The sequence below is a fragment of the Pseudomonas sp. MWU13-2862 genome, from assembly GCF_023242495.1.
GTDB classification, from domain to species: Bacteria; Pseudomonadota; Gammaproteobacteria; order Pseudomonadales; family Pseudomonadaceae; genus Aquipseudomonas; species Aquipseudomonas gingeri_D.
The window spans coordinates 394903-625588 of the sequence record NZ_JALMEZ010000001.1 but is presented as its reverse complement, the minus strand read 5'-3'; the positions used below and the strand labels follow the sequence as shown (position 1 = coordinate 625588).

The following is a 230686-nucleotide window of genomic DNA, read 5'->3' as shown; positions in this document are numbered from 1 at the left end:
ATGGTCAGTGACGCAATTCGCGCAATTGAAGCAAAAACCGGCCGTGACGCTAAAGATCACGAGGTTGCAGCCGAACTCCAATTGAGTCTCGACGATTATTACGGGATTTTGAACGATACCTTGGGCAGCCGCCTGTTCAGTTTCGACGACCTGTTGCAGGACGGCGACCATGAAGGGCTGCACGAGGACGGCGCAAGTGCTCATCTCGAGCCGTCGCGCGACCTGGAGGATGAACGCTTCCAGGCAGCGCTGGCGGATGCGATTGCCAATTTGCCGGAGCGTGAGCGACTGGTCTTGGCGCTGTACTACGACGAGGAGCTGAACCTCAAGGAAATTGGTGAGGTGCTGGGGGTCAGCGAGTCGCGAGTCAGCCAGTTACACAGCCAGTGCGCGGCCCGTTTGCGGGGGCGTTTGGGGGAGTGGCGAGCGCGCTGAGGGCAGTGTGGGAACACTGCGAACGAGACCGGCAGGGCGTTTGACGCCTTGCGGGTGACTCGGCCGGATGGCGTTTCCATGCAGTCGTTGAGTGCTGTGCCGAATTGATTGAACAGCGCGTCCAGGTGCTGTACGCGTTTAAGACTGCTTGGAGGTCGAATTGGACAAGAACATGAAAATCCTCATCGTTGATGATTTTTCAACGATGCGGCGGATCATCAAGAACCTGTTGCGTGACCTCGGGTTCACCAACACGGTTGAGGCGGACGACGGTACTACCGCGATTCCCGTCCTCAACAGCGGTAGCATCGACTTTCTGGTCACCGACTGGAACATGCCCGGCATGACCGGTATCGATCTGCTGCGCCACGTGCGCGCCGATGAAAAGCTCAAGCACCTGCCGGTGCTGATGGTGACCGCTGAAGCCAAGCGCGAGCAGATCATCGAAGCTGCCCAGGCCGGTGTAAACGGCTATGTGGTCAAACCATTCACGGCCCAGGCGTTGAAAGAGAAGATCGAGAAGATCTTCGAACGCATCGGTTGATGAAGTCCACCACGGGGGCGCTATGGAGCACAACGAATCTTCACTGGGTGATTTTGAACTAACCCTGAAAAAACATGCCCGCGAGCTGGTCGACAGCCTTGAAAAAGGCCGGTTTGGCGACGCGGTGCAAATGATCCATGAGCTGAATCAGACCCGTGACCGTGGCCTGTACCTGGAAGTCGGCAAGCTCACCCGCGAATTGCACAGCGCCATTGTCAACTTCCAGATCGACCCGCATATGCCGCAGGCCGAGGAAGTGTCGCAGATCACCGACGCCACCGAGCGCCTGTCCTATGTGGTCAGGCTGACCGAAGCGGCGGCCAATCGCACCATGGACCTGGTGGAGAGTGCGACCCCGAGGATCACTGGCCTGAACGTCGAGGCCAAGGCCCTGGGCGCCGACTGGGGCCGTTTCATGCGGCGCGAAGTCGGTGCCCAGGAGTTTCGCGAGCTGGCGCGGCGGGTCGAGACGTTCCTGTCCCGCAGCGAGCAGGAAACCCGCGCTGTTTCGAGCGAACTGAACGATATTCTGCTGGCCCAGGATTACCAGGACCTTACCGGCCAGGTGATCAAGCGCGTGACCCAGATGGTCACCGAAGTGGAAAGCAATCTGCTCAAATTGGTGCTGATGGCCAGTCAGGTCGACCGCTTTGCCGGTATCGAACATGACCGCGATGCGCTTCTTGCCGAAAAAGACCCACAAAAACAGATGGCCCAGGGTGAAGGTCCGCAGATTCATGCCGATAAACGTGAAGACGTTATGTCCGGTCAGGACGATGTCGACGATTTGCTTTCCAGTCTTGGATTCTAGGAGCACCCAAACACATGAGCTTCGGCGCCGATGAAGAGATCCTTCAGGATTTTCTGGTTGAGGCCGGCGAGATTCTGGAGCAACTGTCCGAACAACTGGTCGAGCTGGAAAGCCGGCCAGATGATGCGGATCTGCTCAATGCAATCTTTCGCGGTTTTCACACTGTAAAAGGGGGCGCCGGCTTCCTCCAGCTCAACGAGCTGGTGGAGTGCTGTCACATCGCCGAGAACGTGTTCGACATCCTGCGCAAGGGGGAGCGACGCGTCGACTCGGAGCTGATGGACGTGGTCCTGGAAGCGCTGGATGCGGTGAACGGCATGTTCAGCGAAGTCCGTGAACGTGGCCCGATCACTGCGGCCACCCCGGAGCTGCTGGCGGCCTTGGCGCGCCTGGCGGAACCGGCGGGTGCCGAGGAAGTGGCCGCGCCAGTGGCCGAAGTGGCGGAGCCGGAACCGGTCGCTGAAAGCGAATCCGGCGACATCACCGATAACGAATTCGAAATGCTGCTCGACTCCCTGAACAGCGTCAAGGCCGAAGCCGAGGCGCCCAAAGCGGTGGCTGCGGTACAAGGCGAGGCCGGTGGCGATGAGATCACCGACGCCGAGTTCGAATCCCTGCTCGACCAGTTGCACGGCAAGGGCCAGTTCGCGCCGGATGCCGTGGCGGCGCCCACTCCGCCGGCAGCACCGGCGGCGGCCAGCGGTGGGGCTGAAAAAAGTAGCGATATCACCGACGACGAATTCGAAGCCTTGCTCGACCAGTTGCATGGCAAGGGTTCGTTCAAGGTCGAGGCGCTCGATACCACTCCGGCTGCGGCTCAGGCGGCCGAGAAAACCGGCGCTGCAAGCGGCGACCTGATCACCGACCAGGAATTCGAATCGCTGCTCGACGAGCTGCATGGCAAGGGCAAGTTCACCGAAGTGGCCGCGACCACGGCGGTGGCCACGCCGGCCGCGACCAAACCGGCTGCCGCCGCACCTGCACCGGTTGCCAAGGCGCCAGCGCCGGTCGCAGCGACGCCAGCACCGGCCAAGGCCGCACCGGCACCTGCCGCCGCCGCGCCGGCTCCGGCCCGTGCCCCGGCGCCTGCCGCTGCGGCCGGCGACAAGCCGGCCGCCAGCGAAGCGGAAACCACCGTGCGGGTCGATACCGCGCGCCTGGACGAGATCATGAACATGGTCGGCGAACTGGTGCTGGTGCGTAACCGCCTGGTGCGCCTGGGCTTGAACAGCGGCGATGAAGCCATGTCCAAGGCCGTGTCCAACCTCGACGTGGTGACCGCCGACCTGCAGACCGCGGTGATGAAAACCCGCATGCAGCCGATCAAGAAAGTCTTCGGCCGCTTCCCGCGCCTGGTTCGCGACCTGGCCCGGCAGTTGAAGAAAGAGATCAACCTGGAACTGGTGGGCGAAGAGACCGACCTCGACAAGAACCTGGTGGAGGCCCTGGCCGACCCGCTGGTCCACTTGGTGCGCAACTCGGTCGACCACGGTATCGAAGAACCGGCCGACCGCGAAGCCATGGGCAAGTCCCGCAGCGGTCGGGTCATCCTCTCCGCCGAGCAGGAAGGCGACCACATCCTGCTGTCGATCTCCGATGACGGCAAGGGCATGGACGCCGACGTGCTGCGCAGTATCGCGGTGAAGAAGGGCCTGATGGACAAGGATGCGGCCGATCGCCTGAGCGAGACCGACTGCTTCAACCTGATCTTCGCCCCGGGCTTCTCGACCAAGACCGAGATTTCCGACGTGTCAGGGCGTGGCGTGGGCATGGACGTGGTGAAAACCAAGATCGCCCAGCTCAACGGTACCATCAACATCTACTCGACCAAGGGCAAGGGTTCGAAGATCGTCATCAAGGTCCCGTTGACCCTGGCGATCATGCCGACCCTGATGGTCATGCTCGGCAACCAGGCTTTTGCCTTCCCGCTGGTCAACGTCAACGAGATCTTCCACCTCGACCTGTCGCGCACCAATGTGGTCGACGGCCAGGAAGTGGTGATCGTCCGCGACAAGGCCCTGCCGCTGTTCTACCTCAAGCGCTGGCTGGTCAGTTCGGCCGCTCATGAGGAGCAGCGCGAAGGCCATGTGGTGATCCTTTCGGTGGGCACCCAGCGGATCGGCTTTGTCGTCGATCAGTTGGTCGGCCAGGAAGAAGTGGTCATCAAACCGCTGGGCAAGATGCTGCAAGGGACCCCGGGCATGTCGGGCGCCACCATTACCGGTGACGGTCGCATTGCCCTGATTCTCGACGTGCCGAGCATGCTCAAGCGTTACGCCGCACGGCGTATTTGATTCTGGCCCGGCGGCTGGGCTTAAGCCCGCCGCCGTGCCTAACGGAGTGTTTATGGTAGTCAAGGTCCTGGTGGTGGATGATTCGGGGTTTTTCCGCCGCCGCGTCTCGGAAATTCTTTCGGCGGATCCAAGCATTCAGGTCGTCGGTACGGCGACCAACGGTAAAGAAGCCATCGATCAGGCCCTGGCCCTCAAGCCGGACGTGATTACCATGGACTACGAGATGCCGATGATGGACGGCATCACGGCGGTGCGGCATATCATGCAGCGCTGCCCGACGCCGGTGCTGATGTTCTCGTCCCTCACCCACGAAGGCGCCCGGGTCACCCTCGATGCGCTGGACGCCGGGGCCGTGGACTTCCTGCCGAAGAATTTCGAAGATATCTCGCGCAACCCGGAGAAGGTCAAGCAGCTGCTGTGCGAGAAGGTTCACAGCATCTCGCGCAGTAACCGCCGCTTCAGCAGTGTGCCTGCTGCCGCGCCGTCTCCGGCCCCTACGCCGACACCGGCGTCCAGCAGCTACGGCAGCCCGGCTCCGGCACCCGTGCGCACCACCCCGGTGGCCAGTCGCGCTCCGGCGCCCGCACACGCCGCGGTCTCGACCTCCGGCGCGCCGAAGCGCAAGGCCTACAAGCTGGTTGCCATCGGTACCTCCACCGGTGGTCCGGTAGCCCTGCAGCGGGTCCTGACCCAGTTGCCGGCCAGCTTCCCGGCGCCCATCGTGTTGATCCAGCATATGCCGGCGGCCTTCACCAAGGCTTTTGCCGAACGTCTGGACAAGCTTTGCCAGATCAGCGTCAAGGAAGCCGAGGATGGCGACATCCTGCGTCCCGGGCTGGCCCTGCTCGCTCCGGGCGGCAAGCAGATGATGATCGACGGGCGTGGCGCGGTGAAAATCCTGCCAGGCGATGAGCGTCTGAACTACAAGCCTTGTGTGGATATCACCTTCGGTTCCGCGGCCAAGTCCTACGGTGACAAAGTTCTGGCGGTGGTCCTCACCGGCATGGGTGCCGATGGTCGTGAAGGCGCGCGCCTGCTCAAGCAGGGCGGCAGTGCCATCTGGGCCCAGGACGAAGCCAGTTGCGTGATCTACGGCATGCCCATGGCCATCGTCAAGGCTGAGCTGGCCGATGCGGTGTACAGCCTCGATGAAATCGGCAAGCACCTGGTCGAGGCTTGTCTCTGATGGATGTGTTGAGCCTTATCGGGATGATTCTGGCGTTTGTCGCCATCATCGGCGGCAACTTCCTCGAAGGTGGTCACCTGGGGGCCCTGGCCAACGGTCCGGCCGCCTTGATCGTGCTGGGCGGGACCATCGGCGCGGCCTTGCTGCAATCGCCGATGAGCGCGTTCAAGCGCGCCATGCAGATTCTCATCTGGATCCTCTTTCCACCGCGTATCGATCTGCCTGCCGGCGTCGAGCGCGTGGTCAACTGGAGTCTGACGGCGCGCAAGGAAGGCCTGTTGGGCCTGGAAAGCATCGCCGAGGCCGAGCCCGACACCTACTCGCGCAAGGGCCTGCAACTGCTGGTCGACGGTGCCGAGCCGGAAGCCATCCGCAGCATCCTCGAAGTGGACTTCTACACCCAGGAAAGCCGTGATATCGAGGCCGCCAAGGTCTTCGAAAGCATGGGCGGCTATGCGCCGACCATCGGTATCATCGGTGCGGTGATGGGCTTGATTCACGTGATGGGCAACCTCGGCGACCCCTCGCAACTGGGTAGCGGGATTGCCGTGGCCTTTGTCGCGACCATCTACGGCGTGGCCAGTGCCAACCTGATACTGCTGCCGGTGGCCAGCAAGCTCAAGTCGATTGCCTTTCGCCAGTCGCGTTATCGGGAAATGCTCCTCGAGGGCATCCTGTCGATTGCCGAGGGCGAGAACCCGCGCTCCATTGAATTGAAGCTGCAAGGCTTCATGGAGTGATGGAGTAGACATGGCCAGACGTCGCCAACACGAAGAGCATGTGAATCACGAGCGCTGGTTGGTTTCCTACGCTGACTTCATCACGCTGCTGTTCGCCTTTTTCGTGGTCATGTACTCGATTTCCTCGATCAACGAAGGCAAGTACAAGGTGATCTCCCAGGCGCTGGTCGGGGTCTTCAACGACGCCGACCGCAGCCTCAAGCCGATTCCCATCGGTGACGAGCGCCCGGTCACGGTCAAGCCGGCCGACCCGCTGATCAAGGATGTCGATCAGACCGATGCCGCCATCGGCCAGGGGGCCAAGGACCCGCTCAAGAGCATCGCCGACGATATCAGCGCGGCGTTCGGCGACCTGATCAGTTCCAACCAGATGACCGTGCGCGGCAACGAACTGTGGGTCGAGATCGAACTCAACTCCAGCCTGCTGTTCGGCAGCGGCGATGCAATGCCCAGTGACATGGCGTTCAACATCATCGAGAAGGTGGCGAAGATCCTCAAACCCTTCGACAACCCGATCCACGTCGAAGGCTTTACCGACGACCAGCCGATCCGTACCGCGCAATATCCCACCAACTGGGAGCTGTCCTCGGCCCGTTCGGCGAGTATCGTGCGGATGATGGCCATGGACGGGGTCAACCCCGGCCGGCTGGCATCGGTGGGGTATGGCGAGTTCCAGCCGGTGGCCAACAATGCCACCGCCGAAGGCCGGGCGCGCAACCGGCGGGTGGTGCTGGTGGTGTCGCGTAATCTCGACGTACGCCGCAGCCTGACCGGTACCGGCACGGCCAATGCAACACCGGACGCGGCCTTGAAGCGTGCTGGCACACAAACTGCACCGCCAGCGATAAAGCAAGCGGTACGCGAGAAGGCCGTCAAATCTCCGGCACCTGCTCTATAACTTGGCGCTATTTCTCGGCCGGCTTGACGCCGGGCGGGAGGAATACACTGAATGAGAGTCTGGGCAGTAGCCAATCAAAAGGGTGGCGTCGGTAAGACCACTTCCTCCATCGCTTTAGCCGGATTGCTGGCCGAGGCGGGCAAGCGCGTGGTCGTGGTCGACCTCGACCCCCACGGCTCGATGACCAGCTATTTCGGTTATGACCCCGATACCCTGGAACACAGCACCTTCGACCTGTTCCAGCACCGGGGCACGGTTCCTGTGGGCTTGCCCGGGCAATTGCTGCTGTCCACCAGCGACGAGCGGATTTCCCTATTGCCCTCCAGCACCGCCCTGGCGACCCTTGAGCGCTTGTCGCCGGGCCAGAGCGGCCTGGGCCTGGTGATCGCCAAGAGTCTGGCGCAGCTGTGGCAGGACTTCGATTACGCGGTGATCGACAGCCCGCCGCTGCTGGGTGTATTGATGGTCAACGCCTTGGCGGCGAGCCAGCAACTGGTGGTGCCGGTACAGACCGAACATCTGGCGGTCAAGGGACTGGAACGGATGGTCAACACCCTGGCGATGATCAACCGTTCACGCAAGCAGGCCTTGCCCTACACCATCGTACCGACCTTGTTCGATCGCCGGACCCAGGCGTCCATGGGGACTCTGCGGGTCCTGCGCGACAAGTTCCCGGAGACCATCTGGGAAGGCTACATTCCGGTCGACACGCGCCTGCGCGATGCCAGCCGGGCGGGTGTCACACCGTCGCAGTTCGACGGCAAGAGCCGGGGCGTGCTGGCCTATCGGGCCTTGCTCAAGCACTTGCTGACCCAACAACTCATTCCGCAGGTGGCCTGACGTGTCCCAGTCCTCAAGTCATCTGCCTGTCCAGCCGATACCCTTTACAGGTTACTGTAACGGGACATCTCCATGGGCATGCACATGATCCGTCCTGTCGAAATCACCACACGGCCGCAAGTGGCGCTGCAATCCTATCTGGATGCACTGCTGCAGGAGGCGACCGAAGAGTTGCCGGTGGAAATCGCCGTCGAGGTGCCGGTCGCGGTACCGCTGCTGGTAGAGACGAGCGTGGCCAGCGAGCTGGACGAGTTCCAGGCCGCCGTGCTCGAAGAGCAGGCCCGCGATGCCCTGGCCGCGCAAGCCGTGGTTGCCGCACCCGTGGTGACGGCGCCTGCGCCAGTGCCAGTGGTGTTGGAAGCGCCAGTGGCGATACCGCAGGTTGTGCCGGTCGCGCCCGTGGTGGTGGAGCCGGTGGTCGAGGTGCATCTGCCGCCCGCGGCGAATATCCCGCCGCCACCGATGCAGGGCGACGAGCGTCCCCATTGGGCGGCCGAGCCTTTCGAATGCCTGCTGTTCGACGTCGCCGGGCTGACCCTGGCGGTGCCGCTGGTCTGCCTGGGGTCGATCTATTCGCTGGCGGGGCACGAGCTGACGCCATTGTTCGGACAGCCGGAATGGTTCCTCGGGATCCTGCCGAGCCAGGCCGGCAACCTGAAAGTGCTGGATACCGCGCGCTGGGTGATGCCGGACCGTTATCGCGACGATTTCCGTCAGGGGCTGCAATATGTGATCTCGGTCCAGGGCTACGAATGGGGGCTGGCGGTGCATCAGGTCAGCCGTTCTCTGCGCCTGGACCCCAACGAAATCAAATGGCGTACCCATCGTGGACAGCGGCCGTGGCTGGCCGGCACGGTCATCGAACACATGTGTGCGTTGCTCGACGTCTCCGAACTGGCTGAACTGATCGCCAGCGGTGCGGTGAAACATCTGCAAACGAACAAGCCGGCCGGTAAACCAGCCAGCAAACCAACGAACAAATAACGGCGTCCTAGCGGTCCCCCCGCGAGGCTTGCCAGAGCACACACCGTATCAACGGTCATTGAGGGTCAGGGGTATGAATAAGTCGTCGTCCGCACAGAGTTCCGAAGATCCGATCCTGCAATGGGTAACCTTCAAGCTGGATAACGAGTCCTATGGGATCAACGTGATGCGCGTCCAGGAAGTCCTGCGCTACACCGAGATCGCCCCGGTACCGGGTGCACCGAGCTACGTGCTGGGGATCATCAACCTGCGCGGCAACGTGGTCACCGTGATCGACACCCGCCAGCGTTTTGGCCTGATGCCGACCGAAGTGAACGACAACACCCGTATCGTGATCATCGAGGCCGACAAGCAAGTGGTCGGCATCATGGTCGACAGCGTGGCCGAAGTGGTCTATCTGCGTCAGTCGGAAGTCGAAACCGCGCCGAACGTGGGTAACGACGAATCGGCCAAGTTCATCCAGGGCGTGTGCAACAAGAACAACGAACTGCTGATTCTGGTTGAGCTGGACAAAATGATGAGCGAAGAAGAATGGTCCGAGCTGGAGAGCATCTGATTGATTCTTGAGGTCGCCGTTATTCTCCTGGCCCTGTTGTGGGCCGGGACCGTAGGGATGTTTGTGGTCTATGCCCGCAACCAGCGTCTGATTGCCGGGCAGCAGGCCGAGGGCGATGCGTTGCGGGACCAGCGCATCAAGGAGCTGGCGCGGCGCGTGGATAACTTCCAGAACGGCACCGTGCGCATGGGCGAGGACCTGCACGAGCTGCGGGCCGTCGTCGCGCCGCTACCGGAAAAGCTTGCCCAACTGGAGCAGCGTGATCCGTCGAGCCTGTCCTTCGCCCAGGCGGCACGGCTGGTGGGGATGGGGGCCAGCGTTGATGAATTGACGCAGTCCTGCGGCCTGACCCAGGCCGAGGCGGAACTGATGAGCAAGTTGCATCGGGGTTGAAGCCTTCGTCGTTGGCCTGACCCTGGCGCCCTTGGATGGGCGCCACAAGGTTCAGTGACGGGTCGCGATCCAGATCAGCAAGCCGGCCTGGAACATCGCAAAGGCCACCAGGCAGGTGATGGTGAAGCGCAGGCCGGTGTCTTCACGCTTGAATTTGCTCACGCGTTCTTCCTGCTGGCGCAGCTTCACTTCCTGTTCCAGCAGGTTCTGTTCGGCGGTCTGCAGCATCTGCGCCGCTTCGAGTATTTCGACGAATTGCAGTTTTTCGGTGTTCCACGCCGTGCGCAGGTCGCCGACCCGCACGTCCTTGTAGCTGCCCTTGAGGTGCAGGGGGGCATCCGCGTATTCGACTTCGTAACCCTGGACTTTCAGGAAGTGATCGCGGCGCAGGCGGGTGTCTTCGTTCAGGGCGTCCTTGTTTTGCAGGGTGGCGCCATCGACCACGTAATGTGAGCCCTTCTTCTGGGCCCAGATCGCCGCCTGGGCGGCCAGGAAACGTCCGATACCGCGATTCATCGGCTCGACCTGCAAGCCGCTTTCCGGTCCGAAATGCACGCGCTTGGTGCTGTGGTCGACCCACACGTCCAGGTGGTTCTGTTCCTTGCGCACCCGTTGTCCCGGCAGCTGGATCTCCAGGCGCAGCAGGCTGCGTTCCTTGCTATGGCGCTCGGCGTAGCCGAACTGGACAAACCGCAGGGGGCGGGCGCCGGTGCTGCGCTCGGTGGGCAGGGGCGCCAGGCGCAGCAGCTTGAAATGCTCGGCCTGGACGTCCGCCCACGGCAGCTCCACGGGCGGGGCCTCGGCGGCTTCGGCGGTGTTTTCGGTTGAGGCTTGGGGTTCAGTCATTCGGCAAGATCCTGTCCGTATCCAGCTTGCCGGTCACAATATCGGTACCGGCAATGACTTATCGGCCGTTTTTGGCAGGACTGGAGCAGAAAGTGCCCTTGGGCCTGGCACCGGTCCTGTAGCGGTCTTGAGGGCCTCTTCGCGGGCAAGCCCAGCTCCTACAGTCCAGTGTCGAACACAAATTTTACACACGACACTGAACTGTAGGAGCTGGGCTTGCCCGCGAAGCTTTTGACGCCCTCAAGCCGGGCCTCAGTGATGCGGCAGCCCGTCGATAAAGGCCAGGATCCGGCTGCCCAGTTCGGCGGCCAGAGGCAGTTGCGGGTCCTTGTAGGAGGCCAGCTGGCTCTTGATATCTTCGGGGACGATACGCAGCACATGGTTCATGCCGTCAATCAGCGCCAGCTGCGCGTCCGGCTTGGCGGCCTTGAGCGCCTCGGCATCGCCGACGCCGACCTGGATGTCGTTGCGGCCCTGGACGATCAGTGCGGGCATCTTCAGGCGGGCGAAAGCCGCCGCCGGGTCCTGGCGAAACAGGCTGATCAGGTAGGGCTGGACGCTGGGACGGAAAATCGGCATCAGCGGCGCGGGAATATCGTTGTCCAGGTGCCCGGCCTTGAGGCTGTCGAGCAGAGCGTTGGCCCGCAACATCAATGCCGGCGGCAGGTTATTGGCCAGTTGCTGGCGGACCACGCTGTCGACCGGGCGGCCGCTGCCGGCGACGCTGATCAGCGCCGCGACGTCCAGCTTGGGCGCCGCCAGGGTGGCGATCAATGCGCCCTCGCTGTGGCCGAGCAGGATCAGTGGCCCGAAACGCGGGTCGGCCTTGAGCTTCTCGCCCCAGGCCACTACATCCGCCGTATATCCCTCGATACTCAGGGTTCGCTCGTCGGGTGCGGCCGCCAGGCTGGCGGCCACGCCACGCTTGTCGAAGCGCACACTGGCAATATTGTGACTGGCCAGTACCCCGGCCAGGCGCTTGAGGCTGTCGGTGCGACCGCCATCGGGATTGTTGCCATCGCGATCGGTGGGGCCTGAGCCGGACACGATCAACACCACGGGTACCGGTGCGTCGGAGCGCGGCAGCAGCAACGAGCCGAACAGCTCGCCGCTGCCGGTGTCCAGGGTGATCGGTTGTTGTAGCAGCACGGAGGCTTGGGCAAAACCGCTGAACAGGGTCAGGGCCATCAGAATCAATCGCAGCATTATCACGCCATTATCTACAGAGTGTCGGTTCGACTCGTCATCGAGGATAAGGTTCGAGGATGAACTACGGGGATAGCCCGCGTATACTGCCACGCTTGATCTAGACTCGATTCGCGGAGCGCCCTGCATGTCCGGCAATACTTACGGCAAGCTGTTCACTGTCACCACCGCAGGCGAAAGCCATGGCCCGGCGTTGGTCGCCATTGTCGACGGCTGCCCTCCGGGCCTGGAGTTGTCCCTGGACGACCTGCAGCGCGACCTCGACCGCCGCAAGCCGGGCACCAGCCGCCACACCACCCAGCGCCAGGAAGCCGACGAAGTGGAGATCCTCTCCGGGGTTTTCGAAGGCCGTACCACCGGCTGCGCCATCGGCCTGCTGATCCGCAACACCGACCAGAAGTCCAAGGACTACTCGGCGATCAAGGACCTGTTCCGCCCGGCCCACGCCGACTACACCTATCACCATAAATACGGTGAGCGCGATTATCGCGGCGGCGGCCGCAGTTCCGCCCGGGAAACCGCCATGCGCGTGGCGGCCGGTGCCATCGCGAAGAAGTTCCTGGCCAGCCAGGGCATCGTTATCCGTGGCTACATGAGCCAGTTGGGCCCTATCGAAATCCCGTTCAAGACCTGGGACTCAGTGGAGCAGAATGCCTTTTTCTGTCCCGATCCGGACAAGGTGCCTGAGCTTGAGGCCTATATGGACCAGTTGCGGCGCGACCAGGATTCGGTCGGTGCGAAGATCACCGTGGTTGCCGAAGGCGTGATGCCGGGCCTCGGCGAGCCGATCTTCGACCGCCTGGATGCGGAACTGGCCCATGGGCTGATGAGCATCAACGCGGTCAAGGGGGTCGAGATCGGTGCCGGTTTTGCCTGCGTGGCCCAGCGCGGCACCGAACATCGCGACGAACTGACCCCGGAAGGTTTCCTCAGCAACAACGCCGGCGGCATCCTTGGCGGGATTTCCTCCGGCCAGCCGATTGTCGCGCACCTGGCCCTCAAACCGACCTCGAGCATCACTACGCCGGGACGCTCCATCGATATCCATGGCAACCCGGTGGACGTGATCACCAAGGGCCGTCATGACCCTTGCGTGGGCATCCGTGCCACCCCGATCGCCGAAGCGATGATGGCGATCGTACTGATGGACCACCTGCTGCGTCACCGCGGGCAGAACGCGGACGTGCGGGTCGGCACACCGGTACTGGGCCAGTTGTAATGCCGGGGGCGCCGCTCCCTTACTGGCGGTTGTCCAGTTTCTACCTGTTCTACTTCGCCTTGCTGGGAGCGACGGCGCCGTTCCTGGCGCTGTACTTCCACCATCTGGGGTTTGCCCCGGCGCGGATTGGCGAGCTGGTGGCGATTCCCATGCTGATGCGTTGCGTGGCGCCGAATATCTGGGGCTGGTTGGGTGACTACACGGGCCGGCGCCTGGCGATCGTGCGCTTCGGCGCGGTCTGCACCTTGCTGGCGTTTTCGCTGATCTTCTTCGACAAGAGCTACGCCTGGCTGGCGCTGGTCATGGCCCTGCATGCGTTTTTCTGGCACGCGGTGCTGCCACAGTTCGAAGTCATCACCCTGGCCCATCTGAAGGTCCAGGGCCAGGCGGCACGTTACAGCCAGATCCGCTTGTGGGGTTCCATCGGTTTCATCCTCACGGTGGTGGCACTCGGACGCCTGTTCGAGGCCCTGAGCCTGGATATCTACCCGGTGGCCATTGTGGTGATCATGACCGGTATCGTCCTGAGCAGCGCCTGGGTGCCCAATGCCCAGCCGCCGAGCCAGGGGCCGCGAATACCCGGCGAAGGTTTTCTGCGACAGTTGCGCCGCCCCGGGGTACTGGCGTTCTATGCCTGTGTCGCGCTGATGCAGATGAGCCATGGTCCTTACTACACCTTCCTGACCCTGCACCTGGAAAGCCTCGGCTACACGCGTGGGCTGATCGGCATGCTCTGGGCACTGGGGGTGGTGGCGGAAGTGCTGATGTTCCTGGCCATGAGCCGGATCCTTGCGCGCTTTTCGGTCCGTCGGGTGCTGCTGGCCAGTTTCCTCCTGGCCGCCGTGCGCTGGTTGCTGCTGGGCGCGTTGGCCGATCACCTGGCGGTGCTGTTGTTCGCCCAGGTGCTGCACGCGGCGACCTTTGCCAGCTTTCACGCCTCTGCCATTCATTTCGTGCAACGTAGCTTCGGCGCGCGCCAGCAAGGCCAGGGGCAGGCGTTGTACGCTGCACTGGCCGGTACGGGCGGGGCTTTGGGCGCGCTGTACGCCGGTTATAGCTGGAACAGCCTGGGGCCGACCTGGACCTTCAGCATCGCCAGCCTCGCGGCCCTGGCCGCGGCCATTATCATTGCCACACGCATGGAAGAGGAGCGGCCATGAACCTGACCCGTGAACAATTGAGCCTGGAGATCATCGAGGCCGGGCGCTTTCTGTATGGTCGCGGCTGGTCGCCGGCCACCAGCAGCAACTATTCGACCCGCCTGTCGGCCAGCCAGGCGCTGCTGACGGTGTCTGGCAAGCACAAGGGGCAGTTGGGCCCGGACGATGTGCTCGCCACCGACCTGGCGGGCAACAGCCTGGAGCCGGGCAAGAAGCCCTCGGCCGAAACCCTGTTGCACACCCAGCTCTATACCTGGCGCGGGGAGATCGGCGCGGTGTTGCACACCCATTCGGTGAATGCCACGGTGTTGTCGCGGATGACGCCCGGCGAGTTCATCGAGTTCGAAGACTATGAGCTGCAAAAGGCTTTCTCCGGGGTCACGACCCATGAGTCCCGGGTGCGGGTGCCGATCTTCGATAATGACCAGGATATTGCGCGGCTGGCAGCCAAGGTGCAGCCTTGGCTCGAGGCGCATCCCGATTGCGTCGGTTATCTGATTCGCGGGCACGGTCTCTACACCTGGGGGGCGCGCATGAGCGACGCCCTGCGCCAGATCGAAGCGTTCGAGTTTCTCTTTGAATGTGAGTTGAAAGTCCGTTCGCTGCGGTCTTCCTGAATATCGGTTTTTGCACGAACTGTTGATTATCTGATTATCCGGCGCGTCGGACCGGCCTCCAGAGCAGGTCGACGCAGAGCCCAGTCGAGGAATAGAGTCCCATGAGCAGCCTGTCCGTTTATCACGTTTCAAGCCCGGACCTCCCGAACAAGGTCCTGACCCACGTCGACGACATCGCTTCGACCCTGGCCGAGCAAGGGGTGCGTTTCGACCGTTGGCAAGCTGCCGCGCCGATTCAGCCCGGTGCCAGCCAGGAAGAGGTGATCGCCGCCTACCAGGTGCAGATCGACCGTCTGATGACCGAGCGCGGCTACATCACCGTCGACGTCGTCAGCCTGAACAGTGATCACCCGCAGAAGGCTGAGTTGCGCGCCAAGTTCCTCGACGAGCACCGGCATGCCGAAGACGAAGTGCGTTTCTTCGTTGCCGGTCGCGGTCTGTTCTCCCTGCACATCGGCGAGTATGTCTACGCCGTGCTCTGTGAAAAGAACGACCTGATTTCGGTACCGGCCGGTACGCCGCACTGGTTCGATATGGGCGAACACCCACATTTCGTCGCCATTCGCCTGTTCAACAACCCCGAAGGCTGGGTCGCCCAGTTCACCGGCGAGGACATCGCCAACCGTTTCCCGCGTCTCGAAGACTGAGTCCGCCATTCCACCCAGAAGGATCCGACATGCCGATCAAAGCCATCCTCACGGATATCGAAGGCACCACCAGTGCGGTGAGCTTTGTCTTCGACGTGCTGTTTCCCTACGCGGCCGGGCATTTGCCGGATTTTGTCCGGCAACACGCCGAGCGCCCGGAGGTGGCGGTGCAACTGGGGGCGGTGCGGCTGGACAGCGGTGAGCCGGCGGCGGATGTCGAGCGGGTGATCGAGATTCTCCTCGACTGGCTTGCCGAGGACCGCAAGGCCACGCCGCTCAAGGCCTTGCAAGGCATGGTCTGGCAGCAGGGTTATGAAGCCGGTCAGCTCAAGGGGCATGTGTACCCGGATGCGGTCCGGGCGCTGCAGGACTGGCACGGGCAGGGCTTGGCGCTGTATGTGTATTCCTCGGGCTCGATCCAGGCACAGAAGCTGATCTTCGGCTGTTCCGAGGCCGGTGACCTGTCGCCCTTGTTCAGCGGTTATTTTGATACCACCTCGGGACCCAAGCGCGAAGTCCAGTCTTATCGACATATCAGCGAAGCCATCGGTTGCCCGGCAAGCCAGATCCTGTTCCTCTCGGATATCGTCGAAGAACTCGATGCCGCCCGCCAGGCTGGCATGCTGACCTGCGGCCTGGCGCGCGACGGTGGAGAACTGCCCGGCCACCCGAACGTGAGCAGTTTTGCCGAGATTGATCTGGCGACACTTTAGGTTAAACAGAGCATGGACGGTCGTCTTGATTAAAACTTGAGTCGGCCTTGTGTGTTTTAAGTTGTAGGAAATTGCCTGTTGAAATGTCGGGCATCCCTGTTTGTGTTTGTGGTTGCTTGTTAAATCCCCTTTCTGTGTAACTCTCTGTTTTTTGATGGGTGTTTGTCTGTGGCTAAGAAGCATTGGTCACGGCAGGGAGATCTATTGAAACCAGAGGGAGAAACAATCATGAACGTTCCCGAAATGCTGGGTGCCGATGTCGTGCGCAGAGTTTCTTGCAGGGTGGTCGATATTGCCGATTCGCGAGGGCGGAATAAACAGGATTTTATTCAATCCTCCAAGGCACCGTCCCACGTTGTCGTCCTGCCCGCGCTGGACAAGCCCCGCCGGTGCCGGTTGTCAAAGAGCAAAACCTTGAGCGAAAAGGAACTGGAAGTGTTGCGCTGGGCGCGGGCGGGCAAAACCGTCTGGGAAATCAGCGTTATTCGCGATGTTTCCGAAGCCACGGTCAAGTTTCATCTGCGCAATATCTATCACAAACTGGGTGTGAGCAATCGGGCGCATGCCGTGGGAGAGGCGGTTAATCGTGGCTTGGTGTGAGAGGGTGCAGGCAAGTTGCATGGCACCCGTGGAAGGGCTGCCGGGAGAGTCCGACAGGCTTCAACGGGGTGCTTGTGGTTTTCTGCTTACTGATAGGTCGGCAGTGCGAAGCGGTTCTGGCTTTGCAACAGTGCGATCGACGGTAGTTCACCGGGCTCGCTGGCGAGGTCGCGGCGAATGGCGCTGATCACCCAGGTGAGTTGTTCCGCGGTGTGTAATTGCGCGTAGGAAACCGAGCGCCGGACTTGCTTGCCGTCGCTGGCCTGCAGGGTCAGCAGAATGCCGCCATCCGGACGCGCTTGGGTCGTGACCTTGTAGTTGGAAAATACCGAAGCAAACTTTTCCTGGATCAGGCTCATGTCTATGGACTCCTTTAGCTCATGTAGGGCATGGAGTCATAGGTGCAGTGATTGTGCCAGCATGGAATTTTAAAAAATCACTTATAAAACAATAAGTTATGGTTTTGTTGGTTTTGCGCGGTCGTGCATTTTGCAAGAAAGGCCATCGTGCATCCTGCATTTTGCCGATGTCTGGGCGCTCGGCGCGGGCCTGGTGTCGGGCTGTTCCGTTGCGTTTATTGATTGTCTCTATGGACGCGCTTGAAAAATAGGGCATGACAGCGAGCCGGGGGCTCGGGAAACTGGAGTCCTTTACAGCCCTGTCCAAGCAACGCCAAGGAGCGCTCCATGTCCGACCAGGCCCGACAAATGACCGAAGACCAAGCCGCCGAGTTCGCCGAACAGGTGTTCGATGTGGCGCGCAAAGGCGATGCACCGATGCTTGCGGCCCTGTTGAGCAAAGGCCTGCCGCCGAACCTGCGTAACCACAAGGGCGACACTTTGCTGATGTTGGCCAGTTACCACGGGCATGCCGATGCGGTGCGTGTGTTGCTGGAGCACAAGGCTGATCCGCAGATACAAAACGATAACGGCCAGAGCCCGATTGCCGGCGCGGCGTTCAAGGGCGACCTGGAGATGGTCAGGTTGCTGATCGAAGGCGGGGCCCAGGTCGAGGGGACGTCGAAGGACGGTCGCACGGCGCTGATGATGGCGGCGATGTTCAATCGCACCACGATTGTCGATTACCTGCTCAGCCAGGGCGCCGATCCCCGGGCCCAGGACGCCAACGGCGTCACCGCATTGGCCGCGGCACAGACCATGGGCGCCCAGGACACGGCGGCGCAGTTGCAGAAAATCCTCGGCTGACGCACTGCTGCAAATACCGCGCGGCGGCCATGCTCACTTTTTCGTTGGCTTGCTGCTGCCGGGTATGTGCAGGTAGGACATCACGCTTTCCGTGAGTTCGGTTGCCAGTTTCACGGCTTCCTTGTTGCGCGCCATCACCCCGGCTACCAAGCCTTCGATCAACGCCAGTACCGCGATGTTGGAACTGGTCAACACGGCGTGGTCGGCCGGGGCAAAGAGCACGTGCTGGGCGATGCCGGTCAGCGGCGAGGCCGGCGAGTCGGTGATGGCCAGCACCGTGGCGCCACGCTCGTGGGCAAACCGCGAGAGTTGCAACGTATCCAGGGAATAGCGCGGCAGCGAGATCGCCAGGAGGATGTCCTGGTCGGTAATGGCGGCCAGTCGATAAGCGGCGTTTTCGTTACCGCCCTCCATGCTGATGGCGGTCGCGTCGGCGCAGAAGGGCATCAGGGTCGAAGCCGCGAGGCCGGCCATGTAGACGCTGTTGCCAAACCCGAGGATGTAGATCTTGCGGGCCTGGGTCAGGCAGGTGACAAAGGCTTCGAAGGTCTCGGGGTGGTTGTTGGTGCCGGTGGTGCCGAGGTTACCAATGGCACTCTCGATCTGTTCATGCAGGCCGAAGGCGCCGCCGGGGCGGTGCGCCAGTTCGTTGCGCAGTTTGTCCACCGGCGACACCATCTGCTGCAAGGTCGCTACCAGCTCGGCTTTCATGCCGGTGTAGCCGCCCAGGTTCAGCGCCTTGGCCAGGCGGTTGACCGCGGCGGGCGAGGTGGCGGTGGCCTGCGCCATCTCCTCGATGGTCAGGGTCGCGGCTTTCAACGGATGGCGCAGGATGAAGTCGGCCACCTTGCGCAGCGAGGGCTGCAGGTCGGCAACGATTTCCGCCAGTTTGCGCATGACCGGTGCGGCATAGACCGTAGTGTTTTTCGAGGGGGTCGGCATATCCGGCTCAACAGGTTCTGGGGGTGGAAGGGCGGGTGCCAGTGTATCCGAAGCCGGCCGTCGACGTGCGGGGCCGGCAATGGTCGGGGCGTCAGGCGGCGGCTATTTCAAGCTGCCGCAGAGGAATTGCCGGAGACGTTCGGACTGGGGCCCCCGCAGCACTTCGCGCGGGTTGCCGCGTTCTTCGACCTGGCCTTTGTGGAGGAATACCAACTGGTTGGAGACCTCCCTGGCGAAGCCCATTTCATGGGTCACCACGACCATGGTGCGACCTTCCAGGGCCAGGTCCTGCATGACTTTGAGCACTTCACCGACCAGCTCCGGGTCGAGCGCCGAAGTGGGTTCGTCGAAGAGCATCACTTCCGGTTCCATGGCCAGGGCCCGGGCTATCGCCACACGCTGCTGCTCGCCGCCGGACATGTGCGCCGGATAGGCGTTCAGGCGGTGTCCCACGCCGACCTTGTTCAAGTAGTGTTCGGCCTTTTCCCGGGCCTCTTTCCTGGACACACCGAGGACCTGCACAGGGGCCTCCATGACATTTTCAACGGCGCTCATGTGCGACCACAGGTTGAAGTGCTGAAACACCATGGCCAGTCGCGAACGCATGCGTTGCAGTTGCTTCGGCTCGGCGGCCTTGAGCCCGCCCGAGGCGTTGGCCACCAGCTTGAGCTGTTCACCATTGAGCCGTATCTGACCGGCATTGGGTTGTTCAAGCAAATTGATGCAGCGCAGGAAAGTGCTTTTACCGGAGCCGCTGGAACCGATGAGGCTGATCACATCACCGGCTTTTGCCTCCAGCGACACGCCCTTGAGCACTTCGTGAGCACCGTAGCTTTTGTGCAGGTCCTGAATTTCAAGTTTGTTCATGCTGTTCACTCTGCTGAAGTCAGTCGCTGAGCAAGCGACCTTGGCGAATAGGGGTACGACCGGCGACTTTCGCCAGCCACAAGCCGGGTTGGGCGAAACGCAGACGTTCGCGGGCATAGAGAATGCCGTCGGTGCTGGCGGTCACCACGCTGTGCTGGTCGGTCACGGGGTCGATGACTTCGAACAGCGGGTCGCCGACCTTGACTCGCGCACCCAGCGGCTGCAGGAAACTGACCACGCCGGGGTGTGGCGCGTAGGCATATTGCGCTCCAGCGAACGGAGTGGCTTCACAGCAGAGGGCGGGCGCGGCCGGCCATTGACCGCTGATCAGGCCCTGTTCGGCCAGGTAGCCGAGGATCTGCTCGGCGCTGGCGATGCAGGGCTCGCGATCGGTGTCGGCCATACCTCGCAACTCAACGGTCGTGGCTATGCAGGCGAGGGGGATATTGGCCAGTGGGAAGCGTTTGGCCAGTTGCACCCAAGGGCTGGCACAGGCTTCGTCAAAGGCATTGCCGCCGGCATCCTCGGCCAGCAGGGCGGCTCCGGCGCCGAGGCGCGCGGCCAGGGAACATAGGCGCGACCAGTTTTGCGGCAGGGCGTAGAGCAGCATGATCGACTCGAAGTCGCAGTGCAGGTCGAGCACCACATCGGCATCACAGGCATGGCGCAACAACTGGCGACGCAAACCGTCAAGTTCCGAGGTGGCCGGGGGCAGGTGCTCGATGACCGTGAGCATGGCGCGACGAATCAGTCCGACGTTGGCCACGGCGTCCGCGCCCAGTTGGCCTTCCAACTGCCGGGCCACGGCGTCGGTCAGTTGCGGGAAGTCGCGATTGAAGTTGCTGCCGCTGGAGAACTCGAAGCGACCCTGATGGGTGGCCTGGAACATCTGCCCGATGCCGATGGGGTTCGCCATGGGTACCAGTTCGATCACACCGATCAAGCGCCCCTGGTCTTCCAGTTCACGCAGGCGGCGCTTGAGCTCGACGGCGACGCGCATGCCGGGCAGTTCGTCGGCGTGCAGGGAGGCCTGGATGTAGGCCTTGCGCGAGCCGCTGCCGAAGCGAAACAGTGACAGCTGGCGCTCGGTGCCCGTGGCGCTCCAGGGCAGGACGTAGTTGATCTGCTGCATGGGGGTTCCTTAGTGCTTGCGTGGCGCCAGATACGCCAGCCAATGGCGCTCGGCCAACTTGAACAGACGCACGAGGGCGAAGGTCATGGCCAGGTAGATCAGGCCAGCGGTGATAAAGGCTTCGAAGGGCAAATAGAAGCGCGCGCTGACGGTGCGCGCCGCGCCGGTGATATCGACGAGGGTGACGATCGACGCCAGGCTGGTGGTTTGCAGCATCATCAGCACTTCGTTGCTGTACTGCGGCAGCGCGCGGCGCAAGGCCGAGGGCAGGAGAATGCGTCGGTACAGGGTCATGCGCGACATGCCCATGGCCCGGGCGGCCTCGACTTCGCCGCCGGGTGTCGACTTCAGGCTGCCGGCGAGCAACTCTGCGCTGTAGGCACTGGTGTTGATTGCAAAGGCCAGGCAGGCGCAAAAGGTCGCGCTCGACAGATAGGGCCAGAGCAGGCTCTGGCGGACTGCTTCGAACTGCGCCAGGCCGTAGTAGATGAGGAACAATTGCACCAGCATCGGCGTGCCGCGGATCACGTAGGTGTACAGCCAGGCCGGGAAGTTGAGCAGCGGCGAGCGGGAGACCCGCAGCAGCGCCAGGGGGATGGCCAGCATCAGGCCCAGGGCCAGGGAGATCAGCAGCAGCTTGAGGGTCAGCAAGGCCCCCCCGAGATACAGCGGCAGGTTTTGCCAGATCAGGTTGTAATCGAGAATCATCGGTGGCTCTCCACTTACAGCTCGACGGCTTTGATGCCGACCGAATAGTGTTTTTCCAGATAACGCAGCACCAGCAGCGACAGGCTGGTCAGCATCAGGTAAAGCGCCGCCACGGCGAGGAAGAAGGTGAAGGGTTCGTGGGTGGCATCGGCGGCGTTCTTGGCCTTGAACATCATGTCCTGCAGGCCGATCACCGAGATCAGCGCGGTGGACTTGGTCAGCACCAGCCAGTTGTTGGTGAAACCGGGAATGGCGAAGCGAATCATCTGTGGCAGCAGGATCCGCCGGAACACCTGCAGGCCACTCATGCCATAGGCCATCCCGGCCTCGCCCTGGCCGCCGGGAATGGCCATGAAGGCACCGCGAAAGGTTTCCGAGAGATAGGCGCCGAAAATGAAGCCCATGGTGCAGACACCGGCCATGAAGGGGTTGATGTCGATGTAGTGGGTGTAGCCGAGTGCAAGAGCCAGGCGATTCACCAGATCCTGACCGCCATAGAAAATCAGCAGAATCAGGACCAGGTCGGGGATGCCGCGGATAAGGGTGGTGTAACCCTCACCCAGCATCGCCAGCCATTTGAGCGGGGATAACCGAAAGGCGGCACCGATCAGACCCAGGACAATGGCCATGGCCATCGCACTCAGGGCCAGGTTGAGGGTCAGCCAGGCACCCTCGAGGATGCTCGATCCGTAACCGTGGAGCATGATGAAACTCCTCGCCCGAAGCGCCGTCGGGCGCGCGGGACAAGTGGGAGAAGGGCGCCCGCGGCAAGCCGGCGCCAAGGTCACGGGAAGGTTTACTCGCCGTAGATATCGAACGCGAAGTACTTGGCCTGTATCTGCTGGTACTTGCCATTGGCGCGGATCGCATCGATGGCCGCGTTCAGGCGCGCGGCGTTCGCGGTGTCACCCTTGCGCAGGGCGATACCGGCGCCCCGGCCGAAGTATTTCGGGTCGTTGATATCGGGGCCGACCAGCGCGAAGCCTTTACCCGCCGGGGTTTTGATAAAGCTCTCGTCGGTGTTGACGATGTCGGCGAGGGTGGCGTCCAGGCGACCCGACGCCAGGTCAAGAAAGGCCTCGTTCTGTGAGGAATAGCGCACGATCTCGACGCCGGCTTTCTCCAGTTGTTCGGTGGCGAAGCGGTCGTAGGTGGAGGAGCGCTGCACGCCGACTTTCTTGCCCTTGAGATCCACCAGCGGATCGTTGATCAGGCTGCCGGCCTTCATCGCGAACTTGCCTGGGGTGTGGTAGTACTTTTCGCTGAAGTCGACGGATTTCAGGCGGTCGTCGGTGATCGACATCGACGACAGCACCGCATCGATCTTGCGCACCTTGAGCGAGGGGATCATCCCGTCGAACTCCTGGATCACCCATTGGCACTTGACCTTCATTTCATCGCACAGGGCGTTGCCGATGTCGTAATCGAACCCCCCGAGGTTGCCTTCCGGGGTCTTGTAGGAGAAGGGCGGGTAGGCGGCTTCGATACCGATACGCAGACTGTCCTCGTCGGCATGGGCCAGGATGCTGAAGGCGCAGAGGGCCAGGGCACCTAGAAGTCCTGTCTTGTTCATATTGTTGACTCCCGTTGTTTGTGAAGTGTGGGCGAGGTGCCGTCCGGATTGGCGTGGCGGGTAGCTCCGCCTGATCTTGTAGCGGCTATAAATGACATGTTTTATTTCATAAATCAAATTTATGAAAATAAAAATGCCAAATGGTGCCATGGTGATACCGTTCGCCAGCCCGTCGACAGGGATTCAGGCGCGGATGGACCGGTTTCAGGGGGAATTGGTGTATTCTTCGCGGCCGTCATTTTCTCCTCTGCAGGACCTGTCCATGAAAACCGCCCTCGTCGAACTCATCAGCAAAATCAGCTCCGGCTGCATGAGCGAGGCCGAAATCCTGCAGATCGCCGATGAAGCAGCCCAGGCCTACGCCGACCAGGCTGGTTTCCTGGCGGCCAATCCGGACATCAACTACGACGACAGTTTTCCGATTCCCCTGGGCGAGTGGGTGGTGCTCGGTAGCCTGCCCGAGACCGTGCTGTTCCAGGCCGACACCTACATGGACCTGTTCGCCCGGATCGTCGAGTCCTTCGGCAAGGACGTGCCTTTCAATATCAAGCCCAAGCAGCTGGCCAAGGTCGAGGCCTTGACCGCCTTGAACCGTATCCAGGTCCAATTGAGCAGCATGAACCCGGAAATGGGCGGCTACGTACTGGTGAACTTCAGCCAGTTGCTCGACGACGAACTGCAGGCGGTGCTGGTCTACGGCAATGACCTGCCGCGAGTGCTGGCCCTGTGTGGAGAGGTCGGGATTGCCGCCGCGCCCTCCCTGGAAGCCCTGAGAGTCGCGCTGCACGTCTGAGTCGCCGCGGTTGAACGCGCAGCAATAAAGTGAACCCTGGCGGCGGCCGGCTATCCTATGGGGGCAGATCCTCATCTAGGAGCAAGACCATGGGTTCCACTTTCAACGGCCTGATCGGCCTGATCATCCTGGCGCTGGATATCTGGGCCATCCTCAATGTGCTGAAAAGCCCTGCCGAAACCGGGATGAAGATCCTCTGGATCCTGCTGATCATCCTGCTGCCGGTACTCGGCCTGATCATCTGGGCCATCGCCGGGCCGCGTGGCAATCTGCGCTAGTGGCGGTCAAATGCGCGCTTGAACAAGGTGCCACCCTGGCAGAGGGGGCACATTCTGGTTGCGTCTCGGAAATTGCCTACGATTTTGGTTGTAGGGGGCTGATGGTATTTACACGGATGAGGTCCTAGGGTTCGAGCAGGGTAAAAAGCTTGGAAGCTTTGCCCCCAGGTCTCTTCTCTGGCTTCAAGGGAGGACCTATCCCGAAACCCTACGCTAAAGGATTAGCCCATGCAGGAGATGAGTATGGAACAGGCCCAGCTTGAGAAAACCCATGTCGAGATTGCCAAGCTTATCGCCGAGCAACGCAAGCTCAATGCCGAGGCGGGGAAGATGACCCGTGAAACGTTCTGGTACCCGGTCGCGATTGCCATTGGCTTTGTCGGTACCGTGTCGACAGTCACCGCACTGCTGATCAAATATCTCGTTCCTTGACCGTGGAAGTCGGCGGCCTTTGTCCCGGGACGATTCGACCTGTCATAGTTCGCAACGTAAAATGCGCGCCTTTCCCGGATTATCGAGGCTATGGCCGCTGGTGCCCATTGCTTGTTCGATAGCCCGCCATGGGCGGGGAACCGTCCGTTGCCACTCGCCTTCACCGGAGCACTTCCCATGAGCAATACGCCTGAAACCCACTACCAGGAAACCCTCTACGAAGGCTACGGCCAGCGCTTTCGCATGGACAAGCTGCTGCACGAAGTGCGCACCGGGCACCAGCACCTGGTGATCTTCGAAAACGCCCGCATGGGCCGGGTCATGGCCCTGGACGGTGTCATCCAGACCACCGAGGCCGATGAGTTCATCTACCACGAAATGCTCACCCATGTGCCTATCCTCGCCCATGGCAGTGCCAAGCGCGTGCTGATCATTGGTGGTGGTGATGGTGGCATGCTGCGTGAAGTGGCCAAGCATCGCGGCGTCGAGCACATCACCATGGTCGAGATCGACGCCACCGTGGTCGAGATGTGCAAGCAGTTCCTGCCGGAGCACTCCAAGGGCGCGTTCGACGATGCGCGGCTGAACCTGGTGATCGACGACGGCATGCGTTTCGTCGCCACCACCGAAGAAAAGTTCGACGTCATCATTTCCGACTCCACCGACCCCATCGGTCCCGGTGAAGTGCTGTTTTCCGAAAATTTCTACCAGGCCTGCCGTCGCTGCCTGAACGAAGGCGGCATCCTGGTGACCCAGAACGGTACGCCGTTCATGCAGTTGGCCGAAGTGCAGACCACCGCGGGACGCCTGCGCAGCCTGTTCCCGGACTGGCACTTCTACCAGGCCGCGATACCGACCTACATCGGCGGTGCCATGACCTTCGCCTGGGGCGCGACCCACACCGCGTCGCGCAAGTTGTCTCTGGAAACCCTGCGCCAGCGCTTTGCTGGCAGCGGTATTGTCACGCGCTACTACAATCCCGAGATCCATCTCGGTGCGTTTGCCTTGCCGCAATACGTGTTGCAGGCCGTGAACAAACCGAGCAACGACTGATACCGCACTCGCTGGCTCGCGATGATCGTCAACCGGACCGTCGCGAGCCGACTCAAGCCAGCAGGTTCATATCCTGCCGAGCAGTACCAGGATCAGCAGTACGATCAAGACTGTCCCGATCACCCCCGATGGACCATAACCCCAGCTTCTGGAGTGTGGGAAAACGGGCAGGCCACCGACCAGCAGCAGGATCAGGATGACGATCAGAATAAGACTCATGGTGCTTTCCTTGTTCTGTTTTTCGAGACGCTATCGCGCACGTTCAGCTGTTGAATAACAGGCTGCTTGATAAGTCCGACTTGAGCGCCGAGAAGAAAATTCAGTTTTTTTCCGACCTTTCTCGCCCCCTCGTCTTATTGTTTTATTGATCGACCGTTCCCACCTTGGCGGTGTCGAACAATAAAGCTGCGCCTTCCCCCTCAGTCGTCACTTTGCCTGGAGCATTCAGCAATCTGATGGTGCATGGGCCTTCGAGCGTCCTTCGCTACACTGCCGCTCATCGTCCTCAGAACCCACAAGGCATCTGCTATGCACAATCGCATCATGATCACTGGCGCCGGCTCCGGTCTTGGCCGCGAAATCGCACTGCGCTGGGCCCGCGAAGGCTGGCGTCTGGCGCTGTCGGATGTCAGCGAGCCGGGCCTGCTGGAAACCCTCAGGCTGGTGCGCGAAGCTGGCGGCGATGGTTTCACCCAGCGTTGCGACGTGCGCGACTACAGCCAGTTGACGGCATTCGCCCAGGCGTGTGAGGTCAAATTCGGCGGCATCGATGTGATCGTCAACAATGCCGGTGTTGCCTCGGGCGGGTTCTTCAGCGAGTTGTCTCTCGAAGACTGGGATTGGCAGATCGCGATCAACCTGATGGGGGTGGTCAAGGGCTGCAAGGCGTTCCTGCCGCTGCTGGAACAGAGCAAGGGCAAGATCATCAATATCGCCTCCATGGCGGCGCTGATGCAGGGGCCGGCCATGAGCAACTACAACGTGGCCAAGGCTGGCGTAGTGGCGTTGTCGGAAAGCCTGTTGATCGAACTGGCGCAGCAGGAAGTCGGCGTGCACGTGGTCTGCCCGTCGTTTTTCCAGACCAATCTGCTGGACTCTTTCCGCGGGCCTACGCCGGCGATGAAGGCCCAGGTCGGCAAGCTGCTGGAAAGCTCGCCCATCAGCGCGAGCGACATCGCCGACTACATCTATACCCGGGTCGGCCTGGGCGAATTCATGATTCTGCCCCACGAGCAAGGGCGCATGGCTTGGGCCCTCAAACAGAAGAATCCGCAGTTGCTCTATGACGAAATGACCGTGATGGCCGACAAGATGCGGGCCAAGGCCAAACAAGTTCCGCATTGAGCTTGCCGGTGAATCGATGGCTGGTTAGGGTTGCCAGCAATGGGCAATCCTGACGAGCGTTTATTGTGATCAACTACCTGTGGTTCTTTCTCGCGGCACTGTTTGAAATCGCCGGATGTTATGCCTTCTGGATGTGGCTGCGCTTGGGCAAGAGCGCCTGGTGGGTCGCCCCGGCGCTGTTGAGCCTGACGCTGTTTGCGCTGCTGCTGACCAAGGTCGAGGCAACCTACGCCGGTCGGGCCTACGCGGCCTACGGCGGTATCTACATCATTGCTTCGATTGCCTGGTTGGGCCTGATCGAGCGTATCCGGCCCCTCGGTTCCGACTGGTTGGGCGCCGCGCTCTGTGTCCTCGGTGCAAGCATCATTCTGTTGGGACCGCGCTTTTCACCGTCCTGAATCCAACTCTCCTCGGTAAATTCTCCGACTCTGCCCGGTAAGTAATCTGATTCTGTAGGGCGAGTCGACCCTGTCGGTCAGGGCCGGCTGATTTGCCGTGCCTGCATTGAAGGCGCTCATCGGGCCGGGCAGTCTTGGGCGCTCATAAACCCTTGAGGATTGAGTGCCATGCTTGTACTGAGCCGCGTCGTCGGCGAGATGATTTCCATCGGCGATAACATCACCGTGAGAATTCTCGCCATTAACGGTAACCACGTTCGTTTCGGTGTCGAGGCACCGAAGAACGTCAATGTGCACCGTGCGGAAATCTACCGTCGGATCCTGACCCAACTGGGGGAGCCGGAGCCTGTCCGCGACTCCGTTGTCTGACGATCAGTCGAAAAACTCTTTCGGCACCGCGTGCCTGGGCAGCAACTGACATTGCTCGCTTTCGAGATCGAAGAGAATCACCGCCTGGCCCTTGCTCAATGCATGGCGTACCCGCAGCACGCGGGTTTCCTGGGGCGTGTCGTCACCGTTGTCGGTACCGTCGCGGCTGACGAAGTCTTCGATCAGGCGGGTGAGGGTGTCGGGTTCGAGTTGGTCGTAGGGAATCAGCATGGAATCGTCTCTGGCGGCTAAGGGGCCTGATGCTACTGTGCCAGGGCCTGTCGGGCTATAACGCCAAGGTGTAATGACAGGCCCCTCGCTCATTTCGTCCCGTTCTGACAGACATAGGCAACAAAAGAATGTTCTCTTCCTGACGGACTGCCAAGGGCAGATCGTTATTGATGAGGAACATCAAAATGAACAATGCAGTACACCCCATCAGGCCGGTTTCGTACGCGGCGTTTACCAGTGCCGGCCGCCGAGCGCTCCTGGGGGGGCTGTTGCTGGGCCTTGGCGGCTGTGTCTCGCCATTGCCGGATCTGGCGCCGCCTCCCGGGCAGATCACCCTGGTCCGCGAGGGCTTTACCCTGACTTATGACTGTGAAAACCGCACGGCACTCAGGTACGCGTATCAGTTGACCGCCGACAAGGGCAATGCCAAGCGGCCCAGGGGCTTTGAACTGGACCCTGATCTGCCCGCCGGCTGCCCGACGCAATTTTCCTCTCGAGGATACAGCGCGGTACCCGGCTGGGACCGGGGGCATCTGGTGCCCTCCAATCAAATGGACCACAGCGGCCTGGCGATTCGCCAGGCCCATTACATGAGCAATATCGTGCCCCAGGCCGCGCGCTTCAACCAGGGGATCTGGGTGCAAACGGAGGAGGTTTCGGAATGCTATCGCGACCTGGCGCCGGTACAGGTCTACGGCGGGGTGATCCACGATAACCCGGCGAATGACTTCTTCCTCGAGTCCCATGGTATCCGCACACCTGATGCCTTCTGGAAAACCATCTTGACCACCGATGCGGATGGCAAGACCCAGGCCATCAGTTGGTACATCCCCAACCAGGCGACGCTTGAGCCGCTGGACCGCTACATCCGCAGCATCGCGGAACTGGAGGCCTTGCTGGGGAGTGACACCGTCGGCATCGAAGCGAGCGACGAGGTCAAGGCGCAGAAACCCGCGCGTACCTGGCCCCGGCCACGCGACTGCGACCAGGGCTGAGCCCCGCTGAAATTTCCCCAGTCCAATCGTTATAAAAAATTCCGCGACCGTGCTCGCCGGCTGAGCCCCGGTGACGCGGCGTGTTGCGCGCAGAGGTGTTATCCGGCTATCCAAAGGATTTTTATTTTTGATTTAACTTGCTGATAAATAATAGATTTTTTGAGCTTTTCAAGCTTCGACAGACTGATAGCCTCGATGGAAATGGACGCGGCACTCGAGCATTGTCAGCCCCTGGCGCAATTTGCCGGAGCGCGAGTGGCCCAGGCCTTGGCGGATAACGGCCTGGGGCCTTTGTCTGCCCTGATCAGTCGCGGCGGCGGGCTTTTAAAAAAGGATATTTGAAATGTCAGCTATTCCCAGTTTTGTGCCGTCTGCCCTGGACGAGCAAAGCGAAAACGAAGATGTGATCAATGCCCATGCTCCGCCCTGGTTGTTGGCGGCCCGCCCCGAAGATATCGCGCGCCTGCGCGAGCACCTGCGGCGCAGTCTTTTTTTCAAGGAGGAACTGTCCGAGCGGTTCAAGGACCTGAAACCCGTCCGGGAGTTTTGCGCGCCGGTTCTGGAGCACGCGTTGCTGAGTCGATTCGGGCCGGGCCTGGATATCTACCGGGACCACGTGAAAATTGCCGATCGATGGCCGTCACTGCGCTATCCCATCGAGTCGTCTCAAGTCTTTCCGATGACCTATACCAGCCGCAGTTTGCTGGAGGCCGCGTTGCAGAACTTCGAGGCGGACGAACGCCTCCCTCCAAAATCCCATATAAGCCTGAGTGGCGACCCGAAGCGGGTGCCAAAAGTCAGCCTGGAGAATTTCGTCGAACTGGTGCGCCAGCTTGATCTGGGCCGGGTCTATCAGCATCACCTGTGCCAGGCTTTTCATCTCCAGGGAAGTGAGGGGGAGTCGGCGGATGACGACGAGTTTCGCATTGAGTCCGCCATCGTCCAGCAAAAGAAAGCCGATATGCTGGTGGATGCCTATATCGCCTACATGAAAAAAGACATCGATCAGATTGCCCATCAACAGATCTGCAAGTTGATCGAATGGAATATCGCCGTTGCCCCGGATGGCTCAAGGATGGTGGTCAATGGATTGAAAGTGCTGGGTGTTTCGTTACCGGGTATTTGTCTGTTCACGCTGCAGAATGTGCCAGCGAGCGAAACGGCCGCGATGAAGGATCGGGTACTGGTGCATATTCCCAATGATCCACTCACCCGCTTCAAACTCTATGCCTCGCTCGCGGCGTTCCACGCCGAACTGCGTAGCCGTCTTTGGCAGCCCTCGTATGAAGCGTTCTTCTGTGGTTTTGTCAGCCAGCGCGATCTGCCGAGGTTCCTGTCGCAGTTGAGGGTGCGCCTGACCCTTGAGACCCGGGATGCCTATGGAAACATCACGAAGTCCCTGAATCCGTCTGCCGATTTATCGTTGAAGCTGGAGTTGCTGAGCGGCGAGTTGTTTTTTCACCTCTATCGACAACAGATCCTGCGGCTTCAGGACGATGGGCGGGTCGTGGCGGTCCCGACCGAAGATGTTGACGAGGCTGCCCGCGAGGCCAGGAGGCAGTCGCTGTTGGGTCTGGGCATGACCTTGCTCAACCTGGCCGCCTTCGCCAACCCCTGGCTGGGTTTGCTGATGATGGGGGTGGCGGTCGGGCAACTGTTGGCGGAGACCTATGAGGGCTATGAGGATTGGCGGCGCGGTGAGCGTGACGAAGCGATCTCGCACATGATGTCGGTGGCCGAGGACATTGCGACGATGGTGGCCCTGGGTGTGGTCATGCACTGGGGGAGCAAGGCCCTCAAAGGTTTTTTTCAGCGGCCCTCGGACTTTTTTGACAGCCTGCTGCCGATCAAGTCGAGCGATGGTCGCTACCGGCTGTGGCAGGCCGACCTGCGCGCCTATCGCCATGATGTCCCCGAACTGGAGGAAAGGGGGCTGGACCCTGAAGGTTTTTACCTGGGGGACGACGCTGGCGATGGACACCGTTATCTGGATATCGCCGGCGAGCCTTACCGGGCCTACCGGGATAAGGCTTCCGGGGCCTGGCGTCTGTGCCATCCGAACCGTGGGTCGGCTTACGAACCCTGGCTTGAGCACAATGGCGCCGGGGCCTGGAGGCTGGCTCACGAATGGCCTTTGCAGTGGCACGATCCGGTTCACCTGCTGCGTCGCCTGGGGCCTGACGTGCGGTTTTTGAGTGATAAAAGCCTCGAGGAGATCCTGTCGATTCATCGACTCGACGAATCGCTATTGCGTCGCCTGCATATGAATAATGCCAAACTCCCTGCTTCCCTGATGGACTCGATACAGCGCTTCAGGTTGGACAATGAATTGAGCTGGCTGCTGGTGCCGTCCACCGCGCCGAGATCGGCCGCGGCACGTGTGCTCGACCTGAAGCTGCAGATTCTGCCCAGCCTCGAGAGCTGGCCCCGGAATCGCACGCTCATGTTGCTGGACGATGCAGGCAAGCCGCTCAAGGAGTACGGGGCGGATCTGACAACGCAACCGATGCGGCTCATGCTCCGCTCCAGGGACATCGAGGCGGATGGATTGGCGATGGTCCTGGACAAACTGACACTCCAGGAGCAGCGGATGCTGCTCGGTCCGGGGGCGGATCCCGACCAGACGTCGGCGCTTCTGGAAGGGCTGCTGCGCACCCATGTACGCGAACAGCGCCCCACGGTGTTCCAGCGCCTCTACCGTTTGTGCTGCGTGACCAATGTCGGCTTGCCGATGAGCCTCAGGCAAGGCTTTGCCGATTTACCGGACGGGGTCTTGCGTGAAATCCTGGGACAGACGGACGACGTACTGAAAGGGCGCTTGAGCCTTGGCGGGCGTCTGCCCTTGGAATTGATTGAAAAGGCCGGCGAAAGCAGGCGTGGGATTCGAGTCAATCACGCGCTGGACGGTGGTTTTCTCAAGAAAACGGGCGATCTGGATGGCGCCAGGTTGCAGCTGCCCCTCCTGAAAACGATGGTTGGGTGGCCGGCGGATGTGCGCTGGGAGATTCGTCAGGAGCGCTTCGACGGACGCCTGTTGTTCAAGATGGGCGATGACGACTTGCCCCGGCGCCGGGTTCTGGTCAGGACTGCACAGGGCTATCAAGCCTTTGATAATGAGGGCCTGAGCCTGGGGCCGCAGGTCAATGGGCCCCAGGCCCTGAGCTCGGCGGTGTTGAGCGGCTTGCGGGTGAGCGAGCGCGAGGCGATGGGGGTCAAGCTGGGCGAGGCCGACTTGCTGCACCAGTTGCTGATGTCCAAGATCCTGCTGCGTCCACGGGCTGAGCTCGAAGAGACACTCGGCCTGCCGCCACGCAAGCCAGGAACGCGTTCGCCGACATGGCGCGACAGCTATATGGGCGGTTGCCTGCGTGTCAGGCGTGGCATTGTCCATGGCTCGCGACGCGGGTTACGCCGGTTGACCCGGCTGTATCCAGACCTTTGCGAGGCGGAGGCGCGCAATCTCTATTTTTCTTTTGGCGATGATCCTCTTGAGGTCAGAGCTCGGCTCCAGGCGCTCGAAGAGGAGCTCCGGCAACTGCGCTCGACCCTGGCCGATTGGCGAGGAGGGCAGACGGTGAGGGCGCATGCCTGGTTGGGAGGCATGGCCGAGAGCCGTGAACAGGCGGCCGAGATCATCGAGCGTTGCTGGCGACGGCAGACACCGGCTACCTACAACGAAAATGGCGCGGCCATCGGTCACAGCCTGAGCCTGGCGGGCTTGCGCGTCGACAGCCTGCCAAGTTTGCCCACCGGTATCAGTTTTGATCATGTCACCGAGCTTTCGCTGAAGAACATGAGAATCAGTCGGATCCCAGAAGGTTTTCTCGAGCGTTTTCCCAACCTGCGCCTGCTGGAGTTGAATAACAATCGGCTGGAGTACCTGCCGAATGCGATTGCCGATATGAGCCGGCTCAGGGAGCTGTATCTGCAGGATAACCAGATCACCCTGACGCCGAACGCCGTCGGTGTGCTGTCGGGTTTGCACGATCTTGAAACCCTGAACCTGAACGGCAACTTCGATGTCAGCTTGCTGGATGTTGGCCAGATGCCGCGTTTACGCCGCCTGCATCTGCGCGGGACAGGTATCGACGGTTTGCCAGTGGGCCTGTTGACGCGGGTTCGCCTGTACGAGGCGGATCTGCGTGACAACCGGATTCAGGTTGTGCCGAACGCGATCTACACGGCACCTTCGCCGATCAATCGGCGGATCATTCTGCGTAACAACCCCTTGTCGGAGTATCACCAGAACCTGTTGGCCGCCTATCGGGCGCGCACCGGCATTACCTTCGGCATTCCCGATACCGAGTTGGCGTTGGATGACTACAGTGCGCGTCAGCGTTGGCTGGCCGATATCGAGGAGGGCGAGCGCCGCGACAACCTGCGCGACCTGTGGCATGACTTGCGGCAAGAGGAGGGCTCCGGGGAACTGTTCGCGTTGTTGGGACGCCTGGGCAGCAGCGCGGAATATCAGAAGACTCGCGCCGACTTGACGCGACGCGTCTGGGAGGTGCTGGCGGAAGCCGCCGAGAACACCACGTTGCGGCGTGAGCTGTTCGACCTGGCGGCCGATCCGTTGACCTGTGTGGACAGCGCCGCACGCAATTTCAGTCACCTGGAAGTCCGGATGTTGCTGGCCAGGGCCCGGTTTCTGGCGCTCAGGAGTAGTGAGCCGACGGAGTTGCTGAAGTTGGCGCGGGGCCTGTTTCGCCTGGAACGTATCGATGAGATTGCCCGGGAGCATGTCAAGGCGCTGTACGAGCAGCCCGAGCGGCCTTCAGCCGGTATGGTGGATGAGATCGAAGTGAATCTGGCCTATCGGGTCGGCCTGGGACGTTCGCTGTATTTGCCCGGGCAGCCGAAGGAGATGTTCTTCAGATCCATTGCCGGTGTCAGCGAAGAGCAGATCCTGGAAGCCCGCGGTCGCATACGGCAGGCTGAGGCGACAGCGGCCATGAAGACCTTTATTGCTTCGCGCGATTTCTGGATCGACTACCTGAGGAAGAAGTACCCACGGGATTTCGCCCTCTTCAACAGGCCGTTTCATGAGCAGGAGGAACAACTGCTGAACAACTCCCCGGAGATGCTCAGCGACAGGTATTCCCGAAGTTTGTCGATGTTGATGGAGAGCCGCCTCGCCGAGGAGCAACGTTTTCTCGAAGGGCTGACCCAGTACGAACTGGATGAGCATCCCGCCCCGCTCTGATGTCTGGTCGGGGCGCCGGTTCAGGCGTTCGTCCGAGGCTTGACCGTGCCGCGAATCAGGGCGCGCAAGGCGAAACGATTCGGATGACAGGCCTCGGCAATGCTGCGGGGCAGCGGCAACGGTTCGTTCTCCAGCCACGCCGCCAGCAGCTCACCCGAAAGCGGTGCGCTGATCAGGCCTCGGGAGCCGTGGCCGCTGTTGATATACAGGCCCTCGAGCCAGGGGCAGGGGACCTGTGGCACCTGCCGGGCATCCCGGGCCAGGATGCCGTAGGCCTCGGCGAACGCTTGCGGGTCCGCCAGCGGCCCGACGATCGGCAGGTAATCGGCGCTGGTGCAGCGAAAGGCGGCCCGGCCTTGCAGTTGTTCTGGAGCCAAGCCCGCGGCGTTCAAGCGCAGGGCCAGGTCGGGCGAGATGTCCTGTAGCAATGCCAGGTTGCCGATATGCTCCGCCGTGGTGGGAGTCAGGTCTTCGCTCTTGAAATCGAAGCTGGCTCCCAGGGTATGTTCACCCAGGCGTGCCGGCGCGACATAACCTTCGGCGCAGACCACGGTGTGCAAGGCGGCGCTGCCGGCGGTCTGCGCCAGGCGAGTGATCTGCCCGCGAATGCGCTTGAGTGGCAGCGTGGCGCTGGCGGCGAAGCGTTTCACTTCGGCGGCGCCGGCAAGGATCACCACCGGGGCGCCGCCCAGCAGGGTGTCGGCGGCCCACGCCTGCCATTGGCCGTCGACCTGGCGCAGTTCGACGGCGTCGCTATGGGCACGCACTTCAATGTTCGGGTGGTCGGCCTGCCACTGGCACAAGGCCGGCGGATGAACCCAGCCGCCTTCCGGAAAGAACAGTCCACCGTGTTCGAGGGCCACGCCAGCACGAGCCTGGGCCTGGGCTTGATCGAGGACCTGCAGCAACTCGGGGCTGAAGGCCTTGGCCAATTGGGCCTGGCGCTCGGCCTCTTTCTCATCGAAGGCCAGTTGCAAGACGCCGCAGTCGTCCCAGTCGAGGCCTTTGTGCAACTGCTCGAGCAAGCGCCGGGTATGCCCGAAACCGCTGAGGATCAGTTGCGACAGCGCGGTGCCATGGGCCGACAGCTTGAGGTAGAGGACGCCTTGCGGGTTGCCCGAGGCTTCCCGGGCCAGGGCATCGTGGCGCTCCAGCAGGCAGACCTGCCAGCCACGGGCGGCGAGGCTCGCCGCGCTGGCACAACCGGCCAGGCCGCCGCCGATCACCAGGGCCCGGCGTTCGCCGCCGGGCGGTCGTGGGCGGGAGAACCAGGGCTTGGCCGGCGGCGGTTCGGCGGTGTCTTCGGGCCAGCCGATAAATTCGCCCCGCAGGATTTCCCATTTATGGCCGATGCCCGGCGTGCGGCGCATCTTGAAGCCCGCGGCATTCAACGAGCGACGGACCCAGCCGGTGCTGGTGAAGGTGCTCAGGGTCGCGCCGGGGGCCGCCAGTCGCGCCAGTTCGGCGAACAGCTCGGGTGTCCACATCTCGGGATTTTTCGCCGGGGCAAAGCCATCGAGGAACCAGGCGTCGATCCGGGCATCCAGTTGCGGCAACTGTTCCAGGGCATCGCCGACCAGCAGTGTCAGGGTCACCCGGCCATTGTCCAGCAGCAGGCGCTGGAAGCCCTGGTGAATGGCGACATACTGCCCGAGCAATTGCGCGCTGAACGTCGCCAGTTCGGGCCAGAGGCTGAGGGCGCGTTGCAGGTCGGCGCGGCTCAGTGGGTACTTTTCCACGCTGACGAAATGCAGTCGGGCGCCCGCTACCGCACAGGTTTCGAACAACTGCCAGGCGCAGAGGAAATTCAGTCCGGTGCCGAAGCCGGTTTCGCCGATCACCAGCCGCTCGTTCGGCCCGAGGGCCTCGAAACGCTCTTTCAGACGATTTTGCTCGATAAAGACGTAGCGGGTTTCGTCCAGGCCCGACTGGTCGGAGAAATAGACGTCGTCGAAGACCCTAGAGTGCGGGCGACCTTGATCATCCCAGTCGATCTGGGCGTGGCTGGGAGGAGTGGGCGATACGCGGGTCATGGGGGCACTCGACGGCAACAAGGCGGCTATTCTAGCCCATTGCCGGGCGCTGGATTGATCCATGGCAAGGCCTGGGGATTTCCCGCCACACAGCGTGGTCCGATCCGTTAGTCTTGCTCTATCTTGGAAGGGAGTCGCCCATGTTTGAATCCGCCGAAATCGGTCACGCCATCGACAAAGAAACCTACGACGCCGAAGTCCCGGCCCTGCGTGAAGCCTTGCTGGAGGCGCAGTTCGAACTCCAGCAGCAAAAGCGCTTTCCGGTCATTGTGCTGATCAATGGCATTGAAGGGGCGGGCAAGGGCGAGACGGTCAAGTTGCTCAACGAATGGATGGACCCGCGTCTGATCGAGGTCCGCACCTTCGACCAGCAGACCGATGAAGAACTGGCCCGGCCACCGGCTTGGCGCTATTGGCGGCAGTTGCCGGCCAAGGGGCGCATGGGGGTGTTCTTCGGCAACTGGTACAGCCAGATGTTGCAGGGACGGGTGCACGGCCATTTCAAGGACGCGGTGCTGGACCAGGCGATCAATGGCGCCGAGCGCCTGGAGCGCATGCTCTGCGACGAAGGTGCGCTGATCTTCAAGTTCTGGTTCCACCTGTCCAAGAAACAGATGAAGGCCCGCCTCAAATCTCTCCAGGATGATCCCCTGCACAGCTGGCGCATCAGCCCGCTGGACTGGCAGCAGTCGGAGACTTACGACAAGTTCGTGCATTTCGGTGAGCGGGTGCTGCGCCGCACCAGCAACGACTACGCACCCTGGCATGTGATCGAAGGTGTCGATCCGCATTACCGCAGCCTGACCGTGGGCAAGATCCTGCTCGAAGGCTTGCAGACGGCGCTCAAGACCAAGGACGCCAAGCCGCGCCCGACCAATGCCGCACCGCTGCAGTCGGGGGTGGATGAACTCAGTCTGCTGGACAGCCTTGACCTGAGTCAGCACCTGGACAAGGACGACTATGAAGAACAACTGATTACCGAACAGGCGCGGCTGGCCGGTCTGCTGCGGGACAAGCGCATGCGTCGGCACGCGCTGGTGGCGGTGTTCGAAGGCAATGATGCGGCGGGCAAGGGCGGAGCGATCCGCCGGGTCGCCGCGGCGCTCGATCCACGACAGTACCGTATCGTCCCCATCGCCGCGCCGACCGAAGACGAACGTGCCCAGCCGTACCTCTGGCGGTTCTGGCGGCATATCCCGCCGCGTGGCAAGTTCACCGTGTTCGACCGTTCCTGGTATGGCCGTGTATTGGTAGAACGGATTGAAGGCTTCTGCAGCCAGGCCGACTGGATGCGTGCCTACAGTGAAATCAACGATTTCGAGGAGCAACTGAGCGAGGCCGGAGTGATCGTGGTGAAGTTCTGGCTGGCCATCGATAAACAAACCCAATTGGAGCGTTTCCAGGCTCGCGAAGAAATTCCGTTCAAGCGCTTCAAGATCACCGAAGACGATTGGCGCAACCGCGAGAAATGGGAGCTGTACCGCGATGCCATCGGCGATATGGTCGACCGTACCAGCACCGAAGTGTCGCCCTGGACGCTGGTGGAAGCCAATGACAAGCGCTGGGCCCGGGTCAAGGTGCTGCGCACGATCAACCGGGCCATCGAGGACGCCTTCGAAGCATATGGGAAGAAGGGTAAGTCGAAGTAGGACGATGGCCGCGCATACGCCGGATGAATGATTGTCGCGGTCGGGAATCGGGTGGGCTTATGCTCGCTCGATCCTTCCAACCGACAACAACAATCAACGAGGTGGGTCATGCGTGAAGTGGTGATCGTCGACAGCGTGCGGACTGGCCTGGCCAAGTCCTTTCGCGGCAAATTCAACCAGACCCGGCCGGATGACATGGCGGCCCATTGCGTCAACGCCTTGCTCAGCCGCAACGGCATCGACCCGGCCAGCGTCGAGGATTGCATCGTCGGCGCCGGCTCCAACGAGGGGGCCCAGGGCTACAACATCGGGCGTAATGTCGCGGTGTTGTCGAAGCTGGGCACCGGCACCGCCGGCATGACCCTCAATCGCTTCTGCTCCTCGGGGTTGCAGGCGATTGCCATTGCCGCCAACCAGATCGCATCCGGTTGCAGTGAGATCATCGTTGCCGGTGGCGTCGAGTCCATCAGCCTGACGATGAAAAGCGTCAACACCGACAACCTGATCAACCCGCTGCTCAAGGAGCAGGTGCCGGGGATCTATTTCCCCATGGGCCAGACCGCCGAGATCGTCGCCCGACGCTACGGTGTCAGTCGTGAGCAGCAGGATCTGTATGCGTTGCAAAGCCAGCAGCGCACGGCCGCCGCCCAGGCCGCCGGTTTGTTCGACGATGAAATCGTGCCCATGGCCGTAACCTATGCGGTTGAAGACAAGGCCAGCGGGCAGATCCAGCATCTGCAAGGCGTAGTGGAGCGTGATGACTGCAATCGCCCGGACACCACATTGCAAAGCCTGGCCGGTTTGAAGCCGGTGTTTGCCGAAGACGGTTCGGTGACCGCGGGCAACTCGTCACAACTGTCCGACGGCGCTTCGATGACCCTGGTGATGAGCCTGGAAAAAGCCCTGGAACTGGGGCTGACGCCGAAGGCCTTGTTCCGTGGTTTTGCCGTGGCCGGTTGTGAACCGGACGAAATGGGCATCGGCCCGGTGTTCTCGGTGCCGCGGCTGCTCAAGGCCAGGGGCCTGAGCGTGGCGGATATCGATCTGTGGGAGTTGAACGAAGCGTTCGCCTCGCAGTGCCTGTACAGCCGTGATCGGTTGGGCATCGACAACGACAGGTACAACGTCAACGGCGGTTCGATTTCCATCGGCCATCCCTTCGGCATGACCGGCTCGCGCCAGGTCGGGCACCTGGTGCGTGAGCTGCAGCGACGCAAGTTGCGTTATGGCATCGTCACCATGTGCGTGGGCGGTGGGATGGGGGCGACGGGGTTGTTCGAAGCGTTGCTCTGAACCTGGACCAGACCCTGTTGCTACAGGGTCTGGCTGGCCTGGATGGCATTGGCCCGCTGCATGCGTTTTACATACAGCTGGGTTTCGCGCTCGGCATCGGTGCGAGTAAAGAACGGCCCTTCCAGTGTGTTTTCCCGAGTGCTGAAAAAAAACAATCCGTTGATGGTCGTCACTCGGCCACTGCGAAAATGTATGGCCTCGGTGTTGTCTTGTGCGCGTTTGCCGAACATGGCGAAATCTCGCTGGTGAGCGTAGCTGTCAGAAATCTAGCATAAAACTTATGAGGATAGCTCACCTGATCCTCCGATCAATGGTCATGGCCAGTTTATTGACGGCGTTTCTGGCATGCTCAAGGTCGTATCGGGCTGTCTTCCCCGGCTGTGTTGCCGACCTGGCAAGGCCTAGAATGGCGACTTCCCCCACACGTCCGCAGGACTCTTCATGCATATCTCATCCGGTCGCTGGGGCTATGGCCTGTTCCTGGCGCTGTTGACCGCCGTGCTCTGGGGCATTTTGCCGATCAAGCTCAAGCAGGTATTGCAGGTGATGGACCCGGTGACCGTGACCTGGTGCCGCTTGATCGTGTCGGGGGGCTTTCTGTTCGTGTACCTGGCGGCGACCCGGCGGTTGCCGAGCCGGCATGTCCTCGGGCCACGAGGCGGCTGGCTGGTGCTGATGGCGGTGCTCGGCCTGGTGGGCAACTACGTGCTTTACCTCATGGGCTTGAACCGCCTCAGTCCGGGCACCGCGCAGTTGGTGGTGCAGATGGGGCCGATTTTCCTGCTGATCGCCAGCCTGTTCGTGTTCAAGGAGCGCTTCAGCCTGGGGCAGGGGCTCGGCTTGCTGGTGCTGCTGTTCGGCTTCGGGCTGTTTTTCAATCAGCGCCTGGAAGAGTTGCTGACCTCCCTGGGGACTTACACCGCCGGGGTATTGATGGTGTTGCTGGCGTCCACGGTCTGGACCTTCTATGCCTTGAGCCAGAAGCAATTGCTGACGGTATGGAATTCGTTGCAGGTGATGATGGTGATCTACCTGTTTTGTGCCTTGTTGCTCACGCCCTGGGTGCACCCGAGCGAAGTCCTGCAACTGAGTCCGTTGCAGGGCTGGTTGTTGCTCGGTTGTTGCCTCAATACGCTGGTGGCCTACGGTGCCTTTGCCGAGGCCCTGGCGCACTGGGAAGCCTCGCGGGTCAGTGCGACCCTGGCGATCACGCCGCTGGTGACCTTTGCCGCGGTGGCCCTGGCGGCCTGGCTGTGGCCCGGCTTCGTACAGCCCGAAGATATCAATGGCCTGGGGTATGGCGGCGCGTTGCTGGTGGTGCTGGGCTCGGCGCTGGTGGCGTTGGGGCCGTCGCTGATGGCCGGGCTCAAGGCCCGGCGGGTGCGTTTGATGGCAAATTAACGCTCGACGTCAGCCGTTCTTGCCGGATTCAAGCATGTTTTCCGGCCGGACCCAGGCGTCGAACTCGGCGTCGGTCAGGTAGCCGAGGGCCAGCGCCGCTTCACGCAAGGTGAGGTTTTCGCTGTAGGCCTTCTTGGCGATCTGGGCCGACTTGTCGTAGCCGATATGCGGATTCAGCGCCGTCACCAGCATCAGGCCACGCTCCAGGTGCGCGGCCATCTGCACCGGGTCGGGTTCCAGCCCGGCGATGCAATGCTGCTGGAAGTTGCTGCAACCATCGCCGAGCAGTCGGATCGACTGCAGCAGGTTATGGATGATCACCGGCTTGAACACATTCAACTGCAAGTGACCTTGGCTGGCGGCAAAGCCGATCGTCACGTCATTGCCCATGACCTGGCAGGCCAGCATCGATAGCGCCTCGCACTGGGTCGGGTTGACCTTGCCGGGCATGATCGAACTGCCCGGTTCGTTGGCCGGCAACTTCACCTCGGCAAATCCGGCACGCGGCCCGGAACCCAGCAGGCGCAGGTCGTTGGCGATTTTCATCAGGGCCACGGCGAGGGTTTTCAGGGCGCCGGAGAGGGTGGTCAGGGGCTCATGGCCGGCCAGGGCGGCGAATTTGTTCGGCGCGCTGATAAACGGCAAGCCGGACAACGCCGCGAGTTCGGCGGCAACCGCCTCGGCAAAACCATGGGGCGCATTCAGCCCGGTGCCGACGGCGGTGCCGCCCTGGGCGAGTTCGCAGACCGCCGGCAAGGCCGCGCGAATCGCCCGCTCGGCGTAGTTCAGTTGCGCGATATAGGCCGAGACCTCCTGGCCGAAGGTGATCGGCGTGGCATCCATCATATGGGTGCGCCCGGTCTTCACCAGCTTCATATGGCGTGCCGCCAGTTCCGCCAGCCCGCCGGACAGTTCGGCCATCGCCGGCAGCAACTGCTGGTACACCGCCTGGACGGCGGCGATGTGCATGGCGGTGGGAAAGCAGTCGTTGGAGCTCTGGGAGCGGTTGACGTGATCGTTGGGGTGTACTGGCGATTTGCCGCCACGGCCCTTGCCGGCCAGTTCATTGGCCCGCCCGGCAATCACTTCGTTGGCGTTCATATTGCTCTGGGTGCCGCTGCCGGTCTGCCAGACCGCCAGCGGGAACTGGTCGTCATGTTCGCCGGCGAGCACTTCGTCGGCGGCCTGCTCGATCAGCCGGGCGATATCGGCGGGCAGGTCGCCATTGCGGTTGTTGACCCGGGCCGCGGCCTTCTTGATCAACGCCAGGGCGTGCATGACCGCCAGGGGCATTTTTTCCGTGCCGATGGCGAAGTTGATCAGCGAACGCTGGGTCTGGGCGCCCCAGTAGGCCTCTTCCGGTACGTTTACCTGGCCAAGGCTGTCGGTTTCGATGCGACTCATTCGGTTTCACTCCTGATGGCGGGTTAGCGCAGTTTAGGTCCTGATCGAACGCGTGGGTTCCCTTCCAGGTTTTACTCTCTTCGCGACCATCGGACACCCGAGCATTGGCCACGGGGTTGAGTGACACACTTTGTTAGGCGCAGAATGGATGCCCTTGGGGTTTTACCTCGCCTGTTTAGAAAGGAAACTCGATGACCCGTCTTCGTGCCATCTGTACCGCGGTTGCTCTGGTATGCGCCAGCGGCCAGGTTTTCGCCGATACCGCCAGCCACAACGCCAGTGCCGAGGCTTTCCTGACGTTGGCCCACGCCGACAAGCTGGGCACCCCGGTCTACGCGCAAGTACAGCAAATGTTTGCCCAGCGCTTCGAGCAGACCCAGGCACCGGCCTCGAAAAAGCCGTTGCTCGACACCTACCAGGCCAAGGCCAACGCCGCCCTGGACCAGGCCATCGGCTGGAACAAGCTCAAGCCTGACATGCTCAAACTCTACACCGACAACTTCAGCGAATCCGAACTCAAGGACCTGGTCGCGTTCTACCAGTCGCCACTGGGCAAGAAAGTCCTGGAAAAAATGCCGCAACTGACCCAGCAATCGGCCCAGATGACCCAGGCCAAACTGGAAAGCGCAGTACCGGTGGTGAACAAGCTGCTGGAAGACATGACCAACGAGCTGACGCCCAAGGCGCCGGCACCCGCGGTCAAGAAAAAGCCGTAAGCGGAGCCTGGAATGAGCATGCAGCAACGTATCGAAACCGCACTGGGCGCCCTGCAACCCGAGCACCTGCAAGTCCTGGACGAGAGCCATATGCACAGCCGTGGGTTGCAGACCCACTTCAAGGCGGTGCTGGTCAGCGCACAGTTTGCCGGGTTGAACAGCGTCAAGCGCCACCAGAAGGTCTATGCCACCCTGGGTGACCTGATGAGTGAATTCCATGCGTTGGCCCTGCATACCTACACCCCTGAAGAATGGGTGAAAATCGGCGTGGCCCCGGCATCGCCGGTCTGCGCCGGCGGAGGGCATTGATGCTGGTTTTTTGACCGGTGTTTTTTTGCTAGAATCCGCAACGCGCCGCACTGTCGGCGCGTTTTTTTTGCATCCGGTTCGCCCTTTGCGAGGGCAGCCACCTGGAGAGAATCACCCATGACTCAACCCATAGTCGTGGCGGCACTTTATAAGTTCGTCACCCTGGAAGATTACGTTGCCCTGCGCGAGCCACTGCTGCAGGCGATGGTCGACAACGGTATCAAAGGCACCCTGCTGATCGCCGAAGAAGGCATCAACGGTACGGTTTCCGGTAGCCGCGAAGGCATCGACGGCCTGCTCGCCTGGCTCAAGCTGGATCCGCGGATGGTCGACATCGACCACAAGGAATCCTATTGCGACGACCAGCCGTTCTATCGGACCAAGGTCAAGCTGAAGAAGGAAATCGTCACCCTGGGGGTCGAGGGCGTGGACCCGAACAAGCAGGTCGGCACCTATGTCGATCCACAGAACTGGAATGCGTTGATCGCCGACCCGGAAGTGTTGCTGATCGACACCCGCAACGATTATGAAGTTTCGATCGGTACCTTCGAAGGCGCCATCGACCCGAAAACCACCAGTTTTCGCGAATTCCCCGACTACATCAAAGCCCATTTCGACCCGGCCAAACACAAGAAGGTCGCAATGTTCTGCACCGGCGGCATTCGCTGCGAGAAGGCCTCCAGCTACATGCTCAGCCAGGGGTTCGACGAGGTCTATCACCTCAAGGGCGGGATCCTCAAGTACCTCGAAGAGGTGCCCCAGGAGCAGAGCAAGTGGCAGGGCGACTGTTTTGTCTTCGACAATCGGGTGACCGTGCGCCATGACCTGAGCGAAGGCGACTACGATCAATGTCATGCCTGCCGTACGCCGATCAGCGTCGAGGAACGGGCCTCGGAGCATTACGTGGCCGGGATCAGTTGCCCGCATTGCTGGGACACCTTGAGCGAGAAAACCCGTCGTAGCGCCATTGACCGCCAGAAGCAGATCGAACTGGCCAAGGCGCGCAACCAGCCGCATCCGATCGGTTACAACTACCGTCAATCTTCCGAGGGCTGAACCATGTCCGCGCGCCTGCTCTATGTAATGGACCCGATGTGCTCCTGGTGCTGGGGGTTTGCCCCGGTGGCCGAGGCACTGGTCAAGCAGGCCCAGGCGGCGGGGGTCGAACTGCACCTGGTGATGGGCGGCCTGCGCACCGGTAGCGGCGCCGCGCTGGAGCCGACCACCCGGCGCTATATCATGGAGCACTGGCAGGCGGTTACCGAGACCACCGGCCAGCCGTTCAAGCTCGACGGCGCCTTGCCTGACGGTTTCATCTACGACACCGAGCCTGCCTGCCGCGCCGTGATCACCGCGCGTAGCCTGGCGCCGGACTGTGCGTGGACGCTGGTGGGGCTGATCCAGCGGGCCTTCTATGTCGAGGGCCGGGATGTCACCCAAGCCAGCGTGCTGGTGGAGTTGGCGGAGCAAGCCGGTTTGCCGCGCATCGAGTTTGCCGGCGCCTTCGACACGGCCGAGCAACACGCGGCCACCGCGGCCGATTTCACCTGGGTCCAGGACCTGGGGATTGCCGGTTTCCCGACCCTGCTGGCCGAACGTAATGGCCAGTTGGCGCTGCTGACCAATGGCTACCAGCCGCTGGCTGAACTTGCCCCGCTGCTCGGCCGATGGCTGGAGCGCGCGGCCAGTGCTTGAACAGCCCGATCCCGAACCCGTCAAACCCCCTGTGGACCGCTTGAGCTGGGCCGAAATCCGGCGTCTGGCCCTGCACCATAAGAAAGCGCTGTGGATCGCCAACCTGGTGGCCGTGTTGGCGACCTTGTGCAGTGTGCCGATTCCCCTGCTGTTGCCATTGCTGGTGGACGAGGTCCTGCTGGGGCACGGCGATGCCGCGCTCAAGGTGATGAACCACCTGCTGCCCGATCCCTGGCAGCGCGCCGTCGGTTATATCGGCCTGATGCTGCTGGTGACCCTGACCCTGCGTTGTGCGGCCCTGGTGTTCAACGTGGTCCAGGCGCGGCTGTTCGCCGGGCTGGCCAAGGACATCGTCTACCGCATCCGCACCCGGTTGATCGAACGTTTGAAGCGTATTTCCCTGGGCGAGTACGAAAGCCTCGGCAGCGGCACCGTGACCACGCACCTGGTGACCGACCTGGACACCCTGGACAAGTTCGTCGGCGAGACCCTGAGCCGCTTTCTGGTGGCGATGCTGACGCTGGTGGGCACCTCGGCCATCCTGGTCTGGATGCACTGGAAGCTGGCGCTGCTGATCCTGCTGTTCAACCCGCTGGTGATCTATGCCACGGTGCAGTTGGGCAAGCGGGTCAAGCATCTGAAGAAGCTGGAAAACGACAGCACCTCGCGTTTTACCCAGGCCCTGACCGAGACCCTCGACGCGATCCAGGAAGTGCGTGCCGGCAATCGCCAGGGCTTTTTCCTCGGCCGTCTGGGGACCCGCGCCCGGGAAGTACGGGATTACGCCGTGGCGTCGCAATGGAAAAGCGATGCCTCGAGCCGGGCCACGGGGCTGCTGTTCCAGTTCGGCATCGATATCTTCCGTGCGGCGGCGATGCTCACGGTGCTGTTCTCGGACCTGTCCATCGGCCAGATGCTCGCGGTGTTCAGTTATCTCTGGTTCATGATCGGGCCGGTGGAGCAGTTGCTGAACCTGCAATATGCCTTCTATGCCGCCGGCGGTGCGCTCGAGCGGATCAACGAACTGCTGGCACGTGCCGATGAACCGCAGTACCCCGGTGGCGTCGATCCTTTCATTGGGCGCGATACCGTGGGTATCGAGGTACAGGGCCTGAGTTTTGCCTATGGCGAGGAACCGGTGCTCGATCAGTTGGACCTGTCCATCGCCCCTGGCGAAAAAGTCGCGATTGTCGGCGCCAGCGGCGGCGGTAAAAGCACCCTGGTGCAACTGCTGCTGGGTCTTTACACGCCCCAGTCCGGGACCATTCGCTTTGGCGGCGCGTCCCAGGCCGAGATCGGCCTGGACACCGTGCGCGAGAACGTCGCGGTGGTGTTACAGCACCCGGCGTTGTTCAACGATACCGTGCGCGCCAATCTGACCATGGGCCGCGAGCGCAGCGATGAAGCTTGCTGGCGGGCACTGGAAATTGCCCAGCTCGACGCTACGATCAACCTATTGCCACAAGGCCTGGACAGTATTGTCGGGCGCTCCGGGGTGCGTTTGTCCGGTGGTCAGCGTCAGCGTCTGGCGATTGCCCGGATGGTCCTGGCCGAACCCAAAGTGGTGATTCTCGATGAAGCGACCTCGGCCCTCGACGCAGCCACCGAATACAACCTGCATCAGGCCCTGAGCCGGTTTCTCAGCGGTCGCACGACCCTGATCATTGCCCACCGGCTGTCTGCGGTGAAACAGGCGGATCGGGTGCTGGTATTCGACGGTGGGCGCATCGCCGAGGACGGCGACCATCAGCAGCTTATTGCCGAAGGTGGCCTCTACGCGAAGTTGTACGGGCACCTGCAAAAAATTTGACGCGCTTGAGTTTTATCGGGTTTTCTGTGCTTAGTGGTTGAATTGACTGAAGGAAAGACTTTTTTCTCTGTGTGTGCGAACGATGGATGAGTTCCGGTGACCTGGAAGGGGGGAGGTTGATCCCTTCGGTGTCATGGAAATTAGCCTAGGCTGTGCTATCAGAAGTGGATTTCTCTCGAGTGCTCATCTGGCAGTGCTGATGCAAGGGATCTCATGAAGCAAACGCGGACTCTCGGAACGCCACGGCTGTTGGGCATCGTCTGGCCATTTATTGCTGTTGTCCTGTTTCAGGCCCTGCTGGGCTGCCTGAGCCTGTATGTGCTGTCCGCCGTGCGCGGTTATGTGGCGGGCGAGAGCCTCTGGTCCAAGGGCCAGAAGGACGCCATCTACTACCTCAACCTGTACGCCGATAGTCGCGACGAAACGATCTTCCGTAAATACCAGGAAGCGATCGCCGTGCCCCAGGGCGGACACGACCTGCGGGTCGCCCTGGATTCGCCGACCCCGGACCTGGCAGCCGCCCGGCGTGGGATACTGCAAGGCGGCAATCACCCCGACGATGCCTCCAGCATCATCTGGTTATACCTGAACTTCCGGCACTTCAGTTACCTGGAACGAGCCATTGAAAAATGGGCGGTGGGCGACAGTTACCTGTTGCAACTGGACACTGTCGCCCAGCAGATGCACCGGGCGATCTCGGTCAACCAGGAGAGTAACAACGATATCCGAGGCTGGAAGAGCCAGATCTTTGCCATCAATGATGGCGTGACACCGGCTGCTAAAGCCTTCAGCGATGCCCTGGGCGAAGGTTCGCGGGTCATTCTGCGCTTGTTGCTGATCACCAACCTGGCCACCGCCCTGGGCCTGATCGCCCTGGCCTTGCTGCGCACGCACAAGTTGCTGGCCCAGCGCCATGCCTTTGCCGATGCCTTGCAACTGGAAAAAGAGCGGGCGCAGATTACCCTTGAGTCGATCGGTGACGGGGTCATCACCACCGATGTGGAAGGCGCCATCGCCTATATGAATCCGGCCGCCGAGCACCTGACCCACTGGAAGGCCGGACAGGCCCATGGCCTGCCCCTGGCGGCACTGTTCAACCTGCTCGACGAAAATGCCCAGGAGGAAGGTTTTACCCTGATCGAACATATTCTCAGCGGCCGGCTGAGCGGTGGCAGCGAGCATTCCAAGCTGATCCAGCGCCTGGACGGCAGCACCGTGTCGGTGACCCTGGTGGGCGCGCCGATCCGCAACGCCGGCAAAGTCAGTGGGACGGTGCTGGTGCTGCACGATATGACCCAGGAGCGCCAGTACATTGCCAACCTGTCCTGGCAGGCCACCCATGACGCCTTGACGGGCCTGGCCAACCGGCGTGAATTCGAGTATCGCCTGGAACAGGCGCTGTACAACCTGAGCCGCCAACCGGCACGCCACTCCTTGATGTTCCTCGACCTGGACCAGTTCAAGCTGGTCAATGACACCTGCGGTCATGCCGCCGGCGATGAATTGCTCCGGCACATCTGTGCCTTGCTGCAATCCGGCTTGCGCGAGGGCGATACCCTGGCCCGTCTGGGCGGTGACGAGTTCGGCATCCTGCTGGAGAACTGCCCGTCGGAGGCCGCGGAAAAGATCGCCGAAGGCCTGCGGCAGACCGTGCAGAACCTGCATTTCGTCTGGAAAGGGCGGCCGTTCGTGACCACGGTCAGTATCGGCCTGGTGCACATTGCCCAGGCACCGGCCACCCTGGAGGCTTCGCTGCGGGCGGCGGACATGGCCTGCTACATGGCCAAGGAGAAGGGTCGCAACCGGGTCCAGGTGTATCACGCGGACGATTCGGAGTTGTCCTTGCGTTTCGGCGAGATGGCCTGGGTCCAGCGTTTGCACATGGCCCTGGAGGAAAACCGGTTCTGCCTGTATGCCCAGGAAATTGCCGCCCTGGGACACACCGATCACACCGGTGGGCATGTGGAAATCCTCCTGCGTTTGCACGACGAGGCCGGGCGTATGATCCTGCCCGACAGCTTTATCCCGGCCGCCGAGCGTTATGGCCTGATGACCCAACTGGATCGCTGGGTGGTGCAGAACGTCTTCAAGGTCATTGCCGAATGCATCGCCCAGAAGCGCGGGGGCGCGATGGCGATGTGCGCGATCAATCTGTCGGGTACCACCATTGGCGACGACGGCTTCCTCGGCTTCCTGCATGAGCAGTTCAAGCTGCATGGCATTCCGCCGGATATGATTTGTTTCGAAATAACTGAAACCAGCGCCATTTCCAATCTCGGCAGCGCCATACGATTTATCAATGAACTCAAGAACTTGGGCTGTCGGTTCTCGTTGGACGACTTTTGCGCGGGAATGTCTTCATTCGCCTATCTCAAACATTTGCCTGTAGACTTCCTGAAGATCGATGGAAGTTTCGTAAAGGATATGCTGGACGACCCGATTAACCGCGCCATGGTCGAGGTGATCAATCACATCGGCCATGTCATGGGGAAGCGAACGATTGCAGAATTCGTTGAAACACCGCAGATCGAGCAGGCCCTGCTCGAGATCGGTGTCGACTATGCTCAAGGCTATATTGTCGAGCGGCCGCAGTTGTTCACCTGTGACAGCCTGTTGTGTCGGCCCGCTCGACCCCGGCCTCTCCTGTTCAAGGCGCCTGGTACATTCCGCTGAAACCTTTGCTGATCTGCTTAAATCACCACTCAGAAGGAGCCCGACAGTGATCGACACTTTCAGCAGAACCGGCCCACTTATGGAGGCCTCCAGCTACCCCGCGTGGGCGCAGCAGCTCATTCAGGACTGTAGCGAGAGCAAGCGCCGGGTTGTCGAACACGAACTTTACCAGCGGATGCGCGACAACAGGTTGAGCGCGAAAACCATGCGCCACTATCTGATTGGCGGCTGGCCGGTGGTTGAACAGTTTGCGTTATACATGGCACAGAACCTCACCAAGACCCGTTTTGCCCGCCATCCCGGCGAGGACATGGCGCGGCGTTGGCTGATGCGCAATATCCGCGTGGAACTGAACCACGCCGACTATTGGCTGCATTGGAGCCGCGCCCACGGCGTGACCCTCGAGGACCTGCAGGCACAACAGGTCGCGCCCGAGCTGCACGCGCTGAGTCATTGGTGCTGGCATACCAGTTCGGCCGATGCGCTGATCGTCGGGATTGCCGCGACCAACTACGCCATTGAAGGGGCCACCGGCGAGTGGTCGGCGCTGGTCTGTTCGACGGGGGTCTATGCCGCGGCTTTCCCGGAGGAAGACCGCAAGCGTGCGATGAAATGGTTGAAGATGCATGCCCAGTACGATGATGCCCATCCGTGGGAAGCCCTGGAAATCATCTGTACCCTGGCCGGCAACAATCCCGCCAAGGCACTGCAGGTCGAGCTGCGGCAGGCGATCTGCAAGAGCTATGACTACATGTATCTGTTCCTTGAACGTTGCATGCAGTTGGAACATGGGGAAAAGGCTCCGGTCGCCCGCGAGCGCCAGGCCGCTCTCGCCGAGGGTTGACTGGTGGCACCTCGATCCTGAGTTCGATGCAGTCACTGTGGGAGCCGGCTTGCCGGCGATAGCGGCCGATCAGGCGATGCAAGGCTCACAGGCCTCATCGCCAGCAAGCTGGCTCCTACAGGGGTTGCGTGCAGTCTTGAATTTCCGGTTTGTGTCGCGCGTTCAGCCCGCCATGGCCAGGCGGTTGCGCCCTTCGCGCTTGGCCACATACAGGGCATTGTCCGCGCGGCGCAGCAGGCTTTCGGTGGACTCCCCCGGCAACAGTGTGGCGCAACCCAGGCTCACCGTCAGGTTGATCCGCTGGCCATCGCAATCGTAATCCTGGTCTTGCGCCGCATAACGCAGGCGCTCACCGACCAATGCCGCGGCCTCGCGATGGGTATTGGACAGCAGGATCAGAAACTCCTCGCCGCCATAGCGGAACACCCGGTCGACATTGCGCAGTTGGTCCTTGATCGACGTGGCGACGATTTTCAGCACCTTGTCGCCGGCGCTGTGGCCGTGGTTGTCATTGATCTGTTTGAAGTGGTCGATATCCAGCATCAGCACCGAAATCGGCTGGCTATGGCGGCGCGCCAGTTCGAATTCCCGCTGCAGGGCCTGCTCCATGGCGATGCGGTTGCCGGTTCCGGTCAGCGGGTCGCGCAGTGCGCAGCGGGTAGCGGCGCGGTAGAGCAGGGCGTTGCGCATCGGGTACAGCAGGCTCGCCAGCACCGATTCCAGATTGCCCAGTTCCTCTTCGTTGAAGCGGGTGCCACGGCGAAATATCAACTCGCCCAGTTGCTCGCCTTCATGGCTGAGGCTGTAGCTGATCAAGTGATGGCCGCGTTGGCCGAACTCCAGGCGCAAGTCGCTGGCCGGGTGCAGGTAGCTCAAGGCATCCAGTGGCATCACGCGCTGGATCTCGCGGAAGAAGATGTCCAGGATGCGCTCCGGCTCCAGGCTGACCTGCAGCTGCAGGGTCAGTTGATGGCGCAGTTGGGCCAGGTTGATGGGGCGTTGCTGGGCGGGGGGAAGCAGGCCAAAGCCCAGACGTTGCAATCTGGCGCGATCAAAATCAATTGCGTTGGTCTGGGTCGGCGTTTTCATAGTGGCAAGCCCCTAAGCACAGAATACGGTCTTACAGGGTGGGCGAAAGAGCGGTTTGGAAACGACTCTTACGCTGCGTGTTGAAGAAGTTAGAGCGAAAGTCGTGCCAATCGGTTCAATCGAATAAAAGTCGTTTGAATTCAGGGATTTGATTTTTAGGGGCAAGTGTCGTCGGCCGGCAAGGGCGGCAATTGTTTGACTTGCACTGATGGCTTTTGGGGGGCAGATCGCCGCGCGCCGGTATTCCGGCACACGCGGCGCGGTGGGGCGAGGGTTTACTGCGCGTCGAAGGCCTGGCCGTTGACGCCGCTGCTGTCGGGCCCCATCAGGTACAGGTAGACCGGCATGATCTGTTGCGGTGTCGGGTTGTTTTCCGGGTTTTCACCGGGGTAGGCCTGGGCGCGCATGCTGGTTCGGGTGGCGCCAGGGTTGATGCTGTTGGCGCGCACCGGGGCCACGGTATCGAGCTCGTCGGCCAGGGTCTGCATCAGGCCTTCGGTAGCGAACTTGGACACGCCATAGGCCCCCCAATAGGCGCGGCCTTTGCGGCCGACACTGCTGGAGGTGAAGATCACCGAAGCGTCCCGGGACAGCTTGAGCAGCGGCAGCAAGGTGCTGGTCAGCATGAACATGGCGTTGACGTTGACGTGCATGACACGCATGAAGTTTTCGCCGGAGAGCTGTTCCAGCGGGGTACGCGGGCCGATGATCGAGGCGTTGTGCAGCAGGCCGTCGAGGTGGCCGAATTCGGTTTCGATCATGGCCGCCAGTTCGTCGTACTGGTGCGGCAGGGCGGTTTCCAGGTTGAACGGGATCACGGCCGGTTGCGGGTGGCCGGCGGCTTCGATCTCGTCGTAGACCTGGCTCAGGTTGGCTTCGGTCTTGCCCAGCAACAGCACGGTGGCACCGTGGGCGGCGTAGGTCTTGGCGGCGGCGGCGCCGATGCCGCGGCCGGCACCGGTGACCAGGATGACGCGGTCCTTGAGCAGGTCCGGGCGGGCGGAGTAATCGAACATGGCTAAACCTCTACAAATGTAAAACAGCTGGCAGGCTCAACAGCTGCACAGCGCGTTATCCAATACCTTGCGCAGCTCCAGCGGATGGTCGACCACCACATCGGCGCCCCAGTGATCGGGGTTGTCGTCCGGGTGGATGTAACCGTAGCGCACGGCGGCGGTGCGGGTGCCGGCGTCGCGACCGGACTCGATATCGCGCAGGTCGTCACCGACGAACAAGACGCTGGCCGGGTCGAGATCGAGCATCTTGCACGCGAGGATCAGCGGCTCCGGGTGGGGCTTGCTGTTCGTCACATGGTCCGGGCAGATCAGCAGCGCCGAGCGCTCTGCCAGCCCCAGCTGTTGCATGATCGGCTCGGCGAAGCGCAGCGGCTTGTTGGTGACCACGCCCCAGAGCAGATTGGCCTTCTCGATGTCGACCAACAGCTCGGCCATGCCGTCGAACAGGCGGCTATGGACAGCGCAGGCCTTGAGGTAGCGCTCGAGGAACTCCTGGCGCAAGTCTTCGAAGCCCGGCGACTCGGGGTCCATCATAAAGGTCACGGCGACCATGGCACGGGCACCGCCGGAGATCTCGTCGCGAATCGACCGATCGGCAATTGGCGGCAGGCCGCGCTCGGCGAGCATGGCCTGGCAGATGGCAATGAAGTCCGGCGCAGTGTCGAGCAAGGTACCGTCCATGTCGAAGAGAACCGCTCTCAAACGCATCGGTTACTCCTCGCGCAGGGTCTGGATCATGTAGTTGACGTCGACGTCCGTCGCCAGCTTGTAATGCTTGGTCAGGGGGTTGTAGGTCAGGCCGATGATGTCCTTGACCGCCAGGCCCGCTTCGCGGCTCCAGGCTCCGAGCTCGGAGGGGCGGATGAATTTCTTGAAGTCATGGGTGCCGCGCGGCAGCAGGCCCATGATGTATTCCGCGCCGACGATGGCGAACAGATAGGCCTTGGGATTGCGGTTGATGGTGGAGAAGAACACCTGGCCGCCGGGTTTGACCATACGGAAGCAGGCGCGGATCACCGAGGACGGGTCGGGAACGTGCTCGAGCATTTCCAGGCAGGTCACCACGTCGAACTGCTCGGGCATTTCCTCGGCCAGGGCTTCGGCGGTGATCTGCCGATACTCGACGCTGACACCGGACTCCAACTGGTGCAGCTGGGCCACGGCCAGGGGCGCTTCACCCATGTCGATGCCCATCACGGTGGCACCGCGCTGGGCCATGGCCTCGCTGAGAATGCCGCCGCCGCAACCGACGTCGAGGACCTTCTTGCCGGCCAGCTTGACCCGTTCGTCGATCCAGTTGACCCGCAGCGGGTTGATGTCGTGAAGCGGCTTGAACTCGCTTTCGCGGTCCCACCAGCGATGGGCGAGGGCTTCGAACTTGGCGATTTCAGCGTGGTCGACGTTGCTCATGGACTATCCTCTAAAGCTTGGAAATCAGGTTGATGTCGCCCGCCGGGCGTTGCGTCATCTTCAATTCATGCACTCTATGGCGCGTCAATCAATGCTTCTGGGCGCCGATGCGCTGGCCCCAGGCCCGGGCCGTGGCGCCTAACTGCTGTTCGTCCAGGCGAGTCAGGCGGCGGTCTTCGAGCAGCGGCTTGCCGCCGACCCAGACATGTTGCACGCAGTCGCGGCCGCTGGCGTAAATCAGTTGCGACACCGGGTCGTAGATCGGCTGCCGGGCCAGGCCTGACAGGTCGAAGGCGACCATATCCGCGGCTTTGCCGACTTCCAGCGAACCGATCTCCTGCTCCAGGCCCAGGGCCCGGGCGCCATTGAGGGTCGCCATGCGCAGTGCGCGGTGTGCGTCCAGGGCCGTGGCGGAACCGGCGACGGCCTTTGCCAACAAAGCGGCGGTACGGGTTTCGCCGAGCAGGTCGAGGTCGTTGTTGCTCGCCGCGCCATCGGTGCCCACGGCCACGTTCACGCCGGCTTGCCACAGGCGCTCCACCGGGCAGAAACCGCTGGCCAGTTTCAGGTTCGACTCCGGGCAGTGGATCACGCTGCTGTTGCTTTCTACCAGCAATGCCAGGTCGTCATCGCTGATCTGGGTCATGTGCACGGCCTGGAAGCGTGGGCCAAGCAAGCCGAGGCGGCCCAGGCGCGCCAGCGGACGCTCGCCGCGTTGTTCCACGGACTGCTGCACTTCAAAGGCGGTCTCATGCACGTGCATGTGGATCGCGGCATCGAGCTCTTCGGCGATGACCCGGACTTTTTCCAGGTTTTCGTCGCCAACGGTGTAGGGTGCATGGGGACCGAAGGCGATCTTGATCCGTGGGTGATGCTTCAGGTCGCCGAACAGCTCGATGGCCTGGCGCAGCGACTCATCGACGCTGGCGGCGCCGGGGATCGGGAAATCGAGGATCGGAATGGCGATCTGCGCGCGCATGCCGCTGTTGTGCACGCGTTCGCTGGCGATTTTAGGGAAGAAGTACATGTCCGAGAAACAGGTGATGCCACCCTTGAGTTGCTCGGCGATGGCCAGGTCGGTGCCATCACGGACGAAGGCTTCGTCGACCCATTGGGCTTCGGCGGGCCAGATATGCTGCTCCAGCCAGGTCATCAGCGGCAGGTCGTCGGCCAGACCGCGAAACAGGGTCATGGCGGCATGCCCGTGGGCGTTGACCAGGCCGGGGGCGAGCAGGGTTTCCGGCAGTTCGCGGACCTCCCTGGCACCGAGTTTCAAGGCCTCGGCCCGAGTGCCGATAAAGGCGATGCGTCCGTCACGAATGCCCAGGCCATGCTCCTTGAGTACCACGCCGGCGGGCTCGACCGGAACCAGCCAGGTCGGCAGCAGGAGAAGATCGAGCGGGGCGGAGGTATTCGGCATCGTGGACGGCTTCCGGGCTTTATCTGAAATAATGGCGAAGTATACCCGAGCGCCCCCACGGGGGGATCGCTATAATCGGCGGCTTTTGTTCCGGAGTGTGGGGTGAATCATGCGCGATCGGCTATTGGCTGCGGAAAAAGTGAAGGCCATCGATTGGCGTGATGGTGCCTTGTATCTGCTCGATCAGCGCATTTTGCCGTTCGAGGAAACCTGGCTGGCCTACGACAGTGCGGCGGGGGTCGCCGAGGCGATTCGTTCGATGGTGGTGCGCGGTGCACCGGCCATTGGCATCAGCGCGGCGTACGGTGTCGTGCTGGCGGCACGGGCACGTCTGGCCGCGGGCGGCGACTGGCTGGCGGCGATGGAAGCTGATTTTGCCTTGCTGGCGAACTCGCGACCCACCGCGGTCAATCTGTTCTGGGCCCTGGACCGCATGCGTGAGCGTTTGGAGCGGGTCAAGGATGGCGCCGATCCGCTGGCGGCCCTGGAGGCCGAGGCGATGGCGATCCATGAAAGTGATCGCGAGGCCAACCTGACCATGGCGCAACTGGGGGTCGACCTGATCCGCAAGCACCAGGGCAATGCCCAGGCGATTCTCACCCACTGCAATACCGGCGCCCTGGCCACCGGCGGCTTCGGTACGGCCCTGGGGGTGATTCGCGGGGCTTTCCTGGAAGGGATGGTCGAGCAGGTCTATGCCGATGAAACCCGACCCTGGCTGCAAGGCTCGCGCCTGACCGCCTGGGAGCTGGCCAACGAAGGCATTCCGGTGACCCTGAACGCCGACTCGGCCGCCGCGCACATCATGAAGACCAAGGGTGTGACCTGGGTGATAGTCGGGGCCGACCGCATTACCGCCAATGGCGATGTGGCCAACAAGATCGGCACCTATCAGCTTGCGGTCTGCGCGATGCACCACGGCGTGCGTTTCATGGTGGTGGCGCCGAGCTCGACCGTCGACATGGACCTGGCCAGTGGCGACGATATCCCGATCGAAGAGCGCGACGGCAGCGAGCTGTTGAGTGTTGGCGGTCATCGGGTCGGGGCCGAGGTCGAGGCCTTTAATCCGGTCTTCGACGTGACGCCGGCGGACCTGATCGATGTCATCGTGACCGAAAAAGGCATCGTCGAGCGTCCGGACACCGCGAAGATGGCCCAATTGATGTGTCGAAAACGCCTGCATTGACCGGCTTTTGTCCCAGGCCATGGGGTATTTTATGGGCCCAAAAGGCAGTCATTCTGCCTCTAAGCCCCTCTCGGCGCGCTCCCGGTCGGTTACAGCGGCCGCCCGTCTACTTCCTTGCCTCTACCGGGGTAGGTGCGTGGCGGCGATTGTGATAACATCCGACGGTTTCCAGGGCAGCCCGAACCGGCTGCCTTCACTGCGCAGATCCAAGGCATAACTCGTTGATTTGTCGTAAGTCGTTGCAGGGCATCAGGCCCGCGGCGGCGAGCTTCGTTCGTCCCATATGGATGTGACGAAGTTTCACCAGAAAAAGGAATCAGGCTTCTCATGGGCGAACTGGCCAAAGAAATCCTCCCGGTCAATATCGAAGACGAGCTGAAACAGTCCTACCTCGACTACGCGATGAGCGTGATTGTCGGGCGGGCACTGCCTGATGCGCGCGATGGCTTGAAGCCCGTGCACCGGCGTGTGCTGTTCGCGATGAGCGAACTGGGTAATGACTGGAACAAGCCGTACAAGAAATCTGCCCGTGTGGTCGGTGACGTGATCGGTAAGTATCACCCGCACGGTGATACCGCGGTCTACGACACCATTGTTCGGATGGCGCAGCCATTCTCCCTGCGCTACCTGCTGGTCGACGGCCAGGGCAACTTCGGTTCGGTGGACGGCGACAACGCCGCGGCCATGCGATACACCGAAGTGCGCATGACCAAGCTGGCGCACGAGCTGCTGGCCGACCTGCATAAGGAAACCGTGGACTGGGTGCCGAACTATGACGGCACCGAACAGATCCCGGCGGTCATGCCGACCCGTATCCCCAACCTGCTGGTCAACGGCTCCAGCGGTATCGCCGTGGGCATGGCGACCAACATCCCGCCGCACAACCTCGGTGAAGTCATCGACGGTTGCCTGGCGCTCATCGACAACCCCGAGCTGACCGTCGATGACCTGATGCAGTACATCCCGGGCCCGGACTTCCCGACCGCCGCGATCATCAACGGTCGTGCCGGTATCATCGAGGCCTATCGCACCGGTCGTGGCCGCATCTACATGCGCGCCCGTTCGACCATCGAAGACATCGACAAGGTCGGTGGTCGCCAGCAGATCGTCATCACCGAGCTGCCTTACCAACTGAACAAGGCCCGGTTGATCGAGAAGATCGCCGAGCTGGTTAAAGAGAAGAAGCTCGAAGGCATCACCGAGCTGCGCGACGAGTCCGACAAGGACGGTATGCGCGTGGTCATCGAGTTGCGCCGTGGCGAAGTGCCAGAGGTGATTCTCAACAACCTTTATGCCCAGACCCAGCTGCAAAGCGTATTCGGTATCAACATCGTTGCGCTGATCGACGGTCGCCCGCGGATCCTCAACCTCAAGGACCTGCTGGAAGCCTTCGTCCGTCACCGTCGCGAAGTCGTGACCCGGCGTACCGTGTTCGAGCTGCGCAAGGCTCGCGAGCGTGGTCATATCCTCGAAGGCCAGGCCGTTGCGCTGTCCAACATCGACCCGGTGATCGCGCTGATCAAGGCCTCGCCGACGCCGTCGGAGGCCAAGGAAGCGCTGATCAGCATGCCTTGGGAATCGTCCGCGGTCGTGGCGATGGTCGAGCGTGCCGGTGCCGACTCGTGCCGTCCGGAGACCCTGGACCCGCAGTATGGTCTGCGCGACGGCAAGTACTTCCTGTCGCCGGAACAGGCGCAGGCCATCCTCGAACTGCGTCTGCACCGCCTGACCGGCCTGGAACACGAGAAGCTGCTGGCCGAGTACCAGGAGATCCTCAACCAGATCGGCGAGCTGATCCGCATCCTCAACAGCGCCACGCGCCTGATGGAAGTGATCCGCGAAGAGCTGGAAGTGATTCGTGCCGAGTACGGCGACGTGCGCCGTACCGAGATCCTCGATGCCCGTCTCGACCTGACCCTGGGCGACATGATCCCGGAAGAAGAGCGCGTGGTGACCATCTCCCACGGCGGCTACGCCAAGACGCAGCCGTTGGCGGCCTACCAGGCCCAGCGCCGCGGTGGCAAAGGCAAGTCGGCGACCGGCGTCAAGGACGAGGACTACATTGCCCACCTGCTGGTTGCCAACAGTCACACCACGCTGCTGCTGTTTTCCAGCAAGGGCAAGGTGTACTGGCTCAAGACCTACGAAATTCCCGAAGCGTCCCGTGCCGCCCGTGGCCGTCCGCTGGTGAACCTGTTGCCGCTGGATGAGGGTGAATACATCACCACCATGCTGCCGGTGGAGGAATACACCGAAGGTCATTTCATCTTCATGGCGACCGCCGACGGTACCGTGAAGAAGACCCCGCTGGAAGCCTTCAGCCGTCAGCGTAGCGTTGGCCTGATCGCCCTGGAGCTGGATGAAGGCGACGTGCTGATCAGCGCCGCGATCACCGATGGCGAGCGCGAGGTCATGCTGTTCTCCGACGCCGGCAAGGTCACTCGCTTCAAGGAGTCCGACGTCCGTGCCATGGGTCGTACGGCCCGCGGTGTGCGCGGCATGCGCCTGAACGAAGGGCAGAAGCTGATCTCCATGATTATCCCGGAAGAAGGCAGCCAGATTCTCACGGCTTCCGAGCGCGGCTTCGGCAAGCGCACCGCGATCAGCGAGTTCCCCGAGTACAAGCGCGGCGGCCAGGGTGTGATCGCCATGGTCAGCAACGAGCGTAACGGCCGTCTGGTCGGTGCGGTACAGGTGCTCGACGGTGAGGAGATCATGCTGATTTCCGACCAGGGCACGCTGGTACGTACCCGTGTCGATGAAGTCTCCAGCCTGGGTCGTAATACCCAGGGTGTGACGTTGATCAAGCTGGCCAGCGATGAAACGCTGGTGGGCCTGGAGCGTGTCCAGGAACCTTCGGAAGTCGAAGGTGAAGAACTGGAAGAGGGTGTCGAGTTCGACGGCGAAGCGCTGATCGATGACGCGGCCGACGACCAGGCGCTGGATGCAGCGACCGACGAAGCGCAACCGCAGGACTAAAAGCGCCTGTCTGCTCTACTCTCTACCGTAGGCGTAGCCGGTCTGGAGTAGGGCGCAGGCCGGTGTGTATTGAAAGCATAGCGAGAGTGGATGTGAGCAAACGAGCCTATAACTTCTGCGCGGGTCCTGCTGCGCTGCCTGAAGCTGTCCTTTTGCGTGCCCAGTCCGAGCTGCTCGACTGGCACGGCAAGGGCCTGTCGGTCATGGAAATGAGCCATCGCAGCGATGAGTTCGTGTCCATCGCCACCAAGGCCGAGCAGGATCTGCGTGACCTGCTGGATATTCCCTCGAACTACAAGGTGCTGTTCCTGCAGGGCGGCGCCAGCCAGCAATTTGCCCAGGTCGCGCTGAACCTGCTGCCCGAAAGTGGCAAGGCCGACTACATCGAGACCGGTATCTGGTCGAAGAAAGCCATCGAGGAAGCTTCGCGTTTCGGCAACGTCAATGTCGCCGCCAGCGCCAAGCCCTATGACTATTTCGCCATTCCCGGCCAGAACGAATGGAAGCTGTCGAAAGACGCGGCCTATGTTCACTATGTGTCGAACGAAACCATCGGCGGCCTGGAGTTCGACTGGATTCCGGAAACCGGTGATGTGCCGCTGGTCACCGACATGTCCTCGGACATCCTTTCGCGCCCGGTGGATATTTCCCGCTTCGGCATGATCTATGCCGGTGCGCAGAAGAACATCGGCCCGAGCGGTATCGTCGTCAATATTGTCCGTGAAGACCTGCTGGGTCGCGCCCGTTCGATCTGCCCGACCATGCTCGACTACAAGGTCGCGGCCGACAACGGCTCCATGTACAACACCCCGCCGACCCTGGCCTGGTACCTGTCGGGCCTGGTTTTCGAGTGGCTCAAGGAGCAGGGTGGCGTCGAAGCCATCGGCAAGCTCAATGAAATCAAGCAGCGCACGCTGTATGACTTCATCGACGCCAGCGGCCTGTACAGCAACCCGATCAACAAGACCAACCGCTCCTGGATGAACGTGCCGTTCCGCCTGGCCGACGATCGCCTGGACAAGCCGTTCCTGGCCGGCGCCGAAGAGCAGGGCCTGTTGAATCTCAAGGGCCACCGTTCGGTGGGTGGCATGCGCGCCTCCATTTACAACGCCGTCGACATCAACGCGGTGAACGCGCTGGTGGCGTACATGGCAGCGTTCGAGAAGGAACACGGCTAATGTCCGAGCAAGAACTCAAGGCACTGCGCCTGCGTATCGACAGCCTCGATGAGAAAGTTCTCGAACTGATCAGCGAGCGCGCACGCTGCGCCCAGGAAGTCGCGCGGGTAAAAATGGCTTCGCTGGCCGAGGGCGAAGTGCCGGTGTTCTATCGTCCGGAACGTGAAGCCCAGGTGCTCAAGCGGGTCATGGAGCGCAACCAGGGACCGCTGGGCAACGAAGAAATGGCGCGGCTGTTCCGCGAGATCATGTCTTCCTGCCTGGCCCTGGAACAGCCGCTGAAAGTGGCTTACCTGGGTCCTGAAGGTACCTTCACCCAGGCTGCGGCCATGAAGCATTTCGGCCATGCCGTGATCAGCAAGCCGATGGCGGCGATCGACGAAGTCTTCCGTGAAGTGGCGGCCGGCGCGGTGAATTTTGGTGTGGTGCCGGTGGAAAACTCCACCGAGGGTGCGGTCAACCACACCCTCGACAGTTTCCTCGAGCACGACATGGTGATTTGCGGTGAAGTCGAGCTGCGCATTCACCACCACCTGCTGGTGGGCGAAAACACCAAGACCGACAGCATCAGTCGCATCTACTCCCACGCCCAGTCCCTGGCCCAGTGCCGCAAGTGGCTGGACGCCCATTACCCGAACGTCGAGCGCGTGGCGGTTTCCAGCAACGCCGAAGCGGCGAAGCGGGTCAAGGGCGAGTGGAACTCGGCGGCGATTGCCGGCGACATGGCGGCCGGCCTGTATGGCTTGACCCGCCTGGCGGAGAAAATCGAGGACCGTCCGGACAACTCCACGCGGTTCCTGATGATCGGTAGCCAGGAAGTGCCGCCTACCGGCGACGACAAGACCTCGATCATTGTTTCCATGAGCAACAAGCCTGGCGCGCTCCACGAGCTGCTGGTGCCGTTCCACGACAACGGGATTGACCTGACGCGTATCGAGACCCGACCTTCGCGCAGTGGTAAATGGACGTATGTGTTCTTTATCGACTTCGTTGGCCATCATCGTGATCCGCTGGTCAAGGGTGTGCTGGAGAAGATCAGTCAGGAAGCCGTCGCCCTCAAGGTGCTGGGCTCCTACCCGAAAGCGGTTCTGTAAAGGCGTTGATCATGAGCGGTAACTTCCTCGCCCTGGCTCAGCCGGGCGTGCAACAACTGTCGCCTTACGTTCCGGGCAAGCCCGTGGATGAACTGGCTCGTGAGCTGGATATTGATCCGGCGCGGATCATCAAGCTGGCGAGCAACGAGAATCCCCTTGGGGCGAGTCCCAAGGCCCTGGCGGCGATTCACGATGCCCTGGCGGATTTGACCCGTTATCCGGACGGCAATGGTTTCGAGCTCAAGCAGCGTCTGTCCGAGCTGTGCCGGGTGCAGGCCAGCCAGGTGACCCTGGGCAATGGTTCCAACGATATTCTCGAACTGGTCGCCCGTGCCTACCTGGCGCCGGGGTTGAACGCGGTGTTCAGCGAACATGCCTTTGCGATCTACCCCATCGTGACCCAGGCGGTGAATGCAGAGGCCCGTGTGGCTCCGGCCAAGGACTTCGGGCATGACCTGGCGGCGATGCTCGCGGCCATCGACGAAAACACCCGTGTGGTGTTTGTCGCCAACCCGAACAACCCGACCGGTACCTGGTTCGGCCCGAGGGCGCTGGAGACGTTTCTCGCCGCTGTGCCGCAGGATGTCCTGGTGGTCCTGGACGAGGCCTATATCGAATATGCCGAAGGTGTCGACCTGCCGGATGGCCTGAACTACCTGGCAAGCTATCCGAACCTGCTGGTTTCTCGAACTTTCTCCAAGGCCTACGGCCTGGCGGCCTTGCGTGTCGGTTATGCGCTGTCGTCGCCCGCCGTGGCGGATATCCTCAATCGCGTTCGCCAACCGTTCAATGTCAACAGCCTGGCGCTGGTCGCGGCCCGTGCGGCACTTGACGATGTCGAGTATGTCGCCCGTAGCCGAAGCTTGAACGAAGCCGGCATGCAGCAACTGGAAGAAGGTTTTCGCCAGTTGGGGCTGAGCTGGATTCCCTCGAAGGCCAATTTCATTGCTGTCGATGTCGGTCGTGAGGCTGGCCCGGTGTACCAGGGGCTGCTGCGTGAAGGGGTGATCGTGCGTCCGGTGGCCGGTTACGGCCTGCCGAAGCACCTGCGGGTCAGCATTGGCCTGGCCAGTGAGAACAGTCGTTTGCTGGAGGCGCTGGCCAAGGTCCTGGCCCGTGGTTGATGTCATGTCGATGCAATCTGTGAAGCCTATGATCGGCCGCCTTGTGGTGGTCGGCCTGGGTTTGATCGGCGGCTCCTTTGCCAAGGGGCTGCGGGAAAGCGGCCTGTGCCGGGAAGTGGTGGGTGTCGATCTCGACCCGCAATCCCGTGAGCTCGCGGTCGAGTTGGGCGTGGTCGATCGTTGTGAGGCTGATCTGGCGACGGCTTGCCAGGGCGCCGACGTGATTCAGCTGGCGGTGCCGATCCTGGCCATGGAGAAAATGCTCGGCTTGCTGGCGGGCATGGACCTGGGGCAGGCGATCCTCACGGATGTCGGCAGTGCCAAGGGCAATGTCGTGCGTGCCGCCGGTCGGGCCTTTGGCACCATGCCGCCGCGTTTTGTCCCGGGGCACCCGATTGCCGGGTCCGAACAGAGTGGCGTGCAGGCCTCCAACAGTGCGCTGTTCCGTCGGCACAAGGTGATCCTGACGCCGTTGGCCGACACCGATCCGTCGGCGCTGGCGACGGTCGATGCGCTCTGGCGGGCCCTGGGGGCGGATGTCGAGCACATGCAGGTCGAGCGTCACGACGAAGTGCTGGCGGCGACCAGTCATTTGCCGCACCTGCTGGCCTTCGGCCTGGTGGACTCGTTGGCCAAGCGCAACGAGAACCTGGAGATTTTTCGCTACGCCGCCGGTGGATTCCGCGATTTCACGCGGATTGCTGGCAGCGATCCGGTGATGTGGCACGATATCTTCCTGGCCAACCGGGACGCTGTGCTGCGTGCGCTGGACAGTTTTCGCGGTGACCTGGACGTCTTGCGCGATGCGGTCGATGCCGGGGATGGGCCTCAGTTGCTGGAGGTATTCCAGCGTGCGCAAGCGGCGCGCGAGCATTTCGGCAGAATCCTGGCCCGCCGGGCCCGCAAGGGCACCTTGAACGCCAATGATGATCACAAAGAGGCACGGTCGTGAATATTCAAGCTCCAGTTATCACCATTGACGGGCCGAGCGGTTCGGGCAAGGGCACGGTCGCCGGGATCCTGGCCAAGCGCCTGAACTGGTGCCTGCTGGATTCCGGCGCCCTCTATCGGTTGCTGGCATTCGCCGCGCGCAACCATGGGGTCGACCTGACCAACGAGGAACTGCTCAAGGCCCTGGCCGCTCATCTGGATGTACAGTTCGTCGGTGCGACCAGTGATCGTACGGCGCGGATCATCCTCGAGGGCGACGACGTCACCGAAGATATCCGCAACGAGCAGGTCGGCGCCTGGGCTTCCCAAGTCGCGGCGTTGCCGGCGGTGCGCGAGGCTTTGCTGCAACGCCAGCGGGCGTTCCAGGAGCCGCCAGGCCTGGTGGCCGATGGCCGGGACATGGGCACGGTGGTGTTTCCCGATGCGCCGCTGAAGATTTTCCTGACCGCCAGCTCCGAGGAGCGGGCTCGTCGCCGGTACTTGCAGTTGAAGGCCAAGGGCGATGATGTTAGTCTGTCGAGTCTGCTAGATGAGATACGTGCACGCGATGAGCGTGACACCCAGCGAGCGGTAGCCCCGCTCAAGCCGGCGGCTGACGCCATACAGCTGGATTCCACGGAATTGTCCATCGAGCAGGTGCTGGAACGCATCATGAGCGAGATCGCCATTCGCGATATCGCCGGGTGACCAAGAGGTGTGCAGGGGACCAGTCATAGTCCTGCGCGGCTTCTTTCATATGAACGTAACCCACACCGTCTGGGGTGTGGCAGATGGGCGTATTCTTCGCCCTTATCAACAGGAATTAAAATGAGCGAAAGCTTTGCGGAACTCTTTGAAGAGAGCTTGAAGACCCTTAATCTTCAGGCTGGTTCGATCATCACCGGTGTTATCGTTGATATCGATTACCAAGCTCGTTGGGTCACTGTCCACGCCGGTCTGAAGTCTGAAGCTCTGATCCCGCTGGAACAGTTCTACAACGATGCTGGCGAGCTGAACATCAACGTCGGTGACGAAGTTCACGTGGCGCTGGATTCGGTTGAAGACGGCTTTGGTGAAACCAAGCTGTCCCGTGAAAAAGCCAAGCGCGCTGAATGCTGGATCGTTCTGGAAGCAGCCTTCGCAGCCGAAGAAGTGGTCAAGGGCGTTATCAACGGTAAGGTTAAAGGCGGCTTCACTGTCGACGTTAACGGCATCCGTGCGTTCCTGCCAGGTTCTCTGGTTGACGTCCGTCCAGTGCGCGACACCACGCACCTGGAAGGCAAAGAGCTCGAGTTCAAGGTCATCAAGCTCGACCAGAAACGCAACAACGTTGTCGTTTCCCGTCGCAGCGTCCTGGAAGCCGAGAACTCCGCCGAGCGTGAAGCTCTGCTGGAATCCTTGCAGGAAGGTCAGCAAGTCAAGGGTATCGTCAAGAACCTCACCGATTACGGCGCATTCGTCGATCTGGGTGGCGTCGATGGCCTGCTGCACATCACCGACATGGCTTGGAAGCGCATCAAGCACCCATCGGAAATCGTCAACGTTGGCGACGAGATCGATGTCAAGGTTCTGAAGTACGATCGCGAACGCAATCGTGTTTCCCTGGGCCTCAAGCAACTGGGCGAAGATCCATGGGTTGCTATCAAAGCCCGTTACCCAGAAAGCACTCGCGTCACCGCTCGTGTTACCAACCTGACCGACTACGGCTGCTTCGCTGAGCTGGAAGAAGGTGTTGAAGGCCTGGTACACGTTTCCGAAATGGACTGGACCAACAAGAACATCCACCCTTCGAAAGTCGTACAAGTCGGCGACGAAGTGGAAGTCATGGTTCTGGACATCGACGAAGAGCGTCGTCGTATCTCCCTCGGCATCAAGCAGTGCAAATCTAACCCATGGGAAGATTTCTCTGGCCAGTTCAACAAGGGCGATAAAATCTCCGGCACCATCAAGTCGATCACCGATTTCGGTATCTTCATTGGTCTGGACGGCGGCATCGACGGTCTGGTTCACCTGTCCGACATCTCCTGGAACGAAGTGGGCGAAGAAGCCGTTCGTCGTTTCAAGAAGGGCGACGAGCTGGACACCGTTATCCTGTCGGTTGACCCAGAGCGCGAGCGCATTTCCCTGGGTATCAAGCAACTGGAAAGCGACCCGTTCTCCGAGTACGTCTCGGTTAACGACAAAGGCGCCATCGTTAAAGGCATCGTGAAAGAAGTTGACGCCAAAGGCGCCATCATCGTTCTGGCCGACGATATCGAAGCGACTCTGAAAGCCTCCGAAATCAGCCGTGACCGCGTTGAAGACGCGCGCAACGTTCTGAAAGAAGGCGAAGAAGTAGAAGCCAAGATCATCAGCGTTGACCGCAAGAGCCGCGTGATCCAGCTGTCGATCAAGTCGAAAGACGTTGAAGACGAAAAAGAAGCCATCCAGAGCCTGCGCGACAAGCCAGCTGCTTCGGATGCTCCAGTCGACACCACTCTCGGTGCTCTGCTGCGTGCTCAGATGGAAAAACAGAACTAAGTTCTGTCAGACCATAGAAAAAGGGCGACTTCGGTCGCCCTTTTTTGTGCCCGAAATTTGAGGTTCAAAATCTGAAACAAATCCATGGTAGTGATGGTCTCATACGTAAGTGTTGGAGCAGTTGTCGTCAGGGGTGGTTGATTTGGGCTCTGGGGGGCGGTTCAGGGGGGTCATGGGTAAGGAAATGAATGAGCAAGCTAATGGTTATCCTCGCGCTGTTCATGCTTGTAGGGTGCGTCACCCATGCCAAGACTCACGCCAGGCACGGTGTGAGCGGTATCGAGATTGACTGCTCAGGGCTGGGGTCGGATTGGGACAGGTGCTACAAACGGGCGGCCCGCGAGTGCAAGGCCCAAGGTTATAAGGTGATTACCAAGTCCAGCGATGCCAAGGATGAGGAGGGTTGGTATCTTTTTGGTTGGAACCCAGCCGGCGCTGTCACTCGCACCATGCTGGTGATTTGTAATTAGGTGCCTCGATTCCTTGTTTTGTCCACATGCAGATAAGTCAATAGATGGGCTGTTCAAAAACCTCCGCACATGCTAAAACCTTCGAAGTGCTTTCCTAGCTGCTTGAAAAAGAAGGGAAAAATATGACGAAGTCGGAGTTGATCGAACGAATTGTCACCCATCAGGGGCTGCTCTCATCCAAGGATGTGGAGCTGGCCATCAAGACCATGTTGGAGCAGATGTCCCAGTGCTTGGCGACTGGTGATCGGATCGAGATTCGCGGATTTGGCAGCTTTTCGCTGCATTACCGCGCTCCACGGGTTGGTCGTAATCCGAAAACCGGGCAGTCTGTCAGTCTCGACGGCAAATTCGTCCCGCATTTCAAGCCGGGTAAAGAATTGCGTGATCGTGTAAATGAGGAAGAAGAGGGCTTAGGTGGCGATGAGTTGGTGAGATAAGAGTCTCATCAAGCGATTCATGACCACTGGGCTTGTCCTGTTAGTATGAATTACGGGCCTGCTACTCTTTGTGCTGGAAAGCTAGCAGCTTGTGGTTGTTCCCCTCTTCGGTTTTTCGTCGGCCCAGCTACAGATCTCGCTGTTCGGAGTTGCTTTGTTCCTGATGGGGATTGTTTTTGGTGGAGTGGCGTGGTGGCTCATTTCCTGGGGAGGAGGTGCGGACGATAGGCTGGGCATTGATTTTGCCTGGTATTATTGATTTGCGCGCTCATAGGTGTAATAAAATATTTCGTGACTTTAGAAAAAGACTGTTGTAGCCTCTTAGATCTCTGTCTGGTTTATGTTGAGTTATCTCAAAGGGTTTGATTTTTGTAGTTAACTTAACTGCTTAAGTGAAAAAGGCTAGCAATATATGAGTGCTGATTCAAAAAAAGATAATGGGCTGGAAGATTTTGAGTTTCAAAGATTTGTTCGTGTGTTTTTAAGGCAGAGGCTTATTGTTGTCGGCTCTGCTGTTTTGGGGGCTGTTATAGCAGCGAGCTACGCTTTTCTGGCCTCTCCCGTCTATGAGGCGAAAGTTTTTGTGATGCCTCCGTCTCAGAGTGATATATCCAACCTTAACTACGGTCGAATAAAAGAGTCGGGTTTGGCTCCTTACACAGTTAAAGATGTCTATGATATTTACACTCGATATCTGCAGGCAGAATCCCTCCGTCTAGATTTTTTTAGCAAAATTTATGTGCCGAGTTTGCCCCTGGATGAGCAACAAAAATCCCGGGATGTCCAGCGTTCGGAGTTTTCCGAGGTGTTGCGTGTAGTTCCGCCGCTCGGGGGCAGCTCTGACAGGTATTCGGTTGTCGTGCGGACCACTAATCCTGAGAAGGCCAAAGAGTGGGTTGCTGAGTATGTGGCTCAGGCTGGTGAATTGGCTAAGAAGGAAATAATCAATAACGTTTCAATTGAGTCTCAGGTCTGGGCTCGTAATGTGGAGCAGCAGATTGGTTTCGTCAGAGAGAAAAGCAGCAAGGCTAGAGAAGACTCAATTGCCAAGTTGGATGAGGCGCTTCGGATTGCCGAGTCAATCGGTCTGGAGAAGCCGCCAGCGATCACGGTGAGTCAGTCGGCCATTGCGGGGGGGGAGTCTGGTCAGCTTGTGTATATGCGTGGCTCGAAAGCGCTAAGGGCGGAAATTGAAAGTATACGGGCGCGCAAGTCCGATGACCCTTTTACGGATCACTTGCGTGATCTTCAGGAGCGATACAGCTTCTTCAAGGGGCTGAAAATCGAGCCGTCGGTGGTGTCCGTTTATCGGCAAGACGGGGTTGTGGAGTTGCCAGATAAACCGGTGAAGCCTAACAAGGCTCTGATCCTTGTATTGGGTGTTATTGCTGGCCTGATCACAGGCATTGCTTTCGTATTGCTTCGTGGGCTTTTTGTCGTTAGGCCGGAATAGCAAGGTTTGTAGGAAATCACCATCACCAAGGGAGGAATTTCTGTGCTTAGCTCAGAAACAGACTGTTTGGCTGTTTGGTCGAAACGGATCGGGTTCTGGTTGGGGTATTGATTTCAGTGCCCTTGCGGCTGTCAATTCTGACAGGAATGTTTACGGGCAAAGCGCAGCTATCCGGGGGGATGTGCGGGGTTGAATGTGTGCTCGGCGCCATGCTAGATCGGGTGCGATCAAAGATTGGTAGTAGCGTTGCAGGCGTGGCTCTGAGTGTGTGCAGGCGGAAAGGAGGGTGTTGAGCTCTTCGTTGGCTTTCTGAAAATTCTTATGGCTCCTATAGGCGCTTTCGGTATAATTTCTTGTTTACACAGGCGTAATGTTTGTTCTAAAGCGCGAAATTTGACGCTTTTTTTGCGATTGACTTAAATATTGATGAATGGCAAGGGAAAACAATGCTTAAACTCGAAGATGTGAAGTTGGCCATAGTGGGGCTCGGTTATGTGGGCTTGCCGCTGGCGGTTGAGTTTGGCAAAAAAATGCAAGTCGTCGGATTTGATATCAGCCAGCTTCGAATTGAGGCGCTCAAATCAGGTCATGACGCTACTCTCGAAGTGTCTGATTCTGAGTTGCGTTCTGCGTCGGGTTTAAGTTTTAGCTCTGTGCTGGAAAATTTGTCTGCCTGCAATATATATATTGTTACCGTCCCAACTCCGATTGATGAGCATAAGAGACCGGATCTGACTCCTTTGGTTAAAGCCAGTGAGTCGATTGGGCGTGTTTTGAAAAAGGGCGATATCGTTATTTATGAGTCAACAGTCTATCCTGGCGCTACTGAAGAAGACTGTGTTCCAGTGCTGGAAAAAGTATCCGGACTGAAGTTCAATGTCGATTTCTATGCAGGCTATAGCCCGGAGCGGATAAATCCTGGCGATAAAGAGCATCGTGTTACTACCATCAAGAAAGTAACTGCAGGGTCCACTCCAGAGGTCGCTGATCTGGTTGATGCTTTGTATAATGAAATAATTGTCGCCGGCACTCATAAGGCCAAAAGTATCAAGGTTGCCGAGGCGGCGAAGGTTATTGAAAATACACAACGCGACTTGAATATTGCCCTGATCAACGAGTTGGCACTTATTTTTAATAAAATGGGTATCGACACTCAGGCGGTTCTGGAGGCGGCTGGGACGAAGTGGAACTTCTTGCCTTTCCGTCCGGGACTGGTTGGCGGCCACTGCATCGGTGTAGATCCCTATTACTTGACTCACAAGGCGCAATCCATCGGATATCATCCGGAGATCATTTTGGCGGGTCGTCGCTTGAATGACAGCATGGGAGCCTATGTGGTATCTCAACTTGTCAAGGCGATGCTCAAGCGCAAGATTCATGTTGATGGTGCTCGCGTCTTGATCATGGGGTTGACGTTCAAAGAGAACTGCCCGGACCTGCGTAACACTAAAATCATCGATATCGTGAATGAACTTGCTGAATTCAATATTGTTGTTGATGTTTATGATCCGTGGGTAGATGCGGCGGAAGCAATGCACGAGTACTCAATCACTCCTATCGGGCAACCACAGGTTGACTCTTACGACGGTATCATCTTGGCTGTCGCACACAGTGAGTTCTCTGCGATGGGGGCTGAGCAGATTCGCAGCCTGGGTAAAGCTGAGCATGTTCTCTATGATCTCAAGTACCTGCTGGATGCCTCTCAATCAGATCTGCGTCTCTGAATATCAGGGTCTGTAAAGACCCTGATTCGTTACCGCCGGAAAAACAAGTCGAGAGTCAAATGATCCGTTTCGAAGAAGTTAAAGCTGAAATTCAACAATCCCCAAAGGTTTGGCTGGTTACGGGGGTGGCCGGATTTATTGGCTCCAATTTACTGGAGGCACTGCTGCAATTAGATCAGCGGGTTGTAGGTCTCGATAACTTTGCAACAGGGCACCAGCATAATCTCGATGAAGTGCAATCAGTAGTGAGTCCTGAGCAATGGGCGCGCTTCGTGCTGGTAAAAGGTGATATCAGAAATATTGACGATTGCAGAACCGCGATGACTTTCCCTGCGGTCACCGATATTCCGGTGGATTACGTTTTGCACCAGGCAGCATTAGGCTCTGTTCCACGTTCCATCAATGATCCAATTACAACGAACAGTACCAATATCGACGGTTTTCTGAATATGTTGGTTGCGGCGAAGGATGCGAAAGTAAAAAGTTTTACTTACGCCGCGTCAAGTTCTACCTATGGCGATCATCCCGGACTTCCAAAGGTTGAAGGTGTGATTGGCAAGCCGCTGTCCCCTTATGCGGTCACAAAGTATGTAAATGAACTGTATGCTGAGGTTTTTTCCAGTACATACGGTTTCGATACCATTGGGCTTCGCTATTTTAATGTCTTTGGCAAGCGTCAAGATCCGAATGGCGCCTATGCAGCCGTGATCCCTAAGTGGACGGCGGCCATGATCAATAACGAAGAGGTTTTCGTTAATGGTGATGGTGAAACAAGTCGGGACTTTTGCTTCGTGGAAAACGCAGTGCAAGCCAATATACTGGCAGCCTGTGCCAGTCCTGAAGCAAAGAATAATGTTTACAACGTCGCCGTCGGTGACAGGACAACATTGAATCAGGTTTTTTCCTGTATCAAGGACGCTTTGGCTCGCGTTGATGTCAAGTCTACATCGGATATGGTCTATCGGGATTTTCGGGCTGGCGACGTAAGGCACTCGCAGGCGAATATTGATAAGGCTAAGAATTTGTTGGGCTATAAACCGCTTTTCACTGTTGGTGAGGGTATGTTGAAAGCGGCAAGTTGGTATGTCTCGTTCTTTGCAGGAAGTTAATACTGGTGATTAAAGAGATCTGCGCAATCACTGTTCTTGTAAACAAGCTTTGCATGTTTGTATTGTTATTCAGTTTGGCAAGAGTTTTAGGCGTCGAACTATACGGCGTGTTTTCTTACCATTACGCGATAGTCACAGGCATCGCAACGGTGGTAGGAGAGTGCTTGAGTGTGGCGTTGAGTCGTTATGCGGTCCTGAATGCAGAGGAAGTAAATTACAAGACCTCTTTGGGGCTCATGTCATGGGGCGGCATCATTGTAGCTGTCCTCTGTGTCATCGTGCTTTTGATTTTTCCAGCGCCAGCTTCTTCTTACGGAATGAATCCCGCTTACTTGCTGATCGGAGCATTTTTTCTAGGTTTCGCTTGTGTTTGCAATTTGACTATAACCGGGTTGATGTTCTCCCTTAACACCTCGGGGAAATGGGCTGCTGCACTGGCGGTCCACGGTCTTATTGGATTACTGCTGGTAGTTTCCATTGCGAAGATTACAGGGCAAATAGAGGGGATTATTCTGACTCTCGCGATTTGTACGTTAATCGCGCCTGCATATGGATTCTTTACAATAAAGAAAAACCAGTTTATCCATGATGACAAGGGGGGGCGAGAGTCTTCTTTTTTTCGACAAATTACGGCATTGCTTTCGCGCTCAGGGGCTCCTACTATTGCTGGTAGTATGCTACTCGGGGCACCTGTTCATATTGTTTGTCTGATGATATTTGCCAATTCGAGCTTGAACGTGTCGGAGGTTGGCTATTTTAATCTGTTTTTCCTTTTCTATATTCTGGTCACTGTGTTGCCAAGCTCGCTGACATCCTATGCCATTGTAAAGCTGGCAGGAAGCGGGAAGAGCGCCAGTAAGCTGTACTTGATGCTCGGGATATCAATTTCAGTTTGCTTGCCTGTGTTTCTGGTCTTGTCGCAGAGCTATTGGCTGTGCCTGCTCGGCAGTAGTTTTTGCAGCAAAAATGATCTTCTGGCTTACGCAGTATTGGCGGGTGGCATAGGGCTTACGACTACAATCGTCACTCAAATATTGCACAGTAAAAACATGACTAGGGTTGTTTTCCTTGGTAGCTGTGTTTATGCGTTTGTTTATTTGTCGCTGACAGTAGTGGCAGGGTTAAAAGGCGATATGTTGGCGGTCGATCTTTTCAGCTCCTTTGTTTCCGCGCTGGCCGCTCAAATTGCCGTGCTTGCGGTCCTGGGTGGCCGTAAGTTGGTGCAGTGATGAACATATTGAACATGCGCGTTGGTGACACAAAGTGCATGTCTGAAAGTAATATTGGGGCCAGTATTGAGTCTGGTTTACGGTTCAGTTGCGTTTTTTTGTTGGTTAAGGCTAATGGTTATATTACTGGTTTCGACGTGCTTGCTGGTATTGCTCGTGCAATGCGTTCTGTGTCTGATATCAAAAAAATATCTCGTTGCTTTGTACGCCGTTTGCTATTCGGTGCCGTTTTTGGGGCTCGTCAGTTGCTTGTGGGGCGAGACCATTAAACTTTGGCCTATTGGAAACTATGAATTTTATCGGGATGACTTATTAGTATTCCGACTTTCGCTGGTCTGGTTTCTTGGGGTTGCTGGTGGACTCGTTGCTTATCTATTGTCATCGCTGGTGCCGCCCAGAAATTTGCAAGTAGAGCGAAAAACATTTTTTTCTGCGTCGGACTTCAAGTTAGCAGGAGGCATTTTTATTGCTCTGTCAGTCTTCCTTATCGGCTTCAGGTTCGTGAACGCGGGCGCACTGCTTGAAATGTTCACGGGTATCGAGTCAGTGATAGTTTTTTCCATCATTGCGATCATTGCCTTGGCATTTTCCTACCCATCCAGATCGATGTTTTTTGTGTCTGTGGCTCTGGTGGTTTCTTATTCTATTGTCAACTCAATGGCGGGGAAACGTGATTTTGTTGTCGTGGTTGTCGCTTCGATTCTGGGGCTGTTGTTTCGCTATAATCAGTTTGTCAAGCTTAAAACGCTGTTGTCCGTTGCTGTATTCATGGCTTTTCTGCTCCTCGGCGGTGTTGTTGTTTCAATGACCCGAATGGATGTGCCCTTTACGTCGGATAATATTGCACAGTATTTCTTGTTCAACTCCTGGAATGCGATAATTTTACCGCTCGTTCAGCAGTTAACCAATTTCTGGGATGGGGAGCACCTGCGTTACGGCCAGACCTATCTCGATATGTTTCTTTCGTTGCCACCGTCACCTTTATATTCGGCTTTGGGTATGGAAAAACCCATTATGGCGGATAATCCTGCCTTCTGGTATTATATTACCGGGCTCGGTGGGATCCACGCTGCTGGCGTGGCTTTTGAGAATTTCGGACTGTTTGGTGTTTTCCTCAATGGATTCATCAGTGTCTGCTTCTGGCGGTTGATCGACTCGCGCTGCCGCGAGGATGATTTTTTGCGAATTTTCTTGTACATGCTGTGTGCTTCATCGGTTATGCACTCTGTTTGGTACGGCGAAATATACTTGCTGAACTCATTGGTTTTTTATGTGATGGCATTAGGATTATTCTTCACGATGAAGCTCGTTCGGGTGTTGAAGTGAGTTTTAATATTTTCATTGGATTGAGATAGTCGGTATGTGCGGAATTGCGGGAGTTGTCGGGTGGAAGCAGGATCAGCAAGGCGCCGTTGCCGTTGGCAAGATGGTGGATGCGCTGATACATCGTGGGCCCGACGATGGAGCAGTTTGGTCAGATGCCGATAGTGGAGTGTCGCTGGGACACCGACGGCTTTCGATCCTGGAACTCTCGGTGCACGGCAGTCAGCCGATGATTTCCGATGATGAGCGATATGTTATTGTTTTCAATGGTGAAATCTATAATTTTAATGAGTTGCGCGAGAAGTTGATTGCGTCAGGTTTGACGCGCGTCTGGCGCGGGCACTCTGATACAGAAGTGTTGCTGGCGGCGCTCGGTGCGTGGGGGGTACAAAAAACCCTTGAAAACCTGGTGGGTATGTTTGCCTTTGCGGTTTGGGATAAAGTTTCCAGAACGATTACATTGGTACGAGACAGAATGGGAGAGAAACCACTTTATTACGGTATTGTGGGCAACCGTTTTGTCTTCTCCTCCGAGTTGAAGGCGATCAAGGCTGCATTTGGTAGCGATCTGCGAATTGATCGTCATGCGCTTGCCAAGTTCGTAAGATATGGTTACGTTCCGGCTCCGGAGTCCATCTATGAAGGCATTAAAAAGTTGGAGTCGGCACACTATTTGAGTGTCGGCTCGTTTTCTAGTGTACTGGAACCCATTTCCTACTGGTCGTTACCGCCAGCTGGCGAATTAAAACACGAACTTTCGCAGGCCAGTGATAAGGAAATTGTGGATGTTGTTGGTCAAAGATTGTCTGCTGCAGTAAAATCGCAAATGATCGCCGATGTTCCACTTGGTGCGTTTTTGTCCGGTGGTGTCGATTCAAGCTTGATAGTGTCGTTGATGCAATCACAGAGCTCTACCAGTATCAACACTTACACGATAGGGTTTAATGAGCCTGAGTTTGATGAAGCACCTTACGCCAAAGCTATTGCCATGCACTTGGGGACTAACCATACCGAATTTTATCTGAGTGCCGATGATGCTGTTTCAATAATTCCGCACCTGCCGGAAATATACGACGAGCCGTTTGCTGACTCCTCGCAAATACCTACAATCCTAGTCTCCAGGATGACAAAACAGCATGTGTCCGTTGCCCTGTCCGGTGATGGTGGCGATGAACTTTTTGCCGGATATCCCCGTTATCAGATTACTGCCGGGCTATGGGAGCGTATAAAAAAGCTGCCGTTGCCTGCACGCCAGGTCATGGCTTATTCACTTCGTTCGCTCTCGTCCAAGGGGTGGGACAACGTCTGTTCGATTCTGCCGGGCAGCCTTCGAACCAAAGTCAATGGTCGACGTATCTACAGAATGTCCGAGCTGTTAGGCTCTGAAAATCTGGCGCAGATGTATACCGGTTTGATGTCTCAGTGGCAGTCGGCCGACAATGTGGTGCTGGGTGTCGATGCTCAACGGCACGACGTAATTTCCTGGGCGTCGGCAGTGGATTACGTCGAGGAAATGCGTCGTTGGGACGTCTCTCAGTATTTGCCTGACGATTTGCTGGTTAAAGTGGATCGTGGTGCGATGAGCGCAAGTCTGGAAACTCGCGCTCCATTGCTTGATCATCGGGTTGCGGAACTCGCGTTTTCCTTGTCGTCAGACCAACTGATAAAAAATGGTGTGGGGAAGTGGCCGCTTCGCGAGCTTCTTAAGCGGTATGTTCCTACTTCATTTTTTGACAGGCCGAAGGCGGGGTTCTCTATTCCATTGGCTCAATGGTTGCGAGGGCCGCTGAAGGAGTGGGCAGAGGACCTGTTAACGGCGGAACGGCTGAAGAGAGAGGGCTACTTCGATTCTCAGAAAATTCGCTCGGCATGGCTCCAGCATCAGAACGGAACATACGATCGCAGTCTTCATTTGTGGAATATTCTAATGTTCCAATCCTGGCTCGATAAAAATAGCCACTAATTCAGATTGAGCAAAAGGTTTCCCATGAAGATAGTTTTCAATGCACTCTCTGCCCGTCTTGGTGGAGGTCAGACATATCTGATTAATCTTTTTCAGTTCGTACCTGACAATGCGGATCTTGAGATTCTGGTTTTCGCCCCGGCGTCACTCAAGCTGCCTGATCACCCGAGGATCAAGCGGGTCGAACCGGCCTGGCCCACTGAAAACCCGATTGTGAGAGCTGTGTGGGAGCGGTGGGTGCTGCCCGGTATTTTGAAGGCTGAAAAAGCTGACGTACTGTTCTGTCCCGGTGGCGTAGTGGGTTCCTCTGCGCCAACAGGTTGCAAAGTTGCGACAATGTTTCGGAACATGATTCCATTTGATTTACGAGTGCGCAAAAGTATTCCACTTGGATTGCAGCGTCTGCGAAATTGGTTGTTGAATCGTATTATGCTTAAGAGCATGCGCGAAGCGGATCTGACGATATTCATCTCAAATTACGCGCGAAGTGTCATTGAGTCACTGACCGATATTAAGAATCCAGTTACAATTCCTCACGGAATCGGCTCGGTATTCAGGACGCATGGCGATTTTGCTGTTCTTCGGCCGGATTTTTTACCCGCTGGAGAATATGTTTTATACGTGTCGCGATTTGATGTTTACAAACATCATTATGAAGTAGTTAGCGCTTATGCAGATCTGCCAAAGGAGCTTCGCGAAAAATTTCCATTGGTTCTTGTGGGCGAAACAAACCTGCCGGAGGCTGATCGGGTCAAGTCTCTCATTGCAACGCTAGGCCTTGAAAGCCAAGTGCTTTTATTGGGCGCTATTCCCTATCAAATGCTTCCTCCACTTTATCATCACGCCTATCTGAATCTTTTTGCCTCATCGTGTGAGAACTGCCCTAATATTCTTCTCGAAGCGCTCGCTTCCGGAAGGCCGATGATTTGCTCCAGCGTAATGCCGATGCCGGAATTTGGAGCAGATGCAGCACTGTATTTTTCTCCGTTTGATTCAAAAGATATAAAAAATGTGCTGTCTGAGGCGCTGACAAGTCCTGATACTTTGGAGGCGTTGTCCGTTGCGGCGGTGACGCAGAGCGATAAGTTTGACTGGGAAAAAACTTCAAAAAAAACATGGTTAGAGTTGCTGGCGTTGGCCGTGAGTCCCAAAAAAGGTGTTTGATAAATGAAGGTTCTTGTGGTGTCGCAATATTTTTGGCCAGAGTCTTTTATTATCAATGACTTGGTTAAAACGTTATCTGCCCAGGGCCACGTTGTAAAAATTCTTACCGGAAAACCAAACTACCCGGATGGTGTGGTCTTTAACGGCTACTGTGCCTCCGGCACTCAGGAAGAAAAGTTTGAGTCCTCAATCAGTGTTTTCCGTGCGCCGCTCAGACCTCGTGGCACTTCTGGCGCAAAAAACCTAGTATTGAACTATTTGTCATTTATTTTGAATGGCTTGAAGCACTACCCATGCGCAGTGAAAGGGGATGCCTATGATGCGATTTTTGTATTTGCGCCATCTCCAATTACGTCGGTTATTCCGGCGATTTACTTGAAGTGGAAACTCAAAAGCCATCTGGTTGTATGGGTCCAGGACCTCTGGCCAGAGAGCTTGAGTGCGACTGGGTTCATCAAGAACAAGGCAATATTGCGCGTTGTAGGCTGGCTGGTGAAAGGTATTTACGCCTTCGTCGATACGCTGCTTGTTCAATCGAGGGCGTTTCAAGACCCGGTTGCCCGTTATTCCGATCCTGGCAAAGTTGTGTATTACCCCAACTCCTATCAGGACGTACCGCCGAGTGTCGAGGAAACCCGGATTTCCGAAGTCTTGCTCACGGAACTCGACAATCATTTCTGTCTTGTTTTTGCCGGAAACCTGGGGACAGCACAGTCGGTCGAGACCCTCGTTGAGGTGGCTGACAAGCTTCGCCATTTGTCGCAGGTCAGGATTGTGCTGGTCGGTAGCGGCAGCATGTTGAGCTGGATCGAAAGCCAGAAGAAATCCCGCGGTTTGGACAACCTTATTCTTGCCGGACGCTTTGCGGCCACTGAAATGCCACATTTTTTCAGCCGTGCCGAAGGATTGTTGGTGACGTTGAAGCAGGATGAGGCGTTCTCCTATACCATCCCCAGTAAAGTTCAGGCTTACCTGGCAGCGGGCAGGCCGATCATCGCCGCGCTGGACGGGGAAGGCGCGCGCGTCATTCAAGAGGCGGGTGCCGGCCTGACCACTGCGGCGCAAGACGCCGAGGGAATGGCCCGCTGCATCGAGCAACTTTTCCGCATGACTTCGGATGAACGGGAGTCTTTGGGACGGGCAGGTCGGGCGTACTACCTGGAGCATTTCGAAATGGAACGGCAAAGCCAGCGTCTGGTCGAAATCCTGAGTAGCAGGATCAATGAATTGAAAGGTAGCTCAAAATGAAGGTTCTTGTGTTAGGGGGCACCGGAATGCTGGGTAGCACGGTGTTCAGGCAATTCCATGGAAACCCACGCTTCGAGGTGTGGGGCACTTTGCGCAATCCGGGTGGTGCAAAATACTTTTCTGAGGACATGCACGGTTCGTTGATCAGCAATGTCGACGTGCTTGACCAAGACTCGCTGGTTTCGGTGCTGGCACGGGTCAAGCCGGATGTCGTCATCAACTGCGTCGGGCTCATCAAGCAATTGTCTGACGCCAAGGACCCCCTTTCCGCGCTGCCTATCAATGCCATGTTGCCGCATCGCATCGCCAAATTGTGCGCGTTGTCCGGTTCCCGCTTGGTTCATATCAGCACCGATTGTGTGTTTTCTGGCCGTAAAGGCATGTACACCGAGGAGGATATGTCCGATGCAGAGGATCTCTACGGTAAGTCCAAGTACATTGGTGAGCTTCACTCGGACCTGAATGCCATCACGCTGCGAACCTCCATCATTGGTCACGAACTGGGGAGCCAGTATTCGCTGGTGGACTGGTTCCTGTCTCAGAGCGGGGCGGTCAAGGGCTATGAGAAGGCCATTTTTTCGGGACTTCCTACCGTAGAGCTGGCGCGGGTCATTCGCGACTACGTGATCCCGAATCCGCAGCTCAACGGCCTGTATCATGTTTCGGTGGCACCGATTGACAAACTGTCTCTTCTGAAGCTGGTAGCGGAAGTTTACGAAAAGAAAATCGATATCATCGCGGATAGTCAAGTGTCTATAGATCGCTCACTGAGCTCGTCGAAATTTCAGGCAGCAACCGGTTACGTTCCACCTTCGTGGTTGGAATTGGTTAAATCGATGCGCGCGTTGCGTTGATCATTAAATTTAATAAGATTTTGGAAGGTAAATATGTTCGATAATAAGGTTTTGATGATCACCGGCGGCACGGGCTCATTTGGCCATACGGTGTTGAAGCGTTTTCTGGATACCGATGTAAAAGAAATTCGCGTATTCAGTCGTGACGAAAAAAAGCAGGAAGATATGCGCATTGCTTTGTCGAATGACAAAGTGAAGTTCTATATCGGTGACGTACGTGATCGCGATAGTCTCGATCAGGCTATGGTGGGGGTGGATTACATTTTCCACGCAGCAGCGCTGAAACAAGTGCCTTCCTGCGAGTTTTACCCGATGGAAGCCGTGCGTACCAACGTCATGGGGACCGAAAATGTGTTGAATGCGGCCGTTGCTTCGGGTGTGCAACGTGTCGTGGTACTGAGTACCGACAAGGCTGTTTACCCGATCAATGCCATGGGTATTTCCAAAGCCATGGCCGAGAAGCTGATGGTTGCCAAATCGCGGATGATTCCGGCGACGGGCCCGGTGATTTGCGCAACCCGCTACGGTAACGTCATGGCATCGCGTGGTTCGGTGATCCCGTTGTTCATCAATCAGTTGCAGAGTGGCGAACCGCTGACCGTCACTGACCCGAACATGACACGTTTCCTGATGTCGCTCGAGGATTCTGTCGACCTGGTCCTGCATGCGTTCGAGCATGCCAAGCAAGGCGATATTTTCGTCCAGAAAGCACCTGCCTCGACAGTGGCGGACCTGGCGCAAGCGCTCAAAGAGCTGTTTGCTCGCGACAACGCTGTCAAGGTCATCGGTACTCGCCACGGTGAAAAGCTTTACGAGTCGCTGATCTCCCGTGAAGAAATGGCCAAAGCCGAGGACATGGGGCGCTACTACCGTATTCCTTCGGATAATCGCGACCTTAACTACAAGAAGTTTTTTGTTGAGGGTGAACAAGAGATATCCGATCTCGACGACTATACCTCTCACAATACAGAACGCCTCGATGTAGATGGCGTGAAGAAAGTTCTGTTGAATCTGGATTATATTCAGGAGCAACTTGATGCTTAAGGTCATGACGCTGGTTGGTACGCGACCAGAACTTATCAAGATGAGCCGCGTCATTGCCGAGCTCGATAAGCAGGTCAACCACGTGCTGGTTCACTCGGGTCAAAACTACGACTTCGAATTGAATCAGGTGTTTTTCGATGAGCTTGAAATTCGTAAACCTGATTACTTCTTGGGTGCCGCCGGCGATACCGCCGCCAAGACCATCGCTGAAGTGATTTCGAAGGCGGATGAAGTATTTGAGGCCGAAAAGCCTGATGCGCTTATGCTCTACGGCGATACCAATACCTGTCTGGCCGTCATTGCCGCCAAGCGCCGCAAGATTCCGGTGTTCCACATGGAAGCTGGCAACCGTTGTTTTGATCAGCGCGTCCCTGAAGAACTGAATCGCAAGGTGCTCGATCACCTCAGCGATATCAATATGGTCCTGACCGAGCATGCCCGGCGTTACCTGATTGCTGAAGGGGTTCGTCCTGAAACCATCATCAAGACCGGATCGCACATGGAGGAGGTGCTCGACTATTATATGCCGAAGATCCTCACTTCCGACGTGCTGGCGCGAGAAGGCCTGGAGCAGGACAAGTTTTTCATCATCAGCGCTCATCGTGAGGAAAACGTCGATACACCGGACAGCCTTCGCGACTTGCTCAGCACGCTGCGAGCCCTGGCCGACAAGTATCAGTACCCGATTATCGTGTCCACGCACCCTCGCACCCGCAAGCGTCTGGAGGCGCTAGGTGAATCGCTGGATCACCCTCTGATTCGCTTCTCGAAGCCATTCGGTCTGCTCGACTACATCAAGTTGCAAATGTCGGCATTCTGCGTGCTGTCCGATAGCGGCACCATCACTGAGGAAGCCTCTCTTCTGAACTTGCCTGCTATTACCATTCGTAATGCGCACGAGCGTCCGGAGGGGATGGATGAAGGTACCCTGATCATGAGCGGCCTGAAAGTGGAGGGTGTTCTGGATGCCGTTCGTGTGGTGACCAGCCAGCATGATCGTACCCGGCGCGTTATTCCGGTCGTGAGGGATTACCAGGCAGGTCCTGTGTCGAAGCAGGTAGTTCGGGTCGTGTTGAGTTACACCGATTACATCAATCGTACTGTCTGGTCGAAATCCTGAGCGTCGTCGAGGTTTAAAAAATGCGTGTTTTATTGACAGGTGCTACGGGTTTCGTTGGTCGCGCGGTATTGGGTCGTCTGGCGGCCTCTGGCGATCTGGAGCCGGTGGCGGCCATTCGTGGGCACGCCTTGCCTGACTGTCCATCGCGCGTTACTACCGTTCGAACCGCCGGGCTCAGTGCTGATACCGATTGGTCGCAGTCGCTGGATCAAGTGCAGGTTGTCATTCATGGCGCGGCACGCGTTCACGTCATGAATGACAGCGAAACCGATCCGCTGGAGGCGTTTCGCAAAGTGAATGTCGAAGGCACGCTCAGCCTCGCTCGACAAGCAGCCTCGTCGGGTGTTCGTCGTTTTGTGTTCATCAGTTCGATCAAGGTGAATGGCGAAGGTACGCCGCTCAATCAGCCTTACGTCGCCGATGCGACTCCCGCGCCTGGGGATCCGTATGGCATTTCGAAAATGGAGGCCGAGCAGGGATTGCGCGAAATTGCGAGCGTCTCCGGGATGGAGGTGGTGATCATCCGTCCGGTGCTGGTTTACGGTCCGGGTGTGAGAGCCAACTTTCTGAACATGATGCGTTGGCTGGACAAGGGCATACCCTTGCCATTCGGTGCTATCCATAATCGGCGTAGCCTGGTCGCGCTCGAAAATCTTTCGGACTTGATCGTGACCTGCATCCGTCATCCGGCCGCCGCCAATCAGACTTTCCTCGTCAGTGATGGGGAGGACCTGTCCACGACACAATTGTTGACGCGGATGGCACAGGCATTGGGTAGACCTGCGCGCTTGTTGCCTGTGCCGAGTGTGTTGCTTGAGCGGGGGGCGCAGCTTCTGGGCAAGCAGGCTTTGTCGCAACGGCTGTGCGGCTCGTTGCAGGTCGATATAAGCAAAACTCGAGAGTTGCTGGGCTGGACTCCTCCGGTCAGCGTCGATGAGGCGCTTGTTTCGGCGGCCAACTACTACAAGAAAGGGCAGCACTAAGCTGGCTTATGACCGTGCCGGTTCAATTGCAGAATTGGTTTTGGCTGTTTCAGGAAGTTGATCTTTGAACACAATATGGTTGTTGGCGTTGGTGGTGGGTGTTTCATTCTTGGGCACAGGTGCATTGCGCAAATACGCGTTGGTACGCAGCTTGATAGATATTCCTAATGCGCGTAGTTCACATTCGGTCCCAACCCCTCGGGGTGGTGGTGTGGCTATCGTCCTGAGTTTTCTGATTGCGCTGCCTGTCCTGGCCTGGACAGATGCCGTCGCCTGGCCGATGGCGCTGGCTCTGCTGGGGGCAGGCGGATGGATCGCGATCATTGGTTTTCTCGACGACCATGGGCATATTGCCGCGCGTTGGCGCCTGCTTGCGCATTTCGCGGGTGCTATCTGGGCATTGTTCTGGATTGGGGGGATGGCGCCGATCAATCTGTTCGGTCACGAGTTCAGTCTAGGCTGGTTCGGTTATGTCATCGCAGCGTTCTATCTGGTCTGGATGCTCAACCTCTATAACTTCATGGATGGCATCGATGGCTTGGCCAGCGTCGAGGCGATTTGCGCCTGTGTCGGTGCTTGTCTGGTCTACTGGATCGCAGGCCATACCATTCTTGCCATTGCTCCGCTGGTGCTGGCGATGGCTGTATTGGGTTTCCTTGTCTGGAATTTCCCGCCAGCGAAGATTTTCATGGGCGATGCTGGCAGTGGTTTTCTGGGCATCGTGTTGGCGGTGATGTCGCTGTATGCGGCATGGACGAGTCCGCTGTTTCTCTGGGCCTGGCTCATTTTGTTGGGCGTCTTTATTGTGGATGCCAGCTTTACCCTCATTCGTCGGCTATTGCGAGGGGATAAGGTCTATGAGGCACATCGCAGCCATGGATACCAGTATGCTTCACGAAAATATGGCAGCCATCGGGCAGTCACGCTGGCAATAGCGGCGATCAATTTGTTCTGGTTAGTACCAGTGGCTATATTGGTCGTCATGCAATATTTCGATGGCGTGGCAGGGTTGCTCCTGGCCTATGTGCCTCTGGTTTTTCTGGCTTTCAAGTTTCACGCGGGCGAGTTGGAAATCGCTGGCAAGGCGTAATGGACGCATTGGTTTTTGAGTATTGCTTTGTCGGTAAATGAGTTGCCAAAAGCTGTGGTTGCTTTATCAATGCAAGGAGCTTCTAGAGGTGTTTAGAGGGGTTATGGACAAAATTCGGGCAAAGTTGTTAAGTCTGCCAAGACGACATAAACGCATTCTGCAGGTCCTGACTGATACTTTGTTGGTCTGGTTTGCTCTGTGGATGGCGTTTGTTGTGCGGCTCGGGGTGGACGAGTTGGTCAGTCCGTTCACTCAGCACGTCTGGCTTTTTGTCAGTGCACCTGTCATCGCCATCCCTCTTTTCGTTCGCTTTGGCATGTATCGTGCGGTCATGCGGTACTTCGGAAATGACGCGCTCATCGCCATTATCAAGGCGGTGACACTATCGTCCTTGGTGCTGGGCGTTGTGGTGTACTGGTATAGCAATCATCAAAACGTCGTTCCTCGTTCGATCATTTTCAACTATTGGTGGTTGAGCTTGATCATGATCGGCGGCCTGCGTCTGGCCATGCGTCAGTATTTTATGGGCGACTGGTTCAGCGCTGCCCAGCACGTCCCATTCACCAGCCGCGATGACGGTCTGCCGAAAGTGGCTATCTACGGCGCAGGTTCTGCGGGTAATCAACTCGTTGCCGCCTTGCGGATGGGACGCGTCATGCGGCCTGTTGCTTTTATCGACGACGATAGCGGAATCGCCGACAGGGTGATCTCCGGACTGCAGGTGTACAAACCCAAGCACATCCAGCAGATGATTGACAACACGGGCGCTCAGGAAATTCTCCTCGCCATTCCATCGTCCAACCGTGGACGCCGTCGTGAGATTCTAGGGTTTCTCGAAGGTTTTCCGTTGCATGTACGAAGTGTCCCGGGTTTCATGGATCTGGCCAGCGGCCGAGTCAAGGTCGACGATATCCAGGAAGTAGACATTGCTGACCTGCTCGGGCGTGACGCAGTCCCGGCCCAGGCGGACTTGCTCGAACATTGCATCACGGGGCAGTCCGTGTTGGTCACAGGCGCCGGAGGCTCCATCGGCTCCGAGCTTTGCCGACAGATTCTGGTGCTGCGCCCGACAACGCTTCTGCTGTTTGAACACAGTGAGTTCAATCTCTACTCCATACTGTCCGAACTGGAGCAGCGGATCGCTCGAGAGTCGCTGCCCATCCGTCTTTTGCCGATTCTTGGGTCGGTTCGAAACCCGCACAAGCTACTCGATGTCATGAAAACCTGGCGAGTAGACACGGTGTATCACGCCGCCGCCTACAAGCATGTCCCCATGGTCGAACACAACATTGCCGAAGGTGTACTCAACAATGTGATCGGCACGCTTAACACTGCTCAAGCCGCGCTCCAGGCAGGAGTGGCCAACTTTGTGCTGATTTCGACCGACAAGGCCGTGCGACCAACCAATGTCATGGGCAGCACTAAGCGTCTTGCCGAGTTGACGTTGCAAGCGTTGAGTCGTGAGTTGGCTCCGGTGTTGTTCAGTGATTCGAGCAATGTTTCGCGCGTGAACAAAACGCGCTTCACGATGGTGCGGTTCGGTAACGTCCTGGGGTCTTCGGGTTCGGTCATTCCGTTGTTTCACAAACAGATCAAGTCGGGCGGTCCGCTGACTGTCACGCATCCGAAAATCACTCGATACTTCATGACCATCCCCGAAGCGGCGCAATTGGTGATCCAGGCTGGTTCCATGGGGCAGGGCGGTGATGTTTTTGTCCTGGACATGGGCGAGCCTGTGAAGATCGTCGAGCTGGCCGAGAAGATGATCCATCTGTCCGGCCTGAGTGTTCGCTCGGAAAAAAATCCGCATGGCGACATCGCTATCGAGTTCACCGGGCTGCGTCCGGGAGAGAAGCTTTACGAAGAGCTACTGATCGGTGACAACGTGGCGGCGACACAGCACCCGATGATCATGACAGCCAACGAGGATCACCTGCCTTGGGAGGGGCTCAAGGGCAAGCTGACGGAATTGCTGTCTGCCGTTGAGCAGGATGATTATTCGCGGGTCCGCCAGCTCCTGCGGGACACTGTCAGCGGTTACGCTCCGGACGGAGAGATTGTCGATTTGATCTACCAGCAGCGTCGTCTTGAGCCCTGATTGTTAGTAAGCGTTCCATGAAGAGCACATTCCAAGCGGATATTTGATGGCCGATGCTGCGCTCCCGAAGCCTGTTGCCATGATGCGACCCGATGCAAAAGTCGAAAAAGTTTACCTCTACCCCAAGCCGGTAGACTTCCGAAGGTCCATCGACGTCCTCGCTGCCCTGGTCGAACTGGATATCAAGGTGGCGGTATTCGACCCCGTGCTTTTCGTCTTCCTCAACAAGCCCGCAACCGAGTGAAGACTTGCTATTGGGAGCGCAACACGGCCATTGGGTTGGGCTAGGAGGTAGAGGCTATCGCCGTCGAAAAGCTTGTAGGTGTGGTCTGTAGGTTTGCCAGGCTGCAAGTTGCGTCGGAGAGTGGAGCTGTGGTGCGCGACATAAAGGTACTCCCTTTTATCGAAGTGACCTGTATCCAAACCTCTACCCTTAAAGCGTTTGGAGTCCACCAGTTTCTGACGGAAACCGATGGAGCGCCAAAACGAAGAAACCCGCCAGAAGGCGGGTTTTTCGGGAGGGCAGAGATTTTGAACGCCTTCTCTGGAGCCTTGGGTGGTGCGGCACCAGGAATCGACCCCGGGACCTACTGATTACAAGCGACTTGTCATTCGAGCGCCTGCCATTAAAGACTCATCGCCTCGAAAGACTGTTGCTGCCTGCGCGCGCGTGGTTGGCAGCTTCGCCAACACCCGCCCGCGACTGAAAAAAGCACGATGAGTCAATTCGCTATTCTCTACGAGGAATGCTTCACCAGACCGTATATCTAGATTATGATTGCGCCGCCGCCTGATCGTAATTACCTCATTTGGCAGCAAATGCCGCGTTGGGCCTCCCGTACTGGCACCAATTATTCCAAGCGTATTGCGAATACTAGAAAAGATGATTTTTATAAGAAATAACAAGCTTTTCTCCTGTTTATACTTGCTGGCGGTAATCATAACCATCGGTGCGGTGTACTCACTGGGCTTCGGGGAAGCGGCAAGTCAGATTGCGACCGCGCCCGAGCGCCTGAGAAGCTACACGTTCCCCATCTGGGAGCAACACGCTTTTTCGCAGCACGGTTTCCTCGTCTTTTATTCGATGGAGAACTACGCAAATAAGATCGCGTATTCCAACCACGCCACAGCTTATCTGTTCTACATGTATGCCCTCTATAAAGTAGAAATGTATGTGCATGCATTGCCAATGAGAGTGACAGGGGCTTTCCTGAACATCATTTCGCTGGCTGGTGTTACGTTCTTTTTTCTGTCCCGTCTGGTGGAAAAGCGCCTGGCATTCGGTCAGGGACTGCTGATTCTGTTATCGGTCGTATTCATGGTATCGATGCCTGGATTCTGGATTTCTTCGGCCAGATTCAATGTCGACAACACGTTCCCATTGATATTTGCGTTCCAAGCGATGGCTGCGTTCTTGATCTGGAGAAATCAGGAACGGTCCGGAACGGTCATGACAGTGATCGTGTGTTTTGCCGTGTTTTCTCCGATCTCGGCGGCGTTGCTAGGCGTCGCCTTGCTGGTTTGGGCATGCCGCAGCGACGGTCTCGACAGACGGATGTGTCGTCTGGCATTGGTGGCCCTTGTTGCGGCCGTTGCCTTCTATCTGCCGTCCCCACTGATATCGAAGGCACTGGGTTTCACCTCGTCCAACAGCGGGTGGCTGTTTCGCGCTGGCCTGGATGGTGACACCAGTTACTTCACCAACATCGTGAAGTCGATACTTGATCCGCAGTTCCCGCGGCCAATTCCGACCATTGCCGTGCCGATCCTGTTCCTGGTAGCCCAGTTGGCCTATTTCCGCATGATCAAACGGCGTGAACCTGCAGGCGTTGCGACGCCGGCGGAGACCTCCCCGTTGGCCGGCGTCCGCTTGTTCTACTACCTGCTTTTTTCGCAATACATGATGACCAGTCTGCTGTGGCCGCAGGCCATTGCCATTCATCCGTACCTGTATGACTACCTGCTGATGGCACCGGTTTTCGTCGCGATTGTTCTGAATTTTGCATTCAAACCTTCACCGGCTGCGTTGCGTTTCTGGGCACTGGCGCTCTTGTTCTGCATTTCCTTCCATCTCCAGCAGGTCGCACAGGCAAAATGCCAGGGGTGTTACTACCCGAGCGCCTGGGACGCGAGTGGCAAGCACCCATGAAGACCGTCGCCATTCTCCAGTCGAACTACATACCCTGGAAGGGTTATTTCGACATAATCGCTGCGGTCGATGAGTTCATCCTCTACGACGACATGCAGTTCACCAAGAACGACTGGCGCAATCGCAACCTGATCAAGACACCGCAAGGCGTCCAGTGGCTCAGCGTGCCTGTCGGACAAGGCATCAGTCGCCGCATTCGCGATGTCGAGCTGGCCCCTGCCTGGCAGGCCAAGCACTGGAAAACGTTGCAGAGCAACTATCGGCGAGCGCCTTTCTTCGACGAGATCGCTCAGTGGCTCGAGCCGCTCTATCTGGTGGAGACCCACACGGGGCTGTCGACGATGAACCGGAAGTTCATGGAAGCGATTTGCCGATACATCGGTATTGAAACCCGCATTACGAATTGCTGGGACTATATGCCTGCCGGCGACAAAACCCGGACTGCCCGCCTGGTGGACCTTTGTCAGCAGGCCGGTGCGACGCAATACTTGTCGGGACCGGCGGCAAAGGACTACATCGAGGCGCCGCTGTTCGACGATGCCTGCATTGCGCTGCAATGGGTCGATTACTCCGGCTTCCCCGAGTATCCGCAACTCTGGGGGGAATTCACCCATGGTGTCACCGTCCTGGATCTGCTGTTCAATTGCGGCAAGGACGCGCACCGTTACATGAGGCATGTCAAAACATGAAGTTGTCCGTCGTCGCCACGCTTTACCGCTCGGCCAAGTTCGTCGAGCAGTTCCATCTCCTTGCGAGCCAGGCGGCACAACAACTGGTCGGAGACGATTACGAGATCGTACTGGTCAACGACGGCTCGCCCGATTCAAGCCTGGAGCTGGCCGTCCAGTTGAGCGAAGCTGATCACCACGTGGTGGTCGTCGATCTATCGCGCAACTTCGGCCACCACAAGGCCATGATGACGGGCCTGCGACATGCCTGCGGTGAACGTGTCTTCCTGCTCGATAGTGATCTAGAGGAAGATCCGGCATGGTTGCTCTCGTTCAGCGAGCAAATGGAGCGCGAAAGGGCCGATGTGGTCTATGGTGTCCAGCAGCAGCGAAAAGGCAAGCACTTCGAGCGCTGGACCGGGCAGGTGTTCTACAAACTCTTCCGTTTCCTCAGCGGGCTGGATATGCCCGATAATATCGTCGTCGCCAGGCTGATGTCGCGCCGCTACGTGGACGCGTTGATTCAGCACGACGAACGCGAGTTGTTCATGGCGGGTCTGTGGGTCATCACTGGCTTCGATCAGCGTGCGCAGGCCATCGTCAAGCGCAGTCGTGACGAGACGACCTACACGCTGGGAAAGAAAGTGGCGCAACTGGTCAATTCGATTACTGCCTTCAGCAGTGCGCCGCTGGTAGGAATCTTCGGTGTGGGCTGCGCGATCTTCCTGCTGTCGGCCGCCTACACGAGCTTTCTCATCGTCAACTGGCTGCTCCTGGCGAACCCACCCAGCGGCTATACGTCGCTGATGGCTTCGATCTGGTTGCTCGGCGGCCTGATCATCGCATTCGTCGGGGTGGTCGGGATTTATCTCGCCAAGATTTATTCCGAAGTCAAACAGAGACCCTACACTATTGTCCGGAACGTCTACCATCAGGCTAAGGCGCGGAGCATCGAATGAAAAAACTCATTATTTTTGGTCTCACCGACGCCGCCGAGCTCGCACTCTATTATTTTTCCAGCGACTCCGGCTATCAGGTCGAGGCGTTTGCCGTCGATCCCGACTACATGCCGGCCGACAAGAGCTTCAAGGGATTTCCGGTGGTGGCATTCGATGAAGTCGCCCAGATCTACCCGCCAGACCGGTATGTCTTTTTCGTCGCGCTCGGCTATTCCAAGCTCAACCAGATCCGCAAGGAAAAATATCTGGCAGTCAAGGCGCTGGGCTACGAAATGGTCAGCTACATCAGTTCACGAGCCTCGTTGCTGACAGAGGATATCGGCGAGAACTGCTTCATCCTGGAAGACAATACCGTTCAGCCCTTCGTGCGCATCGGCAACAACGTGACCATGTGGAGCGGCAATCACGTCGGACATCATTCGCGTATCGAGGACCACTGTTTCTTGGCCTCGCACATCGTCGTATCCGGCCGTGTTACGATCGGGGAAAGCTGTTTTCTCGGCGTTAACGCGACCCTTCGCGATCACGTCACCATCGGCGAGAAATGCATCATCGGCGCCGGCGCCCTGATTCTTGGAGATGCCGCTGCCGAAGGCGTGTACGTCGGACAAGCCACCGAACGGTCGCGCGTGCCGAGTACCCGCGTCAGGAACATCTGAAGTACCTCATCATTGACTTGAAGAAATCTCATGTGGAAAAAACTAGGAAAGATATTCTGCGCAGAAGGGCAGAGCGACTGGTTGTATTCTCACGCGATGATTCCCATTGCTGAGCAGGTGGACGGCGACCTGTATCGCATCTATTTCTCATCGCGTGACAAGAATAATAGCGGACACGGCGGCTTCCTCGAGATCGACATGCAGGACCCGACCAAGGTCTTGCGCGTCAATCCGGATCCGGTCCTCGAACCCGGCGACCTCGGATGTTTCGACGACAGTGGCGCCTTGCCCAATTCGATCGTCAACGTCGGTGGCCGCAAGCTGCTGTACTACACCGGGATCAACCTGGGCGTGACGGTGAAGATCCGCAACTCCATCGGCTTGGCCGAATGGAACGAGGCCACCCAGCGTTTCGAGAAGCTGTTCCGCGGCCCCGTCATTGACCGCACCCGCGATCTTCCTCACTTCGTCGCCACCCCTGAGGTGCAGTTCGAGGCCGGACGATTCAGGGCCTGGTTCACCTCCTGTGTGCGATGGGAGCAAGGCCTTTTGGAAGCGAAGCACTTCTATCATCTCGAGTATGCTGAGTCCGCCGACGGGATCGAGTGGGAGCGCAACGGTACGGTTGCCATCGGGTTCCGTGACGAACACGAGTACGCCCTGGGTGTGCCGCGCGTGCTCAAGGATGCGGACATGTACCGGATGTGGTTCTGCTCCCGGGCCACGAAGGACTGCCCCACCTACCGGATCCGATACGCGACCTCGTCCGATGGCGTGCAATGGACGCGACACGATGAGCAGGTGGGAATCGACGTATCGGAATCGGGTTGGGATTCGGAGATGATCTGTTACCCGTTCGTCTTCGATCATGCCGGTCGACGCTACATGCTTTATAACGGCAACGGCTATGGCAAGACGGGTTTCGGGATTGCCGTCTGGGGAGATGAGTGATTCTAATGCAGCGCTGGCGGCCCGTGATCAGGCCGATTCTCCGTTACGCAGTCATCGGCATTGCCTGCAATGCCATCGGTTATTCGGCCTACCTGGCATTGACGTGGCTGGGCATCCCATTCAAGCTGGCCATGAGCTTCCTGTACGTGCTTGGCATATGCATCAGCTTCCTGGGCAACCGCAATTGGGCGTTCGAGCATCGCGGCAACGTCGTGGGGACGGCCTGGCGCTTCGGCCTGGCGCATGCAGCCGGCTATTTGCTTAATCTGGCCTTGCTGACGGTGTTTGTCGACAAGCTGGGGTATCCTCATCAGTGGGTCCAGGGCGCTGCCATTTTCATTGTAGGAGGTTTCTTGTTCGTCCTTTTCAAGCTATTCGTCTTTCGTCATGACCAACCGGATGGGAACCAGGCGTGAAGATCTGTTCTGAATGCGAGACGCCGTACGCCTCGGAGCAATGGGTGTGCGTCCAGTGTGGATATCAGGTGGCTCGAAAGAACGGTTTTGCCGCGTTTGCGCCAGAACTCGAGGACAAGCAGGAGGGCTTCAAGGCCGACTTCTACGAGACCTACGCGCATCTTGAAAGCGGCCATTTCTGGTTCCGGGCGCGTGGCAGGTTGATTACATGGGCACTGACGAAATATGCGCCGCGCATGCGTTCATTTCTGGAAATCGGGTGCGGTACCGGCTTCATTCTGAGTCGGGTCGCTGCGGCGTTTCCGAAGGCCAGGTTGCTTGGCAGTGAGATGTTCTCGACCGGGCTGAAGTTTGCCTCCTCTCGCTTGCCCGATGCGGAGTTCGTGCAGATGGATGCGCGCGATATCCCTTACATCGACGAGTTCGAAGTGATTGGCGCGTTCGATGTCATCGAGCACATCGAGGCGGATAGGGTGGTGCTCCAGCAGATGCACCGTGCCCTGAAGCCCGGGGGAATCATGCTGTTGACCGTGCCCCAGCATCAGTGGCTGTGGAGCCAGGTGGATGAATATTCCTGCCACGTGCGGCGCTACGATGCCGCCGACCTGCATCGCAAGATGGAAGAGGCAGGGTTTTCCGTCTTGCGCAGCACATCGTTCGTCTCGTTACTGCTGCCGGCGATGATGATTTCACGCGTCGCCAAGAAGCAACAGCGGGGCGATACGAGCGAGACCGCCGAATTAGTGGTACCCAAGGCGCTCAATGTGCTGTTTGGTTTCGTGATGTGGCTGGAGTGTTTGCTCATCAAAGTGGGAGTGAGTTTTCCGGTCGGTGCTTCCAGGCTGCTTGTCGTCCGGAAAAAGAGTGGATACCCCCCCCACTTCTCATAACGACGTGATGTCTAGTTCGATCGATTTAAATTTGCGTGCGAAGGCTCAAATGGCGGAAGACAAAACGATCCAGTTCAATCGCCCCTACATGACGGGGAAAGAACTTTATTACATCGCTGAAGCCAAGTTCGGCAATGTCCTCGCCGGCGATGGCCCGTTCACCAAGCGGTGTCACGAGTGGTTGACCGAACGTACCGGGTCGAGCAAGGCCTTGCTGACCCACTCATGCACGGCAGCGCTGGAAATGTCCGCGTTGTTGTTGGACATCCAGTCGGGCGACGAGGTCATCATGCCCTCGTTCACGTTCGTTTCCACGGCCAATGCTTTCGTTTTGCGCGGCGGCGTTCCCGTGTTCGTCGATATCCGTCCGGATACTTTGAACCTGGATGAGACGCTGATCGAGGCGGCCATCACGCCGCGCACCAAGGCAATCGTGCCGGTTCATTATGCGGGCGTGAGTTGTGAGATGGATACGATCATGGAGATCGCCCAGCGTCACAACCTGAAGGTGGTCGAGGATGCAGCGCAGGGGGTCATGGCCGCTTACAAGGGCCGGGCTCTGGGAAGTATCGGCGACTTTGGCGCCTTCAGCTTCCATGAGACCAAGAACGTCATTTCGGGCGAGGGCGGCGCATTGCTCGTCAATGATCCTGCGTATGTGTTGCGCGCAGAAATCATCCGCGAAAAAGGCACTGACCGTAGCCGTTTCTTCCGTGGCGAGGTCGACAAATACACTTGGCAGGAAGTCGGGTCGTCATTCCTTCCAGGGGACGTGACTGCTGCGTTTCTCTGGGCGCAGTTGGAAGAGGCCGAATACATCACGCAGGCGCGGCTTGTCATCTGGCAGCGGTATCACGAATTGCTGGCGCCGCTGGAAGCCAGCGGAGCACTGCGCCGGCCTATCGTGCCGACCGATTGCCGGCACAATGCACACATGTACTACGTGCTGCTGCCCGCAGGCGTGCCGCGACAAGCGGTGCTCGATGGCCTCAAGCGAGAGGGAATCAATTCGGTCTTCCATTACGTGCCCCTGCACTCCTCGCCGGCTGGCCAGCGTTACGGCCGTGTCCATGGCGCCATGGACAACACGGTGAACCTCTCGGAACGCTTGCTGCGACTGCCGCTGTGGGTAGGTATGTCGATCGAGCAGCAGGAACGTGTGGTGGAGGTCTTGCGGGACGAACTGTGTCGCTGATCCGACAAGCACTCTTGCCTGTGTTCGGCGCGATCCCGAGTCCGAGCTTTATCGCAGCAGCTTTCTGCTCGGCGCGTTCTTTGTAACCAAGAAGGCCAAGCACTCGGCCAGTGTGCGTGCTTGTCCCGTGGAAACCGCCTCGGGCATGTTGGTGCATCGTGTGATTGAAGGGCAGGCCAGCGATACGACTGACTGCCTGGTGGATTTGTGACACGAGTGGTCATTTCAAGTAGAGCAAATCACAATCGTATCCACCGAAAGCGAGCGCTTTCCAAGTCTTCCGGATAGAAGTATGGGGGGACTACACAAATCTCTACATAGTTCGATCACCCAAGAGTTCAAACATCGATGGACCAGCCACCTCGACTAGGTAAGCCGGCTGCTGAACGGGCCGTCCCCAATCACTCCCCCGTGATGTCGTGCTTGAAAATCACCCCGTGAACCCAGCTATGGATTCAACTGCTCCCGAGTGGACCGCAATCCAAAGCCAATTGCAGTCACTCCGGCGTCGTTCGGGCTGAGCCATGGATACCTCCTTCCAAAATGCATCCTCCTTTTGAGGGGTTAAGGATGCACCATGACTTTCCGAGACTGAACACCTAGTGTCCTGAATAGCTAATTCGTTAATTTATTTATTGTCGTGCTCAGCTTTGCCCTCTGTACTGCGTATTTCGCTCATCGTGACCGGTCATTTCGCTAACAACGTGACCGATTCCTGCCCCCCATTGCGCGGGGTCTAAATTCTAACCGCATCGGTCACGATGCAGCCTCTTCTTCCGTCTTTTGACGTCGTAGCGACTCGCCTTTCATCACCACTCGGTACGTACTGTGCACCAGTCGATCCAACAAGGCATCGGCTACCGTCGGGTCGTTGATCCAGCCGTGCCAGTGCTCGACCGGCAGCTGGCTGGTCAGTACCGTTGACCGCGAGCCGGCGCGGTCATCGATCACTTCCAGCAGGTCATGCCGAGCGTTTTCCTCCAGCGGCGCCGGGGCCCAGTCGTCCAAAATCAGCACGTCGACCTTCGCCAGTTGCTGCAACGTACGGCCGAAGCTGCCGTCGCCGTGGGCGATCCGCAGTTGCTCCAGAAGGCGCGGCGTGCGCAGGTACAGCGTGCTGTAGCCCTGACGGCAGGCCTGATTGCCCAGCGCGCAGGCGAGCCAGGTTTTGCCGACGCCAGTTGGACCGGTCAGCAACAGGTTGTGCTGTTGACGGATCCAGTCGCCGCTGGCCAAGGTGGCTATCTGGCGCTCGTCCAGGCCTCTACCTCGGCGGCGGTCGAGGTCTTCAAGGCAGGCTCCGGCGTATTTGAGCTTGGCTTGTTTGCGCAGCCGCTCCAGGCGTTTGTTGTCGCGCCAGGCCAGTTCGCGGTCAAGCAGCAGGCCGAGCCGATCATCAAAGCTCAGGCTGTGGCAGGCCGGCAGTGTCCATTGCTCTTCCAGGGCCTTGGCCATGCCGCTCAGGCGCAGTTGGTGCAACTGGTTAAGTGTGTGTTGGGGCATCATTGAACAGCTCCTTTTGGGTGTAATAGTCGGCGCCACGCACGTTCTCGTGGTCGGCGGGTGGTGTGGCGGAACGGGCCTTGGGCAGCGGCTGCTGGTCGAGCCCTTGCTTGAGTAGGTTGCGCACGGTGCGGCTGTTGAGCGCGCGCAGTTGCACGGCGCGATGGGCCGCCGCTTCAAGGCGTTCGTTGCTGTACTGGCGGGCCAGCGAGAGCTGGCCCAGGCAGGAGCGGTAGCCCATTTCCGGATGCGGTTTGTGGGTCAGTTGGTGTTCAACGATCAGCCGCCCTTGCGGGCCGATCCGCTCGCCCCAGTCGAGCAGGCGCTGAGGTGTCCAGTCGCGATGGGCCTTGTGCGACGCCGGCATGTGTTCGCTCTGGGTGCTGTAGGCACCGCGTCGTTGCAGCAACAGGTGGCTGGCGACCCGCTGGTGGCCATGCAGGATTTCAACGGTATGCGCGCCCACTCGGGCGTCGACGCTTTGTCGCTCAAGGGCTGAGGGCACGCTGTAGAAGGCCCCGTTCACTTCGACGTGGTAGTCGATGTTGACCTTGCAGCGTTTGAAGGTCACGACCTCGTAGGGATGTGCCGGTAACGGTTTCAGCGCCGGCTGATCGAGTTGCTCGAACCAGTCCCGTCGGCATCCGTCGAGCTTTTTGAACGGGCGTCGGTTCAAGTCTTCCAGCAGGCCGGCGATGGCCTGATTAAGGGCATGCAGGCTGAAACCGCTGATGCCGCAGCCGCGCCATGATCCAGCGCTCGACCACTTGCACCGCGACCTCGGCCTTGGCTTTGTCCTGCGGCTTGCGTGGGCGCGCCAGGAGCATGATGGCGCCGTAGTGCCGGGCACACTCCAGTGCCGCGCGGTTCAGGCCCGGCTCGTAACGGTCAGGCCGGGCAACCAGGGCACGCGGGTTGTCCGGGACGATCATTTCGTGGACGCCGCCGAAGTAGCTGAGGGCCTGGCTCAACGCGGTCAGCCAGTCCACTTGGGCCTCGCCCGGCGTGGCACAGGCGTAGGTGTAGTTCGAGGCTCCGAGGGCGGCGACGAAGATGTGCGTCTCGCGGATCTCGCCGGTGGCGGCGTCGATCACCGGCAGCGCGGGCACGGCGTAGTCGATGAACAGCTTTTCGCCCGCGCGGTGCTGCTGGCGCATCGAACGTTTGAGGGGACGGGCGTAGCTGCGGTAGTGCTCGACGAATTGGGTGTAGCGGCAGGTCGGCCGGTCGGGGTGAGCGGCGGTGTATTCCTCCCACAGCAGTTGCAGTGTCACGCCCTTGCGGCGCAGTTCGCGGTGCCGGGTGATCACGTCGGGTAGCACCCGGGCGCCAGGTGTGTGGACGATCTTGGCGGCGGGTATCAGGGCGGCGCCGAGCGCCGCCTCATTAAGCAAAGCCAGCGCCGGCCAGCCCTTGCCGGTGTCACGAGCGGCCTTGATGTATTTGCTGACCACGCCTTTGGACAGCTGTAAGGCACGGGCGATCTTCTCGTGGGACAGGTCGGCCTCGAACTTGAGGCGCAGGCATTCTTTAATATTACGCATGGCTACTCGCTGCGCCGCCATCCTTCGACTCCCCGAAATGGGGCGCAGCGTGGCGGTGGGTCAGGTCATGCGCAATGAGGTGCAGGGTATTTCGCTAACAACGTGACCGCTCATTTCGGCTAGGGCGTGACCGGCTGTTTCGGAACAGGCGCAAATCGGTCACGTTGTTAGCGAAATGAGCGGTCACGCCTTAGCGAAAGGGGCGGTTACGATGTACCGAAACGGGCGGTCACGATGGGCCGAAATACGCACTGTACCGAACTGATGATGGCCTCTGCCGTTTTGTTCCATTTAAATGGCTTGGCCGAGTGCTCGTTATGAGCCTCGATAAATTGACGGATTGCCGCTTTCAAATCGGCCACGCTGGTGAACGCTCCCCGGTACAGCACTCGCCTTTCCAGTTGCGCGAACCAGCCCTCTACAGCGTTCAGCCAGAACGCGCTGGTCGGAGTGGAGTGCAACTTGAAACATGGATGCTTTTCCAGCCACTGCTTGATGGCCGCCGTTTTGTGGGTCGAACTGTTGTCCAGAATCACATGCAGATCCAATCCGGCCAGCGTGGTGCGGTCGATCTGTTGCAGAAAAGCCAGAAACTCCCTGGCCCGATGACGTTGGGTAATCCGGCCAATCACCTGACCCGTCATGATGTTGAAAGCCGCGTACAGACTGGCGGTTCCATGACGCTTGTAATCGTGCGTGCGACGTTCGATTTGACCTGGGCGCAGCAGTAAGATCTGCTGAGTGCGATCCAACGCCTGAATCTGGGTTTTCTCATCCACCGACAGCACCAAAGCATTATCCGGCGGGTTCAGATAGCGCCCGACCACATCGACCACCTTATCGGCGAAATGGGGATCGTTGCTGATTTTAAAGGTCTTCAGGCGATGAGGTTCGAGGTCGGCAGCCGGCCAGACCCGTTGAACCTGCCAAGTGCTGACCCGTGCGTACTTGGCCATCAAACGAAGGCTCCAGTGAGTAGCCGTGGTCTGAGCGGCTCATATCCTGTAACGGACACACTTTTGACAGCGCCATCGCATCGCCTAAGTTTGGGAGGCAGCTTCGGAAAAGCTGCTTCAACCAACGATGTCATGGAGTGTCACTTATGCGTACAAGCTTTCTCTCTTCCCTCGTGTTCACCCTGCTGCTGGGTATCACCGGTGTGGTCAATGCGGCGCCGACCGCGACCGCCAAGGCCGATCCGGCAGCGCCCGCTTCAAGCCAGACTGCCGCAACGGCCAAGCCCGGCAAGCTCAACCTCAACACCGCCGATGCCCAAACCATCCAGCACGAACTCTCCGGTATAGGCGAAGCCAAAGCCCAGGCCATTGTCGCCTATCGTGAGGTGAATGGCCCATTCTCGTCGGTGGATGAGTTGCTCGAAGTCAAAGGCATCGGCAAGTCGCTGCTCGACAAAAATCGCGACAAGCTCGATATCAACTGAATACGCTCCGGCGGGAGAAGAGGCCTTTCCAGTGATCGGCCTCTTCTCAGGGCGTAAAGCGGCGTTTTACTCCACCTGATCCTTCAAGTGTGCTCTCGTTACCGCCAATATCTTTTGCGCCAGGGTCTCGTCCTCGGCACTTCGGGATAACACCAGGGCTCCCACCAGCGTCGCCAGCATGACAATGCTCTGATCCTGCGCGTCCGGCCCTGACCCCAGTGCGTCTTCGACCTGCCTGAGCCGCGACTCGATCACTGTATCTGTCGTCGGGCTCGGCTCCCCTCGCTGTCCCAGCTCCAGGCACATGGTCGGCAGCGGGCAGCCGTGATCGGGGGTGGTCAGGTGCCACTCGGACAGATAGCTGTCGATAAAGGCTTGCAACGGCTTGTCCTGGCTGAACAGCGTATCGCAATGCACATCCAGTTCGGCCGCCGCTTCCTGCAACGCCTTCTCCACCAGCTCATCCTTGGATTTGAAGTGCGCGTAGAAGCCACCATGGGTCAGCCCCAGCGCCTTCATCAAAGGTTGCAGGCCGGTCGCGCCAATACCGTCACGTCGGAAGCGTGCGGCGGCCTCCCGGATGATGCGTTCGTGGGTCTGGGCTTTGTGGTCTTGTGAATACCGCATGGCGGGCTCTCCGAATCGTTAAGCCATGATAACCGTGACATGTAGGCGATTTGTCATGTTTTTTCAAGGGCGCATACCGCTAATGGGGAAAAGTCGAAACCAAGGATCTGGCATGAATAGTGATTACCCATTGCTCTACGATTGTTGAACAATCCAAGGCGATGATCATGAGTACACAACTGTCCCTGGCCGACCAGATTACCCTGGAGCTGCGCGCCGACATCATCGGCGGTCGCCTGCTACCGGGCATGCCGCTGGTCGAGAACGATCTGGTCAATACCTACAACGCCTCGCGCAACACGATTCGCGAGGCGCTCCATCGGCTCGGCCAGGAAGGCCTGGCACGTTACGTCCGGAACAAGGGCGTGATGGTGCGCCGCCTCGGCGTCGAGGAGGTACGCGATCTGTTCCAAGTGCGCCGCACCCTGGAGCTGCAGGCCATCGCCCTGAGCAAACCCCTGCGCGAATACCAGTCCGACCGCATGCTCGAGTCCATCGAGGCCGCCGAGTTGGCTCGCGAGCGCGAGGATTGGCGGGCCCTGGGCACCCACAGCCTGGCGTTTCATCAACATATCGTCGGCTTGATGCGCAGTCCGCTGTTCGACGAGTTTTTTACCAATATCGTTGCGCAGTTGCGCCTGGTGTTTTGTTCGGCGCCCGATGAGCAGCGTTTCCAAGCGCCCTGGCTGGCGCGTGATCGTTATATCCACGACCTGCTTGCCGAAGGTGACAAGCACGCCGCCGGAGAGGCGATGAGCCTGTACCTCGACGATTCCGAGCAGATGCTGCTCGACTTTTTAAGCCGTCCTTCCCATCACTGATCGAGGATCTTGACCATGTACAAAGACTATCCCGCCGCCTATCAGGTCAGCAAAGGGTCGGCCTTGCAGGTGGACACCGCGTTCTACGAGCGTATTCGCGAGGAAAAAGACGCTCGTACGCTGATCGAGCAGTTCGAAGTACCGATCCGTACCGGACGGGCCTGGAAGGTGCCGGCCGGCCATGTGTTCCGGGTGACCACGCCGGTTGGCCCGCAGGTCGGTGATTTCAACGTCTGGAATGCCAACGACCCGCGCGAGCGCCTCTGGGCGGCACGGACCCGTCAGTTGCAAGGCGCTCACGTCAGTACCCATGACCGGCTCTGGTCGAACCTGCCGTTCCTGCGTCCGCTGGTCACCATCACCGACGACAGCCTGGCCGGTTACGGGATCGACGAGCATGGCGGGCGTCTGCACGATCTGTTGGGTACGCGCTGTGACCCCTATGTGAATCGGATGCTGACGGGGGAAGACTTCCATCATCACTGTCACTCGAACCTGACCCGCGCAGTGCTGCCCCATGGCTTGACCGAGTTCGATGTCCACGACGTGTTGAACATCTTCCAGTGCACCGGGCTCAATCACGACGACATGTATTTCATGAAGGCCTGCCCGGCGCAGAAGGGCGATTACCTGGAGTTTTTCGCTGAAATCGATCTGCTGTGTGCGCTGTCCACCTGCCCGGGCGGTGATCTTTCGCTGCCGATGTGGGGCCCTGAAGCCCAGGACCCGCTCAGCGTCTGTCGCCCGTTGGGGGTGGAGGTCTATCGGTTGGAGCCGTCACTGCTCGAAGGTTGGAGTTCGCCTGAGCGAGCCGCCTATAAAGGCCTGCATGGCTTGCATATCGCCAAGGCGGACTGGGAGAAATAACCAGAGGGAATGGACGATCAGCGATCCTTGGCGTCCTGGGCGTCCATCTCTGCGTTTCGTTCCTGGACGCGCCGACGCTGTTCGTCAGTCAGTTCCACTTTGTTTGCGGTGTCGCGCAACATCATCAGTCCACCGACGATGGAGCCGATGGCGACGACGATGATCAGCCAGGCATACCAGGGCATAAGGTTCTCCTAGATGGGCCGTTTGCGGATGAGCATTTCATCCGCAAGGTCGGCCCTTACCACTTCGAGTCAAAAGATTTCTCGGTGGTTCCATTGTAAGCCCGATCGGTCCGAATAGCCCTTAAAGCCCGGTCAGCATCGCATCGGCCGGCGCCGCGGCACGCGATTGCCCGGTCAACAGGAAGTAGAGGAAGCCCGCGGCCATGAAACCGAGGAAGATCAGGCCGATCAGGGTGTTGAACCAGGCCATCGCGATCAGGCACACCACCGCCAGCACCAGCGCGATCCCCGGCACGATCGGATAACCCGGTGCGCGGAAGCTGCGTTCCAGATTGGGTTCGGTTTTACGCAGTTTGAACAGACTGAGCATGCTGATGATGTACATCACGATGGCGCCGAATACCGACATGGTGATCATCGCCGCCGTCAGGCTCATGCCCTGCAGGTTGATCAGGCCGTCGCTGTAGATCGCCGCGATGCCGATCAGGCCGCCGGCAATGATGGCTCGGTGCGGGGTCTGGAAGCGTGACAGCTTGGCCAGGTAGGCGGGCAGGTAACCGGCCCGGGCCAGGGCAAAGAACTGCCGCGAGTAGCCGAGGATGATCCCGTGGAAGCTCGCCACCAGGCCGAACAGGCCGATCCACACCAGCATATGCATCCAGCTGGAGTTGCTGCCCACCACCGCTTTCATTGCCTGGGGCAACGGGTCGTTGATGTTCGACAGCTGGCGCCAGTCGCCGACGCCGCCGGCCATCACCATCACGCCGAGGGCGAGGAACACCAGGGTCAGGATACCGCCGACGTAGGCTTTGGGAATGGTGCGCTTGGGGTCCTTGGCTTCTTCGGCGGCCATGGCCGCGCCTTCGATGGCGAGGAAGAACCAGATCGCAAAGGGGATCGCGGCGAAGATGCCGGGGATCGAGTCGATGCTGAAAGTGCTCGAGCCGGACCAGCCGTTGAGCACGAAATTGCTGAAGCTGAAGCCCGGCGCGACCACGCCCATGAACACCAGCAACTCGGCCACCGCGAGCACCGTCACCACCAGTTCGAAGGTGGCGGCAATGCTGACGCCGAGGATATTCAGGCCCATGAACACCACATAGGCGCCGACGGCGGCCAGGCGCGGGTCTAGGTCCGGGTACTGGACATTGAGGTAGGCGCCGATGGCCATGGCAATGGCCGGCGGGGCGAAGACAAATTCGATCAGGGTGGCGATCCCTGCGATCAGCCCACCACGTTCACCGAAGGCCCGGCGGCTGTAGGCAAAAGGCCCGCCGGCATGGGGAATCGCGGTGGTCAGTTCGGTGAAGCTGAAGATGAAGCAGGTGTACATGGTCGCCACCAGCAAGGTGGTGATGAGAAAGCCCAGGGTGCCGGCGGTCCCCCAACCATAGCTCCAGCCAAAATACTCCCCGGAGATCACCAGTCCGACCGCGATGCCCCATAGGTGCAGTGTGCCCAGCGTGGGCTTGAGTTGTGTGTTCATACGTTTTCTCCCTGAACGGTTTGGATACTGCTCGGGGCGGGTAAGTGCAGTGGACGTGCCAGTCGCCAGGATCGCGTCGTTATCTGCGAAAAGCTGTCGTATCGAGGACGTTTCGCCGATGTTCGCCAAGGTTACGACTTGCTTTGGTGCGAGCTCGGGCATTTATGGCGCATCGGGACTAGATTTACCGATCACCGGGTCCCGGTCCGCCCCGGGTTCCGCTACAATGCGCGCCGATTTCGACTTGCCAGAGAGCCCGCCCATGTCCGCCTGCCAGACGCCTATTATCGTCGCCCTGGATTTCCCCTCCCGTGACGCCGCCCTGAAGCTGGCCGATCAACTGGACCCGAAACTGTGCCGGGTCAAGGTCGGCAAGGAGCTGTTCACCAGTTGCGCGGCGGAAATTGTCGGCACCCTGCGTGACAAGGGCTTCGAGGTGTTCCTCGACCTGAAATTCCACGATATCCCCAACACCACGGCCATGGCGGTCAAGGCAGCGGCGGAGATGGGTGTGTGGATGGTCAATGTGCATTGCTCCGGCGGCCTGCGCATGATGGCGGCGTGCCGTGAGGTGCTGGATCAGCGCAGCGGCCCGCAGCCGTTGCTGATCGGCGTGACCGTGCTGACGAGCATGGAGCGCGAGGACCTGGCCGGTATCGGCCTGGATGTCGATCCGCAGGTGCAGGTATTGCGTCTGGCGGCGTTGGCGGAAAAGGCCGGGATGGATGGCCTGGTGTGCTCGGCCCTGGAAGCCACGGCGCTCAAGAGTGCCCATCCGGGCTTGCAACTGGTGACTCCGGGGATTCGTCCTGCGGGCAGCGCCCAGGACGATCAGCGTCGTATCCTGACCCCACGTCAGGCCCTGGATGCCGGTTCCGATTATCTGGTGATCGGTCGCCCGATCAGCCAGGCGGCCGATCCGGCCCAGGCGTTGGCGGCGGTAGTGGCCGAACTGGCCTGATAAGGTCTTATCGCGAGCAACCGGCGCATGCCCGATTGCTCGCGATGCGTTCTACCTGAGACGGCCCGGCTTTAAACCTTCAACACCAGCTTGCCGAAATTCTCCCCGCTGAACAGCTTCATCAGCGTTTCCGGAAAGGTCTCCAGGCCTTCGACGATATCTTCCTTGCTCTTGAGCTGGCCCTTGGCGATCCAGCCGGCCATTTCCTGTCCGGCCGCGGCGAAACGACTGGCGTAGTCCATCACCACGAAGCCTTCCATGCGGGCGCGATTGACCAGCAGCGCCAGATAATTGGCCGGGCCTTTCACCGCTTCCTTGTTGTTGTACTGGCTGATGGCGCCGCAGATCACCACGCGCGCCTTGAAGTTCAGGCGAGTGAGCACTGTGTCGAGAATATCGCCGCCGACGTTGTCGAAATACACGTCCACGCCTTTCGGACATTCACGTTTCAGGCCGGCGCCCACATCCTCGCTCTTGTAGTCGATGGCCCCGTCGAAGCCCAGTTCGTCGATCAGGAACCGGCACTTCTCGGCGCCGCCGGCAATCCCCACCACCCGGCAACCCTTGAGCTTGGCAATCTGCCCGGCAATGCTGCCGACCGCGCCGGCCGCACCGGAGATCACCACGGTTTCGCCGTCTTTCGGCGCGCCGACATCCAGGAGGGCGAAATAGGCGGTCATACCGGTCATGCCCAGGGCGGACAGGTAGCGCGGCAGCGGCGCCAGTGTCGGGTCGACCTTGTAGAAGCCCTTCGGCTCACCGAGGAAATAATCCTGCACCCCCAGGGCGCCGTTGACATGGTCGCCGACGGCAAAGCCCGGATGGTTGGACGCCACGACTTTGCCGACACCCAGGGCGCGCATCACCTCGCCGATACCCACCGGCGGGATGTAGGACTTGCCCTCGTTCATCCAGCCGCGCATGGCCGGGTCCAGGGACAGGTATTCGTTCTTGACCAGGATCTGGCCCGCTCCCGGCTCGCCCACCGGCACTTGCTGGTAGGTGAAGGTCTCGCGGGTCGCAGGGCCGACCGGGCGCTTGGCCAGCAGGAATTGGCGATTGTTCTGGGTGGTCATGGCAGGCACTCGAAGATCAATGAAGTCTTGTTGATAGACCCTCATCGTGCAGACAGCAAGTTTTGCAGGCAAGGCGAATAGGGCGTGATCCACTTCAATGATGAAAGGCCCCATAACCTTATCACCGCAATGCATAAGCCATTAACCGGGCTTCTGATAGTGCTGCCGCGACGGTTGCCGCGCTGGCTAGACTGAGAGCACAGCAGCCCATTCGTATTGCATTGAGGACATAACCATGAGCATGACGTTTTCCGGCCAGGTAGCCCTGGTGACCGGCGCAGCGGCCGGCATTGGCCGTGCGACCGCCCAGGCGTTTGCCGCCGAAGGCCTGAAGGTGGTCGTTGCCGACCTCGACGTTACCGGCGGTGAGGGCACGGTCGAGCTGATCCGCGCCGCGGGCGGCGATGCCGTGTTCGTGCGTTGCAATGTCACCCAGGAAGCCGATGTGCAAAACCTCATGGCCCAAGCGGTGAACGCCTATGGGCGGGTTGACTACGCCTTCAATAATGCCGGTATCGAGATCGAGAAAGGCAAGCTGGCCGACGGCACCCTGGATGAGTTCGACGCGATCATGGGCGTCAATGTCAAAGGCGTCTGGTTGTGCATGAAGTACCAGTTGCCGCTGATGCTGGCCCAGGGTGGTGGCGCGATCGTCAACACCGCCTCGGTGGCGGGCCTGGGCGCGGCACCGAAGATGAGCATCTACGCGGCCTCCAAGCACGCCGTCATCGGCCTGACCAAGTCGGCGGCCATCGAGTACGCGAAGAAGAAAATCCGCGTCAATGCCGTCTGCCCGGCAGTGATCGATACCGATATGTTCCGTCGTGCCTATGAGGCCGATCCGAAGAAAGCCGAGTTCGCCGCGGCCATGCATCCGGTCGGGCGCATCGGCAAGGTCGAGGAGATAGCCAGCGCGGTGCTTTATCTGTGCAGCGACGGTGCCGCCTTTACCACCGGTCACGCCCTGGCCGTGGACGGCGGAGCCACCGCGATTTGAGTTGTCGCACGCTTCGCCCCGGTTCGTAGCCCCTTTGCAAGGAACCCGTCTAATGGCGGGTTTTTTTATGTCCGCCGGTGTTGGAAATCCGGTCGGTACATTCGCCCTCGCGCGTCAGTCGGTGTCTTCAGGGCCCGGCGGGCGGGCCTTCCAGGGCGGGGGGAAGAGGCTTTTTGTGCAAGCAAGACCCCCGGGCTTTTGTGTTTAACTGTTTAACGAGAAATAACAATGGGTTGGAGCGTCAAACAGAATGGATTTGGAAATTGATCGGCAGGCGCTGGTCCCCGTCGTGCAGCAAATCGTCAACGCCGTGATCGAGTGGATCCGCTGCCAGCGCGCGGGCCCCGGGACTCGCCTGCCATCGGTTCGGCAGTTGGCCAAGGACAACTCCCTCAGCCAGGCGAATGTCCTCGAAGCTTGCCAGCGCCTGGTGGCGCAGGGCGTGCTGACACCGCGCAACGGCTCGGCCTTTATTGTCTCGGATGCCCACGGTGATGCCGGCGACAACGGCGAGCGGCAGTGGTACGAAGGCTTGGAGGCGGAGTGGGGGGCCTTCAGCGAGCACCCTCTGGGCGAGTTGAAGCTGGGCTGCGGTTGGGTGCCCGAAAGCTGGCGCGAGAGCGATGATATCGCCTATGCCATTCGCCAGGTCAGTCGTACGCAGATGCACGGGATGTTCAGCTACAGCACGCCCCAGGGGCTGCTGGCGTTGCGTCAACAGATCCAGAAGCGCCTGACGCAAAAGGGCATCGCCTGCGCACCCGAGCAGATACTGACAACCCATGGCGTCACCCAGGCGCTGGACCTGCTGGTGCGTCACCTGCTCAAGCCGGGTGACTGCGTCCTGGTGGAAACACCAGGCTACGCCAATCTGTACAAACTGCTCGCGCTGCAAGGAGTCAAGTTGCTGGAGGTGGAGCGTACGCAGTCCGGTCCGGACATGGAGCAGTTATCCAGGCTGTTGCAGCAGTACCGACCGCGTTGCCTGTTTATCAACAGCCTCTACCATAATCCGACCGGTTCCAGCCTGACCCTGGCGGTGGCCACGCAGTTGTTGCAGTTGGCCCAGGCCCATGACTTCCTGATTGTCGAAGACGCTATCTACAGCGATCTGCAAAGCGGGCCCGGCGTACAACTGGCCGCGTTGGACAGTGCCCAGCGGGTGATCTACGTGGGCGGTTTTTCGAAAACCCTGAGCAGTTCATTGCGGGTCGGATTCGTCCGTGCCCGAAGCGAACTGATCCAGCGCCTGGCGCAAGTGAAGATGATCACCAGCCTCGGCGCCTCGCGTTTTGCCGAGTGTGTGGTTGCCATGCTGCTGGCCAATGGCACCTATCGCAAGCTGGTGCAACGGCTACGCCAGCGCCTGAGCGTGGAGCGGGTCACCACCCTGGACACCTTGGAGAGGGCGGGCTGGGAAGTGTTCACCGAGCCCGCCGGCGGCATGTTCATCTGGGCCCGCAGCCCGGGCTACCCTTTGGCGCAAGTCCTGGCCCGGGCACGCAAGCTGGGGGTGCTGCTGGCTCCGGGCGACGCCTTTATGCCGCAAGGTAAAAACAGTGACTGGCTGAGGATAAATGTGGCCTATGCTTCGGATCTGCGCGCGCAGAAGTTCTTCCGTCTGTTGGGCGGCGCCGAATCGACCTCGACCATCCTGAAAGCGACGCGGATGTAGCTTTTGGCCATTATTCCGGCGCCAAAGGCTTGTGCTTTACCCATCCCGATTGCGAATCTGCATGAATCTTGAATGGGCGTGTGCACCTTCAGCATTCTAATCGGGGATTAAGCGCCATGATTTCTGCCGTGCAAGGACGTTTCGCCAATCTCGGTATGGCCAAGAAATTGGGTATCGGGTTTGCCTTGGTATTGCTGCTGACCGGTCTGGTGGCGGCGATCGGTGTCTGGTCCTTGCAAACCATCAGCTTGCGCTTCGATGGGCTCAAGCAGATGTCTTCGCTCAACAGCCAATTGCTCCGGGTGCGTTTGCTGGAGCAGGAATATGCGCTGCGTTCGGATCCCAAGACCGTCGATGCCCTGCATCAGGGCGTTGACGGCCTGTTGGCGCAGGCGCAGGTCCTCAAGGCGCAATCGGCGGCCAACGTGCCGGTCATGACCGACGTCGAGCAGGCCCTGGGTGCCTACCGCAAGGCGTTCGACGAATTCGTCGAACTGACCCAGACCAAGGACCTGGCGCTGGAAATGGCCAGTTGGTCGGTGTCCAGCGTGGCCAACAACCTGGATGTGCTCCAGGCCGGTTTGTCCGATGACGGTACCTATGCGCTCAAGGATTCCCAGGGCAAGGACGGCAAGGATTTTGTCGAGCAGGCCGGCCAGGTCAGCCATGTCTCGCAGTTGATGTTGCAGGCGATGAACGAGGCCCGGGTGCGCCTCGACCAGAGCCGCAAAGGCAATGAAGAGAACCAGAGCAAGGGCAAGATCGAGCAGGCCGACCAGGCCCTGGCCCAAGTGGAGGAACTCAAGACCTCAGTCAAGGACCCGGGCTATCAGACGGTGCTGACCGAGGTCAGTGGCCATATCGCCAGCTTCAGTGACAAGCTCACCGAATACACCGGCCTGCTGGAGCAGGAAAAAAAGGTTTACCAACAGTTGCATGAGCGCGCGGCCCAGGTGGTGGAGCGGGTCAACCAGGCCTATGCCGCCGAAGACCAGTCGATGCAGGCCGAACTGAAGAAGAACTCGCTGCTGATCATCGGCTCGTCGGCCCTGGCCTTGCTGGTCGGGCTGGTGGCGGCGCTGGTGATTACCCGTCTGATCGTTGCGCCGTTGCGCAGTGTGATCCTGGTAGCTCAGCAGATTGCCGCCGGTGACCTGACCGGTAAGGTGGAAGTCAGGCGTCGCGACGAAATCGGTCAACTGATGCAGGCCATGCAGCAGATGGGCGCGGGCTTGAGCAGCATCGTCAGCGGCCTGCAGGCCGGGATCGAGCAACTGGCGACCTCGGCGCATTCATTGTCGGCGGTTACCGAGCAGACCAATCTGGAAGTCAGTAGCCAGAAGGAAGAAACCGAGCAGGTCGCCACCGCGATGAACCAGATGACGGCCACGGTGCACGATGTCGCACGCAATGCCGAAGAGGCCGCCCAGGCGGCGCAGACCGCCGACGACAAGGTCGACAGCGGCCAGCAGGTGGTGCGCCAGAGCATGCAGCGGATCGAGCAACTGGCGGATTCGGCCAGTTCGGCGAGCCAGAGTATCGAAAGCCTCAGCGCGGAAATCCAGAATATCGGCACGGTGCTCGGGGTGATCAAGAGCGTGGCCGAGCAGACCAACCTGCTGGCCCTCAACGCGGCCATCGAGGCGGCCCGGGCCGGCGAGCAGGGCCGTGGTTTTGCCGTGGTGGCCGATGAAGTCCGGGCCCTGGCCAAGCGTACCCAACAGTCCACCGAAGAGATCGAACGCCTGGTCAGTGCCCTGCGCACGGCCGCGCAGGCCTCGGTGCATCAGATCCAGAGCAGTGGCGAGCTGGTCAAGCTGGCGGTCAGCGATGCCTTGCAGACCGAGAGCGCGCTGGGCAGTATCGCCGCGGCGGTGTCGCTGATCCAGCAGATGAACCAGCAGATTGCAGCGGCGGCCGAGGAGCAGAGCTCGGTGGCCGAAGAAATCAACCGCAGCGTGACCAGCATCCGCGCCAGTGCCGATCAGTCTGCGCTGGCGATGCAGGGCAACGCGGCGTCAAGCATCGAGTTGGCACAGCTGGGGATGGAATTGAAGGGGATGGTCGGGCATTTCCGGATCTGATCCTTCAGGCCCGGTTGAATGCGTTCCCTGTAGGAGCCCGGCTTGCCGGCGATGGCGTCCGCAAGATCGACGCAAGACTTGCTGGCCTCATCGCCGGCAAGCCGGGCTCCTACAGGTTTTGTGGGGCTTCGGGATCTAGGCCTTGCGCCAATTGAGGATCAGCAGTGTCAGCACCCCCGCCACGATCCCCCAGAAGGCCGAGCCCACCGAAAACAGCGTGAACCCCGACGCCGTCACCATAAAGGTGATCAGCGCGGCTTCCCGCTCCTTGGGCTCGTTCATGGCCAGGCTCAACCCATTCATGATCGAACCGAACAGCGCCAGCGCCGCGATCGACAGCACCAGCTCCTTGGGCAGCGCGGCGAACAGTGCCGCGAGTGTCGCCCCGAAGGTCCCGGCAATCCCGTAGAAAATCCCGCACCAGACGGCGGCCGTGTAGCGCTTGTTCTTGTCCTCATGGGCATGGGGCCCGGTGCAGATGGCCGCGCTGATGGCCGCCAGGTTGATCCCGTGGGAGCCGAAAGGCGCCAGCAGCAGCGAGGCGATCCCGGTCACGCTGATCAACGGTGAGGCCGGCACGTTGTAGCCGTCGGCGCGCAGCACGGCGATGCCGGGCATGTTCTGCGAGGTCATGGCCACCACGAACAACGGAATGCCGATGCTGATGGTTGCCGCCAGGGAGAACGAGGGCGTGGTCCACACCGGCGTCGCCACCTCCAGGTTGAAGCCGCTGAAGTCCAGCAAGCCCAACAGGCCCGAGACGGCTGTGCCGACCAGCAACGCGGCAAGCACGGCATAGCGTGGCGACAGGCGCTTGATGATCAGGTAGCTGAAGAACATCCCCAGCACCAGCCCGGTGCGATGCTGCGCGGCGACGAAGATCTCGCTGCCGATCTTGAACAGGATGCCCGCCAGCAGCGCCGCCGCCAGTGACGAAGGCAGGCGCTTGACCAGCTTCTCGAAACTGCCGGTCAGGCCGCAGATCGTCACCAGCAGCGCGCAGGTGATATAGGCACCGATCGCCTCGCCATAGGTCACCCCGGATAGGCTGGTGATCAACAGCGCCGCACCGGGGGTTGACCAGGCGATGGTGATCGGCGTCCGGTAACGCAGGGACAGGCCGATGCTGCAAATCGCCATGCCGATCGACAGCGCCCAGATCCACGAGGAGATCTGTCCGGTGGTCAGTCCCGCGGCTTGCCCGGCCTGGAACATCAGCACCAGGGAACTGGTGTAGCCGGTCATCATCGCGATAAACCCGGCGACCACGGCGGAAGGTGAGGTGTCGGCCAAGGGGCGCAGGCGTGCCTGGGTGAGGTCGGTCATGGGACGGCATTCCTTGTACAGGGAAACAAGCGGTAACAGTCCGGGTAGACTAAACGTAAAGGTGCGGGCTGATTGCAATACAGCCGGCGCGGCAAACAGCCGTACAGTCGTGTTGGCACCCGGCTTTGTGTACAATGTGCCATGCTTTTACGCGCTACTTGTCAGTGACCCGCTGTGCCGTTCGCCAGTCGGGGTCCATTCGCCGCCGTCTCCGATCCGAGTGACCATGAACGAACAGTTGCAACCCCTCAAGAAACAACCGCGTGCCGGCAAGGCCGGTCGCACCGGGACCCAGGACGATATCGTCTACGCGCATATCTTCGAGGCCATTCTCGAACAACGGCTGGCGCCCGGGACCAAGTTGAGCGAAGAAGCGCTGGGGGAAATTTTCGGGGTCAGTCGCACCATCATTCGCCGTGCCTTGTCGCGCCTGGCCCATGAAGGCGTGGTGTTGTTGCGCCCGAACCGTGGCGCGGTGGTGGCGAGTCCCAGTGTCGAGGAAGCCCGCCAGGTGTTCCTGGCCCGGCGCATGGTGGAGAAGGCGATTACCGAGCTTGCGGTCTTGCACGCCACGGCTGAGGAATTGGCGCTGTTGCGGCAGATGGTCAACGATGAACGCGACAGTTTTTCCCGTGGCGATCGTGGGGCGGGGATCCGCCTTTCCGGCGAGTTCCATCTCAAGCTGGCGGAAGCGGCGAAGAATGCCCCGCTGATCAGCTTCCAGCGCAGCCTGGTGTCGCAGACTTCATTGATTATCGCCCAATACGAAAGCGGCAATCGTTCGCACTGTTCCTACGATGAACACACCCAGTTGATCGATGCCATCGAGGCCCGGGATGCGGTGCTGGCAGTGGACTTGATGATGCACCACATGGACCATATCGACAGCAAGCTCAACCTCGATGAAGAGAGTGCGTCGGATGACCTGCATGCGGTGTTCTCGCACTTGTTGCTGGCCAAGAAGCCGGGGCGGTCCGGGGCAAAGCTGTAGGCAATTGCCCGGTTCTGCCTTGCCACAATACTGTGTACCGATACGAACCTTGTAGGAGCAGGGCTTGCCCGCGAAGGCGGCCTTGAGATCGCTAAAAGCTTCGCGGGCAAGCCCTGCTCCTACAGGTTATGTGTTGTCGATGAGACTGGGTGCGCTCAGCGCTGATGCACCAGGTTCCCCGCCGCATAGGTCTGCTTCACCGTCCGGTCATCCCCCAGGGTCATCAGGACGAACAATATCTCGGCAATATTCCTGGCCTGCTTCAGGCGATAACTGAGCAGTGGCGTGGCGTGATAATCCAGCACCAGGAAGTCGGCGTCGCTGCCCGGTTGCAGGCTGCCGATCCTGTCCTCCAGGCGCAGCGCCCGGGCGCCGCCGAGAGTCGCCAGGTACAGCGATTTGAACGGACTCAACCGTGCCCCTTGCAGCTGCATCACCTTGTAGGCCTCGTTCAGCGTGTGCAGGATCGAGAAGCTGGTGCCGCCGCCCACGTCCGTGCCCACGCCAACATTCAACTTGTGTTTCTCCGCCATCGGCAGGTTGAACAAGCCGCTGCCGAGGAAGAAGTTCGAGGTCGGACAGAACGCCACCGCCGAGCCGGTCTGCGCCAGGCGTGCACACTCATCGTCACACAAGTGCACACCATGGGCGAACACCGAGCGCTCGCCGAGCAGTTGGTAGTGGTCGTAGACGTCCAGATAACCCTTGCGCTCCGGGAACAGCTCCTTGACCCACTGCACTTCCTGCAGGTTCTCACTGATGTGGGTCTGCATGTACAGGTCCGGGTATTCCCCCAGCAGTTGGCCGGCCAGGGTCAATTGCTCCGGCGTTGAAGTCGGCGCGAAACGTGGTGTCACCGCGTAGTGCAGGCGACCCTTGCCATGCCAGCGCTCGATCAGCGCCTTGCTCTCCAGGTAGCCGGATTCGGCGGTGTCGGTCAGGTAGTCCGGCGCGTTGCGGTCCATCATCACCTTGCCGGCGATCATCCGCAGGTCGAGTTTCTCCGCGACCTCGAAGAAAGCATCCACCGATTGCGGGTGCACGCTGCCGAAGACCAGGGCGGTGGTGGTGCCGTTGCGCAGCAATTCCTTGATGAAGATATCCGCGACTTCCTCGGCATGGGCGCGGTCGGCGAACTGGCTTTCGCAGGGGAAGGTGTAGGTGTTCAGCCAGTCCAGCAGTTGCTCGCCATAGGCGCCGACCATGCCGGTTTGCGGCAGGTGGATATGGGTGTCGATAAAGCCCGGGGTGATCAGCGCGTCGGTGTGCTGGATGACTTCAACATCGGCGGGCAGGGTCGGCAGCAGCTCGCTGGCGGCGCCGAGGGCGATGATGCGGCCGTTCTCGACCACCAGCAGGCCGTCTTCGAAATATTCATAGGAGGCCTCGATGCCGACCTCGGCCGGATCGGCGAGGCTGTGCAGGAGGGCGGCGCGGTAGGCGGTACGGGTCGAAGGCATGGTCTTTCTCAGTGTGTGGCCTGGCTGCGGCGCGAAGCCGGCAGCAGTTTGGCAATAGGTTCGGCGCTCGCGCTGTGCTGGCCGAAATTCGCGTTATAGGTGGCGATGATCTCGCCGGCGATGGAGATGGCGATTTCCACCGGCAACTTGCCTTTGACTTCGGCCAATCCCAGCGGACAGCGCATGCGTTGCAGCACGCTGGCGTCGAAGCCGCGCTCGCGCAGGCGGTGTTCGAACTTGACCCGTTTGGTCTTCGAGCCGATCAGGCCGAAATAGGCGAAGTCGTTGCGCTTGAGGATCGCGGCGGTGAGTTCCAGATCGAGCGGGTGATTATGGGTCATGACGATGCAGTAGCTGCCCGCGGGCAGGTTGTCGATCTCATCCACCGGTTCCTCGCTGACGATCTTGCGCACACCGCTGGGTAGTTGCGCCGGAAACTCCTGTTCGCGGGAGTCGATCCAACGTACCCGGCAGGGCAGGCTGGCGAGCAAGGGCACCAGGGCGCGGCCGACATGGCCGGCGCCGAACACCGCGATTTCTGCCTGGACCTGGCCCATGGGCTCGAACAGCAGCACCGTGGCGCCGCCGCAGCACTGGCCGAGGCTGGCACCCAGGCTAAAGCGCTCCAAGTGAGTATTCTGCTGGCCGCGGGCGAGCATGTCCCGGGCGATCTGCATGGCCTTGTATTCCAGGTGACCACCGCCGATGGTGTCGAAGGCGCCGGCGGCACTGACGACCATTTTCGAACCGGCATTGCGCGGCGTCGAACCGAGCTCTTCGATGATGGTCACCAGCACGCAGGGCTCGCCCTGGTTCTGCAGGTCGGCGAGGGCGCTGATCCAGTAGTTCATAGACACCTCTCTGTCGTCTGTTCGACAACCGCGACCTGTTCCGCCTTGACCTGACGCATCTGCTCGCAGCCCCATAACACCCGCTCCGGCGTCGCCGGGGCATCGATTTTCGGTTGAACCCGATAATCCGCCAGGCTCGCCACCGCATCCTTGAGCGCACACCACACCGCAATCCCCAGCATAAAGGGCGGTTCGCCCACGGCCTTGGAATGGAACACCGTGTCTTCCGGGTTCTTGCGGTTCTCCACCAGCTTGACCCGCAGGTCCAGCGGCATATCGGCCACCGCCGGGATCTTGTAGCTGGCCGGGCCGTTGGTCATCAACTTGCCCTTGGCGTTCCACACCAGTTCTTCCATGGTCAGCCAGCCCATGCCCTGGACAAAGCCGCCTTCCACCTGGCCGATATCGATGGCCGGGTTCAGCGAGGCGCCGACATCATGCAGGATGTCGGTGCGCAGCATCTTGTACTCGCCGGTCAGGGTATCGACGATGACCTCGGCGCAGGCCGCGCCATAAGCGAAGTAATAGAACGGCCGGCCCCGGGCCTGGCTGCGGTCGTAGTAGATCTTCGGCGTCTTGTAGAAGCCGGTGCTCGACAGCGACACCTGGGCGAAATACGCCTGCTGGATCAACGTCTCGAAGGTCAGGATCTGGTCGCGTACCCGCACGTGGCCGTTGCGGAATTCCACGTCCGCCTCGCTGACCTTGTAGTGCCGCGCGGCAAACTCCACCAATCGCTGCTTGATGATCTCGGCGGCGTTCTGCGCCGCCTTGCCGTTCAGGTCGGCACCGCTGGAGGCGGCGGTGGGCGAGGTATTGGGCACCTTGTCGGTGTTGGTGGCGGTGATCTGCACCCGATCGATTTCCACCTGGAACACCTCGGCCACCACCTGCGCGACCTTGGTGTTCAAGCCCTGGCCCATCTCCGTGCCACCGTGGTTCAGGTGGATGCTACCGTCGGTGTAGACGTGCACCAGCGCCCCGGCCTGGTTGAGGAAACTGGCGGTGAACGAGATACCGAATTTCACCGGCGTCAGCGCCAGGCCTTTTTTCAGCACCGGGCTGTGGGCGTTGTAGCGGCGAATGGTTTCCCGCCGTTCGACGTACTGGCTGCTGGCTTCCAGTTCGGCGGTCATTTCCTCGAGCATATTGTGCTCGACGGTCTGGTAATAATGGGTGACGTTGCGTTCGGTCTTGCCGTAATAGTTGGCCTTGCGCACCGCCAGCGGATCGAGGCCCAGGTGCCGGGCGATGCTGTCCATCACCTCTTCGATGGCGACCATGCCTTGCGGACCGCCGAAGCCGCGATAGGCGGTGTTGGAAGCGATGTTGGTCTTGCAGCGATGGCCGTTGACGGTGACGTCGCCCAGGTAATAGGCATTGTCGGCATGGAACATCGCCCGGTCGACAATCGATGCCGACAGGTCTGGCGAACAACCGCAGTTGCCTGCCAGTTCCAGGTTGATCCCGTGCAGGCGCCCGCTGCTGTCGAAGCCGACGTCGTACTCGATATAGAAGGGGTGGCGCTTGCCGGTCATCAGCATGTCTTCGACCCGGGGCAGGCGCATTTTGGTCGGTTGCCCGGTCAGGCGGGCCACCACCGCACAGAGGCAGGCGGGGCTGGCGGCCTGGGTTTCCTTGCCGCCGAAACCGCCACCCATGCGCCGCATATCGACCACGATCTTGTTCATCGACACGTCCAGCACCTCGGCCACCAGCTTCTGTACTTCGGTGGGGTTCTGGGTCGAGCAATAGACAATCATCCCGCCGTCTTCGGTGGGCATGACCGAGGAGATCTGGGTTTCCAGGTAGAAGTGTTCCTGCCCGCCGATATGCAGGTTGCCCTGGATACGTTGTTCGGCAGTGGCCAGGGCGGCGGCCGAATCACCGCGTTTATGGGTATGGCTGTCGAGCACGAAATGGCGTTTGCGCAGGGCCTCGACCACATCCAGCACCGGCTCCAGGTCTTCGTACTCGATCACCGCGGCCATGGCCGCCTGGCGTGCGGTATCCAGGTCGCGGGCGGCGACGGCGAGCACCGGTTGGCCGACGAATTCGACGATATCGATGGCCAGCAGCGGGTCGCCCGGCAGCAGCGGGCCGATGTCCTTGAGGCCGGGAATGTCTTCATGGGTAATGGCAATGCGCACACCCTCGAAGGCATAGCACGGCGCGGTATCGATGCTGAGGATGCGTGCATGGGCGCGATCGGACATCCGCGCATAGACGTGCAACTGGTTGGGGAATTCCAGGCGGTCGTCGATATACACCGCCTCGCCGGCCACGTGTTTGTCGGCGCTGTCGTGCTTGACGCTGCGACCGACGCCGGTGCTCAGGTCCCGGGCGAACAGTTCGGCCATCTCGGCCTGGGTTTTTTCCACGGCGTGAGGGTTAGACATAAGCGGTCACCCGAGTCTCGATGTGCGGTGTTTGCAGCTCGATAAAGTACTTGCGCAACAGGTTGCGAGCACTGAGCAGGCGATATTCCTTGCTGGCGCGGAAGTCCGACAGTGGAGTGAAATCCTCCCCCAGCGCCGCGCAGGCACGTTCCAGGTTGTCCTGGTTCCAGGGCTGGCCGACCAGGGCGCGTTCGCAGGCACGGGCCCGTTTGGGAATCGCCGCCATGCCGCCGAAAGCGATCCGCGCCTCGGCCACGACGCCGTTTTCGAGGCGCAGATTGAAGGCTGCACAGACGGCTGAAATATCGTCGTCCAGGCGCTTGGAAACCTTGTAGGCACGGAACTGCCATGCGGCATCGGCCCGGGGCACAATGATGCTTTCGATAAACTCGCTGTCCTGGCGCGCGGTGACCCGGTAATCGATGAAATAGTCTTCCAGCGCGAGGGTGCGCGTGCTGTCGCCCTTGCGCAGCCGCAGTTGTGCGTTCAGCGCGATCAACAGCGGTGGTGAATCACCAATCGGCGAGGCATTGCCGATATTACCGCCCAGGGTGCCCTGGTTGCGGATCTGCAGGGAGGCGAAGCGTTGCAGCAGTTCGCCGAAGTCCGGGTACTCGGCCTTGAGGGCGGCGTAGCAATCGGAGAGTGGGGTCGCGGCGCCGATTTCCAGGTGATCTTCAAAGGTCTCGATGCGCTTGAGTTCGGCCACGTTGCCGACATAGATCATCACCGGCAGGGTGCGGTGGAACTGGGTGACTTCCAGCGCCAGGTCGGTACCGCCGGCCAGCAGTCGGGCTTGCGGATAAGAGTCGTAGAGCGCGGCCAGGTCGGCGACCGTCAAGGGCACCAGGCAGCGCTTGTCGCCGCTGTTCAGTTCCGCGGTTTCGGTCGGCGCGATGGCCTTGAGACGGGCGATGGTTTCGGCTTCGCGGGCATCGAACTGGTCGGCCGGCTTGTTGCAGCAGGCGCGCTCGGCGGCGGCCAGGATCGGCCGGTAGCCGGTGCAGCGGCAGAGGTTGCCGGCCAGGGCTTCATGGGCCTTGTGGCTGTCCGGGGCATCGCTGTTCTTTTGCAGGGCGAACAGCGACATCACGAAGCCCGGCGTGCAGAAGCCGCACTGCGAGCCATGGCAGTCGACCATGGCTTGTTGCACGCTGTGCAGTTGGCCCTGATGCTTGAGGTCTTCAACGCTGATCAGTTGCTTGCCGTGTAGCGACGAGACAAAGGTCAGGCAGGAATTGAGGCTGCGATAGCGGATCTGCTCCTGGCCCGAAGCGTCGCAATGCAACTCGCCGACCACCACGGTGCAGGCACCGCAATCGCCGCTGGCGCAGCCTTCCTTGGTGCCGGATTTGCCCAGGTGCTCGCGCAAATACTCGAGCACCGTCAGATTCGGGTCCAGGGCGTGCTCGCGGCGGAGTTCCTGGTTGAGTAAAAACTGGATCACGGAAGGCCTCGCAGACTCATTATTGTTGTTGACCGATGGGCAGAATCTAGTGATATCTGACTTTTCGGTCAACAAATATCTGACCTTTGGGTCAGGAAAATCTCGCGATTGAAAGCATGGAGCGCTTTCTCCCAGTCTAGCTGCTGAAATAATTGCGGGATTCGTGCCAAATTCCGCCTCAGGAGCCCTGCGCCACCCGGTATCAAGTGCGCTACACTGCGCCGCTTGCACTGATCGAAGATTTTGAAGGAAAACCATGACGTTCAAGGCGCCGGACAGCCTCGCCGAGCAAATTGCTCACCACCTCGCCGAACGCATTATTCGCGGCGACCTCAAACCCGGGGAGCGCATCCAGGAACAGAAGGTTACGCTGGCGCTCAATGTCAGCCGTGGCTCCGTACGCGAAGCGCTGCTGATTCTCGAACGCCGCCATCTGATTGCCATCCTGCCCCGGCGCGGTGCCCATGTCACCGAGCTCACCGCCCACAAGGTGCAGAGCCTGTGCACCCTGATGAGTGAGTTGTACATCCTGCTGGGCAATGCCGTCGCCCAACGCTGGAAGGAGCAGGCCGACCTCGCGCCGTTTCTGCAACTGCAGCAGCGCCTGAGCGCCAGCTTCGAGAACGCGGATATCCGCACCTTCGTCGAAGACAGCTTCAATGTGATGCGCGCGGCCTTTCCGTTCGCCGACAACCCGTACCTGCAGGAAACCGTCGAGAACCTGCAGCCGGCCATGAGCCGCGCCTATTACCTGGCGCTGGAGCGGCGCAAGGCGGAAATGAGCGAATACCTGACCCTGTTCGCGCAACTGCTGGCCGCCGTCATGGCCCGCGACCTGCCGCTGATCCGCACGGTCCTGGCCAATTACGCCCAGCGTAGCTGCGACATCGTCCTGTCTGCCCTGGCGGTCGACTAAGCGTGCGGCTCAAGTGCATCAAGTTGGCGGGGTTCAAATCCTTCGTCGACCCGACCACGGTGAACTTCCCCAGTAACATGGCGGCGGTGGTCGGTCCCAACGGTTGCGGCAAGTCGAACATCATCGACGCCGTCCGTTGGGTGATGGGCGAGAGCTCGGCGAAGAACCTGCGCGGCGAGTCGATGACCGACGTCATCTTCAACGGCTCCACCAGCCGCAAGCCGGTAAGCCAGGCGAGCATCGAACTGGTGTTCGACAACTCCGACGGCACCCTGATTGGTGAATACGCCGCCTACGCGGAAATTTCCATTCGCCGCAAGGTCACCCGCGACAGCCAGAACAGCTACTTCCTCAACGGCACCAAATGCCGGCGCCGGGACATCACCGATATCTTCCTCGGCACCGGCCTGGGTCCGCGCAGCTACTCGATCATCGAGCAGGGGATGATCTCCAAGCTGATCGAAGCCAAGCCCGAGGACCTGCGCAATTTCATCGAGGAAGCGGCGGGCATCTCCAAGTACAAGGAGCGCCGTCGCGAGACCGAAAACCGTATTCGTCGCACCCATGAAAACCTGGCGCGCCTGACCGACCTGCGCGAAGAGCTGGAGCGCCAGCTCGAACGCCTGCACCGTCAGGCCCAGGCCGCTGAGAAATATCAGGAATACAAGGGCGAGGAGCGTCAGCTCAAGGCCCAACTGTCGGCCCTGCGCTGGCAGGCACTGAACGAGCAGGTCGGCCAGCGCGAAGCGATTATCGGCAACCAGGAAATCAGCTTCGAAGCCCTGGTGGCCGAGCAGCGCAACGCCGACGCCAGCATCGAGCGTTTGCGGGACGGGCACCATGAGCTGTCCGAACGCTTCAATCTGGTGCAGGGACGCTTCTATTCGGTCGGTGGCGATATCGCCCGGGTCGAGCAGAGCATCCAGCATGGCCAGCAGCGTCTGCGCCAGTTGCAGGACGATCTGCGTGAAGCCGAGCGCGCCCGTCTGGAAACCGAATCGCACCTGGGGCACGACCGCACCTTGCTGGCGACCCTCGGTGAAGAGCTGGCCATGCTCGAACCCGAGCAGGAGGTGACCAGCGCCGCTGCCGAAGAAGCCGCCGCCGCGTTGGAAGAGTCGGAAACCACCATGCACGGCTGGCAGGAACAGTGGGACAACTTCAACCTGAGCTCGGCCGAGCCGCGGCGCCAGGCCGAAGTCCAGCAGTCGCGCATCCAGCAGCTGGAAACCAGCATGGAACGTCTGGCCGAGCGCCAGCGGCGTCTGGCCGAAGAGCGCGCCTTGCTCTCGGCGGACCCGGAAGACGCGGCCATCCTCGAACTCAGCGAGCAGTTGGCCGAGAGCGAGCAGACCCTGGAAGATTTGCAGGCCAGCGAAGAAGGCCAGGTCGAGCGCCTGGAACAACTGCGCCAAGATTTGCAGCAGGCCATGCAGGACCAGCAACAGGCCCAGGGCGACTTGCAGCGCCTCAATGGCCGCCTGGCGTCCCTCGAAGCCTTGCAGCAGGCGGCGCTCGATCCGGGCACTGGCACGGCCGAGTGGCTGCGTGAGCAGCAGTTGGCGCAGCGTCCGCGCCTGGCTGAAGGCTTGAAGGTCGAGGCGGGCTGGGAACTGGCGGTGGAAACCGTGCTCGGCGCCGACTTGCAGGCCGTGCTGGTGGATGATTTCGCCGGTCTCGACCTCGGCGGTTTCCAGCAGGGCGACCTGCGTCTGCTCAGCCCCGCGCCGGACGGCACCCGGGTGTCGGGCAGCCTGCTGGAGAAGGTCGAGGCGGATATCGATCTGTCGCCCTGGCTGGGTCAGGTCAAGCCGGTTGAAAGCCTTGAGCAAGCCTTGTCCCTGCGCGGTCAATTGGCGGCCGGGGAAAGTCTGATCAGTCGCGACGGTTTCTGGGTCGGGCGGCATTTCCTGCGGGTGCGTCGGGCCAGCGAGGCCGAGAGCGGCGTGCTTGCCCGGGGTCAGGAAATCCAGCGCCTGGGCCTGGAGCGTGAAGAGCGTGAAGAAACCCTGGCCAGCCTCGAAACCCGTTTACAAACCCTGCGCGCCACCCAGCGCCAGCAGGAAACTGGACGTGAGCATCTGCGCCGTCTGCTGCAGGACGAAGCCCGCCAGCAGGGTGAGTTGAAGGCCAAGCTGTCGGCCAGCAAGGCCAAGGCCGAGCAACTGCAATTGCGCCGTACCCGTCTCGATGAAGAGCAGGGCGAACTGGGCGAGCAGCGTGCCCAGGAACACGAAGAAGTCGGTGAGGCCCGCCTGCAACTGCAAGAGGCCCTCGACACCATGGCCGTCGACACCGAGCAGCGCGAGTTGCTGCTGGCCCAGCGCGACAGCCTGCGCGAGCGTCTCGATCGGGTTCGCCAGGAAGCCCGCCAGCACAAGGACCATGCCCATCAACTGGCGGTACGCCTCGGCTCCCTCAAGGCTCAGCATGATTCCACCCGCCAGGCCCTGGAACGCCTGGAACTGCAATCCGAGCGCCTGAGCGAAAAACGCGAGCAGCTGAGCCTGAACCTGGAGGAGGGCGAGGCGCCGCTGGAAGAGCTGCGCCTCAAGCTCGAAGAACTGCTCGACAAGCGCCTGAGCGTCGACGTCGAACTCAAGACCGCGCAGATCGCCCTGGAAGACGCCGACCGCGAGTTGCGTGACGCCGAAAAACGCCGCAGCCAGGCCGAACAGCAGTCACAGCTGATTCGCGGCCAGCTCGAACAGCAGCGTATGGAATGGCAGGCCCTCAACGTACGACGCAAGACCTTGCAGGATCAGTTGCTGGAAGACGGCTACGACCTGCACGGCGTGCTCGCCACCCTGACGGCCGAGGCCAGCGAGAAGGAAGCCGAGGAAGAACTCGAACGCATCGCCGCGCGCATCCAGCGGTTGGGCGCGATCAACCTCGCGGCCATCGACGAATACCAGCAACAATCCGAGCGTAAACGTTACCTGGATGCCCAGAACGCCGACCTGGTTGAAGCCCTCGATACCCTGGAAAACGTGATTCGCAAGATCGACAAGGAAACCCGCAATCGCTTCAAGGACACCTTCGATCAGATCAACGCCGGCATACAAGCTTTGTTTCCAAAAGTGTTCGGCGGCGGCAGCGCTTACCTGGAGCTCACCGGTGATGATCTGCTCGACACCGGGGTCACCATCATGGCGCGGCCCCCGGGCAAGAAGAACAGCACCATCCATTTGCTCTCCGGCGGCGAAAAGGCCCTGACAGCCCTGGCCCTGGTGTTTGCCATTTTCAAATTGAATCCGGCACCGTTTTGTATGCTCGACGAAGTTGACGCGCCGTTGGATGACGCTAACGTTGGACGGTATGCCCGACTTGTCAAAGAGATGTCACAAACGGTGCAGTTCATCTATATCACCCACAACAAGATCGCCATGGAAATGGCCGATCAACTGATGGGCGTGACCATGCACGAGCCGGGTTGCTCACGGCTGGTGGCGGTGGATGTGGAGGAGGCCATGGCCCTGGTGGACGCCTGAATCGTCCGCCGTTGAGGCAAAGATATTCGAGGCGTAAGGGGATTTCCTTGGGCATTGTGGGAACTAGCACTGATCCTTGGGGACTTATAAATGCAAGCCTGTACGACAGACGGTGTAAAGTTTCCTTGTGTCGTGTTAATTTAATGTCAAGTTTTCTTGTGCGTGGGAAAAAATGCCTGTCAGAACATAGAGTTGGCGCCACGCTTTAAAGGGGTTTCAGCCCTTTCTTCATAGAACCATTTATTTAGAGGCACGGGATTACATGGAAATCGGTCTGCGCGAGTGGCTGATCGTCATCGGCATCATAGTCATTGCCGGTATTCTTTTTGATGGCTGGCGCCGGATGCGCGGTGGCAAGGGCAAGCTCAAGTTCCGTTTGGACCGGAGCCTGTCGAACCTGCCGGACGAGGACACCAGCGCCGAATTGCTGGGCCCGGCCCGGGTGCTGGACACCCACAAGGAACCTCAGCTGGACGAGCGTGACCTGCCGTCCGTGAGCATGCCGGCGCGTGAAGGCCGCGAGAAGCCGTCCAAGCGCGGCAAGCGTGGTGGCGAGCCGAGCCAGGGCGATTTGAACCTGGACCTGGATGAAGGCCCGAGCTTCAGCAGCCGCGACGATGACTTCCCCGAGGAAGGCAACAAGCCGGCGGCGCGTCAGGAAAAGGAACAGCCAACGGCGGAAGAAGTCTTGGTGATCAGTGTGATCAGCCGCGACACCAACGGTTTCAAAGGCCCGGCGCTGTTGCAGAACATTCTGGAAAGCGGCCTGCGTTTCGGCGAGATGGATATTTTCCATCGTCACGAAAGCATGGCGGGTAACGGCGAGGTGCTGTTCTCCATGGCCAATGCGGTGAAACCGGGTGTCTTCGATCTCGACGATATCGACCACTTCACCACCCCGGCGGTGAGCTTCTTCCTCGGTCTGCCGGGCCCGCGTCATCCGAAGCAGGCGTTCGACGTGATGGTCGCCGCCGCTCGCAAATTGTCACAAGAGCTCAATGGCGAACTGAAGGATGACCAGCGTAGTGTGCTGACCGCCCAGACCATCGAGCACTACCGTCAGCGCATCGTCGAGTTCGAACGTCGCGCCTTGACCCAGAAGCGTTGAATGGCTGAGCGCTTTGCGCTCATCGCCAGCGAACCGGCTCCTACCGCACTAACATATTGAGCAGCCTCGGCTGCTCTTTTTGCTTTTGAGAGAACTCCATGACCGCCGCCCACACCCGGATTCTAGAGCTGCGCGCTGAACTGGATCAGCACAACTACCGTTACCACGTCCTCGACGAGCCGAGCATTCCGGACGCCGAGTACGATCGCCTGTTCCACGAACTCAAGGCCCTGGAGGCCGAGCATCCGGAACTGGTCAGCGCCGACTCACCGACCCAGCGCGTCGGCAGCGCGGCACTGTCGGCCTTCACCCAGGTCCGGCATGAAATCCCCATGCTCAGCTTGGGCAACGCCTTCGAAGAAACCGATATGCGTGAGTTCGATCGTCGGGTCAGCGAAGGCCTCGACCTGCCGACCGGCGACCTGTTCGGTGGCGGCGCCGAAGTTGAATACAGTTGTGAACCCAAGCTCGACGGCCTGGCGGTCAGCCTGCTGTACCAGGACGGCGCCCTGGTCCGTGGCGCCACCCGTGGCGACGGCACCACCGGCGAAGATATCAGCGTCAACGTGCGCACCGTGCGCAACATCCCCCTCAAGCTTCACGGCAGCGGCTGGCCGGCGACCCTGGAGGTACGTGGTGAAGTCTTTATGTCCAAGGCCGGCTTCGAGCGTCTGAACGCCTCGCAGCTGGAAGCCGGCGGCAAGACCTTTGCCAACCCGCGCAATGCCGCAGCCGGCAGCCTGCGCCAGCTGGACTCGAAGATCACCGCCAGCCGTCCGCTGGAGTTCTGCTGCTACGGCCTGGGCCAGGTGTCCGCCGAGATTGCCGACACCCATATCGGCAACCTCCAGCAACTCAAGGCCTGGGGCATGCCGGTCAGTCGTGAACTGAAGCTGGCGAAAGGTATCGGCGAGTGCCTGGATTATTACCGCGATATCGGTGAGCGGCGTAACGCGCTGCCCTACGAAATCGACGGTGTGGTGTTCAAGGTCAACAGCCTGGCGTCCCAGCGTGAACTGGGTTTCCGTGCTCGTGAGCCGCGTTGGGCGATTGCTCACAAGTTTCCGGCCATGGAAGAACTTACCGAATTGCTCGACGTGGAATTCCAGGTCGGTCGTACCGGTGCCGTCACCCCCGTGGCCCGACTGAAGCCGGTCAAGGTCGCGGGCGTGACCGTGTCCAACGCCACCTTGCACAATATGGATGAAGTGGCCCGTCTGGGACTGATGATTGGCGACACCGTGATCATTCGCCGGGCCGGCGACGTGATTCCGCAAGTGGTGCAGGTCGTGACCGAACGGCGCCCGGACAATGCCCGCGCAGTGCAGATCCCGGAAAGCTGCCCGGTGTGTGGCTCCCATGTCGAGCGCACGCAACTGGTCAAGCGCAGCAAGGGTCGCGAGACAGTCAGCGAAGGCGCGGTGTATCGCTGCGTTGGCCGGCTGGCCTGTGGCGCGCAGCTCAAGCAGGCGATCATCCACTTTGTCTCCCGTCGGGCCATGGATATCGAAGGCCTGGGCGACAAGACTATCGAGCAGTTGGTGGATGAAAAACTGATCGCCTCGCCGGCGGATCTCTACACCCTGGCATACGAGCAGATCGTCGACCTGGAAGGCTTTGCCGAACTGTCGACACGCAACCTGCTGGAAGCGATTGCCGACAGCAAGAAACCGAGCCTGGCGCGGTTTATCTATGCCCTGGGTATTCCCGATGTGGGCGAGGAAACGGCCAAGGTCCTGGCACGTACCCTCGGCTCGCTGGAGCGGGTCATGCAGGCGCTGCCGTCGGTCCTGACCTACCTGCCGGATGTGGGCATGGAAGTGGCCTACGAGATTCACAGCTTCTTTGAAGATGAACACAACCGCACGGTTATCGCGCAACTGCTGGAACGCGGACTGGAATTGCAGGACCAGGGTGAACTGGGCGCCGAGTTTGCCGCCAGCACTACCCTGGGCGGGCTGATCGCCAAGCTGGATATCAGCTCGGTGGGGCCGACGGCGGCGGAAAAGCTGGCGACCAAGTTCGGTTCGGTCGAAGGCGTTATCGCGGCGGACTGGCTGGATCTGCGCCAGACCTTGAGTGAAAAGCCGGCCAATGCCGTGCGTGAGTTCTTCGCCCAGCCGGAGAATGCCCGGCGAGCCTTGGCGATTGAAGCGCAACTGCGTGATTTCGGCATGCATTGGCAGAGCGAGAAAAAGGCTGTGGAAGGCTTGCCGCTGGCGGGGCAGACCTGGGTGCTGACTGGCTCGTTGGAGTTGATGAGCCGTGATGTGGCCAAGGACAAGCTGGAAAGCCTGGGGGCCAAGGTGGCGGGCTCGGTCTCGGTCAAGACCCACTGCGTGGTGGCGGGCCCGGGTGCCGGCTCGAAACTGGCGAAGGCTAACGAACTGGGGCTCAAGGTGCTGGATGAAGAGGCGTTCGTGGCGTTCCTGAAGGGCCGTGGTATCGAGGTCTAAGCCCGAAAGTGCCGCAATCTCCTGTAGGAGTCGGCTTGCTGGCGATGGCGTCCTGGAGGCCGCCAAAAGCTTCGCTGGCAAGCCATGCTCCTACAGGCCTAGGTCGTACACACAACTTTCATCCGACACGAAACTGTAGGAGCAGGGCTTGCCCGCGAAGAGGCCCTTGAGGCCACCAAATCTTCCGCGGCGAGCCACGTTCCGACCGCCGATGTTTCTTCCCTGCATCAGGGAACCCACCACCGCGCCCAATGATCTAGTCTAGGCAGGCCCCTGGAGAGATCGCCATGTACCGGTTCTTCGAACAACTCAGTTCCCGCATCGCCGCGCCCTTCATCAGCGAACCCTCGCGCAACAGCAAGGTCTGGCGTTGCCGTTGCGATCAATCGGTATTCTTCCGCAACAGCCAATGCCTGGCCTGTTCCGCGGCCCTGGGCTACGAGCCTCAGGGCAGTGTACTGTCATCCCTCCAACCCGGCCCCTACCCAGAGAGCTGGCAACTGGACACCGACCCCGACGCAGGCCTGTTCCGCCGCTGCGCCAACCTCGACACCGCGGCCGCCTGCAACTGGGTGATTCCCTACGCCCACGGCAGCGCCCTGTGCACCGCGTGCGCCCTCAACCGGACCATCCCCGACCTGTCCATCACGGAAAATCCCGAGCGTTGGCGCAAGGTCGAAACCGCCAAGCGCCGCCTGGTGGCCCAACTGATCACCCTGGGCCTGCGAGTCATCCCGAAAACCTGGGACGAAGAAAACGGCCTGGCCTTCGATTTTGTCGGTGTCGACCTGGAAGGCAAGGCCCCCATGACCGGCCACGCCAACGGCCTGATCACCCTCGACATCAAGGAAGCCGACGACGAGCACCGGGAAAAAGTCCGCGTGCAGATGCGCGAGCCGTACCGCACCTTGCTCGGCCATTTCCGCCATGAAGTAGGTCATTACTACTGGGATCGGCTGATTGCCAACAGTCACTGGCTGGAACCGTTTCGCGGCCTGTTCGGTGACGAGCGCGCCAGCTATGCCGACGCCCTGGAGCGCCATTACCAGCAGGGTGCGCCGCAGGACTGGCCGCAACACTTCGTCAGCGCTTACGCGACCATGCATCCCTGGGAAGACTGGGCTGAGACCTGGGCGCATTACCTGCACATGATGGACGCGGTGGACACGGCACTGGGCTTTGGCATGAGTGCCAAGGAATCGGATTTCGACTACCCGTCGTTTCCCCTGAGCGCGCTCTACGACCCGCAACATCCGGAGGGGCCGGCGTTCCTGTCGTTCGTCAACGCCTGGATCGAACTGGCGGGCATGCTCAACGAACTGTCCCGCAGCATGGGCCAGCCGGATTTCTACCCGTTTGTGCTGCCGCCGGCGACCATCGCCAAGCTGCACTTCATCCACCTCGTGATCCAGGAGGAGGGTGGCCGGGCGGATGAGGTGTTGCAGGTGTCATAGCCGGCTGGCCTTGGCGCTCTCCCTGTGGGAGCCGGCTTGCCGGCGATGGCCGTGAGAGCGCCGCGTTGTTCCAGAGACCCGCGTCAGTACTGACGCCTCACTTGTCCTGCCTGTAAATCCGTTTCGGGTGGAACACCAGGCTCTTGATCTGCGCATCCAGCTCCTTGCTGTGATACAGGTCCAGACATTTCAGCAGATCGAAACGCACGCCCTGAACCTCCGGCTCAACCAGCGGGTTGTGATAGTCGCGGGCCAGGTAGCGATCCACCAGAGACTTGATTGCGTCAGGAGCCTTTTCCAGATCGTATTCGGTCCAGTCGCGTAATGCGCTGACGCTGCTTCCCGCGTCAACGGCGACCTGCTTGTCGCCCTTGTAGGCATCTGCAATACAGGTCGCCAGGACCATGTCCTTGTAATTTTGCCCATAGGTACGTGCACCGGCCTCTGGAGAAGTGGCTGCATCGTCCTTCGCATAAGCCACGGATGTCAGCAGCATCAGGATGGAGGCTGGCAGGATGCCCAATAGAACCTTGTTCACAGCAAGCTCCAGAAGTGCGCCCCGGGCTCGTTGAAATAGCAGTGGAAGGGCACTCTTTTCATCTTTACGTCCTTGTTTTGAATATTCAGCCAAATCGTCGTGATGGCATTGCCCATGGGGGGGGCGGCAGTCTGGCAGGCAGGGGCCGGATAAAGCGTAGGTCATATCGATCATTGTGCTGAGGCGGCAGGGGCCAAACGACTGCCTTATTGACTCGCCTTAAGTCAGAAAAATCCCTTAATGCGGTGGATTTTTCTGCTAGTTGAGGTGAGTGGGCCTATCAACCACCGCTTGATAGATCGACGGTGGTAACCGCTACCTGCATGCCCCTGTTCCAAGCCTGAATTGTCGAAAGATCCCTTTCACTTGCCTGAAATTTCCTAGAAAATCCCAGCCCGTTGCGCCTGTTCGAACCGGCGGCTAGTCTGCATTCCGTCACCGCAAAATCGGTGACACGGACGTGCAAGTCCGGACTGCGAGATAAGGCGCATCAACGCCACCACTACCTTTGGGCATCTTCATGTCTGGAGTTTGGTGTTATGGCGGCTGTACGTGGGAGATCTTCGGGATCTGCCGGGTAGTGCGCCTCTTCTTGCCCCGGTCTTGCACACCTGCGTATAGCTGCCACCCTCTTTGCGTGCAAGCAAACGGTGACGGCCTCTCTCAATCAGCAAGAAAGAGGTGCACCCGTATGTTCAAGATCACCCCCAATCCCCCAAGTGAAGACCTGTCGTCTCTTGCCAGCCAACTGGCGATTGAGCGAGCGTTCGCCCATTACGAACTGCCACCGGACAACGTCTCGCGACGTCGACGCGAACAGCTGACGACCGAAGATGCCCTGGCTCAAATCGACGAAATCCTCCAGTCCGCCTCAGCCACGGCTTACGAGTGCGCGGACAACCTGCAGGGTTCCAATCGCAAGCTGGCCTTGGGCGTGGTGCACCTGGTCGATCTGGCCTTGAGTCGTGTGGATAAGCTGCTGGACAAGCAAGCACTACCAGCCTGACCTATCCCTGTAGGAGCGAGCTTGCTGGCGATGACGGCAGTGAATCCACCGCCGCCATCCCTGGCAGGCCGCTGGGCCTGATCCACGCTGAGGACCGCCACACACCAGACGCCGACAAGTACTTGACCCTCATCGAATTTTTATCGACGCCAAGCGGTTGTAACTTCTCGTTATCTAGGTACAATGGCGCGGCTCGCCGTCAGGCGGGCGTCGTTATGGTGACCCCATCGGTCCCCCCGCAACGATTACCCGTGAACCTGGTCAGATCCGGAAGGAAGCAGCCACAGCGGGAACATTGTGTGCCGGGGTGTGGCTGGTGGGGTTGCCTCCATAACGCCCACCATCAAAGCTTATCCCCCTGAATATCAGTCAAAGTGCCAGATCAAGATCGGCGCTTCGATTTTCCACGTCCGAAATTCAAGATTCGATCCGAAGCCTTGGCACCCTGGCTCGTGCCAAAAATCCGGACGCCACACGGAACCTGGCGGGATGTTCTATAAGGCTGTTACCTTCGTTTGACGACTCTCGTGTGATATCAGAGATGTCCAGGGGGGTAAGGGTGGGGAGAAAAATGGGATATCAGACATCCACTACCTTCGGTTGCATGGCTGGATTCAACGCGACCTCATGGGTCAGCATATTAAAAATTTGCGGTTGCACGACATACTTCCATTTGCCCTCTTTGTAGAACAGAAAGTTGAACGCGTTGGGCGCAGGATATTTCTGGTCGCTACGGCAATAGTCACTGGCGTCAATGCAGGAAAGAATGGATTGTCCCTGGGCCAGGATCAGTTGATTGATAGTTGCGCTGTCTGGATGTTGGTGATGATAAATTCTGAGCATGTTGCTGCCGGCCGGAGAGGTTGTTGTGACCAGCGCGCACCCGTTCATGGCGGCAGTGAATACAAAATTATGCTGTGGATTATGCCGTGGTATATCGACAAAACCAGGCAATACATTGCCTTGAATAAAGGGGCACCAGTAGGCGGTGACCAAGGGATCGGTATGCGTAGGGTTGCCGGTTGGTGCCAGTATGACTTCTTTCGCCTGCCCGTCACCCAGCAGGTCGAAGGCGCCTGATTTGACGGTATTAAGGACTCTGTTTCGCTGTTGGTTCGTGCTGTTCGCCTGATCCTTCATAAACCACGACACATTGTTTATCGCTCGCTGAGCGACATACCATATCGGATTGTTCCTAAAAGTCAGGTTGTGGCCGTTCATAATGATCTCCAGTTGTTGCGAAAATACCCGGCACCAAGGAAAGTGCCAGTGGGTGTGTAGTATTTTGTGAATGGAGAGAATGGTATTTATAGATTGGTGGGCGGACAAGTAATCAAATATGATGAAATATTTCCGAGCTCAAGCTCAGGGCTGTCGAGGCGTTGCCTTAAAAAGCTGCAGCTTTTATAAACGCCTCATCAAGTGATTTCGCATCATAGGTTTCCATGAAAGTGTGGCGGTCGTCAAATCGCTTGAACCGCTTTTGACTTAACATATAAAAGTAGTCGCAGTGGTTAATAATTTCATCGACATTGTGCGAGGAAACCAGAATAGCGGCACCTCTTTTGGCTGCTCCGTGCAGACACTGCCAGATATAGTGACGAAATTCTGGATCGACACCTGCAGTGGGTTCGTCCAGGATGATGAGATCCGCGTCTATTGACAAGAGCGAAAGGGCAAAAAACCAGCGCTTTTCTCCATAACTGCATAAAGCAGACTTTTTTTTCCAGATCTCTTTGTAGCGATTGATGATGCCGGGACTCCATTGTGAAAGCTTGTGGAGTGTTTGCGACTGGGTATTCTGTGTAGAGGAGCAAAGCAGGTTGGTCATTTCGAAGATATCGAACATGCGTAGTGCAGGCGGTGTCATGAGTATCTGAGATAGATAGAGCTCTTTTGAGAAGCTGTTTCGGACATCCCCTCTACAAGGCGTCTTCAGTTTGCAGATGATATCAAAGAGTGTCGTTTTTCCAGATCCATTTGGACCCAGTACCCCGATAATGGTGCCGGGGCGTATCGTCATTGTTGCGTTTTCGAAAATTATTCGATCGTGATACTTGAAATCTATTGAATCTATCGTTAGGTTTTTCATTAGTAGCGGCTCCAGACAGGGTTGATGCGCAAAAATTTGATAGTGATAAGCAGGCTTGAAACGAATAAAAATAAAGTGAGTAGGGTGAATGTCGTTTTTCTTTTGAAACCGTTCTCAATCAGCTCGGTGGCGTGCAATAAGGGGTTGCCCAGATTGACAGCTTCAAGTAAAGGTGTCGTTGAAAGCGAACCGGATAGACCAAGGATCAGAAGGGCGAATGAAAAAATAGAGAATAGGGTATTTGCGTTTTGGAAGTTTAGTGGGAGGAAGCTGAAGTAGATGCCGATTGAGCAGAATAGTAGGTAGCAAATATAAAATCTCGAAATGATACCCAGGAGTTCCAAGGTGGAGTAAGCACCGAAGGGCGGGCGAGTGGCAAGGTAAAACACGACGCAATAAATCATGGCAATGACCGAGTAGGCGAGGGCTTGGGCCAGAATAAAGATTCGTTTCGCTTCGTGATTGTAAATGAATGACCGAATGTAGCCGCTTTCTCGACGGCCTATGATGTAAAAGGAGAATCCAAACAAGGCAACATTGGAAGAAATGTAGGCATAGAACCAGGCTGTGTGCTCGATGTAATCCCCTGAGACTGAATTCATCCAGCCTCTGGACAGGGCCAGGAGATAGAAAGCGGCACACGGCGAAATAATAATCCAGAATAAGGCAATGGGCTCCTTGAGTTGCTCTTTTATGAAAAGCCATGCCAAATGACTTGAACGGAAAATAATTCGACTTTGCATGGGGTTATCCTTTATGGAAATGGAACCATCATCGATTTTCGTTCAGGGATTATGTCGTGCTTGAATTGAGATGAGTATTTATTATTTATGTTTATATTTTTTGAGTTGTCCATGTGCATGAATAAATCAGGGGAAATAAATTTGCTCATTGTGCAAAGGGTGCCGTTCAGAAGGTGTGTTTTTGTATAAAGATAGCCGGATATATCTTGGTCTATAACTGCTTGTCTGACGCCTTTGAAGTTGAAAGGGAGGAGGGTGTGTTTGTTGTTGTCGGGATTTATAATGGGGTTGTTTATGGTTTTAAATGTTCTGTGGTTGTTGCAGCTTAAGAAATATTTTATATAAGGGTCGTGGAGTTTGTGCGGTTTTCCATTGGCGCTGGAAAATAGGTTCATAAATCGAAAGGTTTGCCACAGTTCGCTAATCGCCTTTTCCAAGGCCATTGCTTCATTTTCTGCATAGGACAATCCTGCGCAATATTGTACGTTACGAGTTTTTTTCTTCTGCCCATAAATGATGAGTAGGCACTTGCCTGGGAATTTGTTGTCGGATATGTCAAAGGCTATGAGTTCTCCTGATTTACATAGTGCTTCGTGTAATTTGGTCAGAGTGTGATGTTTTAGGGAGCTTAATATTTCTGTGGCCTCTAAGACGGCGGAGCATTTTCGGGTAAGCCAAAATCTGGATAAAAATTGTCGCTCCAGATTTTCTTTCAATGCTCCGAACATTGATTCCTCGGCGCTCCAGTGAAAACTGCAGCCACAGGTGTCTCTCGATGGATAAATTTCATTATCGCTACCTAATAGCAATGCATTCAGAGAGATACAGGCTGTTGGGATAGCACATGGTGTGAAGTCAGCGAGTCTTGAAACGTTCGTTAATTTGTATTTGTGTGACGTCAAATCGGCGGTTTTAAGGTTTTTGAAATTGGTCTGGCGGAAGGCTTGAGTAAAAGATTTGACTTCTTTGTTGGTGAGGCTGCTAGAAAGGGTGTTTTCTGAGGTTGGAAAAATCTCCATGTAAAAGTGCCGCCTTTCAAAATATTCCCCCATGGCGGCGTTGATGGCGCTTGAGCCTATACCGATGCCAGAGCCAGTATTCAGGTGGAAGTCAAATACCTCAGTAATGGATGGGAAGTCGAGCGTCGCGGAAGGTTGATAACTTATTTGATTGGGGAATGTGATTCCAAAATCGTTGTTTATGATATTCATTTTTTTGCTCCGATTAAATGGACGCACATCGGCGCAAATAGAGCAGGGTTCAACCCTATCGCTTTCGATAACATATGGTCTGTGTAGCCGGACCATAACCTGCAGCTCAGCCCAAGGCTCGCCGCTCGGAGCTCTATTAACATATAGATTGAACCTACCTCCATTAAGGCCAGGCGGTATCCGCGGTATCTGTATTTGAATAAGGTTTTTGGCAAATAGGCGACATAAATGAGCGCTATGCTGGGGCTGCCGATGCTTTGTATGTTGGAGAGTATGGTTTTCTTTAAATGCTGAGTGCTACAGCTATTTTGCATGATCTCAAGGGACTTTGAGGCGGGGAGTAGGTGTAAGATTTTTTGAGGGTGAGGCCAGTCTTCATTTTCATCATTTAACGAGCATATGAAGGTTTCTATTGGATAAAGCGCGCCTCCGCTTGGGTAGTTTCTTTTTTTTGAATTGTTGTTTTTTGTCAGGAGCGTAGCGATCAGTTGTTGGATGGTTGAAAAATCTAACGTTGAAGGTTCAAAAAAATCGCAGGATTCGTTTCTGTAAGATATATTTATTTTTTTTATATTTTCAGGCAGAGGCTGTGTTAAGCCTAGGTCTGGATACAGGCTTAGCTCGTTCGCGCACAGAAGATCGAGTTGTTCCTCATTTAGTTGATGCAGGTAGGTGATGCCTTCGAAGGCTTCATGGAGGGTATAGTTTTCCTTGTTATGAAAGTTCTGTACGTATTCGAACACCTTCGGATCCATGAATTTTAAATAATAATCGTGAGGAATGGTTTTCATTTGGTTGACCTCAAACAATCACACATGAACCAGTGGGATAGATTTTCTTCGGTGATGAGTCCTTTGCTGATATCTACGTATGATGTAAGAAAGAGGCTGTCTTGATGGCAGCTTTCGTTTTTGGATGTGGTGTAAAAATTTATGTGGTTGGCAACAGCTCCAAAAATTAGGCTCTTTTGGAGAAGCGTGTGTTGGCTGGATGGAATGGGTGAGTTTCGATCCTTGAAAAACGTGAATAGCTTTATCCAGCTACTGTCTCTTGGGTTTAATTGATCATTGAACTCTAGTCGATCTACATTGCAGAAGTGACAGGGATTGCCGATCTCGGCAATATAAGGTGGGCTGATGCAGAAAGAGTTTCCTATCATTGTCCCTACCGATAGGGCGCTTTGTGGGGCAGTAGATGCCATTTCGAAGTATAATTTTTTCAGACGGCCATAGTCGTAGTCTTTGCAGAGAATAAAAATAAAATCTCGGCTATTGTTGTCGAGCTTACGGGTTGTTGAATATATGTGATGGAACTCAACAGGGAGGCATATTTCAGGAGTTAGAATATTCTCAACTGCTTCGTCATTCAGGTTGTGAATAAATATTATTTTTTTAAAGTAGTATTCATGGATTGATTTTTTGATCAGCAAGGCTTTTTTCATGAAGGAAAAAGCCGCTTCCGAATCAAGCCCGTTCTCTACTAATATGTCATTTATTTCTTCTTTGGATATGTTGCTTTGGTTTCGATTTTTTATTGTTTTTAGTGCGTTTAGCAAAGAAGGGGAGCTTATTTTCGAAACTCCCATTTCTGACACGATGAGATTTTCTTTAGGGAAGTTCAGTATTTCGTAGTTGTGTATGCTTATATTCACCGGGCGCCTCCTTGATCTTGCTGCCAAGGTTGCTGAGCTTGCCGCGCAGCAACCTTGGTAGGGTTATGAGGTTTAGCCTTCACATGAAGTTTCTAGTCTTGGGCTTTTCTCATGGCTGGTAATTGCATTCCCCCCGGACCCTCCGCTTCCGCCGCTACCTCCATTACAGCCACCGCCACCACCGCACCCGCCACTGCCACCGCATCCACCTTGGCCACCTGATCCGCCATTGTTGGCTTGAGGGCTCTTGTCGAAGCTTGGGCCATTTTTAAAGTTGAAGAGTATTTCTCCGAAAATTTCGGTGCTCATTATTATGTTGCTCCTACGTACTGTTGATGTGAGTAGCTGTTTTCACCAACTACAGTAGTAGCTATAGTTTCTATGCTGTGGCTGCGTCAAACACGGATAGGTTTGTCTGTAGGAAATTTCGCCGGGCTCTTGGGAAGTAAAGGGAGTCGCTATTTCTTTAGCGAGATTACGGATTGTCTAAAACAAGCTTTATGAAGCGGAGCACTAGATTTTTGTAGGCTGTTTCATACGCTAAATGAAGATGGCTTCTGTTCGTGAGGCGACGAACGGTCTTCGAAAAATTTCTATTTTCGAGATTGCTGTTCGGTTCAACGATCGCTATTGATTTAGTGGTGCAAGGTTAGAGTGTTGCGAGAAAGACGGCATGAGGCCATGTCTGCAACTCTATTTTTTGAATAGAAGGCGCTTTATAGAATCTAAATAAACGAAGAGATTTAGCGGGTTTATCTTTGTCTTGGGTTACAACACCGCCCGCAGCTCCCGCGGCGACAACCCATAATGCTTGCGAAACCGCACCGCAAACCGTGAAGCCGAAGCATAACCACTGGCTGCTGCAATTTCCCCGATGGGTCGCGGAGTGACCTGCAACCACTGCAACGCCATCCCCAGCCTGACGTTCTCCAGGATATTGCTGAAGCTATCGTCCTCGTTCGCCAACTGCCGGCGCAATGTCGAAGCACCGAGGTTCAGGCGCTCGGCGACACTGGCAACGGTCCAGTCCCGTGCCGGATCGCTCATGACAATCTGCTGCACGCGCTCACACAGCGGATCTCGACGGTCCAGTAGCACCGGGCCGGCCCAACCGCCCAGGGCCAACGCCAACAACACCGCTTCCGCATAATGGGTGCGCAAGGCATCCGGCGAGTCGGCGTTGATGCAGTCCAGCAGGTTTTCCCAGGCCTGGGTCGTATGCCGATCCAGCGGTACGCACAACTCCTGTGTCGCCGCGCGTCCGGGGAAAGTATTGATCTGCTGGCTGTAACGAACGCTGAAGGCCCGCAACAACTCCGTGGGAAAGGTCACTGCATCGGCGATGTAGTAACCCTGTGCCCCGGGATAGTTGCTGATCCCCACTTCGCACCCCGCCGGCATCAGGATCAGATGCCGTGGACCCACGCGCATTTGCCGATCATCCCAGCCCATCAGCTTTTCGCCCTGGCGGACACGGCACAGGGTGGTGACGAAAATCGGCACCCGTTGCAGTGCATGGGGCTGGCGCGCCTGTATGACACTGGCGCCGATACGGCTTTGGCGATGCTGGATGCCGGCGGGGGCGTTCATGGTTCCTAGCGTCCGTAGGGGGCGGTGAGGGTGGCTTTGCCCAAGGCGTTGGCGTTGAGCATGTAACCTACCATGGCGCCGCTGGATTGTTCATTGACCGGCAGTTTATCGACCTTCAAGGCCCAGACGGTGAATTGATAGCGATGCGGTTTATCGCCGGCCGGCGGGCAAGCGCCGCCGAAGCCTGATTGACCATAGTCGGTGCGGCCCTGGACGGCACCTACGGGCAGTTGGCTGGCAGTAGGGTTGCCTGCGCCAGAGGGCAATTCGTGGGTGGAAATCGGGAGGTTGACGACTGTCCAGTGCCACCAGCCGCTGCCGGTCGGAGCATCAGGATCGTAGGCGGTGATGGCAAAGCTTTTTGTGCCGGCCGGAGCATTTTGCCAGGACAGTTCAGGCGAGGTGTTGCCGCCTTCGCAGCCAAAGCCCTGGAACACTTCGCGGCTGCTCAACGGCTTGCCGTTGGCGATGTCGCGGCTGGTGAGGGTGAAGTCGGCGGCCTGGGCGCTGAGGCTCAGGCCGAGGGTAAGGGCGGTGAGGAGAAATCGGGTTTTCATGCTGATCTCGTCTTGGTAGGGAGAGGAGATACAAGTGTATTGAGGGACTGAACGGGTCGTTGTGCCGCTGCGCTCGGCCATTGTGCCGAAACGCTCAGTCTGTTTCTGGGAGGGTTACCGCAAGGATGGGAGGTACGTTCTGAAATATTGTTTTGGTGAGTAAATCCGCTCGTTTTTGAGCGGTTGTGAGCCTATCCAAGGCTGAGCGGCAATGGCCGCAGTGGCGGTATCGAGTGTCAGATTATTGTTGAGGAGGTGTTGTTGATTTTTAACTCTTTGAAGTTATAAGGAATTGTTTAATCGTGGTGCGGGGTTTAATTCCTATTGATCAGATTTTTATAATGAAGGCTGTAACTTGGCGTCAATATTTTGTTTGTGTGGGGTTGATGATTTTTTTTGCACGGTTTAATAGTTGTGCTAGCGTTCTGTACGGTGTTTTACCATTGATTGTTCTTGAGAGGTGTGTGAAAAATATGACTGACAATGCCTATGTTGAATACAGACCGAAATCAAGTGATAAAGCACATGGTGTTACTCACCATGTTGTCATTGTTAATGGCGCGGAGGTCGGAACAACACATAAAACACAACGTGCGGCCGAAGAGTGGGCGTGCGGGAAGGGTTATACAGTTCATGTTGCGAGGGAGCGGCATCTCCAAGATCGACCTACTCCCGCTCACTGGCGAAAGTCAGATTGCAAACCATAGGCCAGTCGATTGCTCAGGGGGTGGTGAGCTTGATGGTTTTAGTCTCCACTGCTTTACCTAAAAACGAATCTGCCCACTTTATAAATATTTCAGTTTGTGAGGGAAGAAATGTCAAATCACATCAAACCCGGACCAAAGCCAAAAAGAGAGGATGACAAAGATGACAGGCGGCATCATGTGAATCCAGAAAATAAGCCAAAGCATCCAACGCTGCCCACGCATAAGCCCTCGAAATAAATAGCAGGTTTGCTATAGGTTATGTAAAGAGGCAGTAGGTTTGAGTCGAAAAAACAAAAAAACGGGAAGGATTATTAAAAAAATAAGTCTTTCCCGTTTTGCTTTCTGCCGGAGCGAGATTGGTCGCGATACTCGTCGGAACAGTACGGGGATCAGTTGCTCCGCGTCATCGTTGACGTTTATCGCTGGCAAGCCAGCTCCCACAAGGGTTAGCGCTTGAACAACTTGCGGAAGAACCCGGCAACCACCACCAGTCCCACCACGATAAATTTCTTCAGGGCCAGCAGCATCACGCCGATCTTGGCGAACAGCCCGGCCTTGGCCGCAAGACCGCCCGCCACCAATGCCGCCAGCCCGTAAGGCGCCAGCTTGTCAGTCTTGGAGTCGTAGTCGGCATAACGGTTGCCGTCGGTGAAGTTGGTGAACGCCAGAATCTTCGGCGTTTCCAGCTTGATGGTCTGCAAATCGGCCATCGCCGCCACCGCGTTGAGCTCCAGGACTCCCTCGCGACCCAGTACGCGGATGCTGTAGTTCAGGGTGGTCTGTTGCGCATCGTCGGCCTTCAGCTCACGGGCCCAGTACATCTTGTGGCTGCCCTGGTCGTAGCTCGGTGGCTCGGCCCAACCCAGCAGCGACAGGCCGGCATAACCCTGCTTGTGACGCTCCTTGTTGTTTTCCTCATCATCGGCCTGCATCTGCTTGAGCAGGTCGGCGTAGTCGATCTTGGCCGCGTCATCGTCGGAAATATGCCCGTCGTTCTTGTAGCTGACGATCACGCCCCAGCCATTGTCCGCCAGCGGGCTGGTCGACTTGGGAATGATCATGCCCAGGGTCTTGTGACCGGGCGGGTTGCCCCAGCCTTCGGTCAGCAGACGCTCGGTGTCGGCCGGCGACAGGTAGTAGAAATCGTCATTGAGTTGCAGCGTGGCAATGCCACTGGGCAGGGTAATGGTGCCGTGCTGCTGCTTGAGGGGGGCCAGCCATTGTTCAGTCGTTTGGTGGGGCGGGGTGCTGGCGGTCGGCGCCGGAGCGGGAGAGCTGGCGGCCAGGGCAGGCAAAGTGAGGCTGCTGAGCGCCACTGCGGCCAATAGCTGGCGCAGGTGATGTTTCATCGTAGTCCCTTACATTTTGAATTAATTTGGTCGGCAGGATAGCTGAAGGGGCGAAGGTCGCGCTAGAGAAGGCGTGTAGTCGCTTTCAGGGGGGGGCTTGGGGTGGTGTGACGATGGATTTGTGGCACTCTGGTGCCATTGACACAGCGTGTTTTTGGCCAGGATTGCGAGGCAGCAAATGGCGCGAGAACAGTATCCATTCCAGGCGTCCTCACGAATCTACAAGCAGGCTCGCGAGTTGGCCGACAAGCTGCGTAAAGCCAGCATCGCGGGGAGCCGTCATTGCTTTTCCAGGACGGCGGACAGCCTGGCCGCCCAAGGCCTGGGGCTATTGCAGAGCGATGAGCAATGGCAGTCGGCGATTGAATGGGCAAGGAACGATCTGGATGCCCTGGCGCGCCGGGTTGACCCGCGATTGGCCATTCCCGCACTGATCGAGGCGGTGGACGATTTCTATTACGGCCAGAAGAACTGGCGCAAGAAGGTGCCTTGGTGTGGCTCGTCGTTGAAAACGACGATCGCGCTCATATGGCCCAATCGCAAGGAACCGTTGGCCGTTGATAGAAGCGCCGCCCAGTTGCTCAAGTTGGTCAATGCGGCGATTGCCTGGGAGCAATTGAGAGAGCTCTACGAGAGCAGCCAGGTTTTCAATTTTCAAGCGGTCGCTCTCAGGTCCCATGGATTCGAGTTTTCAGACAAGGCTGACCAGCGGCTGTTGGGGCGCTGGAACGCCATGGCAGCGCCCTACGGTGAAAACCAGAGAACGCTTGAACATTCGAAAGCGGTTATCTGGAAGGACCTCTTGCGGTTTTCCCAGGCCGTCTCTCTCGTCCTGTCGGGGCGCGACTCCACCACGATTGAATTGTTTGCCGGAACGGTCTTTGCGCTGGCCGGAAAGAACCCGGCATTCTGGATTGGGCTCAATGCCCGGTTGGTGTTGCTGGCCTGTGTGCGTCACATCAAGTCGACCGGGTCGAAGCGTATGGCCGGCGTGGTGCTGTTTGAGGATCTTCCTGTTGTCACCGATGCTTTCGGTGATGATCCCGTGCTTGCGAAACAGTCTCTCGAAGCCTGTTTTTGGCAGGAGCCCTGGTACCCGGACCGAGTGAGGAGCTATCCCTCGAACATGTTGGTCGAGCGGCCTGTCGTGCGGATTGATGACAGGACATTTTCCACAAGCGTCATGACCATAGTCGACTCCGTGAATTGTTTTGTTGAACACTCTGTTTTCCGCTACGTGGGCTATGGCGGGGCTCCTGTGGACGATGAGTCCTTTCGCGTGCATGTCTCGCAGCCTTTTGAAAATGCCGCGGTGCAATTGCTCCGCAAGGCCGGCTGGAAAGCCGGTGGGGTCAGTGATTCGGGATATTGGCAAGCCACGGAGTCTCGCCTGGAGCACGAGGGTGGCCAGAAAGTGCCCGGGGAAATCGATGTATTGGCATTGCACCCCTCCGGGCAGGTCGCCCTTCTGATCGAGTGCAAAGTGCTCAGCCAGCCTTTTTCAATGAGCAAGTTGAGCAATGTGGTCGGTAAGTTGGGCCCCTCCGACAGCGAGGGATTTCACGCGAAGCTCGAGAAGAAAGTTGCTTGGGCCGAAGCGACCAGCGCCATGAAGGGCGCGCAGGTCGTTGGTCTGCTGTTGGTGGAGCATGGGAGTTTTCTCGGGAGAAACGCTGCCCATCTGGTCGTCGAGATGCGCCAACTGGAAAAGCTTGTCGCGCAGATCAATGAAAAAACCGCTGAGTGATCAGCGATCCCTCTGTTCCAGGCGCTCCTGCAACAGCCGGGCAAACGCATCGCGAGCCGGATGGCGAGTGGTTTCCTTGTGCCAGATAAAGCAGTTTTCCACTGGCGCCAGTTCAGCGAAACGGCGGGTTTCGAGCCTGGCGGACTGCTCATAACGTTGCAGGATGCCCTCGGGCACCAGGGATACGCCGGCACCGGCATGCACGCTGCCGATGATGGTGGCCCAGCTGGCATAGCTGGCAATGGCCGGATGCGGGTCATGGGGCTGCACCCAGTTTTTCAGGGCCGCGCGATAAGGGCAGCCGTTGGGCCACATGATCAGGGTCTTGCCGCGCAGGTCGGCGGCCTCCTGGATCGGACCGCTGCCGGCGGCGCTGATCAATACCAGCTGTTCACGGTAAAGTGCATTGCTGGCGATTTTCGGGTGCTGGATATCGGCGGCGACCAGGGCGCCATCAAGGCGACGTTGCCGTACGTCTTCCAGCAGTTGTGACCAGTTGCCAGTGGTCAATTCCAGGCTGACGCCGGGATAGGCCTGCTGATACTCGGCCAGCAGCGCGGGCAGGTGCACGGTGGCGCAGGACTCGATCGCACCGATGCGCAGGAGGCCCGACGGTTGGGTGTTGGCGTCGACGGCGCGCTTGGCTTCGTCCACCAGCCCGAGGATTTTCGTGCAGTAGTCGAGGAATACCGTGCCGGCCGGGCTCAGGCTCAGGCCGCGTCCGGCGCGGATAAACAGGTCGGTACCCAGTTCGCTTTCCAGCTGCTTGACCCGCGTGGTGATGTTCGACGGTACGCAGTGCAGTCGCTGCGCCGCCTGGGCGATGCTGCCGGTTTCGGCGACCGCTTTCACCATGCGCAGTTGCGCCAGTTCCATGATTCACTCCCGGTGAATTCTCGACTCAATATTGATCAATTGTTCTGGCTGACAGGCCGCTCGAGACTGTGCGCACACCTCGGATCATCTTGGATATCGCACGCTCGTGAAAGCCCTGTCCGCTTTAAAAGTCCCTCTGGCCACCACTGTCGTCATCCTCTGCTGGGCCTACTCGCCCGTGGGAATCCATATCGGCCTGGAAAGCTACAGCCCCGGGCACCTGGCGCTGTTGCGGTTTTTGATTGCCTCGCTGTTCATGGCGCTGGTCGCGCTGCTGAAGGGGATCGCGCTGCCACGCCTGAGGGATTTGCCCTGGTTGTTTGCGCTGAGCTTTTTCGCGATTTTCCTCCATCACATCAGCCTCAACTACGGTCAGCAGTGGGTCAGTCCGGGGGCGGGGAGTGTGCTGTCGCAGTCCACGCCGCTGTTCAGCACCTTGATCGCGTTTTTCTGGCTGAAGGAGTCGGTGTCACTCGGCCGTTGGCTCGGCGTGCTGTCGGGATTGGCCGGTGCCCTGGTGGTGGTCTGGGGCGATCATGGGGTGGGGATGTTCGATCCCCGGGCCTTGCTGATTCTCTTCGCGGCGCTGTCCTGGAGTCTTTATTTCGCCTTGCAAAAACACTATTCCGGGCATTACAGCGGGCTGACCACGGTGTGTTACATGGTCTGGGCCGGGACCTTGTTGCTCTGTGTCTATGCGCCGGGGCTGGCGCAGGAGGTGGCGGCGGCGCCGCTGCGGGTCAATGTCGCGGTGCTGTTGCTGGGGATTTTCCCCAGTGCCCTGGCCTACCTGGCCTGGGCCTATGTGCTGAGCCATTCGCTGGTAAGCCGTTCGTCCATTGCGCTGTATCTGATTCCGCCCGTGGCGATGCTGATGGCGGCGCTGGTCCTGGGGGTAGGGGTTTCAGTGCTGGTGATGGTCGGCGGCGCGATTGTCCTGGGCAGTGTGCTGGCGCTCAATCTGGAAGGGCGGCGGCAACCCGCCACGGTGTCCGCCCAGCCCCGCAGCAGCGGGGTGGGGCAGCGCAGTGTGTAGCCATTTGGCGAGCGTATTCTGGTAACAGACAGGCGTGAGACTAAGGCTTGGACAAGGCTAGATCGACCGCCGCGATCAGCTTTCCCAGGTCCTTCGGGGGAGCGTTGTGGATGACGCCGAACAGGTAGGCACGCTGCTCGTCTTCGTCAGCCAGATCTGTGAAAAAGGCTTTAAGCTTCACCCCCAGGACATCGGCAAACAGGAACAAGGCCTCGACGCTGGGGGTGTAACTGCCGGTTTCGAAGCGGCTGATGGTTTTGGGGTCAAAACCGGTTTTCTCTCCGAGTTCAGCCTGAGTTAGCCCCGCTACCTTGCGGTAGCGCCTGATGGCCGTACCCAAACTTGAAATTTCCATCGCTCAATTCCCATTTAGAATCAAGAACTTAACGATAAATCTTTACATTAGACAACGCCATGGTTCATCACCTTCTATTGCATAATGTGATGTAATTCGTAGAATCAGCATTTAGGACAGGTATTTGGTGATCCGGTTTCCGGTGAAATATTTGTGAAACGGGAAATCCAGGCATTTCTTGGGTGCCCATGCCGTGACGGTCATAAGCCCTGAACAACGCATTGTCTCAGGACAGCCAAAAATACCTGTCCCAGCCAATGATGGCCTTCATTTAATCCTAGTTGATCTTCGTCGAAGTACGGCCAGGCGATGCCGCCAGGCGCGGTTGTGCTGCGAATTCGGGACAACCTCTAGCCGCCCAGGTGAGCTGATTCATGGATGAGACGTATCGCAGGGTCGTGGACGTCGCCGCCATTTTCTCCGAGACCGACCTGAACGGGCGGATCACCTACGTCAATGATCCATTCTGTGTGATTTCCGGTTATAGCCGTGATGAACTGCTGGGGCAGAATCACCGCATCTTGAACTCCGGCTACCACCCGTCCGGATTTTTTGTCGATATGTGGCGCACCATTGCCCAGGGCCGGGTCTGGAAAGGCGAAGTCTGCAACCGCGCCAAGGACGGTTCCCTGTATTGGGTCGACAGCACCATGGTGCCGCTGCTGGATGAGGCCACCGGGCAGGTCCGCAAGTATGTGTCGATCCGTTTCGATGTCAGCGAAAAGCTGCGTCTGCTGCATACCCTGCAGTGGCGGGTGGGGCACGATGTACTGACCGGCCTGCCCAATCGGGCGTTTCTGTCGGACCTGCTGAACCAGGCCCTGGATTTTTCCCGACGCGAAGCCATTCCGCTGGCGGTCTGCATGCTCGACCTGGATGGTTTCAAGGCGGTCAACGATGGCTATGGGCATGCCAGCGGCGACCGGCTCCTGGTGGAAGTGGCGGAGCGCCTGCGCGGCATCATGCGCGGGGAGGATGTGGTGGCGCGGCTGGCAGGTGACGAGTTCGTGCTGATTCTGCGTTATGTGCACGACGCCGAGGAACTGAACGCCGCGTTGCAACGGGTGCTCGGCGCCATTTCGGCACCCTATTCGATACTCGGCCAGACCGTCCATGTGGATGCGAGTATCGGCGTGACACTGTTTCCCTCCGATGACGAGGACGCCGATACCCTGTTGCGCCATGCCGACCAGGCGATGTACCTGGCCAAGCAAGGTGGGCGCAATCGTTTCCATTTGTTCGACGTGTCCCTGGACCAGGAGGTCAAGGCCACTCACCAGACCGTGGCATTGATGCGTCAGGCCCTGGCCAATGGTGAGTTCCGCCTGGTCTATCAGCCCAAGGTCAATATGCGCACCGGCAGCGTGGTCGGGTTCGAGGCGCTGATGCGCTGGCAGCACCCGCACGAAGGTCTGCTCCAGCCCCAGGCGTTCCTGCCGCTGGTGGCCCAGACCGATGTGGTCATCGATATCGGCGAATGGGTCATGGACCAGGTCATGGCGCAGATGCAGGCCTGGCGCCAGGCGGGGCACGAGTGGCCGGTCAGCCTCAATATCGCCGCCCGGCATTTCCAGCGTGGCGATTTCGTCGAGCGTCTGCGCGCCTTGCTGATGCGCCACGCCGAGGTGCCGCCGCATATGCTCGATCTGGAGATCATCGAGTCGGTGGCCATCGAGAACATCCAGCGGGTCAGCCAGTGCCTGCAAGACTGCCAGACGCTGGGGGTGCGTTTTTCCCTGGATGACTTCGGCACCGGTTACTCGTCCCTGAGTTACCTCAAGCGCCTGCCCAGCCAGACCATCAAGATCGATCGCTCGTTCGTGCGCGATATTCTCCATGACCAGGATGACCTGGCCCTGACCACGGCGGTGATCGGCCTGGCCCGTGCGTTTGGCCGGGAAGTGATTGCCGAGGGGCTGGAGTCCGCCGAGCATGGTCGGTTGCTGATGAGCCTGGGGTGTGAGGTGGCGCAGGGCTATTTCATTGCTCGGCCGATGTCGGCGGACGAGGTGCCGGCCTGGGTCGAGGCGTTCGAGCCACCGGCCTTATGGCGCAGTGTCACCTGATTCGAGCGCGTCCCTCTGGTCGTCATGCCCGGTATAGAGGTGGATGGTCCGGTCGATTTCCCCGGATATTTTCATGCGCAGCAAGGTCCTGAGGATGCGTTGTACCGGCAGGGCCGGGTCGTTGCGCACAAAGCAGCCCACGGCGTCTTCCTGCACGACCGTCACCGCGTGCAACTGTTGGTCCGGCATGCGGGTCTGATTGAACCAGTCCAGTGCCCATTGGCTGCTGATGGCGTAGGCGTAGCGGCCGACCTCAAGTTTTTGCAGGACCTGTTGCTCATTGCGCGCCTCGTCGCGGATGAACCGACCGCTTTCGAACTGCGCCTGTATGGCCGGGTACGAGTAGCCCAGTACGGTGCCGAGTCGTTGTGGCTCAAGATCTTTCAGGGTCATCGCTTTGGGCGGCTTGGCCTTGCTGACCAGCAGGTTGCGCTGGGTGAGGAAGGGGATGCTCCAGATATAGTCGCCGGACTGGTTCGGTAGCCAGGATTGCGCGGCATAGCAGCGCACATCGATTTCACCGCGTTCCATGGCGCTCTGCACTCGGGCGCGGGCCAGCACATGAAACTCGGCCGGGCTGCCGACCTGGTGGGCCAGGCTGGTCATCAGGTCATACAAAATACCCTGGGTCGGTTGTCCGTGCTCGATCTCTATGATCGGCATGCTCCAACTGTCGGCCACGGCGAAGCGCAACGGCGCCGGGGCAGCGAAAGCAGGGGCGGTCATCAAGGCCAGGGCGTAAAAAACTGCACGCATCAAACTCTCCGGCGGGAGCACCACAAGGCCGCCAATCCATGCACAAAGTGCAGCTTAACCAGATTAGCATCCCATGCCGGATGCATTTTTACCCCTGCTCCGCTAGCATTAGCGGTCTTCCGCTTCCCCGACGCGATGGTTATCGATGAGTTATCAGGTTCTTGCACGTAAATGGCGTCCGCGCTCGTTCCGCGAAATGGTCGGCCAGACCCATGTGCTCAAGGCTCTGATCAATGCCCTGGACAGCCAGCGGCTGCACCACGCCTACCTGTTCACCGGTACCCGCGGTGTCGGCAAGACCACCATCGCGCGGATCATTGCCAAGTGCCTGAACTGCGAGACCGGCATTACCTCGACCCCTTGCGGGACCTGCTCGGTCTGCCGGGAGATCGACGAGGGGCGCTTCGTCGACCTGATCGAGATCGACGCCGCGAGCCGGACCAAGGTCGAGGATACCCGCGAACTGCTCGACAACGTGCAGTACGCCCCCAGCCGCGGGCGCTTCAAGGTCTACCTGATCGACGAAGTACACATGCTCTCCAGCCATTCCTTCAACGCGCTGTTGAAAACCCTGGAAGAGCCGCCACCCTACGTCAAGTTCATCCTGGCGACCACGGACCCGCAGAAACTTCCGGCGACGATTTTGTCGCGCTGCCTGCAATTCTCCCTGAAGAACATGACCCCCGAACGGGTGGTCGAGCACTTGACCCACGTGCTCGGGGTCGAGAACGTCCCGTTCGAAGAGGATGCCCTGTGGTTGCTGGGACGCGCCGCCGACGGTTCGATGCGCGATGCCATGAGCCTGACCGACCAGGCCATTGCCTTCGGTGAAGGCAAGGTCATGGCCGCCGATGTGCGGGCGATGCTCGGTACCCTCGACCATGGCCAGGTCTTCGACGTGTTGCAGGCGTTGATCGACGGTGATGCCAAGGCCCTGCTCGAAGCGGTGCGGCATCTGGCCGAACAGGGGCCGGACTGGAACGGCGTGTTGTCGGAAATCCTCAATGTGCTGCACCGCGTGGCGATCGCCCAGGCGTTGCCGGAGGGTGTCGACAATGGCCATGGCGACCGCGACCGGGTGTTGGCGCTGGCCCAGGCCCTGCCGGCCGAAGATGTGCAGTTTTATTACCAGATGGGTTTGATCGGCCGGCGCGACCTGCCGCTGGCGCCGGACCCGCGAGGCGGTTTCGAGATGGTGCTGCTGCGCATGCTGGCGTTCCGTCCGGCCGACAGTACGGCGCCGCCGAGACCGCCGCTAAAGCCAGTGGGGATCAGCCAGGCCACAGTTGATTCCGCACAGAGTGTGGCTGGCGCAGCCGTTGCCGCGCCAGCCGCCCCTGTGGCACCCGTGGTCGCTGCTGTTGCCGAGACGCCGGTGGTAGCGGCTGCGCCTGCCGAAGTGGCAGCGCCGATTGCCGCGCAACCGGTGCCCGTTGCTGCGCCGGTCGAAGCCGTGCCGGTGGTGGCCCCTGTCGTTGCGGCCGCGCCGCCACCGGCCGAGCCCGTTGCCCCGGCGGTGGAGGTCGTGGATCTGCCGTGGAACGATCCGGTCGAGCCCGAGGAAATACTGCAGGAGCCTGCTGTCGAACCGGTGCTGGAAACCGTCGCCGAACAGCCGGAGCTGGCGGCCATGCCGCTGCCGACGCCGGACAGCGTGGTTCCGGATGCGCCCGAGTGGGTCGCCGCGACCCTGCCCGAGCCGACGCCCGCCCAGGTGGAGGCCGCGACGCCGGGTCCGGACCTGGACGACGAGCCGCCGCTGGATGAAGACTATATCGAGCCGGATATCGATTCGGCCTACAGCTATCTCGACGAGCTGGCCAGCGAGCACGCCGCCGATCCGGCCCCGGAGCCCGAGCCGCAACCCGCGGCGGCCCCGGCCACCGGCCTGGCGCTGGAGTGGCTGGAATTGTTCCCGAAACTGCCGGTTTCTGGCATGACCGGCAGCATCGCGGCCAACTGCACCTTGATGGCGGTCAGCGGTGACGACTGGTTGCTGCACCTGGACCCGGCCCATAGCGCCTTGTTCAACGCCACGCAGCAACGCCGTCTCAATGACGCCCTGAACCAGTATCACGGGCGTGCGCTGAAGCTGACCATCGAGCTGATCAAGCCCGAGCAGGAAACCCCGGCCCAGGCGGCTTCCCGTCGGCGCCACGAACGCCAGGACGAAGCGGTGGCGTCGATTCATGCCGACCCGCTTATCCGGCAGATGATGCAACAGTTCGGTGCGGTGATCCGTGGCGATACAATCGAACCTGTCGATGCCCTGGTGGTCCAGGGCTAATAACTGAACGATGCCAGGCCTTTGCCTTGCATCTCTTTGTACATGTAACTCTTGAGGTGATTCCCATGATGAAAGGTGGCATGGCCGGCCTGATGAAGCAGGCGCAGCAGATGCAGGAAAAGATGGCCAAGATGCAGGAAGAACTGGCCAACGCCGAAGTGACCGGTCAATCCGGCGCCGGCCTGGTGTCCGTGGTGATGACCGGTCGTCATGACGTCAAGCGCGTCAGCATCGACCCGAGCCTGAAGGACGAAGACCTGGAAGTGCTGGAAGACCTGATCGCCGCGGCGTTCAACGATGCGACGCGCAAGATTGAAAGCAACAGCCAGGACAAGATGTCCGGCATGACCGCCGGCATGCAGCTGCCGCCGGGCTTCAAGATGCCGTTCTAAGGCGCCAGTTGCCTTACCTTGTAGGAGCGTGGCTTGTCGGGACGCCGCACCGCCGCGAAGCTTTTAGCGGTCCGAGGGCTTCTTCGTCGGAACGACGCCGGACCAAGCTTCGCTCCTACAAGGAATTGTGTTCCAGCGTGATCCCCGGACGCTGGCTGGAGGCGCGGCTATAAACCGCGTCTCGTGTTCTGTCGGACCCTTTGCCATGAGCTTCAGCCCCCTGATTCGCCAACTGATCGATGCCTTGCGGGTACTCCCCGGCGTCGGCCAGAAAACCGCCCAACGCATGGCCCTGCAACTGCTCGAACGTGATCGCAGTGGCGGCTCGCGCCTGGCCCAGGCCCTGGGCCAGGCCATGGAAGGCGTCGGCCACTGTCGCCAGTGCCGCACGCTCACCGAAGACGACCTCTGCCCACAGTGCGCCGACCCTCGGCGTGATGACAGCTTGCTGTGCGTGGTCGAAGGCCCGATGGACGTCTATGCCGTGGAGCAGACGGGCTACCGTGGCCGTTATTTCGTGCTCAAGGGACATCTGTCGCCCCTCGATGGCCTCGGTCCGGAAGCGATCGGTATCCCGCAACTGCTGGCGCGCATCGAAGAGCAGGGCAGTTTTACCGAGATCATCCTCGCCACCAACCCGACGGTTGAAGGCGAAGCCACGGCTCATTACATCGCCCAACTGTTGGCCAATAAAGGCCTGATCACCTCGCGTATCGCCCATGGCGTGCCACTGGGTGGGGAACTGGAACTGGTGGACGGCGGAACCCTGGCGCATTCGTTTGCCGGACGTAAGCCGATTTCGCTGTAAGCCCGCCCGGCGCTGGCCGCAACCTTTGAGGTCGCGAGGTTCCCGGGCGCGCCCCGGCGGCGCGACGCGGGTAACGGGTGAGGTCAGGAGGTCAGCAGCAGCAGGATCTGGTCCATGCGATTGTTGGCAATCCAGACCAGGGGCGCGCCGATGACCGCCGCGGCGCCGGCTATGTAGGTGAGTCGGCCCTTGATGGATTTCACATCGTTGCGCACCTCATTGAGGTCACGGTGGATGTATTCGAAGCGGGTTTCCAGCTCTGTGATTCGGGGTTCCATAGCATCGCCTCCAGGGGTACGGATCGTCTTGGCCTTGTCATGGCGGGGCGGGCGTTGCGGTTTGGCGTCGTGATGGCCCGGCTCGTGGGCCGCGGCGCTCAAGTGCGGTGCCGCGCAGTGCTGTAGCTCGACTTCCATGTGAATATGCTTCCTCGATGGTTCAGGTCCAGAGTGTTATTCGCTCGATAAAAAGAGCTTGAAGAAGTTCGCCTTATTTCGTCTCTGGGTCAATTGGGGTTGTTCGCTGATGGTTATCGGAAAAATCCTCATCGTTTGAAGGTCTGCCAAATCAGGCGTGCGGGCTGTCCCAGTAGCGCTTGTACATGCCCAGGTTCTTTTTCAGCCGCCTGGGCAGATGCCGCTCTTGCTGGCTCAGTTTGTAGGCGAGCAGTTTCACCGCATTGCGCCACAGTGAGCCGGGCCAGGCCAGGCAACGGGCGGGGCCGAGGAACTTCAGCTCCGAGATCACGTAGCGCAGGCCCTCGCCGCCGGCCCCGCCGAACTGCTGGCGGATCCACGGCTCGCGGGCGTGAAAGACGCCGATATCGAAGTAGCGTCGGAACTCTTCACCGAGGCTGTAGTTATGGGAATGCCGGCAACGGGCGCTGCCTTCGTAGGCGACCTTCCACCCGGCCTGGAGCATTTTCGCGGCGACGTACATGTCTTCCGACAGGATCACATGCTGCGGGAAGCCGCCGACCTGCATCAGGGCCTGGCGCCGATAGGCGGAAAAGGAATTGGAGATGAAGGCGGTCTTGATGCCCAGCCGGGGGGCGTCGGCCAGGCTCTTGACCTGGGAGTCCGGCGGGTAGTTGAACAACCTGGCGTGCTCGGCCAGGGGCGTGGCATCCAGGTGTGGCAGTTGCCGACCGCAGACGGCGCCGACCTGCTCGTCGGCAAACGGCCGGACGATATTGGCAATGCCGTCGGGATCGTCCAGGTAGGCATCCTGGGTCATGAACACGTAGAGCTCGTAGCCGGGGTTGTGTTCGACCATCCATTGGCGGGTGCCACCATGGTTGAAGTCCTTGCTGTCGATGCGTTGCACCCGTGGGCAGCGCGCGCAGGCCAGCTCGAAGGTGCCGTCGCTGGAGCTGGAGTCGACAATCAGGGTGTCGAAGGTCGCGGTCTGGAGCGCCAGGGAGTCGAGCAGGCGTTCCAGGTCGCGGCGTCCGTTGTAGGTCGGAATCACTACGGCCACTTGAGGGGTCGACATTGTTCGGTCTCCAGGTTCAGCCGGGCAGGGCGCGCCAGGGGCGCAACCACGCCGCCAGGGCAATCAGCAGGATCAGGCTGCACAGGCTGCTCAGGCCCAGTTGCAACCAGATGCCGTGCAGCGGATGCAGGACCCGCGCGGCCACGACCATCACTGCCAACCCCAGCAAGGCGTGGCTGCGCCACGGTACCAAGGTTTGCAACTGTTGGCGGCGGATCAGCAGCAGGCCGGTGAGTATCACCCCGCAGATGGCGGCCAGGGCGATGCCGATCAATCCGAGGAAATACGGCAGTACCGCCAGCAGCAGGGCATTGAGCAGGCTGCCGGTCAGTTCGCAGGTGAGTGGCAGGCGGGTGTCGCCGGCGGCGTAGGCGTAGCGGGCGAGCAGGGCGTTCCAGGCACCGAAGACCAGGGGGATCGAGAACCAGGCCAGCAGTTCCGGCAGCGGGCTGTCGGCGGCCTGCTGGGGCAGCAGCAGACTGACCAGGGCCCCGGCGGCACCGATCAGCCCGACCACGGCGGGCAGGGTCAGCAGGCTGGCGCTGGCCAGGCCCTTGCGCAGCAGGTCCAGGCGTTCGCTGCCCTGGCTGCCGCTCATCAGGCCGAGCAGCACCTGGTTCAGGCTCATCAGGGCGATCAGCGGCAGGTTGATCAGTTTGCGCGCCAGGTTGATCCAGGTCACGGTGCCTTCGCCGAGCAACGACGCGACCATGCGTTCGAGCAGGGCCAGGCCCTGGCTGGCGAGGTTGCTGCTGAGCAGCGGGCCGATGCGTTGCAGCAGTTCTTTGACGGCGCCGGGTGCGTGGCCAAGTTGCCAGGGTTTCCAGCCGCCGCGGTACAAGGCCGGCAGCAGCAGCGTCGGCATCAGCAGGCTGCCCAGTACGCAAGCACTGGCCAGGCCGGTCGGAGTGGCGGCCTGGCGCAGGAAGGCCAGGTACAACACCGGCGGCAGGTTGAACAGCAGCGAGCCGAGTCCGGCCAGGACAAAACGTGAACGGGCCTGCAAGGGCACGCAGAACAAGGCATGCAGGATAAACCCGGGGGCGCACCAGGCCAGCCAATGCAGACTGGCCCCGGCCAGTGCGTAGCCGTCGCTGTCGAGTCCCGGTCCGATCAGCCGAACCCATAATGGTGAGCCGACGCCCAGCACCAACGCCAGCAGCAGGCCGCAGAGCAGCAGCCGGGGGGCCATCGCGCCAAGCCAGGCGGTTTGTTCGGTGGCGGTGCGTTGTTGGTAGAGCGGTAGCGCCGCCGCGCTGAGCAGGCCGGCCGCCAGGGCCATGCGCAAGGCTTCGGGCAGGAACAGCGCCACCAGGAAACTGTCGCTGCGCCCGCCGGCGCCCCAGGCGGCGACCAGCAGCCACTCGCGGGCGAACCCGGCGACGAGGCCGGTGAGGGTCGCCAGGGTCAGCCACAGGGTGGAACCGAGCAGTTTCGAGTCAGGCATGCCCGCGGCTCAATGGAACAAAGTGAACAGGCCTTTGCCGCCCACCTTGTAGTTCAGGCCGCGGCAACGTTCGCCCTTGATCGCCGCGTCCGGCCCGCCGACGATGGCGTAGGCCGGAACCGGCTTGGAGACCACGCACTGGCCACCGACCACCGCGCCTTCGCCGATATCGGCACCGAACGAGAGCAGGGCGCGACTGGCAATCCAGGCATAGTCGCGGATATAGATCGGCCCGCCGACCGCCCAGAACTCCGGGGCCTGGACGTCATGGCCGCCGGCAATGATCAGCACGTGGGAGGCGATGGTCACATGGTCGCCAATGATCAGGCCGCCACGGGCATCCAGTTGGCAATGCCAGCCGACGGTGCTGTCGTTGCCGATGCGCAGGTTGTTCACCCCCAGCACCTCGGTGTTGCGCCAGACCGTCGAGCCCTTGCCGATCTTCGCCCCGCCCGCGCGCAACCAGAGCAGCCTCAGCGTATGGCTGGGAATCTTGCAGATGAGTATGTTGTAGGCCAGTTCCCAGCCGCGCAGCATGCGGTCGCGCAGGGTCGGCCAGTTGATCCCGTACAACGGGATCAGCTCGCCCTTGACCTCGCGGCCGAGCAAGGCATAGAACCGCCGGGCCAGGGGCGGCTCGATTCGCGATTCGATGTTCAGGTAGCTGATGAAACACAGCATATTGCCCTTGAGCGGCTGTTCGAAACACACGTCGTTTTCCAGCATCCACTGGTAGCTGCTTTCCAGTTCCTCCAGCCCTACGCCCATCTTCTCGGCGTATTCGGGCAGGGCCTGCCTCAGGTTCAACGAGTGGAATATGCGGTGTTTCATGGGTGGATTCCTGGCAGAGGGGTGGCCTTGAGCTTGAGACGCCGTGTTTCGTGCAGGTTCAGGCCCAGCATCAGCCAGAACAGGGCGATCAGCACATTGGTAAAGCTGAAATAGTGGTCGAAGAAGCCGCTGAGCAGCGCCGCCATCAAGCCGCAGGTAGTGCCGAGCCAGATGGCGTTGTCTTCGTTCAACTGGAAGGCGGCCAGGGAAGAGCGGGTGTCGCTCCACCAACTCCAGATCACCGCGGCAAACAGGACCAGACCCGGCACGCCGAGTTTGTAGATGAAGTTCAGCCACAGGTTGGAGATACCCCACAGGCCGGTGCCGGGCACGGGCGGCTCGACCTTGAAGCCGATGCCGAAGGGGAACATGGCCATGGCGTTGGGGAAGTGTGAGTATTCGTCGAAACGCACATTGGTACTGGCGTCGTTGCTGGAAAAGAGCCCCAGCAGGCGGTCCTGCAACGGCGGGTAGAACATCAGCAGCAGGCTGCCGAACACCAGGCCGGCGAGGATCACCTGACCGGCGTAGGGCACGCGTTTGCGGGCCATCCAGAACAGGACGATCAGCAGGCTGACCAGCGCCCCGCGTGAGCCCGAGAGCAGCAGGCCGATCACGCCCAGGCTTGCCACCGCCAGGCCCAGCGTGCGCCTCCAGCCTTGGCGGGCCAGCCCGTAGCAGAACGCCAATGGCAGCAGCAGGGTCATGGCGCCACCCAGGGCGTTGGGGTGCATCCAGGGCGAGCCCATGCGATTGGACAGTGCCGACAGGCTGTCCCCCAGCACCTCGATGCTGCCATAGCCGAGTGCGGCCAGGATCGGAGTCATGCCGGTGGCGCTACCGTTCTTGAGGAACACCGGGATCGACAGCAGCAACAGCAACAGGGTCCCGAGCAGCAGGCCGGTGACCACCTGCTCGCGAGCCTTTTGCTGATCGAGCAGGCGGGGCACCAGGAACAGCACCGACAGGTTGAGCAGCCAGCGGATCCAGTTCACCAGGCCGTTACCTTCGGCGTTGATCGTCAACTGGCCGACGATAAACGGAAAGGCACTGAACAACATCAAGGCCACCAGCCAGCGCTCGGTGCGCAGCAGGGGCGTTTTTTGCGGCAGGTTGTTGAACAGGCTTTGTACCAGCACGCTGCCCCAGACCAGCAGGATCAGGGCCTCGGACACCGTGGTACGCAGGCCGACCTGGATCGTCGAGTAGGGCAGGAAGGTGGCGAGCACGCTGAACAGCAGCAGGCCCCAGAGCGGATGGCGGATGATGGTCACCACGCCGCCGATGGCGACCAGCACGACCGCCACCTTGAACGGCGGCAGCAGCCAGGCGAGGATGCCGAACAGCAATCCGAACAACAGGGCGATGGGCAGCGCCAAGGGCATTATTTCAGCTCCTCGATCAGGTGGTTGAAGCGCTCCTGGTAGGCCGCGGTGCCATAACCCGCGGCCCAGGTCCGAAGTGCCTCGGGGTCCTCGGTGGGGGCGTCGGCCAGACCGATCATCAGCGCGCTGAGGGCCGGGCCGTCAGTGGGCGAGAAGCGCGGGCTGTGCGGTGGCGTGATTTCGTCCAGCGCCGACCCGCTGGCGACGGCCACCGGGGTGCCGACGCTGAGGGCTTCGATCACCGGCAGACCGAAACCTTCGGCATAAGACGGTTGCCACAAACGCTCGGCCTGTTGGTACACCCCGTGCAGTTGTGCATCGCTGAGGCCGGTCAGGTAATGCAGGCCCGGCAGGTGTTGCAGCGACGCGGGCAGGTCCTCGGGGGCGCCGATCAGCACCAACTCCGGTACCTGCGGCGATTGCTGGCGGGCGGCGTGCCAGGCGCTGACGAACCAGGGGATGTTCTTGCGCGGCTCACGGGTGCCGACGGCCAGCCAGTAGCGTTCAGGCACTTGCAGGTCGCTGATGTCGGCGGCCTCACCGACGAAACCGGTGACCAGGTTGGGCAACACACGGACCTTGTCGCGGGCTTCGGGAAACAACTTGACCAGTTCGTCGGCGGTGTATTGCGATGGGGTCCAGATCCGGTCGGCGACCTTTACCGAATGGCCGATGGAGAGGCGGTCGGTGGCCCGGTAGACGCGTTCCTTGAGTTTCGAACCGTGGCTGTTTTGCAGGGTCAGTTGGAACAGGTCATGCAGTTGCAGCACATAACGCATGCCGGCGGGCTTGCGCCCTGGCGGCAGGCCCATGTTGAAGTTGCAGAGGTAGACCTCGATCCCGGCTTCGCGCAACGCGCCGGGCAGGAAGCCGGCCTCGAAGCGCAGGCGTATCGGCAGACGGTGTACGCCGAACAAGGGCGAGCCCCATTTCGGACAGTGGACGCGGCGACGGATCGGGTGATCCTCCGGAGCTACCCCGAACAGTTGCAGGCTCACCTCGGGATGGGCGCGCAGGGCTTGCTCAAGGGCCAGGTTCTGACGGCCGATGCCGCTGTGGGTGTAACCCGCTGCCGGGCGATAATCCAGACCTATGCGCATACGGATTCTGCTTCCTTGAGGTGGGGGAGGCGGTTATAGACCGCTTCCAGTTGTGCGGCGGCCACGGACCAATCGTGTTCGGCCTTGACGTAGGCCCGGCCGGCTTCGGCGATCTGGTGCAGGCGCGACGGGTGTTCGAGAAGTTCGGCGAGCATCCGGGCCAGGGCTTGCGGGTCTTCGCTGCCCAGATAGTGTTGGCCGTTTTCGACCTTCAGTCCCGACACGCCCTGGCCGGTGGTGACCACCGGCAGGCCGGCGGCCATGGCCTCCAGCACCTTGAGCTTGGAGCCGCCGCCCTGGCGCAGCGGTGCGAAGAACACCGAGGCTTTGCTTTGCAGGGTGCGCAGGTCGGGGACAAAACCTTGCCATTCGATTCGCGGATCGGTCCAGCGCGCGCGCCAGGCATCCGGCAAGCCGAATCCGGCAATGGCGAAACGGACCCCCGGATTGAGCAGCCACAGGGCCGGGAGAATTTCCTCCAGGGCCCATTCGACGGCGTCCAGGTTCGGACTGTATTCGTAGTTGCCGATAAACAGCAGGCGTCGGGCGTGGAGGTCGGGTTGGACGCCGGCATAGAGGCCAGTGTCGACGCCGTTGACCACCACCGCCACCGGCTTGCCGGTCTGCTGGCGCAGTACCGTGGCGTCGTCGCGGGTCACCGCGATCAGTTCGGCGGCCTGGCGAAACACCCGGCTTTCCCAGCGCCGATAGCGTCGCTGGTCATATTGCGTGAAGGGCTTCATCCAGCCTGGCAGGCGGTCATAACTGGCGGCGCCGAGGGCCGACTCGACATTGTGCTCGGTGAGAATAAAAGGCTTGCCGGCATCGAGCAGTGGTTGTTCGAAGGGCTGGAAACTGTAGCTGTGCTCGATCTGGATCACGTCCCAGTCTTCTTCCAGCAGGGTGCGCAACCGGGCCTGCAACTGCGGCGCCAGGCCGTTGATCGTGGCCAGCATCGGGTAGGGCGCGAGCAGCACGCCGAGCAGGGTTTTCAGGCTGCGTAACGAGCGTCGCGGGACCACGATCAGGCGTTCGACAATCGGCGCCAGGGCATGGCGGGTAGCCTCGTCGACGTCGGTTTTCGATTGCACCAGCAGGGTAATCCGATGCCCGCGCGCGGCGAGGCTGCGCAGCAGGTGAAATTGCCGGGTCTTGCCGCCACTGGTGGTGGGCCAGGGCAGGTAGGGCAGGGTCCAGAGGATTTTCATGGCGTCCACACCAATAGCTGCAGGCTGGTTTTCAGCGGCACGGTAATGGCTGTGCTGTCGCTCAGAGTTGTCTGGGTGCCGGTCAACGGGTCGAACAGCGTCGCCTGGGTCACACCGGGCAATTGCAGGCTCTGGCCGCTGGCACTCCAGAACATCCAGACATGGGCGCCGTCATTGCGGGTCCAGGTGATGTTGTAGAGGTCGGCGGGCGCATTGCTCGACGACGGGGCGTCGGCCGGCTGGAGGGCCGGGCCGGTGACCGTGAGGAAGTTCTTCAGGGCGTTATACACCGGCTTCGGCTCGCCGTTGAGGTCGAGCAGGCCGTAATGCTGGTCGCGCGGGGTGGTTCGCTGATCGAGGTCGCTGAGGTTGAACAGGAAGATCCGTTGGTAGTCCATGGCGCTCATCAGGGCCAGGCGTCGCAGAGTGTAGTCGGCCTGTCCGTCGACGCCGATCAGTGCCTGCATTTCCTTGGGACCGTCATAGCTCGACCAGCCCCATTCGGTGGCCCAGACCTGGGTGACGCCCTTGCCGTGCAGATCGCTGTTCATGGCATTGCCCCTGAGCAGGAAGTCCTGGGCCGCGGCGTCGTCGCCTTCCGGGAATTGGGTATAGGGGTGATAGGCAGCGATGATGTTCTGGCCGGCCAGTCCCTGGCCCAACAGGGCGTCGAGCATCAAGCCGGGGGTACTGTGCATCTGGCCGAAGTAAGCGACGCCGGCGGTGGCGATGGCTTTGCCCGGCACCTGGGTGCGGATGGCATCGGCGGTGGTGCTCAGCATCTGGTAGTAGGCCGCGGGATCTTCCTTGGGCCGCCAGATGATGTTCGGTTCGTTCCATACCTGCCAGGTGCTCACCTGGGGGTAACGCTGGGCCAGGGTGACCATGCGCGAGGCGAACAGCTTGAAGTCCGTCGGTGGATACTGGTCGCTGCTCGGGGTGCCGGCCGGGGCGCTGCTGGCGAACGGCGGCGAGCCGACCAGGTAGGCGACGGTGTTGTAGCCATGGCTCTTCATCGCCGCCATGGCAGCATCGAGTTCGCTGAACTGGAAAGCCCCCTGTTCGGGTTCGATGATGAACCAGTGCAGGGTCAGGCGCACCCAGTTCAGGCCCAGTGCATCGAGCTGCGTCATCTGTTTCTGGTAGATGTCCGGATCGAAATACTGGAACTGGGCGTTGACCCCGAGAAAGTTTTTCCACTCCACCGCGCGGGGCGCCTTGAGCGTCGTCTGGGCGGCGACCTGGGGACTCCAGGGGATCAGGCTGACGGCGAGCGCCATCAGCAACAGGGCCGGGAACCATAAAAAGGCTCTACGCCACATCTTGATGTCCTCCGCAGGCCTGTTGGAACAACTGCAGGAAGCGCTCGGCGGTGTGGCTCCAGATCCGCTGTGCGCCGATCGCGCTGGCCTGTTCGGCCCAACTGATCGCCAGTTCCGGCTTGGCGCACAAGTGGCTCAGCTCCGTCGCCAGGGCCGTGACATTGCCCTGGGGGAAAATCACGCCGTTGCCCTGGGACACTTCCTCGGCAAAGGAACGTGCGTCCGAGGTGATGACGCCGCGTCCGCAGGCCACGGCCCAGGACAGCGCGCCGCTGGTCCCGCGCAGGCTGCCCAGCAGTTTGAGTTTGCTCGACTCGCGGTACGGCAGCACCATCACGTGGTGGGCCTGGATTACGGCGGGGATCTCGGCGGCCGGCAGGTCCAGTTGCCAGTCGACGTTGTCTTGCAGGCCAAGGCTCTGGATGTGCTGGCGCAGTTGATCGAGATAGCTGCCCGAAGGGCCGAAGGCCATCTCCGGCTCGCTGCCCCCGGCCAGGGTCAGGCGCACGCGGGTCCGCAAAGCCGGTTGCTGGGTGAAGGTGATGGCCAGGGCGTCGAGCAGGTCTTCGATGCCCTTGCCGCGGTAGATGAAACCGAAGTACAGCAGTCTCAGCGGCTCCAGCGCGGGCAGGGGCTTTGCCGCGATGGCCAGGTTACCGTGGGCAATCACTGCCATCTGTTCGTTGCGCAACCCCATGCGCTGGCGCAGGCAATGGCCGCCCGAATGGGTGAGTGTCACCAGGCGGGTCAGGCTGCGGGCCAGTTGCCGCTCCTCGTACAGGCACAGCGGATCGGCCAGCACCGTGGCCATCTGTGGTAGCGGCGAAGGCAGCCGTGCGGCCAGCGACAGCGGCCAGGGCAAGCGCTCGCGGCGCCAGACCAGGCGTTCCGGGTCATGCAAGGTCGCGGTCAGCGGCAGCGCCGGGAAGCGTGCGCGCAGGGCCTTCAAAGCGTGGAACTCGGCCAGGCGCCCGCCCCCGATTTCGGCGTGGACCAGATCGATGCCCTGCCACGATGCCTGCGCTACAAGCTCCCTGGCCCGTTGCGGGTCGTTGCCCACTCCCGCCAGGGGCGTGCTGACACGCACCCCGAGGTTTTCCAGCGCCGCTTTCAGATGCCCGGCGTAGTCGGCGATGCCATTCTGTTCCGGTGGCAGGGGCGCTATCAGGGCGATATGCATCAGGCATGGCTCCGGATGCGGGCCAGGGTATTGAGTACACGCTCGGGGATCTCGAAACGCCGGCGATTGAGGATGATGCCGTCGACGCGCTTGAACGCGGTATTGAGTGTCGACAGGGCATTTTCCAGGATCGGTACGGTGGTGCTTTCCGCTTCGATGATCAGCGCGATCAGGTCGGCCTGGCGCAGGGTCACGAAGGCTTCCTGGTTGGAGAAGAACGCGCCGGCATTGAGCAGCAGGATTTCCCCCGGATGCGCCGGGCCTTGGCCGTCGACGCGGACCCGATGGCCGCGTTCCTGCAGCAGGTTGGCCAGGTGCTCGATGACGAAGCTGACCCCTTCGCCACGCCGGGCCGAGGTCAGGCCGATGGCCAGTCCGTGTTCGGCGACCTGTTCCAGCGGCAGGACCCCATAGAGCCGGTACATGCTGGCAGTGAACGCGGTGCGACGCTGGATGCTGCCGTTGCTGATGTCTTGCAGGCTGGTCCAGATCTTGACCCCGAAGCGTGACTCGATCTTGTCGCCGTCGTGGATGCGCTGGTCCAGCAGATAGAAGAAATACAGGGCCAGCAGGCCGACCCCCAGGCTCAGCGGAATGGCCAGCAAGAGCATGGTCAGGCTTTTCGGGAAGACCCGGCTTTCGTTGAGGGTGGCCTGTTCGATCACCGCGATGTTGCTGATCTGGCTCTTGTCCAGTTCACGGTCGATCCGCGCTTTCTCGGTACTGGTGCTGTACAGGGCGAAGCTCTTTTCCGCGGCATCGAGTTCACGTTGCAGGCGGGCCATTTCCGGCTCCAGGGCCAGGGCCTGACGGCGGTCCTGTTCCAACTGGTTGAGCTGGGTTTCCTGCTGGGCGGCCTGGGTCTGCAAGCGACTGAGGCTGGCCTCCTGGTCGGCGAAGCTGTTCTGCAGGCGGGTGTAGACCGGGTTCGGCGCCAGGTTATCGGTGCGCTGGACTACCGCGTTCTGCGACTTGAGCAGGTCTTCCAGGTTGGCAATCGCCTTGTCCATGGCCTTCACCGGCGGTGCGCCTTCCTTGAAGGTGCGGAGCATTTCCTGGCGTTCGATCTGCTTGGCGTTGATCCGCTGTTGCAGGTCCTGGCGGTCCGGGTTGATGCTCATCTGCCGACCGATGCTGATTTCTTTCTTCATGCTGTCGAGCTGGGCTTTGATCCGGTCCAGCCCGCTCTTGGTCGAGGCCACCGCACGGGTGGTGTTCAGGTGCTCGCCGCGCAGGTTGTTGAGGTTGCGCGAGATATCGTTCAGGCGCTCGCCGATGCTCACCGCTCCCAGCTCGTTGAGATGGGCCTCGATCTGTTTCTTGTAGTCGAGGATGCGTTTGGTGGTCGCGGTACTTTCGCCTTCATAGAAGGCGTACAGGCTTTTACGCCCCAGGGTGCGGGTGCGTTCCTGTTCATACTGCTCGATCCAGCTCTTGACGATGGTCTGGGCGACCTGCGGGTCGTTCCAGGTGAAGCTGATTTCCATCACCGAGGAGCCCACGGCGTGGGTCACGCTGAAGTACTTCGTCAACTGGTCGGCGAGGCGTTCGACCGGTGTCTGCTTCTCCACCAGACCGAGCAGTTGCAGCAGGCCGCGACCGACATCCAGCAGGCCCTGCACCGTGCTCTTGACCAGGGTCTTGAGGGTGGCGATAAAGCCTTCCTGGGGCGGTACCCTGGACAGCTCGTCGAGGTATTGCTCGGCTACCAGCCGGGCGATCGGGCGCCCGGTGAGGATGCGTTCCTCATCGATGATCGGGTCGCGCTGGGCGCTGGGGATAATAGTTGCCTGGCGGTCGGAGATCTCGATCGGCAAGGTGCTGGTGTCCCGGCCCGGCTTGACCAGCAGCAGGGCCGTGGACTCGTAGCGGTTGGGCAACAGGAAGGCTCCCAGCAGGATGACGACGAAAGTCACCAGCACAGTGGTTTTCACTTCGCGCTTGAAGATGAAGAATAGGCGCAACAAGTCTCGGAAGGAGCGGATATTGATCATGTCTGTTGTCCTTAACGATCAGTTGCCAGTGCTGGTGGAGTTGTTCAGGTTGTAGTTCGCGCCGATGCCAATGGATTTCTGGAAGGGAATCAATTGGTTCAGATACAGGTCGACCCACTCGATGCCGTTGCCCACATGGGACTTGGGCACGAACACCACGTCGCCGCGTTGCAGCAGCACCGGTGCGCGGTTGCTGGCGCCGGCGAGCATGGTGTCGCGATAGTCGAAGAAGTAGGTCTTGTAGCGACCGTCGTCGTCCTGGCGCAGCAAGGCGATATTGCGGCTGTCGCCCACCGGCAACAGACCGCCGGCACCGATCAGGGCCTGTTCCAGGGTGGTGACGGTGGTCACCGGCAGGCTGGCCGGGGTGCGCACCGAGCCACCGACGAACACGGTGTTGCTCGGGGCCTGGGAGATATTCACCGTCAGGGCCGAATCCTGGTAGATATTCTTCAGCTTGTCTTCGAGGATCAGGGTCAGCTGTTGGGGGGTCAGGCCGGCGGCCTTGACGTTGCCGACATAGGGGTAGGAAAAGCTGCCGTCATTCATCACGATGAACAGCGTCAGTTCGTAGATCGAGTTGGCGGTGAAGGCGGAAATGGACGGCGCTTCACCGGTATTGCGCACGATACGCAAGGTGTCGCCGGCGCGGATGCGCTGGTCCGGCAGCGGCTTGCCGGCCAGGGCGTCGCCGGCCCGGTGACCTTCGCGCAGGACGTCGTTATCCGGTAATGCCACCTTGGCCGGTATGCTGCACGCGCTGATTAATAAAACACTGAGGATCAGCAGGAGTTTGTTCATTGGTCAGTCTTCCCTTTATGCATGGTTACCCCCCCTTGACGGACCCGGGTCCGCGCATGTGGGTGCTCCTACTGTTTCAGGTGCCTCAGGTCTTGCTGGTTTCGACGGGAACCCGTCCATAAATATCGGTGAAACGCACGATGTCGTCTTCGCCGAGGTATTCGCCGCTCTGTACTTCGATCATCACCAGGTCGATCACCCCCGGGTTGACCAGCCGGTGCTGTTTGCCCGGCTTGATAAAGGTCGACTCATTGGTATCGAGCATGAACTCGTTGTCGCCGTTGGTGACCCGCGCCATGCCGCTGACCACGATCCAGTGTTCGCTGCGATGGTGGTGCATCTGCAGCGACAGCGACGCATTGGGCTTGACCACGATGCGCTTGATCTTGAAGCGCTTGCCTTCCTCGAGCACGGTGTAGGTGCCCCATGGACGGGTTACGGTGCGGTGCAGGCGATAGGCGTCGTGGCCCTGGCGCTTGAGTTCCTGGGCGATCAGCCTGACGTCCTGGCTGCGTTTGCCGTCGGCGATCAGCAAGGCGTCCGGCGTGTCGATGATGATCAGGTCCTTGAGCCCGACGCCGCCCACCAGGCGCTTGGGCGAATCGATGTAGCAGTTGCTGACGTCATGCAGCACGGTCTCGCCGTTGCACTGGTTGCCCTGGGCATCGGCCGGTGTCAGTTCACGCACCGCCTGCCACGAACCGATGTCGCTCCAGCCGAGTTGGCAGGGCACCACCACGACTTTGCGCGAGCGTTCCATCAGGGCGTAGTCGATGGAGATGTCCGGCGCCCGGGCCAGGCTCTTGCCGTCCAGTTCCAGTTGAAGTTCCTGGCTGCCTTCGCGGCTGTGGCTGAGGGCCAGGCACTCGGTCATGGCCTCGAGGACGTCCGGGGCGTGTTCGCGCAGTTCGCGCAGCACGGCGTCGGCCCGCATGCAGAACATGCCGGCGTTCCACAGGTACCGGCCGCCATTGAGGTACTGCTGCGCGGTCTTCGCATCGGGCTTCTCGACAAAGCGGGCGACCTGGAACGCCTCATCGCCCAGGGCCTGGCCTTTCTCGATATAGCCGAAGCCGGTCTCGGGGTGGGTCGGTACCAGGCCGAAGGTCACCAGCCAGCCTTGCTCGGCCAGGAGTCGAGCGCTGTCGACCGCCTTGGCGAAGGCGTCCAGGTCCTTGATCAGGTGATCGGCCGGCAGAACCAGCAGTTGCGCGTCGTCGCCGTAGAGCCTGGCCACATACAAGGCCGCCGCGGCGATGGCCGGGGCGGTGTTGCGACCAAAGGGTTCGAGGATGAAGTCCAGCGCCGCGTCGGCCTTGTTCAACTGGCGGTAGTCATCCAGGGTACGGAAGAACACCTCGCGGTTGGTCACCGTCAGTACCCGCTGGACACCGGGCAGTTCGGCGGCCCGGCGGAAGGTCTTCTGCAACAGGCTTTCGCCGTCGGGCAGGCGCATGAAGGGTTTCGGCATGGCCTCGCGGGAGACCGGCCACAAACGGGTGCCGGCGCCACCGGCGATGATGCAGGGAATGAGTACGCCCATTCAGAAGGCCTCGCGGGTCATGAGCACTGCCGGGACAGTGCGGAACAGGATGTAGAGGTCGAACCAGATCGACCAGTTTTCGATGTACTCCAGATCGAACTCGACACGTTTTTCGATTTTTTCCAGGGTGTCGGTTTCGCCACGGTAGCCGTTGATCTGGGCGAGTCCGGTGATACCTGGCTTGACCCGGTGGCGCGAGGTGTATTCCTTGACCGCTTCCTCGAACAGGATGCCCGCCGCCTTGGTGGCCGTGGCGTGGGGGCGCGGGCCGACCATCGACATGCTGCCGATGAAAACATTGAACAGCTGTGGCAACTCGTCGAGGCTGGTTTTGCGGATAAAACGTCCGACCCGGGTGATCCGCGGATCGCCGCGGGTGGTTTGGGTTTCGGCGTTGGCATCGCTCTGGTGCTGGTGCATCGAGCGGAACTTGAAGACTTCGATCAGGCGGTTGTTGTAGCCGTAGCGCTTCTGGCGAAACAGCACCGGGCCCGGCGAGTCGATTTTGATCGCCAGGGCCGTCAGCAGCATGATCGGCGACAAGAGGATCAGTGCGAGGCTCGACAGGACCATGTCCTCCAGGCGCTTGAACATCGGCGACCAGCCGCGCAGGGGAACCTCGGAGGCGTTGAACATCGGCAGGTTGGCGACTTCGGTGATGCGGTTGTGGGCATGCCGGAAGGCAACCATGTCCGGCACCAGCAGCACATTGACCGGCAGGCGGCGTAGTTCGCGGATGATGTAGTCCATGCGGTTTTCCGCCGACCAGGGCAGGGCGACCAGGACCTGGGTGACCTTTTCTTCGCGGATCAGGCGTTCCAGGTCATTGGAGTTGCCCAGCAGCGGCTGGTTGACCAGGGTCTTGGGCAGGCGGCCGATGCGGTCGTCGATAAAACCGATGACCCCGGAGCGGATGTCCTGGTGCTGGGCCAGGTATTCGGCCAGGCGCTGGCCGTTTTCAGTGGCGCCGAGGATAACCGCGTGCTGCAGGAAAAAACCCCGTTGCATCAGTTGCTGGAACAGGGTCAGCAGAACCAGGCGTTCGACACCGAACAGTATCAGGCTTGAAATAAACCAGATAAACAGTTCGGTGTTGGTCAGGAAGTTGAACAGTGACAAACCATGGTGCATGAACAGCAGCAGGCAGAACGCCGATGACCAGGCGAAGAGTGTGAGTTGAAAACGCAGCAGGTTGCTGAAGATGGTCTCGGCATACACGCCCAGCGCCTGGAAGATCAGCACGCTGATGAAACCGAAGAACAGCAGCAGGGTGAGGTAGCTCTTGATGGCGGTCGGATCTTGCTCGCCCAGGTATACCAGCAGCATCAGGCCCGGCAGCATCGCGGTCAGGCCATGGACCATGCGGATGCCGAACAGGAAGTACTCGACCATGCTGGGTCGAGTCAGGAATAGGCTGTCAACCGGCTGCAGGCGCATAAACCCCCTCCCGTCTTACCATCGTGAATGGTAATTACGAAATGTCGTGGCAGTTGTTTCAGTAGAAAAACCAAGGCTTTGTTGCGCTGACCCCATCCCTGAAGGTTGATCATTTTGCAGATTGAACAGCGTCAATCCACGTGAGTGTTCCTACTGTCGTCTTGCGATTTTCATCGACCTGACGCTTCGTGTTTGCTTCCTGCTATGGGTGTTATGGGGTTGAGTAAAGCGCATGAAACAGCAGACTGCTATCCAAATGACGGCTTATTGTAAAAAAAATCCGACTAATTCTTTCGTATTAGGACTACATAAATAGCAGATAAATTCAATGGGTCGAGAGTCTTTTTGCTTCGGCCGCGGTCAACATCTTTCACGGTCACTTTGAAGGAAGACAAGGCTCATGAACGAGCGCAAGGCATTGTTGATTCTGCATGGCAAACAAGCCCTCAACGAGGCTGTGCGGGCCGCTGTCGAGGGCAAGCGGGCCGAGGGCTGGGACCTGGCGGTGCGCTTGACCTGGGAGGCCGGCGATGCCCGGCGCCTGGTCGGCGAAGCGCTGGCGCTGGGCTATCGGCAGTTGATTGCCGGCGGCGGCGACGGCACTCTGCGCGATGTCGCCGAGGCCCTGGCCAATGCCGAAGTGGACGCCAGCCTGGTGTTGCTGCCGCTGGGGACCGCCAATGACTTTGCCCGTTCGGCCGGTGTGCCGCTGGAGCCGGCCCAGGCCCTGGCGTTGCTTGAGGTCCCGGCGCGGGCGATCGACCTTGGCGGCGTCGGCGAGCAGATATTCCTCAACATGGCCACCGGCGGCTTTGGCAGCCTGGTCACCGCCAATACTTCGGAAGATCTGAAAAAACTGCTGGGAGGCGCTGCCTACCTGTTTACCGGCCTCAGCCGTTTCAGTGAGTTGCATGTCGCCTATGGCGAGCTGCAGGGGCCGGATTTCCACTGGAAGGGCGATCTGCTGGCATTGGGCATCGGCAACGGTCGCCAGGCGGGAGGTGGGCACCCGCTGTGCCCCGAGGCGCTGGTCGACGACGGCATGCTCGATATCAGCATCCTGCCGGCCCCCCAGGAGATGATCACGACCTTGCGCGAGTTGATGGCCGGTGGCTGGGGGCTGGACAACCTGTTTGTCCGGGCTCGCCTGCCCTGGGTCGAAATCAAGGTGTCCGAGGGGTTGTACCTCAATCTCGACGGTGAGCCCTTGCTCAGCGACAGCCTGCGTTTCGAGGTCCGTCCGGCGGCCCTGCGGGTGCACCTGCCGGAGGATTCACCGCTGCTCAGTCGTCGAGGCTGATGATCTGCTCACGCACGGCGAACAGCACCAGGCCGGCGACGTCGAAGATCTGTAGCCGTTTCATGATCTGCGAACGGTGGGTTTCCACGGTCTTGATGCTCAGGCCCAGGCCATTGGCGATTTCCCGGGTCGACTTGCCGCGCACGATCAGCCGCAGGATCTCCAGCTGACGCCCGGTCAGATTGTGGTTGGCGCTCCGTTCGGCCGGCAGGTTGCGCTGGACCTGGGTCAGGGCCTGGTTGATCACCGTATGGGCGATGGCCGGGCTCAGGTAGCGCTCGTTGCTGCGCAGGGCATCCAGGGCCTGGGCCAGTTCGGTGGCGGTGGTGTCCTTGAGCAGGTAGCCGTGGGCACCGATTTCCAGGGCCTGCATGATCAATTGCGGGTCGGTGTGCATCGACAGGATCAGCACCTTGCTCTGCGGGCGCACCGCCTTGAGCTTGCGCAGGGCATCCAGGCCACCGGTTTCGCGCATGGACAGGTCGAGCAGGATGATGTCCGGGTTCAGCCGTTCCACGGCATCGAGCAACTGCGCGCCGTCGCTGGCTTCGCCGATCACGGCGTAACCCGGGATATCCAGTACCAGGGCGCGGACACCGGCCCGGATCAGTGAGTGGTCATCCACCAGGAGTAGGGTGCAGGTCATGGAGCCTTATTCTTGCTGGCGCGTTCCAGGGCGCGTGGCGCCCAGGGCAGCAGTGCTTCGATCTGCGTACCTTTGCCGGGTCCGCTGGTGACTGTCAATGTTCCGCCTGCCTGTTCAATGCGTTCAGCCATGCCGGCCATGCCGCGCTGGCCCGCCTCGCCGGGATTGCGCGCCGGCGAAAAGCCCTGGCCGTCGTCGGCGATGTGCAGGGACAAGCCTTCGGGCAAGCGCTGGATACGCACCAGCAGGTTACGCGCCTGGGCATGGCGCAGCATGTTGGTGACGGCTTCCTGGGTCACGCGGAAGGCGGTCACCGCCATCTCCTCGGGTATGCCGGTCAGTCGCTGGTGACACTCCAGGCTCCAGAGCACGCTGGTGTTTTCCAGGGTCTTGAGCAAATGCGCGCGCAGACTGGCCTCCAGGCCAAGGCTGGTCAACTGGCGGGGATTGAGAATGGCTGAAACGTCGCGAACCTTGGCCAGGGTTTCGTCGAGGGTGTTGCCCAGGGTCTCGCAGTGACTTTGCAGGTCGTCGGGCAAGCGCCGTTGCAACCACTGGGTCTGGAGCTTGGCCGCGGTGAGCAACTGGCCGATGTCATCATGCAGTTCGCGGCTGAGGCGATGCCGCTCGTTCTCTTGCACCTGGAGCAGGCGATCAGCCAGTTCCTGCGGCTGGAACTGGATGGAGGTGCCGGCGTCGCGGTGCTGGAGCCAGACGCTGGCCAGGGCGGCCAGGTTGAGGATCAACAATCCCGTCGGGAAGCCTGTACATGTGCAGTAGATGAGCAGGCTGGCGATGGCCGAACTGACGCATAGCACGACTGTCAGCCGGCGGGCATTTTTTCGAGACGGGAGCCAAGGCTTGAATGACTTGAGGCTGGCGTACATAGCGTATGGAGCCGATGAATGTTCGCTACGGGTAGACCGTCAGGACAACCGACAGGCCAAGTTTGAAAAACGGGTACGGTTTAATGTGTGCGTTCGAGGTGAAACAGTGTCAGGGTGAGAAACTTTGCGCAATGATGTCATTTTGATATCTATTTACAAAATTACTAAGCTGTACAAGTACATATGCGAATAAACGGCATGGTAGCACGCGATTCGGGAGCAGTCGCTCTCGGCCGGTATATGTCCGAGTGGTCAACTTTTATCGTACGTTTGTTCCACAAAATACCCTTGGGCAAGCTTACTCCAACTGAAGCCTGATGGCTGTTCCGGGGGGCTTTATCGCGTAGACGCTAGTTATTCTTTTTGCATTAAAAAACCATCACCTGAAACCTGAAAGTTCGAGGGGAGTTGTTATTGTCGTTTTTAGGTATGAAGAGGGCGGGTCGAAGGCGTGAGGAGGGCGAACGGTTCAAACGGATCGTTCGGGGAAGGTGATCAGGGTGAAGGTCCTGGGCTCGGTGATAGCGGAGCCATATTGGCCGGTCTGGATGGCGAGCGCGGTAATCAGTTCGGACTCTTCGTCGTCGTCCAGGCCCAGTTGACCGGTACGCGGGTCGATCAATTCGACTTGCCAGGCCAACAGCGTCAAGCAATTGCGCAGGGCCAGCAAGGCGTCTTCATGCAGGTTGAGCGGGTCCTGGGGCTGGCTCAGGAGGGCGTGGATCTGGCGCGAGAACCGGGCCATGGAGCGTACGCCCAGGCCTTGCGCGCAGATGGCCAGGGTGTGCAGCGAGACGAGAAGGCAATCGATGGCGTCCTTGTCGTTGCGGATCAGCTCCAGGTGCTGGCAGCACTCCTGCATTTTCGTTTGCAGGGCTTGGGCCTCGACCAGGAACTCCGGCAGGCTGGCTTGCCGTTCTTTACCGTTCAGCATGCTTTATCTCCTTGAATGCATAGGCAGGCGATAGAAGGTCGCACGGGGCGAACGGTTTTAAAGTTAATGCCGACAGGGCGCGTGTGTCTGTAGTCTGTTTCTGATTGTTTCGAATTACAGCTATTGCATTTCGTTCTCAGGTGCAAGTTGGCGGGCACCCGAAAGCGCCGCGGGCAGGTCCGCAGAAATTCACCGGAAGCGGCGGTCCAGAGGGCTTGAGCACGATGGGTGAAGGTGTTCACCGGGCTGTCTGGCCGAGGTCCTGCAATCGAAAGCAAAAGCCTGACTCCATTCATGCAATGAGAATGGCGTCACATTAATGGCTATTGGATATCGCGAATATCAGGTTGGGCCTGATTGTCGCTAGGGGATTCCCCTAGTATGAGGAACTCTGACTGTCATTTGCGGTCGCGCATGGCAACAAGGAGGGGGTGAACTGAGTAAAGCATGATGTTAATGTGACATCAATGCTTTTGACCGGTATTTGGCCGGAGGGTCAAGCTCCGATATTCTCCGCCGATAACCTATTCAATGTCACTTTCAGCAGCAAGCCCAGGAGTCATTAATGGCCGGCATTCTCGACACAGTAGATCAACGTACGCAACTGGTGGGTGAGAACCGGCTGGAAATTCTCATGTTCCGTCTGGCGGGGCGCCAGCTGTTTGCGATCAACGTGTTCAAGGTCCAGGAAGTGCTGCAACTGCCCAAGTTGACCTTGATGCCCCAGCGTCACCCGTTTGTCTGCGGCGTGGTCAACCTGCGCGGCCAGACACTGCCGGTGATCGACCTGTCCCAGGCGATCGGCATGCGTCCGCTGGTGCCGGGGCCCGACAGTACTATCATCGTCACCGAGTACAACCGTTCGGTGCAGGCGTTCCTGGTCGGTGGCGTGGACCGCATCGTCAACATGAACTGGGAAGCCATTCTGCCTCCGCCGACCAGCGCCGGTCGCCAGCATTACCTGACCGCCATCAGCAAGGTGGACGACCAGTTGGTGGAAATCATCGACGTGGAAAAGGTCCTGGCCGAGATCGTGCCGTACAACGCCAAGGTGTCCCGTGAAAAGCTCGACGACCCGATCATGGAGCAGGCCCGTGGCCGCGAAGTGCTGTTGGTCGACGACTCGAACGTGGCCCTGTCCCAGTTGCGCGATACCCTCGGGCAACTGGGGGTGAAAATGCACATCGCCAGCGACGGCTTGAAGGCCCTGAACATGCTCAAGGGTTGGGCGGATGGCGGTGCGGTGATGACCGACAAGCTGCTGATGGTTTTCACCGACGCGGAAATGCCGGAAATGGACGGTTACCGCCTGACCACCGAAATTCGTAACGACCCTCGCCTGCGCGGGCTGTATGTGGTCCTGCATACCTCGTTGTCCGGCAGCTTCAACGATGCCATGGTGAAGAAGGTCGGTTGCGACAACTTCCTCTCCAAGTTCCAGCCGGACAAGTTGGTGGATGTGGTACGTCAGCGGTTGATGCTGGATAACGCCTGATCCCCGCGGACTTGCAAACACCGCTGAACCTGTAGGAGCCGGCTTGCCGGCGATGAGGTCGGTAAGCCTTGCATTGATCTTGCGGGCATCATCGCCGGCAAGCCAGCTCCCACAAAATCGCGTTCCAGCGCAAAAATGCCGTCGTGCCCGTCCTCCTGTAGAATCGCTGTTTTGTCTCTCCGGGAGCTGGTCATGTTGCGTCTGAGCGCGCTGTATCGATATCCGTTGAAATCAGCCCGGGGCGAGGCCTTGCGCCAGAGTCCGGTGGACGAGCTGGGCCTGGCCGGGGACCGGCGCTGGATGCTGGTGGACGAGGCCAGTGGGCGCTTTCTGACCCAGCGCGCGGTGGGAAAGATGAGTCAGTTGTCGGCGCTGTGGAACTCTGCCTGCGGCCTGACCCTGAGTGCTCCCGGCCATTCGGCGCTGGACGTGGCCTTGCCCGGCAAGGACGACACTTTGCGTGGCGTGACCATCTGGAGCGACACCTTGCGTGTGCCGGATGCCGGCGATGAGGCGGCGGCCTGGCTGAGCGGGTTTATCGGCAAGCCGACCCGCCTGGTGCATGTGCCGTTGGAGCGCGCCCGCCTCACCGAGGCCGGCTACGGCAGGGAAGAGGATCGGGTGGCGTTTGCCGATGGTTTCCCTTTGCTGCTGATCGGCCAGGCTTCTCTGGATGACCTGTCGCAGAAGGTCGGGCGTGAGCTGGAAATGCTGCGCTTCCGGCCAAACCTGGTGATCGAGGGCAGCGATGCCTTTGCCGAAGACGGCTGGAAGCGAATTCGCATCGGCGATGTCGAGTTTCGGGTGGTGAAACCCTGTTCCCGCTGCATCCTGACCACCCTCGATCCGCAGACCGGCGAGCGCAGTGCCGACCGCGAGCCCTTGACGACCCTCAAGACTTACCGCGAGCAGGGTGGCGATGTGATGTTCGGGCAGAACCTGGTCAATGACGGCCAGGGTGTTCTGGAAGTCGGGATGCCGGTGACGGTGCTCGAATAGCAGGGTTTACAGGCGCGGTCACTGTAGGAGCCGACAAGCCGGCTCCTACAAAACCAGATTATTGGTCGTCGAAATAGCGCTCGTTCCAATCCACCAACGGCTGTGGTGCGTTGAGCTTCTGACCGTAGATCACCGAGTATGACAACACGTTCTGCACGTATTGGCGGGTTTCGTCGAATGGAATGCTTTCCACCCACACGTCGAAGCCCAGGTGGTTGGCGCCCTTGAGCCACTGCCTGACGCGGCCGGGGCCGGCGTTGTAGGCGGCGGTCGCGAGCACGCGGTTACCGTTGAACTGGCCGTGCACCTGGCTCAGGTAGGCCGCCCCCAGTTGGACGTTTTTGTCCGGGTCCAGTACCTGCTGCGGCGAGGCCAGTGGAATGCTGAACTTGCGCGCGGTTTCCTTGGCGGTCCCCGGCATCAGTTGCATCAAGCCGCTGGCCCCCACGCCTGAGCGGGCATCATCCATAAAGGCGCTTTCCTGGCGGGTAATGGCAAACACCCAGCTCGAGTGCAGCCCGCGAATCTTGGCTTCACGCACCAGGGTGTCGCGATGGGCCATGGGGAAGCGGATATCCAGGTCATCCCAGTATTGCGCCTGGCTGATGGTACGGATGGCCGGGAAATACCATTTCAGGTCATAGGCCAGCTTGGCCTGGGCGACCATTTCATCACGGCTGAACAGACGGCTGACGTGGTACCACTCGCGGCGCCCGTCGACCACCTGGCCGCGGTCATGCAGTTCCAGCGCGCGGAGTATGCCCGGGGTATTGCGGACCTTGTTCATCACCTGTGCGCTGAGCACCAGGGGACGGTTGGTCAGCTGGTAAGGCGTCTGCGAGCGGTCCGCGGCCAGGAAACCATAGAAGTCGCGCTCGCGGGCGACGTTCTTCAGCAGTACCAGGGCTTGCGGATTTTCCGGTTCCGCCAGCTCCAGGCTGCGGGCTTGCCAGTAGCGCCAGCGATTGGTGGTCGCCAGGTCCTGTGGCAGTCGGCGTGTCAGTTGGTAGGCATCTTCCCAGCGGCCCAGGCGCAGCAGCAGGCGCAGGCGCCATTCGGTCACGGTGTTGTCGCGCAACTCCGGGTCGTACTGGGTCATGATCTCCAGTGCGCGGCTGTCGTAGCGGCGGGCCAGGGTCAGGCCGATTTCGCGGGCGATCGCAACCTTTTCGTCACGGGAGAAGTGCATGCTCGCGGCATAGCTGTCGAGCAGGGGCATGGCCTTGTCCGGGTCCTGGCGAGCCAGGCGACGCAGGCCGAGGCCGACGACATCGGACATGGCCTCATCCGCCGGAAGGAAGCGCGAGGATTGGCTCAGCAGTTCCGGCTTCTGCGCCACGTCGATCAGCAGGCGTCCCTGGGGCGCAAGGGTGGTCAGTCCGCTGGCCAGGCTGCTGGCCAGGCCATAGTTGCGTGCATCGGCTGCCAGTTTCAGGCGCTGCCAGCGTTTCTGTTCGGTCAATTGGCCATCGGCGGCCCAACTGCTGAACAGGGCGTCGCAGGCACTCGGTTGGGTCTTGCCGGTCATCCAGAGCTTTTCCGCCGTGGCATAGCCCTCGGCGCGCAGGTTATGGCTGAGCTGATACTGGCCGTAGAGGCAGTCCAGTTCGGTGAAATTCAGTTTGGGGTCGTAGTACTTGACGAAGGGCTGCCAGTCGCCGCGTTCGGCCAGCCAGCGCAACCAGCGCAGCTTCATCCAGTTGGCCTGGGGCAGGTCGCCATGGGCGGCGAGGAATTGCTCGATCTCGGCATTGCTCGCGGTTTTCAGACGCGCGGTCAACTCGTCGTAGGCCAGGTAGGGCTCCAGCGGATAGTTCTGGAGGGCGTCCTGGTAGCGGAAATAAGGGCCCGAGTCGCCGTTGGCGAGGGCGCGCTTGGCTTCATCGTAAAACTGGCGTTGCTGGGAGAGCTCTAGCGCCTGGGCGGCTTGGACAGCGCAGGTAGAAAGAAGCAGACACGATAAAAAATTGAACAGACGGCTGCGCATGGGAGTTCCGAGAAAATAAAACCTGACAAGCCGTGGAAAATTCCGCGGCTGATTACTAATAGCTTAGCTGTTTGCCATCCGTGGGAGAACGTTTTACCGGTTGCCGTACGTAACTTGATACCAATTGTCATCTTGAACCGAGGTGCCGATAAAATTGCCGGCCGCCTCCTGGCTCAAGTCAGGTAGAATGCGCGCCCGGTTTTTGGAGAAGCTCATGACCCTGCTCAAATTCAGCGATGTGTCCCTTGCCTTCGGCGCCATGCCGTTGTTGGACAAGGTGTCGTGGCAGATCGCCCGTGGTGAGCGGGTGTGCATCATCGGCCGCAACGGCACAGGCAAGTCCAGTATGTTGAAGCTGGTCAAGGGCGTGCAAAAGCCCGATGACGGCTCCGTCTGGCGTGCGCCCGGCCTCAAGATCGGCGAGTTGCCGCAAGAGTTGCCGCTGGCCGACGATCGCACCGTGTTCGATGTGGTTGCCGAGGGCCTGGACGGGGTCGGCGCGTTGCTCGCCGAGTACCACCACCTGAGCCAGAACATCGTCACCGATGCCGACCTGGACAAGCTCATGCATGTCCAGCACGACCTTGAAGCCCGCGATGGCTGGCGCTTGCAGACCCTGGTCGACAGCACCCTGAGTCGCCTGCAACTGCCGGCCGACAAGACCCTCGCCGAGTTGTCCGGCGGCTGGCGTCGGCGCGTTCTGCTGGCCCAGGCACTGGTCTCGGAACCGGACCTGCTGCTGCTCGACGAACCGACCAACCACCTGGACATCGGTGCGATCGCCTGGCTGGAAGAAGCCTTGAAGGATTTCCAGGGCGCGGTGCTGTTCATCACCCACGACCGTTCTTTCCTGCAGAACCTGGCCACCCGCATCCTCGAACTGGATCGCGGCGGCCTGATCGACTGGAACGGCGACTACGCCAGCTTCCTGGTGCACAAGGAAGCCACGCTGGCGGCCGAGGAAACCGCCAACGCGCTGTTCGACAAGCGCCTGGCCCAGGAAGAAGTCTGGATCCGCCAGGGCATCAAGGCCCGCCGCACCCGTAACGAAGGCCGTGTGCGCGCCTTGAAAGCCCTGCGCGTTGAGCGTAGCGAGCGTCGCGAGCGCACCGGCAAGGCGAACATCCTGCTCGATACCGCCGACAAGTCCGGCAAGCAGGTGATGGTGCTGGAAAACGTCAGCTTCGCGCACCCGGGTGGCCCGTTCCTGATCAAGGATTTCTCCATGGTCCTGCAGCGTGGCGACCGGATCGGCCTGCTCGGGGCCAACGGCACCGGCAAGACCACCTTGCTCAAGCTGATGCTCAATGGCCTGCAGCCGACCAGCGGCACGGTGGAAGAGGGGACGCGCATCGACGTGGCCTACTTCGACCAGTTGCGCCATCAACTGGACCTGGAAAAGACCGTGATCGACAACGTCGCCGAAGGTCGCGACTTTATCGACATCGACGGCCAGAGCCGTCACGTGCTGAGCTACCTGGGCGACTTCCTGTTCAGCCCGCAGCGTGCGCGTACGCCGGTCAAGGCCTTGTCCGGTGGTGAGCGCGCGCGCCTGCTGCTGGCCAAGTTGTTCAGCAAACCGTCCAACCTGCTGGTACTCGACGAACCGACCAACGACCTCGATGTGGAAACCCTCGAGTTGCTGGAAGAAGTGTTGTTGACGTTCAGCGGTACCGTGCTGATGGTCAGCCACGACCGGGCTTTCCTCGACAACGTGGTCACCAGCACCCTGGTTTTCGAAGGCGAGGGCAAGGTGCGCGAGTACGTCGGTGGTTACCAGGACTGGCTGCGCCAGGGCGGTTCGCCGCGTTTGCTCGGTGTGACCGAGAACAAATCCGGCAAGGCCGAGCTCAACTCCGCGGTAGTGGCGGCTGCGCCGGCACCTGCGGCAGCGGTCGAACAGCCGGTGGCGAAGAAAAAGCTCAGCTACAAATTGCAGCGCGAGCTGGAAGCGTTGCCGGGTGAAATCGAAGCCAAGGAGCAGCAGATTGCCGCCGTTGAAGCCGAAATGGCCGAGTCGGGGTTCTATCAGCGTCCGGCGGCGGAGACCGCCGCGGTCATCGCCGGGCTGGAAAAACTCCAGGCCGAGCTGGAAGTGATGGTGGAACGTTGGGCCGAGCTGGACGCCTGATGATCGGCCAGTGACAAAAAAGCCCGGCCCCATTTGCGTGGGGGCCGGGCTTTTTATTGGTGTTGCCGATATTTTATGACTTGCGCGAACCTGTAGGAGCCGGCTTGCTGGCGATAGCGGCGGTGAATGCATCGCAATCGCCAGCAAGCCGGCTCCTACAGGTTCGGTATTCCAGGATCAGGTCGGGCGTTTGACCAGGTGCACCGCCAGCACATCGCAGGGCGCACCGTGCAGGACGTCATTGGCGGTGGAGCCCAGCAGCAGCGCCAGGCCGTGGCGGCCATGGCTGCCGACCACGATCAGGTCGCAATGCTGTTCCTTGGCCAGATGGTGGATTTCCTGGCGCGGCTGGCCGTAGGTCAGGTGGCAGTTGTCCCGCGAGACCTCCGGGTATTTGACGATCAGCCGATCGAGGCGCTCCTTGGCCTGGTCGAATTGCTGTTGCTGCAACTGCGAAAGGTCCATCGGCACGTCGCCGCCGAAGGCCATGGCCATGGGCTCGACGATATGCACCAGGGACAGCTTGGCTCCGCTGCTGACCGACAGTTCGCGTGCGCGCTTGATGACCGGGTCGCATTCTTCTGTCAGGTCGACAGCTACCAGAATGTGTTCGTAGCTCATGAAAGGCACTCCTGAGGATCGCATTAGCTTTAAGTATGGCTGGTTTCAAGCGGATTGGTTCGGCGGCGAACCCATCGCTCATCAAGAATCGAGAGAGTTAGATATGACGGTATGGATAGTGGTGTCAATCCTCGCGCTGGTATTGAGTCCCCTGGCCTGGTTGCGTCCATCGCGCCGCCAGAGCGGGATGATGGCCGTGCGCATGGAAGCGCGGCGCATCGGCCTGGGCATGCAACTGGCGCCCCAGGAGTGGCCGCACTGGCTGCCTCACGAGCCGCCGAGCCCCTGTGCGCAATACCATCGGCCGCGCCTGCGCGCCGATAGCCCGTGCTGGTGCTATTGGCAGACCGCCCCGGGAGTCTGGGCCAACCAATGGCGGGAAATCTTGACCGATGACAAGCTGCTGGCGCATTTGCGCACGTTGCCGGACAACGCCTACAAGATCGAGGCGGACAAGCAGATGATCGCCGTGTATTGGGGCGAGCGCGGCGATGCCCAGGCCTTGCCGGCCATCGCGGCGGTGCTCAAGGCCCTGGCTTGACGCAGGGCGGGATCGGCCGCTCACCGCTACACTATTGATTCGCTGAATGGGCGGCCATAAAGCCAGGCGCCCACGGGGCTTTCACGCCCGGAATATGACCGGGAAGTCGTTTTTTTCGCAATGTTTTCGGCAATTGACAATTGCCGCGAATTCCGTGAAGGTGTCCACACCCAAATCAAACGGGCGTATGAATTGAGCGTTTGTCTGATCAGACGGCTCCAAACAGAATCCCGACTATCGCGTTGGCGGGTGTGCCTGGCGGCTTGGCGTAGCATCGACGGTAACGTCAGTGCCGTACCATCCGCTCGCGTCCGACGTGTACTGTTCAGCTTCCATATCGTGGAGATCAGTTGATGATTTACGAAGGTAAAGCCATCACGGTTAAGGCTCTTGAAAGTGGCATCGTCGAACTGAAGTTCGACCTCAAGGGTGAGTCCGTCAACAAGTTCAACCGTCTAACCCTGGGCGAATTGCGCCAGGCCGTGGACACCCTCAAGGCTGATGCGTCCGTCAAGGGCGTGATCGTCAGCAGCGGCAAGGACGTGTTTATCGTCGGCGCCGACATCACCGAATTTGTCGACAACTTCAAGTTGCCGGATGCCGAGTTGGTCGCTGCCAACCTCGAAGCCAACAAGATTTTCAGCGATTTCGAAGACCTGGCCGTGCCGACTGTCGCCGCGATCAATGGCATCGCCCTGGGCGGCGGTCTGGAAATGTGCCTGGCCGCGGACTTCCGCGTCATGTCCAGCAGCGCCAAGATCGGCCTGCCGGAAGTCAAGCTGGGCATCTACCCGGGCTTTGGCGGTACCGTCCGTCTGCCGCGCCTGATCGGTGCGGACAACGCCATCGAGTGGATTGCCGCCGGTAAGGAAAACCGTGCCGAAGACGCCCTGAAAGTCGGCGCCGTCGATGCCGTGGTTGCTCCGGAAAAACTCCAGGAAGCCGCTCTGGAACTGCTCAAGCGCGCCATCTCCGGCGAGCTCGACCACAAGGCCAAGCGCCAGCCGAAGCTGGACAAGCTCAAGCTCAACGCCATCGAACAGATGATGGCCTTCGAAACCGCCAAGGGTTTTGTTGCTGGTCAAGCCGGTCCGAACTACCCGGCTCCGGTCGAAGCGATCAAGACCATCCAGAAAGCCGCCAACTTCGGGCGCGACAAGGCCCTGGAAATCGAAGCCGCCGGCTTCGTGAAACTGGCCAAGACCTCGGCTGCGCAAAGCCTGATCGGTCTGTTCCTGAACGACCAGGAACTGAAGAAAAAGGCCAAGGCCTACGACGAAATCGCCAGGGACGTGAAACAGGCCGCCGTATTGGGCGCCGGTATCATGGGTGGCGGTATCGCTTATCAGTCGGCCTCCAAAGGCACGCCGATCCTGATGAAGGACATCAACGAGCACGGCATCGAGCAGGGTCTGGCGGAAGCCGCGAAACTGCTGGTCGGTCGTGTTGATAAAGGCCGCATGACCGCGGCGAAGATGGCTGAAGTGCTCAACGGCATCCGTCCTACGCTGTCCTACGGTGATTTCGGTCACGTCGACCTGGTGGTTGAAGCGGTCGTCGAGAACCCTAAAGTCAAGCAAGCGGTACTGGCGGAAGTGGAAGCCCAGGTCAAGGAAGATGCGATCCTCGCCTCCAACACCTCGACCATTTCCATCAGCCTGCTGGCCAAGGCCCTCAAGCGTCCGGAAAACTTCGTCGGCATGCACTTCTTCAACCCGGTACACATGATGCCGCTGGTGGAAGTGATCCGTGGCGAGAAGTCCAGCGAAGAAGCGGTCGCCACCACCGTGGCCTACGCCAAGAAAATGGGCAAGAACCCGATCGTGGTCAACGACTGCCCGGGCTTCCTGGTCAACCGTATCCTGTTCCCGTACTTCGGCGGTTTCGCCAAGCTGGTCAGCGCCGGTGTGGACTTTGTCCGTATCGACAAGATCATGGAGAAGTTCGGCTGGCCGATGGGTCCGGCCTACCTGATGGACGTGGTCGGCATCGACACCGGCCACCACGGTCGTGACGTGATGGCCGAAGGTTTCCCGGACCGTATGAAGGACGATCGCCGTTCGGCGGTGGATGCCCTCTACGAAGCCAACCGCCTGGGTCAGAAAAACGGCAAGGGTTTCTACGCCTACGAGACCGACAAGCGCGGCAAGCAGAAGAAAGTCGCCGATTCGTCGGTGCTGGAAGTGCTCAAGCCGATCATCTACGAGCAGCGCGAAGTGACCGACGAGGACATCATCAACTGGATGATGGTCCCACTGTGCCTGGAAACCGTGCGTTGCCTGGAAGACGGTATTGTCGAAACCGCCGCCGAAGCCGACATGGGTCTGGTCTACGGTATTGGTTTCCCTCCCTTCCGTGGCGGTGCGTTGCGCTACATCGATTCCATCGGTGTCGCCGAATTCGTGGCCCTGGCCGATCAGTACGCCGACCTGGGCGCGCTGTACCACCCGACCGCGAAGCTGCGTGAAATGGCCAAGACCGGCCAGCGGTTCTTCGGTTAAGCGCCCACACTAGAGCGAGAGTGAACGATATGAGCTTGAATCCTAGAGACGTCGTGATTGTCGACTTCGGTCGTACTCCGATGGGCCGCTCCAAGGGCGGCATGCACCGCAACACCCGCGCCGAGGACATGTCGGCGCACCTGATCAGCAAACTGCTGGAACGCAACGTCAAGGTCGACCCGAACGAAGTCGAGGACGTGATCTGGGGCTGTGTGAACCAGACCCTGGAGCAGGGCTGGAACATCGCCCGCATGGCGTCGCTGATGACCCAGATCCCGCACACCGCTGCCGGCCAGACCGTCAGCCGCCTGTGTGGCTCGTCCATGAGCGCGCTGCACACCGCCGCCCAGGCGATCATGACCGGCAACGGTGACGTCTTCGTCGTCGGCGGCGTCGAGCATATGGGCCATGTCGGCATGATGCACGGTGTCGATCCGAACCCGCACATGTCGCTGTACGCGGCGAAAGCCTCGGGCATGATGGGCCTGACCGCGGAAATGCTCGGCAAGATGCACGGCATCACCCGCGAGCAGCAGGACGCCTTTGGCGTGCGCTCCCACCAGTTGGCCCACAAGGCCACCGTGGAAGGCAAGTTCAAGGACGAGATCATCCCGATGCAGGGTTATGACGAGAACGGCTTCCTGAAGGTGTTCGACTACGACGAAACCATTCGTCCGGAAACCACCCTGGAAAGCCTGGCGGCCTTGAAGCCGGCGTTCAACCCCAAGGGCGGCACCGTGACGGCGGGGACTTCCTCGCAGATCACCGACGGCGCCTCGTGCATGATCGTGATGTCGGCCCAGCGTGCCCAGGACCTGGGGATCCAGCCTTTGGCGGTGATCCGTTCCATGGCCGTGGCGGGTGTGGATCCGGCGATCATGGGCTATGGTCCGGTACCGGCGACCCAGAAAGCCCTCAAGCGTGCGGGCCTGGCGATCTCCGACATCGACTTCTTCGAACTCAACGAAGCCTTCGCCGCACAGGCCCTGCCGGTGCTCAAGGATTTGAAAGTGCTCGACAAGATGAACGAGAAGGTTAACCTGCACGGCGGCGCGATTGCCTTGGGCCACCCATTCGGTTGTTCCGGTGCGCGGATTTCCGGCACCTTGCTCAACGTGATGAAGCAGAATGGCGGTACCCTTGGGGTGGCCACCATGTGCATTGGCCTCGGCCAGGGCATCAGCACCGTCTTCGAACGCGTCTAAGCGTCTCGTCGAAGGAAGCCGGGGCCTGGTGCCCCGGCTTTTGTTTTTCCGAATTTTTTTATTTTTATTTGTAAGGAGCCGATACATGAAATTGGAACCCGGGCTCTATCAGCATTACAAGGGGCCGCAGTACCGTGTTTTCAACGTTGCGCGGCACTCCGAGACCGACGAGGAACTGGTGTTCTACCAAGCCCTGTATGGCGATTACGGCTTTTGGGTACGTCCCTTGAGCATGTTCCTGGAGTCGGTCGAGGTTGACGGCGAACAGGTCCCGCGCTTTGCTTTGGTGCAAGCTGAACCGAGCCTTTTTTCAAGGCCTTGAGGAGAGGTCGCGCAGAACCCTGCGCTTGACCTCACCTTGTAGCCACTATATATAGCGGTGCCGCGTCAGGCGCAGGCCGCCTCTCACTTCTAGCATTCAGGAATTTTCTGATCCATGGGCAAATCGCTGGTCATTGTGGAATCCCCGGCTAAGGCCAAGACCATCAACAAGTACTTGGGTACCCAGTACGTGGTGAAGTCGAGTATCGGCCATATCCGAGACCTGCCCACCAGCGGTTCGGCGAGTGCCACCAAAGAGCCCGCTGCCAAGCGCGGCAAGGCGGCGGTTGGCGAAGCCCCCGTGCTGACGGCGAAGGAGAAGGCGCGCAAGCAGCTGGTCTCGCGCATGGGCGTCGACCCGGATCACGGCTGGAAAGCTCGCTACGAGATCCTTCCCGGCAAGGAGAAGGTGATCGAGGAGCTGCGCCGCCTGGCCAAGGATGCCGACACCATCTATCTCGCAACCGACTTGGACCGCGAAGGGGAAGCCATTGCCTGGCACCTGCGCGAAGCCATCGGTGGTGATGACAGCCGCTACAAGCGCGTGGTGTTCAACGAGATCACCAAGAAAGCCATCCAGGAAGCCTTCTCGGCGCCCGGCGAGCTGGATATCGATCGCGTCAATGCCCAGCAGGCCCGCCGTTTCCTCGACCGGGTCGTGGGTTACATGGTGTCGCCGTTGCTCTGGTCGAAGATCGCCCGTGGCCTCTCCGCCGGTCGCGTACAGTCGGTGGCGGTGAAGCTGGTGGTCGAGCGTGAACGCGAGATCCGTGCGTTCAACCCCGAAGAGTACTGGGAAGTCCACGCCGACCTCGGCACCGCCAAGGGCGCCAAGGTGCGCTTCGAAGTGGCGCGGGAGAAGGGCGAGGCGTTCAAGCCGCTGAATGAAGCCCAGGCCATGGCGGCCCTGGAGAAGCTCAAGGCGTCGGCCTACACCATCGCCAAGCGCGAGGACAAACCGACCAGCAGCAAGCCGTCGGCCCCCTTCATTACTTCCACCCTGCAGCAGGCCGCGAGCAACCGCCTGGGCTTCGGCGTGAAGAAAACCATGATGATGGCCCAGCGCTTGTACGAAGCGGGCTACATCACCTATATGCGTACCGACTCCACCAACCTCTCGGCTGATGCCGTGGCGATGGCGCGGACCTATATCGAAGGCGAGTTCGGCGCGAAGTACCTGCCGGAAAACGCCAACGTCTACAGCAGCAAGGCCGGCGCCCAGGAAGCTCACGAAGCCATCCGTCCTTCGGATGTGAATACCGACCCGAGCAAGCTGTCGGGCATGGAACGTGATGCCGAGCGCCTCTACGAGCTGATCTGGCGCCAATTCGTGGCCTGCCAGATGCTGCCGGCGCAATACCTGTCGACCACCGTCAGCGTCGCCGCCGGTGACTTCGAGCTGCGTGCCAAGGGCCGTATCCTCAAGTTCGACGGTTACACCCGTGTCTTGCCGCAGATGAGCAAGCCGGGCGACGACGATGTGCTGCCGGACATGGCCCAGGGTGAGGTGATGAAGCTGATCCAGCTCGATCCGACCCAGCACTTCACCAAGCCGCCGGCCCGTTACTCCGAAGCCAGCCTGGTCAAGGAAATGGAAAAGCGCGGTATCGGTCGTCCTTCGACCTACGCGGCGATCATCTCGACCATCCAGGATCGTGGTTATGTGGCGCTGCACAACCGTCGCTTCTACTCCGAGAAGATGGGCGACATCGTCACCGAGCGCCTTTCGGAAAGCTTCTCCGACCTGATGGACTACGGTTTTACCGCCAGCATGGAAGAGCATCTCGACGACGTGGCCCAGGGCGAGCGTGACTGGAAGAACGTGCTCGACGAGTTCTACGGCGACTTCAAGAAAAAGCTCGAAGTGGCTGAAAGCCCTGACAGCGGCATGCGCGCCAACCAGCCGGTGATGACTGACATCCCGTGCCTGACCTGCGGCCGGCCGATGCAGATTCGCACCGCCTCCACCGGCGTGTTTCTCGGCTGCTCGGGTTACAGCCTGCCGCCCAAGGAACGCTGCAAGGCCACCGTCAACCTGGTGCCGGGGGATGAAATCGCCGCCGACGACGAGGGTGAATCGGAATCCCTGGTGCTGCGCGGCAAGCATCGCTGTCCGATCTGCAGCACGGCGATGGATGCCTACCTGCTGGACGAGAAGCGCAAGCTGCACATCTGCGGTAACAACCCGGATTGCGACGGCTACGAGATCGAAGAAGGCAGCTACCGCATCAAGGGCTACGAAGGCCCGAGTCTGGAATGCGACAAGTGCGGTAGCGAGATGCAACTCAAGACTGGCCGTTTCGGCAAATTCTTCGGGTGCACCAACGCGACCTGCAAGAACACCCGCAAGCTGCTCAAGAGCGGTGACGCGGCGCCGCCGAAGATGGACCCGGTGAAGATGCCGGAACTCAAGTGCGATAAGGTCAACGACACCTATATCCTGCGTGACGGTGCTTCCGGCCTGTTCCTGGCCGCCAGCCAGTTCCCGAAAAACCGTGAAACCCGCGCGCCGCTGGTGATCGAGATCCTTCCCCACAAGGACGAGATCGATCCCAAGTACCACTTCCTGTGTGATGCTCCGCAGAAGGACCCGGACGGTCGTCCATCGGTCATTCGCTACAGTCGCAAGACCAAGGAGCAGTACGTGCAGACCGAAGTGGAAGGCAAGCCGACCGGCTGGAAGGCGTTCTACGACGGCGGCAAATGGAAGGTGGAAGACAAGCGCTCGTGAGCTGAGCCCTGATCAACTGATCGGGTGTGATGTGGGAGCGGAGCTTGCCCGCGAAAGCGGCCTTGAGAGCGCTAGAAGCTTCGCGGGCAAGCTCCGCTCCCACAGTCTCCTCTCCTGTGCCTTCAGGCCGTGTGAAAACCTTAACTAAGCGATATTAAGGTTTTCACGCGGCCTTTGTCTTTTTTGGCTTGCGGCGAACTTGGTCGATCCCTGAAACTGACTGACCTGCCTGTGGCCTTTTTCCCTGGAGCGCGCCGTCATGGCCAACGAACTCTATACCCGTACCAACCAGAAGATTTTTTACGCCGGCCTTGCCCTGGAAGCCCTGGGCAAGGCCGAGACGAGCGGGGCGATGAATGCCCTGGCGCTGATCCAGGCCGAGCGCGAAGCTGCGGTGTTTCATCTATACGGTGCGCTGCTCGGGCTCTGCCATGAGATTGCCGGCTTCTACCGCCTGCCCCAGGCCGCCGCGCCGCGGGCCGAGTTGCTGCTGACCCGCGAAGTGCTGGAGGCGATCGCCATTCCGGAAATGGCCGAGCTGGTGGAGTTGGCCCATGGCCCGCAGACCTGGCTGGCCCGCTTGATCAGTGCCCACGCCGCGCTGTATCTGCCGCCCCAGGCCCCCAGGAAGGTCAAGGGCGACGTGTTGCAGCCGTTGATCGTGGCGGTGAGCCTGGATGAGGACGAGGCGCCCGAGCTGGGGCGTGAGGAGTTGGAGAGCTGGCGGCAGAACCTGAAGGCGCTGGCGATCCGTTTTCGCGATGGGCTCAACGAGTGCTGAGTGATTGAACGGGCATATGGATGAACAGAGGGCGATTATTTTGTCGCCTTTTTCTTTGAAAAAAGTAGTCCCCATCTGTCAGATGTTCATCAAGTGGTAAAGAAAGCGCTTCAGTTCTCCTGCGAGGTGCCGTTGATGACTGATACAATAATGGCCTTTCGTGGAGAACTGACACTATGCCTACGTCCTTTCTAGAAATTGTCGAGCTGCCGGACGGCCGCATCGAGCTGCGCCGGGCCGAGGACGAAGGTTCTCTGGTGACCCTTAACTTTTCCGAAGATGCCAAGGCGTTCCTGCAGGGCCAGCACGTCGAGGTGGCCAAGGCCATGTTGAGCGTCGGCGTGCAGATGGCTGGGCGTTTGGCCGAAGGTGAAATCGAGAAAGACGACGGCGGGCCACGGGTTCTTCATTGAAACCGAGGCTCGTTCGACGCTGGATGACGTTTCAGGTCGGTTTCTCTGTCTTGGAGAAGCCCTGGGCGATCAGCATGCCGCACCGGCCCTGACGGCCGTTCAAACCGTCAGCCCAAACGAATATTCAGACTTTGCGCATCGCCTTGGCGAGCCGCGCAGATCAGCTGTTGGCGCGCACTGGCGTTCAGCGGGTTCAGCCAGCTGACCACGGTGTGGCTACGGCCCAGGCGCAAGGCTTCACAGGTCAATTGCTGGGCGTTTTGAGCGCTGCTGGGTTGCAGGAGCAGAATCCGCTCCCGGTTGAGCCCTGCATCCCGCAGCCAGGCCTGGGTCAGGCTGGCTGGCGGGGCGATCAGGGTCAGCCAGCGGGCCTCCTGATCCTGGCTCAACTCCCGCAGGATCGGTGCCAGCAGGCTCAGGCAACTCCCGGCAGCGCCCCGCAACGACAGCTCACTGAACACTTCTGGCTCAGTGCTCCAGGGGGCTTCGACCACCTCCTTGAGCAGGGGCGCGAGGGGTTGCGCCATGAACGCTTCGAACAGGGAAAGTTGTGCATGTTGTGGGGTTTGCTGGAATTGCATGACGCCTCCTTCAGCGGCGAATAACGCCGACACTCAAACCTTCGATGACGAAGTCCTGGTCTTTCAGGTTGACTTCGATGGGGGCGAACTCGGGGTTTTCCGCCAGCAGCCAGACCTTGCTGCCTTCGCGCTTGAAGCGCTTGACGGTGACGTCGTCGCCGATCCGCGCCACCACGATCTGGCCGTTGCGGGCTTCGCGGCAGGTGTGCACGGCCAGCAGGTCACCGTCGAAAATGCCGACGTCCTTCATGCTCATGCCATGAACGCGCAACAGATAGTCGGCCCGGGGATGGAAGAAGGTCGGGTTGATGTTGCAGGATTCCTCGACGTGCTGCTGGGCGAGAATCGGCGCACCGGCGGCCACGCGGCCGATGATCGGCAGGGTGGATTCATCGCTCTTGGCTTCGAAACCGGGGATGCGAATGCCGCGGGATGCGCCCGGGGTCATTTCGATCGCACCCTTGCGGGCCAGGGCCTTGAGGTGCTCTTCGGCCGCGTTCGGTGACTTGAACCCCAGCTCCAGGGCGATTTCCGCGCGGGTCGGCGGATAACCATTGTCATCCAGGCATCGTTTGATAAAGGCCAGAATCTCGGCTTGGCGTGGCGTCAGTTTTATCATGTTGAGCGCTCTGTCTTTTTATACAGTGACTGGGATTATATACAGTGCAAGGCGCTTGGCAATCCTCCTTTTTCTCGTGTCCGCCGGACGGTCTCCGGGCTATGGCCGCCGAGGATGGCTACAGGCCAGGATTTGTATGATTTAATGCTCGACCGGTGGGCCACGAACGGACCGCCAGACTTGACATTCCCAGGGCTGAAACGTATGTTTCAAACAAGTGTTTGTCAGGCGGAGTAACCATGGCCCAGTCGGAAACCGTTGAACGCATTCTCGATGCTGCCGAGCAATTGTTCGCGGAAAAAGGTTTCGCCGAGACCTCATTGCGGTTGATCACCAGCAAGGCGGGGGTCAATCTCGCGGCGGTGAACTACCACTTCGGCTCGAAGAAGGCCCTGATCCAGGCGGTGTTCTCGCGTTTCCTCGGCCCGTTCTGCATCAGCCTCGACCGTGAGCTGGAGCGACGCCAGGCCAAACCCGAGGTCAAGCCCGGGCTGGAAGAGCTGCTGGAAATCCTCGTCGAGCAGGCGCTGGTGGTACAACCGCGTAGTGGTAACGATCTGTCGATTTTCATGCGTTTGCTGGGCCTGGCCTTCAGCCAGAGCCAGGGCCACCTGCGGCGTTACCTGGAAGACATGTACGGCAAGGTGTTCCGACGCTATATGCTGTTGGTCAACGATGCCGCGCCACGGATTCCACCGATCGAGCTGTTCTGGCGCGTGCACTTCATGCTCGGCGCGGCGGCGTTCAGCATGTCGGGTATCAAGGCCTTGCGGGCGATTGCCGAGACCGACTTCGGGGTCAATACCTCCATCGAGCAGGTCATGCGCCTGATGGTGCCGTTCCTCGCGGCCGGCATGCGTGCCGACAGCGGTGTCACCGATGCCTCCATGGCGGCGGCGCAACTGCGCCCGCGCAGCAAGTCGACACCGGCACCGGCTGCGGCTGCCAAGGTTTGATAAGGTACGGGTGGGCGCGCCGGCTTTGATCCGCTAAGCTGCCGCCCATGCCTGATTTCTTTTTGTTCCAAGCCTCCCTTGCCCGTTCCCGCTTGCCTGGCGCTGTCCATGGCAAGGTGTTGCCGTGCCTGTCTGTCGCCGCCTGGCGTGCAGGTCCGCGAGGGCAATGGGCACTTTTGTCCAAGGATTCCCTATGAGTACTGCCCTGCAAGGCTCCCTGATGGTGGACGTCGCCGGTACCTGGTTGACGGCTGAAGATCGCCAGTTGTTGCGCCAGCCGCAAGTCGGCGGGTTGATTATCTTTGCGCGCAATATCGAGCACCCGCGCCAGGTTCGCGAACTGAGCGCGGCGATTCGCGCCGTGCGCCCGGACCTGCTGCTGGCGGTCGACCAGGAAGGCGGACGGGTGCAGCGCCTGCGCCAGGGCTTCGTACGCTTGCCGGCGATGCGCGCGCTTGCCGACAATCCGAACGCCGAATACCTGGCCGAGCAGTGCGGCTGGCTGATGGCGACCGAGGTGCTGGCGGTGGGCCTGGACCTCAGCTTTGCGCCGGTCCTGGACCTCGACTACCAGCGCAGCGCGGTGGTCGGCAGCCGCGCCTTCGAGGGTGATCCCGAGCGTGCGGCGTTGCTCGCCGGAGCCTTTATCCGCGGTATGAACAGCGCCGGCATGGCCGCCACCGGCAAGCACTTCCCCGGCCATGGCTGGGCCGAAGCCGACTCCCATGTGGCGATTCCCACCGATGAGCGGAGCCTGGATGAGATCCGCGCCAATGACCTGCTGCCTTTCGCCCGCTTGAGCAAACAGCTTGCGGCGGTGATGCCGGCCCATGTCATCTATCCACAGGTCGATGCGCAACCCGCCGGTTTCTCGCGCCGTTGGCTGCAGGAGATCCTGCGTGGCGAATTGCAATTTGACGGGGTTATCTTCAGTGATGACCTGTCGATGGCCGGTGCCCATGTGGTTGGCGACGCCGCGAGCCGGATCGAAGCGGCGTTGTCCGCCGGCTGTGACATGGGCCTGGTGTGCAACGACCGTGCGGCCGCCGAGTTGGCCTTGAGTGCCGCCCAGCGCCTGAAGGTCCAGCCGTCGCCGCGTATTGCGCGGATGCGCGGCCAGGGGTTCGCCCGCACCGATTATCGCCAGGATCCACGCTGGTTGTCGGCGTTGATGGCGCTTAAAGATGCTCAACTGATTGACTGAGGAATCCCGCATGACGGTTTACGCGATTATCGGCGGCACGGGCCTGACCCAGCTCGAAGGCTTGAGCATTCGTCAGTCGTTGACGCTGGATACGCCCTACGGCGTCCCTTCGGCGGATATCCAGATCGGCGAATACGCCGGGCGTGAAGTGCTGTTCCTGGCGCGTCATGGGCACCCGCACCGTTTTGCGCCGCATCAGGTGAACTACCGGGCCAACCTGTGGGCGCTGAAACAGGCGGGGGCCGAGGCGATCCTGGCGGTCAACGCCGTGGGCGGGATTCATGCGGCAATGGGCACCGGGCATTTCTGTGTGCCGCATCAGTTGATCGACTACACCAGCGGTCGCCAGCACACCTATTTTGCCGATGATCTGGAGCAGGTGACCCATATCGATTTCAGCTATCCCTACAGCGAAGGCCTGCGGGCACAGCTGATTGCGGCGCTGGCGGCCGAGGGGTGCGCCTATAGCAGCCATGGCGTCTATGCCTGCACCCAGGGGCCGCGCCTGGAGACAGTGGCCGAGATCGCCCGGCTGGAACGCGACGGCTGCGATATCGTCGGCATGACCGGCATGCCGGAAGCCGCACTGGCCCGCGAGCTGGAACTGGACTATGCCTGCCTGGCATTGGTGGTGAACCCGGCGGCGGGCAAGTCGACGGCGGTGATCACCATGGCCGAGATCGAGCAAGCCTTGCATGACGGCATGGGCCAGGTGAAGTCGACCCTGGCGCGGGTGCTCGCGGCGGGCCGTTAACGACCGGCTTTCTTGTCCGGCAGCGGCGCGAACAGGGCTTCGATATCGTCGTTCTGCAACTGCCAGTCGCCGGCCTGACGGCCGTCGAGCACGCCGGCGGCCAGGTCCGATTTTTCCCGTTGCAGGTGCTGGATCTTTTCCTCCACCGTGCCGCGGGCAATCATCTTGTAGACGAACACCGGCTTCTCCTGGCCAATCCGATAGGCGCGGTCGGTGGCCTGGTGTTCGGCGGCCGGGTTCCACCACGGATCGTAGTGGATCACCGTGTCGGCTTCGGTGAGGTTCAGCCCCACGCCGCCGGCCTTGAGGCTGATCAGGAAAATCTGCAACTTGCCGCTCTGGAAGTCCTTGACCGGCGTGCGCCGGTCACGGGTCTGCCCGGTCAGCAGCGCATAGGCCACCCCGCGTTTACGCAACTCCACCTCGATCAGTGACAGCATCGAGGTGAACTGCGAGAACAACAGGATCCGCCGCCCTTCGTCGAATAACTCCTCGAGCATCTCCATCAGGCTGTCGAGCTTGCCGGAGGCGCTGCCGCGCGCGGGCAGGGGCGCGTCGTTGACCAGGCGCAGGTCGCAGCAGACCTGGCGCAGCTTGAGCAGCGCCTCGAGGATGATGATCTGGCTGCGGGCCACGCCCTTGCGGGTTATCTCGGCGCGGACCTTCTTGTCCATGGCCAGGCGCATGGTCTCGTAGACATCGCGCTGGGCCTCGTTGAGTTCGACCCAGTGGATGATCTCGGTCTTGGGGGGCAGTTCGGTGGCCACCTGTTCCTTGGTGCGGCGCAGCAGGAAGGGCCTGATCCGGCTGTTGAGGTGTTGCAGGCGGACTTCACTGGCGTGTTTTTCGATGGGCGTGCGGTAGTCGCGGTTGAAGCTCTTCACGTCTCCCAGCCAGCCCGGCAGCAGGAAGTGAAACAACGACCAGAGCTCGCCCAGGTGGTTTTCCAACGGCGTTCCGCTCAGGCACAGGCGTTGCCGCGCATCCAGCTCGCGGGCGGCCTGGGCGGCCTTGCTGCCGGGGTTCTTGATGTACTGCGCCTCGTCGAGTACCAGCACGTGCAGCGGCTGGGCCTTGAGCAGCTCGATATCCTTGGGCAGCAGGGCATAGGTGGTGAGCAGCAGGTCGTAATCCTGCAATTGCTCGAAATGCTTCTTGCGTCCGGCGCCGTACAGCGCCAGCACCTTGAGCTGCGGGGTGAAATGCGCCGCCTCGTCCAGCCAATTGGGAATCAGGCTGGTGGGCATCACCACCATGCAGGGACGGTCCAGGCGCCCGGCCTGCTTTTCGCTGAGAATGTGGGCCAGGGTCTGCAAGGTTTTTCCCAGGCCCATGTCATCGGCCAGAATGCCGCCGACTTCCAGTTGCCGTAGCGACTGCATCCAGCTCAGGCCTTCGTGCTGGTAAGGGCGCAGCGTCGCGTTGAGGCCTTCGGGAAGCGCCGCGCTGTAGTCGCGGATATCCCGCAACCGCTGGGCGAAGCCACGAATCTGTTCGCCGCCTTCCCAGAGCAGCGACAGCTCGTCCAGCGGGTTGAGCCGGGTCGCATCGGCATGGCTCAGGCGCAGGCGGGTGGTACCGGGCTCCTGCAGGTAGAACTCGCCCAGGGTGTTCAGCACCGGCCGCAGGCGCCCATAGGGCAAGGCGACCTGGAGCGGCCCGTGGTTGCCGGCGGGGGAGGCCGGGATATTCACCAGGATCAGTTCGTCGTCGCGGCGCCGGGCCAGGCGCTCGGGATTGAGCAGTTCGGTATGCGAGCGCACCAGGTTCAGCAGGATCGGTAGCAGGCTCAGGCGCTCGCCATTGACGATGATCCCCAGCTCCAGGTCGAACCAGTCGCGTTCGGGGGCTTCGTCAACCGTGGCGTACCAGTCCTCCACGGGGCTGAGGTCGAAACCGAAGTCCTCCTCGATCTGCAATTCCCAGCCCTGGGCGCGCAGGCCCGGCAGTTCGTTGAGGGTGAAATTCAGCCAGGCGCTGTCATTGACCATTTCGAACAGCTCGCCGGCACTTTCCGGCAATGCCTTGCTCTGGCGCGTGGCGATCTTGAACCCCAGCAGGCGCAATTGCTCGCGACAGGCCTTTTCCGCTTCAAGCTGACGCTTGATACGCAGGCTCTGGTGTTCCTGGCGCAGGATGATATCGGCGTTTTTCTGCCCGCTGACGTACTCGCCCAGGTACTCGAAGGAGAGGGCCGCACGGTGCTGGATATAGCGCTGCATCCGCCCGTTGCGCGGCTCGAAGGCACTGAACTCGATGCTCGCCAGCCACAGGCGTGGCACCGGCATCAGGTCGTCGATCTGCTGCTGTGGCAAGGGCGACGGCGTGCGCGCATCCAGTACCGCCTGGAGTTTTTCCAGCAATTGGGCGTCTTTTTCCGCCGCCGGGTAGGCCAGGGTTTCCTGGACCTGCAGCAACACCGCGGCGGTGTGCTTGCAGCAGCTGCGCACCGGGCAGGTACAGGTGGCGTCGACCACCAGCAGCGTGCCTTTGGCGGACTCACGCAGGTGAATGGTCTGGCGATAGGTATTGCCGCCCGAGCCTTCGCAACTGGCGGTAATGGTGCTGTCGCCGGCCTGGACGATCCTCACGCGGTTTTCCAGGGCGTAGCGCCGGCCCCGTTCGAGGCTCTGTTCCTTGAAGCGACTGACCCAGGACGCGGCGAGCGGTTTCGTCAGGGCGGGCGTCAGGGACGAGGGCATCGGACGTTCACTGGTCGAGATTCTGTGACGGCGCTTCGCGTTTCGATGCGGCGAGTGAGGTCACCTTGAGCAGCAGGGCGAGGTGGCCGGCATCGAGGAAGTTGAGCTGACCGTTCTTGGTCTGGCTGGTCTGGTTCAGGCGTTCGCTGGCACTGACCACGCCGTTGCTGTCGAACTGGTTGACCCAGAACTGTGCCTGCACGTCGGTGAAGCGCTTGAGGGTCAGGCTCAGCGTACCTTCTACCGGGAACTGGCCGAACTGTTCCTGGCCTTCGGTGATCGAGACCAGGCTCGGCTGGTCGCTCAGGGGTTGCTGCCAGGCCTTGTGCAGCAGCACCTCGTAGTTGCCGCTGGCGCCGAGCTTGGCGGTCATGTCATTGAGGCTGGGGGTGCGCTCCTGGTCGGCGGTGACCGGTTTGGCCCCCTTGGCCCAATCCTCGGGCGCCGGTTGGCTCTGGAAGGGTTGCTCCAGGTTCTGCCGGATCAGGATCATTTCGATCTGATACAACTCGTCGGCCAACGCCGCCGGGGCGATCAGGACCAACAACAAGGCCAGCGAGGGTATCAGGCGCATACGGCGTCCTTCAGGCAGTTTTCGGGGTGAGGCGTTCGAACAGCGCCTCCAGTGTATTAAAGCGTTCTTCAGCACGTTCCATCGGTACCATGAACTTGAACAGGGTGGCACCTTCGAACTTGTAGCGGTTGGGCTGGCCCTGGATCAACTTGATCAGCGACAGCGGATCGACCGGGGTGTCCGCGGCGAACTCGATGCGCCCACCTTGCGGACCGCCATCGACCTTCTTGATACCCAACTGCTCGGCCTGCAGTTTGAGCAGGGTCAGGCGCACCAGGTTCTTGGTCGGTTCCGGCAACAGGCCGAAACGGTCGATCATCTCCACCTGCAGGTCCTTGAGACCCTCTTCGTCGGTCGCCGAGGCGATGCGTTTGTAGAGGATCAGTCGTGCATGCACGTCCGGCAGGTAGTCTTCGGGGATCAGTGCCGGCAGGCGCAGGTTGATTTCCGGACCACCGCCCAGGGGCTGGTCGAGGTTGGGTTGCTCGCCCTTGCGAATGGCCTTGACCGCACGTTCGAGCATTTCCATGTACAGGGTGAAGCCTACCGCCTGGATCTGCCCGCTCTGACCGTCGCCCAGCAGTTCGCCGGCGCCACGGATTTCCAGGTCATTGGTGGCGAGCACGAAGCCGGCCCCGAGGTCCTGGGTATTGGCGATGGCCTCCAGGCGTTTTTCCGCGTCGGAAGTGATCTGCTGGCGACCCGGGGTCAGCAGGTAGGCATAGGCCTGGTGGTGACTGCGTCCGACCCGGCCGCGCAGCTGGTGCAACTGGGCCAGGCCGAACTTGTCGGCACGCTCGATGATAATGGTGTTGGCGCTCGGCACGTCGATGCCGGTCTCGATGATGGTCGAGGCGATCAGCACGTTGAAGCGCTTGTGGTAGAAGTCGCTCATCACCTGTTCGAGATCGCGTTCGCGCATCTGCCCGTGGCCGATGCCGATGCGCGCTTCCGGCACCAGTTCGGCGAGGTCGGCGGCGCATTTCTCGATGGTCTTCACATCGTTGTGCAGGTAGTAGACCTGGCCGCCGCGCAGCAATTCGCGCAGCAGGGCTTCCTTGACCGTGCTCTTGTTCTGCTCCATGACGAAGGTGCGCACCGACAACCGGCGCGCCGGCGGGGTGGCGATGATCGACAGGTCGCGCATGCCCGATACCGCCATGTTCAGCGTGCGCGGGATCGGCGTGGCGGTCAGGGTGAGGATGTCGACTTCGCTGCGCAGGGCCTTGAGCTGTTCTTTCTGGCGCACGCCGAAACGGTGTTCTTCGTCGATGATCACCAGGCCCAGGTTCTTGATCTTCACATCGTCCTGCAGCAGCTTGTGGGTGCCGATGACGATATCGATCTTGCCTTCGGCGAGGTCGGCCACCGCGGCGTTCACTTCCTTGGCGGACTTGAAGCGGCTCATCACTTCCACGCTCACCGGCCAGTCGGCGAAGCGATCGCGGAAGCTGTTGTAGTGCTGCTGGGCGAGCAGGGTGGTGGGCACCAGGATCGCCACCTGCTTGCCGCCGTGCACGGCGATAAACGCCGCGCGCATGGCCACTTCGGTCTTGCCGAAGCCGACGTCGCCGCAGACCAGGCGGTCCATCGGCTTGGGCGCGAGCATATCGGCGCGCACGGCGTCGATGGTGGTCTGCTGGTCCGGGGTTTCCTCGAACGGGAAGCCGGCGCTGAAGGTCGCGTAGTCGGCTTTCGGGTCGGCGAACGCATAACCTTCGCGGGCGGCGCGGCGGGCATAGATGTCGAGCAGTTCGGCGGCGACGTCACGGACCTGTTCGGCGGCCTTGCGCTTGGCTTTCTGCCAGGTTTCCGAGCCCAGCCGGTGCAGCGGGGCGAGGGCGTCGTCGCTGCCGGTGTAGCGGGCGATCAGGTGCAGGTTGGCCACCGGCACATAGAGCTTGGCGCCCTCGGCGTAGGCCAGGGTGAGGAACTCGGCGACCTGGTTGTCGATCTCCAGGGTCGCCAGGCCCAGGTAGCGGCCGACACCGTGGTCGATATGCACCACCGGCGCGCCTTCGCGCAGCTCGGTGAGGTTCTTGATCACTGCGTCGTTGTTGGCGTCGGCGCGTTTTTCCCGGCGCCGGCGCTGCATCACGCGCTGGCCGAACAACGGGCTTTCGGCAATCAGCGCCAGGGCCGGATCGTCCAGCACCAGGCCTTCGTCCAGCGGCGCGATGGTGATTGCCAGGCGATCCTTGCCGGCAGCGAAGTCCGGCCAGCTGTCGACGGTCTTCGGCCGCAGTTTCAGGCGTTCGAGCAGTTCCAGCAGGACTTCCCGGCGCCCGGCGGATTCGGCGGTGAACAGCACGCGACCAGGGAACTCGTCGAGGAACGCGGAGAGGGCCGCCAGCGGCTGGTTGGCCTTGGCCTCGATCGCCAGGTTCGGCAGTTCACGGGCGGCGAAGCGTTCACGGCCGATGCCGGTTTCCACGTCCTGCTGGCTGGCGACCACCCGCGGCCAGCTTTTCAGGCGGGCGAAGCAGTCTTCCACCGGGAGGAACAGCTCGGCCGGTGGCAGCAGTGGCCGGGTCGGGTCGACGCGACGCTCCTCGTAGCGGTTGCGCACATCGTTCCAGAAGTTTTCCGCCGCCTGCTCGATGCCCGGCAGGGAGAACACCTGGGTGTCCTGGGGCAGGTAGTCGAACAGGGTCGAGGTTTCCTCGAAGAACAGCGGCAGGTAGTACTCGATACCGGCGGGGGTGATCCCGCTGTTCAGGTCCTGGAAGATCGGGCAACGGCGGAAGTCGACATCGAAGCGTTCGCGAAAGCGCGCCTTGAAGCGGGTGACCGCTTCTTTCTGCAGCGGAAACTCCTTGGCCGGCAGCAGGCGCACCGAATCGACCTTGTCGATGGAGCGCTGGTTTTCCGGGTCGAAGGTGCGCAGCGTCTCGATCTCGTCGTCGAACAGGTCGATGCGGTAGGGCAGTTTGCTGCCCATCGGGAACAGGTCGATCAGGGCGCCACGCACGGCGAACTCGCCATGCTCGTAGACCGTGTCGACGCAACGGTAGCCGGTGGCCTCCAGCCGCGTACGCATCTGCTCCACATCGAGCTTCTGGCCGATATCCAGCACCAGGCTGCTGCCCAGCAGGAACTTGGTCGGCGCCAGGCGATGCAGGGCGGTGGTGATCGGCACCACCAGTACGCCATGGACCAGCTCCGGCAGCCGATAAAGGCTGGCAATGCGCTGGGAGATGATGTCCTGGTGCGGCGAAAACAGATCGTAGGGCAGGGTTTCCCAGTCCGGGAAATGCAGCACCGGCAAGTCCGGGGCGAAGAAACTCAGCTCCTGTTCGAGCCGTTCGGCACTTTGGCTGTCGGCGGTCAGCAGCAGGGTGAAGCGCTTGGCAGCGCTGGCAGCCTCGGCAATGGCCAGGCTCAGGGCGGCGCCGGGGAGATTGCCCCAGTGCTGTTTACCTGCCGCGGCAGGGAGAAGCGGTAGACGCAGAACGGGCACGGAAGGTTGAGCTCCAAGCGTTGCGACAAAGTCGGTAATTGTAACGGTCCCGGGTGCCGCCTGTCAGTTGCAGACTGTTTCTATTACGCATTGAGGGAAATGTAGTGGCTAAGACAAAAAATAGCGCTTTTCGACCCATTATGTAGTGCCGTATCGGGCGTATGTTTTGGAGGGTTACGGACAAGTCGCCCATGAGCACTCATTTTGTGCCCTGCTGCAAGCCGCGTATTTACTGGGCTGGCGCGGGGTGCGTTTTTTTCAAAAGGGTTTTTGTTGCTGGATGCACGACAGGCGCGCATTGCTCGCAGGGCCACTCGGCGGCATAATGTAGCCCCTTTTTTCAGCCCCTACATGTGGAAGGTTCCCGTGACTCAGAAGCCCGACCAGTGTCTTGGTGAGTGGATTGATCGTGAAGCGCTTGCAGAAGCGATGATCCCGCTTATCGGTCAGCTCTACCGCAATAACAATGTGGTGAGTTCGATCTATGGCCGCAGCCTGATCAACCAGTCTGTCATCGCGATTCTCAAGGCTCACCGCTTTGCTCGCCATCGTCAGAGTGATGATGTCGAACTGTCCGTCCACGAGACTTTCCCGCTGCTCAAGGCGATGAGCGAGCTCAAGCTGGGTGCCGCTTCGGTGGACCTGGGCAAGCTGGCCGTGAAATTCAAGACGCAAGGCAACGGCCGTAGCGCCGAACAGTTCGTTCGCGAAGAACTGGCCGATGTGGTTGGCCAGCAAAGCGCTGGCGGTCGCAAGGGCACTGATGTGGTGCTGTACGGTTTCGGTCGTATCGGTCGCCTGCTGGCCCGTATCCTGATCGAGAAAACCGGTGGCGGCGACGGCCTGCGTCTGCGTGCCATCGTGGTGCGCAAGGGCGCCGAGAACGACCTGACCAAGCGCGCCAGCCTGTTGCGTCGCGACTCGGTGCACGGTTCCTTCAACGGCACCATCACCATTGACGAAGAAAACAACACCATCACCGCCAACGGTAACCTGATCCAGGTCATCTACGCGAAGAACCCGACCGAGGTGGACTACACCCAGTACGGCATCAAGAACGCCCTGCTGGTGGACAACACCGGTGTATGGCGTGACGCCGAGGGCCTGGGCCAGCACCTGGCCTGCCCGGGGATCGACCGCGTTGTCCTGACCGCACCGGGCAAGGGCAAGCTGAAGAACATCGTGCATGGCATCAACCATGGCGAAATCACCGCCGACGACAAGATCGTTTCCGCGGCGTCCTGCACCACCAACGCCATCGTGCCGGTGCTCAAGGCCGTCAACGACAAGTTCGGCATCGTCAACGGTCACGTTGAAACGGTTCACTCGTACACCAACGACCAGAACCTGATCGACAACTTCCACAAGGGCGATCGCCGTGGCCGTAGCGCCGCGCTGAACATGGTGATCACCGAGACCGGTGCCGCCACCGCTGCCGCCAAGGCCTTGCCTGAACTGGCCGGCAAATTGACCGGTAACGCGATCCGTGTGCCGACGCCAAACGTATCGATGGCCATTCTCAACCTGAACCTTGAGAAAGCCACCACTCGCGAAGAGATGAACGAGTACCTGCGCTATATGGCGCTGCACTCGGATCTGCACAAGCAGATCGATTTCGTCAATTCCCAGGAAGTGGTCTCCACCGACTTCGTCGGTTCGCGCCACGCCGGTGTGGTCGACGCTGAAGCGACCATCTGCAACGATAACCGTGTTGTCCTGTACGTCTGGTACGACAACGAATTCGGTTACAGCTGCCAGGTGGTTCGCGTGATGGAAGACATGGCCGGGGTCAACCCGCCTGCGTTCCCGCGCTAAGCAATAGCTGCACATCAAAACGCCCCGACTTGTCGGGGCGTTTTCATTGGGGCCTGAGTGACGGATTTATAACAGGTGTTGTTTCGATGCTTTGAGCGGGGCGGTGTTGTTATATCGCTTTCATCTGGTAGGTTGTTTTGCTGAAATCATATCAATATAGAGGTGTTTTTCATTTTGTTTTTCCAGGCAATTAAAATACTAGAGAAAATAATTGGTTGCTGATCATTGGGTGGGGGTCGTCCATTTAATGGATCCCATTTACGGGGTGCTACATAATTGGCGTCATCAAGTTTCCGATGTTCGGGCGCTTGACACTGGGAAAAACTGAACTTAGTGTCGCCACTGACAACGCCCAAACTATTCCAAGGGATAGCTATCAAAATGCCTGCGTTTAGCCATCAGGCAAGGGTGGAAGTCGCCAGGTTCCTTTCGGTCATAAACAGGCAACATAAGTAGTGGATAAGTGGTCACTATGAGCGGATGCCAACTTCCAAAAAGACAGGAATATCATTCCTGCTCACAACACTAAGAAACCAACTAAATCAGGCAGATCAAGTAGTGGCCTGATGATGGGACATCTTTGCTGGTAACACCTGCTTTATGCCTTTCACGATAACGTGCGGCTACTGGCTGCTTGTTGAGAATGAATGTCTTCATGTCCTATCGGGAGAACCTGACATGACCGAAGAGCGCACAAGGCACTTTCCATTGTCCCTGCTACCCCGACTGGTGGGTGTGGGCATCCTGGTCTTTATCCTGTGGCTGTTGTTGTCGACCTTGTTCATGCCGTTGTTATCGACGTCGGCCACGCGGGCCATCCTCAATGCCCCGGTGATTTTGCTGACCACACCCATCGATGGCGTGGTGAGTTCCCTCAGCATCAAGTCGGGCACCTCCTTTGTCGAGGGACAGCAACTGGCCGTGGTGGAAAACCCCCGGGCCAATCAAGACACCTTGCTGACCTTGCAAACCCGGCGTTTGAGCCTGGAGCAGGAGTTGTCGTCTTCCTTCAGCCAGTTCGAACATGACCAGCAGTACTACCAGGCGCTGGAGAAAATCAGCCAGCAATACCAGGCGGCTTTCCATACCCGCCAACTGTTCGGCCAGAAAGCCCTGCGGGCCGAAAATTACGCCGCCAGCGCGCGCTTGAAAGAAGCTCAGGATACGGTGGAGCGCAATCTCGAGTTGTTCCGCCAGGGAGCGGTCAGTAATGCCTTGGTCGACTCGTCGAAAGCCCAGTTGGCCTCGTTGCAGGGCGCCGCGGAGAGCGTCAGGTCACAGTTGGGTATCAGCAATGGTGATCTGAGCGCGGCCAACCAGCAGGTCTACCTGGACCCTGACCAGTTGCGCATGTTCGACCTCAGCTCGCATCTGGTCACCTTGAAGCTGAGCCTGGACAACCAGGAGCGCAACCGCTCCACGGTGGAGCAGGAGCTGCAAAAGCTCGACGGCTTGATCGAGGCGGAAAACAGCCGGATCAAACTGATGTCCGGCTATGACGTTGTGGCCTATTCCGCCGGGACGGTCCAGGAGGTGGTGGCGCCCCAAGGTACGCTGGTGCGCGCCGGCTCGACCCTGGTGCGCGCGACCAATTGTGGGGAGAGCTACGTCATCGCGGTCTTTCCCGAGCGGGTGGCGAGCAAAATCGATCGTGACACAGTGCTGAAGGTGAGCATTCGCGGGCTGGAGGAGCCGCTGACGGCCAAGGTCGAGCAACTGCTGTCCCACTCATCCGACCTGCAGCCGGGAACCTACAGCGTGCCTTTCCCCTACGCCGAGCAGAACTCCGTGTATGTGGTCGCCACCTTTGCCGCGAATCTCAGTGACAGGCAACGAAGCATGGTGTGCAAGCCCGGACTCTGGGCTTCCGCCGAGGTCGTGGGGAAATGAGCCGCTGGCGCGGCGTGGCCTGGCTGGTCGGCGCGTGGTTGCTGGGTCTCGGGCAACTGGCCTGGGCGGTGCCAGCCCGGGGGCAACTGGCGGCGGACACCTGTGGCGCATTGGATCAGGCGACACAGGCCTATCCCGGTACTGGTCCGGTGCTGCTGACCAGCTATCCGGCCCTGGATGGACAGCCTCCGGCAATACTGGCGCTGCGCGGGGTGGCCTTCACCTATGACAACGCCCTGGCCAGCATCGCCCTGTTCGCCTGTGGCAAGGCGCAGTCCGCTCGCCGGCTGGCCGATGCCCTGGCGTTAGCCGTGGAACATGACCCCGAGTACGCCGACGGGCGCTTGCGTAATGCCTATGCGGCCGGTCCGATCAAGGGCCAGGCCATAGCGTTGGCGGGGTATTGGAGTACTGAGCGCAATGCCTGGAGCCAGGATGCCTACCAGGTCAGCAGTGCCACCGGCAATCAGGCCTGGGGGGCGCTTGCGCTGCTCGAGGCTTTCCGCCAGACCGCCGAACCGTCTTATCTTGCCGCGGCCCAGCGGGTGCTGCACTGGGTCCAGCAGAACACCTACGACACCCAGGTACCCGCGGGCTTCAGCGGCGGCGTCTATGGCTACCTCAACCAGCAGGTCCGGCAAGGCTGGAAGTCCACCGAGCACAATATCGACCTGGTTGCCGCCTGGATCGCGCTCGACCGCCTGACGGCGGACCCGGATGCGCGGCTCCAGGCGCAGGTTGCCCTGGGTTTCGTGCAAAGCCAGTGGGATGACCGTGAGGGGCGCTTTCTGATTGGTACCGGCGAGGATGGGCGAACGTCGGATCGCCTGCGCTCAGGGCTGGACGCGCAGCTCTGGCCGCTGCTGGCGGTTCCCGATCCGCCGCGGGACTGGCGGCGGGTGTTTGCCTTTGTCGATCAAAGCCACCGTTTCGCCGACGGTTACGGCTTCAACCGCAACCCCGATGGCGTCTGGACCGAGGGCACCGCCCAGGCCGCGGCGGTGGCACGTCTGAGTGGTCTGCCCGACCGGGCCCAGCCCTTGTGGTCGGTATTGCTGGCGTTGCAGGCCGGCCATGGTTGGCTCTTCGCGACGCCGCAGGCACAAATCAGCACCGGGCTGGCTATCGGTCCGGACTCGCCGCGCAACGATTTCTTCTACTACCACCTGCCTCATCTGGGCGCCACGGCATGGGCAGCTATTGCGGCCACCGGCGTCAACCCCTTTACCGGCGCTCAGGAGGCGAACTGATATGCAAGCACTGGACTCGTTGCAGATTGTGCAAATCAATTTCTGGACCCTGGCGGTGGTGATTATCTTCAGTTGCCTGACCCGGCGCGAGCAATGGGGCGCGCGGGCCGGCTTTGGGGCGATCACCGCGGTGCTGCTGGTCAACTACGCTGCCTGGCGTATCCGCGACACCTTGCCCGACGGGCATGGCGGATTTGCCACGGTATGGGCCTATGCCTTTCTGTTCTTCGAGCTGATGGCCATCGGTTACACGCTGTTTTCCATTATCGTCCTGCTCGGTCGCAGCGATCACCGGGCCAGTGCCGATGCCGGCGAGCGTCGCTTGCGGGCGGCCGGGCGCGACGTGCCGGCGGTGGATGTGTTTATCGCCACCTACAACGAAGGCCTGGAGATCCTGGAGAAAACCATTCTTGCCGCCCAGGCCATCGATTACCCCAACTTCACTGTCTGGGTGCTGGACGATACCCGGCGTGACTGGTTGCGTGACTATTGCGCCGAGGCCGGGGTGCAATATGCCCGGCGTGCGGACAATACCCACGCCAAGGCCGGCAATCTGAACAACGGATTGCGCCAGTCGGCCGCCAGCAGCAATGCGCCGTACATTCTGGTGCTGGACGCCGATTTCGCTGCCCAGCAACCGATCCTGATGCGGATCCTGGGATTGTTCGAGGACCCACGGGTAGGCCTGGTGCAGACACCGCAGTTCTACTACAACCCGGATCCGATCCAGCACAATCTCGGCTCGTCCGATTGCTGGGTGGACGAGCAGCGAGTCTTCTTCGATGTTTTCCAGCCGGCCAAGGATGGCTGGGACGCGGCGTTCTGCGTGGGCACCTCCTTTGTGGTGCGGCGTGACCTGATTACCCGCATCGGCGGTTTTCCCACCGGCTCGGTCTGCGAGGACATCTACACCACCTGCCGCCTGCTGCAACAAGGCTATGTGACCCGCTGGCTCAACGAGCGACTGTCCATCGGTTTGTCGGCCGAGGGGCTGACCGAGTACATCAACCAGCGTGCGCGCTGGTGCCTGGGAACCCTTCAGGTCGCGCTGTTGAAGGAGGGGCCGCTGCGTGGCCGTGGCTACAGTTTCAATGATCGAGTGCACTACCTGCATGGCCTGATGCACTGGTTCTCCAAACCCTTCATCCTGATGCTGCTGGTCTCACCGGTGCTCTACTGGTACTTCGGCATTGCCGGGTTCTATGCCAGGCCCTTGGATTTCCTGGCTTTCGGCATGCCGGCACTGATCGCTTTCTGGGGCTATGGCACCTGGGTCACGGCACGCCGAACCCTGCCGGTGTTCACCGAGGTCACGCAGATCGTCGCGGCCCTGGCGGTCACCGCGACGATTGCCAGTGCAATGATTCGGCCGTTCGGCCGCCCCTTCAAGGTGACCGCCAAGGGGCTCGACCGCACCCGTACCCTGATCCACTGGAAGCTGTTCGGGTTCTTTCTGGCATTGATCCTGTTCTCCCAGGTGGGCGCGTTCACCGCCATTGCCACGGCCGCGGCCTTTGACGGCAACATGCTGTTCAACCTGTGCTGGACCGTGGTCGCATTGATCTACAACCTGGCGACGCTGGTGGCCTGCGTTGACCGGCCGCGGCTGCATGGCGAAGAGCGCTTTCCCATTGATGAAGCCACTGGCTTGAGACTGGGGACGAAAACCTTTGCGGGGCGTCTGGTGGATATTTCGGTCAGCGGGGTGTGCTTGTCTTGTGCCGTTGCCGACTTGATCAAGCCCGGTGTGCGCGGGCACTTATGGATCCCCTCGCTCGGTTGGCTCGCCGTGGAGGTCATGCGCAACCAGGGCAACGATCGTCTGGGGTTGCGTTTTGTCGACCTCGAGGAGGGGCTGCGCCAGCGCCTTATCGCCCGGTTGTTCAGTGATGCCAGCGTCAATGTGGCGAGCAAGGCCGAGCCGGCCATGGCCTTTGGCACCCTGCTGCGCCGTTCGTTGCTGGGGGAGCGTCGTGCGTTGCCGTCGTTCTCCCGGCCATCCGGGGAGCCGTCCCATGACGCGCTACCGAGTTATCGACCGGCTGCGCCGCGATTGCGCAAACAGCCCCTGTCGCGGGTGGCCGGGGCCCGTGGCGGCCTGTGGGATGCCCTGGTTTCACCCTTGCGAGCCTGGTTGGGCCTGCGTTGATAGAGGTGGATCATGAACCGTTGTGTACCTTCGACTTGCCTGATGTCCCTGTTCCTGCTCAGCGCCTGTTCGCTGGACCCGCCCTATGAAAAGCCCGATGCGCCGATCGACCAGCAGTGGCCGGCCAGTTCGGCAGGCGCCTGTTGTACGGCCAGGGAGGCGTTCGATCACGATTGGCATGGGTTTATCGTCGATCCGCGGCTGCGGACCCTGATCGAGCTGGCGCTGGAGAACAATCGCGGCCTGCGCCAGTTCGCCGCCAGCGTGGAAGAAGCCCGGGCCGGTTATGCCGGTGCAGAGTCGGCGTTGTTCCCCACGATCGGCATCGATACCTATGCCGGGCGCAGCAAGTTGCCGCCGCTGGTGCGCACGCCGGGCGGTGGGGACAGCGCGGGCAGTATCGCCAATACCTTTCAGGCGACAGCCGGTTTCACCTCCTACGAACTGGATCTGTTCGGGCGCATACGTAGCCAGAGAAGCGCCGCCGGCGCTCGCTTCGAAGCTTCCGAAGCGGACTATCAGACGGCTCGGCTGGCGCTGATCGGCGAGGTCGCCAGTACGTGGTTGAGCCTCAAGGCCAGCCAGAACCTGCTGGATCTCGCCCAGACCACCTACGAGACCCAGAACCACTACGGGCAGTTGCTGCGCAAGAGCTACAACCTGGGCTCCAGTGCGCAGATCGATGTGCATCAGGCCGATGCGCAAACCAATACCGCGGCGGTGCAGATCAACACCTATCGCATGCAGGTGGCGCAGAACATGAATGCACTGCGGGTACTGGTCGGTCAGCCGGTGCCACCGGCCCTCTTGCCCAGTGGGGTGTTGGGCGAGTCCCTGGCCACCGCCGATGTGCCGGCCGGGCTGCCTTCTTCGCTGATGACCCGACGCCCCGACATCATGGCGGCCGAAGCCTTGCTGCGCGCGGCCAATGCGGATATCGGCGCGGCGCGTAGCGCTTACTTCCCGACCTTTTCCCTGACGTCGGCGCTGGGTAGCCTGAGCGGCGACTTTTCCCGCTTGCTCAGCGCCCCGGCGCAGTTCTGGTCGACCGCCCTGAGCGGCTCCCTGACCCTGATCGATGGCGGTGCCCGACGGGCTCAGGTGGATGGCGCGCATGCACGATTCGATGGCCGGGCCGCGGCCTATGAGGCGACGGTGCAGAATGCCTTTCGCGAAGCGGCCGATGCGCTCAATGCCCGCCAGGAGATGCTCACCCAGGTGGCGGCGCAGAAGCGCCTGGTGGAGGACTACCAGGAGGCCTATCGACAGTCGCGATTGCGTTTCGAGGCGGGGATGGACAGCTACTTCTCGACGATGGATGCCCATCGCTCGCTGTTCGAGGCGCAGCAGAAATGGTCGCAGCTGGAGCTGGCCCGGGAGATCAATCAGGTGAACCTGTACAAGGCCCTGGGAGGGGGGTGGAGCCAGTCGTTGAAGGTTGCCGGTGAGTCGCGTGTGGCCGAACGGTCAAGGCCGGGGCCGTGATGGGCGGGGAGCCCTTGGCAAACCGCCGCGCAACGTCCGTGCTGCGCGCGAGGTGACCAGCAAGCGCCGGCATTGCGGGCGTTTGCTGGCGGGTGAGGGCGTCTGCTCAGCCGCGGCTGGACACAGCCATCTGCGCCGTGCGCAGTTCATGCTTGTTGCCACGGAACAGTACCAGGGTCGCAATCAACCCCAGTATTGCCGCGGCACTGAGCCAGATGCCCGGTGCCGCCTTGTTGTCCAGCACGTGGATCAGATAGGTACAGACCGCCGGGGTAAAGCCGCCGAAGGTCGCCGTCGCCAGGCTGTAGGCCAGGGAGAAACCGGTGGTCCGCACTTCGACCGGCATGATCTCGGTCAGGGCCACCACCATGGCACCGTTGTAGGAGCCGTAGAGGAACGACAGCCACAGCAAGGCGATCAGCAGGTGACTGAAGCTTGGCGCCGACACCAGCCAGGACAGCACTGGATACGCGGTGAGGATCGCCAGGATGGTCGCCGCCAGCAGCAACGGTTTGCGCCCGATCTTGTCGGACAGCGCACCCATCACCGGCAGCCAGAAGAAATTCGACAGGCCGACGCAGACGGTCACCAGCAGGGCATCGAAGTCCGACAGGTGCAGCTCTGACTTGCCGAAAGTCGGGGTGTAGGCGGTGATCAGGTAGAAGGACACGGTGGTCATGATCACCAGTGCCGTGCCCGCCAGCACCAGGCCGAAATTCTGACCGATTGAACGCATCACTTCCGACAGGCTCGGACGATGTTTGCGTGCCTGGAACTCAGGTGTTTCTTCCAGCGAGCGACGGATGAGGAAGATTGCCGGAACGATCATGCAGCCCACCAGGAACGGCACGCGCCAGCCCCAGTCACCCATTTGTTCTGGGCTCAGCCAGTGGTTGAGGCCCACACCCAGCAAGCCGGCGAAAACCACCGCGGCCTGTTGGCTGGCGGACTGCCAACTGACGAAAAAGCCCTTGCGGCCCGGGGTCGAGATCTCGGCCAGGTAGACCGAGACGCCGCCCAGTTCCACGCCGGCGGAGAAGCCCTGCAGCAAGCGACCGAGCAGGACCAGCAGCGGTGCCGCAACGCCCAGGGTCGCATAGCCGGGTACGCAGGCAATCAGCACCGTGCCCGCCGCCATCAGCGCCAGGGTGATGATCAGGCCTTGGCGACGGCCATGGCGGTCAATGTAGGCTCCGAGGAAAATTGCACCCAGCGGGCGCATCAGGAAGCCGGCACCAAAGGTGGCGAGCGAGAGCATCAGGGATGCAAATGCGCTGTCGGCAGGAAAGAAGGTTTTAGCGATGGCCGTGGCATAAAAGCCGTAAACCATGAAGTCGAACATCTCAAGGAAATTGCCGCTGACAACGCGAAAAATCGCCTTGCCCTTGCCCGTATTCGAGGCCATGTTATTTACTCTCTTTGTCTGTCTTATAAGCAATCCATCGTCTTTGCTCGTCCTTACTGAACCTTTCAGGCATACGCACGCTGGCAGTACAGTTATGTAACGATATGTGTATTAGAGTCATCAGGCAACAAAAAACCTAGGCTACTGGCTAAGTGGCACAACCCTTGATCTAGACGGCTTCAGCCGTGGTTTTGTGCCAACAGTGTTTCCCGTAACGGATCCGACAGGCCTTGCGGGGCCAGCCAGATACCGAAGTACACCCTGGCCAGTTCCGGATCGCGACTGCTGAAGATCACCTGGCCGTTGCGCTCCAGGTTCAGCCCTTGTCCGACCCGGTAGTCGAGTGCATAGCGATCACCGCGCTGAATGTCCTTGAAACTCTGGTGCAGGCTGTCCAGTTCGCCTTGCAGGCGGGCCAGGGTAGCCACTGTTTGCTGGCGTTGCAGGGTGGCGGTGGCGGCCTTGATGACATCGCTTCGGTCGATGTCGCGAAAGTAATAGAGTTCCAGGCGCAGGTCGCGCAGTTCGGTGACGGCCTGGCGGGCGCTGATGCCGGAGGGGCTATACAGCGCGGCGGCATAGACGTCGGCCCAGAGGTAGGTGAGGACGCTTTGCCCCTTGAGTTCGAGGGTTTCGCTACCGTTGTGCCATTGGCTGGGGAAATGCGCTTCCTTCAGGCGTTCGGTGGGGCCGGCCCAGGTCAGCGAGCTGAAGATCAGTAATAGGCAGGCGGCTATCTGACGCATAATGGTCAACCTCGAAAAGGGCCTTTCTACAGACTATGTCAAATCCACAGCCTGCCATGCCTTTGTTACCCGCCCTGGTGCTGAGCGGTGTTTTTGTCCTGCTCGGCGGTTGCGGTAACGCAGATTCGCTGGAGCAGTTTGGTGGCCCGACCATGGGCAGCACCTATTCGATCCAGTACGTCCGGCATGCCGGTGGCCCGGCGGTCGCCGAGGTCAAGCCCGCGGTCGAGGCGATCCTGGCCGAGGTCGACCGGCAGATGTCGACCTATCGTGGCGACTCGGATATCGAGCGCTTCAACGAGCTACCGGCCCACAGTTGCCAGGTCATGCCCTCTTCTATTCTGGAACTGGTCCGCGTCGGCGAACAGTTGTCGCTGGACAGCGACGGTGCCTACGACCTGACGGTCGAGCCTTTGATGAACCTCTGGGGCTTCGGTCCGCAGGGGCGCGAGGAAAAGGTGCCGGACGCGGCACGGTTGGCCGAGGTGCGTCAGCGTGTCGGCCACCGGTACCTGCGGATTGACGGCGACCAGCTGTGCAAGGACGCCGCCGTGGAGGTGGACTTCAACAGCATCGCGGCGGGTTATACGGTGGACCGTATCGTCGCGCGCTTGCAGGCACTTGGTTTGGACAGTTTTCTCGCCGAAGCCACTGGCGAGTTGAAGGCCGTCGGCAAAAAGCCCGATGGCAGTCCCTGGCGGATCGCCCTGGAGGTGCCACGGGATGACGAGCAGGTGGCGCAGCGGATCATCGCCCTCGACGGTTATGGCGTTTCCACGTCGGGCGATTACCGTAATTATTTCGAACAGGACGGCAAGCGTTATTCCCACACCTTCGATGCCCTGACCGGCGCGCCGATTACCCACAACCTGGCATCGGTCACGGTGATTCACCCGTCGACGTTGATGGCCGACGGTTTTTCGACGCTGTTGTTGATACTGGGGCCCGAGCGTGGCTGGGATTACGCGGAAAAACACATGATTGCCGCATTTTTTGTGATGCGTGCCGATACAGGTTTCGTCACACGGACAAATCAGGCGTTCGAGCGCCTGGCCAAGGGTGACGGGCATAACATGTAGTGCAGGCAAAGCTGGCCTACGACGCGACCAAGGGTTAATGTGCGCGGCGTTGAAGCTTCTATAGACTGCACACCGAGATTTGATCCTTCATGTCGCTGGCCGCGACATGATTTAGCCGCAGGTGCCAGAGGGGTGCCTCGGCCTGTTCTGAGGAGTACGCATGGCTGTCTACAACTACGACGTAGTGGTACTGGGTTCCGGCCCTGCTGGTGAAGGCGCGGCAATGAACGCCGCGAAAGCGGGGCGCAAGGTGGCGATGGTCGACAGCCGTCGCCAGGTCGGCGGTAACTGCACCCACCTGGGGACCATCCCGTCCAAGGCCTTGCGTCACTCGGTCCGGCAGATCATGCAGTTCAACACCAACCCGATGTTCCGGGCCATTGGTGAACCGCGCTGGTTTTCCTTCCCGGACGTGCTGAAAAGCGCCGAGAAGGTCATTTCCAAGCAGGTCGCTTCGCGCACCGGCTTCTACGCCCGCAACCGGGTTGACCTGTTCTTCGGCACCGGCAGCTTCGCCGACGAGCAGACCATCGAAGTGGTCTGCTCCAACGGGGTGGTCGAGAAGCTGGTGGCCAAGCACATCATCATCGCCACCGGTTCGCGTCCATATCGCCCGGCCGATATCGATTTCCACCACCCGCGTATCTACGATAGCGACACCATCCTCAGCCTCGGCCACACGCCGCGCAAGCTGATCATCTACGGTGCCGGGGTGATCGGCTGTGAATACGCCTCGATCTTCAGTGGTCTCGGCGTGCTGGTGGAACTGGTGGACAACCGCGACCAGTTGCTCAGCTTCCTGGATTCGGAAATTTCCCAGGCCCTGAGCTACCACTTCAGCAACAACAACATCACCGTGCGTCACAACGAAGAGTACGACCGGGTCGAAGGCCTGGACAACGGGGTGATCCTGCACCTGAAGTCGGGCAAGAAGATCAAGGCCGACGCCTTGCTCTGGTGCAACGGCCGGACCGGCAACACCGACAAGCTGGGCATGGAGAACATCGGGGTCAAGGTCAACAGTCGTGGCCAGATCGAGGTCGACGAGAACTATCGCACCTGCGTGCCGAACATCTACGGCGCCGGTGATGTGATCGGCTGGCCGAGCCTGGCCAGTGCCGCCCACGACCAGGGGCGTTCGGCGGCGGGCAGCATTGTCGACAACGGCAGCTGGCGTTATGTCAACGACGTGCCGACCGGGATCTACACCATCCCGGAGATCAGCTCGATCGGCAAGAACGAGCATGAACTGACCAAGGCCAAGGTGCCTTACGAAGTGGGCAAGGCGTTCTTCAAGAGCATGGCCCGGGCGCAGATCGCCGGCGAGCCGCAAGGCATGTTGAAGATCCTGTTCCACCGTGAAACCCTGGAAGTCCTGGGTGTGCACTGTTTCGGTTACCAGGCGTCGGAGATCGTGCACATCGGTCAGGCGATCATGAACCAGCCGGGCGAGAACAACACCCTGAAGTACTTCGTCAACACCACCTTCAACTACCCGACCATGGCCGAAGCCTATCGGGTAGCGGCGTACGATGGCCTCAACCGGCTTTTTTGAGCGGCTCCGGCCGGTGGCCTGAGCCGGTCGGGGAGACCGATTTCAGCCTTTGCCAAGTGTGGCCGTGGCCAAACCGGGAAAGTCTGTAATCAGGCTATCGACGCCGAAGTCAGCGAGCCTGCGCATCAGTGCGGGTTCGTTGACCGTCCACACCGACACATGCAGACCCTGACGCTGGGCCTTGATCAGGCGTTCCGGGGTGCAGAGTGTCCAGTTCAACGCCAGAATCTCGCAGCCATAACTCTGGGCGACCTTCAACGGGTCGAGCCAGGCATATTCGGCTACCAGTCCGCGTGACAGGTCCGGGGTCAGTTCCAGGGCGGCCTTGAGCACTTCCCGGGAGCTGGAAGTGACGGTGACCTTGTCCAGCAGGCCGAAACGCTGGGCCATTTCGCGGATCGCCAGCACGGTGGTCGCCGCCCGGGTGCGCGAGGCGCTCTTGACTTCCAGTTGCCAGTGCTCGAAATCGCACTGTTCGAACAGTTCTTCCAGGCGTGGAATCGGGCAGGGCTTGATCCAGCCCGGACCGCCCTGGCGCGCGTCATAGGTCACCAGCTCGGCGGCGGAGTGTTCGACCACCTTGCCGCGGCGGTCGGTGGTGCGCTTGAGGGTCGGGTCATGGATGACCATCAGTTCACCGTCCATGGACAGGTGCAGGTCCAGCTCGCAACGGCGTACGCCGTGCTTGAGGCATTCCTGGAAACTGGTCAGGGTGTTTTCCGGTGCTTCACCTTTGGCGCCACGATGGCCATAAATCAGAGTCACGACTGCTCCTTCAGGGAGAAAAAATACGGTTACAAGGTTAAGACGGCAGGCTGGCTGCAGCCGCAGGGATCAGGTGGCCTCGGGGTCGCTCTGCTCCCGGGCCAGGCGTCGCTCCTGCGCCTGTTTCTGCAGGATATGCCGCGCCAGCAACTGGCGCTGGGCATCGGTCAAGGCTTCGAACTCGGTGCCGATGTCGAAGGTGCCGAAGTGGCGGGGCGCGCAATGGGTTACCTTGGCCCGCAGCAACAGCCCGAGCGCCTGGGGCATCAGCACCATCTTGATCGCCAGGTGGCTGCCGACGGGATAAGCGATATGGTGTTCGAACTCCAGGCCGCCTTCGGAAAGCGTCACCCGTTGCGGTTCGCCGAACTCGCCTAGCACCGAATAGGCCATCACCTGGCTCAGCAGGTCGATGCGCTTGTTCTGGGCCTTGAGGAAGGCCGTCAGGCTTCGGTCACGCTCGCTGACCTGGCGCAGCAGGTGCTGGGACTCGAATTCGCTCAGGTGCAGTTCGCTCAGCAGGTTGAAGAGCGGAGAAGCATCTTGTAACACTTCCTTGTTCGCCGCTTCGGGGGCGGACAAGGGGCTGATTTCCAGTGCGATCGTGTCCTCGATACGGTAGTATTCGCGGCGATCTTCTTCATCTAATGTCGACATGGCGAACCCAGGGCAGAGGTGATGGTCTGAGTGTAAAGCTGCTGACCCTACCTCGCCACAAGGACGTCTTCTTTTCCTCCGAACAAGCCCCGACATGTTCAGACCACTCTTCGTATTTATCGGCACGCGTTATACCCGTGCAAAGCGTCGCAATCATTTTGTGTCTTTCATTTCCCTGACTTCGATGATCGGACTCGCGCTTGGCGTGGTCGTGATGATCGTAGTGCTCTCGGTGATGAACGGCTTCGATCATGAGATGCGCACCCGCGTGCTGGGCATGGTGCCCCACGCGACCATCGAGTCCGATGAGCCGATCAGCAACTGGCCGGCACTCGCCGACAAGATCCTCAAGAACCCGAAGGTAGAGGCCGTCGCGCCGTTTACCCAGATGCAGGGCTTGTTGACCAACAACGGCCAGGTGCAGAAGGTGATCCTCAATGCCATCGATCCGGCGCAGGAGCGCAAGGTCTCGATCATTGACCAGTTCATGCAGCAGGGCCAACTCGATGCGCTGACCCCCGGCAGCTTCGGCATCGTCATCGGCGACAAGGCCGCGACCAAGCTGGGCGTCGGACTCGGCGACAAGCTGACCTTCGTCGCCCCGGAAGTCACGGTGACCCCGGCGGGGATGTTTCCACGGATGAAACGCTTCACCGTGGTCGGCATCTTCCATGTCGGTGCCGGTGAGCTGGACGGTTACCTGGGCGTGACCAACCTCGAGGACCTGGCGCGCCTGCATCGCTGGAAGCCGGACCAGGTCCAGGGCCTGCGGCTGAAGTTCGACGACCTGTTCCAGGCCCCGCGCACGGCCTGGGAGATCGCCCAGCAGTTGGGCGATGGTCATTACTACGCCCGTGACTGGACCCGTACCCACGGCAACCTGTACCAGGCGATCAAGATGGAAAAGGCCATGATCGGCCTGCTGTTGCTGCTGATCGTGGCGGTGGCGGCGTTCAACATCATCTCGACCCTGGTGATGGTGGTGAACGACAAGAAGGGCGATATCGCCATCCTGCGCACCCTGGGCTCCACGCCGGGACAGATCATGGCGATCTTCATGGTCCAGGGCACCGTGATCGGGGTGATCGGTACGCTGATCGGCGCGGTGGTCGGGATCCTCGCCGCGCTGAACGTCAGCGCCGCGATTGCCGCCCTGGAGCGCCTGATCGGGCACAAGTTTCTCAATGCCGACGTGTACTTCATCGACTACCTGCCGTCCCAGTTGATGGCCGAGGATGTGTTGATGGTCTGCGGCGCGGCACTGGTCCTGAGTTTTCTCGCCACCCTGTATCCAGCCTGGCGTGCGGCGCGCACCCAGCCTGCGGAGGCGCTACGTTATGAGTGAGTTGGGCATGAGTGAAAAAGCAGTGCTGAGTTGCCGCGACCTGGGCAAGTCCTACGAGGAAGGCCCGGAGTCGGTGGTGGTCCTGTCGGGCCTGCAGCTGGAGCTGCACGCCGGTGAGCGGGTGGCGATCGTCGGCAGCTCGGGTTCGGGCAAAAGTACCTTGCTCAACCTGCTTGGCGGTCTTGATACACCGTCCCAGGGCAGCGTCTGGCTGGCTGGCGAGGAGCTTTCCGCCCTGGGTGAGAAAGCCCGTGGCCTGTTGCGCAACCGCTCGCTGGGGTTCGTCTACCAGTTCCACCACCTGTTGCCCGAGTTCACCGCGCTGGAGAACGTCTGCATGCCGCTGCTGATCGGGCGCACCGCGATTCCCGAGGCCCGTCAGCGCGCCACGGCCTTGCTGGAGCGGGTCGGCCTCGGCCATCGCCTGGAGCACAAGCCGTCGGAGCTGTCCGGTGGTGAGCGCCAGCGTGTGGCGATTGCCCGGGCCCTGGTGAACAAACCGGGGTTGGTGATGCTCGACGAGCCCACCGGTAACCTCGACCACCATACTGCCCAGGGCATCCAGGACTTGATGCTGGAACTCAGCACCTCGATGCGCACGGCGTTCCTGGTGGTGACCCACGACATGAACCTGGCCCGGCAGATGGATCGCGTGTTGCACCTGGAAGACGGCAAACTCGTCGCTATCTGATTCGCCAGGACCTGCACCCGTTGAATGACGCGGGTGCCGGGTCGATTATTTTTCTACGGTGGCCAGCGAATGTTCAGACCGTTATCGATTTTCATCGGCACGCGCTATACCCGCGCCAAGCGCCGCAACCGTTTTGTCTCGTTTATCTCGATGACCTCGATGATCGGCCTCGCCCTGGGCGTGCTGGCGATGATCGTGGTGTTGTCGGTGATGAACGGTTTCCAGAAGGAAATGAGCTCGCGGATTCTCGGTATGGTGCCCCACGCCACCATCGTTGGCGTCAAGCCTATCGACGACTGGCAGCCGGTGGCTGACGCGGCGCTGAAGAATCCTGAAGTGACGGCGGCGGTGCCCTTTACCGAAATGGACGGCATGCTCTCCTACAAGGGGTCGATGCAGCCGATCCAGATCAGTGGTGTCGACCCGGCCCAGGAAGGCAAGGTGTCGATTGTGGCCCAGCATATTGTCCAGGGGCGCCTGGAAGATCTGAAACCGGGTGAGTTCGGGGTGGTGATCGGTGAGATCACCGCGCGGCGCTTCCGGGTCAATGTCGGCGACAAGCTGACCCTGATTGTCCCGGAACCCAGCACCGAGCCCGGCGGTATTACCCCGCGCCTGCAACGGCTGAACGTGGTCGGGGTGTTCAAGGTCGGTGCGGAGCTGGATGGCTCCATGGCGCTGATCCATATGAGCGACGCGGCGGATATCCAGCACTGGCAGCCGAACCAGGTGCAGAGCGTGCGGCTGGCGGTGAAGGACCTGTATGCGGCGCCGCAGGTGTCCACGGACATCGCCACGGGCCTGGGCAGCGATTTCAAGGCCGATGACTGGACCCATACCCAAGGCAGCCTGTTCAGTGCCATGAAGATGGAAAAGACCATGATCGGCCTGTTGTTGCTGATGATCGTCGCGGTGGCGGCATTCAATATCATCGCGACCCTGATCATGGTGGTGAACGACAAGGGCGCGGATATCGCGATCCTGCGCACCATCGGCGCCACGCCACGGCAGATCATGGCGATCTTCATGGTCCAGGGCACGGTGATCGGGATTGTCGGGACCTTGATCGGCGGTGTGCTGGGGGTGATTGCAGCGCTGAATGTCAGTGAGATGGTGGGTTGGATCGAGCGGGTCAGCGGGCAGCATATCTTCAGTTCCGACGTGTATTTCGTCAGTAACCTGCCGTCGCAGTTGCAGGCGGGGGATGTGGTGTTGATCTGTTCGGCCGGGTTTGTTCTCAGCTTCCTAGCGACTTTGTACCCGGCGTATCGGGCGGCGAAGATCGAGCCTGCTCACGCCCTGAGATATTCGTAGTCGGTGATGGCCTTTTCGCGGGCAAGCCCTGCTCCTACAGTACGGTGGCGTACACAAGTTCTGTGAACGACGGAAAACTGTAGGAGCAGGGCTTGCCCGCGAAGAGGCCCTCAAGCCTGGCACGGCAACTCGATCACAAACCGCGTCCAGCCCCTCTCCGATTCACAACGAATCTGCCCACCATGGGCCCTAACGATCGACTGGGTAATCGCCAGTCCCAACCCCGCATGCTCACTGCTGCCTTCACGGCGTGCCGGGTCGGCCCGATAAAAACGGTCGAACAGCTGCGGCAACAATCCCGGGGCAATACCTTCCCCCGTATTCTCGACGCTGACCCGCAGGCCCTGCGGCACATTCTCCAGCCTCACCGCGATCTCGCCGCCCTCAGGTGTGAAGCGCAAGGCATTGTCCAGCAGATTGGACAACGCCCGACGCAGCATGCCGCGATCGCCCGCCAGACTCGCCTGGCCTTCACGCTTGAGTCGCACTCGATTCTCTTCCGCCAGTGGGGTAAAGAACTCCAGCAGGGCATCCACCTCATCGGCCAGCTCCAGCGCCTCACGCCGGGGCGTCAGCAGCCCGTGGTCGGCCTTGGCCAGGTAGAGCATGTCGTTGACCAGCTGCGCCATCCATTGCAGCTCCTCGAGGTTGCTATGCAGGGTTTCGCGGTAGTCCTCCAGCGTCCGGGGCCGGGTCAGGGTGACCTGGGTGTGGGTCAGCAGGTTCGACAGTGGTGTACGCAGTTCGTGGGCGATATCGGCGGAGAACGCCGAGAGTCGCTGGAACGAGTCATCCAGGCGCGCGAGCATGGCATTGAACGACTGCGCCAGCTCCGCCAGTTCCGGCGGCATCTGTTCCTCGGGCAGGCGCTGGGTCAGCGAGCTGGCCGAAACCCCGGCGGCCACTTCACTCATGCGCCGCAAGGGGCGCAAGCCACTGCGCGCTGCCCAGGCGCCGAGCAGGGCGGTGGCCAGGGCCGAAAGGCTGACCGTCAGCCAGATCAGGTGCTGCATGCGTTGCAGGAAATGCTGGTGATGGGTGATATCGAGGATCAGGGTCAGTTGCGGTGAGTCGGCCTTGCTCGGGTCCAGCGGGGCATTGAAGACCCGATAGGCGGTGCCCTCGATTCGCAGGCTGGTGAGCCCGGCTTGCGTCGGCAGGTCGCCGGGCAGGGCATTCGCTGCATTGAACCAGCGCTGGCCATCGGCGCCGCTGACCCGCAAGGCCAGGTCCGGACTCAGGTTGAGTTCGGCCGGCAGCCGTTCGCGGCGCTGCTGAAAGTCGTCGCGGTTCCCGACGCCCGCCAGGCTGCCACGCAAGGCCGCCAGGCGCGCGTCGAGCAGTTGCTGGTCGAGTTCGATGAAGTGCGACTCGCTGGCACGGTTGAACAGTACGCCCGCGCTCAGCGAAACCACGGCGGTGCAAGCGGCGAACAACAGGGCCAGGCGACTGCCCAGGGACAGGCGGCGCATCAGGCGTTGCGCTCTTCAAGGACATAACCCATGCCGCGCACGGTATGGATCAGCTTGTGCGGATGGGCGTCGTCGACCTTCAGGCGCAGACGGCGGATCGCCACTTCGATGACATTGGTGTCGCTGTCGAAATTCATGTCCCAGACCTGGGACGCGATCAGGGATTTGGGCAGGACCTCGCCCTGGCGCCGCAGCAGCAGTTCCAGCAGGGCGAACTCCTTGGCGGTCAGGTCGATGCGCTGTCCGGCCCGTTCAACCCGACGACGAATCAGGTCCAGGCGCAGGTCGGCCAGTTGCAGGTGGGTTTCCTGGGTGGCCGCGCTGCCCCGGCGTAGCAGGCTGCGGACCCGGGCCAGCAGTTCGGAAAAGGCGAACGGCTTGACCAGGTAGTCGTCGGCACCCAGCTCCAGGCCGTGGACGCGGTCCTCGACGGCATCGCGGGCGGTCAGGAACAGCACCGGAATATCCAGGCCGGCGCTGCGCACGGCCTGGAGGATTTGCCAGCCATCGCGACCGGGCAGCATGACATCGAGTATCAGCAGCGCGTAGTCGCCGGTCAGCGCCAAATGCTGGCCGGTGGTGCCGTCGGCCACCAGTTCGGTGTTGAAGCCGGCCTCGTTCAGGCCCTGGCGCAAGTAATGGCCGGTTTTCGGTTGGTCTTCGACGATCAGCAGTTTCATGGATGACTCATGGCTAATGACACAGGAACGTTATACCGCGCACTCGCTGGCCGGGGGGCAAGCTGACAAAGTTGTAATCTGAAGGTCAGCTCAATGCCAGCGAGCGGGCCTTACAGTTTCACACAGCCTGGAGCCCATCCCCTTGGAGTGTGATTATGTTTTTGCGTAACAGCTTGCTGCTGGCCGGTTTGCTGGCCCTGAGTCTGCCTGCCCTGGCCTCGCCCGCGGAGAGCTACGACTTCGGCCAGCCGGCGCCGCCGAGCAAGGCCACCCGTACGGTTGAATTGACCATGACCGACATTGCCTTCAGTGCCAAGGAACTGGATGTGAAGGCGGGTGAAACCGTGCGTTTCGTGCTGATCAATAAAGGTCATCTGCTGCATGAATTCAACCTGGGCCATGCGGCGGCCCATGCCGAGCACCAGCAGGAGATGCTCAAGATGCAGCAGGGCGGCCAGTTGACCGCCACCGGCATGAATATGACGGGCATGGATCACGGGGCCATGGGGCACGGGATGAAGCATGACGACCCCAACAGTGTGCTGGTGGAGCCGGGCAAGACCGCCGAACTGACCTGGACCTTCAGCCAGGCCAAGAACCTGCAGTTTGCCTGCAATATTCCCGGGCATTACCAGGCGGGGATGGTCGGGACGGTGAAGGTTGCGCCTTGAAGTGGCCCGGCCAGGCCCGGGGTTTTCGTGCATGCGGGTGAATTGCGATAGACTGGCGGGGTTTATTCAGTCAGGTTTTTGTCATGCATCCCGCCGCCGAACATTCGCCACTGGGCAAGTCCAGTGAGTACATCGCCACCTACACCCCGTCTTTGCTGTTTCCGATTCCACGGGCGGCCAAATGGGCCGAGCTGGGCCTGAGCGCCGAGACCCTGCCGTATGTCGGCGTGGACTTCTGGAACTGCTTCGAGTTGTCCTGGTTGTTGCCGTCCGGCAAGCCGGTGGTGGCGATCGGTGAGTTCAGCATCCCGGCGGATTCGCCGAATATCATCGAATCCAAGTCCTTCAAGCTGTACCTCAACTCCCTGAACCAGACGCCGTTCGTTGATACCGCCAGTCTGGAAGCGGTACTGCGTGCCGATCTGTCGGCCGCTGCCGGCAAGCCGGTGGGGGTGCGGGTCCGCCATTTGAGCGAGGTGCAGGCCGAGGGTGTGGTCGCTTTGCCGGGTGTGTGCATCGACGACCTGGAGATCAGTGTCAGTGACTACGCCCATCCGCGTCCGGAACTGTTGCGTTGCGATGCGTCGCGGATTGTCGAGGAGAGCGTGCACAGCCATTTGCTCAAGTCCAATTGCCCGGTGACCAGCCAGCCGGACTGGGGCAGTGTGGTGGTGGAGTATCGCGGCGCGGCGCTGGATCACGCGAGCCTGCTGGCGTATCTGGTGAGTTTCCGTCAGCACTCGGACTTCCACGAGCAGTGTGTGGAGCGGATCTTCCTCGACCTGCAACGCCTGTTGAAACCGGAAAAATTGACGGTGTATGCGCGTTACGTGCGACGGGGCGGGTTGGATATCAATCCGTATCGCAGTACCGAAGCGGCTGCGTTCCAGAACCAGCGCCTGGTGCGTCAGTAACGGCAGGTATAAAACCGACAGGCATAAAAAAGCCCCGACTAGTCGGGGCTTTTTCTATTGCGCGTACAGCTTAGGCTTGAACGACCGGAATCTTGGCGTTCGCCGCGGCTTCACGGAACTCGGCGATCTGGTCGAAGCTGAGGTAGCGGTAAACGTCGGCAGCCATGCTGTCGATCTTACCGGCGTACTCCATATATTCCTCGACGGTCGGCAGGCGACCCAGGATCGAAGCCACGGACGCCAGCTCAGCCGAAGCCAGGTAGACGTTCGCGCCGTCGCCCAGACGGTTCGGGAAGTTACGGGTCGAAGTCGAGACCACGGTGGAGTTCGGTTCTACCCGTGCCTGGTTACCCATGCACAGCGAGCAGCCCGGCATTTCCATGCGTGCGCCAGCTTTGCCGTAGATGCCGTAGTAGCCTTCTTCGGTCAGCTGGTGAGCGTCCATCTTGGTCGGCGGCGACAGCCACAGACGGGTTGGCAACTGGCCTTTGACCTGTTCCAGCAACTTGCCCGCAGCGCGGAAGTGGCCGATGTTGGTCATGCAGGAACCGATGAACACTTCATCGATCTTCTCGCCAGCAACGCTGGAGAGCAGACGGGCGTCGTCCGGGTCGTTCGGCGCGCAGAGCACAGGCTCCTTGACGTCGGCCAGGTCGATTTCGATGATTTCCGCGTACTCGGCGTCCTTGTCGGCTTCCAGCAGCTCCGGGTTGGCAACCCAGGCTTCCATCGCCTGAGCACGACGCTCCAGGGTGCGGGCATCGCCGTAGCCTTCGCCGATCATCCAGCGCAGCAGGGTGATGTTCGACTTCAGGTACTCGGCGATCGACTCTTTCGACAGCTTGATGGTGCAACCGGCGGCGGAGCGTTCGGCCGAGGCGTCGGACAGCTCGAAAGCCTGTTCGACGGTCAGGGTTTCCAGGCCTTCGATTTCCAGGATGCGGCCGGAGAAGGCGTTTTTCTTGCCTTTCTTCTCGACGGTCAGCAGGCCTTTCTGGATGGCGTAGTAAGGGATGGCATGAACCAGGTCACGCAGGGTGACGCCGGGTTGCAGCTTGCCCTTGAAACGCACCAGGATCGATTCCGGCATGTCCAATGGCATAACGCCTGTGGCGGCGGCGAAAGCCACCAGGCCGGAGCCGGCCGGGAACGAGATGCCGATCGGGAAACGGGTGTGGGAGTCACCACCGGTGCCGACGGTGTCCGGCAGCAGCATGCGGTTCAGCCAGCTGTGGATGATGCCGTCGCCCGGACGCAGGGAAACACCGCCGCGGGTCATGATGAAGTCCGGCAGGGTGTGGTGCGTGGTGACGTCGATCGGCTTCGGATAGGCCGCGGTGTGGCAGAACGACTGCATGACCAGGTCGGTGGAGAAGCCCAGGCAGGCCAGGTCTTTCAGCTCGTCGCGGGTCATCGGACCAGTGGTGTCCTGGGAACCGACGGTGGTCATCTTCGGCTCGCAGTAGGTGCCAGGACGAACGCCCGTCACGCCACAGGCCTTGCCGACCATTTTCTGCGCCAGGGTGTAGCCCTTGGTGCTTTCAGCGGGAGCTTCCGGCAGCTTGAACAGGGTCGAAGGTGGCAGGCCCAGTTCAGCGCGCGCCTTCTCGGTCAGGCCGCGGCCGATGATCAGCGGAATACGACCGCCGGCACGGACTTCGTCGAGCAGGACCGGGGTCTTCATTTCGAAGGTGGTCAGGACTTCATCGCTGTTGTGCTTGGTGACTTTGCCAGCATGGGGGTACAGGTCGATCACGTCGCCCATGTTCATGTTGGTAACGTCGAACTCGATCGGCAGTGCGCCAGCATCTTCCATGGTGTTGTAGAAGATCGGGGCGATCTTGCTGCCGAAGCAGAAGCCACCTGCGCGCTTGTTCGGCACGTAGGGGACGTCGTCGCCGAAGAACCACAGCACCGAGTTGGTGGCCGATTTACGCGACGAACCGGTACCGACCACGTCACCGACGTAGGCGATCGGGAAGCCGTCGTTGCGCATCTGCTCGATCTGTTTCATCGGGCCGATGGCGCCTTGCTGGTCAGGCACGATGCCGTCACGGGCCATTTTCAGCATGGCCAGGGCGTGCAGCGGGATGTCAGGGCGCGACCAGGCGTCCGGAGCCGGCGACAGGTCGTCGGTGTTGGTTTCGCCGGTGACCTTGAATACGCGCAGGCTGATCTTGTCGGCCAGCACCGGGCGGTTCTTGAACCACTCGCCGTCAGCCCAGGACTGGATCACTTCCTTGGCGTGGGCGTTGCCGTTCCTGGCTTTTTCCGCGACGTCGTGGAAGGCGTCGAACATCAGCAGGGTGTGCTTGAGTTGCGCGGCGGCAACGGCTGCCAGCTCGGCGTCGTCCAGCAGATCGACCAGGGTCACGATGTTGTAGCCGCCCTGCATGGTGCCGAGCAGTTCTACCGCGCGCTTCTTGTCGATCAGGGGGGACTTGACTTCACCCTTGGCCAGGGCGGAAAGGAAACCGGCCTTGACGTAGGCCGCTTCGTCCACGCCAGGCGGAACGCGGTTGGTGATCAAGTCAACGAGGAAAGCTTCTTCGCCAGCCGGGGGATTTTTCAGCAGCTCGACCAGGCCTGCGGTTTGTTCGGCGTTAAGCGGCTGGGGCACGATACCCAGGGCTGCACGCTCTTCGATATGTTTGCGGTAGGCTTCAAGCACAGTTATTACCCTCATCAGTGGTCCCAAATGGGTGTCCGGGACGCTCATCCAGAAATGCACGGCACTCATGCGCTGCGGGGCTTTTTGAGCCGCTTAGCCAGAGTTTCCACGATTTCCAACAGAAGCTGTTTTCAAAGTTTTACGCCTGCGGAACGGGGCTGATGAGGGTCGGCGCAGGGGCTTCCGGGGGGGAATTCCTGCGCCAACGCCGTTCTCTAGGGTGAACTGTGCTCGTGACGCTTTGAAAACAGCTTCCAACGGACATTGGCGCCTAAAAAGGCAGGCCGATTCTACGGCATATTCCAAAGAAAGGTAAGTTAGGCCCTACAGGTTCGGGGGTGACCCTTGTTAGACAAAGGGCTAACATGCGGACCTGTTCTGCTTTTCCGCGTGACCCCTGCCCATGTCCAATCAGACCATCAAGACCCCCTGCGTCGGCCTCTGCTCCACTGTTTACGGTGATCTGGTGTGCCGGGGCTGCAAGCGCTTCCACCACGAAGTCATCCATTGGAACGGCTACAGCGAGGAAGAAAAGCGTGCGGTCTGGTTGCGCCTGGAACAATTGCTGGTCCAGGTCATGGTGGCCAAGATCGAGGTATTCGATCCGTCCAGGCTGCGCCAGCAACTGGAGGCCCGCAAGATCCGCTTCGTGCCCCATCAGTCGGAATATTGCTGGGCATACCAGTTGATTGCCCGTGGCGCGCGGGTGATCAGCCAGTTGGAGGCCTATGGCATGGTGTTGCTGCCGGAGTTTCGCGACTGGGGCCTGCCTGAGCTGCGCGACGCCATCGATCGGGAATTTTTCCTGCTGTCCGAGGCGCATTACCAGCGCTATATCGCCCCGGGTTTCCTCAAGGAGGCCATGGGCGGCTGATCAGGGTCGTGGCGCCGTCTCCACCAGGTGATCGATGATTTCCTGGGGCTTGAGCACCAGCACATCGCTTTCCAGGGCATCGAGCACCACTTCCGCGGTATTGCCGATCAGTGCCCCGGAAATCCCGGTGCGCGCCACCGTGCCGATCACCGTCACCGCGGCCCCGAGCGTGCGGGCCATATGGGGAATCAGCACATCGGCGGGGCCTTCCTTGATATGCAGGTGTTCGTCATCCACATCGAATTGGCCCTGGAAATCCCGGCATTGGTCGCGATAACGGCCTTCGATGGTTTCCCTGAGCTGGTATACCGGGTCGGCGGCCGACAGCATGGGCGAGGGGTGGGCGCTGATCACGTGCAAGCTGCCCTTGGCCAGGCTGGCGATGTCATAGCCGTGATCAATGATGCTGGCGTGCAGGTGCCGGTGTTCATCATCGGCATTGCCCACGTCCACGGCCGCCAGAACGACGCCTCCTGACCAGGGCGTCTCGGTCTTGACCATCAATACGGCGCAGGGGCAGTAGCGCAGCAGCTTCCAGTCGGAAGGGGTCAGCAGGGCCTTCTTCAGCGGGCTGTCGGGGCGGTGTTGCTTGATCACCAGGCCACAGCCTTCGGCCTGTTGCACGCCGATGATGGTCTCGTGCATGGTCTTGTCCCAGGCTTGTTCGGCCGTGGCGCTGTAGCCGTCGTCATGCAACTGGCTCTTGAGCAGGCTGAGCAGGGCGCTGTGGTCGTGCTTGGGATCACACATCAGCAGGTGCAGGTGCGCATCCGTGACGCCGGCGATCAGCTTGGCGCGGTTGAGGGCCAGGCTGTGGGCGTGGTCGGGGTCGAGTATCACCAGAATGCTGCGGATGGCTTGCATGGTCGGGGTGCTCCGAGAAAGTCTGAAGGCGACTTGATACAACTATAGTTGCAGTCTGCCGACTGCGACCTTGATGCATATCAAGCAGGGCGACTGGCGATCTGCTCCGGCCGCCGTATAATCGGCGACCTTGTTCTGCCTGATCCCCCCGGTTTTTGTGAGCCCCATGTCGACTATTCCCGCGTTGCGCCCTTGCCAAGCCTCTCCTGTGACGGGAGTTTTCCTGTGAATCTGCCGGAAATCCATGAATTCCTCGGTTGCCCGACCCCGCAAGGTTGGGTGCAGGCGGCGCTGGCGGATCAGGAAACGCTGCTGATCGATCACAAGAACTGCGAGTTCAAGGCGGCCAGCACCGCCTTGAGCCTGATCGCCAAGTACCACTCCCATGTCGATCTGATCAACCTGATGTCGCGTCTGGCCCGGGAAGAGTTGGTGCACCACGAACAGGTCATGCGGCTGATGAAGCGGCGCAAGATCGAGTTGCGGCAGTTGTCCGCCGGTCGTTATGCCTCGGGGTTGCGCAAGGCGGTCCGTAGCCACGAACCGGTCAAACTGGTGGACACCCTGGTGGTCGGCGCCTTTATCGAAGCCCGCAGTTGCGAGCGCTTCGAGGCCCTGGTGCCGCATCTGGACGAAGAACTGGGCAAATTCTACTTCGGCCTGCTCAAGAGCGAGGCCCGGCATTTCCAGGGTTACCTGAAACTGGCCTACCAATACGGCGACGCCGAGGACGTCGGCCGAGTCATCGAGCGGGTGCGGGCGGTCGAGCAGGACCTGATCGAGTCACCCGACAGCGAATTCCGCTTCCACAGCGGTGTCCCGGCCGTTGCCAGCGTTTAAGTGCGCACCAGCTTTTCCAGCGCCGCGTCCGCCAGGAACGATGAGCGGCTCTTGATCCGGTGGTCGCGCACGTAACGATCGATACGCTGGATCACAAAGCCGGGAAGGGTCACGTTGACCTTCTCGGTCTTGCCCAGGTAGGGCGAGATATCGATTTCCAGCATGCCCCAGCCCATGTCCGCGAACTCGGGATTTTTCCGATGGGTGAAGGAGGGCGAGGGTGTCGGCACGGGCTGACCGTTCGAAACGATCTCCTCGAGCATGATGTGGGCGATTTCCAGGGCGGCGTTATAAGCCTCTTCGAACGTATCGCCGGCGGTCACGGCCCCCGGAATATCCGGAATCTGGATGCCGATGGCGGTGTGTTCATCACCCCATTCAATCGCGATGGGATATTGCATGATGGTCTCCTGATTGAACGGGTTCATAGCAAGCCCGCCCGTTTTCTGATGCTTCTGATGGTCCCGAGCGGCAGATCCTTCTTCGGATGTGGCACGGGGATCGAGTGGGGGCTGCTGGGGTGGACAAACACATGATGACTGCCCCTGATTCGTTTCAGTATCCAGCCAGCGGCCTCCAGTTCGGCGATCAAATCCCTGCTTTTCACCTGTGACTCCTTGTCAGGTATGTCAGGGAAGCCTAGCCGTATCGCTATCAAACATCGAATTCAAAGGTGTGTCTAGAGTTATCTATCCGGCGGGTCGCCTTTCATCGACTAAATAAAAAGCTTGCTAACTAATGCTTTGATATTAGCTGCCTAAGCAGTAATATCTCACCAACTCTCTGCCTAAGCAGCTTTTGGTGGCCTAATGAAACATTTCACCCCGGACGACTTTCACAACTGCCATCTCGGCTTGCTCCTGGGCCGTGCCGCGTTGCTCAAGGACCGGATCATCGACGCCCATATGGTGCCGTACGGCATCACCGCCGCGCAGTTCAAGGTGTTGATCATCATGGCCCAGTTCGGGGTCGATACTCCGGCCGAGCTGTGCCGCCACCTGTCCCTGGACAGCGGTTCGATGACCCGCATGCTCGATCGCCTGGAGCAGAAAGATCTGCTCGCCCGTCGGCGCTCCGAAGGTGATCGGCGCCAGGTGCAACTGGTGCTCACGGCGCAGGGGCAGGTCCTTGCCGACCGTTTGCCGGAAATCGGTGCCGATGCGATGAACGAACTGGCAGGGGCTGTCACCCCGCAAGAGCTGCGGAGCCTGGAAGAGATCCTGAAGAAAATTTTGCTGGCGGCCGGGGACTCGATCACCCTGCTGCGGGTGGGTGAAAAAAATGAGCAGTAAAACCCTGCGTACCGGCTTCAGCCTGGTGTTCGTGTCGATGGTCCTGGCCGGTTGCGCCAGCTACAGCGGCCTGAACACCGAAGGCGTCAGCCTCGAGGCGAAAGACCTCAAGGCCGCTCAATCCCTCAAGGGCGTGACCCTGTCGCCGGCGGCCTGGCCGAAAAGCGACTGGTGGAAAAGCCTCGGCGATCCGCAACTCGATGGCCTGATCCGCGAAGCCCTGCGCGACAGCCCCGATATGCAGGTCGCCAGCGCGCGGGCGCATCAGGCCAGCGCAGCGGCCGATGCCGCCGATGCGGCGCGGACGCCGACCCTCGATGCCAGTGGCGGTATCACCCGTTCGCGCCTGCCACGGGACCAGGACCCCACCGGTCGCGGCGGCCTCTACGAGACCGTGCGCAAGGCGGGTGTCACCTTCAACTACAGCTTCGATCTCTGGGGCGGCCAGCGTGACGCCTGGGAAGCCGCGTTGGGCCAGGCGCGCGCCGCCGAAGTCGACCGCCAGGCCGCGCAACTGACCCTGGCCGCCGACGTGGCACGGGCCTACAGCAACCTGGGGCAGGCGCATATCGTCTATGACCTGGCCAACGATGACCTGCAGCGCACCCACAAGCTGCTGGACCTGGGCAAGCGTCGGCTGAGTTCCGGCATCGACAGCCACTACCAGTACCAGCAGACCGAAAGCCTGGCCGCCACGGCTGAAGAGCAGGTGATCGACGCCGGGAAAAAGCTGCAAAGCGCCAAGGTCGCCCTGGCCGTGTTGCTGGGCAAGGGCCCGGATCGCGGCAATGAGATCGCCCGGCCGAAAATCCTCCAGCCGAGCGCCGTGGCCTTGCCTTCGGTGCTGCCGGCGGAACTGCTGGGGCGGCGTCCGGACCTGGTGGCCGCGCGCTGGCGTGTCGAGGCCGCGAGCAAGGATATCGCTGCCGGCAAGACGCGTTTCTATCCCAACCTCAACCTGAGTGCCGCCGCCGGTGGCGAGTCGTTGCTGGGAGATGCGATGTTCGGTTCCCCCAGTCGCTTCTTCAGCATCGCGCCGACCGTCTCGTTGCCGATCTTCGATGGCGGTCGCCTGCGCGCCGGCCTCGACGCCAAGGACGCCGACTACGACCTGGCGGTGGCGCAATACAACAAGAGCCTGGTCCAGGCCCTGGGTGATGTCAGCGACACCCTCCAGCAACTGCGCGCCCTCGGCCAGCAGATCGTGGCCCAGCAACATGCGGCGGATATCGCCCAGGACTCCTATAACACGGTGTTGCAGCGCTACGGCGCGGGCATCGGCAACTACCTGGACGTACTCACCATCGAGCAGACCCTGTTGCAGGCCCAGCGTCAGTTGGCGGACCTGAATGCCCAGCAGATCGACCTCTCCATTGAACTGATGCAGGCCCTGGGTGGTGGTTTCCAGGCTGACAACATCGCCTCGAACGCCACCCGCCCCTCGGCTCAGACTTATTAATTCAAGGTACTTGCCATGGCCATTGCAACGAACACTACTGAAACAACCCAGGATGCTGGCAATTCCCGCAAGCGCAAGGTCATGCTGACCGGTCTCACCCTGCTGGTGATCCTTGGCGGCCTCGGTGTCTGGGGTTGGCATGAAGTCTACGGACGCTGGAACGAAAGCACCGACGACGCCTATGTCAACGGCAACGTGGTGGAAGTCACCCCGTTGGCGACCGGCACCGTGGTCAGCATCGGTGCCGATGACGGCGATCTGGTGCATGCCGGGCAGGTGCTGGTGAACTTCGATCCGAGTGACGCCAAGATCGGTCTGCAAAGCGCCGAGGCCAACCTGGCCAAGGCCGTGCGCCAGGTCCGCGGTCTGTACAGCAATGTCGACGGCATACGCGCCCAGGTCGCCGAGCAGAAGACAGCGGTGCAGAAGGCCCAGGAAAACTTTACCCGTCGCAAGAACCTGGCGGCCGGTGGCGCGATTTCCCAGGAAGAGCTGTCCCACGCCCGTGACGACCTGACCTCCGCCCAGAGCGCGCTGAACAACGTCCAGCATCAACTCAACAGCAGCAATGCCCTGGTGGATGATACCGTGGTATCCAATCACCCGGATGTCAAAGCCGCGGCCGCGCAACTGCGCCAGGCTTATCTGGCCAATGCGCGGACCACCCTGATTGCCCCGGTCACCGGCTATGTCGCCAAGCGCACCGTGCAATTGGGCCAGCGGGTTCAGCCGGGTACCGCGCTGATGGCGGTGATTCCCCTGGATCAGCTGTGGATCGACGCCAACTTCAAGGAAACCCAGCTGCGTGATATGCGCATCGGTCAGCCCGTGGACATCGAGGCCGACCTGTATGGCAGTTCGGTGAAATTCAGCGGCACCATCGACAGCCTCGGCGCCGGCACCGGCAGTGCCTTTGCCTTGCTACCGGCGCAGAACGCCACCGGCAACTGGATCAAGATTGTCCAACGGGTGCCGGTGCGCATTCACATCAACGCCGAAGAGCTGGCCAAGCACCCGCTGCGGGTCGGCCTGTCGACCCAGGTCGAGGTCAACCTGCATGACCAGAGCGGCCCGGTGCTGGCCCAGCAGCCGCCGCAGAAGGCTTCGTTCAGCACCGATGTGTATGGGCAGCAACTGGCCGATGCCGATGCGGAAATTACCCGGCTGATCCATGAAAACAGCGCCACAGCGACGAAAACCGCGCAACGCTGAGTCGCCAATCCAGCCGCGACCCGAGCGTCGCGGCACCTGCCTCGTTTCCAAGGATTCGCGATGAGCTCGAACGCATCTTTCACTCCCCCCAGCCTGTTGCTCAGCACCATCGGCCTGTCGCTGGCGACCTTCATGCAGGTGCTCGACACCACCATCGCCAACGTGGCCTTGCCGACCATTTCCGGCAACCTGGGGGTGAGTTCGGAGCAGGGCACCTGGGTCATCACCTCCTTTGCCGTGAGCAACGCTATCGCCTTGCCGCTGACCGGCTGGCTGAGCCGGCGCTTTGGCGAGGTGAAACTGTTTATCTGGGCGACGATCCTTTTTGTCATGGCGTCGTTCCTCTGCGGTATTTCCACCTCGATGCCTGAACTGGTGGGCTTTCGCGTGCTGCAAGGGCTGGTCGCCGGGCCGCTGTACCCGATGACCCAGACGCTGCTGATTGCGGTCTATCCGCCGGCCAAGCGCGGCATGGCCCTGGCGCTATTGGCAATGGTCACGGTGGTCGCGCCGATTGCCGGGCCGATTCTCGGCGGCTGGATTACCGACAGCTACAGCTGGCCGTGGATCTTCTTTATCAACGTGCCCATCGGCGTATTCGCCGCGATGGTGGTTCGCCAGCAACTCAAGGCCCGGCCGGTGGAGATCAGTCGCCAGCCGATGGACTATGTCGGTTTGCTGACCTTGATCATTGGTGTCGGGGCCTTGCAGGTGATCCTCGACAAGGGCAATGACCTGGACTGGTTCGAGTCGAACTTCATCGTGATCGGTGCGGTCATCTCGGCGATTGCCCTGTCGGTGTTCGTGATCTGGGAGATGACGGACAAGCATCCGGTGGTCAATCTGCGGCTGTTCGCCTATCGCAACTTCCGCATCGGGACCATTGTGCTGATCCTCGGCTACGCCGGGTTCTTCGGCATCAACCTGATCCTGCCGCAGTGGTTGCAGACCCAGATGGGCTACACCGCGACCTGGGCCGGCCTCGCGGTGGCGCCGATCGGGATCCTGCCGGTACTGATGTCGCCTTTCGTCGGTAAATACGCCAATAAGGTCGATCTGCGCCTACTCGCCGGCCTGGCGTTCCTGGCAATCGGCCTGAGCTGCTTTATGCGCGCCGGTTTTACCAACGAGGTGGACTTCGGGCATATTGCCATGGTGCAACTGTTCATGGGGATCGGTGTGGCGTTGTTCTTCATGCCGACCCTGAGCATCCTGATGTCGGACCTGCCGCCCAGCCAGATTGCCGACGGTGCCGGCCTGGCGACTTTCCTGCGTACGTTGGGGGGCAGCTTTGCCGCATCGCTGACCACCTGGATCTGGATTCGCCGGGCGGACCAGCACCATGCTTATCTCAGTGAAAGCATCACCCCCTTCGATCCGGCGACGCGCGACACCCTGAGCAATCTCGGTGGGGCGGGTACCCGGGCTTATGCCCAGTTGGATCAGGTGCTCACCAGCCAGGCGTACATGCTCTCGACCGTGGATTACTTTACGTTGCTGGGTTGGGGCTTCATGGGCTTGATGCTGCTGGTGTGGCTGGCCAAGCCGCCGTTCGCGGCGAAGGCCGGGCCGGCTGCGGCGGGGCATTGACGATAATACGCACGGCACAAAACCTGTAGGAGCCTTGCGGGCCTATTCGCGGGCAAGCCACGCTCCTACAGGTCAGTGTTCAGGCTGGCGGCATGAAATCAAACGCCGCCAGCTGGAAACCCTGCTCGTCCACCTGCAAGGCCCAGCCCTGGCGATCCCAATCCCCCAGCACAATCCGTTTTGCCGCCTGCGCGCCGAGTTGCAGCTTGTGAATGGCCGGTCGATGGGTGTGGCCGTGGATCAGGGTCTGCACACCATGCTGCTGCATGACCTGCACCACCTCATCCGGCGTCACATCGACAATGTCATTGGCTTTCATCCGCGTCTGCGCACGACTCTCGCTGCGCAATTTGCGCGCCAGCTTGTGGCGGGTGCGCAGCGGCAGATGCCGGAGGATGAACAAGGTGATGGGGTTGCGCAGATAACGACGCAGGCGCATATAGGCCTCGTCCCGCGTGCACAGGCTGTCGCCGTGCATCAACAGCACCGGCTCGTCATTCATCCGCACCACGCTCGGGTCCTTGAGCAGGGTCGCGCCGGCCGCTTTGCAAAAGGCCTTGCCCAGCAGGAAGTCACGATTGCCGTGCATCAGGAAAACCTGCGTGCCACTGTCGCTCAATGCGCGCAAGGCTGCGCAGATCGAGTCTTGAAAGGGGGTCATGGCATCGTCGCCGATCCAGACTTCGAAAAAATCGCCCAGGATGTACAGCGCTTGTGCCGAACGGGCGCGTCCGGCGAGGAAATCCAGAAACGCCCGGGTAATGTCCGGGCGCTCCTCTTCCAGATGCAAATCTGAAATCAGCAGTATCACTCAACGATCTCTGCTTTCTCGATGATCACGTCTTCTGCGGGTACGTCCTGGTGGCCGGCCTTCATGGTGGTGGCCACGCCTTTGATCTTGTCGACCACTTCAGTGCCGGAAACCACTTTGGCGAATACCGCGTAGCCCCAGCCCTGGACGGTCTTGGCGCTGTGGTTCAGGAAGCTGTTGTCGGTGACGTTGATGAAGAACTGCGCGGAGGCCGAATGCGGCTCCATGGTACGGGCCATGGCAACGCTGTACTTCTCGTTCGGCAGGCCGTTGTCGGCTTCGTTCTGGATGCTCGGGCGCTTGTCTTTCTTTTCTTTCATGCCAGGCTCGAAACCGCCGCCCTGGATCATGAAGTTGCCGATCACACGGTGGAAAACGGTGTTTTCGTAGTGGCCGGCGTTAACGTACTCGATGAAGTTGGCCACGGTGATCGGGGCTTTCTCGGCGTTCAGTTCCAGGACGATTTCGCCGTGGTTGGTGGTCAGTTTGACTTGGGTCATCTTGGCTACTCTTTGAAGGAATTCGTGGGTTTCGGCATGCGGGTACCGCTCGCGGGGCCGAACCGATCTGGCATAAAACGACCAGGTTGCGCAGTTTAGCGTGAGGCGCGGGAATTTCGAGGCGGTTTTTTCATCCCGGCACTATTAATAGCCGCCGTTTTCGGCGCGCCACTGTCAGCTGCCTGATCGCATCGGCTATGATAGCCGTTTTGATTGATCAGGCCGCCCCCGGCCGCGCAACCGCAAGCCCAAGGATCCTATGAGCAAGCCCACTGTCGACCCTACCTCGAACGTCAAGACCGGACCGGCTGTCCCGGTCAACTTCCTGCGCCCGATCATTCAGGCCGACCTGGACTCGGGCAAGCACACTCAGATCGTGACGCGTTTCCCGCCTGAGCCCAACGGCTACCTGCACATCGGCCACGCCAAGTCGATCTGCGTGAACTTCGGCCTGGCCCAGGAGTTCGGCGGCGTCACGCACCTGCGTTTCGACGACACCAACCCGGCCAAGGAAGACCAGGAATACATCGACGCCATCGAAAGCGACGTCAAGTGGCTGGGCTTCGAATGGTCCGGTGAAGTGCGCTATGCCTCGCAGTATTTCGATCAGTTGCACGACTGGGCGGTGGAGCTGATCAAGGCCGGCAAGGCCTACGTCGACGACCTGACCCCCGAGCAGGCCAAGGAATACCGTGGCAGCCTGACCGAGCCGGGCAAGAACAGCCCGTTCCGCGAGCGTTCGGTGGAAGAGAACCTCGACTGGTTCGCGCGCATGCGAGCCGGAGAATTCCCGGACGGCGCCCGCGTGCTGCGGGCCAAGATCGACATGGCTTCGCCGAACATGAACCTGCGCGATCCGATCATGTATCGCATCCGCCACGCTCATCACCACCAGACCGGCGACAAGTGGTGCATCTACCCGAACTACGACTTCACCCACGGTCAATCGGATGCCATCGAAGGCATTACCCACTCGATCTGCACCCTGGAGTTCGAAAGCCACCGTCCGTTGTACGAGTGGTTTCTGGAAAACCTGCCCGTGCCGGCGCACCCGCGTCAGTATGAGTTCAGCCGCCTGAACCTGAACTACACCATCACCAGCAAGCGCAAGCTCAAGCAGTTGGTGGACGAGAAGCACGTCAACGGCTGGGACGACCCGCGCATGTCGACGCTCTCGGGCTTCCGTCGCCGTGGCTACACGCCTAAATCCATCCGCAACTTCTGCGAAATGGTCGGCACCAACCGTTCCGACGGCGTGGTGGACTTCGGCATGCTGGAATTCAGCATCCGCGACGACCTCGATCACAGCGCGCCACGGGCCATGTGCGTGCTGCGTCCGCTGAAAGTCGTGATCACCAACTACCCGGAAGGCCAGGTCGAGAATCTCGAACTGCCGCGCCACCCGAAAGAAGACATGGGCGTGCGCGCATTGCCGTTCGCCCGTGAGATCTACATTGATCGCGACGACTTCATGGAAGAGCCGCCCAAGGGCTACAAGCGCCTGGAGCCGACCGGTGAGGTGCGCCTGCGCGGCAGCTACGTGATCCGTGCCGACGAAGCCATCAAGGATGCCGACGGCAATATCGTCGAGCTGCGCTGCTCCTACGATCCTGAAACCCTGGGCAAGAACCCCGAAGGGCGCAAGGTCAAGGGTGTGATCCACTGGGTGCCGGCGGCGGCCAGCGTCGAGTGCGAAGTGCGCCTGTACGATCGCCTGTTCCGTTCGGCCAACCCCGAGAAAGCCGAAGACAGCGCCAGTTTCCTGGACAACATCAACCCTGACTCACTGCAAGTTCTCACGGGTTGTCGTGCTGAACCCTCGCTGGGCAATGCACAGCCGGAAGACCGTTTCCAGTTCGAGCGCGAAGGTTACTTCTGTGCGGATATCAAGGACTCGAAACCCGGTGCTCCGGTCTTCAACCGTACCGTGACCTTGCGTGATTCGTGGGGCCAGTGATTCTTTAAGGACGCCGTTGTGCTAACGATCTACAACACGCTCACCAAGAGCAAAGAAGTCTTCAAGCCCCTGGATGGCAACAAGGTGCGCATGTATGTCTGCGGGATGACCGTGTATGACTACTGCCACCTGGGCCATGGCCGCAGCATGGTGGCCTTCGATCTGGTCACTCGCTGGTTGCGTTTCAGCGGGTATGACCTGACGTATGTGCGCAACATCACCGATATCGACGACAAGATCATCAATCGGGCCAACGAAAACGGCGAATCGTTCGACGCGCTGACCGAGCGCATGATCACCGCGATGCACGAGGACGAGGCGCGCCTCAACATTCTCAAGCCGGACATGGAGCCGCGCGCCACGGATCATATCCCCGGCATGCTGACCATGATCCAGACCCTGATCGACAAGGGGTACGCCTACGCCCCGGGCAATGGCGACGTGTATTACCGCGTCGCCAAGTTCATGGGCTACGGCAAGTTGTCGCGCAAGAAAATCGAAGATCTGCGCATCGGGGCGCGGATCGAAGTCGAC

General features: G+C 60.2%; 199 protein-coding genes, 1 other RNA gene and 4 pseudogenes (2 of these 204 running past the window's edge). 125 read left to right on the top strand and 79 right to left on the bottom strand.

What is annotated here, in order from left to right; all coding sequences use genetic code 11:
- The 11 genes from fliA to M5C56_RS02855 all read left to right on the top strand — a co-directional run.
- Window positions 1-435, top strand: partial view of an RNA polymerase sigma factor FliA gene (gene fliA, locus M5C56_RS02905; protein WP_103495942.1) — the 3' portion only. Its footprint begins 306 nt before the window's first position; the window shows 435 of its 741 coding nt (coding positions 307-741); its start codon lies off the left edge, out of view; it ends in the stop codon at window positions 433-435.
- Window positions 436-607: 172 nt separating this feature from the next.
- A complete protein-coding gene (locus M5C56_RS02900) occupies window positions 608-979 on the top strand; it encodes a chemotaxis response regulator CheY (protein WP_003183998.1) in 372 nt (123 codons plus the stop codon).
- A 22-nt stretch (window positions 980-1001) separates the two neighbouring features.
- Complete coding sequence (locus M5C56_RS02895; protein WP_103495941.1) at window positions 1002-1790, top strand: protein phosphatase CheZ; 789 nt, start codon at window positions 1002-1004, stop codon at window positions 1788-1790.
- Window positions 1791-1804: 14 nt separating this feature from the next.
- The gene (locus M5C56_RS02890; RefSeq protein ID WP_103495940.1) at window positions 1805-4084 is read left to right on the top strand and encodes a chemotaxis protein CheA; all 2280 of its coding nucleotides are present in this window, start codon (window positions 1805-1807) and stop codon (window positions 4082-4084) included.
- A 52-nt stretch (window positions 4085-4136) separates the two neighbouring features.
- A complete protein-coding gene (locus tag M5C56_RS02885; RefSeq protein ID WP_103495939.1) occupies window positions 4137-5270 on the top strand; it encodes a chemotaxis response regulator protein-glutamate methylesterase in 1134 nt (377 codons plus the stop codon).
- Window positions 5270-6010 (top strand): flagellar motor protein, encoded by a 741-nt coding sequence (locus tag M5C56_RS02880; protein ID WP_103495938.1) that lies wholly within the window; start codon window positions 5270-5272, stop codon window positions 6008-6010. Before M5C56_RS02885 ends, M5C56_RS02880 begins: the two co-directional genes overlap by 1 nt.
- Before the next feature lie 10 nt (window positions 6011-6020).
- Window positions 6021-6908 (top strand): flagellar motor protein MotD, encoded by an 888-nt coding sequence (gene motD, locus M5C56_RS02875; protein ID WP_103495937.1) that lies wholly within the window; start codon window positions 6021-6023, stop codon window positions 6906-6908.
- Between the two features lie 51 nt (window positions 6909-6959).
- Window positions 6960-7748, top strand: coding sequence for a ParA family protein (locus M5C56_RS02870; protein ID WP_103495936.1), 789 nt, complete (start codon window positions 6960-6962; stop codon window positions 7746-7748).
- An 84-nt stretch (window positions 7749-7832) separates the two neighbouring features.
- Window positions 7833-8732 (top strand): CheW domain-containing protein, encoded by a 900-nt coding sequence (locus tag M5C56_RS02865; RefSeq protein WP_103495995.1) that lies wholly within the window; start codon window positions 7833-7835, stop codon window positions 8730-8732.
- 73 nt (window positions 8733-8805) lie between these two features.
- Entirely contained in the window at window positions 8806-9288 is a 483-nt protein-coding gene (locus tag M5C56_RS02860; protein ID WP_040069887.1) for a chemotaxis protein CheW, read from the top strand.
- Window positions 9289-9681 (top strand): DUF2802 domain-containing protein, encoded by a 393-nt coding sequence (locus M5C56_RS02855; RefSeq protein ID WP_100939041.1) that lies wholly within the window; start codon window positions 9289-9291, stop codon window positions 9679-9681.
- A gap of 51 nt (window positions 9682-9732) precedes the next feature.
- On the opposite strand, the gene M5C56_RS02850 is transcribed toward M5C56_RS02855, so the two are convergent.
- Entirely contained in the window at window positions 9733-10527 is a 795-nt protein-coding gene (locus M5C56_RS02850; protein WP_103495935.1) for a hypothetical protein, read from the bottom strand.
- A gap of 252 nt (window positions 10528-10779) precedes the next feature.
- A complete protein-coding gene (locus tag M5C56_RS02845; RefSeq protein ID WP_103495994.1) occupies window positions 10780-11781 on the bottom strand; it encodes an alpha/beta fold hydrolase in 1002 nt (333 codons plus the stop codon).
- Window positions 11782-11860: 79 nt separating this feature from the next.
- On the opposite strand from M5C56_RS02845, the gene aroC reads away from it, so the two are divergent.
- The 6 genes and pseudogenes from aroC to M5C56_RS02815 all read left to right on the top strand — a co-directional run.
- Window positions 11861-12952 (top strand): chorismate synthase, encoded by a 1092-nt coding sequence (aroC, locus tag M5C56_RS02840; protein ID WP_103495934.1) that lies wholly within the window; start codon window positions 11861-11863, stop codon window positions 12950-12952.
- Window positions 12952-14112: an MFS transporter gene (locus tag M5C56_RS02835; protein ID WP_103495933.1), complete on the top strand. Its 1161-nt coding sequence runs from the start codon at window positions 12952-12954 to the stop codon at window positions 14110-14112. The genes aroC and M5C56_RS02835 overlap by 1 nt, the downstream gene beginning before the upstream one ends.
- Window positions 14109-14729 carry a methylthioribulose 1-phosphate dehydratase gene (locus M5C56_RS02830; RefSeq protein WP_103495932.1) on the top strand — a complete coding sequence of 207 codons (621 nt, stop codon included), beginning with the start codon at window positions 14109-14111 and terminating at the stop codon, window positions 14727-14729. Before M5C56_RS02835 ends, M5C56_RS02830 begins: the two co-directional genes overlap by 4 nt.
- Window positions 14730-14830: 101 nt before the next feature.
- Window positions 14831-15376, top strand: coding sequence for an acireductone dioxygenase (locus M5C56_RS02825; RefSeq protein ID WP_103495931.1), 546 nt, complete (start codon window positions 14831-14833; stop codon window positions 15374-15376).
- Window positions 15377-15405: 29 nt separating this feature from the next.
- Entirely contained in the window at window positions 15406-16089 is a 684-nt protein-coding gene (gene mtnC, locus M5C56_RS02820; protein WP_103495930.1) for an acireductone synthase, read from the top strand.
- A 405-nt stretch (window positions 16090-16494) separates the two neighbouring features.
- Window positions 16495-16689 (top strand): annotated as a pseudogene (locus M5C56_RS02815) (helix-turn-helix transcriptional regulator); the annotation flags it as partial.
- An 86-nt stretch (window positions 16690-16775) separates the two neighbouring features.
- Here the strand turns inward: M5C56_RS02815 and M5C56_RS02810 are convergent.
- A complete protein-coding gene (locus M5C56_RS02810; RefSeq protein ID WP_103495929.1) occupies window positions 16776-17048 on the bottom strand; it encodes a DUF3509 domain-containing protein in 273 nt (90 codons plus the stop codon).
- Between the two features lie 327 nt (window positions 17049-17375).
- On the opposite strand from M5C56_RS02810, the gene M5C56_RS02805 reads away from it, so the two are divergent.
- The gene (locus M5C56_RS02805; RefSeq protein ID WP_103495928.1) at window positions 17376-17894 is read left to right on the top strand and encodes an ankyrin repeat domain-containing protein; all 519 of its coding nucleotides are present in this window, start codon (window positions 17376-17378) and stop codon (window positions 17892-17894) included.
- A gap of 33 nt (window positions 17895-17927) precedes the next feature.
- Here the strand turns inward: M5C56_RS02805 and M5C56_RS02800 are convergent, their stop codons facing one another.
- The 6 genes from M5C56_RS02800 to M5C56_RS02775 form a co-directional block, all read right to left on the bottom strand.
- Window positions 17928-18836 (bottom strand): MurR/RpiR family transcriptional regulator, encoded by a 909-nt coding sequence (locus M5C56_RS02800; RefSeq protein ID WP_100939052.1) that lies wholly within the window; start codon window positions 18834-18836, stop codon window positions 17928-17930.
- Between the two features lie 102 nt (window positions 18837-18938).
- Window positions 18939-19703: an ABC transporter ATP-binding protein gene (locus tag M5C56_RS02795; protein WP_103495927.1), complete on the bottom strand. Its 765-nt coding sequence runs from the start codon at window positions 19701-19703 to the stop codon at window positions 18939-18941.
- A 19-nt stretch (window positions 19704-19722) separates the two neighbouring features.
- Window positions 19723-20835, bottom strand: a complete 1113-nt coding sequence (locus M5C56_RS02790; protein ID WP_103495926.1) for a succinylglutamate desuccinylase/aspartoacylase family protein — start codon at window positions 20833-20835, stop codon at window positions 19723-19725.
- A 9-nt stretch (window positions 20836-20844) separates the two neighbouring features.
- Complete coding sequence (locus M5C56_RS02785; RefSeq protein WP_103495925.1) at window positions 20845-21543, bottom strand: ABC transporter permease; 699 nt, start codon at window positions 21541-21543, stop codon at window positions 20845-20847.
- 14 nt (window positions 21544-21557) lie between these two features.
- A complete protein-coding gene (locus tag M5C56_RS02780) occupies window positions 21558-22247 on the bottom strand; it encodes an ABC transporter permease (RefSeq protein WP_103495924.1) in 690 nt (229 codons plus the stop codon).
- A 92-nt stretch (window positions 22248-22339) separates the two neighbouring features.
- Window positions 22340-23116: an ABC transporter substrate-binding protein gene (locus M5C56_RS02775; protein WP_100939057.1), complete on the bottom strand. Its 777-nt coding sequence runs from the start codon at window positions 23114-23116 to the stop codon at window positions 22340-22342.
- Window positions 23117-23378: 262 nt separating this feature from the next.
- On the opposite strand from M5C56_RS02775, the gene M5C56_RS02770 reads away from it, so the two are divergent.
- From M5C56_RS02770 to speE, 4 genes are all read left to right on the top strand, one after another.
- Window positions 23379-23909: a hypothetical protein gene (locus tag M5C56_RS02770; protein WP_103495923.1), complete on the top strand. Its 531-nt coding sequence runs from the start codon at window positions 23379-23381 to the stop codon at window positions 23907-23909.
- Window positions 23910-23998: 89 nt separating this feature from the next.
- A complete protein-coding gene (locus M5C56_RS02765; protein WP_103495922.1) occupies window positions 23999-24187 on the top strand; it encodes a PLDc N-terminal domain-containing protein in 189 nt (62 codons plus the stop codon).
- Window positions 24188-24415: 228 nt separating this feature from the next.
- Window positions 24416-24619 (top strand): hypothetical protein, encoded by a 204-nt coding sequence (locus tag M5C56_RS02760; RefSeq protein WP_247263009.1) that lies wholly within the window; start codon window positions 24416-24418, stop codon window positions 24617-24619.
- A 177-nt stretch (window positions 24620-24796) separates the two neighbouring features.
- Entirely contained in the window at window positions 24797-25672 is an 876-nt protein-coding gene (speE, locus tag M5C56_RS02755; RefSeq protein WP_103495921.1) for a polyamine aminopropyltransferase, read from the top strand.
- A gap of 66 nt (window positions 25673-25738) precedes the next feature.
- Here speE and M5C56_RS02750 read toward each other — a convergent pair whose 3' ends face one another.
- Entirely contained in the window at window positions 25739-25891 is a 153-nt protein-coding gene (locus M5C56_RS02750; protein ID WP_103495920.1) for a DUF3309 family protein, read from the bottom strand.
- 309 nt (window positions 25892-26200) lie between these two features.
- On the opposite strand from M5C56_RS02750, the gene M5C56_RS02745 reads away from it, so the two are divergent.
- The 3 genes from M5C56_RS02745 to csrA all read left to right on the top strand — a co-directional run bounded on the left by M5C56_RS02745 (window position 26201) and on the right by csrA (window position 27783).
- On the top strand, window positions 26201-27016 hold the full coding sequence (locus M5C56_RS02745; protein WP_103495919.1) for an SDR family oxidoreductase: 816 nt from the start codon (window positions 26201-26203) through the stop codon (window positions 27014-27016).
- 65 nt (window positions 27017-27081) lie between these two features.
- Window positions 27082-27414: a YnfA family protein gene (locus M5C56_RS02740; RefSeq protein WP_103495918.1), complete on the top strand. Its 333-nt coding sequence runs from the start codon at window positions 27082-27084 to the stop codon at window positions 27412-27414.
- 168 nt (window positions 27415-27582) lie between these two features.
- On the top strand, window positions 27583-27783 hold the full coding sequence (csrA, locus tag M5C56_RS02735; protein WP_103495917.1) for a carbon storage regulator CsrA: 201 nt from the start codon (window positions 27583-27585) through the stop codon (window positions 27781-27783).
- Window positions 27784-27786: 3 nt separating this feature from the next.
- Here csrA and M5C56_RS02730 read toward each other — a convergent pair whose 3' ends face one another.
- Window positions 27787-28014 (bottom strand): YheU family protein, encoded by a 228-nt coding sequence (locus M5C56_RS02730; RefSeq protein WP_103495916.1) that lies wholly within the window; start codon window positions 28012-28014, stop codon window positions 27787-27789.
- 185 nt (window positions 28015-28199) lie between these two features.
- Between M5C56_RS02730 and M5C56_RS02725 the strand changes: the two genes are divergently transcribed.
- The gene (locus M5C56_RS02725; protein ID WP_103495915.1) at window positions 28200-29009 is read left to right on the top strand and encodes a DNA/RNA non-specific endonuclease; all 810 of its coding nucleotides are present in this window, start codon (window positions 28200-28202) and stop codon (window positions 29007-29009) included.
- Between the two features lie 343 nt (window positions 29010-29352).
- A complete protein-coding gene (locus M5C56_RS02720; protein WP_247263008.1) occupies window positions 29353-34212 on the top strand; it encodes an NEL-type E3 ubiquitin ligase domain-containing protein in 4860 nt (1619 codons plus the stop codon).
- Window positions 34213-34232: 20 nt separating this feature from the next.
- Here the strand turns inward: M5C56_RS02720 and mnmC are convergent, their stop codons facing one another.
- The gene (mnmC, locus tag M5C56_RS02715; protein ID WP_103495914.1) at window positions 34233-36245 is read right to left on the bottom strand and encodes a bifunctional tRNA (5-methylaminomethyl-2-thiouridine)(34)-methyltransferase MnmD/FAD-dependent 5-carboxymethylaminomethyl-2-thiouridine(34) oxidoreductase MnmC; all 2013 of its coding nucleotides are present in this window, start codon (window positions 36243-36245) and stop codon (window positions 34233-34235) included.
- Window positions 36246-36385: 140 nt separating this feature from the next.
- Here mnmC and pap point away from each other — a divergent pair, with 140 nt between their 5' ends.
- The gene (gene pap / locus M5C56_RS02710) at window positions 36386-37894 is read left to right on the top strand and encodes a polyphosphate:AMP phosphotransferase (protein ID WP_103495913.1); all 1509 of its coding nucleotides are present in this window, start codon (window positions 36386-36388) and stop codon (window positions 37892-37894) included.
- Between the two features lie 108 nt (window positions 37895-38002).
- The gene (locus M5C56_RS02705; protein ID WP_103495912.1) at window positions 38003-39187 is read left to right on the top strand and encodes an acetyl-CoA C-acyltransferase; all 1185 of its coding nucleotides are present in this window, start codon (window positions 38003-38005) and stop codon (window positions 39185-39187) included.
- A gap of 20 nt (window positions 39188-39207) precedes the next feature.
- Here the strand turns inward: M5C56_RS02705 and M5C56_RS02700 are convergent, their stop codons facing one another.
- Entirely contained in the window at window positions 39208-39417 is a 210-nt protein-coding gene (locus M5C56_RS02700; RefSeq protein ID WP_103495911.1) for a DUF6316 family protein, read from the bottom strand.
- Between the two features lie 211 nt (window positions 39418-39628).
- Here M5C56_RS02700 and M5C56_RS02695 point away from each other — a divergent pair, with 211 nt between their 5' ends.
- On the top strand, window positions 39629-40588 hold the full coding sequence (locus M5C56_RS02695) for a DMT family transporter (protein ID WP_103495910.1): 960 nt from the start codon (window positions 39629-39631) through the stop codon (window positions 40586-40588).
- Window positions 40589-40597: 9 nt separating this feature from the next.
- Here the strand turns inward: M5C56_RS02695 and M5C56_RS02690 are convergent, their stop codons facing one another.
- Complete coding sequence (locus M5C56_RS02690; protein ID WP_103495909.1) at window positions 40598-41992, bottom strand: class II fumarate hydratase; 1395 nt, start codon at window positions 41990-41992, stop codon at window positions 40598-40600.
- Between the two features lie 191 nt (window positions 41993-42183).
- On the opposite strand from M5C56_RS02690, the gene M5C56_RS02685 reads away from it, so the two are divergent.
- The 7 genes from M5C56_RS02685 (at window position 42184) to M5C56_RS02655 (ending at window position 50039) form a co-directional block, all read left to right on the top strand.
- Window positions 42184-42708, top strand: coding sequence for a DUF2059 domain-containing protein (locus tag M5C56_RS02685; protein ID WP_103495908.1), 525 nt, complete (start codon window positions 42184-42186; stop codon window positions 42706-42708).
- Between the two features lie 12 nt (window positions 42709-42720).
- Window positions 42721-43017 carry a BolA family protein gene (locus tag M5C56_RS02680; protein ID WP_103495907.1) on the top strand — a complete coding sequence of 99 codons (297 nt, stop codon included), beginning with the start codon at window positions 42721-42723 and terminating at the stop codon, window positions 43015-43017.
- 117 nt (window positions 43018-43134) lie between these two features.
- A complete protein-coding gene (locus M5C56_RS02675; protein ID WP_103495906.1) occupies window positions 43135-44073 on the top strand; it encodes a rhodanese-related sulfurtransferase in 939 nt (312 codons plus the stop codon).
- A gap of 36 nt (window positions 44074-44109) precedes the next feature.
- Window positions 44110-44712, top strand: coding sequence for a DsbA family protein (locus M5C56_RS02670; protein ID WP_177100248.1), 603 nt, complete (start codon window positions 44110-44112; stop codon window positions 44710-44712).
- A gap of 31 nt (window positions 44713-44743) precedes the next feature.
- Window positions 44744-46522, top strand: a complete 1779-nt coding sequence (locus M5C56_RS02665) for an ABC transporter ATP-binding protein (protein WP_177100246.1) — start codon at window positions 44744-44746, stop codon at window positions 46520-46522.
- A 213-nt stretch (window positions 46523-46735) separates the two neighbouring features.
- Window positions 46736-49195 carry an EAL domain-containing protein gene (locus M5C56_RS02660; protein WP_103495903.1) on the top strand — a complete coding sequence of 820 codons (2460 nt, stop codon included), beginning with the start codon at window positions 46736-46738 and terminating at the stop codon, window positions 49193-49195.
- A gap of 46 nt (window positions 49196-49241) precedes the next feature.
- Entirely contained in the window at window positions 49242-50039 is a 798-nt protein-coding gene (locus M5C56_RS02655; RefSeq protein WP_103495902.1) for an iron-containing redox enzyme family protein, read from the top strand.
- Between the two features lie 162 nt (window positions 50040-50201).
- On the opposite strand, the gene M5C56_RS02650 is transcribed toward M5C56_RS02655, so the two are convergent.
- From M5C56_RS02650 to M5C56_RS02630, 5 genes are all read right to left on the bottom strand, one after another.
- Complete coding sequence (locus M5C56_RS02650; protein WP_103495901.1) at window positions 50202-51128, bottom strand: GGDEF domain-containing protein; 927 nt, start codon at window positions 51126-51128, stop codon at window positions 50202-50204.
- 275 nt (window positions 51129-51403) lie between these two features.
- Complete coding sequence (locus tag M5C56_RS02645) at window positions 51404-52144, bottom strand: YciK family oxidoreductase (RefSeq protein ID WP_103495900.1); 741 nt, start codon at window positions 52142-52144, stop codon at window positions 51404-51406.
- A 36-nt stretch (window positions 52145-52180) separates the two neighbouring features.
- Window positions 52181-52852: an N-acetylmuramic acid 6-phosphate phosphatase MupP gene (mupP, locus tag M5C56_RS02640; protein ID WP_103495899.1), complete on the bottom strand. Its 672-nt coding sequence runs from the start codon at window positions 52850-52852 to the stop codon at window positions 52181-52183.
- Window positions 52853-52855: 3 nt separating this feature from the next.
- Window positions 52856-53554, bottom strand: coding sequence for a bifunctional 2-polyprenyl-6-hydroxyphenol methylase/3-demethylubiquinol 3-O-methyltransferase UbiG (gene ubiG / locus M5C56_RS02635; protein ID WP_103495898.1), 699 nt, complete (start codon window positions 53552-53554; stop codon window positions 52856-52858).
- Window positions 53555-53642: 88 nt separating this feature from the next.
- Window positions 53643-54974 (bottom strand): TRZ/ATZ family hydrolase, encoded by a 1332-nt coding sequence (locus tag M5C56_RS02630; RefSeq protein ID WP_103495897.1) that lies wholly within the window; start codon window positions 54972-54974, stop codon window positions 53643-53645.
- 109 nt (window positions 54975-55083) lie between these two features.
- Between M5C56_RS02630 and mtnA the strand changes: the two genes are divergently transcribed.
- From mtnA to rffA, 33 genes and pseudogenes are all read left to right on the top strand, one after another.
- Entirely contained in the window at window positions 55084-56160 is a 1077-nt protein-coding gene (gene mtnA / locus M5C56_RS02625; RefSeq protein ID WP_103495896.1) for an S-methyl-5-thioribose-1-phosphate isomerase, read from the top strand.
- Window positions 56161-56487: 327 nt separating this feature from the next.
- Entirely contained in the window at window positions 56488-59139 is a 2652-nt protein-coding gene (gene gyrA, locus M5C56_RS02620; protein WP_103495895.1) for a DNA gyrase subunit A, read from the top strand.
- 92 nt (window positions 59140-59231) lie between these two features.
- A complete protein-coding gene (gene serC, locus M5C56_RS02615; RefSeq protein WP_103495991.1) occupies window positions 59232-60317 on the top strand; it encodes a 3-phosphoserine/phosphohydroxythreonine transaminase in 1086 nt (361 codons plus the stop codon).
- A complete protein-coding gene (gene pheA / locus M5C56_RS02610) occupies window positions 60317-61411 on the top strand; it encodes a prephenate dehydratase (RefSeq protein WP_017129662.1) in 1095 nt (364 codons plus the stop codon). Before serC ends, pheA begins: the two co-directional genes overlap by 1 nt.
- An 11-nt stretch (window positions 61412-61422) precedes the next feature.
- Window positions 61423-62535, top strand: a complete 1113-nt coding sequence (gene hisC / locus M5C56_RS02605) for a histidinol-phosphate transaminase (protein ID WP_103495894.1) — start codon at window positions 61423-61425, stop codon at window positions 62533-62535.
- Window positions 62528-63478: pseudogene (locus M5C56_RS02600) on the top strand (prephenate dehydrogenase/arogenate dehydrogenase family protein); the annotation flags it as partial. The gene hisC and the pseudogene M5C56_RS02600, both read left to right, overlap by 8 nt.
- Before the next feature lie 5 nt (window positions 63479-63483).
- Window positions 63484-64173, top strand: coding sequence for a (d)CMP kinase (cmk, locus tag M5C56_RS02595; protein WP_100939089.1), 690 nt, complete (start codon window positions 63484-63486; stop codon window positions 64171-64173).
- A gap of 120 nt (window positions 64174-64293) precedes the next feature.
- The gene (rpsA, locus tag M5C56_RS02590) at window positions 64294-65985 is read left to right on the top strand and encodes a 30S ribosomal protein S1 (protein ID WP_100939090.1); all 1692 of its coding nucleotides are present in this window, start codon (window positions 64294-64296) and stop codon (window positions 65983-65985) included.
- 188 nt (window positions 65986-66173) lie between these two features.
- The gene (locus tag M5C56_RS02585; RefSeq protein WP_103495893.1) at window positions 66174-66455 is read left to right on the top strand and encodes a hypothetical protein; all 282 of its coding nucleotides are present in this window, start codon (window positions 66174-66176) and stop codon (window positions 66453-66455) included.
- A 122-nt stretch (window positions 66456-66577) separates the two neighbouring features.
- Complete coding sequence (gene ihfB / locus M5C56_RS02580) at window positions 66578-66892, top strand: integration host factor subunit beta (protein WP_103495892.1); 315 nt, start codon at window positions 66578-66580, stop codon at window positions 66890-66892.
- Between the two features lie 412 nt (window positions 66893-67304).
- Window positions 67305-68345 carry a Wzz/FepE/Etk N-terminal domain-containing protein gene (locus M5C56_RS02575; protein ID WP_103495891.1) on the top strand — a complete coding sequence of 347 codons (1041 nt, stop codon included), beginning with the start codon at window positions 67305-67307 and terminating at the stop codon, window positions 68343-68345.
- Between the two features lie 446 nt (window positions 68346-68791).
- A complete protein-coding gene (gene tviB, locus M5C56_RS02570) occupies window positions 68792-70069 on the top strand; it encodes a Vi polysaccharide biosynthesis UDP-N-acetylglucosamine C-6 dehydrogenase TviB (RefSeq protein ID WP_103495890.1) in 1278 nt (425 codons plus the stop codon).
- 59 nt (window positions 70070-70128) lie between these two features.
- On the top strand, window positions 70129-71178 hold the full coding sequence (locus M5C56_RS02565; RefSeq protein WP_103495889.1) for an NAD-dependent epimerase/dehydratase family protein: 1050 nt from the start codon (window positions 70129-70131) through the stop codon (window positions 71176-71178).
- A 5-nt stretch (window positions 71179-71183) separates the two neighbouring features.
- Window positions 71184-72407, top strand: coding sequence for an oligosaccharide flippase family protein (locus M5C56_RS02560; RefSeq protein ID WP_103495888.1), 1224 nt, complete (start codon window positions 71184-71186; stop codon window positions 72405-72407).
- 156 nt (window positions 72408-72563) lie between these two features.
- Window positions 72564-73733 (top strand): hypothetical protein, encoded by a 1170-nt coding sequence (locus M5C56_RS02555; RefSeq protein ID WP_177145137.1) that lies wholly within the window; start codon window positions 72564-72566, stop codon window positions 73731-73733.
- Between the two features lie 34 nt (window positions 73734-73767).
- Window positions 73768-75693 (top strand): asparagine synthase (glutamine-hydrolyzing), encoded by a 1926-nt coding sequence (asnB, locus tag M5C56_RS02550; RefSeq protein ID WP_103495886.1) that lies wholly within the window; start codon window positions 73768-73770, stop codon window positions 75691-75693.
- A gap of 24 nt (window positions 75694-75717) precedes the next feature.
- Complete coding sequence (locus M5C56_RS02545; RefSeq protein ID WP_103495885.1) at window positions 75718-76857, top strand: glycosyltransferase family 1 protein; 1140 nt, start codon at window positions 75718-75720, stop codon at window positions 76855-76857.
- A 3-nt stretch (window positions 76858-76860) separates the two neighbouring features.
- Window positions 76861-78105 carry a glycosyltransferase family 4 protein gene (locus tag M5C56_RS02540; RefSeq protein ID WP_103495884.1) on the top strand — a complete coding sequence of 415 codons (1245 nt, stop codon included), beginning with the start codon at window positions 76861-76863 and terminating at the stop codon, window positions 78103-78105.
- Window positions 78102-78959, top strand: a complete 858-nt coding sequence (locus M5C56_RS02535; RefSeq protein WP_103495883.1) for an SDR family oxidoreductase — start codon at window positions 78102-78104, stop codon at window positions 78957-78959. The genes M5C56_RS02540 and M5C56_RS02535 overlap by 4 nt, the downstream gene beginning before the upstream one ends.
- 33 nt (window positions 78960-78992) lie before the next feature.
- On the top strand, window positions 78993-80003 hold the full coding sequence (locus tag M5C56_RS02530) for a polysaccharide biosynthesis protein (RefSeq protein WP_103495882.1): 1011 nt from the start codon (window positions 78993-78995) through the stop codon (window positions 80001-80003).
- Window positions 79996-81123, top strand: coding sequence for a UDP-N-acetylglucosamine 2-epimerase (non-hydrolyzing) (wecB, locus tag M5C56_RS02525; protein WP_103495881.1), 1128 nt, complete (start codon window positions 79996-79998; stop codon window positions 81121-81123). Before M5C56_RS02530 ends, wecB begins: the two co-directional genes overlap by 8 nt.
- Window positions 81124-81143: 20 nt before the next feature.
- Complete coding sequence (locus tag M5C56_RS02520; protein WP_103495880.1) at window positions 81144-82106, top strand: SDR family oxidoreductase; 963 nt, start codon at window positions 81144-81146, stop codon at window positions 82104-82106.
- Between the two features lie 64 nt (window positions 82107-82170).
- The gene (locus M5C56_RS02515; RefSeq protein ID WP_103495879.1) at window positions 82171-83196 is read left to right on the top strand and encodes a glycosyltransferase family 4 protein; all 1026 of its coding nucleotides are present in this window, start codon (window positions 82171-82173) and stop codon (window positions 83194-83196) included.
- Window positions 83197-83299: 103 nt separating this feature from the next.
- The gene (locus tag M5C56_RS02510; protein WP_103495989.1) at window positions 83300-85294 is read left to right on the top strand and encodes a nucleoside-diphosphate sugar epimerase/dehydratase; all 1995 of its coding nucleotides are present in this window, start codon (window positions 83300-83302) and stop codon (window positions 85292-85294) included.
- Window positions 85295-85340: 46 nt separating this feature from the next.
- On the top strand, window positions 85341-85538 hold the full coding sequence (tnpB, locus tag M5C56_RS02505; RefSeq protein WP_247263007.1) for an IS66 family insertion sequence element accessory protein TnpB: 198 nt from the start codon (window positions 85341-85343) through the stop codon (window positions 85536-85538).
- Window positions 85539-86072: 534 nt separating this feature from the next.
- Window positions 86073-87443 (top strand): hypothetical protein, encoded by a 1371-nt coding sequence (locus M5C56_RS02500; protein ID WP_247263006.1) that lies wholly within the window; start codon window positions 86073-86075, stop codon window positions 87441-87443.
- Window positions 87440-88132 (top strand): WbqC family protein, encoded by a 693-nt coding sequence (locus M5C56_RS02495; protein WP_103495877.1) that lies wholly within the window; start codon window positions 87440-87442, stop codon window positions 88130-88132. The genes M5C56_RS02500 and M5C56_RS02495 overlap by 4 nt, the downstream gene beginning before the upstream one ends.
- Window positions 88129-89070, top strand: a complete 942-nt coding sequence (locus tag M5C56_RS02490) for a glycosyltransferase family 2 protein (protein WP_103495876.1) — start codon at window positions 88129-88131, stop codon at window positions 89068-89070. Before M5C56_RS02495 ends, M5C56_RS02490 begins: the two co-directional genes overlap by 4 nt.
- Window positions 89067-89729, top strand: coding sequence for an acetyltransferase (locus M5C56_RS02485; RefSeq protein ID WP_103495875.1), 663 nt, complete (start codon window positions 89067-89069; stop codon window positions 89727-89729). Before M5C56_RS02490 ends, M5C56_RS02485 begins: the two co-directional genes overlap by 4 nt.
- Window positions 89730-89759: 30 nt before the next feature.
- Complete coding sequence (locus M5C56_RS02480; RefSeq protein ID WP_103495874.1) at window positions 89760-90680, top strand: hypothetical protein; 921 nt, start codon at window positions 89760-89762, stop codon at window positions 90678-90680.
- Window positions 90681-90685: 5 nt separating this feature from the next.
- A complete protein-coding gene (locus tag M5C56_RS02475) occupies window positions 90686-91096 on the top strand; it encodes a GtrA family protein (protein ID WP_103495873.1) in 411 nt (136 codons plus the stop codon).
- Window positions 91093-91986 carry a class I SAM-dependent methyltransferase gene (locus M5C56_RS02470; protein ID WP_103495872.1) on the top strand — a complete coding sequence of 298 codons (894 nt, stop codon included), beginning with the start codon at window positions 91093-91095 and terminating at the stop codon, window positions 91984-91986. The genes M5C56_RS02475 and M5C56_RS02470 overlap by 4 nt, the downstream gene beginning before the upstream one ends.
- 49 nt (window positions 91987-92035) lie before the next feature.
- A complete protein-coding gene (gene rffA, locus M5C56_RS02465) occupies window positions 92036-93181 on the top strand; it encodes a dTDP-4-amino-4,6-dideoxygalactose transaminase (RefSeq protein WP_103495871.1) in 1146 nt (381 codons plus the stop codon).
- A 756-nt stretch (window positions 93182-93937) separates the two neighbouring features.
- On the opposite strand, the gene istB is transcribed toward rffA, so the two are convergent.
- The 3 genes and pseudogenes from istB to M5C56_RS02450 all read right to left on the bottom strand — a co-directional run.
- The gene (gene istB / locus M5C56_RS02460) at window positions 93938-94687 is read right to left on the bottom strand and encodes an IS21-like element helper ATPase IstB (protein WP_103495870.1); all 750 of its coding nucleotides are present in this window, start codon (window positions 94685-94687) and stop codon (window positions 93938-93940) included.
- A gap of 19 nt (window positions 94688-94706) precedes the next feature.
- Window positions 94707-96249, bottom strand: a pseudogene (gene istA, locus M5C56_RS02455) (IS21 family transposase); the annotation flags it as partial.
- Window positions 96250-96434: 185 nt separating this feature from the next.
- Window positions 96435-97208: pseudogene (locus tag M5C56_RS02450) on the bottom strand (IS630 family transposase); the annotation flags it as partial.
- 122 nt (window positions 97209-97330) lie between these two features.
- On the opposite strand from M5C56_RS02450, the gene M5C56_RS02445 reads away from it, so the two are divergent.
- Window positions 97331-97669 (top strand): ComEA family DNA-binding protein, encoded by a 339-nt coding sequence (locus M5C56_RS02445; RefSeq protein WP_103495869.1) that lies wholly within the window; start codon window positions 97331-97333, stop codon window positions 97667-97669.
- Between the two features lie 66 nt (window positions 97670-97735).
- Here the strand turns inward: M5C56_RS02445 and M5C56_RS02440 are convergent, their stop codons facing one another.
- On the bottom strand, window positions 97736-98296 hold the full coding sequence (locus tag M5C56_RS02440; RefSeq protein WP_103495868.1) for a TetR/AcrR family transcriptional regulator: 561 nt from the start codon (window positions 98294-98296) through the stop codon (window positions 97736-97738).
- Between the two features lie 167 nt (window positions 98297-98463).
- On the opposite strand from M5C56_RS02440, the gene M5C56_RS02435 reads away from it, so the two are divergent.
- Window positions 98464-99117, top strand: coding sequence for a GntR family transcriptional regulator (locus M5C56_RS02435; RefSeq protein WP_100939111.1), 654 nt, complete (start codon window positions 98464-98466; stop codon window positions 99115-99117).
- 15 nt (window positions 99118-99132) lie between these two features.
- Entirely contained in the window at window positions 99133-99984 is an 852-nt protein-coding gene (locus M5C56_RS02430; protein ID WP_103495867.1) for a DUF1989 domain-containing protein, read from the top strand.
- Window positions 99985-100001: 17 nt separating this feature from the next.
- Here M5C56_RS02430 and M5C56_RS02425 read toward each other — a convergent pair whose 3' ends face one another.
- Together M5C56_RS02425 and eat are read right to left on the bottom strand one after the other, a co-directional pair.
- On the bottom strand, window positions 100002-100169 hold the full coding sequence (locus tag M5C56_RS02425; RefSeq protein WP_103495866.1) for a DUF2897 family protein: 168 nt from the start codon (window positions 100167-100169) through the stop codon (window positions 100002-100004).
- A 121-nt stretch (window positions 100170-100290) separates the two neighbouring features.
- Complete coding sequence (gene eat / locus M5C56_RS02420; protein WP_247263005.1) at window positions 100291-101655, bottom strand: ethanolamine permease; 1365 nt, start codon at window positions 101653-101655, stop codon at window positions 100291-100293.
- Window positions 101656-101917: 262 nt separating this feature from the next.
- Here eat and pyrF point away from each other — a divergent pair, with 262 nt between their 5' ends.
- Entirely contained in the window at window positions 101918-102616 is a 699-nt protein-coding gene (gene pyrF / locus M5C56_RS02415) for an orotidine-5'-phosphate decarboxylase (protein WP_177145861.1), read from the top strand.
- Window positions 102617-102687: 71 nt separating this feature from the next.
- Here the strand turns inward: pyrF and M5C56_RS02410 are convergent, their stop codons facing one another.
- Window positions 102688-103692: an NADP-dependent oxidoreductase gene (locus M5C56_RS02410; protein ID WP_103497383.1), complete on the bottom strand. Its 1005-nt coding sequence runs from the start codon at window positions 103690-103692 to the stop codon at window positions 102688-102690.
- Window positions 103693-103927: 235 nt separating this feature from the next.
- Between M5C56_RS02410 and M5C56_RS02405 the strand changes: the two genes are divergently transcribed.
- The 3 genes from M5C56_RS02405 (at window position 103928) to M5C56_RS02395 (ending at window position 108448) form a co-directional block, all read left to right on the top strand.
- Window positions 103928-104689: an SDR family oxidoreductase gene (locus M5C56_RS02405; RefSeq protein WP_103497384.1), complete on the top strand. Its 762-nt coding sequence runs from the start codon at window positions 103928-103930 to the stop codon at window positions 104687-104689.
- Between the two features lie 250 nt (window positions 104690-104939).
- Window positions 104940-106364: a PLP-dependent aminotransferase family protein gene (locus tag M5C56_RS02400; RefSeq protein ID WP_103497385.1), complete on the top strand. Its 1425-nt coding sequence runs from the start codon at window positions 104940-104942 to the stop codon at window positions 106362-106364.
- 116 nt (window positions 106365-106480) lie between these two features.
- The gene (locus M5C56_RS02395; RefSeq protein ID WP_103497386.1) at window positions 106481-108448 is read left to right on the top strand and encodes a methyl-accepting chemotaxis protein; all 1968 of its coding nucleotides are present in this window, start codon (window positions 106481-106483) and stop codon (window positions 108446-108448) included.
- A 135-nt stretch (window positions 108449-108583) separates the two neighbouring features.
- Here M5C56_RS02395 and M5C56_RS02390 read toward each other — a convergent pair whose 3' ends face one another.
- A complete protein-coding gene (locus M5C56_RS02390) occupies window positions 108584-109774 on the bottom strand; it encodes a benzoate/H(+) symporter BenE family transporter (RefSeq protein WP_103497387.1) in 1191 nt (396 codons plus the stop codon).
- Window positions 109775-110000: 226 nt separating this feature from the next.
- Between M5C56_RS02390 and M5C56_RS02385 the strand changes: the two genes are divergently transcribed.
- Window positions 110001-110765 carry a GntR family transcriptional regulator gene (locus tag M5C56_RS02385; protein WP_100939121.1) on the top strand — a complete coding sequence of 255 codons (765 nt, stop codon included), beginning with the start codon at window positions 110001-110003 and terminating at the stop codon, window positions 110763-110765.
- A gap of 155 nt (window positions 110766-110920) precedes the next feature.
- Here M5C56_RS02385 and guaD read toward each other — a convergent pair whose 3' ends face one another.
- Genes guaD through xdhA form a run of 4 tightly spaced genes read right to left on the bottom strand, consistent with a single transcriptional unit; the run spans window position 110921 to window position 116922 of the window.
- Window positions 110921-112225: a guanine deaminase gene (gene guaD, locus M5C56_RS02380; protein ID WP_103497388.1), complete on the bottom strand. Its 1305-nt coding sequence runs from the start codon at window positions 112223-112225 to the stop codon at window positions 110921-110923.
- Window positions 112226-112233: 8 nt separating this feature from the next.
- Complete coding sequence (gene xdhC / locus M5C56_RS02375; RefSeq protein ID WP_103497389.1) at window positions 112234-113076, bottom strand: xanthine dehydrogenase accessory protein XdhC; 843 nt, start codon at window positions 113074-113076, stop codon at window positions 112234-112236.
- Window positions 113073-115475 (bottom strand): xanthine dehydrogenase molybdopterin binding subunit, encoded by a 2403-nt coding sequence (gene xdhB / locus M5C56_RS02370; protein ID WP_103497390.1) that lies wholly within the window; start codon window positions 115473-115475, stop codon window positions 113073-113075. Before xdhB ends, xdhC begins: the two co-directional genes overlap by 4 nt.
- Window positions 115468-116922: a xanthine dehydrogenase small subunit gene (xdhA, locus tag M5C56_RS02365; protein WP_103497391.1), complete on the bottom strand. Its 1455-nt coding sequence runs from the start codon at window positions 116920-116922 to the stop codon at window positions 115468-115470. Before xdhA ends, xdhB begins: the two co-directional genes overlap by 8 nt.
- A gap of 256 nt (window positions 116923-117178) precedes the next feature.
- Between xdhA and M5C56_RS02360 the strand changes: the two genes are divergently transcribed.
- From M5C56_RS02360 to M5C56_RS02340, 5 genes are all read left to right on the top strand, one after another.
- A complete protein-coding gene (locus M5C56_RS02360; RefSeq protein WP_103497392.1) occupies window positions 117179-117838 on the top strand; it encodes a GntR family transcriptional regulator in 660 nt (219 codons plus the stop codon).
- 2 nt (window positions 117839-117840) lie between these two features.
- Window positions 117841-121329, top strand: a complete 3489-nt coding sequence (smc, locus tag M5C56_RS02355) for a chromosome segregation protein SMC (protein ID WP_103497393.1) — start codon at window positions 117841-117843, stop codon at window positions 121327-121329.
- 262 nt (window positions 121330-121591) lie between these two features.
- Window positions 121592-122437 carry a cell division protein ZipA gene (zipA, locus tag M5C56_RS02350; protein ID WP_103497394.1) on the top strand — a complete coding sequence of 282 codons (846 nt, stop codon included), beginning with the start codon at window positions 121592-121594 and terminating at the stop codon, window positions 122435-122437.
- A gap of 98 nt (window positions 122438-122535) precedes the next feature.
- Window positions 122536-124893 (top strand): NAD-dependent DNA ligase LigA, encoded by a 2358-nt coding sequence (gene ligA / locus M5C56_RS02345; RefSeq protein ID WP_103497395.1) that lies wholly within the window; start codon window positions 122536-122538, stop codon window positions 124891-124893.
- 287 nt (window positions 124894-125180) lie between these two features.
- Window positions 125181-126347 (top strand): putative zinc-binding metallopeptidase, encoded by a 1167-nt coding sequence (locus M5C56_RS02340; RefSeq protein ID WP_103496686.1) that lies wholly within the window; start codon window positions 125181-125183, stop codon window positions 126345-126347.
- A gap of 97 nt (window positions 126348-126444) precedes the next feature.
- Here M5C56_RS02340 and M5C56_RS02335 read toward each other — a convergent pair whose 3' ends face one another.
- Window positions 126445-126843 carry a type VI secretion system amidase immunity protein Tai4 gene (locus M5C56_RS02335; RefSeq protein ID WP_103496740.1) on the bottom strand — a complete coding sequence of 133 codons (399 nt, stop codon included), beginning with the start codon at window positions 126841-126843 and terminating at the stop codon, window positions 126445-126447.
- Between the two features lie 733 nt (window positions 126844-127576).
- Here M5C56_RS02335 and M5C56_RS02330 point away from each other — a divergent pair.
- Window positions 127577-127891, top strand: a complete 315-nt coding sequence (locus tag M5C56_RS02330) for a hypothetical protein (protein WP_103496687.1) — start codon at window positions 127577-127579, stop codon at window positions 127889-127891.
- 225 nt (window positions 127892-128116) lie between these two features.
- An RNA gene (gene ffs / locus M5C56_RS02325) (signal recognition particle sRNA small type) lies at window positions 128117-128213 on the top strand.
- 257 nt (window positions 128214-128470) lie between these two features.
- Here ffs and M5C56_RS02320 read toward each other — a convergent pair.
- The 9 genes from M5C56_RS02320 to M5C56_RS02280 all read right to left on the bottom strand — a co-directional run bounded on the left by M5C56_RS02320 (window position 128471) and on the right by M5C56_RS02280 (window position 137791).
- Window positions 128471-129112, bottom strand: coding sequence for a hypothetical protein (locus M5C56_RS02320; protein WP_103496688.1), 642 nt, complete (start codon window positions 129110-129112; stop codon window positions 128471-128473).
- A gap of 166 nt (window positions 129113-129278) precedes the next feature.
- Window positions 129279-129983 (bottom strand): AAA family ATPase, encoded by a 705-nt coding sequence (locus M5C56_RS02315; RefSeq protein WP_103496689.1) that lies wholly within the window; start codon window positions 129981-129983, stop codon window positions 129279-129281.
- Window positions 129983-130726 carry an ABC transporter permease gene (locus M5C56_RS02310; protein ID WP_103496690.1) on the bottom strand — a complete coding sequence of 248 codons (744 nt, stop codon included), beginning with the start codon at window positions 130724-130726 and terminating at the stop codon, window positions 129983-129985. Before M5C56_RS02310 ends, M5C56_RS02315 begins: the two co-directional genes overlap by 1 nt.
- A gap of 11 nt (window positions 130727-130737) precedes the next feature.
- Window positions 130738-131937: a YcaO-like family protein gene (locus M5C56_RS02305; protein WP_247263004.1), complete on the bottom strand. Its 1200-nt coding sequence runs from the start codon at window positions 131935-131937 to the stop codon at window positions 130738-130740.
- Window positions 131934-132728 (bottom strand): SagB/ThcOx family dehydrogenase, encoded by a 795-nt coding sequence (locus M5C56_RS02300; protein ID WP_103496691.1) that lies wholly within the window; start codon window positions 132726-132728, stop codon window positions 131934-131936. Before M5C56_RS02300 ends, M5C56_RS02305 begins: the two co-directional genes overlap by 4 nt.
- Window positions 132725-133588, bottom strand: a complete 864-nt coding sequence (locus M5C56_RS02295; protein ID WP_247263003.1) for an McbB family protein — start codon at window positions 133586-133588, stop codon at window positions 132725-132727. The genes M5C56_RS02300 and M5C56_RS02295 overlap by 4 nt, the downstream gene beginning before the upstream one ends.
- A gap of 768 nt (window positions 133589-134356) precedes the next feature.
- Window positions 134357-135178 carry a helix-turn-helix transcriptional regulator gene (locus tag M5C56_RS02290; RefSeq protein WP_103496693.1) on the bottom strand — a complete coding sequence of 274 codons (822 nt, stop codon included), beginning with the start codon at window positions 135176-135178 and terminating at the stop codon, window positions 134357-134359.
- Window positions 135179-135183: 5 nt separating this feature from the next.
- Window positions 135184-135735, bottom strand: a complete 552-nt coding sequence (locus M5C56_RS02285; RefSeq protein WP_103496694.1) for a kinase inhibitor — start codon at window positions 135733-135735, stop codon at window positions 135184-135186.
- A gap of 1153 nt (window positions 135736-136888) precedes the next feature.
- Window positions 136889-137791: a DUF2167 domain-containing protein gene (locus tag M5C56_RS02280; protein WP_103496695.1), complete on the bottom strand. Its 903-nt coding sequence runs from the start codon at window positions 137789-137791 to the stop codon at window positions 136889-136891.
- 178 nt (window positions 137792-137969) lie between these two features.
- On the opposite strand from M5C56_RS02280, the gene M5C56_RS02275 reads away from it, so the two are divergent.
- Window positions 137970-139538: a hypothetical protein gene (locus tag M5C56_RS02275; RefSeq protein WP_103496696.1), complete on the top strand. Its 1569-nt coding sequence runs from the start codon at window positions 137970-137972 to the stop codon at window positions 139536-139538.
- Here M5C56_RS02275 and M5C56_RS02270 read toward each other — a convergent pair whose 3' ends face one another.
- Window positions 139539-140414 (bottom strand): LysR substrate-binding domain-containing protein, encoded by an 876-nt coding sequence (locus tag M5C56_RS02270; protein ID WP_103496697.1) that lies wholly within the window; start codon window positions 140412-140414, stop codon window positions 139539-139541.
- Window positions 140415-140520: 106 nt separating this feature from the next.
- Between M5C56_RS02270 and M5C56_RS02265 the strand changes: the two genes are divergently transcribed.
- Window positions 140521-141450, top strand: coding sequence for a DMT family transporter (locus tag M5C56_RS02265; protein WP_103496698.1), 930 nt, complete (start codon window positions 140521-140523; stop codon window positions 141448-141450).
- 40 nt (window positions 141451-141490) lie between these two features.
- Here M5C56_RS02265 and M5C56_RS02260 read toward each other — a convergent pair whose 3' ends face one another.
- On the bottom strand, window positions 141491-141805 hold the full coding sequence (locus tag M5C56_RS02260; RefSeq protein ID WP_103496699.1) for a helix-turn-helix transcriptional regulator: 315 nt from the start codon (window positions 141803-141805) through the stop codon (window positions 141491-141493).
- Between the two features lie 374 nt (window positions 141806-142179).
- On the opposite strand from M5C56_RS02260, the gene M5C56_RS02255 reads away from it, so the two are divergent.
- Window positions 142180-143871 carry a GGDEF and EAL domain-containing protein gene (locus M5C56_RS02255; RefSeq protein WP_103496700.1) on the top strand — a complete coding sequence of 564 codons (1692 nt, stop codon included), beginning with the start codon at window positions 142180-142182 and terminating at the stop codon, window positions 143869-143871.
- On the opposite strand, the gene M5C56_RS02250 is transcribed toward M5C56_RS02255, so the two are convergent.
- Window positions 143851-144627 carry a transporter substrate-binding domain-containing protein gene (locus tag M5C56_RS02250; protein WP_103496701.1) on the bottom strand — a complete coding sequence of 259 codons (777 nt, stop codon included), beginning with the start codon at window positions 144625-144627 and terminating at the stop codon, window positions 143851-143853. The genes M5C56_RS02255 and M5C56_RS02250 overlap by 21 nt on opposite strands.
- Before the next feature lie 145 nt (window positions 144628-144772).
- Here M5C56_RS02250 and dnaX point away from each other — a divergent pair, with 145 nt between their 5' ends.
- The 3 genes from dnaX to recR all read left to right on the top strand — a co-directional run bounded on the left by dnaX (window position 144773) and on the right by recR (window position 148114).
- Window positions 144773-146914 carry a DNA polymerase III subunit gamma/tau gene (gene dnaX, locus M5C56_RS02245; protein ID WP_103496702.1) on the top strand — a complete coding sequence of 714 codons (2142 nt, stop codon included), beginning with the start codon at window positions 144773-144775 and terminating at the stop codon, window positions 146912-146914.
- Window positions 146915-146979: 65 nt separating this feature from the next.
- Window positions 146980-147306: a YbaB/EbfC family nucleoid-associated protein gene (locus M5C56_RS02240; RefSeq protein ID WP_100939147.1), complete on the top strand. Its 327-nt coding sequence runs from the start codon at window positions 146980-146982 to the stop codon at window positions 147304-147306.
- Between the two features lie 205 nt (window positions 147307-147511).
- Window positions 147512-148114, top strand: a complete 603-nt coding sequence (gene recR, locus M5C56_RS02235) for a recombination mediator RecR (RefSeq protein ID WP_100939148.1) — start codon at window positions 147512-147514, stop codon at window positions 148112-148114.
- A gap of 83 nt (window positions 148115-148197) precedes the next feature.
- Here recR and M5C56_RS02230 read toward each other — a convergent pair whose 3' ends face one another.
- The 13 genes from M5C56_RS02230 to M5C56_RS02170 form a co-directional block, all read right to left on the bottom strand.
- Window positions 148198-148530, bottom strand: coding sequence for a hypothetical protein (locus tag M5C56_RS02230; RefSeq protein ID WP_247263002.1), 333 nt, complete (start codon window positions 148528-148530; stop codon window positions 148198-148200).
- 151 nt (window positions 148531-148681) lie between these two features.
- Window positions 148682-149608, bottom strand: a complete 927-nt coding sequence (locus tag M5C56_RS02225; protein WP_103496703.1) for a glycosyltransferase family 2 protein — start codon at window positions 149606-149608, stop codon at window positions 148682-148684.
- 16 nt (window positions 149609-149624) lie between these two features.
- A complete protein-coding gene (locus M5C56_RS02220) occupies window positions 149625-151040 on the bottom strand; it encodes a lipid II flippase MurJ (protein ID WP_103496744.1) in 1416 nt (471 codons plus the stop codon).
- Between the two features lie 24 nt (window positions 151041-151064).
- Window positions 151065-151886 carry an acyltransferase gene (locus M5C56_RS02215; RefSeq protein ID WP_103496704.1) on the bottom strand — a complete coding sequence of 274 codons (822 nt, stop codon included), beginning with the start codon at window positions 151884-151886 and terminating at the stop codon, window positions 151065-151067.
- Window positions 151883-153271, bottom strand: coding sequence for an O-antigen ligase family protein (locus M5C56_RS02210; RefSeq protein ID WP_103496705.1), 1389 nt, complete (start codon window positions 153269-153271; stop codon window positions 151883-151885). Before M5C56_RS02210 ends, M5C56_RS02215 begins: the two co-directional genes overlap by 4 nt.
- The gene (locus M5C56_RS02205; protein WP_103496706.1) at window positions 153271-154371 is read right to left on the bottom strand and encodes a glycosyltransferase family 1 protein; all 1101 of its coding nucleotides are present in this window, start codon (window positions 154369-154371) and stop codon (window positions 153271-153273) included. The genes M5C56_RS02210 and M5C56_RS02205 overlap by 1 nt, the downstream gene beginning before the upstream one ends.
- On the bottom strand, window positions 154362-155579 hold the full coding sequence (locus M5C56_RS02200; protein ID WP_103496707.1) for a glycosyltransferase family 4 protein: 1218 nt from the start codon (window positions 155577-155579) through the stop codon (window positions 154362-154364). Before M5C56_RS02200 ends, M5C56_RS02205 begins: the two co-directional genes overlap by 10 nt.
- Window positions 155576-156859 (bottom strand): beta-galactosidase, encoded by a 1284-nt coding sequence (locus M5C56_RS02195; protein WP_247263019.1) that lies wholly within the window; start codon window positions 156857-156859, stop codon window positions 155576-155578. Before M5C56_RS02195 ends, M5C56_RS02200 begins: the two co-directional genes overlap by 4 nt.
- Window positions 156860-156890: 31 nt before the next feature.
- Entirely contained in the window at window positions 156891-158081 is a 1191-nt protein-coding gene (locus M5C56_RS02190; RefSeq protein WP_103496709.1) for a glycosyltransferase, read from the bottom strand.
- Complete coding sequence (locus M5C56_RS02185) at window positions 158081-160075, bottom strand: GumC family protein (protein ID WP_103496710.1); 1995 nt, start codon at window positions 160073-160075, stop codon at window positions 158081-158083. The genes M5C56_RS02190 and M5C56_RS02185 overlap by 1 nt, the downstream gene beginning before the upstream one ends.
- Window positions 160076-160093: 18 nt before the next feature.
- Window positions 160094-160876: a polysaccharide biosynthesis/export family protein gene (locus M5C56_RS02180; protein WP_103496711.1), complete on the bottom strand. Its 783-nt coding sequence runs from the start codon at window positions 160874-160876 to the stop codon at window positions 160094-160096.
- An 85-nt stretch (window positions 160877-160961) separates the two neighbouring features.
- The gene (locus M5C56_RS02175; protein ID WP_103496712.1) at window positions 160962-162419 is read right to left on the bottom strand and encodes a mannose-1-phosphate guanylyltransferase/mannose-6-phosphate isomerase; all 1458 of its coding nucleotides are present in this window, start codon (window positions 162417-162419) and stop codon (window positions 160962-160964) included.
- Window positions 162420-163856: an undecaprenyl-phosphate glucose phosphotransferase gene (locus tag M5C56_RS02170; RefSeq protein WP_103496713.1), complete on the bottom strand. Its 1437-nt coding sequence runs from the start codon at window positions 163854-163856 to the stop codon at window positions 162420-162422.
- A 400-nt stretch (window positions 163857-164256) separates the two neighbouring features.
- Here M5C56_RS02170 and yegS point away from each other — a divergent pair, with 400 nt between their 5' ends.
- Window positions 164257-165156, top strand: coding sequence for a lipid kinase YegS (gene yegS, locus M5C56_RS02165; RefSeq protein ID WP_103496714.1), 900 nt, complete (start codon window positions 164257-164259; stop codon window positions 165154-165156).
- Here yegS and M5C56_RS02160 read toward each other — a convergent pair.
- From M5C56_RS02160 to M5C56_RS02150, 3 genes are all read right to left on the bottom strand, one after another.
- Window positions 165140-165802, bottom strand: coding sequence for a response regulator transcription factor (locus M5C56_RS02160; RefSeq protein ID WP_103496715.1), 663 nt, complete (start codon window positions 165800-165802; stop codon window positions 165140-165142). The two genes, yegS and M5C56_RS02160, sit on opposite strands and share 17 nt — an antisense overlap.
- The gene (locus M5C56_RS02155; RefSeq protein WP_103496716.1) at window positions 165799-166689 is read right to left on the bottom strand and encodes a sensor histidine kinase; all 891 of its coding nucleotides are present in this window, start codon (window positions 166687-166689) and stop codon (window positions 165799-165801) included. The genes M5C56_RS02160 and M5C56_RS02155 overlap by 4 nt, the downstream gene beginning before the upstream one ends.
- A gap of 469 nt (window positions 166690-167158) precedes the next feature.
- Window positions 167159-167623: a hypothetical protein gene (locus M5C56_RS02150; RefSeq protein ID WP_103496717.1), complete on the bottom strand. Its 465-nt coding sequence runs from the start codon at window positions 167621-167623 to the stop codon at window positions 167159-167161.
- 565 nt (window positions 167624-168188) lie between these two features.
- Between M5C56_RS02150 and M5C56_RS02145 the strand changes: the two genes are divergently transcribed.
- Window positions 168189-169118, top strand: coding sequence for a chemotaxis protein CheV (locus M5C56_RS02145; RefSeq protein ID WP_103496718.1), 930 nt, complete (start codon window positions 168189-168191; stop codon window positions 169116-169118).
- 192 nt (window positions 169119-169310) lie between these two features.
- Window positions 169311-170117, top strand: coding sequence for an MOSC domain-containing protein (locus tag M5C56_RS02140; protein ID WP_103496719.1), 807 nt, complete (start codon window positions 169311-169313; stop codon window positions 170115-170117).
- A 58-nt stretch (window positions 170118-170175) separates the two neighbouring features.
- Here M5C56_RS02140 and M5C56_RS02135 read toward each other — a convergent pair whose 3' ends face one another.
- A complete protein-coding gene (locus tag M5C56_RS02135; RefSeq protein WP_103496720.1) occupies window positions 170176-172104 on the bottom strand; it encodes a transglycosylase SLT domain-containing protein in 1929 nt (642 codons plus the stop codon).
- Window positions 172105-172318: 214 nt separating this feature from the next.
- Here M5C56_RS02135 and M5C56_RS02130 point away from each other — a divergent pair, with 214 nt between their 5' ends.
- Window positions 172319-174235, top strand: a complete 1917-nt coding sequence (locus tag M5C56_RS02130; RefSeq protein WP_103496721.1) for an ATP-binding cassette domain-containing protein — start codon at window positions 172319-172321, stop codon at window positions 174233-174235.
- Window positions 174236-174412: 177 nt separating this feature from the next.
- Here M5C56_RS02130 and M5C56_RS02125 read toward each other — a convergent pair whose 3' ends face one another.
- Window positions 174413-174856 (bottom strand): universal stress protein, encoded by a 444-nt coding sequence (locus M5C56_RS02125; RefSeq protein ID WP_103496722.1) that lies wholly within the window; start codon window positions 174854-174856, stop codon window positions 174413-174415.
- 103 nt (window positions 174857-174959) lie between these two features.
- Between M5C56_RS02125 and M5C56_RS02120 the strand changes: the two genes are divergently transcribed.
- The 7 genes from M5C56_RS02120 to M5C56_RS02090 all read left to right on the top strand — a co-directional run bounded on the left by M5C56_RS02120 (window position 174960) and on the right by M5C56_RS02090 (window position 183349).
- Window positions 174960-175397 (top strand): hypothetical protein, encoded by a 438-nt coding sequence (locus tag M5C56_RS02120; RefSeq protein WP_103496723.1) that lies wholly within the window; start codon window positions 174960-174962, stop codon window positions 175395-175397.
- A 353-nt stretch (window positions 175398-175750) separates the two neighbouring features.
- Window positions 175751-177898, top strand: a complete 2148-nt coding sequence (fadB, locus tag M5C56_RS02115) for a fatty acid oxidation complex subunit alpha FadB (protein WP_103496725.1) — start codon at window positions 175751-175753, stop codon at window positions 177896-177898.
- A 29-nt stretch (window positions 177899-177927) separates the two neighbouring features.
- Window positions 177928-179103 (top strand): acetyl-CoA C-acyltransferase FadA, encoded by a 1176-nt coding sequence (fadA, locus tag M5C56_RS02110; RefSeq protein ID WP_103496726.1) that lies wholly within the window; start codon window positions 177928-177930, stop codon window positions 179101-179103.
- Between the two features lie 85 nt (window positions 179104-179188).
- On the top strand, window positions 179189-179425 hold the full coding sequence (locus tag M5C56_RS02105; RefSeq protein ID WP_100939173.1) for a DUF1653 domain-containing protein: 237 nt from the start codon (window positions 179189-179191) through the stop codon (window positions 179423-179425).
- Window positions 179426-179539: 114 nt separating this feature from the next.
- A complete protein-coding gene (gene topA, locus M5C56_RS02100; RefSeq protein WP_103496727.1) occupies window positions 179540-182155 on the top strand; it encodes a type I DNA topoisomerase in 2616 nt (871 codons plus the stop codon).
- A gap of 259 nt (window positions 182156-182414) precedes the next feature.
- Window positions 182415-182936 (top strand): DUF6586 family protein, encoded by a 522-nt coding sequence (locus tag M5C56_RS02095; protein WP_103496728.1) that lies wholly within the window; start codon window positions 182415-182417, stop codon window positions 182934-182936.
- A gap of 176 nt (window positions 182937-183112) precedes the next feature.
- The gene (locus tag M5C56_RS02090; RefSeq protein ID WP_100939176.1) at window positions 183113-183349 is read left to right on the top strand and encodes a hypothetical protein; all 237 of its coding nucleotides are present in this window, start codon (window positions 183113-183115) and stop codon (window positions 183347-183349) included.
- Between the two features lie 107 nt (window positions 183350-183456).
- Here the strand turns inward: M5C56_RS02090 and sulA are convergent, their stop codons facing one another.
- Both sulA and lexA read right to left on the bottom strand, forming a co-directional pair.
- A complete protein-coding gene (gene sulA, locus M5C56_RS02085; protein ID WP_103496729.1) occupies window positions 183457-183930 on the bottom strand; it encodes an SOS-induced cell division inhibitor SulA in 474 nt (157 codons plus the stop codon).
- A gap of 10 nt (window positions 183931-183940) precedes the next feature.
- Window positions 183941-184549: a transcriptional repressor LexA gene (gene lexA, locus M5C56_RS02080; protein ID WP_103496730.1), complete on the bottom strand. Its 609-nt coding sequence runs from the start codon at window positions 184547-184549 to the stop codon at window positions 183941-183943.
- A 239-nt stretch (window positions 184550-184788) separates the two neighbouring features.
- On the opposite strand from lexA, the gene M5C56_RS02075 reads away from it, so the two are divergent.
- From M5C56_RS02075 to M5C56_RS02065, 3 genes are all read left to right on the top strand, one after another.
- Window positions 184789-185505: a TetR/AcrR family transcriptional regulator gene (locus M5C56_RS02075; protein ID WP_103496731.1), complete on the top strand. Its 717-nt coding sequence runs from the start codon at window positions 184789-184791 to the stop codon at window positions 185503-185505.
- A 205-nt stretch (window positions 185506-185710) separates the two neighbouring features.
- Window positions 185711-186709: a beta-N-acetylhexosaminidase gene (gene nagZ, locus M5C56_RS02070; protein ID WP_177102616.1), complete on the top strand. Its 999-nt coding sequence runs from the start codon at window positions 185711-185713 to the stop codon at window positions 186707-186709.
- Window positions 186710-186719: 10 nt separating this feature from the next.
- On the top strand, window positions 186720-187463 hold the full coding sequence (locus tag M5C56_RS02065) for an S-methyl-5'-thioinosine phosphorylase (protein ID WP_103496733.1): 744 nt from the start codon (window positions 186720-186722) through the stop codon (window positions 187461-187463).
- On the opposite strand, the gene M5C56_RS02060 is transcribed toward M5C56_RS02065, so the two are convergent.
- Genes M5C56_RS02060 through mfd form a run of 3 tightly spaced genes read right to left on the bottom strand, consistent with a single transcriptional unit; the run spans window position 187460 to window position 194199 of the window.
- Window positions 187460-190153, bottom strand: a complete 2694-nt coding sequence (locus tag M5C56_RS02060; RefSeq protein WP_103496745.1) for a DEAD/DEAH box helicase — start codon at window positions 190151-190153, stop codon at window positions 187460-187462. The two genes, M5C56_RS02065 and M5C56_RS02060, sit on opposite strands and share 4 nt — an antisense overlap.
- Before the next feature lie 19 nt (window positions 190154-190172).
- A complete protein-coding gene (locus M5C56_RS02055; RefSeq protein ID WP_103496734.1) occupies window positions 190173-190739 on the bottom strand; it encodes a CsiV family protein in 567 nt (188 codons plus the stop codon).
- 10 nt (window positions 190740-190749) lie between these two features.
- Window positions 190750-194199, bottom strand: coding sequence for a transcription-repair coupling factor (mfd, locus tag M5C56_RS02050; protein WP_103496735.1), 3450 nt, complete (start codon window positions 194197-194199; stop codon window positions 190750-190752).
- Between the two features lie 351 nt (window positions 194200-194550).
- Here mfd and M5C56_RS02045 point away from each other — a divergent pair, with 351 nt between their 5' ends.
- From M5C56_RS02045 to M5C56_RS02025, 5 genes are all read left to right on the top strand, one after another.
- Window positions 194551-196014, top strand: coding sequence for a glyceraldehyde-3-phosphate dehydrogenase (locus M5C56_RS02045; RefSeq protein WP_103496736.1), 1464 nt, complete (start codon window positions 194551-194553; stop codon window positions 196012-196014).
- 678 nt (window positions 196015-196692) lie between these two features.
- Entirely contained in the window at window positions 196693-197904 is a 1212-nt protein-coding gene (locus M5C56_RS02040; protein ID WP_103496737.1) for a hypothetical protein, read from the top strand.
- A complete protein-coding gene (locus M5C56_RS02035; RefSeq protein ID WP_247263001.1) occupies window positions 197901-199154 on the top strand; it encodes a hypothetical protein in 1254 nt (417 codons plus the stop codon). The genes M5C56_RS02040 and M5C56_RS02035 overlap by 4 nt, the downstream gene beginning before the upstream one ends.
- 1 nt (window position 199155) lies before the next feature.
- Window positions 199156-201303, top strand: coding sequence for a glycosyltransferase family 2 protein (locus M5C56_RS02030; RefSeq protein ID WP_103496738.1), 2148 nt, complete (start codon window positions 199156-199158; stop codon window positions 201301-201303).
- Between the two features lie 12 nt (window positions 201304-201315).
- Complete coding sequence (locus M5C56_RS02025; protein ID WP_103496739.1) at window positions 201316-202788, top strand: efflux transporter outer membrane subunit; 1473 nt, start codon at window positions 201316-201318, stop codon at window positions 202786-202788.
- A 106-nt stretch (window positions 202789-202894) separates the two neighbouring features.
- Here the strand turns inward: M5C56_RS02025 and M5C56_RS02020 are convergent, their stop codons facing one another.
- The gene (locus M5C56_RS02020) at window positions 202895-204193 is read right to left on the bottom strand and encodes an MFS transporter (RefSeq protein WP_152737324.1); all 1299 of its coding nucleotides are present in this window, start codon (window positions 204191-204193) and stop codon (window positions 202895-202897) included.
- 179 nt (window positions 204194-204372) lie between these two features.
- A complete protein-coding gene (locus M5C56_RS02015; protein WP_103498393.1) occupies window positions 204373-204939 on the bottom strand; it encodes a chalcone isomerase family protein in 567 nt (188 codons plus the stop codon).
- A gap of 56 nt (window positions 204940-204995) precedes the next feature.
- Between M5C56_RS02015 and M5C56_RS02010 the strand changes: the two genes are divergently transcribed.
- Window positions 204996-206018, top strand: coding sequence for an FAD:protein FMN transferase (locus M5C56_RS02010; protein ID WP_247263000.1), 1023 nt, complete (start codon window positions 204996-204998; stop codon window positions 206016-206018).
- Window positions 206019-206178: 160 nt separating this feature from the next.
- Window positions 206179-207573: a Si-specific NAD(P)(+) transhydrogenase gene (sthA, locus tag M5C56_RS02005; protein ID WP_103498395.1), complete on the top strand. Its 1395-nt coding sequence runs from the start codon at window positions 206179-206181 to the stop codon at window positions 207571-207573.
- Window positions 207574-207615: 42 nt separating this feature from the next.
- Here the strand turns inward: sthA and M5C56_RS02000 are convergent, their stop codons facing one another.
- Window positions 207616-208338 (bottom strand): glycerophosphodiester phosphodiesterase family protein, encoded by a 723-nt coding sequence (locus M5C56_RS02000; RefSeq protein WP_100939189.1) that lies wholly within the window; start codon window positions 208336-208338, stop codon window positions 207616-207618.
- Between the two features lie 69 nt (window positions 208339-208407).
- On the bottom strand, window positions 208408-208995 hold the full coding sequence (locus tag M5C56_RS01995) for a PilZ domain-containing protein (protein ID WP_103498396.1): 588 nt from the start codon (window positions 208993-208995) through the stop codon (window positions 208408-208410).
- Between the two features lie 94 nt (window positions 208996-209089).
- On the opposite strand from M5C56_RS01995, the gene M5C56_RS01990 reads away from it, so the two are divergent.
- The 3 genes from M5C56_RS01990 to M5C56_RS01980 all read left to right on the top strand — a co-directional run bounded on the left by M5C56_RS01990 (window position 209090) and on the right by M5C56_RS01980 (window position 212345).
- The gene (locus tag M5C56_RS01990; protein ID WP_103498397.1) at window positions 209090-210340 is read left to right on the top strand and encodes a lipoprotein-releasing ABC transporter permease subunit; all 1251 of its coding nucleotides are present in this window, start codon (window positions 209090-209092) and stop codon (window positions 210338-210340) included.
- Window positions 210341-210347: 7 nt separating this feature from the next.
- Window positions 210348-211031 carry a lipoprotein-releasing ABC transporter ATP-binding protein LolD gene (lolD, locus tag M5C56_RS01985; protein ID WP_177102479.1) on the top strand — a complete coding sequence of 228 codons (684 nt, stop codon included), beginning with the start codon at window positions 210348-210350 and terminating at the stop codon, window positions 211029-211031.
- Between the two features lie 69 nt (window positions 211032-211100).
- The gene (locus tag M5C56_RS01980; RefSeq protein ID WP_103498399.1) at window positions 211101-212345 is read left to right on the top strand and encodes a lipoprotein-releasing ABC transporter permease subunit; all 1245 of its coding nucleotides are present in this window, start codon (window positions 211101-211103) and stop codon (window positions 212343-212345) included.
- A 110-nt stretch (window positions 212346-212455) separates the two neighbouring features.
- Here M5C56_RS01980 and M5C56_RS01975 read toward each other — a convergent pair whose 3' ends face one another.
- Window positions 212456-213817 carry a heavy metal sensor histidine kinase gene (locus M5C56_RS01975; RefSeq protein WP_103499480.1) on the bottom strand — a complete coding sequence of 454 codons (1362 nt, stop codon included), beginning with the start codon at window positions 213815-213817 and terminating at the stop codon, window positions 212456-212458.
- The gene (locus M5C56_RS01970; protein ID WP_103499479.1) at window positions 213817-214497 is read right to left on the bottom strand and encodes a heavy metal response regulator transcription factor; all 681 of its coding nucleotides are present in this window, start codon (window positions 214495-214497) and stop codon (window positions 213817-213819) included. Before M5C56_RS01970 ends, M5C56_RS01975 begins: the two co-directional genes overlap by 1 nt.
- Before the next feature lie 155 nt (window positions 214498-214652).
- On the opposite strand from M5C56_RS01970, the gene M5C56_RS01965 reads away from it, so the two are divergent.
- Together M5C56_RS01965 and queF are read left to right on the top strand one after the other, a co-directional pair.
- A complete protein-coding gene (locus tag M5C56_RS01965) occupies window positions 214653-215168 on the top strand; it encodes a cupredoxin family protein (RefSeq protein ID WP_103499478.1) in 516 nt (171 codons plus the stop codon).
- 83 nt (window positions 215169-215251) lie between these two features.
- Complete coding sequence (queF, locus tag M5C56_RS01960; protein ID WP_103499477.1) at window positions 215252-216082, top strand: NADPH-dependent 7-cyano-7-deazaguanine reductase QueF; 831 nt, start codon at window positions 215252-215254, stop codon at window positions 216080-216082.
- 70 nt (window positions 216083-216152) lie between these two features.
- On the opposite strand, the gene acnB is transcribed toward queF, so the two are convergent.
- Entirely contained in the window at window positions 216153-218753 is a 2601-nt protein-coding gene (gene acnB, locus M5C56_RS01955) for a bifunctional aconitate hydratase 2/2-methylisocitrate dehydratase (RefSeq protein ID WP_103499476.1), read from the bottom strand.
- Between the two features lie 403 nt (window positions 218754-219156).
- Here acnB and M5C56_RS01950 point away from each other — a divergent pair, with 403 nt between their 5' ends.
- Window positions 219157-219627, top strand: coding sequence for a DUF1289 domain-containing protein (locus tag M5C56_RS01950; RefSeq protein ID WP_103499475.1), 471 nt, complete (start codon window positions 219157-219159; stop codon window positions 219625-219627).
- Here the strand turns inward: M5C56_RS01950 and M5C56_RS01945 are convergent, their stop codons facing one another.
- Window positions 219628-220491 carry a universal stress protein gene (locus M5C56_RS01945; protein WP_103499474.1) on the bottom strand — a complete coding sequence of 288 codons (864 nt, stop codon included), beginning with the start codon at window positions 220489-220491 and terminating at the stop codon, window positions 219628-219630. It abuts the gene before it with no gap.
- 225 nt (window positions 220492-220716) lie between these two features.
- Between M5C56_RS01945 and miaE the strand changes: the two genes are divergently transcribed.
- Window positions 220717-221331 carry a tRNA isopentenyl-2-thiomethyl-A-37 hydroxylase MiaE gene (miaE, locus tag M5C56_RS01940; protein WP_103499472.1) on the top strand — a complete coding sequence of 205 codons (615 nt, stop codon included), beginning with the start codon at window positions 220717-220719 and terminating at the stop codon, window positions 221329-221331.
- Here miaE and M5C56_RS01935 read toward each other — a convergent pair.
- Both M5C56_RS01935 and M5C56_RS01930 read right to left on the bottom strand, forming a co-directional pair.
- A complete protein-coding gene (locus M5C56_RS01935) occupies window positions 221328-221732 on the bottom strand; it encodes a type II toxin-antitoxin system HicB family antitoxin (RefSeq protein WP_103499481.1) in 405 nt (134 codons plus the stop codon). The genes miaE and M5C56_RS01935 overlap by 4 nt on opposite strands.
- 23 nt (window positions 221733-221755) lie before the next feature.
- Window positions 221756-221938, bottom strand: coding sequence for a type II toxin-antitoxin system HicA family toxin (locus tag M5C56_RS01930; RefSeq protein ID WP_103499471.1), 183 nt, complete (start codon window positions 221936-221938; stop codon window positions 221756-221758).
- 202 nt (window positions 221939-222140) lie between these two features.
- Between M5C56_RS01930 and M5C56_RS01925 the strand changes: the two genes are divergently transcribed.
- Genes M5C56_RS01925 through M5C56_RS01910 form a run of 4 tightly spaced genes read left to right on the top strand, consistent with a single transcriptional unit; the run spans window position 222141 to window position 226884 of the window.
- Window positions 222141-222623, top strand: coding sequence for a MarR family transcriptional regulator (locus tag M5C56_RS01925; RefSeq protein WP_103499470.1), 483 nt, complete (start codon window positions 222141-222143; stop codon window positions 222621-222623).
- A complete protein-coding gene (locus tag M5C56_RS01920) occupies window positions 222613-224082 on the top strand; it encodes an efflux transporter outer membrane subunit (RefSeq protein WP_103499469.1) in 1470 nt (489 codons plus the stop codon). Before M5C56_RS01925 ends, M5C56_RS01920 begins: the two co-directional genes overlap by 11 nt.
- A 15-nt stretch (window positions 224083-224097) precedes the next feature.
- On the top strand, window positions 224098-225294 hold the full coding sequence (locus M5C56_RS01915; RefSeq protein ID WP_103499468.1) for an efflux RND transporter periplasmic adaptor subunit: 1197 nt from the start codon (window positions 224098-224100) through the stop codon (window positions 225292-225294).
- A 60-nt stretch (window positions 225295-225354) separates the two neighbouring features.
- Complete coding sequence (locus M5C56_RS01910; RefSeq protein ID WP_103499467.1) at window positions 225355-226884, top strand: DHA2 family efflux MFS transporter permease subunit; 1530 nt, start codon at window positions 225355-225357, stop codon at window positions 226882-226884.
- 79 nt (window positions 226885-226963) lie between these two features.
- Here the strand turns inward: M5C56_RS01910 and M5C56_RS01905 are convergent, their stop codons facing one another.
- Entirely contained in the window at window positions 226964-227695 is a 732-nt protein-coding gene (locus M5C56_RS01905) for a UDP-2,3-diacylglucosamine diphosphatase (RefSeq protein ID WP_103499466.1), read from the bottom strand.
- Complete coding sequence (locus M5C56_RS01900) at window positions 227692-228195, bottom strand: peptidylprolyl isomerase (protein WP_103499465.1); 504 nt, start codon at window positions 228193-228195, stop codon at window positions 227692-227694. The genes M5C56_RS01905 and M5C56_RS01900 overlap by 4 nt, the downstream gene beginning before the upstream one ends.
- A 259-nt stretch (window positions 228196-228454) precedes the next feature.
- Here M5C56_RS01900 and M5C56_RS01895 point away from each other — a divergent pair, with 259 nt between their 5' ends.
- Complete coding sequence (locus tag M5C56_RS01895; protein WP_103499464.1) at window positions 228455-230152, top strand: glutamine--tRNA ligase/YqeY domain fusion protein; 1698 nt, start codon at window positions 228455-228457, stop codon at window positions 230150-230152.
- Between the two features lie 18 nt (window positions 230153-230170).
- A protein-coding gene (cysS, locus tag M5C56_RS01890) for a cysteine--tRNA ligase (RefSeq protein ID WP_103499463.1) crosses the window boundary here: on the top strand, window positions 230171-230686 show its beginning. 867 nt of this gene lie beyond the right edge of the window; the window shows 516 of its 1383 coding nt (coding positions 1-516); it begins with the start codon at window positions 230171-230173; its stop codon lies beyond the right edge, outside the window.

What these genes read in the sequence shown, in the direction of transcription:
- M5C56_RS02750 (WP_103495920.1), bottom strand. Translation starts at nt 25,891, where the DNA reads ATGAGTCTTATTCTGATCGTCATCCTGATCCTGCTGCTGGTCGGTGGC.
- speE (WP_103495921.1), top strand. Translation starts at nt 24,797, where the DNA reads ATGAGCAATACGCCTGAAACCCACTACCAGGAAACCCTCTACGAAGGC.
- M5C56_RS02850 (WP_103495935.1), bottom strand. Translation starts at nt 10,527, where the DNA reads ATGACTGAACCCCAAGCCTCAACCGAAAACACCGCCGAAGCCGCCGAG.
- M5C56_RS01910 (WP_103499467.1), top strand. Translation starts at nt 225,355, where the DNA reads ATGAGCTCGAACGCATCTTTCACTCCCCCCAGCCTGTTGCTCAGCACC.
- M5C56_RS02775 (WP_100939057.1), bottom strand. Translation starts at nt 23,116, where the DNA reads ATGAACAAGACAGGACTTCTAGGTGCCCTGGCCCTCTGCGCCTTCAGC.
- M5C56_RS02870 (WP_103495936.1), top strand. Translation starts at nt 6,960, where the DNA reads ATGAGAGTCTGGGCAGTAGCCAATCAAAAGGGTGGCGTCGGTAAGACC.
- M5C56_RS01995 (WP_103498396.1), bottom strand. Translation starts at nt 208,995, where the DNA reads ATGTCGACATTAGATGAAGAAGATCGCCGCGAATACTACCGTATCGAG.
- pyrF (WP_177145861.1), top strand. Translation starts at nt 101,918, where the DNA reads ATGTCCGCCTGCCAGACGCCTATTATCGTCGCCCTGGATTTCCCCTCC.
- M5C56_RS02510 (WP_103495989.1), top strand. Translation starts at nt 83,300, where the DNA reads ATGGACAAAATTCGGGCAAAGTTGTTAAGTCTGCCAAGACGACATAAA.
- M5C56_RS02335 (WP_103496740.1), bottom strand. Translation starts at nt 126,843, where the DNA reads ATGCTGCTGACATCCGTGGCTTATGCGAAGGACGATGCAGCCACTTCT.
- M5C56_RS02020 (WP_152737324.1), bottom strand. Translation starts at nt 204,193, where the DNA reads ATGGCCTCGAATACGGGCAAGGGCAAGGCGATTTTTCGCGTTGTCAGC.
- M5C56_RS02040 (WP_103496737.1), top strand. Translation starts at nt 196,693, where the DNA reads ATGACCGAAGAGCGCACAAGGCACTTTCCATTGTCCCTGCTACCCCGA.
- hisC (WP_103495894.1), top strand. Translation starts at nt 61,423, where the DNA reads ATGAGCGGTAACTTCCTCGCCCTGGCTCAGCCGGGCGTGCAACAACTG.
- M5C56_RS02695 (WP_103495910.1), top strand. Translation starts at nt 39,629, where the DNA reads ATGCATATCTCATCCGGTCGCTGGGGCTATGGCCTGTTCCTGGCGCTG.
- aroC (WP_103495934.1), top strand. Translation starts at nt 11,861, where the DNA reads ATGTCCGGCAATACTTACGGCAAGCTGTTCACTGTCACCACCGCAGGC.
- M5C56_RS02255 (WP_103496700.1), top strand. Translation starts at nt 142,180, where the DNA reads ATGGATGAGACGTATCGCAGGGTCGTGGACGTCGCCGCCATTTTCTCC.
- xdhB (WP_103497390.1), bottom strand. Translation starts at nt 115,475, where the DNA reads ATGTCTAACCCTCACGCCGTGGAAAAAACCCAGGCCGAGATGGCCGAA.
- M5C56_RS02210 (WP_103496705.1), bottom strand. Translation starts at nt 153,271, where the DNA reads ATGCCCTTGGCGCTGCCCATCGCCCTGTTGTTCGGATTGCTGTTCGGC.
- M5C56_RS01990 (WP_103498397.1), top strand. Translation starts at nt 209,090, where the DNA reads ATGTTCAGACCACTCTTCGTATTTATCGGCACGCGTTATACCCGTGCA.
- motD (WP_103495937.1), top strand. Translation starts at nt 6,021, where the DNA reads ATGGCCAGACGTCGCCAACACGAAGAGCATGTGAATCACGAGCGCTGG.
- M5C56_RS01975 (WP_103499480.1), bottom strand. Translation starts at nt 213,817, where the DNA reads ATGCGCCGCCTGTCCCTGGGCAGTCGCCTGGCCCTGTTGTTCGCCGCT.
- M5C56_RS02310 (WP_103496690.1), bottom strand. Translation starts at nt 130,726, where the DNA reads ATGCAAAGTCGAATTATTTTCCGTTCAAGTCATTTGGCATGGCTTTTC.
- M5C56_RS02645 (WP_103495900.1), bottom strand. Translation starts at nt 52,144, where the DNA reads ATGTTCGATTACTCCGCCCGCCCGGACCTGCTCAAGGACCGCGTCATC.
- M5C56_RS02145 (WP_103496718.1), top strand. Translation starts at nt 168,189, where the DNA reads ATGGCCGGCATTCTCGACACAGTAGATCAACGTACGCAACTGGTGGGT.
- gyrA (WP_103495895.1), top strand. Translation starts at nt 56,488, where the DNA reads ATGGGCGAACTGGCCAAAGAAATCCTCCCGGTCAATATCGAAGACGAG.
- M5C56_RS02805 (WP_103495928.1), top strand. Translation starts at nt 17,376, where the DNA reads ATGTCCGACCAGGCCCGACAAATGACCGAAGACCAAGCCGCCGAGTTC.
- M5C56_RS02215 (WP_103496704.1), bottom strand. Translation starts at nt 151,886, where the DNA reads ATGAAACACCGCATATTCCACTCGTTGAACCTGAGGCAGGCCCTGCCC.
- M5C56_RS02300 (WP_103496691.1), bottom strand. Translation starts at nt 132,728, where the DNA reads ATGAAAACCATTCCTCACGATTATTATTTAAAATTCATGGATCCGAAG.
- recR (WP_100939148.1), top strand. Translation starts at nt 147,512, where the DNA reads ATGAGCTTCAGCCCCCTGATTCGCCAACTGATCGATGCCTTGCGGGTA.
- lexA (WP_103496730.1), bottom strand. Translation starts at nt 184,549, where the DNA reads ATGATAAAACTGACGCCACGCCAAGCCGAGATTCTGGCCTTTATCAAA.
- M5C56_RS02725 (WP_103495915.1), top strand. Translation starts at nt 28,200, where the DNA reads ATGAACAATGCAGTACACCCCATCAGGCCGGTTTCGTACGCGGCGTTT.
- M5C56_RS02490 (WP_103495876.1), top strand. Translation starts at nt 88,129, where the DNA reads ATGAAGTTGTCCGTCGTCGCCACGCTTTACCGCTCGGCCAAGTTCGTC.
- M5C56_RS02045 (WP_103496736.1), top strand. Translation starts at nt 194,551, where the DNA reads ATGTGGAAGGTTCCCGTGACTCAGAAGCCCGACCAGTGTCTTGGTGAG.
- fadB (WP_103496725.1), top strand. Translation starts at nt 175,751, where the DNA reads ATGATTTACGAAGGTAAAGCCATCACGGTTAAGGCTCTTGAAAGTGGC.
- M5C56_RS02340 (WP_103496686.1), top strand. Translation starts at nt 125,181, where the DNA reads ATGTACCGGTTCTTCGAACAACTCAGTTCCCGCATCGCCGCGCCCTTC.
- M5C56_RS02400 (WP_103497385.1), top strand. Translation starts at nt 104,940, where the DNA reads ATGGATTTGGAAATTGATCGGCAGGCGCTGGTCCCCGTCGTGCAGCAA.
- M5C56_RS01920 (WP_103499469.1), top strand. Translation starts at nt 222,613, where the DNA reads ATGAGCAGTAAAACCCTGCGTACCGGCTTCAGCCTGGTGTTCGTGTCG.
- M5C56_RS02230 (WP_247263002.1), bottom strand. Translation starts at nt 148,530, where the DNA reads ATGGAAGTCGAGCTACAGCACTGCGCGGCACCGCACTTGAGCGCCGCG.
- M5C56_RS02030 (WP_103496738.1), top strand. Translation starts at nt 199,156, where the DNA reads ATGCAAGCACTGGACTCGTTGCAGATTGTGCAAATCAATTTCTGGACC.
- M5C56_RS02205 (WP_103496706.1), bottom strand. Translation starts at nt 154,371, where the DNA reads ATGCGCATAGGTCTGGATTATCGCCCGGCAGCGGGTTACACCCACAGC.
- M5C56_RS02130 (WP_103496721.1), top strand. Translation starts at nt 172,319, where the DNA reads ATGACCCTGCTCAAATTCAGCGATGTGTCCCTTGCCTTCGGCGCCATG.
- M5C56_RS02585 (WP_103495893.1), top strand. Translation starts at nt 66,174, where the DNA reads ATGAGCAAGCTAATGGTTATCCTCGCGCTGTTCATGCTTGTAGGGTGC.
- M5C56_RS01965 (WP_103499478.1), top strand. Translation starts at nt 214,653, where the DNA reads ATGTTTTTGCGTAACAGCTTGCTGCTGGCCGGTTTGCTGGCCCTGAGT.
- M5C56_RS02170 (WP_103496713.1), bottom strand. Translation starts at nt 163,856, where the DNA reads ATGCGCCTGCAGCCGGTTGACAGCCTATTCCTGACTCGACCCAGCATG.
- sthA (WP_103498395.1), top strand. Translation starts at nt 206,179, where the DNA reads ATGGCTGTCTACAACTACGACGTAGTGGTACTGGGTTCCGGCCCTGCT.
- M5C56_RS02190 (WP_103496709.1), bottom strand. Translation starts at nt 158,081, where the DNA reads ATGCATATCGCCCTGATAGCGCCCCTGCCACCGGAACAGAATGGCATC.
- M5C56_RS02860 (WP_040069887.1), top strand. Translation starts at nt 8,806, where the DNA reads ATGAATAAGTCGTCGTCCGCACAGAGTTCCGAAGATCCGATCCTGCAA.
- M5C56_RS01980 (WP_103498399.1), top strand. Translation starts at nt 211,101, where the DNA reads ATGTTCAGACCGTTATCGATTTTCATCGGCACGCGCTATACCCGCGCC.
- M5C56_RS02785 (WP_103495925.1), bottom strand. Translation starts at nt 21,543, where the DNA reads ATGATTCTCGATTACAACCTGATCTGGCAAAACCTGCCGCTGTATCTC.
- mtnC (WP_103495930.1), top strand. Translation starts at nt 15,406, where the DNA reads ATGCCGATCAAAGCCATCCTCACGGATATCGAAGGCACCACCAGTGCG.
- M5C56_RS02700 (WP_103495911.1), bottom strand. Translation starts at nt 39,417, where the DNA reads ATGTTCGGCAAACGCGCACAAGACAACACCGAGGCCATACATTTTCGC.
- M5C56_RS02540 (WP_103495884.1), top strand. Translation starts at nt 76,861, where the DNA reads ATGAAGGTTCTTGTGGTGTCGCAATATTTTTGGCCAGAGTCTTTTATT.
- M5C56_RS02065 (WP_103496733.1), top strand. Translation starts at nt 186,720, where the DNA reads ATGACGGTTTACGCGATTATCGGCGGCACGGGCCTGACCCAGCTCGAA.
- zipA (WP_103497394.1), top strand. Translation starts at nt 121,592, where the DNA reads ATGGAAATCGGTCTGCGCGAGTGGCTGATCGTCATCGGCATCATAGTC.
- M5C56_RS01935 (WP_103499481.1), bottom strand. Translation starts at nt 221,732, where the DNA reads ATGCAATATCCCATCGCGATTGAATGGGGTGATGAACACACCGCCATC.
- M5C56_RS02010 (WP_247263000.1), top strand. Translation starts at nt 204,996, where the DNA reads ATGCCTTTGTTACCCGCCCTGGTGCTGAGCGGTGTTTTTGTCCTGCTC.
- dnaX (WP_103496702.1), top strand. Translation starts at nt 144,773, where the DNA reads ATGAGTTATCAGGTTCTTGCACGTAAATGGCGTCCGCGCTCGTTCCGC.
- M5C56_RS02015 (WP_103498393.1), bottom strand. Translation starts at nt 204,939, where the DNA reads ATGCGTCAGATAGCCGCCTGCCTATTACTGATCTTCAGCTCGCTGACC.
- M5C56_RS02445 (WP_103495869.1), top strand. Translation starts at nt 97,331, where the DNA reads ATGCGTACAAGCTTTCTCTCTTCCCTCGTGTTCACCCTGCTGCTGGGT.
- ihfB (WP_103495892.1), top strand. Translation starts at nt 66,578, where the DNA reads ATGACGAAGTCGGAGTTGATCGAACGAATTGTCACCCATCAGGGGCTG.
- M5C56_RS02660 (WP_103495903.1), top strand. Translation starts at nt 46,736, where the DNA reads ATGAAGCAAACGCGGACTCTCGGAACGCCACGGCTGTTGGGCATCGTC.
- sulA (WP_103496729.1), bottom strand. Translation starts at nt 183,930, where the DNA reads ATGCAATTCCAGCAAACCCCACAACATGCACAACTTTCCCTGTTCGAA.
- M5C56_RS02825 (WP_103495931.1), top strand. Translation starts at nt 14,831, where the DNA reads ATGAGCAGCCTGTCCGTTTATCACGTTTCAAGCCCGGACCTCCCGAAC.
- asnB (WP_103495886.1), top strand. Translation starts at nt 73,768, where the DNA reads ATGTGCGGAATTGCGGGAGTTGTCGGGTGGAAGCAGGATCAGCAAGGC.
- M5C56_RS01915 (WP_103499468.1), top strand. Translation starts at nt 224,098, where the DNA reads ATGGCCATTGCAACGAACACTACTGAAACAACCCAGGATGCTGGCAAT.
- M5C56_RS02790 (WP_103495926.1), bottom strand. Translation starts at nt 20,835, where the DNA reads ATGCAGCAGATCAACTACGTCCTGCCCTGGAGCGCCACGGGCACCGAG.
- ligA (WP_103497395.1), top strand. Translation starts at nt 122,536, where the DNA reads ATGACCGCCGCCCACACCCGGATTCTAGAGCTGCGCGCTGAACTGGAT.
- M5C56_RS02895 (WP_103495941.1), top strand. Translation starts at nt 1,002, where the DNA reads ATGGAGCACAACGAATCTTCACTGGGTGATTTTGAACTAACCCTGAAA.
- M5C56_RS02705 (WP_103495912.1), top strand. Translation starts at nt 38,003, where the DNA reads ATGCGTGAAGTGGTGATCGTCGACAGCGTGCGGACTGGCCTGGCCAAG.
- M5C56_RS02670 (WP_177100248.1), top strand. Translation starts at nt 44,110, where the DNA reads ATGTGCTCCTGGTGCTGGGGGTTTGCCCCGGTGGCCGAGGCACTGGTC.
- pap (WP_103495913.1), top strand. Translation starts at nt 36,386, where the DNA reads ATGTTTGAATCCGCCGAAATCGGTCACGCCATCGACAAAGAAACCTAC.
- M5C56_RS02250 (WP_103496701.1), bottom strand. Translation starts at nt 144,627, where the DNA reads ATGCGTGCAGTTTTTTACGCCCTGGCCTTGATGACCGCCCCTGCTTTC.
- M5C56_RS02240 (WP_100939147.1), top strand. Translation starts at nt 146,980, where the DNA reads ATGATGAAAGGTGGCATGGCCGGCCTGATGAAGCAGGCGCAGCAGATG.
- M5C56_RS02275 (WP_103496696.1), top strand. Translation starts at nt 137,970, where the DNA reads ATGGCGCGAGAACAGTATCCATTCCAGGCGTCCTCACGAATCTACAAG.
- M5C56_RS02880 (WP_103495938.1), top strand. Translation starts at nt 5,270, where the DNA reads ATGGATGTGTTGAGCCTTATCGGGATGATTCTGGCGTTTGTCGCCATC.
- M5C56_RS02795 (WP_103495927.1), bottom strand. Translation starts at nt 19,703, where the DNA reads ATGAACAAACTTGAAATTCAGGACCTGCACAAAAGCTACGGTGCTCAC.
- M5C56_RS02545 (WP_103495885.1), top strand. Translation starts at nt 75,718, where the DNA reads ATGAAGATAGTTTTCAATGCACTCTCTGCCCGTCTTGGTGGAGGTCAG.
- M5C56_RS02575 (WP_103495891.1), top strand. Translation starts at nt 67,305, where the DNA reads ATGAGTGCTGATTCAAAAAAAGATAATGGGCTGGAAGATTTTGAGTTT.
- M5C56_RS02780 (WP_103495924.1), bottom strand. Translation starts at nt 22,247, where the DNA reads ATGCTCCACGGTTACGGATCGAGCATCCTCGAGGGTGCCTGGCTGACC.
- M5C56_RS02535 (WP_103495883.1), top strand. Translation starts at nt 78,102, where the DNA reads ATGAAGGTTCTTGTGTTAGGGGGCACCGGAATGCTGGGTAGCACGGTG.
- M5C56_RS02745 (WP_103495919.1), top strand. Translation starts at nt 26,201, where the DNA reads ATGCACAATCGCATCATGATCACTGGCGCCGGCTCCGGTCTTGGCCGC.
- M5C56_RS02495 (WP_103495877.1), top strand. Translation starts at nt 87,440, where the DNA reads ATGAAGACCGTCGCCATTCTCCAGTCGAACTACATACCCTGGAAGGGT.
- M5C56_RS02120 (WP_103496723.1), top strand. Translation starts at nt 174,960, where the DNA reads ATGACGGTATGGATAGTGGTGTCAATCCTCGCGCTGGTATTGAGTCCC.
- M5C56_RS02480 (WP_103495874.1), top strand. Translation starts at nt 89,760, where the DNA reads ATGTGGAAAAAACTAGGAAAGATATTCTGCGCAGAAGGGCAGAGCGAC.
- M5C56_RS02280 (WP_103496695.1), bottom strand. Translation starts at nt 137,791, where the DNA reads ATGAAACATCACCTGCGCCAGCTATTGGCCGCAGTGGCGCTCAGCAGC.
- M5C56_RS02430 (WP_103495867.1), top strand. Translation starts at nt 99,133, where the DNA reads ATGTACAAAGACTATCCCGCCGCCTATCAGGTCAGCAAAGGGTCGGCC.
- M5C56_RS02690 (WP_103495909.1), bottom strand. Translation starts at nt 41,992, where the DNA reads ATGAGTCGCATCGAAACCGACAGCCTTGGCCAGGTAAACGTACCGGAA.
- fadA (WP_103496726.1), top strand. Translation starts at nt 177,928, where the DNA reads ATGAGCTTGAATCCTAGAGACGTCGTGATTGTCGACTTCGGTCGTACT.
- lolD (WP_177102479.1), top strand. Translation starts at nt 210,348, where the DNA reads ATGAGTGAAAAAGCAGTGCTGAGTTGCCGCGACCTGGGCAAGTCCTAC.
- M5C56_RS02675 (WP_103495906.1), top strand. Translation starts at nt 43,135, where the DNA reads ATGACTCAACCCATAGTCGTGGCGGCACTTTATAAGTTCGTCACCCTG.
- queF (WP_103499477.1), top strand. Translation starts at nt 215,252, where the DNA reads ATGCATCCCGCCGCCGAACATTCGCCACTGGGCAAGTCCAGTGAGTAC.
- M5C56_RS02810 (WP_103495929.1), bottom strand. Translation starts at nt 17,048, where the DNA reads ATGAGCCTGATCCAGGAAAAGTTTGCTTCGGTATTTTCCAACTACAAG.
- M5C56_RS02175 (WP_103496712.1), bottom strand. Translation starts at nt 162,419, where the DNA reads ATGGGCGTACTCATTCCCTGCATCATCGCCGGTGGCGCCGGCACCCGT.
- M5C56_RS02475 (WP_103495873.1), top strand. Translation starts at nt 90,686, where the DNA reads ATGCAGCGCTGGCGGCCCGTGATCAGGCCGATTCTCCGTTACGCAGTC.
- M5C56_RS02075 (WP_103496731.1), top strand. Translation starts at nt 184,789, where the DNA reads ATGGCCCAGTCGGAAACCGTTGAACGCATTCTCGATGCTGCCGAGCAA.
- M5C56_RS02800 (WP_100939052.1), bottom strand. Translation starts at nt 18,836, where the DNA reads ATGCCGACCCCCTCGAAAAACACTACGGTCTATGCCGCACCGGTCATG.
- tviB (WP_103495890.1), top strand. Translation starts at nt 68,792, where the DNA reads ATGCTTAAACTCGAAGATGTGAAGTTGGCCATAGTGGGGCTCGGTTAT.
- M5C56_RS02155 (WP_103496716.1), bottom strand. Translation starts at nt 166,689, where the DNA reads ATGTACGCCAGCCTCAAGTCATTCAAGCCTTGGCTCCCGTCTCGAAAA.
- M5C56_RS02095 (WP_103496728.1), top strand. Translation starts at nt 182,415, where the DNA reads ATGGCCAACGAACTCTATACCCGTACCAACCAGAAGATTTTTTACGCC.
- M5C56_RS02150 (WP_103496717.1), bottom strand. Translation starts at nt 167,623, where the DNA reads ATGCTGAACGGTAAAGAACGGCAAGCCAGCCTGCCGGAGTTCCTGGTC.
- yegS (WP_103496714.1), top strand. Translation starts at nt 164,257, where the DNA reads ATGAACGAGCGCAAGGCATTGTTGATTCTGCATGGCAAACAAGCCCTC.
- M5C56_RS02305 (WP_247263004.1), bottom strand. Translation starts at nt 131,937, where the DNA reads ATGAATATCATAAACAACGATTTTGGAATCACATTCCCCAATCAAATA.
- mupP (WP_103495899.1), bottom strand. Translation starts at nt 52,852, where the DNA reads ATGCGTTTGAGAGCGGTTCTCTTCGACATGGACGGTACCTTGCTCGAC.
- M5C56_RS02885 (WP_103495939.1), top strand. Translation starts at nt 4,137, where the DNA reads ATGGTAGTCAAGGTCCTGGTGGTGGATGATTCGGGGTTTTTCCGCCGC.
- M5C56_RS02055 (WP_103496734.1), bottom strand. Translation starts at nt 190,739, where the DNA reads ATGCGCCTGATACCCTCGCTGGCCTTGTTGTTGGTCCTGATCGCCCCG.
- M5C56_RS02730 (WP_103495916.1), bottom strand. Translation starts at nt 28,014, where the DNA reads ATGCTGATTCCCTACGACCAACTCGAACCCGACACCCTCACCCGCCTG.
- M5C56_RS02320 (WP_103496688.1), bottom strand. Translation starts at nt 129,112, where the DNA reads ATGAACGGCCACAACCTGACTTTTAGGAACAATCCGATATGGTATGTC.
- M5C56_RS01970 (WP_103499479.1), bottom strand. Translation starts at nt 214,497, where the DNA reads ATGAAACTGCTGATCGTCGAAGACCAACCGAAAACCGGCCATTACTTG.
- tnpB (WP_247263007.1), top strand. Translation starts at nt 85,341, where the DNA reads ATGGCCGATGCTGCGCTCCCGAAGCCTGTTGCCATGATGCGACCCGAT.
- rpsA (WP_100939090.1), top strand. Translation starts at nt 64,294, where the DNA reads ATGAGCGAAAGCTTTGCGGAACTCTTTGAAGAGAGCTTGAAGACCCTT.
- M5C56_RS01895 (WP_103499464.1), top strand. Translation starts at nt 228,455, where the DNA reads ATGAGCAAGCCCACTGTCGACCCTACCTCGAACGTCAAGACCGGACCG.
- M5C56_RS02105 (WP_100939173.1), top strand. Translation starts at nt 179,189, where the DNA reads ATGAAATTGGAACCCGGGCTCTATCAGCATTACAAGGGGCCGCAGTAC.
- istB (WP_103495870.1), bottom strand. Translation starts at nt 94,687, where the DNA reads ATGATGCCCCAACACACACTTAACCAGTTGCACCAACTGCGCCTGAGC.
- M5C56_RS02160 (WP_103496715.1), bottom strand. Translation starts at nt 165,802, where the DNA reads ATGACCTGCACCCTACTCCTGGTGGATGACCACTCACTGATCCGGGCC.
- M5C56_RS02835 (WP_103495933.1), top strand. Translation starts at nt 12,952, where the DNA reads ATGCCGGGGGCGCCGCTCCCTTACTGGCGGTTGTCCAGTTTCTACCTG.
- M5C56_RS02390 (WP_103497387.1), bottom strand. Translation starts at nt 109,774, where the DNA reads ATGACCGACCTCACCCAGGCACGCCTGCGCCCCTTGGCCGACACCTCA.
- M5C56_RS02900 (WP_003183998.1), top strand. Translation starts at nt 608, where the DNA reads ATGAAAATCCTCATCGTTGATGATTTTTCAACGATGCGGCGGATCATC.
- topA (WP_103496727.1), top strand. Translation starts at nt 179,540, where the DNA reads ATGGGCAAATCGCTGGTCATTGTGGAATCCCCGGCTAAGGCCAAGACC.
- M5C56_RS02270 (WP_103496697.1), bottom strand. Translation starts at nt 140,414, where the DNA reads ATGGAACTGGCGCAACTGCGCATGGTGAAAGCGGTCGCCGAAACCGGC.
- M5C56_RS02140 (WP_103496719.1), top strand. Translation starts at nt 169,311, where the DNA reads ATGTTGCGTCTGAGCGCGCTGTATCGATATCCGTTGAAATCAGCCCGG.
- M5C56_RS02290 (WP_103496693.1), bottom strand. Translation starts at nt 135,178, where the DNA reads ATGAACGCCCCCGCCGGCATCCAGCATCGCCAAAGCCGTATCGGCGCC.
- M5C56_RS02565 (WP_103495889.1), top strand. Translation starts at nt 70,129, where the DNA reads ATGATCCGTTTCGAAGAAGTTAAAGCTGAAATTCAACAATCCCCAAAG.
- M5C56_RS02185 (WP_103496710.1), bottom strand. Translation starts at nt 160,075, where the DNA reads ATGATCAATATCCGCTCCTTCCGAGACTTGTTGCGCCTATTCTTCATC.
- M5C56_RS02765 (WP_103495922.1), top strand. Translation starts at nt 23,999, where the DNA reads ATGGGTTCCACTTTCAACGGCCTGATCGGCCTGATCATCCTGGCGCTG.
- M5C56_RS02385 (WP_100939121.1), top strand. Translation starts at nt 110,001, where the DNA reads ATGAACGAACAGTTGCAACCCCTCAAGAAACAACCGCGTGCCGGCAAG.
- M5C56_RS02685 (WP_103495908.1), top strand. Translation starts at nt 42,184, where the DNA reads ATGACCCGTCTTCGTGCCATCTGTACCGCGGTTGCTCTGGTATGCGCC.
- M5C56_RS02285 (WP_103496694.1), bottom strand. Translation starts at nt 135,735, where the DNA reads ATGAAAACCCGATTTCTCCTCACCGCCCTTACCCTCGGCCTGAGCCTC.
- M5C56_RS02195 (WP_247263019.1), bottom strand. Translation starts at nt 156,859, where the DNA reads ATGGCGCTCGCCGTCAGCCTGATCCCCTGGAGTCCCCAGGTCGCCGCC.
- M5C56_RS02260 (WP_103496699.1), bottom strand. Translation starts at nt 141,805, where the DNA reads ATGGAAATTTCAAGTTTGGGTACGGCCATCAGGCGCTACCGCAAGGTA.
- ubiG (WP_103495898.1), bottom strand. Translation starts at nt 53,554, where the DNA reads ATGAGCAACGTCGACCACGCTGAAATCGCCAAGTTCGAAGCCCTCGCC.
- M5C56_RS02360 (WP_103497392.1), top strand. Translation starts at nt 117,179, where the DNA reads ATGACGTTCAAGGCGCCGGACAGCCTCGCCGAGCAAATTGCTCACCAC.
- M5C56_RS02025 (WP_103496739.1), top strand. Translation starts at nt 201,316, where the DNA reads ATGAACCGTTGTGTACCTTCGACTTGCCTGATGTCCCTGTTCCTGCTC.
- M5C56_RS02180 (WP_103496711.1), bottom strand. Translation starts at nt 160,876, where the DNA reads ATGAACAAACTCCTGCTGATCCTCAGTGTTTTATTAATCAGCGCGTGC.
- xdhC (WP_103497389.1), bottom strand. Translation starts at nt 113,076, where the DNA reads ATGAACTACTGGATCAGCGCCCTCGCCGACCTGCAGAACCAGGGCGAG.
- M5C56_RS02200 (WP_103496707.1), bottom strand. Translation starts at nt 155,579, where the DNA reads ATGAAAATCCTCTGGACCCTGCCCTACCTGCCCTGGCCCACCACCAGT.
- M5C56_RS02435 (WP_100939111.1), top strand. Translation starts at nt 98,464, where the DNA reads ATGAGTACACAACTGTCCCTGGCCGACCAGATTACCCTGGAGCTGCGC.
- guaD (WP_103497388.1), bottom strand. Translation starts at nt 112,225, where the DNA reads ATGCCTTCGACCCGTACCGCCTACCGCGCCGCCCTCCTGCACAGCCTC.
- M5C56_RS02485 (WP_103495875.1), top strand. Translation starts at nt 89,067, where the DNA reads ATGAAAAAACTCATTATTTTTGGTCTCACCGACGCCGCCGAGCTCGCA.
- M5C56_RS02405 (WP_103497384.1), top strand. Translation starts at nt 103,928, where the DNA reads ATGAGCATGACGTTTTCCGGCCAGGTAGCCCTGGTGACCGGCGCAGCG.
- mtnA (WP_103495896.1), top strand. Translation starts at nt 55,084, where the DNA reads ATGCGCGATCGGCTATTGGCTGCGGAAAAAGTGAAGGCCATCGATTGG.
- M5C56_RS01950 (WP_103499475.1), top strand. Translation starts at nt 219,157, where the DNA reads ATGTCCAATCAGACCATCAAGACCCCCTGCGTCGGCCTCTGCTCCACT.
- pheA (WP_017129662.1), top strand. Translation starts at nt 60,317, where the DNA reads ATGTCCGAGCAAGAACTCAAGGCACTGCGCCTGCGTATCGACAGCCTC.
- rffA (WP_103495871.1), top strand. Translation starts at nt 92,036, where the DNA reads ATGGCGGAAGACAAAACGATCCAGTTCAATCGCCCCTACATGACGGGG.
- mnmC (WP_103495914.1), bottom strand. Translation starts at nt 36,245, where the DNA reads ATGACCCGCGTATCGCCCACTCCTCCCAGCCACGCCCAGATCGACTGG.
- M5C56_RS02650 (WP_103495901.1), bottom strand. Translation starts at nt 51,128, where the DNA reads ATGAAAACGCCGACCCAGACCAACGCAATTGATTTTGATCGCGCCAGA.
- M5C56_RS02135 (WP_103496720.1), bottom strand. Translation starts at nt 172,104, where the DNA reads ATGCGCAGCCGTCTGTTCAATTTTTTATCGTGTCTGCTTCTTTCTACC.
- M5C56_RS02720 (WP_247263008.1), top strand. Translation starts at nt 29,353, where the DNA reads ATGTCAGCTATTCCCAGTTTTGTGCCGTCTGCCCTGGACGAGCAAAGC.
- M5C56_RS02630 (WP_103495897.1), bottom strand. Translation starts at nt 54,974, where the DNA reads ATGCCGAATACCTCCGCCCCGCTCGATCTTCTCCTGCTGCCGACCTGG.
- M5C56_RS02865 (WP_103495995.1), top strand. Translation starts at nt 7,833, where the DNA reads ATGATCCGTCCTGTCGAAATCACCACACGGCCGCAAGTGGCGCTGCAA.
- csrA (WP_103495917.1), top strand. Translation starts at nt 27,583, where the DNA reads ATGCTTGTACTGAGCCGCGTCGTCGGCGAGATGATTTCCATCGGCGAT.
- M5C56_RS02125 (WP_103496722.1), bottom strand. Translation starts at nt 174,856, where the DNA reads ATGAGCTACGAACACATTCTGGTAGCTGTCGACCTGACAGAAGAATGC.
- M5C56_RS02410 (WP_103497383.1), bottom strand. Translation starts at nt 103,692, where the DNA reads ATGACCACCCAGAACAATCGCCAATTCCTGCTGGCCAAGCGCCCGGTC.
- wecB (WP_103495881.1), top strand. Translation starts at nt 79,996, where the DNA reads ATGCTTAAGGTCATGACGCTGGTTGGTACGCGACCAGAACTTATCAAG.
- M5C56_RS02035 (WP_247263001.1), top strand. Translation starts at nt 197,901, where the DNA reads ATGAGCCGCTGGCGCGGCGTGGCCTGGCTGGTCGGCGCGTGGTTGCTG.
- M5C56_RS02225 (WP_103496703.1), bottom strand. Translation starts at nt 149,608, where the DNA reads ATGTCGACCCCTCAAGTGGCCGTAGTGATTCCGACCTACAACGGACGC.
- M5C56_RS01925 (WP_103499470.1), top strand. Translation starts at nt 222,141, where the DNA reads ATGAAACATTTCACCCCGGACGACTTTCACAACTGCCATCTCGGCTTG.
- M5C56_RS02425 (WP_103495866.1), bottom strand. Translation starts at nt 100,169, where the DNA reads ATGCCCTGGTATGCCTGGCTGATCATCGTCGTCGCCATCGGCTCCATC.
- M5C56_RS02680 (WP_103495907.1), top strand. Translation starts at nt 42,721, where the DNA reads ATGAGCATGCAGCAACGTATCGAAACCGCACTGGGCGCCCTGCAACCC.
- M5C56_RS01900 (WP_103499465.1), bottom strand. Translation starts at nt 228,195, where the DNA reads ATGACCCAAGTCAAACTGACCACCAACCACGGCGAAATCGTCCTGGAA.
- eat (WP_247263005.1), bottom strand. Translation starts at nt 101,655, where the DNA reads ATGAACACACAACTCAAGCCCACGCTGGGCACACTGCACCTATGGGGC.
- M5C56_RS02890 (WP_103495940.1), top strand. Translation starts at nt 1,805, where the DNA reads ATGAGCTTCGGCGCCGATGAAGAGATCCTTCAGGATTTTCTGGTTGAG.
- M5C56_RS01945 (WP_103499474.1), bottom strand. Translation starts at nt 220,491, where the DNA reads ATGCAAGCCATCCGCAGCATTCTGGTGATACTCGACCCCGACCACGCC.
- M5C56_RS02770 (WP_103495923.1), top strand. Translation starts at nt 23,379, where the DNA reads ATGAAAACCGCCCTCGTCGAACTCATCAGCAAAATCAGCTCCGGCTGC.
- M5C56_RS02330 (WP_103496687.1), top strand. Translation starts at nt 127,577, where the DNA reads ATGTTCAAGATCACCCCCAATCCCCCAAGTGAAGACCTGTCGTCTCTT.
- M5C56_RS02520 (WP_103495880.1), top strand. Translation starts at nt 81,144, where the DNA reads ATGCGTGTTTTATTGACAGGTGCTACGGGTTTCGTTGGTCGCGCGGTA.
- M5C56_RS02760 (WP_247263009.1), top strand. Translation starts at nt 24,416, where the DNA reads ATGCAGGAGATGAGTATGGAACAGGCCCAGCTTGAGAAAACCCATGTC.
- M5C56_RS02395 (WP_103497386.1), top strand. Translation starts at nt 106,481, where the DNA reads ATGATTTCTGCCGTGCAAGGACGTTTCGCCAATCTCGGTATGGCCAAG.
- M5C56_RS02530 (WP_103495882.1), top strand. Translation starts at nt 78,993, where the DNA reads ATGTTCGATAATAAGGTTTTGATGATCACCGGCGGCACGGGCTCATTT.
- M5C56_RS02315 (WP_103496689.1), bottom strand. Translation starts at nt 129,983, where the DNA reads ATGAAAAACCTAACGATAGATTCAATAGATTTCAAGTATCACGATCGA.
- M5C56_RS02440 (WP_103495868.1), bottom strand. Translation starts at nt 98,296, where the DNA reads ATGCGGTATTCACAAGACCACAAAGCCCAGACCCACGAACGCATCATC.
- M5C56_RS02830 (WP_103495932.1), top strand. Translation starts at nt 14,109, where the DNA reads ATGAACCTGACCCGTGAACAATTGAGCCTGGAGATCATCGAGGCCGGG.
- M5C56_RS02090 (WP_100939176.1), top strand. Translation starts at nt 183,113, where the DNA reads ATGCCTACGTCCTTTCTAGAAATTGTCGAGCTGCCGGACGGCCGCATC.